This is a genomic window from Sulfitobacter sp. SK011 (assembly GCF_003352065.1).
Taxonomy (GTDB): domain Bacteria; phylum Pseudomonadota; class Alphaproteobacteria; order Rhodobacterales; family Rhodobacteraceae; genus Sulfitobacter.
In genome coordinates this window covers 745,322-969,958 of the sequence record NZ_CP025803.1, presented here as the reverse complement: position 1 = coordinate 969,958, position 224,637 = coordinate 745,322, and the positions used below count along the sequence as shown (strand labels likewise).

The 224,637-nt window shown below is 57.5% G+C and carries 233 protein-coding genes, 1 tRNA gene and 1 riboswitch (2 of these 235 only partly in view); of the genes, 101 read left to right on the top strand and 133 right to left on the bottom strand.

The features are described 5' to 3' along the window. Together C1J02_RS04710 and C1J02_RS04705 are read left to right on the top strand one after the other, a co-directional pair. Positions 1 to 1,373, top strand: the 3' portion of a protein-coding gene (locus tag C1J02_RS04710) for an ATP-binding protein (protein WP_205389859.1). It extends 703 nt beyond the left edge of the window; the window shows 1,373 of its 2,076 coding nt (coding positions 704-2,076); the start codon falls outside the window, past its left edge; its stop codon occupies positions 1,371 to 1,373. Positions 1,374 to 1,392: 19 nt separating this feature from the next. After that, a complete protein-coding gene (locus tag C1J02_RS04705; RefSeq protein WP_114877553.1) occupies positions 1,393 to 2,316 on the top strand; it encodes a replication-relaxation family protein in 924 nt (307 codons plus the stop codon). A gap of 73 nt (positions 2,317 to 2,389) precedes the next feature. On the opposite strand, the gene C1J02_RS04700 is transcribed toward C1J02_RS04705, so the two are convergent. The 7 genes from C1J02_RS04700 to C1J02_RS04670 all read right to left on the bottom strand — a co-directional run bounded on the left by C1J02_RS04700 (position 2,390) and on the right by C1J02_RS04670 (position 5,983). Continuing rightward, complete coding sequence (locus C1J02_RS04700; protein ID WP_114880379.1) at positions 2,390 to 2,575, bottom strand: AlpA family transcriptional regulator; 186 nt, start codon at positions 2,573 to 2,575, stop codon at positions 2,390 to 2,392. A gap of 238 nt (positions 2,576 to 2,813) precedes the next feature. Further along, positions 2,814 to 2,888, bottom strand: a tRNA-Phe gene (locus C1J02_RS04695). Positions 2,889 to 2,993: 105 nt separating this feature from the next. Further along, positions 2,994 to 3,185: a DNA gyrase inhibitor YacG gene (locus C1J02_RS04690; protein WP_114877552.1), complete on the bottom strand. Its 192-nt coding sequence runs from the start codon at positions 3,183 to 3,185 to the stop codon at positions 2,994 to 2,996. Then, positions 3,182 to 4,204 (bottom strand): ribonuclease E/G, encoded by a 1,023-nt coding sequence (locus C1J02_RS04685; protein ID WP_114877551.1) that lies wholly within the window; start codon positions 4,202 to 4,204, stop codon positions 3,182 to 3,184. Before C1J02_RS04685 ends, C1J02_RS04690 begins: the two co-directional genes overlap by 4 nt. After that, positions 4,201 to 4,776 (bottom strand): nucleoside triphosphate pyrophosphatase, encoded by a 576-nt coding sequence (locus tag C1J02_RS04680; RefSeq protein WP_114877550.1) that lies wholly within the window; start codon positions 4,774 to 4,776, stop codon positions 4,201 to 4,203. The genes C1J02_RS04685 and C1J02_RS04680 overlap by 4 nt, the downstream gene beginning before the upstream one ends. Before the next feature lie 8 nt (positions 4,777 to 4,784). Continuing rightward, positions 4,785 to 5,003, bottom strand: a complete 219-nt coding sequence (gene infA, locus C1J02_RS04675) for a translation initiation factor IF-1 (protein ID WP_008228280.1) — start codon at positions 5,001 to 5,003, stop codon at positions 4,785 to 4,787. Between the two features lie 104 nt (positions 5,004 to 5,107). Beyond that, positions 5,108 to 5,983, bottom strand: a complete 876-nt coding sequence (locus C1J02_RS04670) for a carbon-nitrogen hydrolase family protein (RefSeq protein WP_114880378.1) — start codon at positions 5,981 to 5,983, stop codon at positions 5,108 to 5,110. A gap of 177 nt (positions 5,984 to 6,160) precedes the next feature. Between C1J02_RS04670 and C1J02_RS04665 the strand changes: the two genes are divergently transcribed. Together C1J02_RS04665 and C1J02_RS04660 are read left to right on the top strand one after the other, a co-directional pair. Beyond that, entirely contained in the window at positions 6,161 to 7,132 is a 972-nt protein-coding gene (locus tag C1J02_RS04665; RefSeq protein WP_114877549.1) for a LysR family transcriptional regulator, read from the top strand. A gap of 8 nt (positions 7,133 to 7,140) precedes the next feature. Continuing rightward, a complete protein-coding gene (locus tag C1J02_RS04660; protein ID WP_114880377.1) occupies positions 7,141 to 7,833 on the top strand; it encodes an NAD-dependent deacylase in 693 nt (230 codons plus the stop codon). A 31-nt stretch (positions 7,834 to 7,864) separates the two neighbouring features. Here C1J02_RS04660 and C1J02_RS04655 read toward each other — a convergent pair whose 3' ends face one another. The 3 genes from C1J02_RS04655 to rpmB form a co-directional block, all read right to left on the bottom strand. Further along, positions 7,865 to 8,332 (bottom strand): copper chaperone PCu(A)C, encoded by a 468-nt coding sequence (locus tag C1J02_RS04655; RefSeq protein ID WP_114877548.1) that lies wholly within the window; start codon positions 8,330 to 8,332, stop codon positions 7,865 to 7,867. 37 nt (positions 8,333 to 8,369) lie between these two features. Then, complete coding sequence (locus C1J02_RS21115) at positions 8,370 to 8,714, bottom strand: hypothetical protein (protein WP_254693204.1); 345 nt, start codon at positions 8,712 to 8,714, stop codon at positions 8,370 to 8,372. A 109-nt stretch (positions 8,715 to 8,823) separates the two neighbouring features. Further along, positions 8,824 to 9,123 (bottom strand): 50S ribosomal protein L28, encoded by a 300-nt coding sequence (rpmB, locus tag C1J02_RS04645; protein WP_114880376.1) that lies wholly within the window; start codon positions 9,121 to 9,123, stop codon positions 8,824 to 8,826. Between the two features lie 247 nt (positions 9,124 to 9,370). Between rpmB and C1J02_RS04640 the strand changes: the two genes are divergently transcribed. The 3 genes from C1J02_RS04640 (at position 9,371) to C1J02_RS04630 (ending at position 12,287) form a co-directional block, all read left to right on the top strand. Next, positions 9,371 to 10,015: a DUF924 family protein gene (locus tag C1J02_RS04640; RefSeq protein ID WP_114877547.1), complete on the top strand. Its 645-nt coding sequence runs from the start codon at positions 9,371 to 9,373 to the stop codon at positions 10,013 to 10,015. A gap of 61 nt (positions 10,016 to 10,076) precedes the next feature. Then, positions 10,077 to 10,772 (top strand): phosphatidylcholine/phosphatidylserine synthase, encoded by a 696-nt coding sequence (locus C1J02_RS04635; protein ID WP_114877546.1) that lies wholly within the window; start codon positions 10,077 to 10,079, stop codon positions 10,770 to 10,772. 54 nt (positions 10,773 to 10,826) lie between these two features. Then, on the top strand, positions 10,827 to 12,287 hold the full coding sequence (locus C1J02_RS04630) for an MFS transporter (RefSeq protein WP_114877545.1): 1,461 nt from the start codon (positions 10,827 to 10,829) through the stop codon (positions 12,285 to 12,287). Between the two features lie 14 nt (positions 12,288 to 12,301). Here C1J02_RS04630 and C1J02_RS04625 read toward each other — a convergent pair whose 3' ends face one another. The 7 genes from C1J02_RS04625 to C1J02_RS04595 form a co-directional block, all read right to left on the bottom strand. After that, positions 12,302 to 12,757 (bottom strand): methylated-DNA--[protein]-cysteine S-methyltransferase, encoded by a 456-nt coding sequence (locus C1J02_RS04625; RefSeq protein ID WP_114880375.1) that lies wholly within the window; start codon positions 12,755 to 12,757, stop codon positions 12,302 to 12,304. A gap of 101 nt (positions 12,758 to 12,858) precedes the next feature. After that, positions 12,859 to 13,083, bottom strand: a complete 225-nt coding sequence (locus C1J02_RS04620) for an AAA family ATPase (protein WP_162798223.1) — start codon at positions 13,081 to 13,083, stop codon at positions 12,859 to 12,861. Positions 13,084 to 13,195: 112 nt separating this feature from the next. Further along, positions 13,196 to 16,141: an isoleucine--tRNA ligase gene (ileS, locus tag C1J02_RS04615; protein ID WP_114877543.1), complete on the bottom strand. Its 2,946-nt coding sequence runs from the start codon at positions 16,139 to 16,141 to the stop codon at positions 13,196 to 13,198. 254 nt (positions 16,142 to 16,395) lie between these two features. Then, the gene (locus C1J02_RS04610) at positions 16,396 to 18,012 is read right to left on the bottom strand and encodes an FAD-dependent oxidoreductase (RefSeq protein ID WP_114877542.1); all 1,617 of its coding nucleotides are present in this window, start codon (positions 18,010 to 18,012) and stop codon (positions 16,396 to 16,398) included. Then, positions 18,012 to 19,019, bottom strand: coding sequence for a YcjF family protein (locus tag C1J02_RS04605; RefSeq protein ID WP_114877541.1), 1,008 nt, complete (start codon positions 19,017 to 19,019; stop codon positions 18,012 to 18,014). The genes C1J02_RS04610 and C1J02_RS04605 overlap by 1 nt, the downstream gene beginning before the upstream one ends. Next, entirely contained in the window at positions 19,019 to 19,462 is a 444-nt protein-coding gene (locus C1J02_RS04600) for a GNAT family N-acetyltransferase (protein WP_254693203.1), read from the bottom strand. The genes C1J02_RS04605 and C1J02_RS04600 overlap by 1 nt, the downstream gene beginning before the upstream one ends. Then, positions 19,459 to 20,874, bottom strand: coding sequence for a YcjX family protein (locus tag C1J02_RS04595; protein WP_114877540.1), 1,416 nt, complete (start codon positions 20,872 to 20,874; stop codon positions 19,459 to 19,461). The genes C1J02_RS04600 and C1J02_RS04595 overlap by 4 nt, the downstream gene beginning before the upstream one ends. A 90-nt stretch (positions 20,875 to 20,964) precedes the next feature. Here C1J02_RS04595 and truA point away from each other — a divergent pair, with 90 nt between their 5' ends. Next, complete coding sequence (gene truA, locus C1J02_RS04590; protein ID WP_114877539.1) at positions 20,965 to 21,732, top strand: tRNA pseudouridine(38-40) synthase TruA; 768 nt, start codon at positions 20,965 to 20,967, stop codon at positions 21,730 to 21,732. 2 nt (positions 21,733 to 21,734) lie between these two features. On the opposite strand, the gene gndA is transcribed toward truA, so the two are convergent. Next, positions 21,735 to 23,156: an NADP-dependent phosphogluconate dehydrogenase gene (gene gndA, locus C1J02_RS04585; RefSeq protein ID WP_114877538.1), complete on the bottom strand. Its 1,422-nt coding sequence runs from the start codon at positions 23,154 to 23,156 to the stop codon at positions 21,735 to 21,737. A gap of 152 nt (positions 23,157 to 23,308) precedes the next feature. On the opposite strand from gndA, the gene C1J02_RS04580 reads away from it, so the two are divergent. Beyond that, positions 23,309 to 23,767: an NUDIX hydrolase gene (locus C1J02_RS04580; RefSeq protein WP_114877537.1), complete on the top strand. Its 459-nt coding sequence runs from the start codon at positions 23,309 to 23,311 to the stop codon at positions 23,765 to 23,767. A gap of 114 nt (positions 23,768 to 23,881) precedes the next feature. Beyond that, positions 23,882 to 25,363: an inorganic phosphate transporter gene (locus C1J02_RS04575; RefSeq protein ID WP_114877536.1), complete on the top strand. Its 1,482-nt coding sequence runs from the start codon at positions 23,882 to 23,884 to the stop codon at positions 25,361 to 25,363. Between the two features lie 16 nt (positions 25,364 to 25,379). Here the strand turns inward: C1J02_RS04575 and C1J02_RS04570 are convergent, their stop codons facing one another. Both C1J02_RS04570 and C1J02_RS04565 read right to left on the bottom strand, forming a co-directional pair. Beyond that, positions 25,380 to 26,297, bottom strand: coding sequence for a DMT family transporter (locus tag C1J02_RS04570; RefSeq protein ID WP_114877535.1), 918 nt, complete (start codon positions 26,295 to 26,297; stop codon positions 25,380 to 25,382). 14 nt (positions 26,298 to 26,311) lie between these two features. After that, positions 26,312 to 27,262, bottom strand: coding sequence for a fatty acid desaturase (locus C1J02_RS04565; protein WP_114877534.1), 951 nt, complete (start codon positions 27,260 to 27,262; stop codon positions 26,312 to 26,314). A 111-nt stretch (positions 27,263 to 27,373) separates the two neighbouring features. Between C1J02_RS04565 and C1J02_RS04560 the strand changes: the two genes are divergently transcribed. Next, positions 27,374 to 28,234 (top strand): helix-turn-helix domain-containing protein, encoded by an 861-nt coding sequence (locus C1J02_RS04560; protein WP_114877533.1) that lies wholly within the window; start codon positions 27,374 to 27,376, stop codon positions 28,232 to 28,234. A 2-nt stretch (positions 28,235 to 28,236) separates the two neighbouring features. Here the strand turns inward: C1J02_RS04560 and C1J02_RS04555 are convergent, their stop codons facing one another. Genes C1J02_RS04555 through C1J02_RS04540 form a run of 4 tightly spaced genes read right to left on the bottom strand, consistent with a single transcriptional unit; the run spans position 28,237 to position 31,896 of the window. After that, positions 28,237 to 28,983, bottom strand: coding sequence for an SDR family oxidoreductase (locus C1J02_RS04555; RefSeq protein WP_114877532.1), 747 nt, complete (start codon positions 28,981 to 28,983; stop codon positions 28,237 to 28,239). Further along, entirely contained in the window at positions 28,980 to 30,452 is a 1,473-nt protein-coding gene (locus C1J02_RS04550) for a carnitine 3-dehydrogenase (RefSeq protein WP_114877531.1), read from the bottom strand. Before C1J02_RS04550 ends, C1J02_RS04555 begins: the two co-directional genes overlap by 4 nt. After that, positions 30,449 to 30,988, bottom strand: coding sequence for a lipocalin family protein (locus tag C1J02_RS21110; protein WP_254693202.1), 540 nt, complete (start codon positions 30,986 to 30,988; stop codon positions 30,449 to 30,451). The genes C1J02_RS04550 and C1J02_RS21110 overlap by 4 nt, the downstream gene beginning before the upstream one ends. Beyond that, positions 30,985 to 31,896 carry a 3-keto-5-aminohexanoate cleavage protein gene (locus C1J02_RS04540; protein WP_114877530.1) on the bottom strand — a complete coding sequence of 304 codons (912 nt, stop codon included), beginning with the start codon at positions 31,894 to 31,896 and terminating at the stop codon, positions 30,985 to 30,987. The genes C1J02_RS21110 and C1J02_RS04540 overlap by 4 nt, the downstream gene beginning before the upstream one ends. A gap of 95 nt (positions 31,897 to 31,991) precedes the next feature. On the opposite strand from C1J02_RS04540, the gene C1J02_RS04535 reads away from it, so the two are divergent. Then, complete coding sequence (locus tag C1J02_RS04535) at positions 31,992 to 32,936, top strand: GlxA family transcriptional regulator (RefSeq protein WP_114877529.1); 945 nt, start codon at positions 31,992 to 31,994, stop codon at positions 32,934 to 32,936. Between the two features lie 6 nt (positions 32,937 to 32,942). On the opposite strand, the gene C1J02_RS04530 is transcribed toward C1J02_RS04535, so the two are convergent. The 3 genes from C1J02_RS04530 to C1J02_RS04520 form a co-directional block, all read right to left on the bottom strand. Then, positions 32,943 to 33,950 (bottom strand): 2-dehydropantoate 2-reductase, encoded by a 1,008-nt coding sequence (locus C1J02_RS04530; protein WP_254693201.1) that lies wholly within the window; start codon positions 33,948 to 33,950, stop codon positions 32,943 to 32,945. After that, entirely contained in the window at positions 33,940 to 34,845 is a 906-nt protein-coding gene (gene argF / locus C1J02_RS04525) for an ornithine carbamoyltransferase (RefSeq protein WP_114877527.1), read from the bottom strand. Before argF ends, C1J02_RS04530 begins: the two co-directional genes overlap by 11 nt. A gap of 75 nt (positions 34,846 to 34,920) precedes the next feature. Then, the gene (locus tag C1J02_RS04520; RefSeq protein ID WP_114880372.1) at positions 34,921 to 36,096 is read right to left on the bottom strand and encodes an aspartate aminotransferase family protein; all 1,176 of its coding nucleotides are present in this window, start codon (positions 36,094 to 36,096) and stop codon (positions 34,921 to 34,923) included. Positions 36,097 to 36,817: 721 nt separating this feature from the next. Between C1J02_RS04520 and C1J02_RS04515 the strand changes: the two genes are divergently transcribed. Further along, positions 36,818 to 37,387 (top strand): GcrA family cell cycle regulator, encoded by a 570-nt coding sequence (locus C1J02_RS04515; RefSeq protein ID WP_114877526.1) that lies wholly within the window; start codon positions 36,818 to 36,820, stop codon positions 37,385 to 37,387. Between the two features lie 167 nt (positions 37,388 to 37,554). Here C1J02_RS04515 and C1J02_RS04510 read toward each other — a convergent pair whose 3' ends face one another. Next, entirely contained in the window at positions 37,555 to 39,333 is a 1,779-nt protein-coding gene (locus C1J02_RS04510; RefSeq protein ID WP_114877525.1) for an EF-hand domain-containing protein, read from the bottom strand. A gap of 275 nt (positions 39,334 to 39,608) precedes the next feature. Here C1J02_RS04510 and C1J02_RS04505 point away from each other — a divergent pair, with 275 nt between their 5' ends. From C1J02_RS04505 to mdoH, 6 genes are all read left to right on the top strand, one after another. Beyond that, complete coding sequence (locus tag C1J02_RS04505) at positions 39,609 to 41,225, top strand: thiamine pyrophosphate-binding protein (RefSeq protein ID WP_114877524.1); 1,617 nt, start codon at positions 39,609 to 39,611, stop codon at positions 41,223 to 41,225. Beyond that, positions 41,209 to 42,417, top strand: coding sequence for a CaiB/BaiF CoA-transferase family protein (locus C1J02_RS04500; protein ID WP_114877523.1), 1,209 nt, complete (start codon positions 41,209 to 41,211; stop codon positions 42,415 to 42,417). Before C1J02_RS04505 ends, C1J02_RS04500 begins: the two co-directional genes overlap by 17 nt. A 194-nt stretch (positions 42,418 to 42,611) precedes the next feature. Beyond that, positions 42,612 to 43,961, top strand: coding sequence for a tetratricopeptide repeat protein (locus C1J02_RS04495; protein WP_114877522.1), 1,350 nt, complete (start codon positions 42,612 to 42,614; stop codon positions 43,959 to 43,961). A 30-nt stretch (positions 43,962 to 43,991) separates the two neighbouring features. Next, positions 43,992 to 45,257: an OpgC family protein gene (locus tag C1J02_RS04490; RefSeq protein ID WP_114877521.1), complete on the top strand. Its 1,266-nt coding sequence runs from the start codon at positions 43,992 to 43,994 to the stop codon at positions 45,255 to 45,257. Next, complete coding sequence (locus C1J02_RS04485; RefSeq protein ID WP_114880371.1) at positions 45,257 to 46,783, top strand: glucan biosynthesis protein; 1,527 nt, start codon at positions 45,257 to 45,259, stop codon at positions 46,781 to 46,783. Before C1J02_RS04490 ends, C1J02_RS04485 begins: the two co-directional genes overlap by 1 nt. Then, on the top strand, positions 46,780 to 48,666 hold the full coding sequence (gene mdoH / locus C1J02_RS04480; protein WP_114877520.1) for a glucans biosynthesis glucosyltransferase MdoH: 1,887 nt from the start codon (positions 46,780 to 46,782) through the stop codon (positions 48,664 to 48,666). Before C1J02_RS04485 ends, mdoH begins: the two co-directional genes overlap by 4 nt. 13 nt (positions 48,667 to 48,679) lie before the next feature. Here mdoH and C1J02_RS04475 read toward each other — a convergent pair whose 3' ends face one another. From C1J02_RS04475 to C1J02_RS04460, 4 genes are all read right to left on the bottom strand, one after another. Further along, positions 48,680 to 49,123: a rhodanese-like domain-containing protein gene (locus tag C1J02_RS04475; protein ID WP_114877519.1), complete on the bottom strand. Its 444-nt coding sequence runs from the start codon at positions 49,121 to 49,123 to the stop codon at positions 48,680 to 48,682. 50 nt (positions 49,124 to 49,173) lie between these two features. Continuing rightward, complete coding sequence (locus tag C1J02_RS04470) at positions 49,174 to 49,698, bottom strand: YHS domain-containing (seleno)protein (RefSeq protein WP_114877518.1); 525 nt, start codon at positions 49,696 to 49,698, stop codon at positions 49,174 to 49,176. A 127-nt stretch (positions 49,699 to 49,825) separates the two neighbouring features. After that, a complete protein-coding gene (locus C1J02_RS04465; protein WP_114877517.1) occupies positions 49,826 to 50,608 on the bottom strand; it encodes an SseB family protein in 783 nt (260 codons plus the stop codon). Then, the gene (locus tag C1J02_RS04460; RefSeq protein WP_114877516.1) at positions 50,601 to 51,188 is read right to left on the bottom strand and encodes a uracil-DNA glycosylase family protein; all 588 of its coding nucleotides are present in this window, start codon (positions 51,186 to 51,188) and stop codon (positions 50,601 to 50,603) included. Before C1J02_RS04460 ends, C1J02_RS04465 begins: the two co-directional genes overlap by 8 nt. Positions 51,189 to 51,335: 147 nt before the next feature. Between C1J02_RS04460 and C1J02_RS04455 the strand changes: the two genes are divergently transcribed. From C1J02_RS04455 to C1J02_RS04420, 8 genes are all read left to right on the top strand, one after another. Beyond that, a complete protein-coding gene (locus tag C1J02_RS04455; protein ID WP_114877515.1) occupies positions 51,336 to 51,680 on the top strand; it encodes a helix-turn-helix transcriptional regulator in 345 nt (114 codons plus the stop codon). Then, positions 51,673 to 52,713, top strand: coding sequence for a permease (locus tag C1J02_RS04450; RefSeq protein WP_114877514.1), 1,041 nt, complete (start codon positions 51,673 to 51,675; stop codon positions 52,711 to 52,713). Before C1J02_RS04455 ends, C1J02_RS04450 begins: the two co-directional genes overlap by 8 nt. After that, on the top strand, positions 52,713 to 53,615 hold the full coding sequence (locus C1J02_RS04445) for a cation diffusion facilitator family transporter (protein WP_114877513.1): 903 nt from the start codon (positions 52,713 to 52,715) through the stop codon (positions 53,613 to 53,615). The genes C1J02_RS04450 and C1J02_RS04445 overlap by 1 nt, the downstream gene beginning before the upstream one ends. Before the next feature lie 84 nt (positions 53,616 to 53,699). Next, a complete protein-coding gene (locus C1J02_RS04440) occupies positions 53,700 to 54,965 on the top strand; it encodes a Na+/H+ antiporter NhaA (protein ID WP_114877512.1) in 1,266 nt (421 codons plus the stop codon). Positions 54,966 to 55,193: 228 nt separating this feature from the next. Further along, positions 55,194 to 55,853 (top strand): ABC transporter ATP-binding protein, encoded by a 660-nt coding sequence (locus tag C1J02_RS04435; protein WP_114877511.1) that lies wholly within the window; start codon positions 55,194 to 55,196, stop codon positions 55,851 to 55,853. Beyond that, complete coding sequence (locus C1J02_RS04430; RefSeq protein WP_114877510.1) at positions 55,831 to 57,510, top strand: capsule biosynthesis protein; 1,680 nt, start codon at positions 55,831 to 55,833, stop codon at positions 57,508 to 57,510. Before C1J02_RS04435 ends, C1J02_RS04430 begins: the two co-directional genes overlap by 23 nt. Then, positions 57,507 to 58,340 (top strand): 3-deoxy-8-phosphooctulonate synthase, encoded by an 834-nt coding sequence (gene kdsA, locus C1J02_RS04425; RefSeq protein WP_114877509.1) that lies wholly within the window; start codon positions 57,507 to 57,509, stop codon positions 58,338 to 58,340. The genes C1J02_RS04430 and kdsA overlap by 4 nt, the downstream gene beginning before the upstream one ends. A 27-nt stretch (positions 58,341 to 58,367) precedes the next feature. Beyond that, positions 58,368 to 59,864 (top strand): phosphomannomutase/phosphoglucomutase, encoded by a 1,497-nt coding sequence (locus C1J02_RS04420; RefSeq protein WP_114877508.1) that lies wholly within the window; start codon positions 58,368 to 58,370, stop codon positions 59,862 to 59,864. An 86-nt stretch (positions 59,865 to 59,950) separates the two neighbouring features. Here the strand turns inward: C1J02_RS04420 and C1J02_RS04415 are convergent, their stop codons facing one another. The 4 genes from C1J02_RS04415 to rpsA form a co-directional block, all read right to left on the bottom strand. Next, complete coding sequence (locus C1J02_RS04415; RefSeq protein WP_114877507.1) at positions 59,951 to 60,595, bottom strand: phosphoribosylanthranilate isomerase; 645 nt, start codon at positions 60,593 to 60,595, stop codon at positions 59,951 to 59,953. Positions 60,596 to 60,605: 10 nt separating this feature from the next. Then, positions 60,606 to 60,956, bottom strand: a complete 351-nt coding sequence (locus C1J02_RS04410) for a lipopolysaccharide assembly protein LapA domain-containing protein (RefSeq protein ID WP_114877505.1) — start codon at positions 60,954 to 60,956, stop codon at positions 60,606 to 60,608. Next, positions 60,956 to 61,240: an integration host factor subunit beta gene (ihfB, locus tag C1J02_RS04405; RefSeq protein WP_114877503.1), complete on the bottom strand. Its 285-nt coding sequence runs from the start codon at positions 61,238 to 61,240 to the stop codon at positions 60,956 to 60,958. Before ihfB ends, C1J02_RS04410 begins: the two co-directional genes overlap by 1 nt. 338 nt (positions 61,241 to 61,578) lie before the next feature. Further along, entirely contained in the window at positions 61,579 to 63,252 is a 1,674-nt protein-coding gene (gene rpsA / locus C1J02_RS04400) for a 30S ribosomal protein S1 (protein WP_114877501.1), read from the bottom strand. 41 nt (positions 63,253 to 63,293) lie between these two features. Between rpsA and C1J02_RS04395 the strand changes: the two genes are divergently transcribed. Next, positions 63,294 to 63,569 carry a hypothetical protein gene (locus C1J02_RS04395; RefSeq protein WP_114877499.1) on the top strand — a complete coding sequence of 92 codons (276 nt, stop codon included), beginning with the start codon at positions 63,294 to 63,296 and terminating at the stop codon, positions 63,567 to 63,569. A gap of 25 nt (positions 63,570 to 63,594) precedes the next feature. On the opposite strand, the gene C1J02_RS04390 is transcribed toward C1J02_RS04395, so the two are convergent. From C1J02_RS04390 to C1J02_RS04380, 3 genes are read right to left on the bottom strand one after another with little or no spacing between them, the layout of a single operon-like run. Next, positions 63,595 to 63,972, bottom strand: a complete 378-nt coding sequence (locus C1J02_RS04390; protein WP_114877497.1) for a rhodanese-like domain-containing protein — start codon at positions 63,970 to 63,972, stop codon at positions 63,595 to 63,597. A 32-nt stretch (positions 63,973 to 64,004) separates the two neighbouring features. Then, the gene (locus tag C1J02_RS04385; protein ID WP_162798222.1) at positions 64,005 to 64,913 is read right to left on the bottom strand and encodes a DMT family transporter; all 909 of its coding nucleotides are present in this window, start codon (positions 64,911 to 64,913) and stop codon (positions 64,005 to 64,007) included. Continuing rightward, complete coding sequence (locus C1J02_RS04380) at positions 64,906 to 65,358, bottom strand: hypothetical protein (protein WP_205389858.1); 453 nt, start codon at positions 65,356 to 65,358, stop codon at positions 64,906 to 64,908. Before C1J02_RS04380 ends, C1J02_RS04385 begins: the two co-directional genes overlap by 8 nt. Before the next feature lie 117 nt (positions 65,359 to 65,475). Between C1J02_RS04380 and C1J02_RS04375 the strand changes: the two genes are divergently transcribed. Beyond that, a complete protein-coding gene (locus C1J02_RS04375; RefSeq protein ID WP_254693200.1) occupies positions 65,476 to 66,135 on the top strand; it encodes a YafY family protein in 660 nt (219 codons plus the stop codon). A 34-nt stretch (positions 66,136 to 66,169) separates the two neighbouring features. On the opposite strand, the gene C1J02_RS04370 is transcribed toward C1J02_RS04375, so the two are convergent. The 5 genes from C1J02_RS04370 to C1J02_RS04350 all read right to left on the bottom strand — a co-directional run bounded on the left by C1J02_RS04370 (position 66,170) and on the right by C1J02_RS04350 (position 70,299). Continuing rightward, positions 66,170 to 66,697 carry a hypothetical protein gene (locus C1J02_RS04370; protein ID WP_114877491.1) on the bottom strand — a complete coding sequence of 176 codons (528 nt, stop codon included), beginning with the start codon at positions 66,695 to 66,697 and terminating at the stop codon, positions 66,170 to 66,172. A 304-nt stretch (positions 66,698 to 67,001) separates the two neighbouring features. Beyond that, the gene (locus C1J02_RS04365) at positions 67,002 to 67,631 is read right to left on the bottom strand and encodes a d(CMP) kinase (protein ID WP_114877489.1); all 630 of its coding nucleotides are present in this window, start codon (positions 67,629 to 67,631) and stop codon (positions 67,002 to 67,004) included. Further along, on the bottom strand, positions 67,628 to 68,167 hold the full coding sequence (locus tag C1J02_RS04360) for a hypothetical protein (RefSeq protein WP_114877487.1): 540 nt from the start codon (positions 68,165 to 68,167) through the stop codon (positions 67,628 to 67,630). Before C1J02_RS04360 ends, C1J02_RS04365 begins: the two co-directional genes overlap by 4 nt. After that, a complete protein-coding gene (aroA, locus tag C1J02_RS04355) occupies positions 68,164 to 69,516 on the bottom strand; it encodes a 3-phosphoshikimate 1-carboxyvinyltransferase (RefSeq protein ID WP_114877485.1) in 1,353 nt (450 codons plus the stop codon). Before aroA ends, C1J02_RS04360 begins: the two co-directional genes overlap by 4 nt. An 81-nt stretch (positions 69,517 to 69,597) precedes the next feature. Then, a complete protein-coding gene (locus tag C1J02_RS04350) occupies positions 69,598 to 70,299 on the bottom strand; it encodes a tRNA (guanosine(46)-N(7))-methyltransferase TrmB (RefSeq protein ID WP_114877483.1) in 702 nt (233 codons plus the stop codon). 125 nt (positions 70,300 to 70,424) lie between these two features. On the opposite strand from C1J02_RS04350, the gene C1J02_RS04345 reads away from it, so the two are divergent. Then, on the top strand, positions 70,425 to 71,237 hold the full coding sequence (locus C1J02_RS04345; protein WP_114877481.1) for a response regulator: 813 nt from the start codon (positions 70,425 to 70,427) through the stop codon (positions 71,235 to 71,237). Positions 71,238 to 71,334: 97 nt separating this feature from the next. Here the strand turns inward: C1J02_RS04345 and metK are convergent, their stop codons facing one another. The 8 genes from metK to miaB form a co-directional block, all read right to left on the bottom strand. Further along, positions 71,335 to 72,519 (bottom strand): methionine adenosyltransferase, encoded by a 1,185-nt coding sequence (gene metK / locus C1J02_RS04340; protein WP_114877479.1) that lies wholly within the window; start codon positions 72,517 to 72,519, stop codon positions 71,335 to 71,337. A 4-nt stretch (positions 72,520 to 72,523) separates the two neighbouring features. After that, positions 72,524 to 72,573: riboswitch (SAM-SAH riboswitch) on the bottom strand. A 9-nt stretch (positions 72,574 to 72,582) separates the two neighbouring features. After that, the gene (gene lnt / locus C1J02_RS04335; RefSeq protein WP_114877477.1) at positions 72,583 to 74,097 is read right to left on the bottom strand and encodes an apolipoprotein N-acyltransferase; all 1,515 of its coding nucleotides are present in this window, start codon (positions 74,095 to 74,097) and stop codon (positions 72,583 to 72,585) included. Then, entirely contained in the window at positions 74,094 to 74,993 is a 900-nt protein-coding gene (locus C1J02_RS04330) for a hemolysin family protein (protein ID WP_114877475.1), read from the bottom strand. Before C1J02_RS04330 ends, lnt begins: the two co-directional genes overlap by 4 nt. Before the next feature lie 27 nt (positions 74,994 to 75,020). Beyond that, the gene (ybeY, locus tag C1J02_RS04325) at positions 75,021 to 75,536 is read right to left on the bottom strand and encodes an rRNA maturation RNase YbeY (protein WP_114877473.1); all 516 of its coding nucleotides are present in this window, start codon (positions 75,534 to 75,536) and stop codon (positions 75,021 to 75,023) included. A 61-nt stretch (positions 75,537 to 75,597) separates the two neighbouring features. Continuing rightward, positions 75,598 to 76,590 carry a PhoH family protein gene (locus C1J02_RS04320; RefSeq protein WP_114880369.1) on the bottom strand — a complete coding sequence of 331 codons (993 nt, stop codon included), beginning with the start codon at positions 76,588 to 76,590 and terminating at the stop codon, positions 75,598 to 75,600. 142 nt (positions 76,591 to 76,732) lie between these two features. Further along, positions 76,733 to 77,053, bottom strand: coding sequence for a hypothetical protein (locus C1J02_RS04315; protein ID WP_205389857.1), 321 nt, complete (start codon positions 77,051 to 77,053; stop codon positions 76,733 to 76,735). Positions 77,054 to 77,064: 11 nt separating this feature from the next. Further along, positions 77,065 to 77,640, bottom strand: coding sequence for an OmpA family protein (locus C1J02_RS04310; RefSeq protein ID WP_254693199.1), 576 nt, complete (start codon positions 77,638 to 77,640; stop codon positions 77,065 to 77,067). 203 nt (positions 77,641 to 77,843) lie between these two features. Beyond that, positions 77,844 to 79,163, bottom strand: coding sequence for a tRNA (N6-isopentenyl adenosine(37)-C2)-methylthiotransferase MiaB (gene miaB, locus C1J02_RS04305; protein ID WP_114877471.1), 1,320 nt, complete (start codon positions 79,161 to 79,163; stop codon positions 77,844 to 77,846). Between the two features lie 113 nt (positions 79,164 to 79,276). Between miaB and C1J02_RS04300 the strand changes: the two genes are divergently transcribed. Continuing rightward, positions 79,277 to 80,146: a hypothetical protein gene (locus C1J02_RS04300; protein ID WP_114877469.1), complete on the top strand. Its 870-nt coding sequence runs from the start codon at positions 79,277 to 79,279 to the stop codon at positions 80,144 to 80,146. A gap of 126 nt (positions 80,147 to 80,272) precedes the next feature. Here C1J02_RS04300 and C1J02_RS04295 read toward each other — a convergent pair whose 3' ends face one another. Both C1J02_RS04295 and irrA read right to left on the bottom strand, forming a co-directional pair. Further along, the gene (locus C1J02_RS04295) at positions 80,273 to 81,070 is read right to left on the bottom strand and encodes a phytanoyl-CoA dioxygenase family protein (protein ID WP_114877467.1); all 798 of its coding nucleotides are present in this window, start codon (positions 81,068 to 81,070) and stop codon (positions 80,273 to 80,275) included. Between the two features lie 24 nt (positions 81,071 to 81,094). Beyond that, positions 81,095 to 81,514 (bottom strand): iron response transcriptional regulator IrrA, encoded by a 420-nt coding sequence (gene irrA, locus C1J02_RS04290; RefSeq protein WP_114877465.1) that lies wholly within the window; start codon positions 81,512 to 81,514, stop codon positions 81,095 to 81,097. 238 nt (positions 81,515 to 81,752) lie between these two features. Here irrA and fabA point away from each other — a divergent pair, with 238 nt between their 5' ends. Continuing rightward, entirely contained in the window at positions 81,753 to 82,262 is a 510-nt protein-coding gene (gene fabA, locus C1J02_RS04280) for a bifunctional 3-hydroxydecanoyl-ACP dehydratase/trans-2-decenoyl-ACP isomerase (protein ID WP_114877461.1), read from the top strand. Between the two features lie 45 nt (positions 82,263 to 82,307). Here the strand turns inward: fabA and C1J02_RS04275 are convergent, their stop codons facing one another. After that, complete coding sequence (locus tag C1J02_RS04275) at positions 82,308 to 82,931, bottom strand: class I SAM-dependent methyltransferase (protein ID WP_254693198.1); 624 nt, start codon at positions 82,929 to 82,931, stop codon at positions 82,308 to 82,310. A gap of 262 nt (positions 82,932 to 83,193) precedes the next feature. Here C1J02_RS04275 and fabB point away from each other — a divergent pair, with 262 nt between their 5' ends. The 3 genes from fabB to C1J02_RS04260 all read left to right on the top strand — a co-directional run bounded on the left by fabB (position 83,194) and on the right by C1J02_RS04260 (position 86,058). After that, on the top strand, positions 83,194 to 84,423 hold the full coding sequence (gene fabB, locus C1J02_RS04270) for a beta-ketoacyl-ACP synthase I (RefSeq protein WP_114877459.1): 1,230 nt from the start codon (positions 83,194 to 83,196) through the stop codon (positions 84,421 to 84,423). A 4-nt stretch (positions 84,424 to 84,427) separates the two neighbouring features. Further along, entirely contained in the window at positions 84,428 to 85,219 is a 792-nt protein-coding gene (locus C1J02_RS04265) for an enoyl-ACP reductase (RefSeq protein ID WP_114877457.1), read from the top strand. A gap of 125 nt (positions 85,220 to 85,344) precedes the next feature. Continuing rightward, complete coding sequence (locus C1J02_RS04260; RefSeq protein ID WP_114877455.1) at positions 85,345 to 86,058, top strand: DUF3153 domain-containing protein; 714 nt, start codon at positions 85,345 to 85,347, stop codon at positions 86,056 to 86,058. A gap of 102 nt (positions 86,059 to 86,160) precedes the next feature. Here the strand turns inward: C1J02_RS04260 and C1J02_RS04255 are convergent, their stop codons facing one another. Next, complete coding sequence (locus tag C1J02_RS04255) at positions 86,161 to 87,273, bottom strand: class I SAM-dependent RNA methyltransferase (RefSeq protein ID WP_114877453.1); 1,113 nt, start codon at positions 87,271 to 87,273, stop codon at positions 86,161 to 86,163. Between the two features lie 216 nt (positions 87,274 to 87,489). Between C1J02_RS04255 and C1J02_RS04250 the strand changes: the two genes are divergently transcribed. Beyond that, a complete protein-coding gene (locus C1J02_RS04250) occupies positions 87,490 to 87,861 on the top strand; it encodes a hypothetical protein (RefSeq protein ID WP_114877451.1) in 372 nt (123 codons plus the stop codon). 20 nt (positions 87,862 to 87,881) lie between these two features. Here the strand turns inward: C1J02_RS04250 and C1J02_RS04245 are convergent, their stop codons facing one another. Further along, on the bottom strand, positions 87,882 to 88,310 hold the full coding sequence (locus tag C1J02_RS04245; protein WP_114877449.1) for a peptidylprolyl isomerase: 429 nt from the start codon (positions 88,308 to 88,310) through the stop codon (positions 87,882 to 87,884). 189 nt (positions 88,311 to 88,499) lie between these two features. Between C1J02_RS04245 and C1J02_RS04240 the strand changes: the two genes are divergently transcribed. The 12 genes from C1J02_RS04240 to C1J02_RS04185 all read left to right on the top strand — a co-directional run bounded on the left by C1J02_RS04240 (position 88,500) and on the right by C1J02_RS04185 (position 100,076). Then, the gene (locus tag C1J02_RS04240; protein ID WP_114877447.1) at positions 88,500 to 89,186 is read left to right on the top strand and encodes a haloacid dehalogenase type II; all 687 of its coding nucleotides are present in this window, start codon (positions 88,500 to 88,502) and stop codon (positions 89,184 to 89,186) included. Next, positions 89,186 to 90,010, top strand: coding sequence for an alpha/beta fold hydrolase (locus tag C1J02_RS04235; protein WP_114877445.1), 825 nt, complete (start codon positions 89,186 to 89,188; stop codon positions 90,008 to 90,010). Before C1J02_RS04240 ends, C1J02_RS04235 begins: the two co-directional genes overlap by 1 nt. Beyond that, positions 90,007 to 90,978: a threonine/serine dehydratase gene (locus tag C1J02_RS04230; RefSeq protein ID WP_114877443.1), complete on the top strand. Its 972-nt coding sequence runs from the start codon at positions 90,007 to 90,009 to the stop codon at positions 90,976 to 90,978. The genes C1J02_RS04235 and C1J02_RS04230 overlap by 4 nt, the downstream gene beginning before the upstream one ends. Beyond that, positions 90,975 to 92,168 (top strand): endonuclease/exonuclease/phosphatase family protein, encoded by a 1,194-nt coding sequence (locus C1J02_RS04225; protein ID WP_114877441.1) that lies wholly within the window; start codon positions 90,975 to 90,977, stop codon positions 92,166 to 92,168. Before C1J02_RS04230 ends, C1J02_RS04225 begins: the two co-directional genes overlap by 4 nt. A gap of 3 nt (positions 92,169 to 92,171) precedes the next feature. Further along, a complete protein-coding gene (gene pcaD / locus C1J02_RS04220; RefSeq protein WP_114877439.1) occupies positions 92,172 to 92,960 on the top strand; it encodes a 3-oxoadipate enol-lactonase in 789 nt (262 codons plus the stop codon). Next, entirely contained in the window at positions 92,953 to 93,327 is a 375-nt protein-coding gene (gene pcaC, locus C1J02_RS04215; RefSeq protein ID WP_114877437.1) for a 4-carboxymuconolactone decarboxylase, read from the top strand. The genes pcaD and pcaC overlap by 8 nt, the downstream gene beginning before the upstream one ends. Before the next feature lie 3 nt (positions 93,328 to 93,330). Next, positions 93,331 to 94,656 carry a lyase family protein gene (locus C1J02_RS04210; protein WP_114877435.1) on the top strand — a complete coding sequence of 442 codons (1,326 nt, stop codon included), beginning with the start codon at positions 93,331 to 93,333 and terminating at the stop codon, positions 94,654 to 94,656. Between the two features lie 4 nt (positions 94,657 to 94,660). Continuing rightward, a complete protein-coding gene (locus C1J02_RS04205) occupies positions 94,661 to 95,866 on the top strand; it encodes a TCR/Tet family MFS transporter (RefSeq protein WP_114877433.1) in 1,206 nt (401 codons plus the stop codon). A 97-nt stretch (positions 95,867 to 95,963) separates the two neighbouring features. After that, entirely contained in the window at positions 95,964 to 97,052 is a 1,089-nt protein-coding gene (locus C1J02_RS04200; RefSeq protein ID WP_114880365.1) for an alcohol dehydrogenase catalytic domain-containing protein, read from the top strand. A gap of 68 nt (positions 97,053 to 97,120) precedes the next feature. Further along, positions 97,121 to 98,254, top strand: a complete 1,134-nt coding sequence (locus tag C1J02_RS04195; RefSeq protein WP_114877431.1) for a TauD/TfdA family dioxygenase — start codon at positions 97,121 to 97,123, stop codon at positions 98,252 to 98,254. Then, positions 98,251 to 98,847, top strand: a complete 597-nt coding sequence (locus C1J02_RS04190) for an HD domain-containing protein (RefSeq protein ID WP_114877429.1) — start codon at positions 98,251 to 98,253, stop codon at positions 98,845 to 98,847. Before C1J02_RS04195 ends, C1J02_RS04190 begins: the two co-directional genes overlap by 4 nt. Further along, positions 98,844 to 100,076: a mandelate racemase/muconate lactonizing enzyme family protein gene (locus tag C1J02_RS04185; protein ID WP_114877427.1), complete on the top strand. Its 1,233-nt coding sequence runs from the start codon at positions 98,844 to 98,846 to the stop codon at positions 100,074 to 100,076. The genes C1J02_RS04190 and C1J02_RS04185 overlap by 4 nt, the downstream gene beginning before the upstream one ends. An 18-nt stretch (positions 100,077 to 100,094) precedes the next feature. Here C1J02_RS04185 and C1J02_RS04180 read toward each other — a convergent pair whose 3' ends face one another. From C1J02_RS04180 to C1J02_RS04105, 16 genes are all read right to left on the bottom strand, one after another. Next, positions 100,095 to 100,787 carry an RraA family protein gene (locus C1J02_RS04180; protein ID WP_114877425.1) on the bottom strand — a complete coding sequence of 231 codons (693 nt, stop codon included), beginning with the start codon at positions 100,785 to 100,787 and terminating at the stop codon, positions 100,095 to 100,097. Next, a complete protein-coding gene (locus C1J02_RS04175; protein WP_114877423.1) occupies positions 100,787 to 101,914 on the bottom strand; it encodes a cobalamin-independent methionine synthase II family protein in 1,128 nt (375 codons plus the stop codon). The genes C1J02_RS04180 and C1J02_RS04175 overlap by 1 nt, the downstream gene beginning before the upstream one ends. A 19-nt stretch (positions 101,915 to 101,933) precedes the next feature. After that, complete coding sequence (locus C1J02_RS04170) at positions 101,934 to 102,902, bottom strand: hypothetical protein (RefSeq protein WP_114877421.1); 969 nt, start codon at positions 102,900 to 102,902, stop codon at positions 101,934 to 101,936. A 1-nt stretch (position 102,903) separates the two neighbouring features. Further along, positions 102,904 to 103,869 (bottom strand): cupin domain-containing protein, encoded by a 966-nt coding sequence (locus tag C1J02_RS04165; protein ID WP_114877419.1) that lies wholly within the window; start codon positions 103,867 to 103,869, stop codon positions 102,904 to 102,906. Between the two features lie 74 nt (positions 103,870 to 103,943). Next, positions 103,944 to 104,912 carry a nuclear transport factor 2 family protein gene (locus C1J02_RS04160; RefSeq protein ID WP_114877417.1) on the bottom strand — a complete coding sequence of 323 codons (969 nt, stop codon included), beginning with the start codon at positions 104,910 to 104,912 and terminating at the stop codon, positions 103,944 to 103,946. Between the two features lie 4 nt (positions 104,913 to 104,916). Continuing rightward, the gene (locus C1J02_RS04155; protein ID WP_114877415.1) at positions 104,917 to 105,924 is read right to left on the bottom strand and encodes a LacI family DNA-binding transcriptional regulator; all 1,008 of its coding nucleotides are present in this window, start codon (positions 105,922 to 105,924) and stop codon (positions 104,917 to 104,919) included. A gap of 19 nt (positions 105,925 to 105,943) precedes the next feature. Further along, positions 105,944 to 106,705, bottom strand: coding sequence for an SDR family NAD(P)-dependent oxidoreductase (locus C1J02_RS04150; RefSeq protein WP_114877413.1), 762 nt, complete (start codon positions 106,703 to 106,705; stop codon positions 105,944 to 105,946). After that, a complete protein-coding gene (locus tag C1J02_RS04145; RefSeq protein WP_114877412.1) occupies positions 106,702 to 107,697 on the bottom strand; it encodes an ester cyclase in 996 nt (331 codons plus the stop codon). The genes C1J02_RS04150 and C1J02_RS04145 overlap by 4 nt, the downstream gene beginning before the upstream one ends. 149 nt (positions 107,698 to 107,846) lie before the next feature. After that, positions 107,847 to 109,175: a histidinol dehydrogenase gene (hisD, locus tag C1J02_RS04140; RefSeq protein ID WP_114877410.1), complete on the bottom strand. Its 1,329-nt coding sequence runs from the start codon at positions 109,173 to 109,175 to the stop codon at positions 107,847 to 107,849. A 15-nt stretch (positions 109,176 to 109,190) separates the two neighbouring features. After that, on the bottom strand, positions 109,191 to 109,718 hold the full coding sequence (locus C1J02_RS04135) for an ester cyclase (protein ID WP_114877408.1): 528 nt from the start codon (positions 109,716 to 109,718) through the stop codon (positions 109,191 to 109,193). Positions 109,719 to 109,749: 31 nt separating this feature from the next. Next, entirely contained in the window at positions 109,750 to 110,910 is a 1,161-nt protein-coding gene (locus C1J02_RS04130) for a carbohydrate ABC transporter permease (protein ID WP_114877406.1), read from the bottom strand. Positions 110,911 to 110,962: 52 nt separating this feature from the next. Next, complete coding sequence (locus C1J02_RS04125; RefSeq protein WP_114877404.1) at positions 110,963 to 111,988, bottom strand: carbohydrate ABC transporter permease; 1,026 nt, start codon at positions 111,986 to 111,988, stop codon at positions 110,963 to 110,965. A 160-nt stretch (positions 111,989 to 112,148) separates the two neighbouring features. Continuing rightward, entirely contained in the window at positions 112,149 to 113,366 is a 1,218-nt protein-coding gene (locus C1J02_RS04120) for an ABC transporter substrate-binding protein (protein ID WP_254693197.1), read from the bottom strand. A 92-nt stretch (positions 113,367 to 113,458) separates the two neighbouring features. Continuing rightward, a complete protein-coding gene (locus C1J02_RS04115) occupies positions 113,459 to 114,508 on the bottom strand; it encodes an ABC transporter ATP-binding protein (RefSeq protein WP_114880363.1) in 1,050 nt (349 codons plus the stop codon). A gap of 229 nt (positions 114,509 to 114,737) precedes the next feature. Further along, positions 114,738 to 116,921: a thiamine pyrophosphate-dependent enzyme gene (locus C1J02_RS04110; RefSeq protein WP_114877402.1), complete on the bottom strand. Its 2,184-nt coding sequence runs from the start codon at positions 116,919 to 116,921 to the stop codon at positions 114,738 to 114,740. Positions 116,922 to 116,999: 78 nt separating this feature from the next. After that, on the bottom strand, positions 117,000 to 118,223 hold the full coding sequence (locus C1J02_RS04105) for an acyl-CoA dehydrogenase (RefSeq protein ID WP_114877400.1): 1,224 nt from the start codon (positions 118,221 to 118,223) through the stop codon (positions 117,000 to 117,002). 99 nt (positions 118,224 to 118,322) lie between these two features. Here C1J02_RS04105 and C1J02_RS04100 point away from each other — a divergent pair, with 99 nt between their 5' ends. Both C1J02_RS04100 and C1J02_RS04095 read left to right on the top strand, forming a co-directional pair. Further along, complete coding sequence (locus C1J02_RS04100; protein WP_114877398.1) at positions 118,323 to 119,249, top strand: LysR substrate-binding domain-containing protein; 927 nt, start codon at positions 118,323 to 118,325, stop codon at positions 119,247 to 119,249. Between the two features lie 123 nt (positions 119,250 to 119,372). After that, complete coding sequence (locus tag C1J02_RS04095) at positions 119,373 to 119,786, top strand: hypothetical protein (protein WP_114877396.1); 414 nt, start codon at positions 119,373 to 119,375, stop codon at positions 119,784 to 119,786. Positions 119,787 to 119,848: 62 nt separating this feature from the next. Here C1J02_RS04095 and C1J02_RS04090 read toward each other — a convergent pair whose 3' ends face one another. After that, the gene (locus tag C1J02_RS04090; protein WP_114880362.1) at positions 119,849 to 120,514 is read right to left on the bottom strand and encodes an SOS response-associated peptidase; all 666 of its coding nucleotides are present in this window, start codon (positions 120,512 to 120,514) and stop codon (positions 119,849 to 119,851) included. Between the two features lie 208 nt (positions 120,515 to 120,722). On the opposite strand from C1J02_RS04090, the gene C1J02_RS04085 reads away from it, so the two are divergent. Then, on the top strand, positions 120,723 to 122,018 hold the full coding sequence (locus C1J02_RS04085; protein WP_114877394.1) for an MFS transporter: 1,296 nt from the start codon (positions 120,723 to 120,725) through the stop codon (positions 122,016 to 122,018). A 70-nt stretch (positions 122,019 to 122,088) separates the two neighbouring features. Here the strand turns inward: C1J02_RS04085 and C1J02_RS04080 are convergent, their stop codons facing one another. Continuing rightward, positions 122,089 to 123,645 carry a bifunctional UDP-sugar hydrolase/5'-nucleotidase gene (locus tag C1J02_RS04080; protein ID WP_114880361.1) on the bottom strand — a complete coding sequence of 519 codons (1,557 nt, stop codon included), beginning with the start codon at positions 123,643 to 123,645 and terminating at the stop codon, positions 122,089 to 122,091. A gap of 190 nt (positions 123,646 to 123,835) precedes the next feature. On the opposite strand from C1J02_RS04080, the gene C1J02_RS04075 reads away from it, so the two are divergent. The 3 genes from C1J02_RS04075 to arsC are packed head-to-tail and all read left to right on the top strand — an operon-like array spanning position 123,836 to position 125,584. After that, complete coding sequence (locus tag C1J02_RS04075) at positions 123,836 to 124,186, top strand: DUF952 domain-containing protein (protein ID WP_114877392.1); 351 nt, start codon at positions 123,836 to 123,838, stop codon at positions 124,184 to 124,186. A 16-nt stretch (positions 124,187 to 124,202) separates the two neighbouring features. Further along, complete coding sequence (locus tag C1J02_RS04070; RefSeq protein WP_114880360.1) at positions 124,203 to 125,243, top strand: quinone-dependent dihydroorotate dehydrogenase; 1,041 nt, start codon at positions 124,203 to 124,205, stop codon at positions 125,241 to 125,243. After that, positions 125,240 to 125,584 (top strand): arsenate reductase (glutaredoxin), encoded by a 345-nt coding sequence (gene arsC, locus C1J02_RS04065; protein WP_114877390.1) that lies wholly within the window; start codon positions 125,240 to 125,242, stop codon positions 125,582 to 125,584. Before C1J02_RS04070 ends, arsC begins: the two co-directional genes overlap by 4 nt. Before the next feature lie 62 nt (positions 125,585 to 125,646). Here arsC and C1J02_RS04060 read toward each other — a convergent pair whose 3' ends face one another. The 3 genes from C1J02_RS04060 to C1J02_RS04050 are packed head-to-tail and all read right to left on the bottom strand — an operon-like array spanning position 125,647 to position 127,949. Continuing rightward, positions 125,647 to 126,984, bottom strand: a complete 1,338-nt coding sequence (locus tag C1J02_RS04060; RefSeq protein ID WP_254693265.1) for an MATE family efflux transporter — start codon at positions 126,982 to 126,984, stop codon at positions 125,647 to 125,649. Positions 126,985 to 127,011: 27 nt separating this feature from the next. Beyond that, the gene (locus C1J02_RS04055; RefSeq protein ID WP_114877386.1) at positions 127,012 to 127,530 is read right to left on the bottom strand and encodes a PaaI family thioesterase; all 519 of its coding nucleotides are present in this window, start codon (positions 127,528 to 127,530) and stop codon (positions 127,012 to 127,014) included. Further along, a complete protein-coding gene (locus C1J02_RS04050) occupies positions 127,527 to 127,949 on the bottom strand; it encodes a PaaI family thioesterase (protein WP_114877384.1) in 423 nt (140 codons plus the stop codon). Before C1J02_RS04050 ends, C1J02_RS04055 begins: the two co-directional genes overlap by 4 nt. A 118-nt stretch (positions 127,950 to 128,067) precedes the next feature. Here C1J02_RS04050 and C1J02_RS04045 point away from each other — a divergent pair, with 118 nt between their 5' ends. The 10 genes from C1J02_RS04045 to C1J02_RS20775 all read left to right on the top strand — a co-directional run bounded on the left by C1J02_RS04045 (position 128,068) and on the right by C1J02_RS20775 (position 137,527). After that, the gene (locus tag C1J02_RS04045) at positions 128,068 to 128,439 is read left to right on the top strand and encodes a MerR family DNA-binding transcriptional regulator (protein ID WP_114880359.1); all 372 of its coding nucleotides are present in this window, start codon (positions 128,068 to 128,070) and stop codon (positions 128,437 to 128,439) included. A 198-nt stretch (positions 128,440 to 128,637) separates the two neighbouring features. Continuing rightward, on the top strand, positions 128,638 to 129,039 hold the full coding sequence (locus C1J02_RS04040) for a MerR family DNA-binding transcriptional regulator (protein ID WP_114880358.1): 402 nt from the start codon (positions 128,638 to 128,640) through the stop codon (positions 129,037 to 129,039). A gap of 48 nt (positions 129,040 to 129,087) precedes the next feature. Then, positions 129,088 to 130,869: an acyl-CoA dehydrogenase C-terminal domain-containing protein gene (locus C1J02_RS04035; RefSeq protein WP_114877382.1), complete on the top strand. Its 1,782-nt coding sequence runs from the start codon at positions 129,088 to 129,090 to the stop codon at positions 130,867 to 130,869. 46 nt (positions 130,870 to 130,915) lie between these two features. Further along, on the top strand, positions 130,916 to 131,128 hold the full coding sequence (locus tag C1J02_RS04030; RefSeq protein WP_114877380.1) for a hypothetical protein: 213 nt from the start codon (positions 130,916 to 130,918) through the stop codon (positions 131,126 to 131,128). 20 nt (positions 131,129 to 131,148) lie between these two features. After that, positions 131,149 to 132,306, top strand: coding sequence for an acyl-CoA dehydrogenase family protein (locus C1J02_RS04025; protein WP_114877378.1), 1,158 nt, complete (start codon positions 131,149 to 131,151; stop codon positions 132,304 to 132,306). A 127-nt stretch (positions 132,307 to 132,433) separates the two neighbouring features. Next, positions 132,434 to 133,072 (top strand): glutathione S-transferase family protein, encoded by a 639-nt coding sequence (locus C1J02_RS04020; RefSeq protein ID WP_114877376.1) that lies wholly within the window; start codon positions 132,434 to 132,436, stop codon positions 133,070 to 133,072. Between the two features lie 15 nt (positions 133,073 to 133,087). Beyond that, the gene (locus tag C1J02_RS04015) at positions 133,088 to 134,299 is read left to right on the top strand and encodes an acetyl-CoA C-acetyltransferase (RefSeq protein ID WP_114877374.1); all 1,212 of its coding nucleotides are present in this window, start codon (positions 133,088 to 133,090) and stop codon (positions 134,297 to 134,299) included. Further along, positions 134,299 to 134,595 (top strand): acetyl-CoA acetyltransferase, encoded by a 297-nt coding sequence (locus C1J02_RS04010; RefSeq protein ID WP_114877372.1) that lies wholly within the window; start codon positions 134,299 to 134,301, stop codon positions 134,593 to 134,595. The genes C1J02_RS04015 and C1J02_RS04010 overlap by 1 nt, the downstream gene beginning before the upstream one ends. A 24-nt stretch (positions 134,596 to 134,619) precedes the next feature. Beyond that, a complete protein-coding gene (locus C1J02_RS04005) occupies positions 134,620 to 136,821 on the top strand; it encodes a 3-hydroxyacyl-CoA dehydrogenase NAD-binding domain-containing protein (RefSeq protein ID WP_114877370.1) in 2,202 nt (733 codons plus the stop codon). A gap of 349 nt (positions 136,822 to 137,170) precedes the next feature. Further along, entirely contained in the window at positions 137,171 to 137,527 is a 357-nt protein-coding gene (locus tag C1J02_RS20775) for a hypothetical protein (RefSeq protein ID WP_162798221.1), read from the top strand. A 472-nt stretch (positions 137,528 to 137,999) separates the two neighbouring features. On the opposite strand, the gene C1J02_RS04000 is transcribed toward C1J02_RS20775, so the two are convergent. From C1J02_RS04000 to C1J02_RS03990, 3 genes are all read right to left on the bottom strand, one after another. Beyond that, positions 138,000 to 138,692: a Hint domain-containing protein gene (locus C1J02_RS04000; protein WP_114877368.1), complete on the bottom strand. Its 693-nt coding sequence runs from the start codon at positions 138,690 to 138,692 to the stop codon at positions 138,000 to 138,002. Between the two features lie 191 nt (positions 138,693 to 138,883). Beyond that, positions 138,884 to 139,531 carry a sulfotransferase family 2 domain-containing protein gene (locus tag C1J02_RS03995; protein ID WP_114877366.1) on the bottom strand — a complete coding sequence of 216 codons (648 nt, stop codon included), beginning with the start codon at positions 139,529 to 139,531 and terminating at the stop codon, positions 138,884 to 138,886. Positions 139,532 to 139,541: 10 nt separating this feature from the next. Beyond that, complete coding sequence (locus C1J02_RS03990) at positions 139,542 to 140,498, bottom strand: DMT family transporter (protein WP_368073764.1); 957 nt, start codon at positions 140,496 to 140,498, stop codon at positions 139,542 to 139,544. Positions 140,499 to 140,570: 72 nt separating this feature from the next. On the opposite strand from C1J02_RS03990, the gene C1J02_RS03985 reads away from it, so the two are divergent. Then, a complete protein-coding gene (locus C1J02_RS03985; RefSeq protein WP_114877364.1) occupies positions 140,571 to 142,202 on the top strand; it encodes an AMP-binding protein in 1,632 nt (543 codons plus the stop codon). A 93-nt stretch (positions 142,203 to 142,295) separates the two neighbouring features. Beyond that, positions 142,296 to 143,309: a hypothetical protein gene (locus tag C1J02_RS03980; RefSeq protein WP_114877362.1), complete on the top strand. Its 1,014-nt coding sequence runs from the start codon at positions 142,296 to 142,298 to the stop codon at positions 143,307 to 143,309. A gap of 79 nt (positions 143,310 to 143,388) precedes the next feature. Here C1J02_RS03980 and C1J02_RS03975 read toward each other — a convergent pair whose 3' ends face one another. The 5 genes from C1J02_RS03975 to C1J02_RS03955 form a co-directional block, all read right to left on the bottom strand. Further along, entirely contained in the window at positions 143,389 to 144,693 is a 1,305-nt protein-coding gene (locus tag C1J02_RS03975) for an SPOR domain-containing protein (protein ID WP_114877360.1), read from the bottom strand. A 92-nt stretch (positions 144,694 to 144,785) separates the two neighbouring features. Further along, positions 144,786 to 145,442 (bottom strand): uracil phosphoribosyltransferase, encoded by a 657-nt coding sequence (gene upp / locus C1J02_RS03970; protein WP_254693196.1) that lies wholly within the window; start codon positions 145,440 to 145,442, stop codon positions 144,786 to 144,788. Between the two features lie 73 nt (positions 145,443 to 145,515). Next, positions 145,516 to 146,709 carry a phosphopentomutase gene (locus C1J02_RS03965; RefSeq protein WP_114877358.1) on the bottom strand — a complete coding sequence of 398 codons (1,194 nt, stop codon included), beginning with the start codon at positions 146,707 to 146,709 and terminating at the stop codon, positions 145,516 to 145,518. After that, entirely contained in the window at positions 146,709 to 148,013 is a 1,305-nt protein-coding gene (locus tag C1J02_RS03960) for a thymidine phosphorylase (protein WP_205389902.1), read from the bottom strand. Before C1J02_RS03960 ends, C1J02_RS03965 begins: the two co-directional genes overlap by 1 nt. Positions 148,014 to 148,041: 28 nt before the next feature. After that, positions 148,042 to 148,437 carry a cytidine deaminase gene (locus C1J02_RS03955; RefSeq protein ID WP_114877354.1) on the bottom strand — a complete coding sequence of 132 codons (396 nt, stop codon included), beginning with the start codon at positions 148,435 to 148,437 and terminating at the stop codon, positions 148,042 to 148,044. Between the two features lie 217 nt (positions 148,438 to 148,654). On the opposite strand from C1J02_RS03955, the gene C1J02_RS03950 reads away from it, so the two are divergent. Further along, positions 148,655 to 150,928 (top strand): NADP-dependent malic enzyme, encoded by a 2,274-nt coding sequence (locus C1J02_RS03950; RefSeq protein WP_114877352.1) that lies wholly within the window; start codon positions 148,655 to 148,657, stop codon positions 150,926 to 150,928. A gap of 67 nt (positions 150,929 to 150,995) precedes the next feature. Here the strand turns inward: C1J02_RS03950 and C1J02_RS03945 are convergent, their stop codons facing one another. Next, the gene (locus tag C1J02_RS03945) at positions 150,996 to 151,766 is read right to left on the bottom strand and encodes a MipA/OmpV family protein (RefSeq protein ID WP_114877350.1); all 771 of its coding nucleotides are present in this window, start codon (positions 151,764 to 151,766) and stop codon (positions 150,996 to 150,998) included. Positions 151,767 to 151,987: 221 nt separating this feature from the next. Between C1J02_RS03945 and C1J02_RS03940 the strand changes: the two genes are divergently transcribed. Beyond that, positions 151,988 to 153,877 (top strand): propionyl-CoA synthetase, encoded by a 1,890-nt coding sequence (locus C1J02_RS03940; RefSeq protein ID WP_114877348.1) that lies wholly within the window; start codon positions 151,988 to 151,990, stop codon positions 153,875 to 153,877. A gap of 56 nt (positions 153,878 to 153,933) precedes the next feature. Here the strand turns inward: C1J02_RS03940 and C1J02_RS03935 are convergent, their stop codons facing one another. Further along, positions 153,934 to 154,131: a CsbD family protein gene (locus tag C1J02_RS03935; RefSeq protein ID WP_114880355.1), complete on the bottom strand. Its 198-nt coding sequence runs from the start codon at positions 154,129 to 154,131 to the stop codon at positions 153,934 to 153,936. A gap of 147 nt (positions 154,132 to 154,278) precedes the next feature. Continuing rightward, on the bottom strand, positions 154,279 to 155,040 hold the full coding sequence (locus C1J02_RS03930) for an NAD kinase (protein WP_114877346.1): 762 nt from the start codon (positions 155,038 to 155,040) through the stop codon (positions 154,279 to 154,281). A gap of 182 nt (positions 155,041 to 155,222) precedes the next feature. Between C1J02_RS03930 and glyA the strand changes: the two genes are divergently transcribed. Next, complete coding sequence (gene glyA, locus C1J02_RS03925; protein WP_114877344.1) at positions 155,223 to 156,500, top strand: serine hydroxymethyltransferase; 1,278 nt, start codon at positions 155,223 to 155,225, stop codon at positions 156,498 to 156,500. A gap of 74 nt (positions 156,501 to 156,574) precedes the next feature. Then, positions 156,575 to 156,973 carry a cupin domain-containing protein gene (locus tag C1J02_RS03920; protein ID WP_114877342.1) on the top strand — a complete coding sequence of 133 codons (399 nt, stop codon included), beginning with the start codon at positions 156,575 to 156,577 and terminating at the stop codon, positions 156,971 to 156,973. A gap of 62 nt (positions 156,974 to 157,035) precedes the next feature. Here the strand turns inward: C1J02_RS03920 and C1J02_RS03915 are convergent, their stop codons facing one another. From C1J02_RS03915 to C1J02_RS03895, 5 genes are all read right to left on the bottom strand, one after another. Further along, a complete protein-coding gene (locus C1J02_RS03915; protein WP_114877340.1) occupies positions 157,036 to 157,317 on the bottom strand; it encodes a hypothetical protein in 282 nt (93 codons plus the stop codon). A gap of 75 nt (positions 157,318 to 157,392) precedes the next feature. Continuing rightward, positions 157,393 to 158,067 carry a PspA/IM30 family protein gene (locus C1J02_RS03910; protein ID WP_114877338.1) on the bottom strand — a complete coding sequence of 225 codons (675 nt, stop codon included), beginning with the start codon at positions 158,065 to 158,067 and terminating at the stop codon, positions 157,393 to 157,395. A gap of 92 nt (positions 158,068 to 158,159) precedes the next feature. Then, complete coding sequence (locus tag C1J02_RS03905; RefSeq protein WP_114877336.1) at positions 158,160 to 158,756, bottom strand: TetR/AcrR family transcriptional regulator; 597 nt, start codon at positions 158,754 to 158,756, stop codon at positions 158,160 to 158,162. A 60-nt stretch (positions 158,757 to 158,816) separates the two neighbouring features. Then, positions 158,817 to 159,167, bottom strand: a complete 351-nt coding sequence (locus C1J02_RS03900) for a VOC family protein (protein ID WP_114877334.1) — start codon at positions 159,165 to 159,167, stop codon at positions 158,817 to 158,819. Positions 159,168 to 159,179: 12 nt separating this feature from the next. Then, on the bottom strand, positions 159,180 to 159,551 hold the full coding sequence (locus tag C1J02_RS03895) for a hypothetical protein (protein WP_114880354.1): 372 nt from the start codon (positions 159,549 to 159,551) through the stop codon (positions 159,180 to 159,182). A gap of 59 nt (positions 159,552 to 159,610) precedes the next feature. Here C1J02_RS03895 and C1J02_RS03890 point away from each other — a divergent pair, with 59 nt between their 5' ends. The 3 genes from C1J02_RS03890 (at position 159,611) to C1J02_RS03880 (ending at position 164,677) form a co-directional block, all read left to right on the top strand. Further along, positions 159,611 to 160,378 carry an alpha/beta fold hydrolase gene (locus tag C1J02_RS03890; protein WP_114877332.1) on the top strand — a complete coding sequence of 256 codons (768 nt, stop codon included), beginning with the start codon at positions 159,611 to 159,613 and terminating at the stop codon, positions 160,376 to 160,378. Between the two features lie 117 nt (positions 160,379 to 160,495). After that, complete coding sequence (carB, locus tag C1J02_RS03885) at positions 160,496 to 163,828, top strand: carbamoyl-phosphate synthase large subunit (protein ID WP_114877330.1); 3,333 nt, start codon at positions 160,496 to 160,498, stop codon at positions 163,826 to 163,828. A 228-nt stretch (positions 163,829 to 164,056) separates the two neighbouring features. After that, a complete protein-coding gene (locus C1J02_RS03880; protein ID WP_114877328.1) occupies positions 164,057 to 164,677 on the top strand; it encodes a hypothetical protein in 621 nt (206 codons plus the stop codon). Positions 164,678 to 165,014: 337 nt separating this feature from the next. Here the strand turns inward: C1J02_RS03880 and C1J02_RS03875 are convergent, their stop codons facing one another. Next, a complete protein-coding gene (locus C1J02_RS03875; protein ID WP_114877326.1) occupies positions 165,015 to 165,422 on the bottom strand; it encodes a universal stress protein in 408 nt (135 codons plus the stop codon). Positions 165,423 to 165,672: 250 nt separating this feature from the next. Here C1J02_RS03875 and C1J02_RS03870 point away from each other — a divergent pair, with 250 nt between their 5' ends. Together C1J02_RS03870 and C1J02_RS03865 are read left to right on the top strand one after the other, a co-directional pair. Then, entirely contained in the window at positions 165,673 to 165,960 is a 288-nt protein-coding gene (locus tag C1J02_RS03870) for a hypothetical protein (protein ID WP_114877324.1), read from the top strand. Between the two features lie 115 nt (positions 165,961 to 166,075). Next, the gene (locus tag C1J02_RS03865) at positions 166,076 to 167,200 is read left to right on the top strand and encodes a beta-ketoacyl-ACP synthase III (RefSeq protein WP_114877322.1); all 1,125 of its coding nucleotides are present in this window, start codon (positions 166,076 to 166,078) and stop codon (positions 167,198 to 167,200) included. Here C1J02_RS03865 and arsH read toward each other — a convergent pair. Both arsH and C1J02_RS03855 read right to left on the bottom strand, forming a co-directional pair. After that, a complete protein-coding gene (arsH, locus tag C1J02_RS03860; RefSeq protein ID WP_302622760.1) occupies positions 167,197 to 167,913 on the bottom strand; it encodes an arsenical resistance protein ArsH in 717 nt (238 codons plus the stop codon). The two genes, C1J02_RS03865 and arsH, sit on opposite strands and share 4 nt — an antisense overlap. Then, positions 167,906 to 168,364, bottom strand: a complete 459-nt coding sequence (locus tag C1J02_RS03855; protein ID WP_114877318.1) for a hypothetical protein — start codon at positions 168,362 to 168,364, stop codon at positions 167,906 to 167,908. The genes arsH and C1J02_RS03855 overlap by 8 nt, the downstream gene beginning before the upstream one ends. A 285-nt stretch (positions 168,365 to 168,649) precedes the next feature. On the opposite strand from C1J02_RS03855, the gene C1J02_RS03850 reads away from it, so the two are divergent. After that, a complete protein-coding gene (locus tag C1J02_RS03850; protein WP_114877316.1) occupies positions 168,650 to 169,231 on the top strand; it encodes a thymidine kinase in 582 nt (193 codons plus the stop codon). On the opposite strand, the gene C1J02_RS03845 is transcribed toward C1J02_RS03850, so the two are convergent. From C1J02_RS03845 to C1J02_RS03825, 5 genes are all read right to left on the bottom strand, one after another. Then, a complete protein-coding gene (locus C1J02_RS03845) occupies positions 169,228 to 170,178 on the bottom strand; it encodes a D-glycerate dehydrogenase (protein ID WP_114877314.1) in 951 nt (316 codons plus the stop codon). The genes C1J02_RS03850 and C1J02_RS03845 overlap by 4 nt on opposite strands. Next, positions 170,175 to 170,513, bottom strand: a complete 339-nt coding sequence (locus C1J02_RS03840) for a tRNA-binding protein (protein ID WP_114877312.1) — start codon at positions 170,511 to 170,513, stop codon at positions 170,175 to 170,177. The genes C1J02_RS03845 and C1J02_RS03840 overlap by 4 nt, the downstream gene beginning before the upstream one ends. Then, complete coding sequence (gene proC, locus C1J02_RS03835; protein WP_114877310.1) at positions 170,506 to 171,321, bottom strand: pyrroline-5-carboxylate reductase; 816 nt, start codon at positions 171,319 to 171,321, stop codon at positions 170,506 to 170,508. Before proC ends, C1J02_RS03840 begins: the two co-directional genes overlap by 8 nt. A gap of 37 nt (positions 171,322 to 171,358) precedes the next feature. Beyond that, positions 171,359 to 171,859: a YbjN domain-containing protein gene (locus C1J02_RS03830; RefSeq protein ID WP_114877308.1), complete on the bottom strand. Its 501-nt coding sequence runs from the start codon at positions 171,857 to 171,859 to the stop codon at positions 171,359 to 171,361. A gap of 320 nt (positions 171,860 to 172,179) precedes the next feature. Next, the gene (locus tag C1J02_RS03825) at positions 172,180 to 172,425 is read right to left on the bottom strand and encodes an accessory factor UbiK family protein (protein ID WP_114877306.1); all 246 of its coding nucleotides are present in this window, start codon (positions 172,423 to 172,425) and stop codon (positions 172,180 to 172,182) included. Positions 172,426 to 172,521: 96 nt separating this feature from the next. On the opposite strand from C1J02_RS03825, the gene lgt reads away from it, so the two are divergent. The 5 genes from lgt to C1J02_RS03805 all read left to right on the top strand — a co-directional run bounded on the left by lgt (position 172,522) and on the right by C1J02_RS03805 (position 176,744). Then, the gene (gene lgt, locus C1J02_RS03820) at positions 172,522 to 173,406 is read left to right on the top strand and encodes a prolipoprotein diacylglyceryl transferase (protein WP_114880353.1); all 885 of its coding nucleotides are present in this window, start codon (positions 172,522 to 172,524) and stop codon (positions 173,404 to 173,406) included. Continuing rightward, on the top strand, positions 173,403 to 174,464 hold the full coding sequence (locus C1J02_RS03815; protein WP_114877304.1) for a class I SAM-dependent methyltransferase: 1,062 nt from the start codon (positions 173,403 to 173,405) through the stop codon (positions 174,462 to 174,464). The genes lgt and C1J02_RS03815 overlap by 4 nt, the downstream gene beginning before the upstream one ends. Next, positions 174,461 to 175,216, top strand: a complete 756-nt coding sequence (gene pgeF, locus C1J02_RS03810; protein WP_114877302.1) for a peptidoglycan editing factor PgeF — start codon at positions 174,461 to 174,463, stop codon at positions 175,214 to 175,216. The genes C1J02_RS03815 and pgeF overlap by 4 nt, the downstream gene beginning before the upstream one ends. Before the next feature lie 283 nt (positions 175,217 to 175,499). Then, entirely contained in the window at positions 175,500 to 175,643 is a 144-nt protein-coding gene (locus tag C1J02_RS21020) for a hypothetical protein (protein WP_205389856.1), read from the top strand. 324 nt (positions 175,644 to 175,967) lie between these two features. Then, the gene (locus C1J02_RS03805; RefSeq protein ID WP_114877300.1) at positions 175,968 to 176,744 is read left to right on the top strand and encodes a Hint domain-containing protein; all 777 of its coding nucleotides are present in this window, start codon (positions 175,968 to 175,970) and stop codon (positions 176,742 to 176,744) included. A gap of 57 nt (positions 176,745 to 176,801) precedes the next feature. Here C1J02_RS03805 and C1J02_RS03800 read toward each other — a convergent pair whose 3' ends face one another. Continuing rightward, positions 176,802 to 177,302 carry an Lrp/AsnC family transcriptional regulator gene (locus C1J02_RS03800; RefSeq protein ID WP_114877298.1) on the bottom strand — a complete coding sequence of 167 codons (501 nt, stop codon included), beginning with the start codon at positions 177,300 to 177,302 and terminating at the stop codon, positions 176,802 to 176,804. Between the two features lie 226 nt (positions 177,303 to 177,528). Here C1J02_RS03800 and trxB point away from each other — a divergent pair, with 226 nt between their 5' ends. Beyond that, positions 177,529 to 178,533, top strand: a complete 1,005-nt coding sequence (trxB, locus tag C1J02_RS03790; protein WP_114877294.1) for a thioredoxin-disulfide reductase — start codon at positions 177,529 to 177,531, stop codon at positions 178,531 to 178,533. A 147-nt stretch (positions 178,534 to 178,680) separates the two neighbouring features. Next, on the top strand, positions 178,681 to 180,396 hold the full coding sequence (locus C1J02_RS03785) for a bifunctional sulfate adenylyltransferase/adenylylsulfate kinase (RefSeq protein ID WP_114877292.1): 1,716 nt from the start codon (positions 178,681 to 178,683) through the stop codon (positions 180,394 to 180,396). A 54-nt stretch (positions 180,397 to 180,450) separates the two neighbouring features. On the opposite strand, the gene C1J02_RS03780 is transcribed toward C1J02_RS03785, so the two are convergent. From C1J02_RS03780 to C1J02_RS03765, 3 genes are all read right to left on the bottom strand, one after another. Next, the gene (locus tag C1J02_RS03780) at positions 180,451 to 181,311 is read right to left on the bottom strand and encodes a glycosyltransferase family 10 (protein WP_114877290.1); all 861 of its coding nucleotides are present in this window, start codon (positions 181,309 to 181,311) and stop codon (positions 180,451 to 180,453) included. A gap of 208 nt (positions 181,312 to 181,519) precedes the next feature. After that, a complete protein-coding gene (locus C1J02_RS03770) occupies positions 181,520 to 181,741 on the bottom strand; it encodes a DUF1150 family protein (RefSeq protein ID WP_114877286.1) in 222 nt (73 codons plus the stop codon). A 3-nt stretch (positions 181,742 to 181,744) separates the two neighbouring features. Further along, a complete protein-coding gene (locus C1J02_RS03765) occupies positions 181,745 to 182,158 on the bottom strand; it encodes an Hsp20 family protein (protein WP_114877284.1) in 414 nt (137 codons plus the stop codon). Positions 182,159 to 182,321: 163 nt separating this feature from the next. On the opposite strand from C1J02_RS03765, the gene C1J02_RS03760 reads away from it, so the two are divergent. The 3 genes from C1J02_RS03760 to C1J02_RS03750 all read left to right on the top strand — a co-directional run bounded on the left by C1J02_RS03760 (position 182,322) and on the right by C1J02_RS03750 (position 184,167). Continuing rightward, positions 182,322 to 182,546, top strand: coding sequence for a YdcH family protein (locus C1J02_RS03760; protein WP_114877282.1), 225 nt, complete (start codon positions 182,322 to 182,324; stop codon positions 182,544 to 182,546). 72 nt (positions 182,547 to 182,618) lie between these two features. Then, a complete protein-coding gene (purE, locus tag C1J02_RS03755) occupies positions 182,619 to 183,107 on the top strand; it encodes a 5-(carboxyamino)imidazole ribonucleotide mutase (RefSeq protein ID WP_114877280.1) in 489 nt (162 codons plus the stop codon). After that, positions 183,097 to 184,167 (top strand): 5-(carboxyamino)imidazole ribonucleotide synthase, encoded by a 1,071-nt coding sequence (locus tag C1J02_RS03750; protein ID WP_205389855.1) that lies wholly within the window; start codon positions 183,097 to 183,099, stop codon positions 184,165 to 184,167. Before purE ends, C1J02_RS03750 begins: the two co-directional genes overlap by 11 nt. A 38-nt stretch (positions 184,168 to 184,205) precedes the next feature. Here the strand turns inward: C1J02_RS03750 and C1J02_RS03745 are convergent, their stop codons facing one another. After that, positions 184,206 to 185,348, bottom strand: a complete 1,143-nt coding sequence (locus C1J02_RS03745) for an alpha-D-ribose 1-methylphosphonate 5-triphosphate diphosphatase (RefSeq protein ID WP_114877278.1) — start codon at positions 185,346 to 185,348, stop codon at positions 184,206 to 184,208. Then, positions 185,335 to 186,123, bottom strand: a complete 789-nt coding sequence (locus tag C1J02_RS03740) for an alpha/beta fold hydrolase (protein WP_114877276.1) — start codon at positions 186,121 to 186,123, stop codon at positions 185,335 to 185,337. Before C1J02_RS03740 ends, C1J02_RS03745 begins: the two co-directional genes overlap by 14 nt. 70 nt (positions 186,124 to 186,193) lie before the next feature. On the opposite strand from C1J02_RS03740, the gene C1J02_RS03735 reads away from it, so the two are divergent. Then, on the top strand, positions 186,194 to 186,649 hold the full coding sequence (locus C1J02_RS03735) for an NUDIX domain-containing protein (protein WP_114877274.1): 456 nt from the start codon (positions 186,194 to 186,196) through the stop codon (positions 186,647 to 186,649). Here the strand turns inward: C1J02_RS03735 and C1J02_RS03730 are convergent. The 4 genes from C1J02_RS03730 to C1J02_RS03715 form a co-directional block, all read right to left on the bottom strand. Then, complete coding sequence (locus tag C1J02_RS03730) at positions 186,615 to 187,463, bottom strand: DMT family transporter (RefSeq protein ID WP_114877273.1); 849 nt, start codon at positions 187,461 to 187,463, stop codon at positions 186,615 to 186,617. The genes C1J02_RS03735 and C1J02_RS03730 overlap by 35 nt on opposite strands. Positions 187,464 to 187,532: 69 nt before the next feature. Beyond that, positions 187,533 to 188,156, bottom strand: a complete 624-nt coding sequence (locus C1J02_RS03725) for a response regulator (RefSeq protein WP_302622762.1) — start codon at positions 188,154 to 188,156, stop codon at positions 187,533 to 187,535. Positions 188,157 to 188,323: 167 nt separating this feature from the next. Beyond that, on the bottom strand, positions 188,324 to 188,998 hold the full coding sequence (locus tag C1J02_RS03720; RefSeq protein ID WP_162798219.1) for an ATP-binding protein: 675 nt from the start codon (positions 188,996 to 188,998) through the stop codon (positions 188,324 to 188,326). Between the two features lie 187 nt (positions 188,999 to 189,185). Then, positions 189,186 to 190,673, bottom strand: coding sequence for an extracellular solute-binding protein (locus tag C1J02_RS03715; RefSeq protein WP_114877267.1), 1,488 nt, complete (start codon positions 190,671 to 190,673; stop codon positions 189,186 to 189,188). 80 nt (positions 190,674 to 190,753) lie between these two features. Here C1J02_RS03715 and C1J02_RS03710 point away from each other — a divergent pair, with 80 nt between their 5' ends. Together C1J02_RS03710 and C1J02_RS03705 are read left to right on the top strand one after the other, a co-directional pair. Continuing rightward, positions 190,754 to 192,733 (top strand): ATP-binding protein, encoded by a 1,980-nt coding sequence (locus C1J02_RS03710; protein ID WP_114877265.1) that lies wholly within the window; start codon positions 190,754 to 190,756, stop codon positions 192,731 to 192,733. 23 nt (positions 192,734 to 192,756) lie between these two features. Then, complete coding sequence (locus C1J02_RS03705) at positions 192,757 to 193,191, top strand: response regulator (RefSeq protein WP_114877263.1); 435 nt, start codon at positions 192,757 to 192,759, stop codon at positions 193,189 to 193,191. Between the two features lie 195 nt (positions 193,192 to 193,386). Here C1J02_RS03705 and groL read toward each other — a convergent pair whose 3' ends face one another. From groL to C1J02_RS03690, 3 genes are all read right to left on the bottom strand, one after another. Continuing rightward, positions 193,387 to 195,036 (bottom strand): chaperonin GroEL, encoded by a 1,650-nt coding sequence (groL, locus tag C1J02_RS03700; protein ID WP_114877261.1) that lies wholly within the window; start codon positions 195,034 to 195,036, stop codon positions 193,387 to 193,389. Positions 195,037 to 195,108: 72 nt separating this feature from the next. Then, positions 195,109 to 195,396: a co-chaperone GroES gene (locus C1J02_RS03695; RefSeq protein ID WP_114877259.1), complete on the bottom strand. Its 288-nt coding sequence runs from the start codon at positions 195,394 to 195,396 to the stop codon at positions 195,109 to 195,111. A 324-nt stretch (positions 195,397 to 195,720) separates the two neighbouring features. Then, on the bottom strand, positions 195,721 to 196,401 hold the full coding sequence (locus C1J02_RS03690) for a DUF2161 domain-containing phosphodiesterase (protein WP_114877257.1): 681 nt from the start codon (positions 196,399 to 196,401) through the stop codon (positions 195,721 to 195,723). A 54-nt stretch (positions 196,402 to 196,455) separates the two neighbouring features. On the opposite strand from C1J02_RS03690, the gene C1J02_RS03685 reads away from it, so the two are divergent. The 7 genes from C1J02_RS03685 (at position 196,456) to C1J02_RS03655 (ending at position 201,842) form a co-directional block, all read left to right on the top strand. Further along, positions 196,456 to 196,809, top strand: coding sequence for an MmcQ/YjbR family DNA-binding protein (locus C1J02_RS03685; RefSeq protein WP_114877255.1), 354 nt, complete (start codon positions 196,456 to 196,458; stop codon positions 196,807 to 196,809). Positions 196,810 to 196,899: 90 nt separating this feature from the next. Continuing rightward, the gene (locus C1J02_RS03680; RefSeq protein WP_114877254.1) at positions 196,900 to 197,820 is read left to right on the top strand and encodes a manganese-dependent inorganic pyrophosphatase; all 921 of its coding nucleotides are present in this window, start codon (positions 196,900 to 196,902) and stop codon (positions 197,818 to 197,820) included. 102 nt (positions 197,821 to 197,922) lie between these two features. Further along, a complete protein-coding gene (locus tag C1J02_RS03675; protein ID WP_114877252.1) occupies positions 197,923 to 198,795 on the top strand; it encodes a TIGR01459 family HAD-type hydrolase in 873 nt (290 codons plus the stop codon). Between the two features lie 89 nt (positions 198,796 to 198,884). After that, entirely contained in the window at positions 198,885 to 199,328 is a 444-nt protein-coding gene (locus tag C1J02_RS03670; RefSeq protein WP_114877250.1) for a MaoC family dehydratase, read from the top strand. Between the two features lie 80 nt (positions 199,329 to 199,408). Then, positions 199,409 to 200,341 (top strand): bifunctional riboflavin kinase/FAD synthetase, encoded by a 933-nt coding sequence (locus C1J02_RS03665; protein WP_114877248.1) that lies wholly within the window; start codon positions 199,409 to 199,411, stop codon positions 200,339 to 200,341. Continuing rightward, complete coding sequence (locus tag C1J02_RS03660; protein WP_114877246.1) at positions 200,338 to 200,808, top strand: YcgN family cysteine cluster protein; 471 nt, start codon at positions 200,338 to 200,340, stop codon at positions 200,806 to 200,808. The genes C1J02_RS03665 and C1J02_RS03660 overlap by 4 nt, the downstream gene beginning before the upstream one ends. Then, complete coding sequence (locus C1J02_RS03655) at positions 200,808 to 201,842, top strand: low specificity L-threonine aldolase (RefSeq protein ID WP_114877244.1); 1,035 nt, start codon at positions 200,808 to 200,810, stop codon at positions 201,840 to 201,842. Before C1J02_RS03660 ends, C1J02_RS03655 begins: the two co-directional genes overlap by 1 nt. Here the strand turns inward: C1J02_RS03655 and C1J02_RS03650 are convergent. Next, positions 201,839 to 202,612: an alpha/beta fold hydrolase gene (locus C1J02_RS03650; RefSeq protein WP_114880351.1), complete on the bottom strand. Its 774-nt coding sequence runs from the start codon at positions 202,610 to 202,612 to the stop codon at positions 201,839 to 201,841. The two genes, C1J02_RS03655 and C1J02_RS03650, sit on opposite strands and share 4 nt — an antisense overlap. A gap of 26 nt (positions 202,613 to 202,638) precedes the next feature. After that, positions 202,639 to 203,235 carry a 2-hydroxychromene-2-carboxylate isomerase gene (locus C1J02_RS03645; RefSeq protein WP_114877242.1) on the bottom strand — a complete coding sequence of 199 codons (597 nt, stop codon included), beginning with the start codon at positions 203,233 to 203,235 and terminating at the stop codon, positions 202,639 to 202,641. 104 nt (positions 203,236 to 203,339) lie between these two features. On the opposite strand from C1J02_RS03645, the gene C1J02_RS03640 reads away from it, so the two are divergent. Further along, on the top strand, positions 203,340 to 204,359 hold the full coding sequence (locus C1J02_RS03640; protein ID WP_114880350.1) for a ribose-phosphate pyrophosphokinase: 1,020 nt from the start codon (positions 203,340 to 203,342) through the stop codon (positions 204,357 to 204,359). Between the two features lie 20 nt (positions 204,360 to 204,379). Here the strand turns inward: C1J02_RS03640 and C1J02_RS03635 are convergent, their stop codons facing one another. The 8 genes from C1J02_RS03635 to C1J02_RS03600 form a co-directional block, all read right to left on the bottom strand. After that, positions 204,380 to 204,730 carry an H-type lectin domain-containing protein gene (locus C1J02_RS03635; protein ID WP_114877240.1) on the bottom strand — a complete coding sequence of 117 codons (351 nt, stop codon included), beginning with the start codon at positions 204,728 to 204,730 and terminating at the stop codon, positions 204,380 to 204,382. A 116-nt stretch (positions 204,731 to 204,846) separates the two neighbouring features. Next, complete coding sequence (locus C1J02_RS03630; protein ID WP_114877238.1) at positions 204,847 to 205,284, bottom strand: F0F1 ATP synthase subunit epsilon; 438 nt, start codon at positions 205,282 to 205,284, stop codon at positions 204,847 to 204,849. 14 nt (positions 205,285 to 205,298) lie between these two features. After that, entirely contained in the window at positions 205,299 to 206,723 is a 1,425-nt protein-coding gene (atpD, locus tag C1J02_RS03625) for a F0F1 ATP synthase subunit beta (protein WP_114877236.1), read from the bottom strand. 22 nt (positions 206,724 to 206,745) lie between these two features. Further along, a complete protein-coding gene (locus tag C1J02_RS03620) occupies positions 206,746 to 207,621 on the bottom strand; it encodes a F0F1 ATP synthase subunit gamma (protein WP_114877234.1) in 876 nt (291 codons plus the stop codon). A gap of 14 nt (positions 207,622 to 207,635) precedes the next feature. Next, positions 207,636 to 209,174: a F0F1 ATP synthase subunit alpha gene (atpA, locus tag C1J02_RS03615; protein ID WP_114877232.1), complete on the bottom strand. Its 1,539-nt coding sequence runs from the start codon at positions 209,172 to 209,174 to the stop codon at positions 207,636 to 207,638. Beyond that, entirely contained in the window at positions 209,175 to 209,735 is a 561-nt protein-coding gene (locus C1J02_RS03610; RefSeq protein ID WP_114880349.1) for a F0F1 ATP synthase subunit delta, read from the bottom strand. It abuts the gene before it with no gap. Positions 209,736 to 210,109: 374 nt separating this feature from the next. Then, positions 210,110 to 210,427, bottom strand: a complete 318-nt coding sequence (locus C1J02_RS03605) for a DUF3775 domain-containing protein (RefSeq protein ID WP_114880348.1) — start codon at positions 210,425 to 210,427, stop codon at positions 210,110 to 210,112. Between the two features lie 103 nt (positions 210,428 to 210,530). Then, on the bottom strand, positions 210,531 to 211,277 hold the full coding sequence (locus C1J02_RS03600) for a methyltransferase domain-containing protein (RefSeq protein WP_114877230.1): 747 nt from the start codon (positions 211,275 to 211,277) through the stop codon (positions 210,531 to 210,533). A 63-nt stretch (positions 211,278 to 211,340) separates the two neighbouring features. Between C1J02_RS03600 and gloB the strand changes: the two genes are divergently transcribed. The 3 genes from gloB to C1J02_RS03585 all read left to right on the top strand — a co-directional run bounded on the left by gloB (position 211,341) and on the right by C1J02_RS03585 (position 215,571). Next, on the top strand, positions 211,341 to 212,108 hold the full coding sequence (gene gloB / locus C1J02_RS03595; protein WP_114877228.1) for a hydroxyacylglutathione hydrolase: 768 nt from the start codon (positions 211,341 to 211,343) through the stop codon (positions 212,106 to 212,108). Positions 212,109 to 212,284: 176 nt separating this feature from the next. Next, positions 212,285 to 214,606 carry an ATP-dependent Clp protease ATP-binding subunit ClpA gene (gene clpA, locus C1J02_RS03590; protein WP_114877226.1) on the top strand — a complete coding sequence of 774 codons (2,322 nt, stop codon included), beginning with the start codon at positions 212,285 to 212,287 and terminating at the stop codon, positions 214,604 to 214,606. Next, a complete protein-coding gene (locus tag C1J02_RS03585) occupies positions 214,603 to 215,571 on the top strand; it encodes a M23 family metallopeptidase (protein WP_114877224.1) in 969 nt (322 codons plus the stop codon). The genes clpA and C1J02_RS03585 overlap by 4 nt, the downstream gene beginning before the upstream one ends. A gap of 83 nt (positions 215,572 to 215,654) precedes the next feature. Here the strand turns inward: C1J02_RS03585 and C1J02_RS03580 are convergent, their stop codons facing one another. From C1J02_RS03580 to C1J02_RS03570, 3 genes are all read right to left on the bottom strand, one after another. After that, on the bottom strand, positions 215,655 to 217,508 hold the full coding sequence (locus C1J02_RS03580; RefSeq protein ID WP_114877222.1) for a peptidoglycan -binding protein: 1,854 nt from the start codon (positions 217,506 to 217,508) through the stop codon (positions 215,655 to 215,657). Positions 217,509 to 217,510: 2 nt separating this feature from the next. Continuing rightward, entirely contained in the window at positions 217,511 to 218,713 is a 1,203-nt protein-coding gene (locus C1J02_RS03575; protein ID WP_114877220.1) for a biopolymer transporter ExbB, read from the bottom strand. Between the two features lie 74 nt (positions 218,714 to 218,787). Next, positions 218,788 to 219,318, bottom strand: coding sequence for a gamma-glutamylcyclotransferase (locus tag C1J02_RS03570; protein ID WP_114877218.1), 531 nt, complete (start codon positions 219,316 to 219,318; stop codon positions 218,788 to 218,790). Positions 219,319 to 219,386: 68 nt separating this feature from the next. Between C1J02_RS03570 and C1J02_RS03565 the strand changes: the two genes are divergently transcribed. Beyond that, the gene (locus C1J02_RS03565) at positions 219,387 to 220,391 is read left to right on the top strand and encodes a DUF2125 domain-containing protein (RefSeq protein ID WP_114877216.1); all 1,005 of its coding nucleotides are present in this window, start codon (positions 219,387 to 219,389) and stop codon (positions 220,389 to 220,391) included. Here the strand turns inward: C1J02_RS03565 and C1J02_RS03560 are convergent, their stop codons facing one another. From C1J02_RS03560 to rpsD, 5 genes are all read right to left on the bottom strand, one after another. Continuing rightward, a complete protein-coding gene (locus C1J02_RS03560; RefSeq protein ID WP_114877214.1) occupies positions 220,392 to 221,183 on the bottom strand; it encodes an extensin family protein in 792 nt (263 codons plus the stop codon). After that, a complete protein-coding gene (locus C1J02_RS03555; protein WP_114877212.1) occupies positions 221,180 to 222,100 on the bottom strand; it encodes a prephenate/arogenate dehydrogenase family protein in 921 nt (306 codons plus the stop codon). Before C1J02_RS03555 ends, C1J02_RS03560 begins: the two co-directional genes overlap by 4 nt. Then, entirely contained in the window at positions 222,084 to 223,184 is a 1,101-nt protein-coding gene (gene hisC / locus C1J02_RS03550; protein ID WP_114877210.1) for a histidinol-phosphate transaminase, read from the bottom strand. Before hisC ends, C1J02_RS03555 begins: the two co-directional genes overlap by 17 nt. A gap of 87 nt (positions 223,185 to 223,271) precedes the next feature. After that, positions 223,272 to 223,976, bottom strand: coding sequence for a hypothetical protein (locus C1J02_RS03545; RefSeq protein WP_162798218.1), 705 nt, complete (start codon positions 223,974 to 223,976; stop codon positions 223,272 to 223,274). Positions 223,977 to 224,188: 212 nt separating this feature from the next. Next, positions 224,189 to 224,637, bottom strand: the 3' portion of a protein-coding gene (gene rpsD, locus C1J02_RS03540) for a 30S ribosomal protein S4 (RefSeq protein WP_114877206.1). Its footprint extends 172 nt past the window's final position; only the last 449 of its 621 coding nucleotides appear in the window; its start codon lies off the right edge, out of view; it ends in the stop codon at positions 224,189 to 224,191.

Genomic DNA, 224,637 nt, shown 5'->3' with positions numbered 1-224,637 from the left:
TTGTGGAGACCTATCTGGCAGGCACTCATTTGAAAGAATTGTTCCGACTCAGAACCCCATTTGAGATCCCGGAAAACAGCCGGTTTGAACACATGCACATTGTGGCTGGATCGGGTCACGGCAAAACCCAGACCCTGCAATACTTCCTGGCGAACGATCTGGAAGATGTGGTGCGGGGTGACAAATCGGTCGTGGTGATCGACAGCCAGGGCGATCTGATCAATACAATCCTGAAGGCGAAAACCCTGCCACCCGAACGGATTGTTCTGATTGATCCAGAAGACATCGCCTTTCCGGTCAGCCTCAACCTGTTCTCCGTTGGCCAGGGTCGCCTTGAAAACTACAACGCCCTCGAACGTGAGCGGCTGACCAATTCCATCATTGAGCTTTATGACTTTGTTCTGGGATCGCTGCTGTCAGCGGGCATGACCGCCAAGCAATCCGTGGTCTTTCGCTATGTTACGCGCCTGATGTTTCATATTCCTGACGCGACGATCCACACCTTACGCGAGCTGATGGAACCCGGCGGCACGGAAAAGTACCGCGATCACATTGCCAAGCTGGAAGGCACGCCGCGCCGATTCTTTGAAACCGAGTTCGACAGCAAGGAATTCACCAACACCAAAACGCAAGTGCTGCGGCGTCTCTATGGCGTGCTGGAAAATCAGACCTTCGAGCGGATGTTTACCAACCCGCAGTCGAAGTTCGACATGTTCACTGAATTGAACGCAGGCAAGCTGATCCTGATCAACACCTCAAAATCACTATTAAAAGAACAGGGCACCGAGATCTTCGGCCGCTTCTTCATTGCTCTGATCACTCAGGCCGCCCAAGAGCGTGCCACGCTGCCCGCGCGCGATCGCCTGCCTGCCATAATCTACATCGATGAGGCGCATGATTACTTCGACCAGAACATTGGCATCATCCTCAGTCAGGCGCGCAAATACCGCGTCGGGATGATCATGGCGCACCAGTATCTGGGCCAGCTCAGCAACGGGCTGCAAGAAGCATTTGAAGCCAACACGTCAATCAAACTCGCCGGAGGTGTCTCAGCCCGTGATGCGCGCGCCTTGGCGGGGCAAATGTCGTGTGATGCCGATCTGATCCAGCGCCAGCCCAAGGGCACTTTTGCCACCTTTGTGCGGGGATTAACCGACCGCGCCGTGCCCATCAGCGTTCCATTCTTTGTTATGGAAAATCGGGAGCGCGCCACAAAAGACGAGATTGATGCAATTCGGGAACACAGTCGCAACGCCTATGCGGAACCATGGCAGAACAAGGCTGAAGACAGCAGAACATCGGATGAGACGCGGCCGAATCCATCCGAAGAAAACGAACCCGACGATCCCGCGAATCCTTCGCCAGAGCTTTGAGCCAGCCTAGTCTGGAGCAATGAGCCACACAAATTTACTGCAGCACAAGAAACAAACTGATAGCCTGGGGCGCGCAACATTCCATCACATCGCGCCATTGGCTGATGTGCGCCCCACGTCGCGTGAAATCCGCTGGCTCAAGCATATTGAGCGTCACGGACCGCTAAACTCTGCGCATCTACATGCACTCACCGAAGACACGCATCGCTGTAAGGATACGAGCCTGCGGCAATTGCAGAAACTGCGGGCCGGTGGATTTTTGATGCTACCGCGTCAACAGCGGTTCACCGAATACGCCGACTTCAACCCCTACATCTATGACCTGACCAAACAGGCGCACACCCATCTCATTGACCTTGGCAGGGCAGAGCCCGCCGTGCGGCCAACAGGGCACTGGGGCCATGGGGCTGCCGTTTCCAGCGTGACCAGTGCTATTGAGATCGCCGCAGCGCGGGACGACGTGCGGTATATCCCAGCCCATGAAATCCTTGCCATCAAGCAAGCTTCCCTCGCCATTCCGATTGGCAACAGCAAACTAATCCCGGATCAGCTTTTTGCCCTGGATTACGGCGGTAGATATCGCGCCTTCATGTTGGAGGTAGATCGCGGAACAGAACCCAAAACATCAAGTGCGGCGCGCAAAAGCTATGCCTCATCGATTGAGTTGTACCGACATGTGATCGAACAGAACCTTCACCGCACCACCTATGGTCTCAAGGCGACGACATTGATCCTATGGGTGTTCTCGCGACGCAGCAATGAACAGCGGTTTCTGGACGTGGTTGGCCAGTTTGGCGGCCCGGCCAAAAACCTAATCTGCACGCAAGTGATGCCAAATGACAGAGCCGCTCAAACCACGATCAGTTCCTGTTATGGGAACAATTGGGCCAGATGCCAAAGCGCACCAGTGCTGTTGTCCCGATCAGGTCTGAAGACCGGCTGAACCTGTCGGACAAAAAACGGGTGACCGAAGTGTGCACCTCCGGCCACCCATACTCCTACATGAGGAGTGTCGGTCAGGCCTCCTCGCGACCCTCCATCCGTATTTGAAGCCAGTCCAGCACTTCATCCTCGACCCATCCCACTCTGTTCGGGCCCAACTGTACCCGCTTGGGGAATAGGCCTGCCTTTTCCAGACGTGCGACATGTTGCGGTGAATATAGAACCAACTCCTTCAGTTGGGGTTTTGAAAGTATCCTCATCACGATCTCTCCATCTCTGAAGAGCATCGCGATGCCCAAGGTTACGACAATACCCAGGCAGGAGGAGGCTAGCAGCCCACTACCAATTTGGCGAGTAGCCTGTTTTCCATTCAGAATAGGATCTACTAACCGAACTGATGTTTAAAGCAGGTCATGAATTGGAAGCGCGTAAGATAGTGAATTTCAGAGCCTACTGCGAGCCTAAGAAATCTACCCATCCTTTAAGTCTTTGATTTAGTGGTGCCCGGGGGCGGAATCGAACCACCGACACGAGGATTTTCAGTCCACTGCTCTACCCCTGAGCTACCCGGGCACGGGTTCACCACCAAGGTGGTCGGGTGAGCGCGTTCTAGGGTGTCAGGCCAAGGGTGTCCAGTGCCTTTTTGGCCCCGGATCGCTGCGCAATGTCTGCGGGCGTCTAGTGCGGCTTTTGGGTGTCGTCCTGGGCCGCTTCAACCGCATCGAGGGCCGCTTCCACATCCTCAGGCGCGCGTGACGGAACCGCGTAGCTGCCGTTCAGCCATTTGGCCAGATCAACATCTGCACACCGCCCTGAACAGAAGGGGCGAAACTTGGCCACGGTCGCGGCACCACAGATCGGACAATTCATGACAACACCTCTGCCACCACCACGCGGGCCCGTTTGCGCTGCAGTTCAAAATGGCCCAGAGGGGTCCAGCCGACAAGCGTGGTTTCAACATCATCCCCACGAAACGCCTGCCGCAACGCCGTCTCGAATGCGCGGCGGTCCTTTTTGGGCATGGGGGCCAGATCAAGGGTGATCTGCCCGCCCAAACCGCGTACCCGAAGCGCCCGTGGCAGGGCGCGCGCGCAGGCCATGTTGGCTTTGATACCCGCAGCGAGCGATGCGTCATTTCCGGTATTCACGTCCACAGCGACAAGCGCGCGGGTTGGCTCCACAAACATCGACGCAGCACCACCAAGGCCCACCTGAATGCCCCTGGCTGCTTCCAAAGCATCCAGCACACCGTGGGTGTCAAAGCCATCATCGTCGGTGATCACCTCTGCCGGATCGGTCCAGTCGCGCCATGCCAGCAGGTGCGGACCATCGCCCTCGACCAGAACATCCATGTCCGTGGCATCATCCTGCATCACTGTATCGGCAAGCGCCAACATGGCGGTGATGTCTTCGGATATCTCTTCGGCATCGGCCCCCGCACAGGACGACCGCAGGATCAACCCATGCCCCGCCTCACCCGCAACATCATGGGCGATCTCAAGCAGGCGATCCCGTTCACTTTCGGCTTTGATGCTGCGTGAAATGTTCAGGCCCGGTGCGTCGGGGGTCACAATCGCATAGCGACTTTTGAACAGGATTTTCGCGGCAACCGGGATCGCCTTGCCCGGCTCGGCAAAGCCGGACACCTGAACCAGAATGGCCTGCCCCGGTGCCAACCCTTTGATCTGGCGCAGGAACGCCGAACCGTCAGGGGTTTTCAGGAACATACCGCCCTGCCCCTTGACCGGCCGGTCGGCAATCGCGCGATAGATGGTACCGGGGTTGGGGGCGTCACTGTCGACCAGCAGATCGTCGAGCTTGCCGTCGACCATCAGCGCGGCGGCCTCGACCTCGCCCAGATGGCCCAAAATAATCGTGCGGCCCTTCATGGTGTTTCTCCATCCATTGGATATCCAGCGGCACGCAGCAAATTAGCGGTTTCCGCCAGGGGAAGGCCAACAATGCCGGTGAACGAGCCCGAAATCCACGGGATCAGCGCGCCGGCTGGGCCTTGGATGCCGTAGCCACCCGCCTTGCCCTGCCAGTCATTAGTGGCAAGATAATCGGCCAGTTCAGCGTCTGACAAAGACTTCATTCTCACGGTGCTTTGCACATCGCGCTGCCAGATCTGATCGCCGCGTTTGACGGCCACGGCGGTGATCACTTTATGACGTCGGCCTGACATCAGGCGCAGAAACGTCGCCGCCTCATCCGCATCGGCAGGCTTGCCCAGGATGCGGCGACCCACGGCCACGGTCGTATCGGCACAAAGCACAATATCATCTGCGCCAGCACTGACCGCCGCCACCTTCTCACGCGCCATACGGGCGCAATAGGGACGCGGCAATTCGGCTTTCAGAGGGGTCTCATCAATGTCAGGCGCAGAAATGGCGTCGGGCAAAACACCAATCTGCGCCAGCAATTCCTTGCGACGCGGTGATCCTGATCCGAGGATAAACACCGAAACGTTTATTTAAAGCGGTAGTTAATCCGACCCTTGGTCAGATCGTAAGGTGTCATTTCCACCTGAACTTTATCGCCTGCCAGAACGCGGATGCGGTTCTTGCGCATCTTGCCTGCCGTATGCGCGATGATCTCATGGCCGTTTTCCAGCTCGACCCGAAACGTCGCGTTAGGCAGGAGTTCCTTCACGATACCTGGGAATTCGAGCGTGTCTTCCTTGGCCATGTTGTCTCCTTGACTGATGTTTCCCGCTTGGGAAACGGATATAAACCCTGGATTTCAGGGCGCAGGCTTAAATGGGCGCAATTTAATCCTTTTTCAAGGGGGATTCAGCGCAGGCGCACGTTTATCGCGGCAGTGTCACGCCCATGTTGCATTGTCCAACGGCGACGGTTCAGCACCACGCCATCAGCACGCACATGCGCGACCTGGGCCAGATCGACGTCGGCATAGGTCCAGCCCGGTGAATTGATCTCACCCACTGCGACCACGCCGGTTGCAGGAAAACCGGTGTCGGGCGGGCAAAAGATGCCGCCCGCACCATAAGATGTGCCCAACGCCTCTGACCAGCCTGCGGCCCCCACAATCGACGACATTGCAGTGATGCACTGATTTTCCAGCGCCCGCGCCATCGCGCCGATGCGCACTCGCCAATAGCCTGCCAGGGTTTCGGTGACAGACGGCACCGCGATCACATCACATTCGCTCAACGCCCGACCCAGCAACGGAAACTCGCTGTCGTAACAAATCAGAATGCCGATTCTGCCCAAGGCCGTATCAAACACCTGCAAGTTATTGCCGCCGATCACGTCCCAGACTTCGTTTTCAAATCGGGTCATGATCTGCTTGTCCTGCACGCCAATCTGCCCGGTGGGCGTGATCAGGCGCGCGCGGTTCACCGGCCGCGTGTCAGTATCAGCCGGACCCGAGGCGGCAACGATATGGACACCGTGTTCGGCGGCAAGTCTGACATGCACCTTGTCCGCGTCCGGCATCCGATCTGATACTGCATGCAAGGACGCCTCCAGATCGCCCGCCACATCAAGTCCTGCCAATGTCGCCAGTTCCATTGCGCCATATTCGGGAAACACCAAAAGCTCCGCCCCCTGTGCTGCGGCCTCACCCACCCATTTCGCCAATTTGTCCTCATAGGCAGACCAGGAAGTCAGCACATCCAGAGGATAAGCAGCAGTGGCAATTTTCATCTCTGATCTCCGGCAAATGTCGGTGATATTCTGCGCCCGTTTGATCGGACTCGCAAGGCAGAGCTGTGCCATCGGACAATTTCAATAATCGACAGGGACCGGGGCAATAATCACCTAAATCCTTGACGTTCGCACCTCGTGGTTTCACAAAACCTGAAATGACAGGGAGGCGGCGCAATGCTGCGAAAAGGGTTGACGCTGCGCGGGATCGAAGTATTCGAGGCGCTCGCACAGTCGGGTTCGGTGGCTCAGGCTGCTCAGATCACCGGGTTGAGCCAGCCTGCGGTCAGCCAGCAGATGCGCAACCTTGAAACGGCCGTGGGGGTAGCGCTGATTGATCACAGCCGCAGACCCATGCAACCGACCACTGCGGGCCAGATGTTTCTGCGCCGCGCGGCGGTGGCCCTGTCGGAACTCAGGCAGGCACAAAGCGATGTAACCGTGATGGACCTTGCCCATCTGGAAGAGCTGAGCCTCGGCATCATTGATGATTTCGACGACACGGTCACGCCGCGCCTTGCGACCATTCTGGGCGACAGCCTGACCGGGTGTCGGTTTCGCATGATCACGGCGGGCAGCTATGAATTGATCCAGGCCGTGCAGGCCCAGACCTTGCAGATGGCGGTTTCTGCACATGCCGATGGCCCCATTGACGCGGTTGACGCATACCCGCTTGCGCGCGATCCCTTTATCATCGTGGCCCCTGCAGACGGCGATCACACCGCGCAATCGCTGTTGGCGCAGCAGGGCCCGTTGCCGTTTCTGCACTATGCAACCGAACAATTGATTGCCAGTCAGATCAACGACCACCTGACCGCACAACGCATCAACCTGCCAACAAAGTTTGAGATCGGCAGCCATCTTGCCCTAATGGCGATGGTCGCACGCGGCATGGGCTGGGCGATCACCACACCCTTGGGGTATATGCGCGCCGCGCGCTTCCATGACGGGATGCAGGCCTTTGCCCTGCCAAATCCCGATGTCGCGCGCCGCATCTCGCTTTTTGCCGGTGCGGAATGGTCTGGGCCGGTGCCGCGTGATATTGCCCAAACCATGCGGCGCTTGCTGCAAGACCACATGATCGCCCCCGCCATTGCCAAACTGCCATGGCTCACCGACAGCCTGTATTTGATCGAGGACACGCCATGACCAAAAAGATGCACAAGATCGTGATTCTGACCGGCGCAGGCATTTCCGCCGAAAGTGGTCTTGAGACCTTTCGCGCCGAAGACGGCCTTTGGGCGCAGCACCGTGTCGAAGATGTGGCCACGCCCGAAGGGTTTGTGCGCGACCCCAAGCTGGTGGTTGATTTCTATAACGCCCGGCGTGCGCAGGCCGCCACGGTCGAACCCAACGCCGCGCACAGGGCCTTGGCCCGATTGGAGGCTGAGCATCAGGGCGAGGTCATCGTAATCACCCAGAACGTCGATGACCTGCATGAACGGGGCGGTTCCGGGACCGTCATGCATATGCATGGCAGCCTCAAAGGCGCGCTTTGTGCCGTGTGTGACCACCGCTGGCCTGCCGCCATGGTCATGGCACCGGGCGATCCCTGCCCCAGTTGCGCAGCACCTGCAGCGCGGCCCGATATCGTCTGGTTCGGTGAAATGCCCTATGACATGGATGCGCTGTTTGATCATCTGGCCAGCGCCGACATCTTTGCCGCCATCGGCACATCCGGCAACGTCTATCCGGCGGCGGGCTTTGTGGCCGAGGCACGGCGCGCGGGCGCGCATACTCTTGAGTTTAATCTGGAACGGTCGTCGGTGGGCAGCCAGTTTGCCGAACACCGCACCGGGCCTGCATCACAAACCGTGACGACATGGGTGGATGAACTGCTGAAAAAGTGAGGGTGGTGGGCGATGGGCCCACCACCAAAATTCAGTTACCCATCGCGCTATGATCGGGCTTGCGTTCATGATCGACCGGGACTTGCACCTGAACATCGCCTGCCTTTTCAAACGTCAGCGTCACGGTGATTTCGGCCCCCTGCTCAAGTGGCCCAGTCAGCCCCATGAACATCACGTGATCCCCACCACGTTTCAGCACATGCGCCTCTCCCGCTGCAATCGGAATGCCGCCTTCAATCTCGGTCATTTGCATCACGCCGTTTGCGTCCTCGATGTGGGTGTGCAGCTCAACGCGGCCCGCCACCTCCGAGGATGCCGCGATCAGACGGTCATCGCTGTCTGATTGATTCATCAATGTCATGAACGCCGCCCCTGTTTTGGATGTGGGCGTCGATGCGCGCACATAGGGATCTTCAATCATCATCTCACCGGCAAATGCTGATGTGGTTGCAAGAATCGCAGCAGCAATCGCTGCGCCAAAGTATCGTGTGAGTTTCATTGGGTGTGTCCTGTTATTAATCTGGAAATTGTGTTTTTCAGATCACGACAGGCGGGCCGCGCGACGGGGGGGCCGGATTCGGCGTGGCTGGCGCATCGCGCGCGGCCAATGCAATGAGGTGATGAAATTGAACGATCCGCGCCGGTGACATCACATCAGCTGCCGGGCCAACCACGATCACATTCAATGCTGAATCAGGGCAGATGTGCGGTGCACTGGTCGGATGCCCGGATGCGTCCATATAGACCGCAACCGGCCCGGTTCCGGTGCAGAGTACCATTTGCCCGGTGGCCGCGGATGCACCGCGTGCGACAGCCATGCTCTGGCTGGTGAATGCCAGCATCAGGGCCAACGCAAAAGAGATTATGCTGCGCAACGTCATGAACCAAGTCTACCAAAGCGCCCTGCCGGAAACGAGGCGTAATAACGCCGCAGCCCCGGCCGTTGCGGACCGGGGCTGCGTTAATTCTGGCTTGCGAAAGAGGCGGAGCTTAGCTCAGTACTTCGGCAGTTGCGCTTGATTTCGCAATGGCTTTTTTGATCTTCAGCGCATTGGCGGACAGGTTGGTGTCCTTTTCCTTGGCCAAGAACTTGTCCAGACCGCCACGGTGATCAACGCTGCGCAATGCAGCGGCTGAAATGCGCAGTTTGAAACCACGGCCCAGCGCTTCGGACTGCAATGTGGTGTCATTCAGGTTCGGCAGGAAACGGCGACGCGTCTTGTTGTTCGCGTGGCTTACGTTGTTGCCCGACATTGGGCCTTTTCCGGTCAATTCGCAAACGCGCGACATGGGTTCATCCTTTTGTTTTCGTGGTACGCCAGCGATCCGGCACAACACGTGAAGCGGGGGCCGCACTTCGGCAACCCTGAAATTGGTTCGCAGCACTTAGTTGGAATCGGCTGGGTCGTCAACCCAATGCCTTGCGCGTGCATGATGTTTCCCCCGGCCCAAAACTGGTTTCGGAAAGCTTGGGTTGCCACACAGTGCAGTGCTGCCTAATCTTCCCCAATTTAAGCCCCAAAAATTGAGATTTTGTATGTTGAACACTCTTCACGAACCGCAATCCGTCCTGAACCTGTGGTTTCCCCATACCGGGCATCAGAAATCCATGGAAAGCCACGGTGCCTTTTGGGAAGAACGCATGCAGGGTGGAATGGATGCCACCATCATCGCCAACTTCGCCGAAATGACGCTTGCCGCGGCGACGGGCCATCTTGATCATTGGGCGGACACCCCGCGCGGCCGGCTTGCGCTGCTCATCGTGCTTGATCAGTTCCCGCGCTCGCTCTGGCGCGATACGCCTGCTGCTTTCGCCCAAGATATCAAGGCGACAAGACTGGCCTTGGATGGCATCAGAAATGGCGACTTCGATACATTGGCCCCATGGGAACAGGTTTTCTTTCATATCGCCATTTCCCATTGTGAAGGCCCCGACCATCTTGAGCGCATGGATGCCCTGGAACCTGTCATGGAGCGCACGATTCTCGGGTTACCCGCGGTTCTCGCACCACTTGGTGACAGATTTCGCGCCCAGCACCAAAGTGTTCGCAGCATTATCGAACGCTTTGGCCGACATCCGCACCGCAATCCCATTCTGGGCCGCCACTCCACACCAGAGGAAGAAGCGTATATCGCCACAGGTGATTTTCCCCACGTGCGCAAAGACCCCATCAAAGCCTAACAATTTTACCGGGAACCCATTTCCTTTTGCATCCCCGATCCAGATTTGGCAAAGCTGCCCCATGACCATACAAATGCGTGCCCTCTTCGTTCACCTCTTCACCGCCACAGGTGCCGTTTTCGCCATGTTGGCAATGCTTGCCGCCGTCGAGCTTGAATGGGACCTGATGTTCCTCTGGCTGGTGGTGGCCTTTTTCGTCGATGGAATCGATGGGCCAATGGCGCGCAGGTATGATGTGAAAACCAATGCGCCTGAATTTGACGGCGTGCTGCTCGACCTGATCATCGACTATCTCACCTATGTATTCATCCCGGCCTTTGCCCTCTTTAGCTCCGGCCTGATGGACGGGTGGAGCGGTTGGGCCATGATCATCATCGTGACCTTCGCCTCGGCGATGTATTTCGCCGACACGCGCATGAAAACAAAGGACAATTCGTTCTCTGGCTTTCCGGGCTGCTGGAACATGCTGGTGCTGGTGTTGTTTGCATTGAAACCCGAATGGTGGGTCAGCCTGATCATCGTGACGATCCTCGCCATCACCATGTTCATCCCGATCAAATTTGTGCACCCGGTGCGCACCGAACGCTGGCGCAACATCACTTTGCCGATGGCGCTGGGGTGGACATTCTTTGCCGGATGGGCCGCCTGGGTCGACTTCCATCCGGAAAGCTGGGCGCATTGGGGGCTGGTGATCACCTCAATCTATCTGATCTGCGCAGGTGCCGTTCAGCAGATGATCCCGGCAAAAGGCGACTAAGGCACGGCGCAAAGATATCTCTTGACCTCAACCTAGGTTCAGGCCCCATCACAGATGCCTGAGAACGAGGTTGTTATGTCCGAACATGCCGCTGCAGCCAGCGAAAAGCCCGACGAATATGTGCCCTGGCGCGAATTTTTGACCAGTGGCTACACCGCATCGCTTGCACTTGTCAGCCTTGGTGTCTGGCTGCACGCAGCAGACAGTTTGGTTGTCGCAACCATGCTGCCCGCCATGATTGCGGATATCGGCGGCGCGGCCTTTGTCAGCTGGACCGTTTCGATCTACGAGATCGGGTCGATTGTTGCCGGGGCAGCCAGCGCGTTGATCACCATGCGTTACGGCTTGCACGGCCCGATGAGCATTGCGGCATTTCTGTTTGGCGCAGGCTGCGCCGCAAGCGCGATCAGCCCCAACATGGGCCTGCTGTTGATTGGCCGCGCCTTGCAGGGCTTTGGCGGAGGCGGCCTTGTGGCAATGTGTTTTGTTGCCCTCGGCGTGCTTTTTCCGCGTCGCTACGCCGCCCGCGCACTGGCGGTCGTGTCGGCGTTCTGGGGCATGTCTGCGTTTCTGGGACCGCTGATCGGTGGTCTTTTTGTTGAATATGCCAACTGGCGTCTGGGCTTTTGGTTCTTCGCAACGCTTGCCTTCATGCTGTCCGCCTGGATCGCCCTGCGCCAGGAAACTGCCACGCTTGAACAGGGTAAAACCGACACCCGTTTTCCGCTGTCGCGGCTGGCGCTGCTTTGCTTTGCTGTCGTGTTGATCTCATATGGTGGGGTGCGGGTCGAGGCCCTGCGCACCAGCGGGTTGATCGGTGCCGGCGTCCTCTGTCTGATCTGGTTCTTCCGGCGTGACGGGCTTGCCGGGCCGGACCGTTTGTTGCCTCACGCGCCGCTTGATCCGCGCCATGCCACCGGGGCTACCCTGCTGATGCTCATGATGTTGCCGATGGCCACGGTGGCGATCACCGCGTATGGCCCTTTGCTGATGACGGTTGTGCACGGCACGTCGGCCCTGACCGCCGGGTACGTGGTGGCCTGCTCCTCTATCGGGTGGACATTGGCCGCCGTAAGCGTCAGCGGCTCACCGGAACGTTTTGACAGGATCTGGATTGCCATTGGAATGGCTGTGACCACGCTGAGCATTGCGGGCTTTGTCTATGCCTTACCAGCCGGGCCGGTCTGGCTGATCGCAGTTTGTGCATTGGCCGAAGGGGGCGGTTTCGGGCTGGCCTATACCTTTATTCTCAGGCGCATTACGGCTGTTGCCCCAAAAGAAGACATGCAGCGCATCACCGGGGCGATCCCGACAATGCAACGGATCGGATATGCATTGGGCGCGGCCTATATCGGGATCATCGCAAATGCGTCGGGATTCCTCAGCATTCAGACCCCGGACGATGCCGGCAATGTGGCGCGTATCCTCTTTTTGGCCTGCTTGCCCCTGGCATTGGTCGGGTTGGTCGCCATGCTCGGTCTGGTGCGCCGTCACCCCCACGATGCGTCGCTTTAAGCGCATCGCATAATCTAAATCAACAGACCCGCCGCCCCTTCATGACGCAGCAAGGCCACCTTGGTCTCAACCCCACCCGCACCTGAAAAGCCGGTCAACCCCTTGGCCCCCATCACCCGATGGCACGGTATGATGATCGGGATCGGATTGCCGCCACAGGCCTGCCCCACCGCTTGGGCAGGCACACCCAACTTTTTGGCGATATCACCATAGGTCACCGTATGGCCAAAGGGGATTGACGACATCGCACTGCAAACATCCCGCTGGAAATCGCTGCCCGTCACCCGCAACGGAAGATCGAAAACCGCGCGCTTACCAGCGGCATAGGCGGCCAATTGCGCCGCCGCTTCATCCAGTAGATCAGAGGCGTCTTGCTGCGCACTGCGCGCCCAGCCCAACGCCGTGATCGCCCCCGCCTCTTCGGTCAGGGTCAGGTTGCCAAATTGCGTGGGAACAGTGCGGTATTTCATGCCAACATCATGCACCGGTGCCGCGACGCGCTCAATCCGTTTCCTGCGGCTTGCAGGACCCCGGCACTTGCAAGCGGATCGAACCAACAGATTATTGTGCATCAGCTATCGTCATAGGCAAGCCATCCGGCCAGCATACTTGCGGCCAATGTCTCGGCATCCTCTGCTTCGAGCGACAGATCACCACCCGCCCAATTGCCGCCACCCGATGTTGCAAATCCTGCCGGCACCACAATCGCCTCCAACAATGTCGATTTGCCAGAGCCGTTTTCACCCATCAGTATCGTCACGGGTTCGACGAGGGTCAGCTCAAAACCTTCTTTCACCCAAGGTAGGCTAAAGGGATAGCGCCCCCGGCAGGGGCGCATCCGGGTCTTTCAGCCGCAGGGACCGCAAGTAGGGCGCGGGCAGTTTGGTTTTGCGCCGCGCCGCCATGGATCACGAAACCGCTGCGTCACAGCGCCCACATACGCCTGCATGGGCATGCGTGCCCACATCCGGCAAGACCTTCCAGCAACGCTCACATTTGTCGCCAGTCGCCTTGGCAAAGACTACCGCCACCCCATCGGTTTCCGGCATGCGGAAAGCCTCTGCCGGGGCGGCATCGCCGCTCACCGTGATATCAGATGTGATGCTCACATCCTCAAACGACACGCTTTGCAGTGCCGCGCGCTGATCTGCATCCGAAACATAGACCACCGGGGCCGCCTCAAGCGACGCGCCAATGACCTTGTTGGTACGCTCCACCTCCAGCGCCGCGGTCACCACACGCCGTGCGGTCCGTACCTTGGCCCATTTCGCTGCCAGTTCCGCATCAAGCCATGCCTGCGGTGTTTCAGGCATATCGGTCAGGTGAATGGAACTCTCCTCCCCGGGATACCGTTCAAGCCAGACCTCTTCCATGGTGAACACCAACACTGGGGCCAACCACGCCGTCAAACGGTGGAACAGGATATCCAGCACCGACCGCGCGCTGCGCCGCCGCAATGTATCACCATCGCAATAAAGCGCATCCTTGCGGATATCGAAATAAAACGCCGACAGATCAACCGTCGCAAAGGTAAAGACCGCCTGAAACACGCCCTGAAAGTCGAACTTGGCATAGCCGTCTCGCACGACCTTATCCAGCTCTGCCACCCGGTGCAGGATCAACCGCTCAAGCTCTGGCATATCCTTGGGATCGACCCGGTCCGCCTCACTGAAATCGGCCAGCGACCCAAGCATATAGCGCATGGTGTTGCGCAAACGGCGATAGCTGTCAGCGACCCCTTTCAGGATCTCATCGCCGATCCGTTGGTCCGCCGTATAATCCGTCTGCGCCACCCAAAGCCGCAAGATGTCCGCGCCATATTGCTGCACGATTTTTTCCGGCACGATGGTGTTGCCGACGCTTTTGGACATCTTCATGCCCTTGGCATCCAACGTAAACCCGTGTGTCACAACATTGCGGTAGGGTGCATGGCCTGTGGTACCAACGGACTGCAGCAGCGATGAATGAAACCAACCGCGGTGCTGGTCGGTGCCTTCCATATAGACGTCCGCAATGCCGTCCTCGGTGCCGTCGGGGCGGTCACGCAGGGTGAAGGCATGGGTTGACCCACTGTCAAACCACACATCCAAAATATCGGTGACTTGATCGTAGTCATCGGGGTTGACTATGCCATCCAAGAACCGTTCCTTCGCCCCTTCCGCATACCAAACATCCGCGCCATCCGCCTCAAACGCGTCAACGATCCGCTGATTGACCTCCGGGTTACGCAACAAGAACCCCTCGTCGGTTGGCAGCACATTCTTTCGCGTGAAACAGGTCAGCGGCACACCCCACGCGCGTTGGCGCGACAACACCCAATCGGGCCGCGCCTCAATCATCGAATACAGACGGTTGCGCCCGGACTTAGGCACCCAGTTCACATTGTCGATCTCGGTCAACGCCCGTTCACGGATGGTTTTCCCGTGCATGTCCAAGCCATCACCCACGACCTTATCAATCGCCGCAAACCACTGCGGCGTATTGCGATAGATCACCGGTGCTTTGGACCGCCAAGAATGCGGATAGCTGTGCTTGATCTTGCCACGCGCCAACAACCCGCCAACCTCAATCAGCTTGTCGATGATAGCAGTATTGGCGTTGCCTTCCTTGCCATTGGGTTTCAGGATCGCCTTGCCCCCAAAGAACGGCAGATCATCCCGGAACCGCCCGTCGGGGTTCACGTTGTAGGTGATCACCTGTTCCAGCATGCCAAGGTCACGGTAGAGCTCATATTCCTCCAACCCGTGAGACGGCGCGCAATGCACGAACCCTGTGCCTTCGGTGTCGGTGACAAAATCGGCAGCGCGGAAGTCGCGCAGGTCGTCCCATTCGCCGTTGGAACCTTTGGAACCAGCGAGCGGGTGCTTGAGCGACAGCCCAGACAATTCGTCCGCCGTAACATCTCGGACGCGTTTCCACATATCATCCTCAAGGCGCGCGCGGCCCAGAACGTCGGCGGCAAGATTATCGGCCAGCAGAAATTTCTCTCCTACCGAGGCCCAACATTCTTCAGGTGTAGAAGTGACTTCATACAATCCGTAAGAAATGTCCGGTCCATAGACGACGGCTCTGTTCGATGGCATGGTCCAAGGCGTAGTCGTCCAGATCACGACTTTAGCGTCCATCAGATCAACATTATCATGGCGCGCTGGGTCATTTGGATCGTATCCTTGCTGATCAACATTAAACTTAACCCAAACCGTAAAGCTCTCCTTGTCGTGATACTCCACCTCAGCCTCGGCCAGGGCTGTCTGCTCAACTGGCGACCACATCACCGGCTTTGACCCCTGATAGAGCGTCCCGTTCATCAGGAACTTCATAAACTCCTCGGCAATCACCCGCTCGGCGTGGAAATCCATTGTCAGATATGGATCAGCCCAATTGCCGGTGATGCCCAGCCGCTTGAATTCCTCGCGCTGGATGTCCACCCAACCGCGTGCGAATTCGCGACACTCACTGCGAAACTCGTTGATCGGCACGTCGTCCTTATCGCGGCCCTTCTTGCGGTACTGTTCTTCGATCTTCCACTCGATCGGCAACCCGTGACAATCCCAACCGGGGATATAGCGCGCATCGAACCCCATCATCTGATGGCTGCGCACGATCATGTCCTTGATGGTTTTGTTCAGCGCGTGACCAATGTGCAAATGGCCGTTGGCATAGGGCGGCCCGTCATGCAGTGTGAACGGCGTGCGGCCGTGTTTCTCCCGCAACCGATCATAGACCCCAATCCTCTCCCAGCGTGCCAACCACTCCGGCTCGCGTTTGGGCAACCCCGCGCGCATTGGAAAATCTGTCTTGGGCAGGTTCAGCGTTGATTTATAGTCGTGTGTTTCTGGCGTATCGGCGCACATGGCGGGCGTCCTTTGGCAAATCTTTTTACGTGATGGATGATCTGGGTGCGAGCGGCTCAAACACCTCAAGCCCGGCGTCTCAAAATATCAGAGCGCCGGGGTTGTAATTCGAATAATGATCGCAGCAAAACGGGTCATACGGCGCTTATAAGCAGCGGCCCCGGTCCCGACAAGCCCCAAGGCCATCGCTTCACCCTTTCTCAAATACCGTCAACAATCGCCACGTGCACTGTCGTCCCCGGGGGGTGTAACGATCATTCATTCACATGCGCCCACACTGCGGACATGACCACTGATCCTTCGCCCACGGCGCTGGCCACTCTCTTGACCGACCCTGCGCGCACATCACCAACGGCAAACACACCCGGCAAGGATGTCTCATACTGCGTGGCACCGCCGACCTCCGGCCCGGTGCGCACAAATCCCTTGTCATCCAGATCAACCAATCCTGACAACCAGTCGGTATTTGGCGCGGCACCCACCATGATAAAAAGCGCGGCCACCTTCAGCGTCCAGTCCTGACCGCCCAGACGATCATGTAGTTTGACCGCATTCAGGCCGGTTTCGCCGTGCAATTCCGTCACTTCCGTCTGGGTGTGCACGGTGATGTTGGGATGCGCAATCAGACGGCTCAAAAGATAATCCGACATCGACGACGCCAGCGACGGGCCGCGCACCAACACATGCACATGGGTGGTATAGCGCGTCAGATACATCGCGGCCTGACCTGCAGAATTACCGCCACCGATGATTGCAACGTCCGATCCTTTGCACCACCGCGCCTCAACCTCGGTTGCGGAATAATAAACGCCCGCCCCCTCAAACTCTTCCAACCGATCCAGAGGCATGCGCCGATATTGCACCCCTGTTGCCACAATCAGGCTGCGCGCACTGACAGACTGGCCATTTTCCAGCGCCACATGAAACCGCTTCTTCTCGCACTGGGTCAGATCTGTCGCCCGGTGTGGTACGGCAAATCGGGTGCCGAATTTCATCGCCTGCACCTCACCGCGCCCCACCAGATCACCGCCCGAAATGCCGGTTGGAAAGCCCATGTAATTTTCGATGCGGCTGGATGTGCCGGCCTGTCCGCCGATGGCCATATCCTCCAACACAAGCGCGCTCAGACCTTCTGCTCCGGCATAGACCCCGGCAGCCACACCAGATGGCCCGCCTCCAACAATCAGCACGTCAAAAAGATCATCCGTCTGAACCGCCAGACCCAGACCGATCACTGCGGCAACGGCCTCTGGTGTGTGCGGTTCGATTTTCTGGTCTTTCCTAAAAATCACTGCCGGATAGGCCCGGTCGATCTGACAACGCGCGGCCAGATCATTGCCTTCTTCAGACGTGATCGCCACCTCGCGGTAGGGAATTCGGTTGCGGGCGGCAAAACTGGCAATCCGCCGAATGTCAGCGCTTTCCTCACCCCCCAGCAGCGTCAGCGCACTGTCAGCCTGTTCAACCGCCCGTCTGCGCCTTGCCGCCAGAACGGTGACAACAATATCGCTCATCTCCGGCATGTCCGACATCAGCCTCAGCATGTCCCGACGCGGCACACACAGAACCTTGCTGTCCATGACAGCGCGTGCACCAGCCAACGACACACCACCCGACAAAAACTGCAGATCGCCAAAAAACTGGCCCGCGCCAAGTGTTGCATTGCCCATCCGCTCGGACGTGCGCGGGTCAACGGCCTCAACCTCGCCTTCCAGCACGTAGTGCATCTGATCCATCGCAGCGCCCGGTTCTTGCACCATTTCGCCGGTCTTGAAGTCGCTGATGGTCCCGACCTTGCGCATCGCCGCGACGTGGCTTTGGCTCAACGGCGTGCGCACCATGGTGGCCAGATCGTCAGCAAAACTTTCCATCAGCTTTCCTTTCCCTGACCAAACAACCCACCAAGGCTTCGCTTGATGATACTGCGCACTTTGGGGCGCTTTTCGGCTGCGAACGGCAATGGCCTGCAGACTTCAATCGCGGCCACGCCAACACGGGCGGTCAGTGCCCCGTTTACCAGCCCCTCACCAAAGCGGCGGCTTAGCTTGCCCAACAATGACCCACCAAGGATTGGCTCAAGCATGTCATCACCCACCGCCACGGCCCCGGTGGCCACCAGATGGGACAGCACCGCACGGGTCAGCCGCCAAGATCCGAAAAACCCTGACCGCCCACCATAGACTTCGGCCACGCGCCGGATCATCCGCAAATTGCTGGTCAGGGCCGCGGCAACGTCTGCAAGCGCTATCGGCACCAGCGCGGTGACCGTTGCAACCTGCCGGGCGGCGGCTTCAACCTCGCGGCTGGCGGCGCGGTCCAGCGGGGCCAGCAGCTCGACTTCCGCCAGCGCCAGCAATCCTTGTGCATCCAATTGATCGCCGCGCAATTCTGCCAGACGGTCCCGGCCCCAGCGGGTGTCTTCGCGCCCTTTATAAAGGTTTACCAAATGGTCAGTCACATTGCGGGCCGCCGTCAAATCCCCTTGCGCCAATGCTTCACCGGCCTCATGGCGCAATCCGTCAAGCCGCGCCAACCGACCAAATGCCGCTATCTCGCGCAAACATATCAGCGCCAGCACCAGCAGAAATGCGGCGATCAGCACTGTCATCGCCCAGCCAAGCACCGGATAGCGCGCGATCAGGTTGGTCACAAAATTCCACGCTGCGATGGACACAAGCGCCCCAACCAGCGCGCCACCGAGCGCCCAAAAGAGCCGCATCAACAGTGAGGGTTTGCGCGCCGCCAACCGCGCTGCGATCTGCATCGCCTGACCCTGCGGCGCAGGGACCATGAGATCCGGAACCGGAGGGGCCTCTGACACGGCCGGACGCGGTTTGCTGTCTTTTTCAAGATCAAAAAGGACGGGTCCTTTTGCCATCACGCGGCCTCCACTTTCCATTCAAACCGCACATCGGGCAGTTTTTCATCCGTATTGCTGCCATCGGTGCGGGCCACCTCGACAAACCCATGTCGTTCATAAAACGCGCACGCCCGCACATTGGCCTGAAACGTCCAAAGGCTCAGATGCGTCGCCTTGGACCGTGCGTCATTGAGAAGCACCGATCCAACACCTTGTCCCCTGACGCTTCGGGTCACATAAAGCGCATCAATCTCGGTGCCATCGCTGGCAATGAACCCCACCACACACCCGTCGCGTTCGGCCACCGTCACCCAACCCAGGTCAATCAAATGGCCGGCATGCGCGATGTCTTCGGCCCGCGTATGCAGGCTCGGCATCCAGCTGGTTGTCTCCGCAAATTCCGACAATATCGCGCCGACGGTGCCAGCGTCTGTCGTGCGTGCCGCGCGCAGCTGGATCACAACCGATCCCCAATCAAAAATTCCGCCACCCGGTCCAGCCGGATATGCGGCGGTCCGTCACCGGGCTTGAGGTTCAGGGGAGCCGGGGCAAAGCGCATCACCTGATAATCCTGATCCAGCCATTTTTCCGCACCCTTGCTCGCCGGATTAAGTAGATGTGCAGGGTCTTGCGGCAAATCACCGGGATAAAAAGCAGCCTCTTTGCCGGTCTCAAGCAGGGTGCCGCGCACCACCTCCAATGTCTCGCCGTCATGGTTCATCGTGGCCTCGGTCGTTGCACGCAACGATGCAATTGCCATCGCTGCGGTGCCTGCACCTGCGTATTGCGCCCGGTCGCGGGCCTCACGGGTCAATGCCTCCATGATCGCGGTCAGGCGCGGGTGCTGTACATGATGCAAATGATCCGCCTTGGTGGCCGCAAACAGGATTTTCTCAACCCTCTTGCCCCCCAAAAGACTGCTCAGAAATCCATTGCGACCAGGCCGAAACGCCGCAAGAATCTCGGCCATTGCAGTGCGCAGATCCTCGACCGCACGTGGACCCTGATTGATGGCACCCAATGCGTCAACCAGCACCACCTGACGGTCGATGCGCGCAAAATGGTCCCGGAAAAACGGCAAAACGACCTGTCGCTTATACGCCTCAAACCGGCGCGCCATTTCCCGGATCAGCGACCCGCGCGGCCCGGTATCGGCCCCGGGAAGCGGTGCAAAGGTCAGGACCGGCGATCCTGCCAGATCACCGGGCAATAAAAACCGCCCCGGTGTGCAATCGGAGTACCCACTGGCCCGCGCCCTTTGCAGATACGCGGCAAAGGATGCGGCCAATGATTTGGCGTCCGTTTCTTCCAGCTTGGTTTGCGGGTCCGTTTTGGCAACCAACGCACGATACTCGGCCGCCTCTTCACGGGTCTCAATGCGCCCCAGAACCTGCGCTGACCAGTTGGTATAACTGATGTCCATAAGCGCAAGATCAAGCAGCCATTCGCCGGGGTAGTCCACGATATCAAGGTGAATGGTGCGCGGCCCCTGCAGGCCCGCGAGCAACCCATTGGGCCGCACCTTGAGCGATAATCGCAGTTCCGAAATGGCCCGTGTGCTGTCGGGCCAATGTGGCGTTGGACCGGTCAGCGCCCCCAGATGCGCCTCATAATCAAAGCGTGGGATGGTGTCATCGGGCTGTGGCTGTAAAAACGCGGCCTCAATCCGGCCCTCGGATGCGGCCAAAAGCCCCGGCATCCGCCCCCGGTCCAGCAGGTTTGCTACAAGCGAAGTAATAAAGACCGTCTTGCCGGACCGCGCAAGCCCGGTCACGCCCAACCGGATCACCGGCTCGAAAAAGGTCTCTGACACGGTGTCCTGCACCGCCTCAACCTGCCGCCAGATGCCATCGGCAATGCGTGAGATAACCAAAACTGCACCCGCCTCAAAATTGTCCTGGACGCAACATAAGGGGCCGGCACAGGGATTGCCAGAAGGAGGGGACCGCGCTAGACGCTGCAAATGCCCCGCTATGCCCTGAAAATTGAATACAACGGCGCGCCTTTTGTGGGTTGGCAGCGGCAGACATCGCTCGCTTCGGTGCAGGGTGCGGTTGAGGCGGCGCTGGGCAAACTGGAACCGCGCGATCACAAGATCGCCGCCGCCGGGCGCACCGACGCGGGCGTACATGCTTTGGGTCAGGTGGCGCATTGTGACATGACCGCGCAATGGGACCCTTTTCGATTGTCAGAGGCGCTGAATTACCACCTCAAACCGCAGCCCGTTGCGATTGTGGATTGTGCCGCGGTAGGGCATGATTTTCACGCGCGCTTCGCAGCACTTGAACGCCGCTACCTCTTTCGCATCCTATGCCGCCGCGCCCCGGCGACCCATCAGGCGGGTCTGGTCTGGCAGGTCAAAAATGATCTGGATGTGGATGCGATGCAGGCGGGCGCGAACATCTTGTTGGGCAAACATGACTTCACGACGTTTCGGTCGACCATTTGTCAGGCCGACAGCCCCGTCAAGACGCTGGATCATCTTCGTGTGACGCGGGTGGAGACAATTGCCGGAACCGAAGTGCATTTTGACGTTCGCGCGCGGTCGTTCCTGCACAATCAGGTGCGCAGCTTTGTGGGGACGCTGGAACTTGTCGGGGCGGGGTCATGGACCCCTGCGGATGTCCAGGCCGCCCTTGATGCCCGCGACCGTGCGGCCTGTGGCACGGTGTGCCCACCGCATGGATTGTATCTGGCCGGGGTGTCCTATCCCACCGATCCATTTGGGTAAGATCAGGGCAACGCGTTCCAGTCACCGTGAAACTTGCCCTCTTCGTCCAACCGTTCAAACCCATGCGCCCCAAAGAAATCACGCTGTGCCTGAATAAGGTTGGCGGTGCCACGTCCCCGGCGCATTGTGTCGTACCATGCCAATGATGCCGACAGCGCGGGCAGGGCGACACCCAATGAAACGCCCGCCGCAAAAACCCGGCGCAGGGCACCGATGCTGTCTGCCAATCGCATACGCATCGCAGGCGCGAGGATGAGGTGACCGGCAGGCAAATCGCTGCGAAACGCATCCGCAAACTCATCCAACAACGCTGAACGAATGATGCACCCGGCCCGCCAGATCTCGGATATCCGCGCCATGTCGAGCGACCATTCAAATTCCTCGGAGGCCGCCGACAAGATGCGAAACCCCTGCGCATGGGCCAGAATGCGCCCCGCCAGCAGTGCCATTTCCAGATCTTCATCGCCGGGCATATCCACGTCCTGCACCCCTGCCGCCAACAGCGGTTCGGCCATCAAGCGGGTGTCTTTTTCAGACGACCACCCGCGTGCGCCCACCGCAGCCTCAATGGTGCTGGCTGATTGTCCCATCTTCAAGGCTTCGATCAACGTCCAGCGTCCTGTGCCCTTTTGTCCGGCCTGATCGCGGATCACATCAACCATCGGCTTGCCGGTCCTGCTGTCCGTCGATTGCAGCGCCGCCGCGGACACCTCAATCAGATACGAAGATAACGGCCCCTCTTGCCACCGCTCAAAGAGCGCCCCGATCTGCTCGGCCCGCTGCCCGCCTGCATCCCGCAGCAACCCGTAAACCTCTGCGATCATTTGCATATCGGCGTATTCAATGCCGTTGTGCACAGTCTTTACGAAATGCCCGGCACCGTCCGGCCCCAGATGCGCCACGCAAGGATCGTCCTCAAATCTGGCCGCAATCGCCTCAACCATCGGTCGCAGTTGCTGCCACGAATGGTCGGACCCGCCCACCATCAGGGACGGCCCGTGGCGTGCGCCTTCTTCGCCCCCGGACACGCCCATTCCAACAAAGTGCAATCCCAATTCCGCCATTGCAGCGGACCGGCGGCGCGTTGCGTTGAAATCAGCGTTGCCGCCGTCAATGATCGTGTCACCCTCGCTCAACAAGGGGGTGATCGCCTCAATCATCGCATCCATCGGTGCACCTGAGGGGATCATGAACAAGATGCTGCGCGGTTGTGCGATGGCTTTGACAAAGTCCTCAAGCGTCTGGGTGCCGGTCAGTTTTTTTGCCAAGGGCCCCGCTTCGTCGATGAACGCGGCAACCCAATCGCTCTCTCGGTTGCAAACCGCCACATCAAATCCGTGATCTGCCAGATTGAGTGCCAAAGCGGAGCCCATCGTCCCCAACCCATAGACGCCAATATCCGCGCCGCTCGTGGTTTTGTTCATTATGCCTCTTACCCCTTTTCTGACAGATCAAGAGTGATACGGCAGATCGCGCAGCGCAAGACCAGTTCAACAATTTGATTTCAATTGGGAATTAAGTTATACACAGGCGTTAAGAATAATAAACAAAACCTGAGGCACTCTGGATACTCATAATGATGCACGTCTTTAAACGCGCATGGGCAGATATGTTCATGCCGATATTGCGCCGACCCAAACGGGTGCAGGTTGCCGCACTTTGTTACCGTGATACGGACGAAGGAAAACGTGTTTTGCTGATCACAAGTCGGGATACCGGACGCTGGATCGTGCCCAAGGGCTGGCCAATTGACGGGCTCGACGGGCCCGGTGCGGCTTTGCAGGAAGCCTGGGAAGAAGCCGGTGTCAAACAGGCCGATATTGAATCGGTACCGGTCGGCCTTTACGCATACGACAAACGTCTCGGCGAAGGCCTGACCGTGCCGGTTGAGGCGCGGGTATATCTGACCCGCGTGCGCAACCTGAGCGAGGAATATCCAGATTCGAACCTGCGAAAACGCGCATGGTTTGCCCCGCAAGAGGCCGCAAACCTGGTGGACGAGCCTGACCTCAAGGCGATTTTGCGGGCTCTTTAGCCCCCTGTTGAACGTCACCATTTTGTAACAGACCTGCAATGACGCGCTTGCACGGGCACGCGGTCTATGTCACCTCATCCGCGACCAAATTTGTTTCCGGGGGGATAACTGGGCATGGCCAACACACCGCAGGGCAGCCAGTGGAAAACGCTGGACACAGACCTTAACCGCATCAGTCAGGTTGAACTGGCCACCGCCTATGTCGGACGCCCGATGGTCGGCATGGGCATTGCGCTTGCGTTCATGGTGCTGGCCGGTGTTGCTGCGGCCGTTTTCTTTGGCCAAACGCCGGTAAGTTTTGTCGTTGTTGTGGCAGCGATTTTCGGGGCCTACATGGCCGTGAACATCGGTGCCAATGATGTGGCCAACAACATGGGGCCGGCGGTGGGGGCCAACGCGCTGACCATGGGCGGTGCGATCCTGATTGCCGCCCTGTGCGAAAGTGCCGGGGCACTTTTGGCCGGCGGCGACGTTGTCTCGACCATTTCCAAGGGCATCATTGATCCAGCCTCGATCGCGGATACCAAAGTCTTTGTCTGGGCGATGATGGCGGCGCTGATCTCGTCTGCTTTGTGGGTCAATCTGGCGACATGGGTCGGCGCGCCGGTGTCTACCACACATTCTGTTGTGGGCGGGGTCATGGGGGCTGGTATTGCCGCTGCGGGCCTTGGCGCGGTCAACTGGTCGTCCATGAGCCTGATTGCGGCAAGCTGGGTCATTTCGCCGGTGCTGGGCGGTGGTGTCGCCGCTTTGTTTTTGGCATTCATCAAGGCACGCATCATCTATCAACACGACAAGATCGCCGCGGCACGCATTTGGGTCCCCGTGCTGGTGGGCATTATGGCCGGGGTTTTTGCCGTCTATCTGGCGCTTAAAGGCCTTAAGAAGGTGATCGACGTTGACATGCCTACAGCGCTGCTGATTGGCGCTGTTGTCGGGGCCCTGGCCTTTGCGATATCGACACCGATGATCCGGCGCAAATCCGAAGGCATGGAAAACCGCAATAAGTCGGTCAAGTTGCTCTTTGGTCTGCCTTTGGTGTTCTCTGCTGCCCTGCTCAGCTTTGCGCATGGGGCCAATGATGTGGCCAACGCCGTGGGACCATTGGCCGCGATTGTGCATGCAACAGAGTTCGGGGTGTCCGAGGCCAAGGTGGTGATCCCGCTTTGGGTCATGGTCATCGGGGCCTTTGGTATCTCATTCGGGCTGTTTCTTTTTGGTCCCAAACTGATCCGCATGGTCGGCAGCCAGATCACCAAGCTCAATCCAATGCGGGCCTATTGTGTGGCCTTGTCGGCGGCAATCACGGTGATTGTCGCCAGCTGGCTGGGCCTGCCCGTCAGCTCAACCCATATCGCGGTGGGCGGCGTCTTTGGCGTGGGCTTTTACCGCGAATGGCATATGGAACGGCGGTTGCGCCGCCCGGATGTGCAGGCCGGGACCGTCAAGCGCATCGCCCCCGAAGAACGCCGCCGCCGCAAACTGGTGCGCCGCTCGCATTTCATGACCATTGTTGCGGCTTGGGTGATCACGGTGCCCGCCGCCGCAACAATGTCTGCACTGGTGTTTTGGGTGCTCAACGCCATAGCGAATTGAGACTCGGATGTCCGTATCAGATCACCAGCACGAGCATGAGGATGGAGGCCGCCAGCACTGCCATCCCCGCCCATTCACGCCCCGTAATGCGTTCGTGAAAGAACAAGGTTGAGGCCGCGACGCTCAGGATCAACTCCACCTGGCCCAGCGCCTTGACATAGGCTGCGTTCTGCAAGGTGAACGCGATGAACCAGCACAGGCTGCCGCCCATCGAGGTCAGCCCGATCCACACGGCAACACGCCGCGCAGACCAGACCGCGCGCATCTGGCCCGGTTCACGAAGCCGCAGCCAGACCATCATGATCAGCGTTTGCATCACAACCACAGCGGCCAATGTGATGGTGGCACGCAAGATCGGATCATCTTCGATGAGCGTCAGGCTCGCGCCCCGGTAGGTCACTGCCGAGATCGAGAACAAGAACCCGGACGCAATCCCAAGGGCGGCCGCCCGTTTGTTCACCTGCCCCATGTGCCAGCCCTGCGCGTCCTCGCCCCCGGACAGCAACAGCAATCCCACAATGCCAAGGGCGATCGCGGCAAAACCAAGCATCGTCACGCCTTCGCCCAGCACGATCCAGCCCATCAGGACGGTCTGGATCACTTCGGTTTTCTTGAACGTTATACCAACCGCGAAATTGCGTTGTTTGAACAGCAGCACCACACAGACCGTTGCCGTGATCTGTGCGGTCGCTCCAAACAGGCCGTAAACCCAGAAATTCAGATTGAGTGCTGGCATCGGCTTGCCAGAGATCACCAAGTAGACAGCCAGCAGACCAAGGATGAACGGAGCGGAATAGATAAACCGGGAAAAGGTGGCCCCGGCGGCGGACAGCGTTGCTGTCGACAGATGCTTTTGCAACATGAAACGACCGGTCTGAAAGACCGCGGCGGCAATGCTGACGATGATCCAGAGATCAGGAATGAGACTGTTCATCCCTTCCCATACCGCTAATCCGCGCGCGGCTGCCAGAGCGGATGTGCAACAGGGTCTTTGCGTCTGAACAGAAACTGGCGAAACACCTGCGCATAGGACCGATACACATAGCCATCGTTGCGGCGCAGATACCGCGATCTATGGGCGCGGTAGAGCGCCGGCAAACGGTACCATGAAACGGTTGGATGCATGTGATGCACCACGTGGAAATTGTTGTTCAGAAACAAAAGCGCCAACAGACCCCGGTCCTCGACCACCACGCTGCGACCCGATGCGCGCACATGGGCCTGGTGTTCCAGAAAGGTGCGTATCTTGAGGATCGACAAAGCGACATAACAGGCGCTCAGATAGACCCAGATAGGCACTGCCGACAGCGACACCACCCACAAGACCCCGATCACGCCGGGCAGATGGATCAGCCAATCCAGCGCCACCCGCCTGTCCCCCGCGGCAATCATCCCAAGGTCGGCGCGGATGAAATTCACCATTCCAATCAGCGGCCCCAGAACCATGCGCCCCAAAAGAGTGTTGTTCACTGTCAGCAGAACCTGCACCGGGCGCGGCAATTTCGCCCAAACGCCCGGGTCCAGATAATTGGTCTCAGGATCATCATAGGGGTCGGTCAGGTTGGCATCATTGTGATGCGCGAGGTGCAGGCGCTTGAACCTCAGATACGGCACAAACAATCCCGGCTGGATCAGGCCCAGCGCGGTCGAGGCCCGCTCTGAGCGAAAAGGATGCCCGTGCAGAATCTCATGGCTCAGAGATGAATGCAGAGGCAAAGCAAATACCAGCAAACCAAAGCTGAGGCCCGCCCAGCCGTCTGGCAGGCAAAGTGCCGTCGCCCAGACCGCCAAACACCCGGCAAACAAACAAAGCGTTGGCCAGTCCCACCCTGATGTTCCACGTCTGACAGAAGATTTCTGTTTGTCGGCGTTCGGAAAAAGGGTCGGCGGGGTATTCATCAATGGCCTTGCGTGGACGTCAGTAACGCGTTTGTGATATCGCGCTGAACCCCGTGCTAACCATTCCGATAATAGTTAACATTGATCGCCATCTGTGATATTTGTCACCGAATGCCGAATATGATGACCAAAATTGAACGCGCAACCCGATTCCGTCAGCGGTTGGCCGTGGCGATGAAACAGACCAACACCAGCCAAAGCGGTCTGGCGCGCGCCATTCAGGCAGATCGGTCAACCCTGTCACAGGCATTGACCGATGACGGAGCACGCCTGCCCAGCGCCCATTTGATCGGGGCCTGTGCCAGCGCTTTGGGTGTCTCAAGCGACTGGTTGCTGGGCTTGTCGGACCGACCTGAATCCGCAGCTGATCTGTTGTCCAACAGCTTTGAAGTGTCGCAGGCACCCCGCGCGCATGTGGATGAACAGATCTTTGATTGGCACCGCGAGGCGCTTGGCTACAAAATCCGGCATGTGCCCGCCACCCTGCCCGACATGTTGAAAACCGATGCGATGCTCGCATGGGAATACGGGCCGCATATGGGGCGCACCACACAACAGGCCATCAACGCGTCACGGGACCGGCAGGAATGGATGCACAATTCCCGCTCCGAATATGAAATCGCGATGCCGCTTTACGAGGTTGAAAGCTTTGTGCGCGCCACCGGGTATTACACCGGGCTGACGGCCGCGATCCGGCTGGCGCAGACCGATCAGCTGATCACGCTCTCACGCGCATTGTACCCGCGGCTGCGCATCTATCAGTTTGACGCCCGCCGTCTCTACTCCGCACCTATCACCATTTTTGGCCCGCTGCTGGCTGTGCTTTATACGGGCGGCCATTACATGGCTTTTCGCGACAGCCAACGGATTGAGACCTTCACCGGCGATTTTGATTTGCTGGTGCGCGAGGCCCAACGCACCGCCCGTGACTTTCCCGATTTCCTCACCGACATGCGCGCCTTGATCCGTTAGGGTCAGACCTTTGGATCAGGGTTCTCCGTATGCCCATCAACGGCGATCACCTGCCCTGACACCAACCGCGCCGCGTCCGAGCCCAGAAACACCGCCATATTCGCAATATCGCGGGCCTCAACGAATGACCGCATCGACGTGCCGACCGCGTAGCCGTCATAAACTTGATCGCGGGTCATGCCCTTGGCTGCGGCTTCGCGTGCCAAGACGCCTTCCATGCGCGGCCCCTCGACCGCACCCGGACAAATCGCATTGGCGCGAATGCCAAACGGTCCCAGCTCCATCGCCAGCGTCTTCATCAGCCCGATCATGCCCCATTTTGCCGCCGCATATGGCGCGCGGTTCGGATAGCCAAAAAGACCCGCAGTGGACGAGGTGACCACGATAGAACCGCTGCGGGCTTTTTTCATCAAAGGGGCTGCATATTTCGCCGCCAGAAAGGCCCCCTCCAGATTGACGCTGACACAGGCGCGCCAATCGTCCAGCGCCACATCTTCGACCAATGCCGTTGGCCCCGCAATACCCGCATTTGCGCACAGCACATCGAGGCCATCAAGCTGTGCAAACACCGCCCGCATGTCCGCCTCGTCTGCCGCATTTGCCCGCTCCGCATGCCAGTGATCAGGACAGGCCGCCAGCGCGGTGGCGTCCACGTCCGTCACCCACACCTCAAAACCTGCGGCGTCAAACCCTTCGGCCATGGCGCGCCCGATACCGGAGGCCCCCGCCGTAATTAAACACCGCTTCACCGTGGCGCACCGATGGCACGACCAAGCCCAATTGGTTTCGGCAACCGGCCATGGCCCGCCGCAAACCGTCCCAATGCAGCCTCAATCGCCGAACTGGGTGTTGATGGCTTGCGGGTCTCCAGCGACACATGCAGCAGAAAATGCTCACCCGTCGCCAGCATCCGCTCCCCTTCGCGCATCTCGTGCCACAGGTGCATCTTTTTGCCCGCGCCCTCGATCACGCGGGTGGTGATGGTGATGACAGCACCTGCGTGCACTTCGTCCAGATGGCGAATGTGGGTTTCGGCCGTGAAATAGCTGCCACCACTGGAAATATAGGCCGCATCGCAGCCGATGATCTCCATGAACCTGTCCGTTGCATCAGCGAAGGCATGCAGATACCGCGCTTCGGTCATGTGTCCGTTATAATCCGTCCAATCCAGCGGCACGGTGCGGTGGGCGGTCAACACAGGTTCATCCGCACTCAGGTCGTCCGCGACTGCGCCCAACGCCGTGCCATGGCGCATCATTTTCTCCTGAATGTTCAGCAACGCCCCCGCGCCCCAATCCTGCGCTTTCAGCCCCCGCATCATCGTCACCAGATTGTTGTCGCGGATACGTTCCAATTCGCGGATCGAATGATGCCCTGATTGCGCATCCGACTGACCTGCAATCAGGTCCACCAATTCATCGGTAAACTCCGGCACATCCATCAATTTGGTCCACGGCCACTGCAAACAGGGGCCAAACTGCGCCATGAAATGTTTCATGCCTGCCTCGCCCCCCGCCACGCGGTAGGTTTCAAAAAGCCCCATCTGCGCCCAGCGGATGCCAAAACCATAGCGGATCGCGTTGTCGATTTCCTCGGTAGTGGCGATGCCGTCTTTGACCAGCCACAAGGCTTCACGCCAGACCGCCTCAAGGAACCGATCCGCCACATGGGCGTCGATCTCTTTTTTCAGGTGGAGGGCGTACATGCCCAGTGACGCGAATATGTTCTTGGCGCGGTCAATCAGCGGCCCGTCAAACCCCTCGCGCGGGACCAGTTCAACCAGCGGCAACAGGTAAACCGGGTTAAACGGATGCGCGACCATGATCTGATCGGGGCGCGCCATGCCTTCCTGCAACTGGCTGGGTTTAAACCCCGAAGTGGACGAACCAATCACCGCCTCTGGGTCACAGGCCTGCTGGATTGCGCCAAAGGTCTTGTGCTTGATGTCCAGCCGCTCTGGCACGCTTTCCTGAATCCAGCTTGCCCCCTGAACCGCTTCCTGAATGGAACCATGAAAGCTGATCTCGCCCTCGTCGGGCAGCGCCACATCGGTCAGCCCCGGCAACGACCTGCGCGCGTTGCCCATCACTTCGGCAATCTTGCGTTTTGCTTCCGGGTCCGGGTCAAACACCCGGACGTTCCAGCCGTTCAACACAAACCGCGCGGCCCACCCGCCTCCAATCACGCCACCACCAATTATTGCTGCTGTCTTCGTCATTTTAGCACCCGTAGTTGGCTCACATCGTAGCCATTGAAATCCAAAATCTCCCGCGCCGCCTTGATCCGGTCAGCACCGCCTTTAGGGCTGCGGTCCGCGATGAAACCGAACCGTCCGTTGGGCGTGCCGATCACCGCGGTACGGAAGCCTTCGTCCACCCATAACACCCAGTATGCGTGATCATCCCAATCCAGCGTGAACCGCCCCTGCCCAATCATGGTGCCCAAGGTGGCACTTTGTTCAGCACCGGATGCGCCGGATGGCTGGCCGCTCGTTTCGGTCCAGGTAAACGTGTCACCCGCCCCCGGCATCACGGTAAATCCGGTCAGCGCGCGTTCGGTGGGGAAATACTCCCGCACCGTCCAGACACCCGCAAACCGGTTCAGATCAAACCGCGAGGTTGCGCCAATCAGCGCATTGGTGTCGCGGTAACCATCGACATGTTGCACAGGGGCCGTACAGCCGACCAAGATGACCAACACCGCACCGACGATAAATCGGCGAAATACCGACGGTAGGCCGCCGTCCAAAATCACGGCTTCGGAGCCCGTTTTTCCAGCCCCAGTTTTTCACGGACTTCGGCCGGGCCAATCACCCGCGCGCCCATATTTTCGATGATGGTGCCCGCACGTTCGACCAGCTGCCAGTTTTCGGCCAGTTGCCCTTTTGCAAGCCACAGGTTGTCCTCCAACCCCACACGCACGTTGCCCCCGGCAAGCACCGCCGCCGCGACATAGGCCATCTGATTGCGCCCCAGCCCAAAGGCCGAAAACGTCCAGTCATCGGGCACATTGTTGACCATCGCCATGAAGGTATTGAGATCATCCGGTGCGCCCCACGGCACCCCCATGCACAGCTGAACGAGCGCGGGCGCGTCCAGCACACCGTCCTTAACTAGTTGTTTTGCATACCAAAGATGGCCAGTGTCAAATGCCTCAATCTCGGGCTTGACGCCCAGATGCGTCATCATCCGCCCCATTGCCGTCAGCATACCGGGCGTGTTGGTCATCACATAATCGGCCTCAGCGAAATTCATCGTGCCGCAATCAAGTGTGCAGATCTCGGGCAGGCATTCGGCGATATGCTGCACCCGCTCAGAGGCTCCGATCATATCTGTGCCCTCAACGGGCGGCATCGGATGTTCGGTTGGCCCAAAGATGATGTCGCCGCCCATGCCTGCAGTCAGATTCAACACCACATCTGTCTCGGATTCGCGGATACGTTCGGTCACCTCACGGTATAATGCCAGATCCCTGCTAGGCTTGCCGGTTTCGGGGTCACGCACGTGGCAGTGCACAATCGCGGCACCCGCGCGTGCCGCCGCAATGGCGCTGTCCGCAATCTGCGCGGGCGAGCGTGGCACATGCGGACTGCGGTCCTGGGTGCCGCCTGATCCGGTGACGGCGCAGGTAATGAAAACCTCATTGTTCATGGTCAACGGCATGGGCGGTGTCCTTTGTCTGGGGGGCAGTGATTGCGTTTGGCCGCATCTTGGCGCAGGTTCGCGGCCATAACTTTGCATAAAGCGAACCAACTTTGATGAAATCCGCAAAAATCAAGACCAGCCACGTCACCCTTCTGGTGCTGGACGGCTCGAACACCCTGTCTTTCGCCGCCGCCGTCGATCCACTGCGCGCGGCCAACCGACAAGCTGGCGCACCCCTTTATGACTGGCGTTTTGCCACCCCGCGGGATCACCCGGTGATGTTGACCAGCGGGCTGCCCATCCCGGCATCACCCATTCACAAAATCGAACAAACTGACCTTCTGCTCATCGTTGCAGGCTTTGACCTTGAGGCCCAATCTACCCCCGCGCTCAGCGCCAGCATTCGCCGTATCGCAAGTACCGGCGCGACCATAGCTGGCATTGACGGTGGCCCATGGGTGATGGCGCGCGCGGGCATTTTGGATGGCCATCAAGCCACCTGCCATTGGGAAGACATGGAAAATTTCGCCCAAGAATTTCCGCAGGTGGAGCTGGTGAACAGCCGGTTTCAGATCAGCGAGCGCAGACTGACCAGTGCCGGGGCGGCCCCGGCGATCGAGATGATGTTGCATCTGGTGCGCACCCGCCATGGTGGCTCCCTCGCCGCTAAGATTGCCGCCACCTTTATCTATGATCTGGCAACCCCGACTGCACGACCGCAAACCCGCCGCACCGCGCTGCCCCATAATGCGCTGACCGCGCGGGCCCATGCGATGATGGAAGCCGCATTGGACAGCCCCCTGCCGATCCGTACACTCGCGCGCCGATTGGGTGTCAGTCCGCGCGCCTTGCAGGTTCAGTTCAAGGCGCGTCTGGCCACAACACCTCAGGCGCATTACCTGTCGCTGCGCCTTGCCGAAGCAGAACGTCTGGTGACGCAAACGGCCCTGCCCCTGCAAGATGTCGCACTGGCGACAGGGTTTGGATCGCAGGCCAGCTTTGCCCGTGCATTTCGCGCAGCGTTTGGAAAATCGGCAACGTCGGCACGGCGCAGGTAGCAGGCCCTAGATTTCGCGGCGCAGTGCCTTGACAGGCAGGTTCGGCAGGCCCTGTTTGGCGGTTTCTGCCAGCTTCATCACGTCAACCACCATCGCGCTGATCGGTGTCGCAAGGCCGGCTTTGACCCCCATCCGCACCACCTGACCCTGAAACGCGTCGATTTCAGTTCTGCGCTTTGCCATCAGGTCATAGGACATCGACGTGTGCGCCTGTGCATCAATCGTCAGCATCGATGTCGCGACACAGGTAAAAAGCGGCGTCGGCAGCCGCAAGATCGTGGGGATCAGACCCACAGGCACAGGCATTGCCGACGACGGCTCTATGCCGCTGGCCGTTAAAATGCGCAGCGCCTCGGCCCATTGGTCCGCCAGCAATTTGCGCCATCTGCGGTCGCGCAATTGTTTTTGCAAGGTCAGACCACTCAGCGCGTTGAGCGCATTGTTGAGGTTCATCAGAAACTTGCCCCATTGGATCTGGGTGATATCGGCCGTTTCCTCTATCGCCAGTTGCGGCACGCGCAATGCCTGGGCCAATGCGCCGCTTCCGGCCTCGATCATGATATCCCCACTGCTCGCGCGGTGAAAACAACCCTGCCCCATCGGCACAACATTGAAGGGCACCATGCCTGCGCGCACATCAGAATTGGCCAGCACAGCGCGCAGTGTTTCAGCATTTTCAGTCCCGTTCTGGAGGCTGATCACGCGGGCCTGCGCTGGCGCATGGGCCGCTATGGCGCGGGCCATCGTCGCGGTATCACCAGATTTTACGGTCACCAGAATAATATCCGCATCCACAAAACAGGTTGGTTTGTCGGTCAGGGTCAGACTCTCGACATCGACCCGTTGGGCCATGCCGTCGATATCCGTCAGGGTCAGCCCATGCGCGCGGATTTCATGTGCAATCCGCGGTCGCGCCAGCAAGGTGATGTTATGGCGTGCCGCCGCAAGGACGCCGCCCACAAAACAGCCGATGGACCCAGCACCAGCCACCACGATATGCGGGTTACTTACCAAGGCACCAGCGCATGATTGCCTTTTGCGCGTGCAAACGGTTTTCGGCCTCATCAAAGATCACCGAATGGGGACCGTCCATCACGGCACTTGTTGCCTCATCATCGCGGTGCGCGGGCAGGCAATGCATAAACAGCGCATCCGGTTTGGCCCGCGCCATCAGCGCATCATTGACCTGATAACCGCGCAACTGGTTGTGACGCCGTTCACGCGCCGACTGCGGATCGTGCATCGAGACCCATGTGTCGGTCACCACCAGATCGGCACCTTGAACGGCTTTGTCCGGGTCACGCTCAATCGTATAAAGCCCCGCGAGCGAGGCCTCGGGATCAAGCGGGGGCGGACCTGTGAAGGTGAGGTCAAAATCAAATTGTTTGGCCGCATGGGCAAAGCTGGCAAAGACGTTGTTGCCGTCGCCGGACCAGACAACCTTCTTGCCTTTGATCGGGCCGTTATGTTCCTCAAACGTCATGATATCGGCCATGATCTGACAGGGGTGCGTGCGGTTGGTCAGCCCGTTGATGACCGGCACCGTTGCATATTCGGCCATGTCCAGCAGCGTTTGTTCTTCAAACGTGCGGATCATGATCAGATCGACATAACGTGACAGCACCCGCGCGGTGTCGGCGATGGTTTCGCCATGGCCCAGCTGCATGTCGGCCCCTGACAGCACCATGGTTTGCCCACCCATCTGCCGCACGCCCACGTCGAATGAAACGCGGGTACGTGTGGATGGTTTTTCAAAGATCAGCGCGACCATATGATCTTTCAGAGGCTGATCGTCGTCCGGCGCGCCTTTCGGGCGACCTGCGCGGGCGGATTTCATCTCAGCGGCATTGTCGATGATGCCCCGCAGGTCGGTAGGTGATGTTTCGTGAATGTCTAAGAAATGCGTCATTGATGTTCTCTATCTGAAAGCTTTCGAAGGCTGACTGCCCCCGGAAGCCAAAGGAATATGTACGGCCAAAAAGGGTTACGGCGCGCTCAGGCTGGCGGCGGCATCGTCCAGTCGCGCAATGGCTTGGGCGATCTCTTCGTCCGTGATGGTTAATGGCGGCAAAAGGCGGATCACATTGTCCGCAGCCGGAACCGTGATCACTTCATGAGCGTAACCTGCCGTCACGATATCAGTATTGGGTGCCTTGCATTTTAGGCCCAGCATCAGGCCAGCCCCCCGCACGCTTTCAAACACGTCAGGATGCGCGGCAATCAATCCTTCGAGCTTCTGACGCATGAGGCCCGCTTTGCGGTTTACCTCGGCCAGAAAGGCAGGGTCCGCGATGATGTCCATCACCGCACAGCCGACCGCACAGCCCAAAGGGTTGCCGCCATAGGTGGAGCCATGGGTGCCTGCGGTCATGCCGCTGGCGGCGTCTTCGGTGGCCAGCACCGCCCCAAGGGGAAAGCCGCCACCAATGCCTTTTGCGACCATCATGATGTCTGGCGTCACGCCGGCCCATTCATGGGCAAAAAGCTTGCCCGTGCGGCCCACGCCGCATTGCACCTCGTCCAGGATCATCAGAATGCCATGTTCATCACACAGGTCACGCAGGCCTTTCAGGCAGGCGTCCGGCAAGGGGCGAATGCCGCCTTCGCCTTGCACAGGCTCCACCATGATGGCGCATGTCGTTTCCGTGATCGCCGCCGTCAGCGCATCGTGGTCGCCAAACTCAAGGTGCACAAAACCGGGCAAAAGCGGGCCAAAGCCCTTGGTCATCTTCTCAGACCCCGCCGCCGCAATGCCAGCCGCAGACCGGCCATGGAACGACCCGGAAAAGGTGATGATATCGGTCCGGTCCGGCTGACCTTTGTCATAAAAATACTTGCGCGCCATTTTTACGGCCAATTCGCAGGCCTCCGTGCCGGAGTTCGTGAAAAAAACCGTGTCGGCAAAGGTATGTTCAACCAGCCGATCGGCCAGCGCCTGTTGCTGCGGGATCTGGTAGAGGTTCGATGTGTGCCACAGCGCCTGGGCCTGATCCGTCAACGCTTTGACCAAGGCGGGGTGCGCATGCCCAAGGGAATTCACCGCAATCCCGGCCCCCAGATCAAGAAAACGTCGGCCATCCGCCTCAATCATCCAGGATCCTTCGCCTTTTACAAAGCTCAGGGAGGCACGGTTATAGGTCGGCAGAACAGATGGGATCATCGGGATCATCCTGTGATTGGGCTGCATCAAAACGCCAGAAGGCCATGGGGGCAACAAAGCGTCAATGGGGTTTGGGATAAGAGTGCCAAAGCGTGGCACATGGATCAGCCCCAGATGGGGCAGCGCGGGGCAACGTTAACGGTTGCGTCGTCGGTTTGTATGAGGTGCGCAGGTGATCATGGGACCTGCATAGAGGGCAAAGGCCGGTCGCGTAAAGGGATAATTTCAAGACTGCGGCCATCTGTGCTGTTGCGCATAGGGTAAGTGATATTTGTCAGAAAAATGCGCGGGGTTTGATCTTGTCGTGCGTTGCCGTCTTACCGGTTTGGCAGGCACCATGAGGCGCGCAATGGCTGTTACTGGCCGGACTTGGGATGTGCCGGGCTATTTCTGCGACGTGTTTCTTCAATACATCGGCACCCGCCGGGGCCAATTTTGTCGCCCCCTTCAGCTTTGCAAGCCTGAACTTTGCCGCTCTTTACGATATGTTGTTTTTCAATGTGATACCTGACGGTGGGACCGGGACCGGCGCGGTCCCATCCTGGCCGCGGCGGTGTTGCTGATGCGGCGTGAGGCCGGGTCTTGAGCGTACATCCCAAGGCTCCATCACAGCGCTTGACGGATCAACGCTTGCGCCCACCGCCTGAGAGGGTAAAATGGCGTCTGATTAATGACAAAGCGGTCCGCCGAAATGGGCCGCTTTTTAACTGGGGAACCCCATATGTCCTGGACCGATGACCGCGTAGAGACCCTGAAAAAGATGTGGGGCGAAGGCCAGTCCGCAAGCCAGATTGCAAAGGAACTGGGCGGCGTGACCCGCAACGCCGTGATTGGAAAAGTGCATCGTCTGGGTCTGTCGAACCGCGCCACAACCAGCACGGCCGCCAAGGCAGAAACCAAGGCCAAGCCAGCCCCCAAGGCTGAACCCAAGGCCAAGGCCGCGCCCAAACCGGACGGACCGATCATGCAAACGCAATCGGCAACGCCGCCCAAGCAAAGCCTGCCTGCACGCAAACAAATCATTCCAGCGGGTCAGCCGCTGCCCCCACAGCCGTCAGCCAACGAAATCAGTCCCGAAGCGCTTGCCAAGGTCAATGAGGTTGAGAAGAAGGCCAAAAAGATCGGGCTGATGGAGCTAACAGAGCGGACCTGCAAATGGCCCGTGGGTGATCCCGCAACTGAGGATTTCTGGTTCTGCGGCCTGCCTGTGAAACAGGGTAAACCCTATTGCGAGGCGCATGTGGGTGTGGCGTTCCAGCCGATGTCAGCACGTCGTGATCGTCGGCGGTAAGGTGAAACCGAGCCGGATGGCCGTATCGCGAAGGAAGCGTCATTTCGCGCTGGCTTCTCGAATGACTGCTTTATGTATTACCCTAGATCGGGGTCATCCCGCACGATCTGCAGAAATCCTTTGAAAGTACGCCACACCCTGCCTCGACCCGTTACCAGACAGACCGCTTAACGAACAAGGCGGACCTTACCTGACTGTAAATTCACAAGATAAACCCAGCGAGACCCACTATTGCGAAGAGACCCTTGAGGCGGTTCTGCGCGCACCAGTAGTAAGTCGCCATCAATCATAATCGGAACCAAGCGGGGGTTAGGACCATTGCCCGGATCATACGTGTTGATCAGACCGGGATATTCAGTTGAATCTATTTCAAGCTTCGATAGCAACTTCCCAGATGTATCCATTACCAAATAGCCCGAACGACCATGCGGTCCTGGTGTGGCAATCAGCGTTCCGGTCTTGGAGTCAAAAATCAAGCCTCCTGCATCGACATTGTTCATGCTTCTGGCCGACCATTTATTTTTGGCAATGTCGTATCTGTAAAGATACCCCTCGCCTCCAAGCGTAACTCCCCAAATCTGCTGCCCTGCTGGATCATGCGCAGTTCCCATCGGCCAGCTGACCTCGGGCGCTTCAAGTGGCAATTTGTGGAGGACCGTTTTACCGTTTTCATCGACGCCGACAAAACCTTCTTCGCGCAGGGTCCACTTTGAGCCTGGCGCTTGGGTCTTGCTTTCAAATGCGTTTTTCAGCCTGGGAGAAAGTTCCGCCGCTGGCAAGGCCTGAGCCGTCAACTCTGCCTCGACCTCGGTACGTGTCGGTACGCCTGGAGCGTCAGCAATCACGAAACCCTCCTCAGGAGCTTTGTAGGAACCTTGGAAGCTCGTGGCATTTCGAACCCCTGCCGCTCTTGAAGCTGTTTCATGAAATGGCTGAAAACGGTTTCCGCGTGAATTGTAGGCCAGGGGTAAGTCTCGATAGGTCACAGAGACCTTTTCCCCATTCAGGATCACTTCGCCGCGCACACGGTTCCGATCAGCCATAATAACGCTATCCACTTGCGTACCCGTGCTGGTTTCAATGACCCAACGTGTTGGTCGATAGGAGCCCAATACCAGCACTACAGAAACACCAGACCGATCCACTTTGATCGAAACAGGCTCACTTCTGGACAGCCCATCCTCATTGCGGCCTTTACGTGGCTCATAAATCCCGACCATATGTAGTTCGATCGGCAAACCATCCGCATTTGTTGGGTTTAGATCGGTTGCTTCGGTTTCTTCCACGGACAGTGAGAATGTGCCGTTCGTTGCATTCGTGGTGTCCTGGGGTTTGGAGCCCGTTGGCTCCAAAGCCTCGAGCATGCGAAGTCCTTTTAGAAGCTCTTCGACACCGACTACGCCATCTTCATCAAGATCAAACGCCATCAGGTAACCGACGTGATACCGATTCCGTTGCTGACCCGCTTGATCAGTGGCGGCCTTCTTGAGTTCTTCAACGGAAATATCACCATCGTTGTTCAGGTCCGCGGTTCCAAGCAGCGTGACTACTTTAGCGGCTTCATTGCCATACAAACCAGACATCTCTATCTTGCTGATCGCGCCGTCACCATCCAAATCGTAGCCGAGATATTGGGCCAGAAATCTTGCGCGGGCCGTCGCGATTGTCTTCTTCTTTGACGCTTCAATCACTGCTTCAGACAGCGTGCCACGCGGGGCAAGCTCAAAGAACTGTTTCACCGTCAATTGAACAACCTGATCCAACTGGCCTTGCTCAATAAGTGACAGCATCTGCATGACTTGGCGTTCAAGCATTGGGTCACGCGCCGCTGTTTCCAGCAACTTTTGTTGAAGATCAACTGGCGTTGCGGATGCAGTTGTAACAAAAAGCCCGAAGGCCACAGATAAGAATGTTGATGCGATAGGCCGCAGAATTCCAAAGTTCATGATGATGCCTCAAAATATTTTGGTATCAGCGAACACAAAACTATGGCCATTCTTGGGCGCTAGTTGCGTTGGACTAATCAAGTTTTGCGGGACAATTGGCCCCCTTAGATGTCAAAAGCCGACTGCTATGGGAGATACCGCATCGGTAACTATGGGATCACTGCCGACATTCGCACATTGCCCTGCAACAATCCCCACCCAACAGTGAGTTGCACCTTTTTGCGCCCCATGGTTCTAGTACACCGTCCCGCTTGTCGCCCGAAAGGTCTACCCCCATGCCCGATACCATCCGCGCCGCTGATGCTCTTGCCCGCCGTCTTTACGCTGCGGGGTGTCGTACGGCGTTTGGGATGCCGGGGGGCGAGGTGTTGACGGTGATTGATGCGCTGGAAAAGGCGGGCATTCGGTTTATTCTTGCAAAACACGAAAACGCCGCTGGTTTTATTGCTGAAGGCGTGCACCACCGTGATCATGCGCCTGCCATTCTGGTTGGCACCATTGGCCCCGGCACTCTGAACGGGGTCAATACCGTCGCCAATGCCTTGCAAGATCAGGTGCCTTTGATCGTGATTTCCGGCTGCATGGATGCAGATGAGGCGGCGCGCTATACCCATCAGGTTGTGGATCAGCAGGCGGTTTTCCGACCCATCACCAAGGCCAGCTTTTCGCTGACCGCCGGTGCCGCCCACACCATCGCGGACAAAGCTGTTGCCATCGCAACCGAAGGCCGCCCCGGACCAGTGCACATCGACGTGCCCATCTGTGTTGCGGATGCACATATTTCGGCGGATGCCCCGGCACCGCGTGCCCCTGCATCGCCTGCAATACCGACAGGCGCTGATCTTGCAACAGCCCGCAGCTGGCTGGAAAGCGCGCAGCGCCCTGTGATGATCGTCGGTGTGGACGCAATGAACCAGGGGGCCGAGGCCGCGATTCTGGAGTTTGCCGAAGATCACAATGTGCCGGTGATCACCACCTATAAGGCCAAGGGCATGTTCCCCGAAGACCACGGTTTGGCTTTGGGGGGTGCGGGGTTGTCACCTTTGGCAGATACCCATCTGGTGCCCTTCGTGAAAGCGGCTGATCTGATCTTGTGTGTCGGCTATGATCCGATTGAAATGCGTCCCGGCTGGCGCGATGTCTGGACCCCAAAGAGCCACAACATCATCGACATCACGGCGGTGCCGAACCACCATTATATGCACCAATCTTCCCTGAATTTTGTGACGGATTGCACCGCGACGCTAAGGGCGCTGAGTGACGGGCTCGATGTCGTCGAAACCTGGACCGATGGCGAGATTTACAAGCTCAAATCGGCCCTCGCCGACACATTCCGCTCTGATGAAGACTGGGGGCCTGCGGCCATCATTGACACCTGCCGCACCGTGCTGCCGCGCGATGCCATCGCCTCGGCGGACAGCGGCGCGCATCGGATTTTGCTCAGCCAGATGTGGGAGTGTTACGAACCGCGCGCGTTGATGCAATCCTCTGCCCTATGCACCATGGGCTGTGCCGTGCCGATGGCGATTGGCGCGAAACTGGCAAGCCCGGAGCGCACTGTTGTGTCTTTTTCAGGCGACGCCGGTTTCTTGATGGTTGCGGGGGAATTGGCCACCGCCGCGGAACTGAACCTTGCGCCGATCTTTTTGGTATTTGTTGACGCCTCACTTTCCCTCATTGAGAAAAAGCAGCGAGAGCGCCAACTGACTAACCACGGTGTGGATTTTGCCCAGCATAATTTCGCGGCGATGGGTGTCGCATTCGGCGGTGCAGGCGTGACCGTGCGCAGCCGTGGCGCGTTGGAAAGCGCGCTCAAAGATGCGATGACAGCCGATAGATTCACTGTCATTGCGGCTGTAATTGACCGGGGGGCGTATGATGGTCGCATCTAAGGGCGCATTGGACGGGCTTTTTGTTCTCGACCTGAGCCGTATTCTGGCCGGTCCGACCTGCACCCAGCTGCTTGGCGATCTGGGGGCCACGGTCATCAAGATCGAGAACCCGCTGACCGGTGGTGATGACACCCGGGGCTGGGGGCCGAATTACGCGCTGGATGCAGCAGGCAACCGCACGGATCTATCTGCCTATTTCATGGCTGCAAATCGCAACAAGCGCTCTGTCGCTGTGGATATTGCAACACAAGAAGGGCAAGCCACCCTGCGCCATCTGGCCGCCCGCGCGGATGTGGTGATTGAGAATTTCAAACCCGACGGGTTGGTCAAATACGGACTGGATCACAAGACCTTGCTCGCCGCCCACCCGTCTTTGGTCTATTGCTCGATCTCCGGGTACGGCCAGACCGGGCCAAACTGCAGCCAGCCAGGCTATGATCTGATGGCTCAGGGGTTTGGCGGGATCATGTCGATCACCGGTGACCCGGACGGCGTGCCGACAAAGGTCGGTGTCGGCATCGCTGATGTGATGTGCGGCATGTATGCAACCATCGGCATCTTGGCGGCCCTGCGCCACCGTGATGCAACTGGCGAGGGTCAGCACATTGATCTGTCTCTGGTCGACGCGCAAATGGCCTGGCTGGTCAATGAGGGCACCAATTTCCTGACTTCGGGCATTGAACCTGAACGGCGTGGCAATGCGCACCCCAACATCGTGCCCTACGACGCCTTTGAATGTGCCGACGGTCATTTCTTGTTGGCGGTGGGCAATGACGCACAGTTCGCGCGGTTCTCTGACGCCATTGGCCTTGTGGGGTTGTCGGACGATGCCCGTTTCACCACCAATCAATCGCGCATCGAAAACCGCGCGGCCCTGATGGACCTGATCCGGCCGGCAATGCGAAAAATACCCAAGGCGGCTTTGCTGGAGCGCCTTCATGCCGTCAAGGTGCCGTGTGGGCCGATCAATACCGTCGGTGAGGCGCTCACCTCGGATCAGGCAAAGGCGCGCGGGGCGGTTGTGCATATCCCCAAAGGTGATGTTCAGGGCGGCGACCTGCCGTTGTTGGGAAACCCGCTGAAATTTTCGCGCACAAAGATCCGCTATGATCGTGCGCCACCACGGTTTGGGCAAGACACCGACGAGGTTCTTGAAACATGGGGACCCAAAGGCGCGGCAAGACCCAGGTAAACGCCCGCTACACCGCTGATTTTGCGCTATTACCCGCCCATTCTTTGGCGCGGCGCTCATTTATTGACACATTTCTTCACGAATAACTTAAGCGGCTTCACGTTGCCGTGTGACATCCCTGCCTGACGTTCTATGCGGTAAAACTTCGCGTTAGTCTCGTTACTCAAACAGCGTAAAACCGGAAGGCTGAATTGATGACCCTTGATATTTGCGGCGCGCCATTGTCGCTGAAGACACCCGCCGCCCTTGAAGCGTGGAACAAGATGGTTCGGGCCTTTCTTGCACATCAGGCCGCAACACCGCAGCATTTGGGGGCGGTTCTGATGTCTGAGCCTGATTTCGTCATGGGCCATGCGGCGCGCGGGTTATTTTCATTGATGATGGGCCGTTCAGAGCTTTGGCAGGTGGCCGAAGATGCCCGAACAGCAGCCCATGCAGCACGCGCCGGGGGTCCGATCACAGCCCGAGAGCAGGGGTGGTTGACCGCACTTGACCGGTGGCTGGCGGACAGCCCGACAGGCGCTGTCGCCGCCCTCGAAGAGGTGCTGGCCAATTGTCCAAGCGACACATTGTCTGCCAAGGCAAGTCATGCAATCCGCTTTATTCTGGGTGATGCCCCCGGCATGCGCGCGTCAATTGAACGGGTGCTCTCTGCGCATGGGTCTGATCATCCTTTGCGCGGGTACGTGATGGGCTGTCACGCCTTCACACTGGAAGAAACCGGCGATTACACGGCGGCAGAAAAGGCCGGGCGTGCCGGGCTGGTTTATGCACCCGATGATGCATGGGGCCTGCATGCCGTCGCGCACGTGCATGACATGCGCGCCGAACCAGACGCCGGGATCGCCCTGATTGAAACCCACAAAAGCGCATGGGACCAATCCAACAACTTTCGTTATCATGTCTGGTGGCACAAGGCGCTGCTGCATCTGGACCGGGGCGAATTTGATGTCGCACTGGCGCTGTACGATACGCAAATCCGCGTCGAAAAGACTGATGATTATCGCGATATTTCAAATGCCACATCCTTGCTGATGCGGCTGGAGCTTGAAGGGATCAAAGTTGGTAACCGCTGGGAAGAGCTTGCTGAATTCTCGGAAAACCGGGTGGAAGACGGGTGTCTGGTGTTTGCCGATCTGCATTACATGCTTGCCCTTGCAGGGGCCGAAAAAGGCGCTGCAAAACAGGCGATGACCGCAAGGTTTGCCCATGATGCACGCCAGACCGGTGATATGGCATCGCGGGTCGCGGACCCCGGTGTGACGGCGCTTGCGGGGCTGAATGCCTTTGCCGAAGGACGCTATGGCGATGCGTTCGTGAAACTGGCGGATGCGCGCCCAAAAATGCAAACGATCGGCGGCAGCCATGCCCAGCGCGACGTATTTGAACGGATGACCATTGACGCGGGCCTGCGCGCGGGCCATTTCGACGCAACTGAAACGATATTGCTTGAGCGGTTGGCCCTGCGCGCCGGGAACGAAGATCGGTTTACCGCAACCCGATTTGACCGTCTGTCACGTGCGCGCAGCATCCCGGCTCAATAAATTATTTAACCATTGGATCACAGTGCGGCCATGACCCTAGCCGATGCAACCACAATACCGTCCCGCCCTGTCACTGCGCTTGGTGCAATGTCGTCCGTCCGCGTGCGCGACCTGCGCCTCGATTTCTTCCGTGGCATTGCGATGTTCATCATCCTGATGGCACATACGCCGGGCAATTTTTTGACCTCATGGATTCCTGCGCGCTGGGGGTTTTCGGACGCCACTGAGATATTCGTGTTTTGCTCTGGCATGGCCAGCGCCATCGCCTTTGGCAGCGCGTATGACCGTATGGGCTGGCGGCTTGGCTCTGCGCGAGTCGGGTTTCGGGTCTGGCAGGTCTATTGGGCGCATATCGGGCTTTTCGTCGCCGTTGCTGCCCTGCTCGCCGCAATTGATTTCTATGGCGGCTATGACAAGAACTATATCGGGTCGCTGAACCTGTGGAAGTTCTTTGATGACCCTGCGGTGCCGCTGGTGGGCCTTGTGACGCTGACATATGTGCCGAATTATTTTGATATTCTGCCGATGTATATGGTGGTTTTAATCCTGATGCCGGTGATCATGGCCCTGTCGCGTTTGCATCTGGGGCTGGTTGCCGCGTTTGTGATTGTCATTTGGCTGATGGCTCAGGATGCGTTGCTGCAACGGCTGGGGATGGGGCATTTGCATTTAGCCCTTCCCGCAGAACCCTGGTCGGACCGCACATGGTTTTTTAACCCCTTCGGCTGGCAGCTTATCTTTTTCACTGGATTTGCGTTTATGCGGGGCTGGTTGCCCAAGCCGCCGGTGACCAACATATTGATCGCACTTGCCGCTTTTGTGGTGATCGCCAACATCCCACTCTCGAATATTGGTGTCCGCGCCATCGCCCGCGATTGGTTTTTTGTCACCGAATCCGGTAATCCGGTGATTGATGCGCGTCTGGCCATAAAAGGGCTGATCGACAAATCTGATTTTGGCCTGTTCCGCTATCTGCATTTTCTTAGCCTCGCCTATCTGGCGTGGGTAATTGCTGGTGACAAAGGTGCAAATCTATTGGCCCGGGGCACAGGCGCACTTGCCTCCGCATGGGGCGGATTGGTCGCGATCATCCTTAAGGTTGGTCAGCAATCTCTGGCGGTATTTGTGGTGTCGATGTTCACGGCACGGGTGATGGGCTTTGTGATGGACCTGACGGGCCGTGAGGTCCGCACTGTGTTGCTGGTCAACCTTGGTGGTGCTGCGATCCTGGTTGCCACAGCCTATGGTGCGGGATGGTTCAAATCACATCCCTGGCGCAAGAAGGCGGCCACTTGATGCTGCGCCGTGACTTCATAACCTCACTGTTGGCCTTGGCTGCAGTGCCGCGCACCGGACGCGCAGATCAGAAGGGATTGACCCTTGGGGACCAGACCACGCCATTTGACGACACCACTGTCATCAATCTTGCACGGGCGCTGGCAGCAGACGAATATCAGCCACGCCCGCAGGTACCCGAGGGCTGGCGCAACCTGACCTATGACCAATATCGCCAAATCTGGTTTGATGCGCGCAACGCACTTTGGGAAGGCACCCAAGCGCCCCAGCGCGTTGATGTCTTTCCTGCAGGTCTTTATTTCCCTCAGGCCGTTGCATTGAATGTGGTTGCGGGGGGCACTGCCCGGCCCATCGCCTTTGATATGGGGGTCTTTGACACCACCGATCAGTTTCCCGATCTGCAATTGGACAACATGGGCTATTCCGGCCTGCGCCTGCGGGCCGAGCTGGAAAAGCCAGGTATCTTTCAGGAATATGCGGTGTTTCAGGGGGCGAGCTATTTCCGCGGCATCGGAACTGGCGAAACCTATGGGTTGTCGGCACGCGGTCTGGCGCTGAAAACCGGCGATCCGATGGGCGAAGAGTTTCCTGATTTTACCGCATTCTGGCTCGAAACGCCTGAGGCTGACAGCGACACAATTGTGCTGCACGCCCTGCTTGACAGCCCGTCATGTGCCGGCGCTTTCCGGTTTCGGATCACCCACGGTGCGGTGCTGGAAATGAAGGTCAGCGCCCATATTTTCGCCCGCGAAGAGATCAGACATCTTGGCATTGCGCCGCTCACCTCGATGTTCCTGTTTGACGACACCATGCGCCAGCGGTTCTCTGATTTCCGCCCTGCCGTGCATGACAGTGATGGGCTGCTGATCCACAATGGCGCAGGCGAAGTGATCTGGCGCCCGTTATCGAACCCCACCAGCTTGCAAATCAGCGCCTTTGGCGATGCGGACCCGCGTGGGTTCGGCCTGATGCAGCGCAAGCGCGCGTATTCCGACTTTAACGATCTTGAGGCGCTCTATCACAACCGCCCCGCCGTCTGGATCACCCCCGGCGAAGGCTGGGGACGCGGGGCTGTGACACTGGTTGAAATACCGGCTGATCTGGAAATCTATGACAATATCGTGGCTTATTGGCGGCCCGCTGATCCGTTGCCAGCCGGATCTGAACATCAGATGAGCTATACGCTGCATTGGGGTGCTGATCCTGCGGCGGCAACGGCAGATGTGCCTGTCAAAGTGCTTAATACCGCCATGGGCGGGCGGCCTGAGGGTGGCCAGGTCATCGTGATCGACTTTGCCGACAGTGCGGATGTGCCTCAGGATTTGTCAGAGGTCGAGATCGTGTTGCGCGGCAACGCCGGGTCCGTGACCCCGGGGATATTGCAGCGCAACCCGGAAACCAACGGGCCACGCCTTGCCTTTACCTTTAAGCCCGACGGCGCGACCCTGGCCGAATTCCGCGCCCAACTGCGGATGAACGGCGAACCGCTGAGCGAAGTCTGGCTTTATCGGTGGACCGCCGCATGACCCTTTCCGCACCGATCCATCAGAACATGCCGCCCCGGTCACCGCTGGCCATGCAGGCGCAGGATCTGGCTGAGGCCCCTGCCCCCCGTGCGCGCAGCGCAGGACCACGCCGGTCTTTGGGGTGGCGATTCGCGGTGTTTGGTCCCGCCCTGATCGGCACGGCGCTCTTGCTTTATGGTCTTTACGGGTGGTTCGCGGGCAGTGGCATGACCGGACTGGAATGGGCCTTGCTGTCGATGATCGGGGCCACCTTTGTCTGGGTCACGCTGTCTGTCAGCACCGTCGGTGTCGCGGTGGCCGGCATTCTTGCGCGTGAAGACGCAGATGACCGCCCGCCCACAGATGTGACGCCCATCGACGTCGCGCTGCTGGTGCCGATTTATAACGAGGTGCCGTGGGATGTTTTTGGCAATGCAGCCGCCATTCTGGATGATCTGGCGCGGCGCAAAGGGGCACATCGCTATACGCTTTTTGTATTGTCCGACACCGGCGATGACTCAATCGCCGCTCAGGAATGGCAGGCCTTTCAAACCCTGAAACGCGATACACCTGCCACCATCGATGTACATTATCGTCGGCGCGCTGCAAACACCGACAAGAAGGTCGGCAATCTGCTGGACTGGATCACCGGTTGGGGTGCCGCCTACGAAGGGATGGTTGTGCTGGACGCCGACAGCCTGATGTCGGGCCGCGCCATTGAACGACTGGCCTCAGAACTCAGTGCCGACCCCGATACCGGGCTGATCCAGACATTTCCCATGCTGATCGGGGCTGATACGCTTTTCGCACGCCTGCAGCAGTTTTCCAACATTGCCTACGGCTGGCTTCTGGCCGAGGGGCTGGCCCTTTGGGCGCGTCATGAGGGTAACTATTGGGGCCATAATGCAATCATCCGCACCCGGGCCTTTGCCGCCAGCGCTGGCCTGCCGCATCTGACGGGTCGGGGTCGCGATGATCTGATCCTCAGCCATGATTTTGTTGAGGCCGGATTGCTTCGCCGTGCAGGTTGGCGGGTGCGGTTTTTGCCACGTGTCTCTGGCAGCTTTGAGGAAACGCCCGGTACGTTGGTCGATTATGTGCTGCGGGACCGCCGCTGGTGCCGGGGCAACCTGCAACATCTGCGTCTGCTTGGCACCGCCGGGCTGCACCCCGTCTCGCGGTTTCACCTGTTCCATGGCGCAGTCAGTTATCTGCTGTCGCCTGCGTGGTTTGTCCTGCTGGTGGTGTGGTCGCTGCTCGGTAAAGACGCGGACACCAACATTGTCCGCTATTTCAACGAAGCCAATCCGTTTTTCCCTGACTGGCCCCCCGCCATGAGCCATATTGATAGCGCAGTGTTTCTGGTGATCATGTACGCGATGCTGCTGACACCCAAAATCGCAGGTGCGGGCATCATCGCCGCCTACCCAAAAGCGACACGGGTTTTCGGCGGACGGACGGCGTTTCTGACCGCCTTTGCCTTCGAGGTGATCTTGTCGATTGCCTATGCCCCGATCCTGATGATCCAGCAAACCAAGGCCGTGTTGCGCGCCACTTTTTCGCGCAGTGAACTCTGGTCACCGCAGCGTCGCGATGCACGCGGGTATCCATGGGCGATGCTGATCAAGTTTCATTGGGTTGAAACCCTCTTTGGTCTGTTGTTGCTTGCAGGGCTGATCGCCGGATTGATCTCTTTCTGGCTGGTGCCGATTGTGTTCAGCCTCGTTTTGTCTGTGCCTTTATCAGCCCTGTCCGCATTGAACATCGCAGGGCGCGCGCCTGAGGGCCTGCGTCTGGACAGCCCCCATACGTTGCGGGAACCGGGCATCGTGATCCGCGCCCGCGCCGAACGGGCCCTGCTCAAAGGTCAGTTGACTGCAGCCGACAAAGTGCCTGCCGAGTAAGGTGAAAATGGGATTAAGGCCGGGTGACAGGCAACCCGCGCTTGACCCATCCCGGCCCCGCGCCTGAGCCCAACATGCCTTCGGGCACATCAATGATCTTTGTGAAACCGCCGTCGGTCAGTTGTTTGGACAATCTGCGAGAGCGCACACCGCGCGCGCAGATCAAGGCAATGGGTTTGTCTTTCGCCACACCATCCTGTGCCAGCAGCGCCGTTACGAAATCATCGCGGCGCATGTCCAGAGGTACCGCGCCGATGGGCACGCCGGTGCGTGCCCATTCATCCGGACGGCGGATATCAATCAAAGTGATCTGACCCGTCTGGGCCGCTGCCATGGCATCTGGTGCGCTCAGGCTCGCATCATCCACTTGCGCGCCGATGTTGAACCACTCGGCCGCAAATACGCCGCCCAGCCCCAAAAGCGCCACACCGCCCACGACAAAGCCCCGTCGCGTCATGCGCGACGAGGCTGAGGGCCGTTCCGGCTGAGGGAAACCGGGGGACGGGTTCAGTTTACCGGTGCCGCGCTTGAGAACTGCGGAATGGTTGCTGTGGATTTTGGCTCGGGCTCAATCGAAGCCCAGTTGTTCTCAGCCAAGTCCAGGTTGCCGGGAATGTCTTCTTCCCAGAACCCAACGACATTCTTGGTGATGTTGAGATACAGCTTGTCATCCACAATCCGCCACAGGTTCGGATTGCCTGGCACTTTGCCGCCTTTGGAGACACCATAGGCACAATGGCCATCATACTGAGGTGCGTATTTCGCAGGGTCGGCCTCAAACATCGCCTTGTTCTCTTCGCTTGAGAACGCAAATGTCGATCCGTTGTATTCAGCGGTGATCGCCTTGTTGCCGGGCACGCCCTCGGGCTGGGCCTCGCCAACCGGATTTTGCGGCAGGGAGAAATACGCCACAACATCATAGCCGGACACGGCAAAGCCTGTTTCGTCAACGTACTGATCACCGGCAAATGCCTGACCGGCAAAGGTCAGCGCGGTCGCTGCGGCGGCAATGGTAAGGGTGAAGCGGTTCATGTCATGACTCCTGGTTTGATGTGTTCTGACCCAAAGCTAATGAGCCCAATCGGCCTTTGCACCCCACGACCTTGTGACCTCTCGCCGATGTGAGGCGCGGTGACATCCGCCCCCCGATTTGTGCTGATTATTTCAGAATGGGTGGTTTTGCCGGGTCGCTGCCCGGTGGCAGACGCGGTGTATGTTGCAATCCTTCGGTCTGCGGCAAATCAAAGCGCAGACCAACCTTGGCCAATTTCGCGACAGTTGGATCACCGGGGGCAAAAAATCCCACGTCCATCGCGCCCGCCTCAATCCCCGAAAAAGTCAGCGCCTCTGACGCTGCGCGGACCAGCGCATCTTGCGCGCGCGGAATGGCCCCGACAAAAGCCAAAAGATGCCCACGCCCGCCACCCGCGTATTCAACCGCGACCAGCCAGGCCCCTGCGGCCATGCCCGTCGCTGTCGCAAGCTTGGCATCAATCGCGGCAATCAGGCTTTCAGGAAGGTCCTTTGGCGGCAGCACCCGATCAATTCTTGTCTCCACCTCACCGGCCTCATTGGCCAGTGTCTCGCGCAGCCATGCCATCGCGGTGGCCGGCAACAGAATTTCCGAAGGTGCAACGCCAATATTAACGGCCATGCCAAGCGGCTGACCATCCAGCATCCCGGCAATCGCGCGCCCGGACAGCGCCACATATGGGGCCGCATCACCCACATACGCCGCAAGCCGCGCCGAGCGGTCAAACACGATCACATAGCTATCTTCCAGCAGGACCGGATTGATCTGATCGCCATCGGGCTCGGCTTCCAGCAGCACGAACAGTTCCACATCTGCAATCCGCTCGTAAAATCGCAACCGTGCGGCATCATCGTCCGGTGCTGCCATCATCGCGGCATGGGCCTGATCAAGGGGCGTCAATTCAGTCATGCATCACCTTTGCAACGTCCGCGCGCAGTCTGGGCAGAACCTCTGCCTCGAACCACGGGTTCTTCTTTAACCACCCGGTATTGCGCCAGGACGGATGAGGCAAGGCATAGACGCCGTTTTGGTGATCCCGCCATCCCGCTACAGCTGCGGTGACGGTGGTAAATCCCGGCAGATGATATTTCATCGCATGCCCGCCGATTAAAACGGTCAGACGCAGATCTGGCAGCATGCCAAGTGCTGCCGCGCGCCATGTCTTTGCGCAGACGGGCGGCGGTGGCAGGTCGCTGCCCTTGGCATCATAGCCCGGAAAACAGAACGCCATCGGGACAATCGCAACTTTTGATCGGTCATAAAATTGCGCCTCATCCAATCCCAGCCAGTGACGCAGGCGCTTGCCAGAGGCATCCCAGAACGGCGTGTTTGCCTCATGCACTTTCAATCCCGGTGCCTGCGAAGCGATCAAAAGCCGCGCACCGGGCGCAAACCAAACCACCGGATTGGGGTAATGCGCGGTCGCTGTCCTCGCAAAGCGATCTGCACAAAGCGTGCATTCCCTCAGATCATGGCGCATATCTTTCATACAGCAACAGATACACCGACCAACCGGCTTGCCAACCCGCCGACACTTTTTCCGTCAGCAGTGTTCACGTCCAAGGCAAGATGTTTTGATTTCGACAATCCTCGAAATAAAGCTTGTGCAGGCAATCGTTTCTATTATTCTAGAAATATGAAAACAGATTCGCCCCATACCCCGCCGCTTACCCTTGCCGCCGCCAGCTTTGCAGCACTTGGGTCCGAACAACGCCTGTCGGTGCTGCGCACGTTGGTCCGTGCAGGTCCTGAGGGGTTGAGCATTGGCGCATTGGGCGACCGCACGGGCGTCACCGGATCAACTTTGACCCACCATCTGAAACTTCTGGCCGCCACTGGCCTTGTAAAGCAGGAACGTCAAGGCCGCAGCACGATCTGTGCTGCCGTTGCTTATGACGAAATTCAGGCCTTGGCGCATTTCCTGATGACAGAATGCTGCGCCGATGCGCAGACCCCCTGCGAGGGTCACCCACATGGCTGACATAAACGCCACTCCCACCCGTACAGACACAGCCCCAAAACGTTGGATATTTGGCGGCGCATGGGGGGCGACGCTGCTGCTGCTTCTGGCTGTTGCGGTCTTTGATCCAGCACAGTTCTTGCCCACCGTGACCTTTGCCGGGTGGGCCTTGGCAGGGACTGCACCTTTTATCGCCTTTGCCGTGCTTGCGGTTGCGTATCTCAAGGCCAGCGGTGCAGAAACCCTGCTTGCGCGGGCGTTTGAGGGCAATCCGGCCCGAATGGTCGTGATGGCGGCGCTTCTGGGTGGGCTGTCGCCCTTTTGCTCTTGCGAGGTGATCCCCTTTATCGCGGCACTGCTGGCCGTGGGTGCCCCACTGGGTGCAGTGATGGCGTTCTGGCTTGCCTCTCCGCTAATGGACCCGGCGATGTTTGCGATCACGTCCGGCACACTCGGCTGGGACTTTGCACTGGCAAAAACGCTTGCCGCTATCGGTCTTGGCATGTTTGGCGGCTTTGGCGTGTTGCTGGCGGCCAATACTCCGCTTTTTGCCGACCCGCTTCGGGAACGCCCCGCTTTGAGCGGATGCTGCGGTGTGAAAAAACCGTTTTCCGGCCATCCGGTCTGGAGGTTCTGGTCAGACGCACCGCGCCGGGCCGTGTTTGCAGAGACCGGGCTGGAAAATGCGCTGTTCCTGACCAAATGGCTGACACTTGCCTATGTGATCGAGGCCCTGATGCTGCACTACGTTCCCGCTGACCTGATTGCTGGTGTGCTGGGTGGTGCCGGGATCAAGCCGATCCTGTTGGGGGCTTTGGTCGGCGCACCCGCCTATCTGAACGGATATGCCGCAGTGCCGCTGGTTGACGCCCTGCTGGCTCAGGGCATGAGCCAAGGCGCGGCCATGTCCTTTGTGATCGCGGGCGGTGTAAGCTGTATCCCGGCGGCCATCGCGGTTTGGGCCTTGGTCAAACCGCGTGTCTTTGCCGCCTACCTTGGCTTTGCCGTCACAGGTGCTGTCATCGCTGGCGTGATCTGGCAGGCCGCCTCCTAATGGGTCACAAACACCACCATCACGTTGATCCAGAGAGCGGCGATTCACGGGTTGCGTCTGCCGTGGCGATTAATCTTGCGCTGACAGTGGCGCAGGTCATTGGCGGCATTATTTCGGGCTCTTTATCGCTGATTGCCGATGCACTGCATAACTTCAGTGACGCCATTGCCCTGATCATCGCGTTTGCGGCACGCAAGATCGCGCGCCGCCCATCAGATGCGCAGATGACCTTCGGCTATGGCCGGATCGAAGCAGTGGCGGCACTTGTCAACTACACCACGCTGATCGTGATTGGGCTTTATCTGGTGTACGAGGCGATTTTGCGGTTCATTGATCCCTCGCCTGTGACCGGTTGGATCATTGTGATCGTCGCGGGTGCGGCCTTGCTGATTGATCTTGCGACGGCGGCGCTGACCTACACAATGTCAAAGACCAGCGTGAACATGCGCGCCGCGTTTCTGCACAATCTGGCCGATGCGTTGGGGTCGGTTGCGGTCATCATCGCGGGCACACTTGTGCTGCTTTACGGCTGGCTCTGGGTTGATCCCGCTGTCACCGTGCTGATTGCGGGGTATATATTATGGCAATCGTTCAGCGAACTTCCCGGCGTTGTGCGCATCCTGATGTTGGGCAGCCCGGCGGACATGGATGCAGCCGCCGTGATTGAAACCATTGCGCAGGTCCCAGGTGTGGTGTCGGTCCATCATGTGCACCTTTGGATGATGGGTGAACATGACCCTGCGCTTGATGCCCATGTGGTGCTGGAACCGGGCAGCGATGGTCCCCGCATCCGCGGCGAGATCAAGAAACGTCTTGAGACAGAACACCACCTGCACCACACGACACTTGAGATTGAGCACCCCAGTGATCAATGCAACGACAGCCCCATGATCGGACACTGATCCCCCGTCGACAACAGACGCGTTGAACCGCAAAGCACCATAGCGTAGCAATGTGAGAATAACGCAAGAACGGGGGCCCGCTGAATGTACCGTGTCTGGAGCTTTCTGACGAATTACTCGCTATTGCTTATATTCGGTGCTGTAATCGCTGTGGTCTGGGCCAATGTCGATTACGAGAGCTATCACCATTTCGTCGAATTCAAGATTTGGGACCACGCCCCCATTGGGCATCTGCACCCGGGCGACGCCAACCACGAAGCCTATCGCACACTGACGCTGCACTATCTGGTCAATGACCTGTTGATGGCGCTGTTCTTTGCCATCGCCGCCAAGGAAGTCTGGGAAGCCGTGATCCTGAAAAACGGGTCCCTGCGTGGGAAAAAGGCAGCGACGCCGTTGTTTGCAACGCTGGGCGGGATGCTGGGGCCAATCTCTGTCTATCTTGGCCTCGCATATTTGCTGGGGTCAGAGACATATAACGCGGTTTTTAACGGGTGGGCGATCCCCACGGCCACCGATATTGCCTTTAGCTATCTGGTCGGGCGCATCGTGTTTGGCGCGGGCCACCCGGCGGTGCGGTTCCTGCTTTTGCTGGCGATTGCGGATGATGCGGCCGGGCTGATCATTCTGGCGGTGTTCTATCCCACGGGCGCGCTTGCCCCGATGTGGTTGCTGTTGTCTTTCGCAGTCGCAATCGGTGTGTATCTTCTGGCGAACTGGCTGCCCCGCAGAAAGGATCGTGGCAATCAGGATCGGCCGGCATCAACCTGGGTGCGCACCAAATTGCACTTTCTGCCCTATCTGATCGCCGGTTGCATCAGCTGGTATGCCTTCATGCGCTCCGGTTTGCACCCGGCGCTGGGGCTGCTGCCCATCGTGCCGACCATCCCGCATGCAGACCGGGCATTCGGTATCTTTTCTGAGGCAGAACGATACCTCACCGACCTTTTGAACCAGATTGAACATGCGCTCAAACACCCTGTCGAGGTTGTCCTGTTCTTCTTTGGCCTCTTGAACGCCGGGGTTCAGTTCAACGCAATCGGCAGCGCCACATGGCTGGTGCTGGCGGGGCTGCTGATCGGGAAACCGGTGGGTATTTTGCTCTTTGGCTGGCTTGCTGCGCGGCCCATGGGGCTTGGGCTGCCGCAAGGGATGCGGATCATTGATCTGGCTGTTGTCGGCTGTGTGGCCGCCATCGGCTTTACCGTGTCGCTGTTTGTTGCGTCGGTCGCGTTTGATGCAGGTCCGATACAGGACGCTGCCAAGATGGGTGCCTTGTTCAGCTTTGCCGCGGCGGCAATCAGCATCGTCGCAGGCAAACTATGCCGGGTCGACAAGCAAATCAGCTGACGTCCCCCGTGATTGAATAGGTCACCAGAAACCAAAACGGCGGCGCGGATTTTCCGGGTTCAGAACGACAAATGAGTACACGACCAGACAGGCCCGAACCGGGTGTCAGAGCATTGTACATTTGTTTCCAAATAGGACATAATATAGTCAAATTCGGTGGATAAACTGTTAATACACCTCTGATAGAGAGGGCGCGGCGAGACCGCACAGCACCAACCGGAGCAGGGAATGCTGGAATTTGAAAATGTATCCAAGTCCTTCTGGACTGGGACCCAACACAAGATCATCCTTGATCGGGTCTCGTTTCGCGTGGAACTGGGTAATTCTCTTGGTATTCTCGCGCCAAACGGCACCGGTAAGACCACTCTTATCAACATGATGGCGGGCCTTGAAAAACCTGACGAAGGTGAGATCAAGCGCGGCTGCAACATTTCGTTCCCGCTTGGCTTTATGGGCGGCGTGGTCAGCAAGGTTTCTGCGATGGAAAACGCCCGTTACATCGCGCGGCTCTATGGCCTTGATCCCGACTACGTTGAAAGCTTCTGCCGCTGGCTGTGCAACCTGGGTGAATATTTCGACCAGCCGCTTGGCACCTATTCGGCGGGCATGCGGGCACGGTTTTCATTCGCGCTGATGCTGGCGCTTGATTTTGACATGTACCTCATTGACGAAGGCATGCCCGCGACGACAGATGTCGAATTTAACCGCAAAGCGGGCGAAATCCTGCAGGAACGCCTGCGCACCACCACCATCATCATTGTGTCCCATCAGGCACAAACACTTGAGAAATTTGCACGCTCCGCCGCTGTTCTGCTAGATGGGCAACTGCATATGTTTGACACCTTGGAAGAAGCGAAACAGCTCTATGACTACGAAACCCAAGGCTAGAAAGTTCCGCATCAAGCGGAGCACGCCAACGCCACCATCCGGCGCTGCCGCCAGCGGCACGACCGAACCCCATGGCGCGGCACCGCCGCTGCAGGGCGTGCGGCCTGCGCGCCCGACGGTCAGCGCACCAAGCGCGCAGGCTGGCGAGGTCTCATCTTCTGCCGAGGTGGCTGGTGAGCTGGACATGGACGCCATCCGCCGCGAGGGTCTGACGGGTCGCCAATTGCGCATGGCGCGACGCGTTGCCCAAAAGCACGAACTTGCCCCGACCTCTGACTTTGATGCGGTGCGCCTGTTGCGCGCCAAGGGGATTGATCCGTTCGAACGTTCCAACATGCTCGAACTTGTGGTGCCGCAGGCAGGCGGTGAGCCGCGCGATGGCGGTCCGGGTGATGCAATGGCCGCTCTACCCGCCCAGAAGGGTGGTGCTGGTGCGTCAGGCCGCGTGCATCTGCCACAGACCGTTCCTGCAGGGGGCAGCACCTTGCCCTCAAACGAGATAAGCCCCGCCGAGCGTCGGCAGCGCGAAATTGCGGACATCCAACGCGACATCTCACGCCGCCGCCGTCGCAAGATGGGCCTGCTTCTGGTTAGGGTCGCGTTTTTCGTATTTCTGCCGACGATCATCGCAGGCTATTATTTCTATAACAAAGCGACCCCGATGTACGCCACCACCAGTCAATTCCTGATCATTCAAAGTGAGGGATCATCGACCAGCCCATTTGGGGGACTGTTGCCGACACAATTTGCCAACAGCGCCGACAGCATCGCCACCCAGGCCTATCTGCAATCCAAGGATGCAATGCTGCGCCTGGACAATGACGAAGGGTTCAAGAACCACTTTTCAAATTCCAATATTGACCCGATCCAACGTCTGACGTCGGATCCGACCAACGAGGAAGCGTATAAAACCTATAAGAAAAACGTGAAAATCGGCTATGACCCGACCGAAGGCGTGATCCGCATGGAAGTGGTCGCCGCCGATCCGCAAGTCTCGGCCAGTTTTTCCGAAAGCCTGCTGAAATACGCGGAAGAGCGGATCAATAACCTGTCCAAGCAAAAGCGAGAAGACGGGATGAGCGACGCGCTTGCCGGCCTTGATCTTGCCCAGCAAAAACGCCGCGAAGCCCAAGAGGCCTTGATCACATTGCAGGTCGAAAATGGCGTCGACCCAGAGGCCGAGATTGCCGCAATCCGCGCCCAGATCACCAATTATGAGGGGCTGTTGATTGAGAAAGAGCTGACGCTTGCCGCGCTTCTTGACAATTCCCGTCCCAACAAAGCCAAAGTCGACGGTGCCCGAGGCGATGTCCGCCGCCTGAATGATCAATTGGACAGGCTGAACGAAAAGCTGAATTCCGCCACTCAGGGCGAAAACTCATTGGCCAAAAAGGCCGTGAACATGCAACTGGCGCAGGCCGATCTGGTCGCCGCGGATACCAACCTGCAACTGGCGATGACCGGATTGGAAGCCGCCCGCAACGAAGCTGGACGCCAGGTCCGTTACCTGACCGTCGCTGTGCGCCCCGTCGCGCCGCAGGAACCCACCTATCCGCGCAAGTTTGAAAACACGATCTTGGCTTTCCTGATCTTTGCGGGCATCTATCTGATGTTGTCGCTTACCGCGTCGATCCTCAGAGAACAGGTAACATCATGACCCAGGTTACAATCCGCGATGTGATTATCGGCAATGATCGCCCTCTGACCATCATTGCAGGCCCTTGCCAATTGGAAAGTGCGGATCACGCGCAGATGATTGCGGGGGTCATGAAAGACGCCTGTGATGCCGCCGGCGCGCAATATGTTTTCAAGGCCAGCTATGACAAGGCAAACCGCACCTCGCTGTCGGGCAAACGCGGGCTTGGCATCGACGAGGGCCTGAAGATTTTACAATCCATCGGCAAGGCCAATGGCGTGCCGGTTCTGACGGATGTGCACACCGAGGCGCAATGCGCCATCGCTGCGGAGGCTGTGGACATTTTGCAGATCCCTGCGTTTTTGTGCCGCCAAACCGATATGCTGCTTGCGGCGGGCGACACGGGCAAGGTCGTAAACGTCAAGAAAGGTCAATGGCTCGCCCCTTGGGAAATGGGCAATATCGTGACCAAGATTGAAAGCACCGGCAACAAACGGATTCTTTTGACGGAACGCGGCACCGCTTTTGGCTATAACACCCTTGTCGCCGACATGCGCAGCCTTCCGCAGATGGCCCAGACCGGGTACCCCGTGGTGATGGATGCCACCCATTCCGTCGCTCAGCCGGGTGGCAAGGGCGGATCTTCGGGCGGCCAACGCGAATTCGCGCCGGTCATGGCGCGCGCTGCTGCTGCGATCGGCGTTGGGGCCATCTTTATGGAAACGCACGAGGATCCCGACAGCGCGCCTTCTGACGGACCCAACATGATTTATCTCGACCAGATGGCTGCTTTGATCAAAACGCTGATGCAGTTCGATAAAATTGCCAAGGCGCATCCGCTGACCTTTTGAACTCCCAAACATGACGAGGATTTGCACGTGACAAAACCGGCCTCTACCGTGACCCAAAACACGTGGGGATTTCTGCGGGATGCGATGATCACCCCAACCGGGTTTCGAGAATATGATGCGCGGTGGAAATATCCCGATGACATCAACCTGCCGGGGATCACCGCCCTTGGTCTTGGCCTTGGCACACAGATGTACGCCCGCGGGATTGAGCCGGTGATCGCTGTCGGCAATGACTACCGGGATTACTCTTTGTCGATCAAGAACGCCCTCATGCTGGGGCTGATGCAGGCTGGTATTCACGTCAAAGACATCGGTCCCGCCCTGTCGCCTATGGCCTATTTCGCCCAATTTCATCTGGACGCCCCCGCCGTTGCAATGGTCACTGCATCACACAACCCCAACGGTTGGACCGGCGTTAAAATGGGCTTTGAACGCCCGTTGACCCATGGCCCCGATGAAATGTCCGAACTGCGTGACATCGTGCTGAATGGCAAAGGCCAGACGCGCGGTGGCGGCAAATATGAATTTGTGCACGGCGTCCGCGAGGCCTATCTCGACGACCTCGTTGGTGACTTCAGGATGACCCGCAAACTGAAAGTGGTTTGCGCCACCGGCAACGGCACCGCCTCCGCCTTTGCGCCAGAGCTTTTTGAGCGACTGGGCGTCGAGGTGGTGCCAAGCCATAACAAACTCGATTACACGTTTCCGCATTACAACCCCAATCCAGAGGCCATGGAAATGCTCCATGACATGGCCGCTTCGGTCAAAACATCCGGCGCGGATTTTGCCCTTGGCTTTGACGGCGACGGCGACCGCTGCGGTGTGGTTGATGATGAGGGCGAAGAGATTTTCGCAGACAAAGTGGGCGTAATCATGGCCCGCGATCTGGCCAAGCTCTATCCCGGCAGCACCTTTGTCGCGGATGTGAAATCAACAGGCCTGTTTGCCTCTGATCCTGAGCTTAAGAAATACGACATCAAGGCCGACTATTGGAAAACCGGCCACAGCTATATGAAACGACGGGTCAAGGAACTGGGCGCGCTGGCGGGGTTTGAAAAGTCCGGCCACTACTTTCTCGCTGAACCGATCGGACGCGGCTATGACTGCGGCATGCGTGTCGCGGTCGAGATCTGCAAGCTGATGGACCGCAACCCCGATCAAAGCATGTCTGACCTGCGCCGCGCCCTGCCGCAAACCTGGGCGACGCCAACGATGTCCCCCTATGCATCCGACACCGAAAAATACGGTATTCTCGCCCGCATTGTGGACCGGCTCACCGCCAAAGCCGATGCCGGCGACCCCATCGGCGGACGCGCCATCAAGGACATTGTCACCGTCAACGGCGCACGGGTGATTTTGGACAATGGTGGCTGGGGCCTGGTGCGCGCCTCGTCCAACACGCCCAATCTGGTCGTGGTCTGCGAAAGTCCCGCATCAGAGGATGAAATGCGCGCGATCTTTGCCGATCTTGATGCTGTGATCCGCACCGAACCCGGCGTCGGCGATTACGATCAGACGATCTGAAACCACCAGCATTTCATTATTGGGTAAATACACCGGGGGTTTGGGGGCTGGCCCCCAAGCTGTCGGACCGCGCAAGCGGTTCGATCTTATGTCAAAGCCGCCGCACAGAACGCCGCAATCAATGCCGGATCCTTGACCCCCGGCGCAGATTCCACACCTGATGACACATCAATCTGCCGCGCGCCGGTCAGCGCAATCGCCTCTGCCACATTCTGAGATGTAAGCCCCCCGGCCAACATCCACGGCACCGGCCACCGTCGCCCCGCAATCAACCGCCAGTCAAACGTCAGACCATTCCCACCTGGCAATTCGGAATTTCTGGGCGGCTTGGCATCAACCAAAATCTGGTCCGCAACCCGTCCATAGGCGTCGAGCGCTGCCAAATCATCCGCGTCTGCCACGCCCACAGCCTTCATGACCGGTAATCCGTAACGGGCCTTGACCGCCAGCACCCGATCCGGGCTCTCTGAGCCATGAAGTTGCAGCATATCAATTGGCACCTGCGCCAACATTGCATCAAAAAACGCATCATCTGCATTCACCGTCAGCGCGACCTTGCAGACGCCTTCGGGCACAGATGCCGCAAGCACGGCCGCAGTGGTCAGGGTCACATATCGGGGTGATTTCTCAAAGAAAACAAACCCGACATACCGGGCACCTGCCGCTACAGCCGCATCAATGCCGGCGCTGCTGGTCAGACCGCAAATTTTTACGTTTATATTTTCAGGCATGGCGGCCGGTTCAGCTCGCCTCGTCAAGAAGGGCCAGCACCTCGTCTTTACCCTGATGCTTTTCGCCTTTCAGCCGCGCCACTTCACGTTCAAGGCGGCGCATTTCGCGGGCCTGTTTCGCGGCCTCGGCACGCTGGCCGTATTCGCGGATCCATTCCCAGACAAATCCCACCAGCAACCCGACCACAATGCTGCCAAGGATCACAAGAAACAGCGGCAGCTGCACGGAAGGGTTCAACGCAAACCATCCCGACACTTCAGCTGGCAGGATTTGAAGTGCCACCATGTCGCGGTTTGCCAACGCGACCGAAATTAACGCCACCGCAAAGATGGCGATACAAAAGTAGCGAACGTAACGCATTAGCTTTTCCCGTTTAACCGATCCCGCAACAATTTGCCGGTCTTAAAGAAGGGTACATGTTTTTCTTCGACATTCACAGAGGCACCGGTGCGTGGATTGCGACCAATGCGGGCATCGCGCTTTTTCACTGAGAACGCGCCAAAGCCGCGCAGTTCCACCCGATCCCCCTGCGCCATCGCGCCGGTGATCTCGTCAAAGATGGTATTCACGATCCGCTCAACATCGCGCTGGTAGAGATGCGGATTATCATCCGCAATCTTCTGAATCAGTTGTGACCGGATCATGGTGTATCCCCCCCGAGATGTGTCTATTTATTGAGGCTCGACTTTGACTATAGAAAGAAACCATCCAGCCGGGAAGCGCCGTGAACGGCCAAGATGCTGTTTTTTATGCCGAAAGTGCTTATTTTTTTGAACATTTTCGCAATGTAACGCTGCAATCCGCCATTTGCCGCAGATTGTTTGTCGCTGTGCCGCATTCCCCGACCCAGCCGATTCGCGACTGAGGACCCTCCTCCAGACGCGGCGATCAGACCACCATTGCCGGCCCACCAACAGACTAAAGGCCCCGCGCATTTCTGCGCGAGGCCCTTTGTCTTCAGGTCGAAAAAACCGCGTCGGGTTTAGTCGTCGCCCTTAAGTGCGGCACCAAGAATATCACCCAAAGATGCGCCAGAATCAGACGAGCCATACTGCTCGACCGCTTCTTTTTCTTCCGCGATTTCACGGGCTTTGATCGACACGCCCAAACGGTGCGCTTTCGCGTCCACGTTTGTGATGCGCACGTCGACTTTGTCGCCTACGCTGAAACGCTCAGGGCGCTGTTCGGCACGGTCACGTGACAGATCAGAGCGGCGGATAAAGGCTTTCATGCCCTCATATTCCACTTCGATCCCGCCATCTTCGATGGAGGTCACAGAAACCGTCACAACAGAACCGCGTTTCACGCCGCCCACTGCTTCAGCGAACTTGTCACCGCCGACGCCTTTGATCGAGAGGCTGATGCGCTCTTTCTCAACGTCAACTTCGGATACAACGGCCTGAACCATATCGCCTTTGCGGTAGTTCTGGATCGCATCTTCGCCACGCTCGTCCCAGCTGAGGTCGCTGAGGTGCACCATGCCGTCGATGTCGCCGTCGAGACCAACAAACAGACCGAATTCGGTGATGTTCTTGACCTCGCCTTCGACTTCCGTGCCCTCGGGGTGTGTTTCTGCAAAAACTTCCCATGGGTTGCGCATGGTCTGCTTGAGACCCAGAGAAACGCGGCGCTTGGCACCGTCGATTTCCAGAACCATGACTTCGACTTCCTGTGACGTAGACACGATCTTGCCGGGGTGTACGTTTTTCTTGGTCCAGGACATCTCGGAGACGTGCACCAGACCTTCAACGCCCGGTTCCAGCTCAACAAATGCGCCGTAATCGGTGATGTTGGTCACGCGGCCAGTGTGCGTTGATTCCAGCGGGTATTTTGCCGCAACCAGATCCCATGGATCGTCCTGCAACTGCTTCATGCCCAAAGAGATACGGTGTGTCTCTTTGTTGATCTTGATGACCTGCACCTTGATCGTTTCGCCAATCGCCAGAATTTCGGACGGGTGGTTCACGCGGCGCCATGCCATGTCTGTGACGTGCAGCAAACCGTCAACGCCGCCCAGATCAACAAACGCACCGTATTCGGTGATGTTTTTGACCACACCGTCGACTTCCTGACCTTCGGTCAGATTGCCAATGACTTCGGCACGCTGTTCGGCACGTGATTCTTCGAGGATCGCACGACGTGAGACAACGATGTTGCCCCGGCGACGGTCCATTTTCAGAACCTGGAACGGCTGCTTGAGACCCATCAATGGGCCGGCATCGCGTACGGGGCGCACATCAACCTGAGAACCGGGCAGGAACGCAACCGCGCCGCCAAGGTCCACAGTAAAGCCACCTTTGACGCGGCCAAAGATTGCGCCTTCGACGCGCTCTTCTGCAGCATAGGCCTTCTCCAGACGGTCCCACGCTTCTTCGCGGCGCGCCATCTCACGAGAGATAACAGCTTCGCCTTTGGAGTTTTCGACCTGGCGAAGGAACACTTCAACCTCGTCACCAACTGCGATTTTGGGGGACTCGCCGGGATCGGCAAATTCTTTCAGTTCAACGCGGCCTTCCATTTTGTAGCCCACGTCGATGATGGCCTGACCGGCCTCGATGGCAATGACTTTGCCTTTGACAACAGAACCCTCTTCGGGTGTGTCCATCTCAAAGCTCTCATTCAAGAGTGCTTCAAATTCGTCCATAGCTTTTGACATGTAGTTTTCGTTTCCTTTGGTTTTTTATACGGGCCGCGCGGTTGTCTCCGCCGGTCTTTGAGTTTCAGTTGGTCCTTGTGGTGGCACCGCGCAAAGAACGCGTGATGGGCATCGGTACGCAAAAGAAAGAGGGCCGGATGAATCCGACCCTGCCTGAGATATCGCGTCCCGAAGCTTGTTACCGCCCCTTGGACAACGCGCGTATAGGGGAATTGGCCATGGTTCGCAAGGGCAATAGGCGCATTGCACAGGGATCACGCGGGATCACGCCGCATGATCAGAAAAGGGTGATTTCAATCTGCGGTATGATCCTGTGATCCCTGTTGCTCAGGACCTCGGGCTTCACGCCTCGGTTGGACCACCGGCGTCTTTCCAGGCTGGGAAACCGCCGATATTCGTCACATTCGTGTATCCCATGTCCTGCAGCGTTTTGCCCGACAACGCCGCTTGACCACCTGCGCCACAGATCAGATACAGCTCCGCATCTTTTTGCATCACTGGATTGTGGAAATCCTTCATCTCTGGGTCAGCGCGAAATTCGATCATACCGCGCGGAATGCGGTGCGCGCCCTTGATGGTGCCACTTTTGGCGATGTCTGAACTGTCGCGCACGTCGATAAAAGCCCCTGACCCGGATGCGTGTTTGGCAATCGCCTGTTCGACGTCCATTTTCGGAACGCTTGCATGGGCGGCTTCGAGGTATTCTTTGGCGGATTTCATGATTGGTCTCCATTATTTCGATATCGTTAGACTTAGGATAAGCCGGGCCCATTTCCACCCTCATCGGCAAAGACTGTTCCCTCACCCTCAGACTTGCTGTTTTGGCGCAGGATATGCCCAACGACCGCGACCAACACCAGCGCCCCGCCAATGAGGGTCGCCCCGCTAGGGATCTCGGCAAAAAAGAGCCAGATCCAAATGGGTGCCAATGGCGTCTCAACCGCCGCGATCAGCGCCGTTTCAATGGCCGGCAACAACCGCGCACCAAGCGTAAAAAGCGCCAACCCAAGGGCCGAATTGACCAGCCCGAACGCGGCGAGCAGCCCCAGATCCGGCAGGCTGACCACAAGATTGTCGGCAAAAGGCAGTGCTATCATCCCGCTCAGGATCGCGGACAGGCTGGCGGCCGGCAAAGTGGGGATGCCGCGAAATCTGCGCGAAATCACCATCATCACCGCCAGTGACAGCGTCATGGCGAATGCCAACAGGTCACCAAACAAGTTCCCTTCGACGCCCAGCCCGACGATGACCCCGACCCCAAGCAGTGAGACAAAGCTCGCCACAAGGGCAGAGCGCCCGGGGCGTTCGCCGATGGCCAGCCACGCCAACGCTGCCGCCACCAAGGGCACCGTGGCATAGATAAACGACACATGCGCCACCGTGGTGATGCGCAGAGCGTTGATATAACAAAGCATCCCAAGCGCTGAAACGATGGCGAATATCCAGCCCGGCGCACCCATCCTGGCAAAGTCGTGCAGTGCCGCGCGCCCCTGCAATGCAAACGCGATTGCCAGTATCCCCAGCGCCCCAAACACCCCGCGCCAAACCAGCATCGTGCCGGTATCAACCTCAATGAACCGGGTGAACAGGCCTGCGGTCGACCATGCCAATGCCGAGGCCGAAACCAGTGCCAGCCCTAAACGATGGTCCGCATCAGGCATCTGGTGATTTCCAATCGCCGCCCTTGTTCCACCAGCGGTGTGGATTGTCCTGATCATCCAAACCCTTGCAGATGCTGCGCAGCACCTCCTGCACCGTGATCACCGGCTCGTAATAGCTGTGCACCGCATAAATCGCCTCGATCACTTGATCCAACACGCCCTTGTCGCGCGGCAGAAAGAACCGCACCTCATCCACACCGGGCCTGCGACGTGTGTCCGTTTCGGCACCGGTCGGTGTGCCTTCCAAAGGGCGGTAGTATTCATACCCACTGGCACCCCGATAGGCATTGCGGTCGGTTTTGCCCTGCCGCAATGGAACCACCTTGATGATCTCGTCAAAAATCCGGTCTACGTCCTCAACCGGGGCCTGAAAGGCGATCAGCCACAGCGGCTCCATCGTGATGGGTCGTGTGTCAAAACCTGTCTTAAGAATATTATGGGGCATCGGGGGTGTTCCTTCTAAATTGTTAACCCTGAACCTCATCTACGCCCCGACTGCTGACATGTATCTGTCAGCAGTGTTGTGCTATCTCTCTCAAAGAAACCGCCAAAGGATCCCGTGATGCGATCATCGCGCATGTTTGAAATCATCCAACTGCTGCGCAGCGCCAAAGGCCCGGTGCGCGCGCAAGATATCGCGACGCAACTGGAGGTGACCAAACGCACCATTTACCGCGACATCGCCTCGTTGCAGGGGATGCGCGTGCCGATCGAAGGCGAGGCCGGGATCGGCTACATCATGCGCCCGGGCTATAACCTGCCGCCGATCAATTTCGACGTGGAAGAAGCCGAAGCCATTTCTGTCGGGCTCAGCATGATTGCACGCACCGGGGACAAGGCGCTTGAACAGGCGGCTTTGCGCGCTGTGCAAAAGCTGTCCGCGGCAACGACGCTGAGTGAGACGCTGTTTTCCTCAAGCTGGGGCGCGCAACCTGCGGAAATTGATCTAGCGGATGTGCGCAATGCGATCCGGCAAGAGATCAAACTGGCCCTGCATTACCGCGATGCAGAGGGCCGCGTGACCCGGCGCACCATCCGCCCCATTGCGATTGTGTATTATTCTGACGTGGTGGTGGTCGCCGGATGGTGCGAGATGCGACAGGATTTTCGACATTTCCGCGCGGATAGGATGATGTCAAGCGATGTGTTGGCCGCCGACTTCAAAGGCCAATCTGCTGCCTTGCGGCGCGACTGGGCAAAGGTGCATGGGACTGATTTCTAGTGCTTGTCACCCGCCAAGGAATTCTAACAGGAGCCTAAAGTTCCTGCCCTTTCTTGCGCAACTCATCCAGCAGGTCCTGATAGATCCCATTGCTGTCACCCCCACCAAAGATCGCGGCACCCCCGGTATAAGCACTGCCATAGGTTTTCGCGACCGTGATGGTTTGCACCAGCCCGGACAGGAGCTGATCTTTTTCAAGCGGTGAAAGTGGATGGATGAACACCCCCCAAAGACGTCCGTGCGCCACAGCATATCGCGCGTCCAAAGCTGAGTCGAAATTGGCCTGCATCATCCGCATCATGTCGTCCGCCGTCAGCCCTTCGGCACTGGCAATCGGCACCATCGCCCGCATCCGGTCCGCGCTCGTGTCGGCAATCACCACCACCGGGATATCATCAAGCGTGAATTCCAAGGCAGGGCCACGCACCACCAGATCCGGATCCAGTGCCAGCACGATGTTCGCCAGTCGCTCCAGTGTCATCGGCGGCTCGGTCGGTGGCGTCTCTTGGGACAGGGCCAGTCCGGGCAACAGGATCAGGGTAAAACATAAGGCGCGCAACATCAGGCAGGTCTCCTTTTATCGGTCAGCCTGCGCCAAGATGCTGTGAAATGCGATTCACGCTTGGGTGAGCACCGTGCGATGGCGTCATGGCCTCTTAACCCGTGCGCCTTAAACCTCAGCCTTGGTTAACCAAACCCGCGGGGTGACGCTCGCGGACATCATGTGGTCTCAATGCCGCTATGGCACCTGACACCGCGCGCATCTGGGGCAATGCCCCAACAGGACAGAAGACCGCAGCCCAAGAACCGGGCGGTGCCGCCTCTTTTTTGCAGATGCTGCTGGCAAACCAATGCGCCAGCACAGTTTAGATAAGGTTTTCCCGCTTGGCGTCGATCATCGCCACAGCGGCCGCAACTGCATCCGCAATTGCCATTTCAGTGGTATCGATTGTTACTGCATCAACGGCCGCGCGCAGTGGTGCATCGGCCCGGCCCATATCGCGGGCATCACGGGCCTGAACGTCCGCCAGAACCTCATCCAGCGTAATCTGCATTCCCTTGCCGCTTAACTCTGCAAACCGCCTGCGCGCGCGGACCTCTGCGCTGGCTGTGACAAACAACTTCACCTGCGCGTCCGGGCAAATCACCGTGCCGATGTCGCGCCCATCCAGCACCGCACCGCCTGCCCGTGCGGCAAAGCTGCGCTGGAAGTCCAAGAGCGCCGCGCGCACTTCTGGAATGGCTGCCACTTTGCTGGCCTCCTGCGCGACCAAAGACGTGCGCAGCGCATCGTCCTCCAGATCATGTGGCACCAGGTCAAGGGCCGCTTGTGCAGGCTCCATGCCAGCCAGAACCTTGGCCGCCACTGCGCGGTACAAAAGGCCGGTATCAAGATGGGCAAAGCCAAAATGCGCCGCAACCGCCTTGGATATTGTGCCCTTGCCCGATGCGGCAGGCCCGTCGATTGCCACTGTAAAACTGCGCGTCACACTCATTGCCGCCGGACCCAATACCGCACACCGCGCCAGACCAGAAGCAGGGCGAGCACGATGATAGCAACAGATGTGGCCGCCGATTTGCCAACAGTCCAAGTGGACGCCTGAGCGACAAGCACAGGGTCGAGCGGTTCTGCGGCACCCAGCAAACCGGCCACCGCCCCATTTTCCAAATAATCGAATATCATGCCTGCAGCAGCTGCGATCCCGCCAAACCAGCACAGCCCCGTGACCAGACGTCCGCCGATAGCGCGGGCCTGTATCGCAATTGACCACGCCAAAAGACATGCCAGAAGCGCGGGGTATGCAAGATCCAGACGATGCTGCCAGCCAAGGTATAAGACGCGCCCACGGGGTTCGAGATTTGCCAGAAACGCCTCTGCCTCGCCAAGGGTATATCCGCCGGGACGCAGATCAAATGGCATCAGCCCGCCAGCGGAATCGATGATCGCCGGCAGCGTCCACAGAATCATCGCCGCATAAACGCCAAGGGTTGCAGCCAGCAATGCTCGATATGCCAAGCGACGCTTGTTCACATTCCATCGCGCGTCACTTGCGCCCCCAAGGCCTGCATCAGCGGCTCGAATATCGGAAACGACGTGGCAATCGGGCCGCCATCATCAACGCTGACCGGGTTTTGCGCGGCCATGCCCAAGATCAGAAACGACATTGCAATGCGGTGATCAAGTTGGCTGGCGCAGGTCGCACCGCCGGGTACTTCACCATGCCCCCGGCCCGTCACGATCCACCAGTCAGGGCCTTCTTCGACCTCCATCCCGTTGGCGCGCAGGCCGCGTGCCATCGCATCTATCCGGTCACTTTCCTTGACACGTAACTCTTTGACACCGCGCATGATCGTCCGACCTTTTGCAAAGGACGCCACCACCGACAGCACCGGGTATTCGTCAATCATCGATGCGGCCCGTTCGGGAGACACTTCGATCCCGTGCAAATCCGGCGAAAACCGCGCCCGCAGGTCCGCCACAGGTTCACCGCCTTCGGTGCGTTCATTTTCATAAGTCAGGTCTGCACCCATCTCGCGCAGCGTGGCATAAAGGCCCGCCCGCGTCGGGTTCAACCCGATGCCCGGCACCAGCACATCACTGCCCGGCACGATCAGTGCTGCACAGACCGGAAACGCGGCAGAGGACGGATCGCGCGGCACATCAATGTGCTGTGGCTGCAATTCGGGCTGGCCTGTCAGGGTAATCACACGTCCCTCGTCGGTTTGCTCGACCGTGATATCGGCCCCGAACCCTGCCAGCATCCGCTCTGTATGATCGCGGGTCGCTTCGGCCTCGATCACCACTGTTTTGCCGGGCGCATTCAGCCCGGCCAGCAAGACCGCCGATTTCACCTGTGCCGATGGCACCGGCACCACATACCGCACCGGCACCGGATCTGCCGCGCCGACAATGGTCATCGGCAAACGCCCCCCCTGACGCCCGACAGCTTGGGTGCCGAACAATGCCAAAGGGTCCGTCACCCGTGCCATCGGCCGCCCATTCAGGCTGGCATCGCCGGTAAAGGTCGCAGAAATCGGCGAAGTCGCCATCGCCCCCATGATCAGCCGCACGCCGGTGCCGGAATTGCCGCAGTCAATCACGTTCTCAGGTTCGGCAAAACCGCCGACACCCACGCCGTGCACCGACCATTTGCCGCCACCGTGATCCGTGACCTCAGCGCCGAAGGCGCGCATCGCGCGGGCCGTGTCCAACACATCCTGCCCTTCAAGCAGTCCAGTGATGGTCGTCTCGCCAACGCTCAGCGCGCCCAGGATCAGCGACCGATGCGAAATCGACTTGTCCCCTGGCACCTCTGCGGTGCCGGAAAGCGGGCCGCAGGCACGTGATGTCATTGGAATTGGGGCACCGTGGCTCGACATAAGAGGTCCTCTGGTCTGAATTTTAACCTGTCAATAAACCAGCAAGGCACACGCGTCCATCGCAAGCCTCTGTGTCCGGCCTCAGGTCTTTCGAAAGGTCAGGTAATGCGGCACGCGACCCTCGCGCAGCGCTTTTTGCTCATAGCGGGTGGACAGCCAATCTTGCCATGGTTCACGCCAATCAGCGGGGCGTTGTGCCAACCAATCAAACCCGTGCCGCGGCACCTGTTCCAACGTCTGGCGCACATAGTCTTCGATATCCGTGGCAACGCGGAATATGGCACCGGGTTTCAGGACCCGTGCCAGCGGCTCCAGATGCTCTGGCGTGACGAAACGGCGGCGGTGGTGGCGGGTCTTGGGCCATGGATCGGGATACAGCAGAAAGGCGCGGTCAATGGACGCATCGGGCAGCACATCAAACATATCGCGCACATCACCCGGATGGATTGCAAGATTATCGACACCTGCGCGCCGGATTTTACCCAAAAGCATTGCCACGCCGTTGATGTAGGGTTCGCAGCCGATGATCCCGACATTGGGATTTTCCGCCGCCTGATGCACAAGATGTTCACCACCGCCAAAGCCGATTTCCAGCCATGTGGGCTTGCCGTCAAAAAGCGTCTTCAGATCAAGCAGTGTACGGCTTGGGTTTTCTTCCCAACTGACGGGTCCCGGGGACAGCGGGCCAAGGTCCTCGTCGATATATCCCTTTTGGGACTTCTTTAGGGTTTTGCCCTTGAGACGGCCATAAAAATTGCGACGGGGGCGGTTTGGATGTGTCATGCGCCAGCCAATAGCGCGGGTCGCCCGGGCCTGCAACGGGGGGCTTTAACGCGAGCTTAAGATCAGCCGGGTTAGGCTCGCAATCTGTTGATCTTTCCAAAGGGTATCTCGTGCGCAAAAATTCCATGAAACTGCAAACATCGCCGTTCCGATCTGTGCCTGCGCGCGTGGCGACCGGGGTGCCACCGCAACTGCCTGAAACGGCGCAAGTCCTGATCCTTGATGACCAACGGTTTGACCGCCACCGTCTGGCGCGGCTGTGTTCAGGTCTGGACATGGAATGTACCATCACCAACGCCAATAGCCTTTCTGATTTCGCCGATGTGATTGAAAAGGCGGCATTTGATCTGGTGCTGGTTGATTACAGCTTGCCCGATGGCACTGGCCTTGATGCGTTGTCGATGGTGCGGTTGTCTCCGGGCAACTGCAAGGCCGCGCTGATCATGGTGTCTGGGCAAGGGCAGGAACGGGTGGCGCAGGAGGCGATGAAAGCGGGATGCAGTGATTACATCACCAAAGATGAGCTGTCGCCGTCCTCGTTTCGCCGTGCGGTCACCAATGCCATGCAAAAATCCGTGCTGACAACCGCCGTGCATACCCAGGCCTCCCGATCATCTGAAACCGAAGCGGTGCTGGAAAGGTTCGCGACCAAATGCGCTCAGGACATCAAACCGATGGTCAGCCGCATGATGCGCCAATTGCGTGACATGCGCAGAAGTGGTGCTGCGGTTGGCAATGGTGCCAAAGATCATATTGAGGGCGTGGAGGCTTCCTGCATGTTGCTTTGGGAGTTTCTGGGCGATCTTGAGAGCTTTCAAGCCCCGGATGAGGGGGAGGGCCAGGCACCGGATATCCCCGGTGCTGATGACATCGGCGTTCGCAAGCCACCATCCCCGTTTGCGCGCCAGCCAACCCTAAATGCTGCGCGCGGGCTTTGATCCATGACCCACAAAGGCGTCTGCGTCTGACTCGAACGCCATAAGCCACCGGGCACGGTGGCTTATGGCAAATTATTCATAGGATTTATTGGTCAGGTCAGAGTGCTGCTTTTAGCTGCGCGACCAGATCGGTTTTTTCCCAGCTGAACCCGCCATCAGCCTCTGGCGCGCGGCCAAAGTGGCCGTAGGCCGCCGTGCGCTGATAGATTGGCTTGTTCAGTTCCAGATGTTCACGAATGCCGCGTGGCGTCAGGCTCATCACGGCGCGGATCGCCTTTTCGATGTCAGCGTCATGCACATCGTCACCGGTGCCGTGGGTATCACAATAGATTGACAGCGGCTCGCTTACCCCAATCGCATAGCTCAACTGGATGGTGCATTTGTTGGCCAGCCCGGCGGCAACCACATTCTTGGCCAGATAGCGCGCGGCATAGGCGGCTGATCGGTCCACCTTGGTCGGGTCTTTGCCCGAAAACGCGCCGCCACCGTGCGGGGCCGCCCCACCGTAGGTGTCCACAATGATCTTGCGCCCGGTCAGGCCCGCATCACCGTCAGGGCCACCAATCACAAAAATACCCGTTGGGTTCACATGCCATTTGGTCTCCGCATCAATCCAACCATCGGGCAGGACCTCGCGAATGTAGGGTTCAACGATATCGCGGATGCGGGCGCTGGTTTGTTTTTTGTCTGAGTGCTGGTGCGACAACACGATCGACGTCACGCCAACAGGCTTACCGTCGACATAGCGTACGGAAAGTTGGCTCTTTGCGTCGGGCAGCAGCGTCGGTTCTGTCCCGTCTTTTCGGACATCAGCAAGGCGTTTGAGGATCGCATGCGCATAATGGATCGGGGCCGGCATCAACTCAGGCGTTTCGTTGGTGGCGAACCCGAACATGATGCCCTGATCGCCCGCGCCCTCATCCTTGTTGCCCTTCGCGTCGACACCCTGCGCAATATGTGCAGATTGTTGATGCAGCAGATTGGTGATCTTGCAGGTCCCATGATGAAATTTATCCTGCTGATAGCCAATGTCCCGGATACATTCCCGGGCAATGGCTTCGACAGAGCGCAGCATGGCTTTGGTTTTCTTCTTGGTGCCCAGCCCAACCTCACCCCCGATCACAACGCGGTTGGTGGTGGCAAAAGTCTCGCAAGCCACCCGCGCTTCGGGTTCTTCGGACAGAAATGCATCAAGAACAGCATCGGAAATGCGGTCACAGACTTTGTCAGGGTGACCTTCGGAAACGGATTCCGACGTGAAAATATAATTTTGGCGGGACATATCGTGCTCCAATTAAATACCAAGTGCCACGTCAGGAAGCCGTTGTGGCACGCCACAAGCGACTTAGTCTGCGCCACCCTTCGGGTCAATGGCATTCGCCCGCCGCCGCAACAGCGCTGCCCCACAGAGACCGATGAGCAACAGCACAGCAAAGGGCAAATCGCCTGTGCGGCTGTAAAGTGTGGGCGGCAGCGGGGCTGGCAACCGCGCATCTACAAATCCGGCAGCGTTGAGCGGCAGCGATGCTGTGATATGCCCCTTGGGGTCGATCATCGCGGAAATGCCAGTGTTGGCGGCGCGTGCCATCGGCAAACCCTGTTCAATCGCGCGCATCCGGGCCTGTGCGAGATGCTGTTTCGGTCCCGCCCCTTTGCCAAACCACGCGTCATTGGTGATCTGGATGAGAAACGCAGGGCGTTCCGGCGCGGCGTTTACGTCATGGGCAAAAACCGCCTCGTAGCAGATCAACGGCAACGCCTTGCCAAGTGCGCCAAAGTCCAGAACCTGCGCACCGGGGCCGGCGGAATACCCGTTGCCCTCACGCGACGCCAGCCCGTGAATGCCAAATTGCGCCAGCGTATCGCCAAAAGGCATATATTCCCCAAAAGGCACAAGATGGTGTTTGTCGTAGGTCTGTTCGACCACACCGCCCTGCCCCAGCACAACGAGGGAATTGTAAAACCGCGTCGGTCCACGCCGCTGCACACCCAAAACCACCGGTGCGCCCGACGCGGTCGAGATTTCTGCAAGTGCCGTTCCCGCCAGATCAAGCGCCCAGGGGATTGCCGTTTCGGACCAGATCACCAGATCAGGGGCCGGGCCCGCATCCTTGGGTAGGGCCGCAGACAAGGCCAGTTGGCGTTCAAAGAAGGTTGGAATTTGTTCGGGGTCCCATTTGTCGCGCTGTGCGGCGTTGGGCTGGATCAGACGGATGGTTGGCCGATCTTCGGTGGCAGGCGCGGCATCTGTTTGCGGTGTGATCAAAACAAAGGCACATCCAAGCGCCAGTGCGGCCTGCGCGCCGCGCACTGCCCAGGTGCCTTGGTGCGCCAAAGCAACGGCAGCAGCTACCATGAACAGGTTCAAAAGATACGGACCGGTCCAGGACAGCCCTTGTCCGGCAATCCCATCAACCAATGCCTGACTTGGCATTGCCCAAGGAAACCCCGTGAAAATATAGGCGCGGATCAGTTCAGCGGCAGGCCAGCACAGGACCAGCGGCCAGGCGCGGCCGGGTGCCAGTTTGCGCGCGCCCCAGAACGCGACCCCCCAAAAGATCGCAAGCCCCGCCGACAGCAAGACCAGCGCAAAGGGTGCCATCCATCCATGCCGTGCGGCATCGACCATAAAGGGCGAAACAATCCATTGCAGGGCGTGCATGAAATAGCCGGTGCCAAACGCCCATCCCACCAGTGCTGCACCGCGTTCATTCGTTGATTGATTATAGAGCCAAACCGCAGCTGTCATGCCGGCCAGCATCAGCAGCGGCAGATCATAGGGCGCTTGCCCAAAGGCCGATACCGCCCCGATGACACCTGCCAAAAAAGCAACTTGCCACACCGCCAGGCGGCTGATCATCCGTTGGAACCGGTGGTGCGCACCCGTAGCCGTTTGATGCGGCGGGGGTCGGCGTCGATCACTTCGAATTCCGGTCCGTCGGGGTGCAACACCACTTCACCGCGCGCAGGTACCCGGCCCGACAGCATGACAACCAGACCACCCAATGTGTCGATTTCTTCTTCGTCCACGGTATCGTGATCGGTCAGCGAATGACCAATCTCTGCCTCAAAATCCTCAAGCGGCGTTTTGGCGAGTACCAGATAGGTGCCGGGTTTTTCGACGGTCCAGTATTTGCCTTCGTCGACGTCATGTTCGTCTTCGATTTCGCCGATGACCTGTTCGATCAGGTCTTCGATGGTGACAAGACCATCAACGCCGCCATATTCATCTATCACCAGCGCCATGTGACGTCGTTCGGCCTGCATCTTGGTCAGCAGGACACCGATGGTCATGCTTGGCGGCACAAAAACCAGCGGACGCAACATCGCCTTGAGGTCAAATTTCTTGGTCTTGCCGTTGAATCCATGCGTCAGTGCAAGGTCTTTGAGGTGGGCCATGCCAACGGGCGTATCAAGGGTGCCGTCATAGACAGGCAACCGGGTCAGGCCGCTCTCCTTGAAGACCTTTACCAGTTCATCAAGCGTAGATGTGATGGGCACCGCCGTGATGTCGGCCTTTGGGATTGCCACGTCATCGACGCGCATCCGGCGCAGGTTGATCATGCCATGGGTGCTGGGCCGCTCCGATTGAATCGGGGCGACATCGGCTGGCGTCTCGCTGTCTGAGGGGCTGAGCGCCTCGATCACACGGCTGAAAAATCCGCCCGATCGTGCACTGCTGTCATCAAGGTTTTCCAAGTCTTCATCCGGGAGCGCGCGTTGCGCCGCGTCAGATGGTCCGTCGTTATCGCCCATTGGGTCCTGTCTATGTGTTTCACCGGCCTATAATGCCGATATTTCTCTATATGGGTCATCATGACCCAATTTGCCAAGTATTTCGACCTCAAGCTGTTCCATCAACGTGGCATCCGGGTCACGGATGTGGTCATAGCCGAAAAGATGTAAAAGGCCATGAACGATCAGATGGGTCACATGTTCTTGAATTGGTTTGCCAGCCGCCTCGGCCTCGATCTTGCAGGTGTCATAGCTGATGGCGATGTCTCCCAGTTCGATCATCCCGTCAAGGCCGGGTTTTAGGTCACGCGGTTTGTCGCCAGCGCGCTGTGCTGCGCGCTCTTCACTGGGCCAGCTCAGAACGTTGGTGGGCGTGGGTTTGCCCCGAAAATCCGCGTTAAGGTCAGCGATGCGGGTGTCATTACAGGCCAGAATTGAAATTTCGGTTTGTTCAGGGTCAAGACCCTGGTGTGCAAGCGTCGCCTGCACCGCGGTTTTCGCAAGCGTCTCAATGTCCATGGCGTGCCAACGGTCGTCCTCGATCACAATGTCCATATTGTCCATCAGACCCGCGCGAGGGCACAGCCCCTCACCCCTGTGATATTAAACGCCAAAGAGTTGCGCATTATGACACGCCGGTATCCGCCTCATAGGCTTCGATGATCGCAGCAACCAAAGGATGACGCACCACGTCTTTGGAGGTGAAATAATTAAAGCTGATTTTCGGGATCGCACTCAACAATCGTTCGGCATCGGCCAGACCTGATGGCACGCCGCGCGGCAGGTCGATCTGGGTCCGGTCGCCGGTGATCACCATCCGCGAATTGTTACCCAAACGGGTGAGGAACATTTTCATCTGCATCGACGTCGCGTTCTGGGCCTCGTCCAGCACCACAAAGGCATTCGACAAGGTGCGGCCCCGCATAAAGGCCAAAGGCGCGATTTCGATGCGTTTATCCTCAAGCAATTTGGCCAGCTGTTTGCCCGGCAAAAAGTCATTCAGCGCGTCATAGAGCGGCTGCATGTAAGGATCGACTTTGTCTTTCATGTCACCGGGCAGATAACCCAGCTTTTCACCCGCCTCTACTGCGGGGCGCGACAGGATGATCTTGTCGACATGGCCACCGATGAACATGCTCACGCCCACGGCAACCGCCAGATAGGTTTTGCCGGTGCCCGCCGGACCAATGCCAAAGGCAAGTTCATTGTCAAAAAGCGATTGAACATAGGCCTTCTGGGCCGCCGTGCGCGGTTCGACGCGTTTCTTGCGGGTCTGAATTTCCATACCACCGGGGATCGGCATTTCAAGCTGATCACCGGAGCGCACCCCTGTGTCCGCGTCGGAATTGCCCATGCGCAGCAGGCTGTCCACCTCGGCCTGTTCGACCGAACGCCCGCCCTCGAGCCGCGCATAAAGCGTGTTCAGCACGCCGGCAGCCTGTGCCGCAGCATCCGCTTCACCCAGAATGGAAACCTGATTTCCACGTCGGATGATCTGTACCTCAAGCGCCTTTTCGATGGCGGCAAGATGCGCGTCATAGGCACCGCACAAATCAATCAGCAGGCGATTGTCCGGAAATTCAAGTACCTGTTCCGTTGTGGTTTGCGTATCTGTCATCATGTCGTTTGCAGGCAAGGCAGGCTCCTAAAATGGGTCTTTCTGGAAATAGGCACGGTGCGGGGCGTTTACACCGTGCTGCAACAAAAAAGGCCGGAGCGCGCAACGCCCCGGCCCCTTGATCTGGAAGCGTTTAGACAAATCAGTTCGGGTCCACAATGTCGGAACCGCCTTTGAAATCGCCAACGGTGTGATTGGGCGGAGCCACGCCAGAGCAAACCGGCTTACCGCGTTTGTCCAGACGGGCAGACAGATAGCCCTCTACACCATCGTCAATGATCCAGTGATCACAGCCGTTTGGATCAATCCAGATGCCGGCCTGAAGTTGGCTCAGGTGCTTTTTATCAATGCCGCGGTCAAAGGATTTATCCTGCGAGAAGCCGCCGTCGAGAGATTCATAGTCGCCACAGGCTGTCAATCCAAAGGCACAGGCGGTGACGATGAGAATTTTCGTTTTGATCACTTTATGTCCCCTCAACGAATGCAGATGATTTCGACGCGGCGATTTTTGGCCATGCCGGCTGCGGTCTTGTTCGACGCTGCGGGCTGGCGTTCACCGTATCCGCGCACATCTGCAATCCGTGCACCCGTTGATGCCGCGATGGCCGCGACTGCATTGGCACGGTTGTAGGACAGGCGCATGTTGTATTCGTCAGACGCGCTGCTGTCTGTATGGCCTGTTATGATATAGGAATTGGCGCGGGTTTTTTGAAAGAACTGGGCCAAACGTGCCTTGGCCTGGCCGTGAACACGGTAGCTGTTTGTCGCAAAGAACTGGTCAGAATTCATCACGCCACAGATATTCCCACGGCGGCAGACCGGGATGCCCTGGCGGGTTGTGTGGGGGGTCATATACCCTTCTGAACCGTCATCCATCACCCAGTGTTCGCAGCCATCGGGGTCAACCCAGATTGTCGGGACATAGACGCCTTTGTCTCTGCCTTCCTGCGATTTGGTTTGTGCATCGGCAGCGGATGACTGAAGGGCCAGCGCCGCAGCAAGCGCAATGCCCGCCATCGCGCGGATCGCCTTGGAGATTGTGTTTACCACAGCTCTTTTCCTTGTTTTGTTCCCCCACGAAAGAGCTGCACCTGTCCCAGGTAAGGTACCGCCCCGCATTGGGGTCAGGTTAGGTAAGTTTTGGGTGCCTGTGAAGGACAGAAATCAAGATTTAGTGGCTAAATATCCCCCAACAACAAGGGAATCGGCAATTCGGGGGCTTTGACCGGTCGCAATTGCGGGAAATGTTGTTTCTACACGTGGCGTGCGGTCAAAGAATTGGTCTTTGCCGCAACGATTCTCACCTTTGCGACATCGCCGACCTTGGCGGTGGCATCTTCGATATGGACGGCGTGCAGATATTCGGATTTGCCCACCACCTGCCCCGCTTCACGGCCCTGTTTTTCCACCAGCACGGACAATTCTCTTCCAACCATGCTTTGCTGAATTTCGCGCTGATGCTGGGTGATCAGTTTTTGCAGCTGTTGCAGGCGCGCATCCGCGACCTCAGCCGGAACCACGGTGCGTTCAGCGGCAGGGGTGCCGGGACGGGCCGAGTATTTGAAGGAATAGGCATAGCCGTAGCGGACCTGCCGCACCAATTCCATCGTTGCCTCAAAATCTGCATCCGTTTCTTCGGGAAAGCCCACAATGAAATCACCGGACATCAGGATATCAGGGCGCACAGCGCGGATGCGGTCGATCAGTTTGAGGTAACTTTCGGCAGTGTGGCTGCGGTTCATCCGTTTGAGGATGCGATCAGAGCCGGATTGCACGGGCAGATGCAGATAGGGCATCAGTTTTTCCACCTCGCCATGGGCCGCGATCAGATCATCATCCATGTCGTTGGGGTGGCTGGTTGTATAGCGGATCCGCGCCAGCCCGTCGATTTTCGCCAGTTCACGGATCAGGTTGGCCAGCGTCATATCGCCCTTTGGCCCAGCCCCGTGATAGGCATTTACGTTCTGGCCCAAAAGAGTGACCTCGCGCACCCCGCGATCCACCAGCGCGCGGGCCTCCTCCAGCAATTGTGTTGCAGGGCGGCTGACTTCCGCGCCGCGCGTGTAAGGCACCACACAGAATGCGCAGAACTTGTCGCACCCTTCCTGCACCGTCAAAAACGCCGCTGGCGCACGCTTTGCGGCCCCGCGCGATTTGAGGTGTTCAAATTTGTCTTCCTCGGGGAAATCCGTGTCGAGCGCGCTTTGACCAGAACGCACCTTTGCCTCCATCTCGCCCAGCCGGTGATAGGATTGCGGCCCCACGACCAGATCCACGGCAGGCTGGCGGCGCATGATCTCGGCACCCTCAGCTTGGGCGACACAGCCCGCGACGCCAATTTTGAGGTTCGGATTCAAAGCTTTGAGCGGCTTGAGCCGGCCCAGTTCGGAATAGACCTTTTCAGCGGCCTTTTCACGGATATGGCAGGTGTTGAGCAGGATCATATCCGCATCATCGGCGGTCTTCGTCTCAACATAGCCCTGCCCGCCCAGCGCTTCGGCCATGCGCTCGCTGTCATAGACATTCATCTGGCAGCCATAGGTTTTGATGAACAGCTTTTTAGGAGATGTCATGGCGCGTTTCCGGTGAATAAAGGCAGATTTTGCCGTCTAACAGTGTGTGGTGCGGCTTGCAATGCACGTCGATTTAACCGATTCTGATCAACATCACCACCAAGTGAGGTCTTATGCACTACAGCGGTTTGGATACATTGATCAAAGACGGTGCCGCGATGCTGTCCAAAGGTCCGATTGCTGTGGTCTTGGTCGAAGACGACGTCGAGATTGCCACATGCCTGCGCCATCACCTGCACGCAGGGTTCAAAACCGTACTTGCGCTGATGCCGGATGTGCTTGATCTGCCCAGTGATCTGCAAGAAAGCGTGGTGCGGGTTAACTACAACATGTCCGTCGAAGGCGCGATGGAAGCCGCGATAAACCGCTTGATCGATGCGGCGACCGGGCAGTGGCTGTACTACTGCTATAATGCCGAATATCTGTTCTTTCCGTTTTGCGAAACCCGCAGCGTTGTGGAAATGCTGGACTTTCATACCGAAGAGCGTCGCAACGCGATGTTAGGCTATGTGATTGATCTTTATGCAGAAGATTTGAGCCAGTACCCTGATGCGGTATCGCTGGAACAGGCGCATCTCGACCGCTCAGGCTATTATGCTTTGGCACGGGCCGATGGCACAAAGTCAGGAACACCAAAAGAACGCCAGCTCGATTTTTTTGGCGGGCTGCGCTGGCGTTATGAGGAACATGTGCCCGCCAACCGCCGCAAAATTGACCGCATCCCACTGTTTCGCGCCAAAAAGGGTCTGCGCCTGCGCTGGGATCACACGTTCAACGACGAAGAATACAACACCTTTGCCTGCCCATGGCACCACAACATCACCGCTTCAATCTGCTCATTCCGCACTGCCAAGGCGCTGAAAAGCAATCCGGGCAGTACCTTTGATATTGACACGTTCAAATGGCACAACTCAGCCCCGTTCGAATGGCATTCACGGCAGTTGCTGGATCTTGGGCTGATGGAACCGGGGCAGTGGTTCTAGGGCGTTCTTGCTGAAACAAATGCTCGATATGGGTCTCAAGGTGTATGTCGTTATGGTTGAAAGATGGCCATTGGCGCACCCTGCACGAAAGACGCATCGTTCGAAAATCCGTTGTTCAAGCAATCGCTAACCGCGCCGCCAGATCACCGGAAACCAGTCCTCGCGCAGGCGTTGGCCCTGCACCATGTCATGGCCGGGAAAGGGTGGTGATGTGGGTCCGGGCCGCTGGGTATAGCGCGCGTCATCCCCCACCAGCCGCAGCGAAAAGGCCCGCCGCCGTGCGCCATCTGGATTACCGCGCGCGCCGTGCAGAGTACCATAGTTGAAAGCCACCGCATCGCCGGGGTCCATTTCCCATTCGCGGATGTCCATCCCTTCGGCGTCGGGGTCGGGCACGGGCATGTAAGGGTCCGGGTCAAAAAACGCGTCGCCCTTGACCCAGCGTGTCGGCAGTACCGGTTTTTCCCAACGGTGGGACCCTGCCACGCAGCGCAACGATGCGCTGGTGACTGGATCAAGCGGCGACCAAAAGCTGATCGTTTGCTGGCCTTCAACGAAATAGTATGGCCCGTCCTGATGCCACGGCGTGGCCATCGATGTTCCCGGCTCTTTGACCAGCACATGATCGTGAAAAAGCTGCACCTGATCGCTTTGCATCAGATCGGCCGCAACTTCGGCAGCGGCTGAGGTTTTGATCACCTGTTCGAATTCGGGGATGCGTTGCCAATTGCAATAATCGTCAAAAAAGCGCCCTGATTCTCCGGGCTTGTCGTTGTTTGATGCATAAGGCCCCGGTTCAGCGATGTTGCGTTCAACACCTGCGCGCAGGGTTTCCACACAATCCCCAAACAGTCCTTTGATCAGAACCACGCCATCGTTCTGGAAGGTATCAATGTGGTCTTGGGTGATCAGGCGATGTGTCATAATGTTCACACTCGGGCACAGGCATTAGCCCTTGCGGCGCAACCGGATCACCACGTCGACAGACGCAATTTCGGCACCCGCCGGCGCGTCCGGCAGATGCGAGATCACCAGTTGATCGGACGGGGCATCGGTCAGCCTGCCTTCGTCTTCCCAATAAAAATGCGGGTGATCATGGGTATTGGTGTCGAAATAGCTTTTGGAGCCGTCAACCGTGACTTCCTGCAAAATCCCCGCCTCGCAAAAGGCGCGCAGGGTGTTGTAAACCGTGGCAAGTGACACCGCGTCGCCCTGACCCTTGGCCGCATCAAAAAGGCTTTCTGCGGTGACATGGCGGTGTTGACCGTCGCCCACCAAGAGACTGGCAAGCGTTACGCGTTGACGTGTCGGGCGCAGTCCGGCCCGTTCGAGCCAGCGTGTTCCGGTCTGTTGGTGCATCGTGGTCATGGCCGCTCCGTTGCCTGTCTTTGTGCCATATAAGGCGTCAGGGGTTGGTTTTTCAATTGAAAACCGCCAATTGGCCGATGATCCTTTGTCGCAGTTAAACGCAAACTTTGATCAGATTGGCCGATTTTCCCTTGGTCCGGGTGTATCCCCACCCCAATCGCTGCCCTTGCGACAGGGGCGAACCCGATGCTAGACCAATCGCAACAACGACAAATTGACTGAGCAGGAGAGCCGCATCATGGCAGATTACCCGACAAGTTTTGACAAAGAAGGTCTGTTGAAATGTGCCCGAGGCGAGCTTTTTGGCCCCGGGAATGCACAGCTTCCGGCCCCGCCCATGCTGATGATGGACCGCATCACAGAGGTGTCTGGCGACGGCGGCGCACATGGCAAGGGCCACATCACGGCAGAGTTCGACATCACCCCGGACCTGTGGTTTTTCGAATGTCACTTTCCCGGCAACCCGATCATGCCCGGCTGCCTTGGCCTTGATGGTCTGTGGCAATTGACCGGGTTCAACCTTGGCTGGCGCGGCTGGCAGGGGCGCGGATATGCGCTTGGTGTGGGGGAAGTGAAGCTGAAAGGCATGGTGCGCCCGGACCGCAAGATGCTGACCTACAAGATTGATTTTACCAAGGCGATCCAGACCCGCCGCCTGACCATGGGCGTGGCGGATGGCATCGTCGAAGCCGACGGTGAAGTGATTTACGAGGTCAAGGACATGAAGGTCGCGTTGTCAGAAAGCTGAGGTGGTGTGGACGACAGCGGTACCGACACATCTGCTTTCGGAAATTCATCCCTTTCGGATGGCGACAATGCCACAACTTGTCCGTGATGGTGGGCCAGACGGGAAAGAATAAACCTGTTCGACGTCAAAACCGGCCTTGCTGACAAGCGCAAGAATTTCTTCTTTGCGAAAGGTGCGATGCCGCCACTGAAGCCAAATGATTGCATTGCACCAATGCGGCTTTGACACCACGAGATGCAACCGACCGCCCGGACGCAAAAGGTCATGGATTTGCCTTAGCGCGGTCAACGGGTCCGCGCAGTGCTCAATCACATGGGCTGCCAAAACTTCGTCTGCGGGTTCCAGATCGGCCTCGCCCAACAGGGCCTGCACGAGTTTTGGCTCAACCCCGCGGGCGCGCAACGCGGTTTGACCACGTTCGAGCATCGGGCGGCTCGGTTCCAGCAGTGTCAATGCGCGCGGCGGACCATTGATTGCGACCCAAGCTTCCGCAAATGAAGCCGTACCAGCGCCCACGTCAACGACATGGACATTGCGGTCGTTGTGCCGCTGCGGCGACGAGAGGAACCCCAGATAGCCTTCATAATAGCCCAGCGTACGCATCTTATCGCCCCACCGGGGTGCCGCCATATCGTACCGGCGTTTCGCGCGTGCGGTCGTGTTAACCATTCCGACAGGTTGGCACAAACATCTGCAGAGTTCCAGATCGCCGCGTGTTGCTGGTGGCGTTGTGGTCGCAAGAAGAGCGACCTTATGCGTATCCGCCGCCGTTTTTAGTTGCTCCAGCCACCGGCAACATGAGGTCAAATCAGACTTTGCCTGCAACCCCACCCCATCCCCCATTGCACCTCAACCCCCGCCCAGCCTAAACTCATGCCAACACTATCAAAGGAGTGCCGCTTATGCGCCGCGCCAAACCAGAGGTTTGCTCATGAAAAGAGTCGTCGTCACAGGGTTGGGGATCGTCTCATCCATCGGAAACAACGCAGACGAGGTTCTGACCTCGCTCAAGGCGGGCACCAGCGGCATTGTCGCCAGCGAAGAGATGGCCGAGCACGGGTTTCGCAGCCGGGTTGCGGGGACATTGAAAATTGACGTATCCGAACATATCGACAAACGCGCCTTGCGGTTCATGGGGCCGGGATCGGCCTATGCCTATATCGCGATGGGTCAGGCGATTGCAGATGCGGGTCTGGACGAGGACACCGTCAGCAACCCGCGCACCGGATTGGTTGCGGGGTCTGGTGGGCCGTCAACATCAGCGATGTTCACGGCACATAACGTGGTCAAGGATACCGGGGCCACCAAGCGCATCGGCCCCTTTGCGGTGCCAAAATGCATGTCCTCAACCGTGTCAGCAAACCTCAGCACGGCGTACAAGATCAAGGGCATCAACTATTCGATTACCTCGGCCTGTTCCACTTCACTGCATTGCATCGGCAACGCGGCAGAGCAGATCATGATGGGCAAACAGGACGTGATGTTTGCCGGCGGCGGTGAAGAGCTGGACTGGACGTTGTCCTGCCTGTTCGACGCAATGGGCGCGATGAGCAGCAAATATAACGACGCCCCTGAAACGGCCAGCCGTGCCTTTGACGCGGACCGGGACGGGTTTGTGATTTCGGGCGGCGGCGGCATTGTGGTTCTGGAAGATCTTGATCATGCGCTGGCACGGGGTGCGAAAATCTATGCCGAAGTCACGGGCTATGCTGCCACTTCCGACGGGCACGATATGGTTGCCCCCAGTGGTGAGGGCGGTGAACGCGCGATGCGGCTGGCGCTGGCGACGCTGCCCGAGGGCCGCAAAGTGGGCTATATCAACGCGCATGGCACCTCGACACCTGTCGGTGACGTGGGTGAAATTGAGGCGGTGCGCCGCGTCTTTGGCAAGGGCAACACGCCACCTGTCAGCTCCACCAAGTCGATGACCGGTCACGCCCAGGGGGCAGCAGGTGCGCTTGAGGCAATCTTCAGCCTGCTGATGTTGGATAACGATTTCATCACCAAGTCCATCAACGTGCAAAACCTCGACCCCGCACTTGATGCGTCCGAGATTGCGCTGGAACGGGTGGACGATGTGGGGCTCGACAGTGTCATGACCAATTCGTTTGGTTTTGGCGGCACAAACGGGTCGATGATCCTGTCTAAATATAAAGGGTAACGCGATGTCAGAACTCCTTGAAGGAAAGCGTGGCCTGATCATGGGCGTCGCGAACGAACGCTCTATCGCCTGGGGCATTGCAAAAGCGATGGCCGAAGCGGGTGCCGAGCTTGCCTTTACCTATCAGGGCGAAGCGTTTGGCAGCCGCCTGAAACCTCTGGCGGACTCCGTCGGATCCGATTTCATGGTCGACGTGGATGTCACCGACGATGCCTCGCTGGATACGGCGTTTAGCGAGTTGGGCGCGCGCTGGCCGACGATTGATTTTGTCGTCCATGCGATTGCGTTTTCAGACAAGTCCGAACTGACGGGACGTTTTTTGAACACCAGCCGCGCCAATTTCAAACATTCGATGGATATCTCGGCCTATAGCTTTATCGAAGTCGCCCGCCGTGCGCATCCGTTGATGGTAGAAAACGGCGGCACGTTGATGACCCTGACCTATCAGGGGTCGAACCGGGTTGTGCCGAATTACAACGTGATGGGCGTGGCCAAGGCGGCGTTGGAATCTGCGACACGGTATTTGGCGAATGATTTGGGACCTGAAGGCATCCGCGTGAACGCCATTTCTCCCGGCCCGATGAAAACACTTGCCGGTGCGGCGATTGGCGGTGCGCGCAAGACCTATAAACACACCGATCTCAATGCGCCATTGCGGTCGAACGCAACGCTTGAGGCGGTGGGGGGGACGGCCGTCTATCTGGCCTCGGATGCCGGGGCCTGCACCACAGGCGAAATCATTCGAGTTGATGGTGGGTTCCATGTTCTGGGGATGCCGCAGCAGGAATATCTCTGAGTACCGGCATGTTCATGGGTTACTTCTGATGCGGAGCGGCTTAGGTCCGGATTGAGCCCACATTAAAATTTTCTTCGCAGTGCGGCGAATGTCGGCTATCGTTATGTTTTAAGGTACCTTCGAGAATGAAGCAGGTTTTCTATATCTTTATAGCACTGCTTTTTTCTTCGCCAGCCGTTGCCGAAGTGTGCGACAAGGAACGCCTGAGATGGGAACCAAGTAGCGGCAAAATCAATCAGTTCGAGGAAACGCTCTTTTTCTTCACCTCACCAATTGGGATTGGCCTAGTTTTACTGATTCTGGCAATCCTTTACTTCAAGCAACGATGGCTTTCGGTACTGTGTGCCGCGCTAATTTTGCTGATCGCCATTCTCAGCTTGATAAATTGGTTCTGGTTAGGGAATGACATCACCCACGCAGCCTATCGAGAAGGTTGCCGTGCCTCGCCGTTACTCACAATCGGAGTGCTGGTTCTATTGTCTATAGGGCTCTTTCAGCACGGCAGACCACGTGTCACGCAACGCCTTAACACGATAAACCTTGGTGACGATTTGGATGACGTCGAGATGTTGATGGCAATTGAAGAAATTTTTGGCATCGAAATCCAAGATAGCGAAGCCGAAGAACTTACAACAATGGGCGATCTCTATGAGCTGGTGAGTGAAAAGCTAAAACCCGATATGGATTTTGATCCTGTGTGGTCGTTGGTCTGTCAAATTGCACGTGAATACTCTGGATCACGAGACCCAATAGATAAGAGAACTACATTCTTTCCTAAGTTTGCAGACGAGCGCGCTGAAAAATCCAAAGCTTCCAGCGTGCCAGAAGACCAAGTTTAGAATATCCTCAAAGGCATGAACTGCCGACCTTGAAATGAAGAAGGCCTCGGTACCCCATTTGCGAACGGCCGCTCCGTCCGCATACTAGCCATCATCGCGTCCTCACCGCAACGGCGGCGTCTGCCAGAGCCAGATCTTCATGCCGCCATGTGCCACAGGGGGACCCAATGGTTTCCATGGCAATCCGGTGGCTTTGGCCAGGGGCGGCTCGGATGTGATCAAGCCCACACGCCAGCCTTTGAAACGCTCCAGCAAAGTCCGTCCCAAGGTCCCATAAAGCGGATAGAGCAGTTTCTTGTTGCCGATCCTGCCGCCGTAGGGAGGGTTCACAATGACCAGTCCGGGCGGTCCATCAGGTGGTGTCACCTCGCCTGCGCCGTGGCAGGCAAAGGTGATCGCATCCCCAACCCCTGCCCGCGCGGCATTGGCAGTGCTCATGCGGATGGCCCCCGCATCGCGGTCAGATCCAAAGAAACGCGGCGTCAGGTCGACAGGGCCGGTGCGGCGCATCGCGTCAAACGCGGCCTGATCAAAGCTTGCCAACTGCTCAAACGCATAGCTGCGCGAGCGGCCCGGTTGCAGACCTGCGGCGATCTCGGCCGCTTCGATCAGGAACGTGCCAGACCCGCACATCGGATCGACCACGGGCTCAAGCCCGTCATACCCGCATTGCCGCAGAAACATCGCCGCCAGATTTTCGCGCATCGGCGCTTTGCCGACCGCTTCCTTGTGGCCGCGCTTGTGCAGCGCCTCGCCGCTGGTGTCGATGCTGATGGTCACCTGATTGTCATGGATGCGGACCTTGAGAACCATGGCGGCATCCGGCGACACGGCGATGCCGTGGCTTTCGGTCAGCGCCGTGACAATGCGCTGGGTCGCGGCCCCGGCGTGATAGATTTTCGACGCTTTGCTTGTCACCTGAACCTTGACCGGCACATCGGTGCGCAGCACGTCGCCCCATGCAAATTTTCGGCTGCGTTTATCCAGTTGCGCAAGATGGAACGCCATAAAGCTGCCCAGACGGACCAGAACACGCGCCGCACCGCGCAGTTCCAGATTGGCGCGCCAGACCTCGGGCCAGCCGCCCTGCACCGTCACGCCACCGGGAACAGCGACCGCATCTGCGAACCCTTTTTCCTGCGCTTCCTCACACAGAACGGCCTCAAGCCCGGGGGCACAGACGAGGAAAATTTCAAATGTCTGGCTATTGTCCATCGCCTGTCCATAGCGACAACATGCACCGTCCGCGAGGGGGCATCGGTGTTTTGGAAAGCTTCGGTGCGGGAAATCACAGATATTCCCATACTGGACCACGCTATTTGCAGGAATTCGTCAGTTTGCCATGCCACTGCCCAGCAATTGCCCGGTTTGCCCGCAAGATGAACAACATGAGCAGTGCCAAGACAAAACCCAGCTCTTTGGACCGATGACATGAGTTTCAAAGAAACATACCGCAGTGAGGTCCTACAATCGCGGCGCGACAGGTCGCGGCGGGCGTTTTTCTGGGGACGGATTCTGGGACTGGCGCTGATGCTGACCATTGGCGCAATTTTGCGGTCAGAACCTGAATTGCGCCGCGCCTTGGCGGGCGCGGGTATGGATGCGATCATGGCGGTGGCAGGGGCCAGACAGGCCCCGCAGCAGGTTGCACAAGCGACCCAAAGCCCCACCAGCCTGCCGAAAAGCCGGATCAAGGTAAACCGTTTTGGCGACCCTGACGACGCGTCGCCCGCATCACCCGATGCACAGAGTGTCGCGGATGATCTGGGCCGCAGTCTGGCCGCTCAACGACCGGTCGAATAGCCGGGGGGGCCCCCGCTACCTTAGCCGATCTTGACCAACTCAATATCGAATTGCAGGTCCTTGCCTGCCAATGGGTGGTTGGCATCCAGTGTCACAGTCGCTTCGTCCACTTCAACCACCGTCACGGGCATGGCCTGACCATCGGGGGTCTGCATCTGCAACTGGGTCCCGACTTCCAGCGGGATGTCTGCCGGAATGCCTTCGCGCGGGACGGCCTGACGCATTTCCGGGTTCAGGGGGCCATAGGCCTCGGTGCAGGCGATCTTGACCACTTTCTGTTCGCCCACTGCCATCCCCGGCAGTGCCACGTCCAGGCCCGGAATGATCTGACCGGAACCGACCACGAATTCGAGCGGGTCGCGCCCTTCTGAGCTGTCGAATGTGGTGCCATCCAGCAAGGTGCCGGTATAGTGAATTGCAACGGTATCGCCTGATTTGACCTCGGCCATGAAGAACTCCAATGATGTTGGGGGTAAGGAATGCAGAGGCCACGTATCTGCGCGGGTGCTCCAATTTCCGGGCCAACCTGTCAAAACCCAAGCCAAGAGTAAACCCCCGCACATTGGCCCTTCATTTCCTCCCTTTTCGACCCTCGCTTGCCGTGCCACTCTGCATGCCAACCAAACAAGGAGAACACCATGCCGATCACAACATGTGTCTTTGACGCCTATGGCACCTTGTTTGATGTGGCCGCCGCCGCACGCCAGGCGGCCTCCGAGCCAGACTTTGCCGCGATCAGGGACGACTGGCCGCAGGTCGCGGAACACTGGCGGCTCAAGCAGTTGCAGTATTCATGGCTGCGCGCGGTCACTAAGGCGCATACCGATTTCTGGACCGTCACGCAGGATGGCTTGGATTGGGCATTGGAAAAGACCGGGCATGATGGGGATGCAGCCCTGCGCGCGCGGCTGCTCGCGCTTTACTGGGAATTGCAGGCCTATGCTGAGGTGCCGCAGATGCTGAGCACCCTCAAGGCCGCAGGGTTGAACACCGCAATCTTGTCAAACGGATCGCCGGACATGTTGGACGGTGCCGTGCGCTCTGCCGGGATCGAGGATGTGCTTGATGTGTCCTTGTCGGTGCAAAGCGTCGGTATCTTTAAACCAGATGCGTCCGTTTACGATCTGGTCGGCGCACATTTCGGATGCGCCAAGGATGAGGTTTTGTTCGTGTCCTCAAACGGCTGGGATGCCGCCGCTGCCACGGGGTACGGGTTTCGGACCGCATGGGTGAACCGAAGCAATGAGCCGATGGACCGCTTGCCGTGGAAACCCGCAATAGTGCTGCGTGATCTGACCGGCATCCCTGCACTGGCGGGTGTGTAATGGTGACGTTTCAGACCTCCGACGGGCTGTCGTTGTACTATACCGATGAGGGCACTGGCCTGCCGATCCTGTGCCTGTCCGGGCTGACCCGCACCACGGCAGACTTTGACTATGTCACGCCGCATTTGGCGGGCAACCGGTTGATCAAGATGGATTACCGCGGGCGCGGCAAATCTGATTTCGACCCCAATTGGCAGAACTACATCCTGCCCATTGAATGTCGCGATGTGATGGAGCTTTTGACGCATCTGAGCCTCGACAAAGTTGCGATCCTTGGTACATCACGCGGTGGTCTGAACGCGATGGGATTGGCCATGGGCGCAGCCGACCGCTTGCTGGGTGTGGCGCTTAATGACATCGGGCCGTTTATTGATCCGATGGGGCTCGATTTCATCATGGGCTATCTGGGTCGCAATCCTGCGGCCAAGACCCACGCGGAAGCCGCTGCTGCCATGCCGCATGTGTTCACCGAATTCCAGAATGTGCCGGCAAGCCGCTGGATGGAAGAAGCGGTCAAGCATTATGCGCAGACAGATGCAGGCCTTGAGATCACCTATGATCCGCATCTGCGCGACGCGGTTGAGGCCGCAGGCGCGCAGGCGGCACCGGATTTGTGGCCGTTTTTCGATGCGATGGCCGGCATGCCGATTGCGTGTATCCGTGGGGCGAACTCAAATTTGCTGAGTGAAGACACGCTTAAGGAAATGCAGCGCCGTCGCCCTGATATGATCACCGCCGTGGTGCCGGGGCGCGGCCATATTCCGTTTCTGGATGAGCCGGAGGCCGTGGCAGCACTGCACAAATGGGTAGGACAGATGACATGAACATCGACATGATCCGCGCCGCGAATACGCGCCTTGAGGGGCATGTGCGACGCACGCCCTTACTCAACTCCACGCTTTTGGATGATGTCGCCGGGCGGCGGGTCTGGGTGAAAGCCGAATGTCTGCAACATACCGGCAGTTTCAAATTCCGCGGTGCCTGGGCGGCTTTGTCGGCGCTGGATCCGGACACGCGGGCCAAGGGCGTGATTGCCTATTCCAGCGGCAATCACGCACAGGGCGTGGCACTGGCGGCCAAGCTGCACGGGGTGCCATCAGTTATCGTCATGCCAGCCGACAGCCCGCGCCTCAAGATCGACAATACGCGCGCGTATGGTGGCGAAGTGGTGCTTTATGACCGCGCAACAGAGAGCCGTGAAGACATCGGCTCGCGCCTCAGCACTGAACGGAATTTGACGCTGATCCGGCCCTATGACGAACCCGAAGTGATTGCAGGCCAGGGCAGCGTCGGACTTGAGATTGCTGAGCAGGCTGCGGCGCTTGGGATCACGAACGCCCAAGTGATCGTGTGTTGCGGTGGTGGCGGGCTGACCTCTGGCATCGCCTTGGCGCTTGAGGCTGACGCGCCGGGGCTGCGGGTGCGCCCGGCCGAGCCGGAAGGCTTTGATGATGTGGCCCGTTCTTTACGGTCGGGTGGAATTGAGCGAAACAACCGGATGACCGGGTCGATCTGTGACGCGATCATTTCCCCGCAACCGGGGGATATCACCTTTCCCATTCTCAAACGCCTTGTCGGTCCGGGTCTGGTGATCAGCGATGATGAGGCGTTGCAGGCGATGGCGCATGCGTTCAACCGCCTCAAAGTGGTCGCAGAACCGGGCGGTGCCGCGGCATTGGCCGCTGCACTGTTTCGCCGCGACGAGATTGAGGGCGACGATGTGATCGTGACAATTTCGGGCGGCAACGTTGATGCCGACATGTTTGCCCGCGCGTTGGAGACATTGGCATGAGCCAATTCACCATCGCCAGTTTCAATGTGAAAAACCTGATCGGACCCGATCAGGAATATTACAAATTTCAATCCTACACGCCTGAGGAATATGCGTGGAAGTCGGATTGGCTGGCCGATCAACTGGTGACCCTGAACGCCGATATTGTCGGGTTTCAGGAGATATTTGACGAAGCTTCATTGCGCGACACGATTGCGAGTGCCGATGAGATTGGCACCGCAAATAATGCGGCCGCAATACCGGGGCAAAACAAACGCTACCGCCATCGTGCGATATTTGATCGGCTGGCGTACCGGGATTATGGCGATGCCGCCCTCGCCTTTGCCCCCAACCTGCATGACGGCGCACCGGGCCAGCGTCGGCCCGGGCTGGCAATTCTGTCGCGGCTTGGCTTTGACGAAGAGCCGCAAATCATTCAGGCCTTGGATACGCCCCTGCACATTCCGTTTCAGACCTTTGGCGGGGATGAGGGGGGCAGCTATACCATCCAGAAGCTCAGCCGCCCGATCCTGAAATGTCGCGTGCCTGTTGGCGATCAGGTGGTCACTGTGTTCAACTGTCACCTGAAATCGAAACTGGGCGAATACATCCGCAGCGACGGTGCCGCCTTCCCTGTTGAGGCTGACCTGACAGATTACGATCCCGTCGGTCGCGCCTTGGGGGCGGCGCGTGCCGCGATGCGCCGGATGGCAGAAGCCTGGGTGCTGCGCGGGGCGATCATTGGCGAGTTGCGACAGAGCCGACCGGTGATGGTGCTGGGTGATTTCAACGACAATGAGAATGCGGTGAGTTCCGAAATCATCGCCGGCGAAGCGCCGTTCAGGAACTACGCATGGATGCTGCGCCATGACGCGAAACACCGTGCAGATCGCTATTCGGACGCAGAGAACGCCCAGATCACCGAGGATATCGAAGCCGTGCGCCTGCATTCGGCAGAGAAGCTGTTTGTGCGCAAGTCGCTGCGCGATATGGTATACACATCGGCCTTTGGTGGTGTTTATGAGAGCATCGACCAGATTCTGATGTCGCGGCATTTCTTGCCCGAGTGGCAAGGCCACATTGGCGAAATGGAATATTTCAGCGTGCTCAATGACCATCTGACCGATGGGTCGCACCCTGAGGCACCTTACAACAAGCTCGCCTCTGATCATGGACAGATCATGGCGACCATTCGGCTGAAAGGGGAATAGGATATGCAGCTTTTTGATACCGGCGACGTGCGCCTGCATTACCGCGTTGATGGGCCAGACGATGGCGCGCCAGTAGTCTTTGCCAATTCGCTGGGCACAGACATGCGGCTTTGGGATCCGATCCTGCCGATGTTGCCTGATGGCCTGCGGATTATCCGCTTTGACAAACGCGGGCATGGGTTATCGACGTGCCCAACCGGTCCTTATTCGATGGGGTCGCTGATCACGGACACGGAAAAACTGTTGGATTTTCTTGGCGTTCAGGGATGTGTGTTTGTCGGGCTGTCCATCGGCGGGATGATTGCACAGGGGCTGGCGGTCAAACGTCTGGACCTGATCCGGGCGGTGGTGCTGTCGAACACGGCCGCAAAGATTGGCAATCCGGACCTTTGGGCCGAACGGATTGCGGATGTCGAAAAAGGCGGCATCGAATGCCTTGCCGATGCGGTGATGGAACGCTGGTTTTCGCCGCAGTTTCGCAAAAGTCCAGAGCTTGAGCTGTGGCGTAACATGTTGGTGCGTCAGCCCGATGATGGATATGCGGGTTGTTCTGCGGCAATTTCCGGCACTGATTTCCTCACGACCACAAGCAGTCTGCGTCTGCCCTGTCTGGGGATTGCAGGATCAGACGATGGGTCGACGCCCCCCGATCTGGTTCGCGAAACAACCGACCTCATTCCGGGGTCCAGGTTTCATCTGATCCGCAAAGCGGGGCATTTGCCTTGCGTCGAGCAACCGCAAGAATTTGCGCGCGTGCTGAGTGAATTCCTGAAAGGCGTTGGCCATGTCTGAACGTTACGACAGGGGCATGAAGGTCCGCCGCGAAGTATTGGGGGACGCACATGTGAACCGCGCTGAGCAGGCCAAGTCAGAGATCGACGCGCCCTTTCAGGCCCTGATAACCGAAGGCGCGTGGGGCACTGTCTGGGCCTCGGATGCGATCACCCGGCGCGAGCGGTCGATGATCACGCTGGCCCTTTTGGCTGCCATGGGGAATTTTGATGAGATCCCCATGCACGTCCGCGCCTGCGCAAACACCGGGGCCACAATGCGCGATGTCATGGAAGCGTTTCAGCATGTCGCGGTCTATTGTGGGGTGCCAAAGGCCAACCATGCCATAAAGCTGGCCAAACAAACCTTTGCCGAGATGGAGCGCTGACATATGGCCGCATCGGTTTTTGACAGCCCCCTTTACGCCCAACTTTTTGACACCGGTGAAGCAGGCCGCTTGTTTTCAGACAGCGCCGCAATCCGCGCGATGTTGCTGGTTGAGGGGGCACTGGCAAAGGTGCAGGGCAGCTTGGGCGTGATCCCGGAATTAAGCGCTGCCGCGATCCACCGCGCCAGTATGGAAATACAGGTGGATCCCGGTGCGATTGCGCAGGCCACGGGGCAAAATGGGGTCAGCGTGCCGGGTCTGGTGAGCGCATTTCGCGCCGAGATGAACGCGCCCGAGCACGCACAATATGTGCATTGGGGGGCGACAAGCCAGGACATCATCGACACCGCACTGATGCTGCGCCTGCGACAGGCATTGGTGTTGGCCGAGGATGATCTGCGCCAAGTGATCACTGATCTGGGCAAAGCCGCCAAAGACAACGCACATTTGCCGATGCCTGCACGGACCTATGGGCAACACGCTACGCCAACCACATGGGGCGCTGTTCTGGCCTCGTGGGGCGCGCCGTTAATCGATGCGCTGGATGCGCTTGAGCCCTTGCGGCGCGCCTCGCTCTGGGTGTCCTTGTCGGGTGCGGCCGGGACAGCGTCCGCTTTGGGGCCGCAGGCCGCAGAGACCCGCAGCGCCTTGGCGAAGGCCCTGAACCTGCACGATCCGGGGCGGTCGTGGCACACAGATCGCGCGCCGATCCTGCGGGTTGCCGATTGGCAGGGGCAAGTGATGGCAGCCTTGGCACATATGGCGCAGACGCTGATCGCCTTGACAGGCAGTGACACGGGCGAGGTTTCACTGGGGACGGCTGGTGCGTCGTCCACAATGCCACAAAAGCAAAATCCGGTGGCCCCGTCGGCGATGGTCGCGCTGCATCACCATTTCACTGGGGCGCGCGCCAGTTTACAATCAGCGGCGGTGCACCAGCATCAACGCGACGGGGTTGCGTGGTTTGCGGAATGGATGGCGGTACCGCAGCTGTCGCTCTGCCTCGCCGCCGCGCTGTCCCATGCCAAAGCTCTGGCCGCGCACGCCACGCCGCGCCCGGTGCAGATGCAAAGCAATCTTGAAGCGAACATGGGACTGATCCACGCAGAAGCGCTCAGCTTTGCGCTGGCGGAATTCATGCCGCGCCCGGAAGCCCAGAAAGTGACCAAGGCGCTGTGCCTTGAGGCGCTGGACAAGCAAACCCCGCTGGAGACGCTGGCGCGCGCCGATTATCCTGACCTTGCCGAGGATGTCTTTGCGCCCAGCGCCGGGATTGGCCATGCCGCCCAGGATGCCCTGACCTTTGCGGCCCGTGCGGCGGCCCTCTGATTTTATGCGTCCAGCCGTCATTTTCATTATTATCACGATCATGATTGATGCCATGGGGATTGGCCTGATCATCCCGGTGATGCCCGATCTGATCCGCGAAGTGAACGGTGGTGATCTGTCCCATGCGGCGCTTTGGGGTGGGATCATGGCCACCACATTTGCGGTGATGCAGTTTCTGTTTGGCCCGGTCATGGGCGGTCTTTCAGACCGGTATGGCCGCAGGCCTGTGTTGTTGCTGGCACTGGTGGTGATGGCAGCCGATTATGTGCTGATGTCAATCGCGGGCAGCATCTGGTTGTTGATGGTCGGTCGGGTCATCGGCGGGATCACCGCCGCAACCCATGCCACCGCATCGGCCTATATCGCTGACATCTCGAAACCCGAAGACCGCGCCGCAAACTTTGGCCTGATCGGGGCAGGCTTTGGCGTGGGTTTTGTCGTTGGACCGCTGATGGGCGGTGTGCTGGCAGAATACGGCACCCGCGCGCCCTTTTGGGCGGCTACGGTCCTTGCGATGGGCAATGCAACCTTGGGGTGGTTTGTCCTGAAAGAAACCGTCAAGAAAGAAAACCGCCGACGCTTTGAATGGCGGCGTGCAAATCCGCTTGGGGCGATCCGGACCCTGGGGCATTTGCCCGGCATTCGGCATCTGTTGGTGGTCTATTTCATCTATCATGTCGCCTTTGCAGTCTATCCATCGGTCTGGGCCTATTTCGGGCAGGAACGCTATGGTTGGAGCCCGGCTGTCATCGGCTATTCACTGGGGCTTTTTGGGGTGATGATGGCGCTGGTGCAGGCCGGGTTGATCCGTGTGGTGCTGCGCCAGTTTGGCGAGAGAGGCACGGTACTTGCCGGGCATCTCTTTAGCATCCTTGCGTTTGGGGTCATCGCCGTTGTCACCTCGGGGACCGTGGCATTGATCCTGACACCACTGGCGGCGCTGGCGGGGGTCATTCCGCCCGCGTTGCAAGGCATCATGTCCCGGCAGGTCGCCGCCAATGCACAAGGCGAATTGCAAGGCGCGTTGAGCTCATCAACGGCACTGGCAATGATCATCTCGCCAATGGCAATGACGTCGGCATTTGCGTATTTCACCGGTTCCGGCGCGCCGATCTATTTGCCCGGTGCGCCGTTTCTGTTGGCCATGTCTTTGGCAATCGTCAGCCTGTTCATTTTTCTGAGCCGCCCGGCAGCACAGAATATGGCGTAATCAGACGTCTGCCGCGTCGCGTTGGTGCTTGCAGCGGAATTGCTTTGCGGCCAACCTGCCTGCAACCGGATCAAACGTCGCGAAGAGAGACCTGAAATTGCAAATCATCAAAGCCGCTGTTGCCCATGAATTTGGATCCCCGTTGGTCATCGAAAATATACAGTTGCGCGCGCCAGAGGGCACCGAGGTTGAGGTGACATTGGACGCAGTGGCCATCTGTCATTCGGACATCACCTATGCCTCGGGCGCATGGGGCGGATCGTTGCCCGCGGTTTACGGCCACGAGGCCGCAGGCCGGGTCAGTGCGGTTGGTGACCGGGTCAAAGGTCTGGGCGTTGGTGACAGCGTTGTGGTGACCCTGATCCGCGCCTGTGGCACCTGCCCCAATTGCGCCAGTGGCAGGCCGACGGTCTGTGAAACGCCCTATGACGGCGATCACGGTCCTTTGAAAACCGCCGATGGTGGCAAGCTGCATCAGGCGATGGCTTCGGGGGCCTTTGCCGAAAAGGTGGTGGTGGAGCAGGGTCAGGTGGTGAAGATCAGCCATGATATCCCCAAGGATGCCGCCAGTCTGATTGCCTGTGGGGTCATCACTGGCGTTGGTGCGGTGGTAAATGCCGCCCAATTGCGCGCGGGTCAGGACGTTGTCGTCATTGGTGCAGGTGGTGTGGGTCTGAACGCGATCCAGGGCGCGCGCATCGCCGGCGCGCGGCGCATCGTTGCGGTAGACATGAGCGAAGAAAAGCTGGCCATTGCGCGCGAATTCGGCGCAACGGATGGCGTGTTGGCGACGGCGGAAAAACCATGGCGCGACGCGATGGACGCGATGGGCCGTGGTGCCGACGCGGTGATTGTCACCGTTGGTGCGATCCCGGCCTATGATTCCGCGCCAAAATATCTGGCAGGCGGCGGCAAGGTGATCATGGTGGGCATGACCCATTCTGGCGCAATGTCGAGCTATGAACCGGTGATGCTGGCCGCAATGGCGCAGGGGATGACGGGATCGAAAATGGGTGATGTGGTGATCCAGCGGGATATCCCCTGGATCGTTGATTTGTATGAACAGGGTCGGTTGAAACTTGATGAGCTGATTTCAGGCCGCTGGTCGCTGGATGAGATCAATGACGCGATTGCGGACACCAAGACCGGTGCCGCGCGCCGTAATGTGATCATGTTTGACACCTGACAAAGCGGGGGATCATTCATATGAATTCCCCTGTTACAACGTTCTGGCCATGAAAGGGGCGGTAGATCATGCATTTTGAGAGTGCCGTGCTTGAAGATGAAGGCAACGTTCTGCGCTTGAAAGGTGCGGAGTGTGACCTTCGATTTCATGGCATCTGGTTGCGCGATAATGCGCAGGATGCGGCCACCCGCGACCCCGGCAACGGACAGCGATTGATCACGCTGGCCGATCTGCCTGAAGATTGCGCACTGGCTGACGCGCGTATTGACAGCTACAAGGTGCATGTGACTCTTGCCGCCGATGGCAAGCAGGTCGAGTTTGATGCGGCTTGGCTGGTCCGCCACGGGTATGACATCCCTCACGACCGCATGATTGGTCGCCTGCCAGAGCATGCTGAGGTTTGGGACAGTGGGCTAAGCGGGTCGCTGCCCACGGGCGCGTTGATAGATTTGCAAAGCAATCGCGCTGCCTTGCGCGATTGGCTTTTTGCGTTGCGGCGGTATGGCTTTGCCAAGGTGACAGGGCTGCGCGCGGAACCCGGTGCCTTGTTCGATGTTGTTGATCTTTTTGGCTATGTCCGCGAAACCAATTACGGACGGCACTTTGAGGTGCGTACCGAAGTGAACCCGGTGAACCTTGCCTATACCGGGCTTGGCTTGCAGGCTCATACCGACAACCCCTACCGCGACCCGCAGCCCACGGTGCAGGTGTTGGCCTGTCTCGAAAATTCGGCGCAGGGCGGCGAAAACATGGTGGTCGATGGCTTTGCCGCTGCTCAACGTTTGTGCGACGAAGACGCGACAGGCTTTGCCCTGCTGACCCAATATTGTGCGCGCTTCAGCTATACGGGCAGTGCGGGTGTGGCGCTGCATTCCAGACGGCCAATGATTGAGCTGTCACCAGATGGACAATTGCAGGCGCTGCGGTTCAATGCCCGGTCTGCGGCTCCCTTGGTTGATGTGCCGTTTGACAAGATGGCGGGGTATTATGCCGCCTATCGACGCCTCAGCACGATCATTGATGATCCGGGCATGGAAGTTCGGTTCAAGCTGTCCCCCGGTGAAGCCTTTGTTGTCGACAACACCCGCGTGCTGCATGCCCGAAAGGGATATTCCGGCGCTGGCACCCGCTGGTTGCAGGGATGTTATGCCGACCGCGATGGCATCCTGTCCACCCTTGCCGCATTGGAGGTTGAGGCATGAGCGCACCTGACATGGCCACGCTGGACGCCAGCAACATTGTTGAATTCATTGGTGATATCTTCACGCGACGCGGGGCCGAAAGCTATCTCGGCGAACAGGTGACAATGTCGCAGCACATGTTGCAGGCGGCACATCTGGCCGAAACTGCGGGCGCATCAGAGACAGTGATCACCGCCGCGCTGCTGCATGATATCGGACATTACACCAACGAATTTCCCGACAACGCGCTTGCGCAGGGCACCGACAATTTGCACGAAGAAGCCGGCGCGCGGGTGTTGGCCCCGTTTTTCCCCAGCGCTGTGACCGATTGCATTTTGCATCATGTCGCGGCCAAGCGGTATCTCTGCGCCACGGATCCAGGATATTTTGGGCGGCTCAGCCCCGCGTCTGTGCACACTTTGAACCTGCAAGGCGGGCCGATGGATGCGGATGAAGTTGCCAACTTTGCCTGCGAACCCAATCTGGAGGCCATCGTGCAAGTGCGAATTTGGGATGATCAGGGCAAAGACCCCGCCGTCACCACGCCAGATTTCAACCATTACGCACCGATGATTTCCCGTGTCGTTGCGGCCCACCAGAAAGACCAGTCATGAAGCTTAAGGATCTCGATGTCATCATCACCAGTCCCCCGGCTCCGGGCTGGGGCGGGCGGTATTGGATATTGGTCAAGCTGACCACCGACACCGGGATTGTGGGTTGGGGCGAATGTTATGCGTCTTCAGTCGGGCCGGAGGCGATGCGCCATGTGATTGAGGATGTGTTCGCGCGACACATGCAGGATGAAAACCCCGAGAACATCGAATTGATGTTTCGCCGGGTCTATTCATCGGGGTTCACCCAGCGGCCTGACCTTAGCGCCATGGGTGCGTTTTCGGGGTTGGAAATCGCCTGTTGGGACATTCTTGGCAAAGATCGCGACCGGCCTGTCTATGCGCTGTTGGGCGGCAAGATGAATGACCGCGTGCGGGCTTATACGTACCTTTACCCCCTGCCCCACCACGACATCGGTGCATTCTGGACATCGCCGGAAATGGCGGCAGAATCGGCTGCGGACTGTGTGGCGCGTGGGTACACAGCCGTGAAGTTTGACCCCGCTGGCCCCTACACTTTGCGCGGCGGGCACATGCCCGCAATGTCGGACATCACGCAATCGGTCGCCTTTTGCAAAGCCATCCGCGCGGCGGTGGGCGACAAGGCGGACCTGCTGTTTGGTACGCATGGGCAGTTCAGCACCGCGGGCGCGATCCGGTTGGGTCAGGCATTGGAGCCGTATTCACCTTTGTGGTTCGAAGAACCTGTCCCGCCGGACGCTGTCGAGGAAATGGCAAAGGTCGCGCGCGCCGTGCGCATTCCGATTGCCACAGGAGAACGCCTGACCACCAAGGCCGAATTCGCGCCAGTCCTGCGGTCCGGGGCTGCCACGATCTTGCAGCCTGCACTGGGCCGCGCCGGGGGCATTTGGGAGATGAAAAAGGTCGCAGCCATGGCCGAGGTCTATAACGCACAGATGGCACCGCATCTTTATGCCGGACCTGTTGAATGGGCGGCCAACATTCATCTGGCGGTTTCAATCCCGAACATCTTGATGGCGGAAACCATCGAAACGCCGTTTCACGACGCGCTGATCAAAGGGGCCATCCGGGTTGAAGATGGCTACATCTCTGCACCTACGGCCCCCGGTTTAGGCATTGAGGTCGACGAAGAACTGGCGCGGGCAAATCCGCTGACCGGCGATCATTTGCATCTGGAAATGCAGGAAGCCCCGTGTGACTATGTGAACGGCAACAGCTTCGAAGGCGGCGCGCCTGCAGCACGGGAGTAGCCGACCTGGCGTTTGCGCTCAGGTCCTTGATGCCTCGAATGCGGCCCAAGCAGCCTCGAATCCGGCAAAATCTATCTGTTTGTCTTTGACAGCATCCAGTACGACTTTTTCCGATTTGAAAAGCTGCGCGATGGCGGCCTCAAGACGCGGCATTACATCATCCGGGATCACCACGGCACCATGGCGGTCGGCGTGCACCAAGGCACCGGGAGCGACCTTCATGCCCTGAATGTCGACGGGGTGGTCAAAATCCACCACATGCACAAAGCCGTGGCTTGGCCCGATGGAGCCTGCAACCACGGTAAAGCCGTCTGGCAGATCGCCCAAGTCGCGCATCACCCCATCGGTCAGCGCGCCGTTCAGACCAAAAGCCTTGTGCACATTTGTGTTGATCTCACCCCAATAGGCCCCAATGGCGTTTGGCACATCCATGTCCTGCACCACGGCGACGCCGGGGCGCGGACCCTCGGCCATATATTTATAATAGGCCATGCGGCGCGCCTTGATCACTTCTGGTGCCTCGGACGGCGGGTTGACCGCCTGAATGCGGGCGGTGCGGGCATAGCCGACCATTGCCTGCCCCGGTGCCGAACACTGCATCGTGCCACGGGTGAAATCGTCAAACCCGCGTTTGCCTTGCGCGACCTCAATGGCGTTGCAGACTGTGGGCGTATCCACCCGTTTCAGCAGATCATAAAGTGCATCATCCATCAGTTTGACCCCGCGATTGCCGCCCCTTCGGCCAAGGCCCCCAGCTTTGCAAAGGCTATTTCAGGGTCCACCGCCCCAAAACCCGCAAAGGTGCCAAAGCCGCAATCGCTGCCTGCAATGACACGGTCATGGCCCACGATATCGGTAAAGCGTTCAATCCGCTGTGCGACAAGCTGTGGATGTTCAACAAAATTCGTCGTTGTGTCCACGACGCCCGGCACCAGGATCTTGTCATCCGGAATGTCAGCTTTGCGGTCGCGGAACACCGTCCATTCGTGGGCATGACGCGGGTTTGATGTCTCGAACAGGACATACCGTGACTTGGTCAACATCAGCGTATCAAAGACCTTTTCCATACCGATGTCACACACGTGCGGCCCCTCATAATTGCCCCAGCAAATGTGAATGCGGACCTTGTCTTGTGGCACATTCTGCAAGGCGTGGTTCAGGGCCTCAACATGAGACCCGGCGATCTTGAGGAATTCCGCATCGGTGAGATCATTGAACAGCATGTGCCGTGACAGCGCGAGGTCGGGGCAATCCAGTTGCAGGTCCAGACCCGCCGCAACGATGGTTTCGTATTCATCCTTCATCGCATCAGCAAGCGCAGCAAGATAGGCATCGCGGGTCTTGTAGTGGTCGTTTTGCAGAAACAAAGAGATCACGCCGGGGGAGGCTGCATTCATAAACCCACGGGCAGCGCCATGTGTGGCCATGGCAGCCTTAAGGTTGGAAATGTCTTTTTGCAGTTCGCCCTGCCCTTTGGATGTCACGTCACCGGTGCACATCGGGCGCGCATATTTTGGTGTGCCGCCATCCTCGGCCAGGCGTTTGAGAAAACTGGGAAACTGCTTTAGATCCGCAGGCGCATTGCGCGGGCTGTCGCCGGAGAAGCCAGTGTAGCGGTCTTTGACATAGGTGGCATAACTGATTTTCGAGGTCTCGCCGTCGCTCACAATGTCCACGCCCGCGGCGACCTGCTTGGCAACCGTGTCGGACACTGCGGCTGTCATGCAGGCGTCAAAGGCGGCCTGATCGTAGGGTGTGTTGTTTTCGCGGGCAAAGATAAAATCGACCACCTCCTGAGTGCGGGGTAATGATCCGACGTGGGTGGTTTTGATGGTCATCTGATTTCCTTTGTTGATCTCATGGAACCTGCTCGAATTCAGAGCCTGTCCAAATCCATGGTGTATCGCAAGCGCCCTGCCCGCAGACACTGAATGTTCCGCCGATGTCCAAGGCCAAGGCACCGCTGCGGTGGGCTACAATGCCAACGCCTGTGCCCAGCATGGCCCAAGGGTTGGCGTACCCCCGTGACGACAAAAACACGTGGATTGAACAATTCGCAGCACCGCAAAAGCCACTCAGCGTCTCACCGGGGCAGAGCACATCGCGCCAATTCATGACGACATCCGGCACGCCGTCACGATCAAGATCGCCTGCTTGCAGGGCGTCCGGTGCAATCGCCGCCTGGCCATTGCATTGCTGGTTGGCATAGGCCTGCACCTGCGTTGGAAGTTCAAACATACCGGGCTGCGGCTGTGGCACCGGGGGATTGGCTGCTGCTGTGATCGATCCAAATCCCGATGGTGCGGGATTGCCAGTTGCAAGCCAGGTTGCCGCACAATGTTGGCGCGCCTGTTCCAGCGCGGGGCCCAAACCCGTGACGGGGATGTCCCATGCCGCTTGGGAGCCAACCTGCAAAACCAATCGGGTGACTGTCTGAAGCGCGCGGATTGACGCGTCCGTCATGGACAGGTTGACCTGCCATTCACCGTCCAGTTCGTTCCACTCCATTGCGGGAAGGCGGTATCCGGTCTGATCGACAAACATGACGATATCGGACCGCTGCGGACGGTCGCTGGGCACCAGGTTTTGGTCAAAGGTGATCTGAAACTGATAGGGCGGCGCGACCGTCGATTCAAACCACATCGTCTCCATCAGTGGCTTGTTCTGGACGGACCGCGCGGCACAGTTAAACCCCATGCCCAGACCGGGGTAGATAACAAATCCACCAGCATAGCCGCCATCATCGCTTACATCAGCATTCCAGTTCTGCGCCGCCAGCGGAGCCGCGCAAAGCGCCCACAAAAGCGCAAAGAGACCTGCGCCCATCCTAGCCATTCCACGTCAGCCCCGCAGGATCACCAGTCGCCACCACATGATAAAGCGCCGCTTCGCCTGTCATCGATGGCACAGCGGCATGCGCAAGATTTTCGGGCACCGACATGGTGTCACCCGGGGCAAGTGTCGCCACCCCACCATCCCATTCCACGCGCCAATGGCCAAACACCGGCATCAGGACCGATGGCTTGTCATGGCTGTGTTTGCTGTCCGTGGCACTTTGCCGGGTGATCAAATCAACCTCGAACCCCGGCTTGTCGCGAATGATGCCATTTTCGCCAATCACCTTGACGGGGCCATCGCGACCTATCGCTGCCATATCCAGATAACGGCGCACATAGCCGCCAACGACCTGCATGCCTGTGGGTTCTGGATAGAATTTCAACGCTTCCTGGGTCAAAACGGGCATCGGGCCAACGCCATCCGGCAGGGCCGCGCCCTTTTTCGTGTCATAAAGTTTGCCGTTCTCGCCCAGAACCAGCCCGTGATCCTTTGCGTCCTCAATCACCTGCGGTGCCCAGATCACACCGCCGCCCGCATCGTCGCCGCCAAGGATCGCCATAATCATTCCGTAATCCGTGCCAACGTTCTGAAAGCCCCGGAAAATCCCCGTGGGAATGTTAAAGATATCGCCCTCGTTCAGGATCACCTCGCCCGCGTCGCCCCATCGGCCCCAGAAAAAACGCCAGCGGCCGGACAAAACAAAAAATACCTCTGCCGTGCGGTGGCTGTGCAGTGAGTTGCGGCAATGCGGGGGCTGGCCTGCGGCCCCGATGTTGAACCCATGGGGCAGGTTTATGTGCACGTGCTGATCGGGGCTTTCTGAGACGCCGCCGCCGATGATTGTGAAGTTTTCCTTTTGGTCACTGCCAGGTGTATGGGCGTCAATAAAGGCCGTCTTGCACGGTTGCAGATCGCCGTAGCGCACGATGCGTTTTTCCATTTCAGCAGGGGTCATTTTTTTATTCCTTAGATGCTGGGGTCGGTCTGCGGTGGCAGGTTTGAGATCGCTTATGTGTATGGGAAAGTCCCTCATCCGGTCTGTAAGAGTATCTGTTTCCAGACCATCGCTTCATCATAAATCGCATATTCACGGCGGATGCCCCATGGGCCGAACTCCACATGGCAGATACCAAGGACATAGACATCTGCCCCGGTGGGCGTGCCAAAAGCACCCCAGCCATCGTGCTTGCCGGTCAGCGACCACCGCACTGCAGCACGGGGCGGCATCAGCGGGTCATCGCGTCCAATCACATGGTCAATCTTAAACTCTGCATCGGGAAAGGACGCGCGCAGCCCCATCCAGAAGGCATCAACCGACCCATGGCTGTGGCACGTTGCGCCGCCGGGGTATTCGGTTTGCACAGCGCGGTCGTATTCATGCGGGATCAGCGCCATATCGGCCCCCATGAGGCGGGTCAGGATATCGGCGTATTTTGCGCCCCATTCATTGTCATTGCCGCGCCCCTTGTAAGGCCCCGGTTGATCAATGGCGGGGGTCAGCGGTTTGATACAGGTCTCTGGCCCGCCTTCGCGTTCAATGAGATCAGCGGCGTATTGTTTCGGGTCCCAGCCCATCTGGCGCACAATCGCGCCCTGGTCGCGGATCAGCCATTCATCGTTGATCTGATTGTTGATCGCATGGCAGTCGGCCATGATCCGGTACACCAGCGGCTTGCCCGTCGCCTTGCCATACATCCCGTCATTCAGATGCGTCGCCGTCGACAGCAAGCGGTGCGAGGACAGCATCCCCTGTTCCGGCGTCCCGGACCAGATCACATCTTCGCCCAGCAATGTACGATCAGGGAATTCGGCCAATGTTGCCATGGTCGCACCAATAACTTTTTGATTGCCAATCACCACGGACCCCGGTGAGCGGACAACAATATCGTCGCTGTAGTATTGGTGCAGCGTGGCGATGCCGCGGTCTTCCCAAATCTCTTTTGTGATGCCGATGATGTAATCGGGGAAATCTTTGAACTTGGGGTCGAAACCTTGCATGGGGTTATCCTTTTGGTTTGCGCGCAGAGCCGCGCATGATCAGCGGTCCGTCGATGGTGATGCGGCGCGCAGGCGTGTCTGTGTCATCTATACGGGTCATCAGAATATCGACCGTTTCTGCCACCATGCGGTTCGCGGGCTGGCGCACTGTGGTCAGATCATAGCTTGGCCAGGCGGCAAGGCTGACGTCATCATAGCCCACCACAGACACATCGCCCGGAATGGACAGGCCCAGTTCAAACCGCAGCACATCCATCACCGCAAAGGCCATATGATCATTGGCCACAAAAACCGCATCGGGGTGGTCGTCGCGGTCAAACATCTCGCGCGCTGCTGATTTGGCCTGTTCAAAGTTGAAATTGCCGACCTCGCGCGCCACCAGTTTGAGGCCCGCATCCATCAACCCGGCCTTGAACCCCGCCTCACGGTCAATCTGGGTTGAGGCCCCTTCCCATCCGGCAATATGCCCGATGCGTTGATGCCCGCCCGCTGCCAGAAACGCCGCCAGCTTGCGGCCCCCGGCCATGTTGTCAGAGGTCACGCTGGACAAACGGTCATCGTATTGGTCGCGGTTAAAGAGCACGATGGGAATGCCCGCCTCTTCACACCGCCGGGTGAGGTCATTGGACATGCCAACCGATGCGGCGATGATCCCGTCGACCTGATAATCGAGCAGCTCGTCAATCACCTTTTGGGTTGCCTCGCTGTCGTTTGAGGCCATGAAGACCAGCACGTGATACCCCCGTTCCTGAAGCGACTTTGACAGCCTTTCGATCGCTTCGGGATAAAACTGGTTTTCAAGATACGCGACGACCAACCCAATGATCCGGCTGCGCCCGGTAATCAGGCTGCGCGCCAAGACATTTGGGCGATACCCAAGTTCGCGCGCGGCGGTGCGCACCTTGGTCGCCGTCGTCTTGCTTACCGATGCACCGGGGGTAAAGACCCGGCTGACCGCCGAGCGGCTGACGCCCGCTTTCTGGGCCACATCGAGGGCTGTTATTTTGCTCATGATCGCGCACCCATAGCCATCAGTCCGCCGTCCAGCCGCCGTCGATCATCATCGACGTGCCGGTGACCATCGCAGAGGCATCAGAGGCCAGAAACAGGGCGGCCCCCATGATATCGGCAACCTCGCCCACACGCGGCAGTTTGATCTTGTCCATGATCCATGCAAGCCGTTCAGGGTTGTTGAACGTCGCTTCGGTCAGCGGGGTGCGGATGAAGGTGGGGCATATCGTGTTGATCCGGATACCGGCCTTGCCCCATTCCACGGCCATCGCTTTGACCATGCCCTGCACCGCATGTTTCGACGCGCAATAGACCGCGCGGTCAATGCCGCCGACATGGCCCATCTGGCTGCTGATATGAATAATCGATCCGGGCTTTTGTACCGCCATCAACGCGCGCGCTGCCGCCGCTGACAGGAAATACGCCCCCCTCACGTTCAGATCCATTACCGCGTCAAAATCATCCGGTTGGGTGTCGATTGCCGCTGAATGCCGCGCCAGTCCGGCCGAGTTCAACACGATATCAAATGGCCGATCAAAGGCCGCATCAATTGCGCCAAGGTCAGATTGATCGAGGCCAAGTGCTTCGACCGACCAGCCTTGGGCCGCCATCGCATCTACTGACGCTTGCAAGACATCCAGGCGGCGTGCGGCGCAGACCACATGCGCGCCCGCTTCGGCCAATGCCACCGCACACCCCAGACCAATGCCAGAGGATGCACCAGTGACAAGCGCGCGCTTGCCGGTAAGGTCAAAAGACGGTGTTTTGGGCAACTGGGTCAAGACGCCACTCCGGTTTCAGGGTCAAATCCGGGGCGTGCTTTGTTGAACTCGCGCATGCGCGCCAACACATCCACCCCGATCTGATCATACATGTGCAGCATGTCAACCAACACCCAGTTTTCGCGGATCAACCCGTTTTCAAGCCGCCAGAAATCAAGGCTGCGCATTTCGATCTTTTTGCCTGTTGGTGCAATACCAAGCCATCCGCCATGGCTGATTGACTGATACATGTCCGGCCATCCGGTGACGGCGGCGAACTGGCGGTCACCAAAAAAGTGGTAGGTGATCTCATCCACATATTGGCCCCGGTCGGGCATGCCCGCCAAGAACGGCTTTTGGTGCCAGTTGCGAAACCCTGCAATGCCCCGGCCTGTGCCGATGCCTGCCGGCCCGTACCAATTCATCCGAGGATGCCAAAAGCGCGGCATTTCCATCACCTCAGGGCCACCTTGGCTTGGGTGTCGTTTCAGATGTTCCAACATGTCGATGATGTGCTGGCAGGTCGCGCGCCCCTGATCCGCATCATAGGGACCGGGGACGATCCCATCATTGCTGGCGGGTCCGGGAATGTGCCACTCGCGGCCCAACGATGGCACCATCGGCCATGCTCCTGCCTGCATCATCACTTCCGGTATGTCCCAGAGCGCCTGCATCTCGACGATCTTGCCGTCGACCACCCGGTAAAATTCATGAAACCGCATGTGCACCAGATGCCCAGTCGCAGGGATATCCAACCAAGGCGCGCTGAACGTGCCGCAATAGAACCCGCCGCACCCAATCCAGTCGTTGCCGTCGGGCGTTGGCCCCGCCATCACTATGGTATCGCGCCGCTCCAGATCCGGCAGGGCATGGAAAAGAGGCCCATAAGCCTTGTCAAAATAGGCATCGACCCCAACCGTACTTTCGAACGGGTAAGCTAGCCGAAACACCACATCTTCGGCACAGATGTCATGAAAGGCCGCGCGCACGGTCCGCTCTTCGAAATCATACATCGCTGCCCTGAGGGGGGCGATGAGTGTTTTATGGTTGGAATGCCTGTCCATATCTTTTCTTTGTTGCCTATCTAATTCAGAGAATTTGAGAGGGTCGCCATTGGCCTCCGCTATGCATGGCGGTATCCCTTAAAACACGCGCATCTGCCCTATTCCGCCGCCTCACCCACCGGGGCCGCTTCACCATAGGGGACGTTCACACCCCCATACCGCCGGACCCGGACATTGCATTGCTCGGCATGGCCGACAAACCCTTCCAGCATACAAAGGCGTGATCCATAGGCCCCGATTTCAGCCGCGGCCGCATCGGTGGTGATCTTTTGATAGCTGTGCGTTTTGAGGTATTTGCCGACCCAAAGCCCCCCGGTATAGCGCCCTGCCTTTTTTGTGGGAAGCGTGTGATTGGTGCCGATCACCTTGTCGCCATTCGCCACATTGGTGCGCGCACCGAGAAACAGCGCGCCATAACAGGTCATGTTTTCCAAGAACCAATCGTCGCGGTCGGTCATCACCTGGACGTGCTCTGATGCGATATCATCGGCGACGGCCAGCATCTCTTCGTAGGTGTCGCAGAGGATGACCTCACCGTAATCTGCCCAGCTTACCCGCGCCGTGCCGGCAGTGGGCAGGATATCCAAAAGCCGGTCAACTTCGCGCAGTGTTTCTTGGGCCAGTTTGCGCGAGTTGGTCAGCAAGACGCAGGGGCTGTTGTAGCCATGTTCAGCCTGCCCCAGAAGGTCCGTCGCACAGATTTCAGCATCGACCGTCTCATCGGCGATCACCATGGTTTCAGTTGGCCCCGCAAACAGATCAATGCCCACGCGCCCGAACAATTGCCGCTTGGCCTCTGCGACAAAGGCGTTGCCGGGTCCGACCAGAAGGTGCACAGGATCAATCGTTTCGGTACCGATGGCCATCGCCCCAACAGCCTGAATGCCGCCCATCACATAGATCTCATGTGCACCGCCGAGATGCATCGCGGCGATCACCGCCGGGTTCGGTTCCCCGTTGAAAGGCGGGGTGCAGGCGATGATGCGCGGTACACCGGCGACCGATGCCGTTGCCACCGACATATGGGCCGACGCGACCATAGGGAACTTGCCACCGGGGACGTAACAGCCCACCGATTGCACCGGGATGTTCTTGTGGCCCAGGATCACGCCGGGTTGCATTTCAATTTCGATATCCAGCATTGAATCGCGCTGCGCCTGCGCAAAGCGGCGCACGTTATCCTGGGCAAACTTGAGGTCCGCCATTTCGCGCGGGGTGACGCGGGCCATCAATGCTTCAATTTCACCTTGCGACAGTTTGAAGTTTTTCGGGGAGTAATTGTCAAACTTCTCGCTCAGCGCGCGCACAGATTTGTCACCACGCGCCTCGATGTCTTTCAGCGTCGCCTCAACCACGGCCCGTGTCTTGGCGTCATCTTCACTGCGCTCCGCGTCGGATTTGCCGCGCTTTAGATATTCAATCGTCATTTTCTACCTCGTAAATCATGCCGGTCGCGGCGCGGTTTTGTCGCCGCGATCAAAGGCTTCCCAGCCTTCGCCGTTGAACACGTCAACACCAAGCTGTGCCAACACATGCGGAAAATCGACCATCACCCAATTGTCGGAAATGCGGCCATCCTCGACTTTCCAAAAATCCATGTACCTGATTTCCACCCGCTTGCCTGTGGGGTCGATACCCATGAATTTGCCAGAATGGGTGGCTTCCTGGCGGCCAAAGGCAGCCGCCCATTCGCCCATGAAGAGGCGCGCCTCGTCCACGCAAACCTTGTCCGAAAAAGCGGCCTGAAACGGGCGTTGCCAATTGTCCTGAAATTCGGCCAGCCCGGTCTTGGTGCCGCAGCCCTGATTGCCCATCCAGCGAAAGCTGTCATGAAAGAACGCACCAATCCCGTCGATGGTGTGATCGTTGAGACCATCCACCATGTTTTCGATCACTGCACGGGTTTCGTCCGTTTTGGACATGTCCGTGTCGCGGCTCAGCACGGCCTGCTCAGGGCGTGCGCCTTTCATGGCAGGCACCAGAATGTTGAAAAGAAATCGCTCATCCCTTCACCGCCCCGGCGGTCAGCCCCGACACGATCTGGCGCTGGAACACCATCACCAATAAAAACAGCGGTGCGGTGATGGACACGGCGGCGGCCACGGCCTCTACCTGATCGGTGGTTGTGGTTTCGCGGTTAAAATATCCCGCAATCGCCGGCACCATCGTCTGGTTTTGCGCGTCCAGCAACAGTGAGGTCACGAGGAAATCGTTATACCCCAAAAGGAAGCTGAAAAGGCCAGTTGTGATGACGCCGGGCCACATCACCGGCATGATCACCCGGCGAAACGCCTGAAAGTGAGAACAGCCATCAACGCGCGCCGCCTCATCCAACTCAGACGGGATGTTTTGAAAGAACGACCGCAGCATCCAGATTGTGAACGGCTGGTTGATCGACACAAGTACCGCGATCACGGCCCAAGGCTGACCATAAAGCGTGGGCGAAATGTCACCAAAGATCGGGCGCAGGATTTCGGCGGAATTGATGAACCATGGCAGATAGCCCGCGACCAGTACCGAATGTGGCAGGGCGCGGAAAATCAACGCAAGGATCAGCAACCAAAAAGCTAAGTCAGACCCGGACCGCGCCAAGCCATACCCTGCCAAGGTACCAACGGTCAGCGAGATGGTGACAACGCCTGCTGTCACCAACATCGAATTGAGGAAGTTGCGGTAGAATTCGTTCTCCGCCCAGACCGAAACGTAATGTTGCGAGGTCATACCAAGGACCGGTTCGCCCAAAGGGCCAAGCAGGCCGTTGATCGGCCCCATGATCAGCGGCAGCAATCCAAAGAAGATCAGCACGAACACAAGCGCATAGGCCGCCGCACCGACGAGCCAGCCAAGCACCAAAAACGGACCGGTCGCGTATTGCGTCACCAGCCCCGGCAGTTTGGTAAAGGCCCAGCGGATCGCGAAATAGAGCACAACCAGCCCCACCACGATATCCAGAATTGACAAACCATCGCCGTTGGCGCGGGTGGCGGGGCCCATGATCACGTCCCACGGGCTGTCTGCGAAGGCATCAACCGGGGACTTGAAGCTCATGATCGCGATCCACGCAATCGGGAAGGCAGCGATCACACACCAGAAGGTCAGGAATGCGCCTGAGGCAAAGCGCAGGCCAAAAGATTGCCGCATGGCCTTGGAGGTTGAACTCATGTCGTGGCGCTCCTTTGGTTGAAAGACGGCGTCGTGTTTTGTTCGACAATCATCAGTGCGCGCCCCCTTTGTGGTCACGCCAAGTGCGGCGCAGCGGCCAGATCAGCAGCAGGACAATTCCAATCATGGTCAACATCGCAGAGGCAGAGGCGCGGCTGATGGCGCGGTTGCCCGCATCGTCCGGTACCAGAAAATCATAGGTCAGCCATTGCAGCGAGATCACATGTGCCTGTGAGCGAAAGCCGACGATTTCCTCGAACACGCGATAGCAGTCCATCAGATGAATGATGGCGATAAAGACAATCAGCGGCATCAGGTGCGGGATGATCACATGCCGCAGACGTTGCAAACGGCTGGCCCCGTCGATCACCGCAGATTCCAGCGTGTCCATATTGACCGACTGCAGGCCCGCATAAAAAATCACAAAGGCAAAAGGGGCCACATGCCAGACGCGATAGAAATACATCAACAGTTCAATGGTCCAGGCTTGGGCAAACATTGAAATGTTGGTGCCTGTCCAACGCTCCATCATTGAGGTCAGAATGCCGTCACCCACGAACAGCCAATAGATCGACAGCGACCCGATGACCGGCGTGATAATGAAGGGCAACAGGGAAACAAAGATAACCGGGCCTTTGACCGACCGCGCCGCATTGTTGACCGTCAGCGCGATCAGCAACCCAACGCCAATCACCAATGGCAGCGTCAGCAGGGTAAACATCAGGGTGAACCGCAGTGCCTTCCAAAAGTCGATTTGCAGGATGTCACCCAGATTGCCGGACCCAATTGCCGCCCAGAATTTGTCCATCTGCAAAACGGACCGATAGCTTTCAAAGCCCACCCATTCGGTGATCTTGATCGGCTTGCCATCCTCACCAAGCTTGGGGACGTTTTTGACTTCAGTCACGCAGGTCTGGGTCAGAAATCCGGGTGTGCAGGTTTCCACCTCGATCGGTTCACGCATGTCATAGGTGTTTTTGAAACTCTCCATGAACACGCTCATCAACGGCAGCGCGATGAACAGGATCATCATGAAAACGGACGGGCCGACAAAGGCTGCAAAGGTTTTGAACTTCATGACATATCCCCTTGGTGGTTGCCGGCGCTTCGGCAGCAGATCGCGTGATCTTTGCGGTCTTGGCAGGGGGCACATTCAGGGTGCCCCCAACGAAACCCGCCCTGTCGGGTGGTTTGGCAAGGTGGGCTGGCCGGGGTTTCTCCGGCCAGCCGCGCGTGATTTATTTCAGAACGCCCGCTTCTTTTGCAGAAGTTGTGTAGGCTTCTTCGATGGCGGTCAGGGTTGCAGCGGCGTCACGATCACCTGTCAGAAAGGCGGGGATTTCGTTGCCAAGTGCAGTGTGCAACAGACCCATCTGCGTTGTTGAGGGATAGGCGGGCGGGGCCGGGTTGGCCGTGGCTGTATCAATAGCACCTTTGGCCAGCGGGCCCGGCACATAGCCCGGGATCAACCAGATCGCCGCCTCGTTGTTGGCGGTGACCATTTCTTCGTCCATGCCTTCCATCGCGACACGGAAAGCGGCGTCCGCGTCTTCATCGCTGATGTTGGTGGCAATCACGATACCGTCCCACCACAATGTCGTCGCAGGGGCACCGCCGTCCATGGCAATGGGTGCTGCGGCCATTTTCACTTTGCCGGCGACCTTGCTTTCGGCGGCATCATCCATCGCGCCACCACGGCTGGCCCAAAGGTTCGCCATGGCAATTTTGCCTTGCTGGAATTGCTGCTGCACGGTTGTGCTGTCGCTGTTCAAGACTTCTGGATCCGTGAACGGCAATGCCGCTTTCATCGTTTCCAGCGCTTTGATACCTGCCTCGGAATTAACGGCTGTGGTGTTGTCGTCATTGAACAATTGACCGCCAAAGCCGGGGTACATGTTCACGAATTCCTGTGCGAGGTTCCAGCCGGATTTCATCGTCGCCCCCAGCGGGTACTCGACCACGCCAGCCTCTTTGATCTTTTCGGCTGCGGCGTAAACTTCGTCCCATGTGGTTGGCACGGCAATGCCAAGATCAGACAGAATATCCTCGCGGTACATCAGGTGCTGGGTGTTCACCATCATCGCCACGGCCATGATTTTGCCGTCGATCTTGATCAACTGGTTCGGCGCAAGGTTCTGACCATATTTGGCAACCAGATCATCAAGCGGACGGATTGTTCCCGCATTCAAAAGCGGCGTGATCGTCCCGTTGGAGACTCCGCCGATCTGATAAAGCGCCGGGTTGGCCTCAAATGCGGCAGGTTGTTTTGTGCGGAATTCCTGATCAAGCTCAGCCTGAACATTACCACATTCGGCCATCGCATCGGTGACAGCTTTCCACGCCTCAAAGCCCGCCGAAAGCGATTTGACCTCGGTGGTATTTTCAAAAGCGCAGGCGGACCAGACGGTTGTGCCCATCAAGGACACGACGCCGGCAAGTGCTAATTTCTTCAACATTATGTGCAAACTCCCTGTTGCATGGTGTTGGGTGCATCTTGCAAGGCTGCACCCTTGGTTTGGCCCCCAAGATCAGGGGCAATTAATCGCATTCAGACGCGTTCACCTGTGGCACGATCAAATATGTGGCAGATGTCGGCGGGGACAGAGAATGAAATCTCGCTCCCGATATCTGCGCGGAAATCCTTGCCCGCCTTGACGGAGACCAGCTGTCCACCTGCACGCACGGCCAGCATGACCGCGTCTCCCAAAAGTTCGATGGTATAAATTGGTGCGGTGATCTGGCCTTTGTTGCCTGTCGGGGTCACTTCGGCATCCTCGGCGCGGAAACCCAACGTGACCTCGCAGTCAGCAGCCTTCAGGCCTTTGATTTCAACATTCTTGCCCTTAAAGGTGCCGCCGCTGATCGTGCCGTCCATCAGGTTCATCGCAGGTGAGCCGATAAAGGACGCAACGAAGGTATTCGCCGGATTGTCGTAAATCTCGGTCGGGGTGCCGACTTGCTGGACCTTGCCCTGTTTCATCACCACCACGCGATCGGCAAGGGTCATCGCCTCGATCTGATCGTGGGTCACATAAACGGTGGTGACCTTGAGTTCATGGCTGAGGTTCTTGATCTGTGCGCGGGTTGAAACCCGAAGTTTTGCGTCGAGGTTCGACAGTGGTTCGTCCATCAGGAACACATTTGGTTCCCGCACAATGGCGCGTGCCAGTGCGACACGCTGGCGCTGACCGCCTGACAGTTCGGCGGGTTTGCGGTGCAGGAATTCGTCCAGTTCCACCATCGCAGAAGCGCGGCGCACGCGTTCATCATGATCCGCCTCGGGCACCTTGCGGACCTTGAGCGGGAACCGGATATTCTCATACACGTTCATGTGCGGATAAAGACCGTAGGATTGGAACACCATCGCCACATCGCGGTCTTTTGGGTCCAGATCATTGACGACCTTGCCGTCGATCAGGATATCGCCTTCGGTGATGTCCTCAAGGCCCGCAATCATCCGCATCGTCGTTGTCTTGCCACAGCCTGACGGGCCAAGCAGAACCAGAAATTCCTCGTCCGCGATGGTCAGATCGAAATTCTCGACCCCCACAAAGCTGCCCCAACGCTTGTTGATGTTGCGCAGTTGAATTTCAGCCATGTGATCCCCCTGATCCCCGCCAAAGCGCGGCGTATCCTTACGGTGGGTCAAGTTCGGAAATTTTACAACAGATTTTTGCACACGTGTGCAAAAAATAGAAAAAGCTGAGCATAGGGAGCGGTAAGTGGTTGAATTGAGGCAAAAATCCATTGGAGCTTTGTCGCGAATTTCGAGTCATATAAGCAATGATTTGGGGTTGTGAGGCGCGCAAGCGCGAATCAGACGCCCGTCATTCTCTGCTCAAAAGAGCCTGCGCAGCGGCCACAATGCCAGCCCGTGACGGCAGCGTTGCCCCATATGCCGGACCGGTTGCGATAAAGCTGTCTTCGGCGGTCAACCGGGCCATCCGGGTGATCCCCTCTTCGGCAAAAAGCGCCATAAGTGCCTCTGCCTGCCCCCCGGTTCGACGGCATTCATCAACGATCAAAACAGGGCGCGCGCCGATCGCAGCGCGCAACGCATCAACCGGCAGAGGGGCCAGCCACCGCAGATCGATCACCCGTGCATCCACTCCGGCCGCTGCCAGATCATATTGTGCCTGACGGCTGAGGTAGTGGCCATTGCCGTAGGTGACGATAACAAGGTCGTCCCCATCGCCGTGCACCCCAACATCGCCCAATGCGATGCGACGGTCCGGTGCCGGATAGGTCCGCATCCATCCGCCATCGCCCGGTTCCAGCAGGTCGCGCATTGGATAAAGCGCAATGGGTTCAACGAAGACCACAACACGCTGTTCCTCGCGGGCAAGGCGGTGCGCCTCGCGCAGCATCAATGCGGCATCCTCTCCGGTTGAGGGGCAGGCGATGATCAGCCCCGGAATATCGCGCAGAACGGCGAGGGAATTGTCGTTATGAAAGTGTCCGCCAAAGCCTTTTTGATATCCCAGACCAGCAATGCGCAGCACCATCGGGTTGGTCCATTGACCATTTGAGAAAAACGGCAGCGTTGCCGCCTCGCCGCGCAGCTGATCCTCGGCGTTGTGCAGATAGGCCAGAAACTGAATTTCCGGCATCGGGATAAAGCCGTTGTGGGCCATGCCGATGGCGAGGCCCAGAATGCTTTGTTCATCCAGAAGCGTGTCAATGACGCGCGCCGGGCCAAAGCGGGCGTGCAGCTTTTGTGTTACCCCGTAAACGCCCCCCTTACGGCCCACATCTTCGCCCATCAAAAGTGTCTCGGGGTAGGACAGCATCAGGTCATGCAGCGCCCAGTTGATCAGACGTGACATCGGTTGGGCTGTGTCCATCTGCGCCATGTCACCGCCAAAGGCCACCTGACGTGCCTCGGTCGTGGGGCCATTGCTTGGTGCGTTGCGGCGGGGCGGCGGGATCAGGCTGGCCATTACGTCGCCCGCGGTTTTCAGGCGCGGGATTTCGGCCATTTCATTGGCCGCCTCTGCAACATCTGCAAGTGTTTGTTCATAGATCGCCAATGCCTCTGGCGCGGTCGTCGCACCTGATGCCACCAAAGCGCCCACAGAATAAAGCAATGGATCATGTGCCTCATCCGCTTCCACTTCGGCGCGGGGCAGATAAGATGTGACCACGTCAGGCCCTGCGTGGCCATACAGGCGCACGGTGCGCAGATGCAAAAACGCGGGTTTACGATGGGTGCGGACCCAAGCGGCGGCCTCTTTTGCGGCTGCAAGGGCAGAAAAAAGATCAAGACCGTTGCCTTCGAAATACTTCAGGCCGGGGCGCTGTGACATCGAGCCTTTGATCCAGCCGGCCGGCGTCTTGGTTGAGATGCCGATGCCATTGTCCTCGCAAACAAAAAGCAGCGGCAGCGGCACGCCCTGCACAGCGGTCCAGCAGGCGGCGTTGATCGCCCCTTGTGCGGTGGAATGGTTGGCCGACGCATCGCCAAAGCTGCACATCGCTATGGCATCGCGGGGCAGGATCGCATGTTCGGGCCGGTTGCGGCGCGCCAGGGTGATACTGTGCGCCGCGCCCACCGCCTTGGGCAGATGACTGGCGATGGTGGAGGTTTGCGGCGGGATCATCAAAGTCCTTGACCCCAAGACCTTGTGCCGTCCGCCGCTGATGGGATCCTCGGATGCGCATGCAAATGACAGCAACATATCCCGCATCATGCTCTGGTGGCCAAGCTGATCGGCCCGCGCGATCTGAAAGGCCGCATCCCGGTAATGCAGGAACGCGATATCATCAGGGCGCAAGGCATGGGCGACGGCCGCCATCCCCTCATGCCCGCTTGATCCGATTGTATAGAACCCCTGCCCTTCTTTCTGCATCAGGCGGCTTTGCAGATCGAGGGCTCGGGACAGCACCTGTGCGCGGTAAAGGCCCAGCGCATCCTCGGCAGTCAATGCCTGCGCATTCCCCTCAGAAGCCGGAAAATCCTGAGCGCGCACCCGCACCAGGAAATTTTCGTGCACAATAGATACGCGATCCATATCTGCCCTTGTTTGTTTTTGGCTTCAATTATTCAGATTGGCGGGGATGAAGGGAAAAATAGCCCCCTCATGCCATCTTCAGAAAAACGCCTGAAGCCCGGTTTGAGCGCGCCCTAGGATCAGTGCATGCACATCATGCGTGCCCTCATAGGTATTCACCGTCTCAAGGTTCATCATATGTCGGATCACCTGAAATTCACCGGAAATGCCGTTGCCGCCATGCATGTCACGGGCCATGCGCGCAATGTCCAATGCCTTGCCACAATTGTTGCGTTTCACGATTGAGATCATTTCGGGTGCCGCATTGGCCGCGTCCATCAACCGCCCGACCTGCAATGAAGCCTGCAGCCCCAGCGAAATCTCGGTCATCATGTCCGCCAGTTTCTTTTGAAACAACTGCGTCTGGGCCAGCGGCTTGTTGAATTGCTTGCGGTCCAGCCCGTATTGCCGCGACGCGTGCCAACAGAATTCAGCAGCCCCCATCGCGCCCCATGAAATGCCATAGCGGGCGCGGTTCAGACAGCCAAACGGTCCTTTCAAACCCTGGACATGCGGCAGCAAAGCGTCCTCGCCCACCTCAACATCTTTCATCACGATCTCGCCGGTGATTGAGGCGCGCAAAGACAATTTGTTGCCGATCTTGGGTGCGCTCAGCCCTGTCATGCCTTTTTCCAGAACGAAGCCCCGGATTTTGCCGCCGTGCTCTTCAGACTTGGCCCAGACCACAAACACATCTGCAATCGGCGCGTTTGAAATCCACATCTTGGACCCGGTCAGCTTGTACCCGTTTGCCGTTTTGACAGCGCGGGTTTTCATGCCCGCAGGGTCAGACCCCGCATCCGGTTCGGTCAGGCCAAAGCATCCGATCCATTCACCGCTGCACAATTTGGGCAGGTATTTCTTGCGCTGCGCTTCGGATCCATAGGCGTAGATCGGATACATCACGAGGCTGGCTTGTACCGACATCATCGAACGATAGCCACTGTCCACCCGCTCAACCTCGCGTGCAACCAGACCGTAAGACACGTAATTGCCGCCCAGCCCGCCGTATTCTTCGGGGATGGTGATGCCCATCAGGCCCATCTCACCCATCTCCTTGAAGATGCCGGCGTCGGTTTTTTCATTGGCAAAGGCGTCAATGACACGTGGTTGCAGCTTTTCCTGCGCATAGGCGCGGGCGCTGTCCTGAATCATACGCTCATCTTCGCTGAGCTGATCCGACAGGCGGAACGGGTCCGACCAGTCGAATGTGCCTAAATCGGGGGCATCTTTGGCGCGCAAAACGGGGGCTTCAGCGTTCATGGGGTATCTCCTGACATACTGCGGATTTGGCCGCAGTATTGCAAATCTGGCATCAGAACTCTATCGCTGCTTTATCCTGTATTCATGAGAAAAACTCATATGATCGCGCCACGCCGATTCTTGCCGTCCATCTCTGCCCTGCTCGCGTTTGAAGCGGTGGCGCGCCTTGGCTCTGCGACCAAAGCAGCGCAGGAATTGTCGCTAACGCAAAGCGCGATCAGCCGCCAACTCAAGACTTTGGAGGATCAATTGGGCGTTGATCTTTTGGCGCGACAAGGGCGCCAGCTGACGCTGACACAGGCGGGGCATTCATATGTTGTGGAAGTCCGGGACATTCTGAACCGACTGGCGCATGCCTCTGTTTCGGCGCGCACGAACCCCACGGGCGGGTTGCTGAACCTCGCAATTCTGCCGGCCTTCGGCATGCATTGGCTGGCCCCGCGGCTGGCGGATTTTGCGCGCGCCCATCCAGAAGTCACCGTGAACCTCAGCACGCGATTGCAGCCTTTTGCCATTCAGGACAGCCAATTCGATGCCGCCATTCATTTCGGTCACGAAGACTGGCCGGGCGTGCATTATTTGCCGCTGATGCCGGAAACTGTTGTGCCTGTGTGCGCGCCAGACCTGTTGGATGCGCCGGTGTCGCAGGCGGCGGATATGTTGGGTCTGACATTGTTGCACCTTGAGACCCGGCCGCGTGGATGGGTGCGGTGGTTTGCTGCCCTTGGCGTGGATGGCGCGCCAACGGGCGGCATGATGTTCGATCAATTTGCCACGATGGCGCAGGCCGCCATTCACGGGCTGGGCGTCGCCTTGTTGCCGACATTTTTTGCAGAGCCATATCTGCGCGATGGTCAACTGGTGCTTGCTTCGGCGCAAACCACTCAAAGCATTGGAAATTATTATCTGGTCTGGCCCCAAGGCCGCGCCGAAAGGGCGGCCTTGTCATCCTTTCGGATGTGGTTGGCAAATCAGGCGTCCGCCAGTCTGGCCGATCAAGATGATAAGACAGCATCCGAGGCGTGATTTGCCAGCGCCAATCCTGAAAACCCTTACCGAAAATTGGCTGCTTTGCCTAAATTTCGCCTCAATTAACCAGTATTGAGAATTGTCTGTTACCGGGTGGGGCCGTTACAAGGAGCATTTGTCATGCTTAAGAAATTTAGCAAAGGTCTCTGCGCCGTTGCTGTTGCCACATCATTCATGGCCACAACCGCGCAGGCTGACACAGTCCACACAGTTCTGATCATGGATGGCGGGTTTTTTCCTGCCGTGACCTATGTGAAGCCGGGTGATTCCATCCACTTCTTGAATAACAGCGAAGAACTCATCACGCTCGCCAGCGCCGATGAAAGCTGGGTCAGCGAGGCCTTGGCAACCGATGATGACTATACGCTGCCCATCACCGCCAATACGCCGCTGAGCTTTGTCGCCACCTTCGAAGAAGCCGCGGTTTCCGAAGATGAAGGCGAGGTCGATTCGGAATACATCGCACTGGACACCGTGGTGATGGAAGGCGCTGTGTCCTTTGACACCGCACCGCTTGACGAAGACGCTGGCTAACGCCATCTGGCGAACTGATTTAAGCGCCCCGCTTGCTGAGTGCAGGTGGGGCTTTTCCTGCTTTAAAATGGTTCGATCAACTCCGGTCCGGATGCGCGGTTGGAATTGACCGCCCGGCCAACCCGGTGCCATTCCAGAACGTTGTCCTTTGATGCCCGCATCAGTGGTGCAGCCCCTTTGCCTGCCTCGCCCAACCACAGCGGCCAGTCCTCAGGTTCCAGAATGACCGGCATCCGGTGGTGGATGGCAGACATTGGCGCATTTGCCGCCGTAGTGACAATGGCACAGGTTGAGATTTGGTCACCATCGGCCTGACCCCAGTCCTGCCAGACGGCAGCAAAGGCCAAGGGTGATCCGTCCTGGCGGGTGATATACCACGGGTCGCGCGCGCCGCTTTCGTCTTTGGTCCATTCATAAAATCCGCTTGCCACGATCAGCCCGCGCCGGGCACGCACGGCGGCGCGAAAGGCCGGTTTCTCCGCGATGGTTTCGGCGCGCGCGTTGATCAAAAGCGGTCCGTCGTTTGGTTTTTTGTACCACGTGGGGATAAGCCCCCATCGCATCGCTGAAAGACGCCTGTGCCGCCCGTCATCGGAGGTCACCACAAACACATCCGTTGTCGGACATACATTGTAGTCTGGCACCTTGGGCAAATCGTTTGCGGGCGCTGCAGCAAACAGTTGAGACATTGCGTCATGGGGCAATGTCACTGCCATACGTCCACACATGTTTTGTCCTTTCTCACCGATGCCGCGCTGGGGTCTTCGCTTTTTGATGCGCGATCCTATGGTCTGACTTTGCGCCAGAAATCTCAAATTCATGACCCTGGTTGAGGGCACCTGAGTTGATCAGACCCACAGGGATTGGTTTCACTTTTATTCCATTTCTGGCAGACAGGAACAACGCTCAAGGGCCCATACATTGTCAGGACGCGATATGATCAGACAGTTCCTTCCCGTCACTGCGCTTTTGCTTGGGTCCGCTTTTTTGCTGTTTGCCGGGGGAATCAACAGTCTGATCCTGCCCATCCGGGGCACAAATGAGGGCTTCAGTGATGTCTCATTGGGGCTTTTGGGGACCGGTTGGGCCTTGGGCTATGTGTCTGGGTGCATCATGACATCGCCGCTTGTGGCGCGGGTCGGACACATCCGATCTTTTGGCGCAATGGCCGCAATTGCAGCTATTTCAATCCTTGTCAGCGCCATTGTGATCGATCCATGGGCATGGATCGCACTGCGTGGTGTTTGCGGGTTTTGCTTTGCTGGGGCCGCGATGATCGTCGAAAGCTGGCTAAGCGAGCAAGCCGCACCAGAGGCGCGCGGGCGCATTTTTGGCGTCTATACAATGGTCAACCTTGGGGCGAGCACCGCCGGTCAGATGATGTTGACGCTGGGCGATCCGAACGGTTTTGTGTTCTTTGCCTTGGGGGCAATTTTCTATTGCATGGCCTTGGTTCCGACCGCGATCAGTTCAACGAAAACACCGGCACCGCTTGTCTCGGTCAAGCTTAACATCCGAAGCCTGTGGCGCAATTCACCGGTCGCGGTTTTTGCGGTCTTCTGGGTCGGTGTCTCGAATGCCGCCTTTGGCACTTTGGCGGCGGTTTATGCATCAAAGGTTGGGCTGACGTTGGCATCAGTGGCGCTTTTTACATCTGTTCCGATCCTTGCGGGGGCGTTCATTCAGATCCCGGTTGGCGTGTGGTCTGACAAAACCGACCGGCGCAGGGTCCTGATCGCGGTCGCGGCGATTGCCCTGATCGCAGATTTGGCATTCATCCTGCTGGCCCCGGAAGGGCGGATTATTAACCTTATCCTCGCGGCCCTTCTGGGCGGTTCGATCTATGCGATGTATCCGGTGATCGTCGCCCATGCCAATGATCACGCCGAACCCGGTACGGCCATCCAGATTTCCGGCGGCCTGTTGCTCACTTATGGTATGGGATCCATCATCGGGCCTCTGGTGGCAGGATTTGCCATGTCAGGCATTGGTATTCGCGCCTTGTTTTTGGTCACCTCTTGTTCTCATTTCATGGTCATCGGCTATACGATCTGGCGGATACGCAAACGCGACAGTGTGGCTGACGCAGAAAAATCGAACTTCCAACCCGCCACTGCCGGGCGCACATCCACTTTGCAAACAATGGAAAGCAGCAACGTGGTGCGACGCCCGCAAGATCAGTTTCGATCGATCCGCGAAGCGACCAGGTCAAAAACCAAACCAGGCAAGTAGAATTGCTATTGAGATGAAAAAAGGCGCGCCCGGATAGGACGCGCCTTTGTCTTGAGACCTGTGTGCTGATTTACTTCATCACAATCCGGCCGTCCGTATAGGGTGTATAGGCACCGTTTTTGGCCAGAAACTCTGCTGTGACATCAGCCAGATCGGGGCCAAAATCATAGGCGTCTTGGGCGGTCTTGAACATATCGTACCCGTCGCCGCCGTTGCGGACATAGTTGTTTGAAACCATGCCGTACATCTTGGCCTCATCAATCGGCACACCGCCGACCATGACATCGCTGATGCGGCTGCCGACCTCGGCCTTTGGATCAAACGCATAGCTCAGACCGGCCACCTGGGGGAACCGACCTGCGACTTCCTCATGTTGGCTCACGCCGTTTTCCAGTGCGGCAATGACAGTGGCACCGCTTACAGAAAAGGTCGACAGCGTGTTCTGGAACGGCAGCACCGTCAGCACCTCGCCCATTGTCACCTCGCCCGCATCAATGGACGCGCGCAAACCACCAGAGTTGGCGATTGCAATCTCGACACCCTGATCCTTGACCCGGTCCAGCATCGCATCCGCCACAAGGTTGCCCATCGCGCATTCCTTGGTGCGGCAGTTGTCGCGCTCACCGTCGATCGCTTCGGTGGTTTCTGCCACAACTTTGCTACGGATTTCTTCCAGCGGTGCGGCCGCTTCGGCGATACGCGCAACGGTTCCCTCATCCTCGGTCACGGCTGCGTCCATGATCAAAGGCTCGCCCGTGGCTGCGGTCACATTGCCCGCGTCATCAAAGGTCACGTTCAATTCACCCAGGAATTTGCCATAGGCATAGGCCTGCACAATCGCTGTGGCACCCACCATTGTTGGATAGGGTCCATCGGCACGCTCGTTGGTGTTTGACAGCAGCGAATTGGAATGGCCGCCCACAATCACGTCAACACCTGTGGTTTCTGCGGCAACCCTTTGGTCCGTCAGATAGCCAGAGTGGCTGAGCACGATGATCTTGTTCACGCCCTCGGCGGTCAGCTTGTCAACCTCGCCTTGCACGGCGGCAACGGGATCGGAGAACGTGACATTATCACCGGGTGACGCCAGTTCATCTGTGTCCTCAGGTGTCAGGCCAATCAGGCCGATTTTTTCACCACCGCGTTCGATCACTGTGGATTTCGCCAGCTTGTCCGCCAAAAGCGGTTCTGCCGACACATCCGCGTTCGACATCAGCACCGGAAAGTTAACCGCATCCATGAATCCGCGCAAAACTTCGGGGCCGTCATCAAATTCGTGGTTGCCCACGGTCATCGCGTCATAGCCCATCTGGTTCATCATCTCAGCAGCGAGGGCACCTTTGTAATAGGTGTAAAAGAGCGTGCCTTGAAACTGATCGCCGCCATCCACCAGAATGGCGTTATTGGTGCGCGCGCGCGCTTCTGTGATCGCGGTTTGCAAACGACCGGAACCGCCAAAACATTCACCTGCGGTGTTGTCCTCGGCTGAACATGGTCCGTCATATTTGCTGATTGGTTCAAAGCGGGCATGGAAGTCGTTGGTGTGCAGAATGGTCAGGCTGTAGTCGGCAGCGGCCATACCACTGGTCAAGGCCAGCGCCGCCGTGGCTGTTAGGAATCGTTTCATCGGTTTTCCCCCGTTGGAATGTGATGTTGGCATGGTGGCGATTGCTGTGCCTCGAGTCAAAGCAGTTGTTGGCCGCATGTCGCCTCTCGCTACGTCAAGCTCGGGGGTGCCCGGACCTTGCCAGAGTATCAGGCGAATTTCAGCTTGCCCGCTCTTGACGGCCACCAGGGTCCGGTCCATCACTTGGGACATGTTGATTTTCAAAATATTTCGGTCTGATGAATGGGCTGCATTGCGCAAAAATGGTGAAACACCCGGTGCGCCGATTGATATCGCTGATGGCTATGTGCATTTTTCAACAGCCCAACAGGTTGAGGAAACAGCAGCCAAGCATTTCGCTGATGCTCCGGGGTTGTTTTTGATCGCCGTGGATGCGGATTTAGCCGGCAGTGCGCTCAAGTGGGAAAAGTCACGCGGTGACGCGCTTTTCCCGCATCTCTATCGAAAGTTGGCCCTGGCTGATGTCGTCTGGGCGCAGCCTTTGCCGATTGAGAAAGGCGTGCACCAGTTTCCGGTGGGTCTGGCAGAGGCCAGCGCGTAGTGGCGCAGGCCTGATGATGACCCTGCTGGAGCGGATGGGCCTAAGCGCCCTGCACCGCATTGATCCCGAAGCCGCACATGGATTGGCGATCCGCGCCTTGCAGATGGGATTGACCCCTTGCCCCGGACCCATATCAACGCCGCGTCTGGCGACGACACTTGCCGGGCTTACCCTGCCCAATCCGGTGGGGCTGGCGGCGGGGTTTGACAAGAACGCCAGTGCGATTGCGCCGCTGTCGCGCGCAGGTTTCGGGTTTATTGAGGTCGGGGCCGCCACGCCTTTGCCCCAGCCGGGCAACCCAAAGCCACGCCTGTTTCGACTGACCCAAGACCGCGCGGCGATCAACCGGTTTGGGTTCAACAACGAGGGCGCGGATGCGATTGTGGCGCGCCTGGCGCGGCGCGGTTCGGGTATTCCCGTGGGCCTGAATTTGGGTGCAAACAAGACCAGCACCGACCGCGCTGCCGATTTTGCACGCGTGATGGAAGCGGCGAAAAACCATGTGGATTTTGCGACGGTCAACGTCTCTTCTCCCAACACAGAAAAGCTGCGCGATTTGCAGGGCAAGGCGGCGTTGGCCGGGCTTTTGGACGGGGTGATGGCGGTGCGCGGTGAAACACCTGTGTTTCTAAAAATTGCGCCCGATCTGACGCCGGATGAAATCGAAGATATTGCCGAGGTGGCCGAAATCACGGGCGTTGCCGCGATCATTGCCACCAATACCACGCTTGATCGTCAGGGCCTGCAAAGCGGGCATCGCGATCAGGCGGGCGGCCTGTCTGGTGCGCCGCTATTTGACAAATCGACACGGGTATTGGCGTGGCTGTCGACGTTGACCGATATCCCCTTGATCGGCGTTGGTGGCATCAGTTCGGCCAAGGATGCCTATGCCAAAATCTGTGCCGGTGCATCCGCGGTCCAACTTTATACAGCTTTGGTTTATGGTGGCATGTCCTTGGTTGCCGACATCGCCAACGGGCTTGACCGGCATTTGGCCCAAGACGGATTTGAAACTGTGGCCGATGCAGTGGGCAGCAAACGCGAGGATTGGCTATGATCACACTTTGGCACAACCCGCGGTGTTCAAAATCGCGCCAGACACTGGCGTTGATCGAGGCGGCAGGCCACCCGGTCACGATCCGCAAATACCTCGACGATGCGCCCAGCATTTCCGAGCTGGACGCAGCACTGGCCGCATTGGGCAACCCGCCCGCCATCGAGATGATGCGCAAGGGCGAAGCTGTTTTTAAAGAGCTGGGTTTGCGCGCAGACACAGACGATGCCGATCTGATTGCCGCAATGGCCGCCCACCCGATTCTGATCGAGCGCCCCATTGCAGTCAAAGGCGCGCGCGCGGTGATCGGGCGACCACCTGAGGCTGTGAAAGACCTGCTGTAACAGCCCTGCAAGCGACCCAAGGCGCGGCACGGTCGTCATTGTGACTTCTCACCAGAAAACCTCTAACCCGCCGCTCTTTCCAACGCCGGATAGCGCAGACCCAACGTGATTCCGCGCACCACAAAAGAAATCAGCAGCGACAGCCAAAGCCCATGATTGCCCAGCGGTGGCACAAGAAGCAGCGCGGCCACCACGTAGACGGCAAAGGATATCGCCATCATGTTGCGCATGTCGCGTGACCGCGTGGCCCCAATGAATATCCCATCCAGCATCCATGCCGCACATCCCGCAAGCGGGGCGGCGATCATATAGGGCAGATAGGACCGGGCCGCGTCCTGCACCTCGGGGGCTTTGGCCATCAGGTCAATGATCGGCCCTCCAGCGGCTGCAAAGGCGAATGTCATTAACACGCAGATGATCAGCCCCCACCCAGACGTCAGCAGCGCGCCCCGCCGCAGCTCGTTGCGTTGTCTTGCCCCCAGTGCCCGGCCCACAAGTGCTTCTGCGGCAAAGGCAAAGCCATCCAGAGCATAGGCGGTGATCATCAAAAACTGCAGCAACACCTGGTTGGCCGCCAGTGTCACATCACCCAGACCGGATCCCATGAACAGGAACGACACGAACATGGCCTCAAGCAGAAGCGACCTGATCAGGATGTCTGTGTTGACGCGCATCATATGGACCCAACGTGGACGGTCGAACACCTGTACCCAGTTACGCCAATCCGGCAGGGCAAAAGCCGCCCGGCAAAACCACAGGCCCAGCAGCGCGCCGCTCCATTCTGCGAGAAAGGTGGCAGTGGCCACGCCCTGCACACCCCAGTCGAGGCCAAGAACAAACCACAGGTCCAGCACGATGTTCAGACCGTTCATCCAGACCTGAATGACCAAAACAGCACGGGTGCGTTCCTGAGCGATCAACCAGCCGGTGATGGCATAAAGCGAGATTGCCGCAGGCGCCGACCAGACCCGGATCGCCATGTATTGGCGTGCCAGCCCTTCCACTTCGGCCGATCCCGGCGCGAGAGAGAATGAAGCCCAAAAGAGCGGGATTTGCAGGGCCACAATCAGCGCCCCGGCCCCCGCGCCAATCAACAGACCGCGGGTCAGCAAGGCGGCAACCTCGGCCGTATCATCATTGCCCGCAGCTTGCGCCGTCAGGCCAACGGTGCCCATGCGTAAAAACCCGAAAACCCAGTAGAGCGCAGTCAGGATTATCGCACCCAGACCCACGGCCCCAATCGGTGCAGCAAGCCCCAATTGACCGACAACGCCAGTGTCCACCGCGCCAAGGATCGGAACGGTGGCATTTGAAATCACGATCGGGATCGCGATGTTAAGGACCCGGCGGTGGGTCACCACATCGCGTGGGTCACTCACGCCTTTTTTCACCGCGTGCATCTCGTCTGCGCCGATGGGCTCCGCCATTTACTCGCGCTGGGGCATGACAAAATGCCCCGTGGCCTGCGCAAAAAGTTTGGCACGTTTGTCTTGCCAACCCTCCACATGGACGCTGGCATAGCGCCGGCCAGACCGGTTGATCCGCGCGCGCGCATAGGCATCACGGGGCAGGCCTGAGCGCAGATAATCAACCGTGAAATCAATCGTCTTGGGCAGTCTGGGCAGATGGTCTTGATCAAGCTGGGTCACATCCAGCGCGCCGCTTTCCATATCTTCCCAGATCAATCCCCAGCTCAAGGTAATGATTGCAGTGACCTCAAGAAACGCCGCAGTGGCACCCCCGTGCAACGCCGGCAGAATTGGATTGCCGATCAACGTTTCCGAGAAAGGCAGGACAGCCGTCAGCTCATCACCGCGCCGCTCAAACTGGATGCCGAGAAACTGAACATAGGGCACACCTTCGACCATGGCGCGCAGCACCCCGTCGCGGCGTTGTTTGATCACCTGGACAGGCTCGGGCGGGCGTCTTTTGGGCTGCGTGGTCATCGTTTCCCCTCCACCGTAAAGGTGCCGGTGGCGGTGGCCACGGGATTGTCCGTATCTTCGTCGGTCGCCGTGGCCCGCACGAATGCGACCGAACGGGTCACATGATAGCAGGTCGCGCGGGTGGTGATCGTCTGGCCCGGCTTGGCCGCACGCAGGTATTCGATGCGCAGATCCATCGTCGCCGTGCCTGCAGGATGGCTTGGGTGGCTCATCACGGCGGCCCCACAGGAGGTGTCCATCAACGCCGATACCGCGCCGCCGTGCACCACACCGGTCTTTGGATCGCCGATCAGTTTTTCGGCATAGGGCATTGAGATGACAGCGGTGCCATCATCCAGATCCACCACCTCCATCCCCAGTGCCACGGAATGAGGCAGCGCCTGGATGAACTGGCGGGCCATTTTGATCTTGTCAGACATATTGTATGCGCCTCTGTCCGCCGATTTTGCCCTTTATCAGGCCGGTGCGCACAAAGGGCAAGGCCAACTGTTGCGCTTGGCACGCCTTGGTTCTAGCCTGTCCAAAGGGAGAGTGACCATGGCAGCGCAACGCCTGACGTTCAAAGAAATGTGTGCCAAGTTCGACGTGACACCACGCACGTTGCGCTATTACGAATATATCGAGCTTTTGAAACCCGACCGCGAAGGACGGGCGCGGTTTTATGGCCCACGCGACAGCGCGCGCATGAAACTGATTTTGCGTGGCCGCAAATTTGGCTTTTCCCTAGAGGACATCCGCCAGTGGTTGCTGATCTATGAAAAAGAAGGCACCGACGTGCAGATGAAAGCATGGATTGAACTGGCTGACGGACAGTTGGAAGAGCTGGCCGAGCAACGCAAACAGTTGGATCAAGCAATGCTCGAATTGCAGCGCCTGCGTGATGACACGGCGAAGGCGCTCAAGAGCTGATCCTGATTCAAAAAGCGTACGTAAAGTTGCTCAAATTTGCAGGATGCCACAGCTTTTTCCCCTTTACCTACTTGCCAGTTACGTCACCTGTCAAAGTGACGTAGCGTCTTAGTTACGTAAACCTGGGCGACTGTTGTAAGGACAGAAAAACAACCCATTTCCGATACAGAACGCAACATTCTGATGAGAGTGATGATGATAAATAACGACACGATGACGATCCGCCAGATGTGTGATGCCTTTGAAGTCACGCCGCGGACCCTGCGCTTTTACGAAGCAAAGGAACTGCTGTTTCCAGTGCGTGAAGGGCAAAAACGCCTGTTTACCAAACGTGACCGGGCGCGCCTGAAACTGATCCTGCGCGGCAAGAGATTTGGCTTCAGCCTTGAGGAAATTCGGCAGCTGCTGGATTTGTACCACATGGACGACCAGCAGCAGACCCAGATTTCGCGCACCTATGAAATTGCCCGCTCCCGCCTTACCGATATGGAAGCGCAGCGCGACGAATTGAATGAAGCGATCAGTGATCTGCAAGACCAGCTGAAATGGGGTGAAAAAATGATCGCCTCAATGAATCAGCAGCGTAATGCAGCGGAATAATCGCCTTTAGTCCAAAACCAACACAACGCAATTCTACGGAGACCCTTGATGCCCAGCTACAGCGCCCCCACCAAAGACCTTCAATTTGTATTGCACGATGTGCTGAACGTGACCGCGTCGACGACGCCTGGCTATGATGAACTTGAGGCCGATTTCACGTCTGCCATCCTCGAAGAAGCCGGGAAACTGACGTCTGACGTATTGGCCCCGCTGAACGTGGTGGGTGACAAAGAAGGGTGCAGATTGGAAAACGGGGTTGTCTATACGCCGACAGGATTCAAAGAAGCGTTTGCGCAGGTCAAGGAAGGCGGCTGGCCGGGGCTCGACATGCCGGAACAATACGGCGGGCAGAACATGCCATACGTGATGGGCACTGCAGTGGGCGAAATGTTTTCCGCCGCGAACCAGGCGTTCACAATGTATCAGGGCCTGACACACGGGGCGGCATCGGCCATTTTGGTGCATGGCACCGATGCGCAAAAAGATACTTATCTGCCAAATATGGTGTCGTGCGAATGGACCGGCACAATGAATTTGACCGAACCGCACTGTGGCACCGATCTGGGTCTCATGCGCTCCAAGGCGATCCCTCAGGGCGATGGCAGCTATAAAATCACCGGGCAAAAGATTTTCATCTCATCGGGTGAACATGACATGGCCGATAACATCATCCATCTGGTGCTGGCCAAGATCGAAGGCGGCCCCGAGGGTATCAAAGGCGTGTCGCTGTTCATCGTGCCAAAATTCATCGTGAACGAAGATGGATCGCTGGGCGAACGCAATGGGGCCACGGTCGGGTCGATCGAAGAAAAGATGGGCATCCACGGCAACTCCACCTGCGTGATGAATTATGACGACGCCACCGGGTATCTGCTGGGCGAAGAGCATAAGGGCATGCGGGCAATGTTCACCATGATGAACGAAGCGCGGGTTGGCGTTGGCATGCAGGGCCTCGCCCAGGCCGAGGTCGCGTATCAAAACGCGGTGATCTATGCCAACGACCGTTTGCAGGGCCGTGCCGTGACAGGTGCCGAGTTTCCCGACAAACCTGCCGACCCACTGATCGTGCACCCCGACATTCGCCGTTCGCTAATGGACCAAAAGTCTTTCGTTGAAGGGGGCCGCGCATTTCTTTTGTGGGGCGCGATGATGATCGACGCAGCACACCGTGCCGGTGACAAGGATGCGGACGGCCTTGTGTCGCTGCTGACCCCGGTGATCAAAGGGTTCCTGACCGATCAGGGCTATGACATGACCGTCAAAGCACAGCAGATTTATGGCGGCCACGGTTATATCGAGGAATGGGGCATGTCCCAATTCACCCGCGATGCCCGGATCGCGATGATCTACGAAGGGGCCAACGGCGTTCAGGCCCTTGATCTGGTGGGGCGCAAGCTCAGCCAGGATGGTGGCAAGCATGTGATGGCGTTCTTTGATCTGGTGAAATCCTTTATCAAAGACAATGCCGGCCAAAACGCTGAATTCGATGCGGACTTCCTTGATCCGCTCAAAGCGGCCAGCAAAGATTTGCAGGCGGCGGGCATGTACTTCATGCAGAACGGCATGAAGAACCCCAATCACGCGCTGGCCGGGTCAAATGACTTTATGCATATGTTTGGCCATGTCTGCCTTGGCCTGATGTGGGCAAAAATGGGTCTGGCCGCACAAAAGGCGCTTGATGAGGGTGCCAGCGACACGGGCTTTTATCAGACGAAGCTGGCCACCGGACGCTATTACATGGCGCGCCAGTTGCCTGCCACGGCCTTGCATCTGACGCGGATTGAATCGGGTGCAGATACGGTCATGGCGCTGGAGGCTGCAAACTTTTAAAGTAGCGGTGGGGCATACCCCCACCCTACCCTAACCCGGAGACATCATGCCCAAACGCTTTCGCCTGACCCGCCGTTTTCCAGTCGCGATGACCGAAGACGGATATCGCCGCCTGAAGAAATTCAGCGCAGAAGCGGGTCTGGACGAAGGTGAGGCGCTGTCGTTCCTGTTTGAGAACTTTAATTCGGTGATACACGAAGAAAATCTGACGGCCCGGTTGCGGCTGTTCAACTCAGAGCTTGAAAGCCGCAAGCGCTGATCCACCAGGGAGGGGGCAAAATGAACGACCAAGGCACAAGACCATCCTCTTGGATGACCGACGAACACCGCATGATCGCGGATATGACGGCGCAGTTTATCAACGCCGAATGGGCCCCGAAATTCGAGAAATGGCGCAAACAGGGCCAGATGGACCGTGACACATGGGCACAGGCCGGTGAATTGGGCCTGCTCTGCCCGTCGGTCCCCGAAGAATATGGTGGTCCGGGTGGCGATTTCGGCCATGAGGCCGCAATCCTGATCGAAGGCTCACGTGCCAATCTGGCAAGCTGGGGTCATGGCATTCATTCCGGCATCGTGGCGCATTATGTGCTTGCCTACGGCACTGAGGAACAGAAAAAACGCTGGCTGCCCAAGATGGTGACTGGCGAATTAATAGGCGCGCTGGCGATGACAGAACCGTCGACCGGGTCTGATCTGCAGCGGATTAAGACCAAGGCCATTCGCGATGGCAATGCGTATCGCCTGTCCGGGCAAAAGACCTTTATCACCAACGGTCAGCACGCAAATCTGATCATCGTTGCTGCCAAAACCGACCCCTCCGAGGGGTCCAAAGGCGTGTCGATGGTGGTGGTTGAAACCGATGGCGCGGACGGATTTCAGCGCGGACGTAACCTTGACAAGGTTGGACTGCACGCCGCGGACACGTCCGAGCTGTTCTTTGACAACGTCGAAATTCCCCCCGAGAACATCCTTGGTCAGGACGAGGGTCAGGGTTTTTATCAGATGATGCAGCAGCTTCCGCAGGAACGCCTGATCATCGGCTGTGGTGCGGTCGGTGCCATGGAGGGAGCTGTGGAACGCACCATTGCCTATTGCAAGGAACGCGAGGCTTTTGGTGGGCCGCTGACGCAGTTCCAGAATACCCGGTTCAAGCTGGCGGAATGCAAAACCAAAACCATGGTGGCGCGGGCGTTTCTGGATGAATGTATCGCTGACCACCTGCGCGGCGCGCTCACCGTCGAGAAAGCCGCGATGCAGAAATACTGGCTGACCGATACCCAGGGCGACGTTTTGGATGAATGCCTGCAACTGCATGGCGGTTACGGTTTCATGCAGGAATACGCCATTGGCGAAATGTGGGCCGATGCCCGCGTGCAACGGATCTACGGCGGCACCAATGAGATCATGAAAGAACTCATTGGACGCGCGTTGTGACAAAGCACGTGTGCAGCCCGCAGCAAGCGCGGTGCACGGTATTTGTAAAAGGGTGAAAACCAAGGGACTCTTACCCCTTCACCCTTTCTTAAATACCGCTGCACGACAGAGACAAAAGGAACTGACGATGACAATCAAACTCCACTGCTTCGGCGAATCCGGGAATGCCTACAAGGCGGCTTTGGCGCTGGAGCTTTCCGGGCTGGACTGGGAACCGGTCAAAGTTGACTTCTTTGGGGGGGAAACCCGGCAGCCGGAATACCGCGCCAACTTCAATGAGATGGGCGAAGCGCCGGTGATGATTGATGGCGATCTGAAATTGACCCAATCGGGTGCCATTCAGGATTATGTGTCCGAAAAATCCGGGAAGTTTGGCGGCAAAGACAGTACCGAACGGCGCGAAATCCTGCGCTGGGTTTTGTGGGACAATCACAAGCTGAGCTCAACCGCCGGTCTCACCCGGTTTTTAATGAACTTTCTGCCTGAAGACAAACGCCCGGCGGAAGTGATTGCGTTCAACCAAGGCCGCCTCAAAGCCGCCTATGCCGTTTTGAACGATCACCTGAAGGGCCGCAACTGGATCGTCGGCGACGCCATCACCAATGCCGACCTCAGCTGCTGTGGCTATCTTTATTACCCTGAACCGTTCGGCTTTGACCGCATGGACTGGCCCCACATCGACGCCTGGCTCACCCGCCTGTCTGAAACACCGGGTTGGAAAGCCCCTTACGATTTGATGCCCGGCAGCCCTGCTGACCGCGCCTAATACGGAGAACGAACCATGACTGAAGCCTATATCTATGACGCGATCCGCACCCCGCGCGGCAAAGGCCGCAAGGATGGATCCTTGCACGAAGTGACGTCGTTGCGTTTGTCTGCCGTGACACTGAACGCGCTGAAAGACCGCAACAACCTTGAAGGTCATGCCGTTGAGGATGTGATCTGGGGCAATGTCACGCAGGTGATGGAACAGGGCGGTTGCCTGGCGCGCTCAGCGGTGCTGGCATCAGACCTTGATGAGCGCATCCCCGGGCTTGCGATCAACCGCTTTTGTGCAAGCGGCATGGAAGCTGTGAACCTTGCTGCGAACCAAATCAGGGGTGGCGCTGGCATGGCCTATATCGCGGGCGGCGTTGAAATGATGGGCCGGGTGGCGATGGGCAGCGACGGTGCAGCGATTGCCGTTGACCCGACATTGGCGATGGAAAAGTATTTCGTACCGCAGGGTATTTCGGCTGACATCATCGCGACCGAATACGGGTTCACCCGTGATGATGCCGATCAACTGGCCGTGGCCTCGCAGCAGCGCGCCAAGGCCGCGTGGGACGACGGGCGATTTGCCAAATCCGTGATCACCGTGCGCGACCAAAATGGCCTCGCGATACTGGATCACGACGAATACATGCGCCCCCAAACCGACATGCAATCGCTCGGCAGCCTAAACCCGGCGTTTCAGGCGATGGGTGAAGTCATGCCCGGTTTTGATAAGATCGCGCTGATGAAGTATCCGCATCTTGAGCGGATCAATCACATTCACCATGCGGGCAATTCATCTGGTATCGTCGATGGTGCCGCCGCCGTGCTGATCGGCAACAAGGAGTTTGGCGAAAAATACGGGCTCAAACCCCGCGCCCGTATCCGTGCCACCGCGAAGATCGGCACTGACCCCACCATCATGTTGACCGGCCCTGTGCCAGTGACCGAAAAGATCCTCGCTGACAATGGGATGAAGATCGGCGACATCGACCTTTTTGAGGTCAACGAAGCCTTTGCCGCCGTTGTCATGCGGTTCATGCAGGCGTTCGATGTGGATCATGACAAAGTCAATGTGAATGGCGGCTCTATCGCCATGGGCCACCCCTTGGGTGCCACCGGTGCCATGATCATCGGCACACTGCTGGATGAGCTTGAGCGCAGCGATAAAGAGGTCGGCATGGCCACGCTGTGTATCGCATCCGGCATGGGTGCTGCCACCATTATTGAGCGTGTGTGATGACCGGCGCAAAACATCCTTTTCACGCGGTGGCCGCCTTGGCCGCTAAGCGCGATATGGACCTTGAAATCAAGGTGGAAAATGACGGCGACTATGTGCGTCTGTATCAGGACGCGCCGCCGTTGTTCTTCAAATACCGCCCCGATCCCAGCGACAGCTTTGACCGGAATTATTTCCAGCAGTCCAAGCGCATTTTGCTGAGCGAAGAAGATTGTGCGCATGGCCCTGACGTCACGCTGGCCCTGATTGAACAACTGCTTGAGAAATTTGCCGACTACACGCCGCGGCGCACTTGAACACCCCAAAACGGGAGAGAAGATATGACCGATTTTACAATGAAGACAGACGCAGATGGCGTCGCCGTGATCACCTGGGATGTCCCAGAGAAATCTATGAACGTGATGTCGTTCGAAGGGATTGAGCAACTCAACAATCTGGTCGATGCCGCTTTGGCGGATGAGGCCGTGAAGGGTGTGATCATCACCTCTGGCAAGGACGGATCCTTTGCCGGTGGCATGGATCTGAACCTGCTGGCCAAGATGAAAGAAGACGCAGGCGATGATCCGGCGCGCGGGTTGTTTGAGGGCACGATGAAAATGCACCACATGCTGCGCAAGATTGAACGCGCGGGCATGGACCCAAAGACCAACAAAGGTGGCAAGCCGATTGTTTCCGTGTTGCCGGGTACTGCCGTTGGCATTGGTCTGGAACTGCCGTTGGCCACGCATCGCATCTTTGCTGCCAACAATCCAAAGGCCCGCATTGGCCTGCCGGAAATCATGGTTGGGATTTTTCCGGGTGCCGGTGGTACCACACGTTTCGTGCGCAAAATGGGCGCGATGGCGGCTTCGCCGTTCTTGCTGGAGGGCAAGCTGGTGTCGCCGGACGCCGCTGTGAAGGCAGGCATCATTGACGAAGTTGCGGATGATCCGATGGCGGCAGCACATGCTTGGGTGTTGAATGCCAAGGACGCCGATCTGCTCAAACCATGGGACGCAAAGGGTTACAAAATGCCCGGCGGCGCGCCTTATCATCCTGCGGGTTTCATGACCTTTGTGGGGGCAAGTGCGATGGTGAACGGCAAAACCCAAGGTGTCTATCCGGCGGCCAAGGCATTGCTTTCTGCGGTGTACGAAGGGGCATTGGTGCCCTTTGACACAGCCCTCAAAATTGAAGCGCGCTGGTTCACCAATGTGCTGATGAACCCCTCATCAGGTGCAATGATCCGCTCACTCTTCCTGAACAAGGAAGCCTTGGAAAAAGGCGCTGTGCGTCCCGCGGACGTGCCTGATCAGCGTGTGAAAAAGCTGGGTGTGTTGGGTGCGGGCATGATGGGCGCGGGGATCACCTTGGTGTCGGTTCAGGCGGGTATTGAGGTCGTGCTGATTGATCAAACACAAGAGGCCGCGGACAAAGGCAAGGCCTATGCTGCGGGCTATTTCGACAAGGGCATCGCACGCAAGAAATCCACCGAGGAAAAGAAGCAGGCCGCATTAGACCTGATCACCGCAACCACCGATCTGGACGCACTCAAGGGTTGCGATCTGATCATCGAAGCGGTTTTTGAGGACATGAAAGTCAAAGCCGAAATGACCAAGAAGGTTGAAGCGGTGATCCCTTCGGAGTGTATCTTTGCGTCCAACACGTCGACTTTGCCGATCACCGATCTGGCCAAAGCATCGTCACGCGATGACCAGTTCATCGGCATTCACTTTTTCTCACCGGTAGAAAAGATGCTGTTGGTTGAGATCATCAAGGGCAAGCAAACCGGCGACCGGGCCGTGGCAAAGGCGCTCGATTTTGTGCGCCAGATCCGCAAAACGCCGATTGTGGTCAACGATGCGCGGTTCTTTTACGCCAACCGCTGCATCATCCCCTACATCAACGAAGGGGTGCGGATGGTTCAGGAAGGTGTTGAACCTGCGCTCATCGAAAACGCCGCGAAACTTGTTGGTATGCCGCTGGGGCCACTGCAGTTGATGGATGAGACATCGATTGATCTGGGGGCCAAGATTGCCCGCGCGACGAAGGCCGCGATGGGCGCGGAATACCCCAACGATGACATCGACCCACTGGTGTTCTGGATGGAGGCCGAAGGGCGTCTGGGCCGCAAAGCCAACGCCGGTTTTTATACCTATGATGACAAGGGCAAACGCGAAGGTCTTTGGAAAGGTCTGAGAGAGAAGTACCCGCTGTCCGATGATCAACCTGACCTTATCGAGGTCCAGCACCGGTTGTTGTTCAGCCAAACTTTGGAGGCCGTGCGCGCATTGGAAGAAGGCGTGCTGATGGACATCCGTGAGGGTGATGTCGGCGCGATCTTGGGCTGGGGTTTTGCCCCGTGGTCTGGTGGCCCGCTCAGCTGGCTCGACATGATCGGCGCACCTTATGCGGCGGAACGCTGCGATCAACTGACCGAGAAGTATGGCGAACGGTTCGCCTGCCCCGATCTGCTGCGCGAAATGGCAGCTAAGGGTCAGAGCTTTTATGGACGGTTTGACCCGGACGCAAAGGCCGCGTGAACGTGTTGACATAACGGATAAAAAGGGGCGCTGAGGCGTCCCTTTTTGCTTTGAACCTTCGAGCGGAACTCTGCAATGCGGGACGTTGCAGCCATTAAAAAAGCAACATGTTTATATCTAACCGATTTCTCATAGGGTAACTTTATATCTCATCGCGGCACCCAATGGCCCGCGAAACCCCGATCTGGAGACGTTAAAATTCTCGATTTGAAAAGCCCTACGATAAAGTTTTTTTCGACATCGATGGCACGTTTGTCGACTCACGCACCGTTGGCACGAGCTTGGAAAAAGTGGGCAAAGCGCAGCAATCGCGCATTTGCAGGACTATTCGGCGGGCGGGTTCTGACGGATGCAGGACGATACATCATTTCGCAACTGTCCGGCCTGCGCGTCAAAAAATGCGACGATTGAAAGCGCTTATTCATCCAGCCCTTGGCAGGTGGCTGCCTGTGACCCCTGTGGTTTTGTCTACCTGCGCAAACGGCCCGGGTATGAGGCACTCAAAGAAGATTTTGGCTGGGAAAAACCTATGAAGCTAAAAAGGAGTCCTCGTCCGGGTCGACCGCTCTTAGCCCTCTGGTGCGGCGGATTCGAAATTCTCTGGGCATGTATCGCGATAAAACCCAATCCTATCGCCGGTGGTTCAACGACGGCGATGTGCGCGACATCGGCTGTGGCGACGGTGGACGGATCAAGCCACCAATGACCCCTTTGGTATCGAACTTTCCACCAGCTTACATAAAACATCGGACAAGATGATGCGCGCGCGTGGCGGCTATTGCCTGTTTGGTGCCGGGGCCGAATTGGTGCGATTTTCGCTATCCTGACCATGTAAACTACTTCACTTTACAAAGCCTTCGGGATGTCGCCGCGCGCGCGGGTTTCACCACCACACTGGTCAATCGGATTACCATGACAGTGGACGACAACATTTCGGTACTTCTGCGAAAACGCTGATGTTTCATCCAACGGGCATACCGCGCTGATGCTTGATGCTGCTCACTAAGTCATTGGCTAAGGATCAATTATTGCATTGATCGGTTGAAAACCGGCACCTCCGGGCTCAAACCTGCTGCTCACTCAAAAGAAAAAGAGGGCCGCCCATGTGACCCCCCTTTTCCCGAAGTGAATGTCCTAATCTTTGGCCCCCCTCCAAAGGATCAAAGTGTCGTCTCAGATCAGCAGTGCGCAACCATCTGGCTGTCAACGGGACTGCCTTTGGCCAGCATCTGATCCTCGATCGTCAGACATTCCGCCAAGAACGCCGCGTCGCGGATATTCAGGACGTCGTAAGTCGAAGGCTGTGCCTCGATGAATTTGTCGAGGGCCAGGCTGTTTGCGGGACAGTGGATTAATGCGCCGCCTTCGGCATAGATCACTTCTTCGTCGGCGAAATAGACGGCAATCAATTCGACCTGATGCGGCGGGGCGGCGCGATAAATGCCGCGTACACCTTCCAGCACATGCGCGGGAACTATCGCAAACGGATCACCATACATGTCCGCGGCCGCATCGCTTTCCACCAGCACACCCTGATCCGCCAGAAGCGTCAGTTCAGTGCGGTTTCCCAAAGCGTCTGTAGGGATGATCACCGGCCACATTGCAGGGGAGGTTTCGGGGGCATCCAGCCAAACGGTTGAACGGCGAATTTCCGTAATCTCGCGCATGCCGTGGTCAAAGGTCAGCACCATGTCGCCGACTGTCAGCGCTTCAATCACACGCCAACCAAGGTTTGAGGCAACATGGGTGCCCGCCATCAGACCGTGCGTCAAAGCGGCAAGTCCCCCGTCATAGGCACCACTCGTCTCAATTGAGCGGCGGTGAATCCCCGGCGGTTTACTGTTCCATCCAAACATATCATCCATCCCCATGGTGATGCGCCTTGGCAGGGCGCTGTTGCAGTGAATGCAACCATTAAGGGTGATTCACATGTCCAAGGCTAGTCAAAAATAAGGCGGAATTGGGGCATTGGTGCCCCATTTGGCCACAGTAAGAGTGGATTTCACAGAATTGGTTCACGAAATTGCCCCAATCGCCGAGAATGTATTAACGGAATGATAATTCAGGAAAAGGAATACCCGAATAGCGCGATATCCTCTGCACAACACTCGGCTATGATGTTTTGGGTTTCTGCGGTGTAATATCCCCGGAAATCTGGTTGCCGGTCCGACCGGTTCGCCTTGGGTAAGGTCAGATCAAACCCCAGATGTTGGACCAAAGGGGCCGCATCCTCGGCAAAATATTCAAGCCTGATGTACGCGTTGCACCGCTTAGTGCCCTGCGCATCCTGCATATAGCGTGTTGAGGGCCAATTGCGCAGCGTGGCTTTGGTGCTGGTATTGTTCAAGAACCCGTCGAATGGCAGGGCCTTGGCCAGACCAACAGCCGGATGGTCAAACGTCTGCTCTTGCAGCCAATGGTAATAGCTGACCACCCGGTCCCAGGGATTGCGGACCATGGTAAAGCAGAACAGGTCGGCCAGTTCATCGGGTGCGACCAGACCGTCAATATCGGCCAGTGTCGAATGTTTCCACAACCGCCCGCGTGATGGCAGATCTTTCACGCGGCGTCGCCGATTGCGCGCCTTGGGCGTGTCGCCCAAGATGATGTCGTTCTTCATCGCACGGTCCTCAAGCGCCAGCGTCATTGAGGTGCCCCCGGTCTTTGGGATGTGGACAAATATATACGCGCGGCCCCGACTGATGATCACGGTATCGTCCTTATTCCAGCACTGATGCGCCGCGCATATCAACAGGTGCGCCTGACCGTAGCGCAATGATGATGCCCGCCAGCGCGATGAATGCCATACCAACAAGGCCAAGCAGTGGCACCGATTGATCCCATAACACCCATGCCCAAAAGCTGGCAAAGACTAGCAGCGAATATTCGAATACCGCCACATGGGTGGCCTCGCCCAATTGGTAGCCCCGAAAAATCAAACCGATGCCCAACAGCGATCCAACCGCCTGTACCGCAATCCAGAACAGCATTTGCGCATCCATCGGGCCCCAGGACCGCAAAACAAATCCCGCATGACCCGGCGGTCCGTCAACCGGCATCATCAGCACACCAATTGTGCCAAAGACCCCCAACATGCCAAAGAAACCTGCCGTCAGGGTCAGGGTCCCCTCACCCTCACACCATGCGCGGGTTGCAACGGCACCAATGGCATACAGCAACCCCGCAACAATTGGCAGGAACGCGACAAGGTTCAGCGCATCCGGATCAGGCCGGATCACCATCAGCGCACCGACAAACCCCAATCCCACCGCCGCCCAGCGAAACGGGCCAACTGTTTTGCCCTGAAACAGGATTGATATGAGCACAACAAAAAGCGGTGCGGTAAAGAGCCCCGCCACCACCACGCCAATCGGCAGCACCGATAAACAGCCAAAATAGATCAACATTGCACCCGCCTGAAACAGGCTGCGCCCCAGCACCGCACCAAGCCGCTTGGGCCGCAGTGCACCAAAGCCAAGTGCCACGATGAGACCCAGCACACCAAACGCCATGATGCTGCGCAGCATATGGAACTGCCACAGCGAGCCACGTTCGGAAATATAGGGCACAAAGTTGTCGGTCAGACCCAATGTAGCCATCCCGCCCAATACAGACAGTGCCGCCAGCCCCGGTTTTACATCACCCGTCGTCACATCTTGCCCTTTGTTCGTTTTCACCTCTTCCAAAGTCACGCCTGCGCCGTAATACTCAACCCCTAAAGCGACATGAAGTGCTGGGGAGGGACCGACATGGGCTGGATGCAGGACGAGACCGGGTTGGACAAATGTGCCGCAAACTTTGTGGCATTGACTCCGCTTTCCCATCTGGCACGGGCGCGCCATGTCTTTGCCGACCGAACCGCCGTGATCTATGGCGACCACCGCGTCAGTTATGCGCAGTACTACGATCGCTGCACCCGGCTTGCATCTGCGTTGGCGGGCATGGGCATTGGCCCCGGCGATGTGGTGGCTACGCTGATCCCCAACACCCCAGCCCAGGCCGAAGCGCACTTTGGTGTGCCCGCCTGTGGTGGGGTGTTGAATACGATCAACACGCGGCTGGATGTGAACACTGTCGCCTATATCTTTGACCATGGCTGCGCGAAGGCCCTGTTGGTGGATACCCAGTTTATCGATCTGGCCGAAGCTGCCTGTGCTGCCATGAAAGGCACCGCGCCGCAGATCATCGAGGTGCCTGATCCCGTCGCAGGATTTCCCGCAACGGGGCGTTATCCGGCATATGAGGATGTGCTGGCCGGGGCGGACGCTGCATTTCCGTGGCAGATGCCGCAGGACGAATGGGAAAGCCTTGCGCTCAATTACACATCCGGGACCACCGGCCGACCCAAGGGGGTCGTGTACCATCATCGCGGTGCATATCTGATGACCATGGGCACGGTGATCAGCTGGCGCATGGTGCTGCACCCGGTGTATATGCAGATCGTGCCGCTGTTTCACTGCAACGGCTGGAACCACACATGGATGATGCCGCTGATTGGCGGCACGCTTGTCTGTTGTCGCGATGTCACTGCCACCGCGATCTATGACGCGATTGCGGATGAAAAAGTGACCCATTTTGGCGGTGCGCCAATTGTGCTGAACATGCTTGTCAATGCGCCCGAAGACCAACGCCGCAGTTTTGATCACGTGGTCGAGGTCTTTACCGCAGGCGCCCCCCCTGCCCCCGCGACGCTGGGCAAGATCGAGAAACTGGGGTTCAACGTCACCCAGGTTTACGGGCTGACCGAAACCTATGGCCATGTCACCGAATGTCTGTGGCGCGGCCAGGACTGGGACACGCTTGATGCCCCTGCCCGCGCCGCGATCAAAGCACGCCAGGGGGTCGCGATGCCAATGATGGACCACATCACCGTGACCGACAGCACCCTGGAACAGGTGCCGATGGATGGCAGTGTCCAGGGCGAGATCATGATCCGCGGCAATGCGGTGATGAAAGGCTACCTCAAGAACCCCGAGGCCACGCGCGAGGCCTTTGCAGGTGGCTATTTCCATTCCGGCGATCTGGCGGTCCAGCACGCCGATGGCTACATCCAGATCGCGGATCGTGCCAAGGACATCATCATCTCGGGCGGCGAAAACATATCCTCGGTCGAAGTTGAAGGCGTTCTGATGGGCCACCCGGACGTGAACCTTGCCGCCGTTGTGGCCAAACCGGATGACAAATGGGGCGAAGTGCCTTGCGCCTTTGTTGAGCTCAAACCCGGAGCGAAGGGCGATGAGGCCGCTTTGATCGCATTCACCCGCGAAACGCTGGCCGGGTTCAAAACACCCAAGCGGATCATTTTTCAGGAGCTTCCAAAAACCTCGACAGGGAAGATCCAGAAGTTTGAGCTGCGCAAACATGCCGCTGAGGTTGATTAGAATGCCGCCGCTCTGGGGTCAGAACGCCACCATTGCCCCGGACGCAAGCTATGCTAAAGTGCCTTAAAAACAACAAGGCACCGCAGCAGCCCCATGACCGCCCTCAATAAATATGCCCGCATCGAGGCGACTGGCCTTTGGCGTGCAACGCCCGATGTGCAGCGGCGCGAGGTGATTGTGTCGATTGGTGATGCCACGTTGATCATCAGCGATCTCAAGGATCAGGCCTTGGCACATTGGTCGCTCGCAGCAGTGGAGCGCGCCAATGCAGGCATTTGCCCTGCGATCTATCATCCCGATGGTGACCCCGGCGAAACGCTTGAACTGCCCGAAGACGAAGCGCAGATGATCGAGGCCATCGAAACGCTGCGGCGTGCGATTGACCGAACCCGGCCGAAACCCGGCAGGTTGCGGTGGCTTGGCATGTTGATATCCTTTGCCGTCGTCGTTGGTTTTGCCGTTTTCTGGTTGCCCGGTGCCATGCGGGATCACACCCTTAGGGTTGTGCCGGGCGTCAAACGGGTCAGCATTGGCGAGGCTTTGCTCAAGCGTGTCGAACGGGTGTCTGGCCCAGCTTGCAGCGACGCCAACGGTCAAGCTGCCCTTGCGCGGCTTGGCGCGCGGCTGAAGGCGGGAAGACTGACCGTCCTGCCGGATATGCCCCGCACCAGCCTGCACTTGCCCGGTGGCATGATCGTGTTGGGCCGCAGCGTTATTGAAGATTACGAAGAGCCTGATGTCGCAGCCGGCTATGTGCTGACCGAAATGGCCAATCGTGCCGTCGAAGATCCATTGCACGATCTGTTGCGGTCTGTCGGCATCCGCGAGAATTTCCGTTTGCTGACCACCGGTGATGTGAGCGACGCCGCCTTGGACAGATACGCGGAACACCTCATGGCGCGGCCACCAACCGTGCCCGAAACGCTGGCACATCTGGCCCAGTTCAAAGTCGCTGCCTTGCGCAGCACCCCTTATGCCTATGCCGTTGATATTACAGGTGAAAATGTTCTGAGCCTGATCGAAGGGGATCCGATGAACGGACAGCTGACAGAGCCGCTGATGTCTGATGCGGATTGGCTGCGCCTGCAAAACATCTGTGGCGGATAGCGGTCTTTCGGCCTCTGCGCAAAAAGGCCAGTTGGGTTAAGTCCGACTGGCCCTGTGCAATATCTAAAAGGACAGGCAGCTATTTCCGGGCAAATGCGTCCGTGTAACCAGCGCCGCGCAACAGTTTGATCGCGGTTTGCAGTTTACGTTCATCGTTGAACGGTCCGGCCTGAACGGTCAGAAAAGTCTTGCCGTTCCTGCGATGTTTGCCAATCCGTGACGGGAACCCCATCCGAGCGATGTTTTGCGCCGACCGCTGGGCGTTTTCTGACTGACCGAAGGTGCCGATCTGAACATAATGGTTACGGGCCAAAGTGCCCGGTGTTGCTGGATTTGTCGCCTTAGAGCTGGGCGCAGATCGGCTGGAATAGACCGGTTTGCGCACGCCGGGATTGCGCACGACCCGTTTAGCGATCTGCCCATCACGTTGAACAATCGTGACCTCACCCAACTCGCGGCTCTGCGTTGTCACGTCGAGGTAGGGATAGATCAACGGCACGGACGCCGTCACATCGCGCCCGGATCTTCTATCAATCAGGCGGCGTGGCACGGTCTGTGTCCAGATCAGCAGCATCTGAGAACGCCCCTGAAGGTTTTGTTCCGCCCGATAGGGGTTCAACCGGTCGTCTTCCCAGACTTTTTTATAACCCTTCGGCAAAGAGACGTTGCGGGTATTGATCCGGTTGTACGCCACATGTCTTGGCACGATGCGCGTGGTTGTAGTGATTTGGGACGCTGACGCCGGGGTGCCGGCATATTGTCCGGATGCCCCCGCCACCTGAGCATCTCCGATCACGCCGTTTGCGCCCACAATCGGGGCCGTTTGCGGGCCACAGCGCACCGCGAGGTTTTTGCTGCGCCGCAGATACTGCTGTGACAAAGGTGACGCATCGGGGCATGCGGTCTGAACCTGTAACTGACCTTTCGTTGCAGGGGCCTCGGCAACAACGACGGGCTGCTGGGTTGTGCGCCGCAACTTTTTTGGCGCGGTTTGCCGAACAACCCGCGCAGGTACCTTGCGCGGCTTTGCCGCAACACGCGGTGCTTGCTGGGCCGCAGAGGGCGCTGCAGGGATGTCTAAAGTGATCTGAACAGGCTCTTCAGCCGCAGGCACGGGGGCCGGTGCCGGGGCCACCTGTCCGACAATTGATGGTTTGAAACCGCAGACCGTTTTGCGGGCGCGGGTGACGCGGGGGATCCATGACACATTGCCGTCAATGCCCGCCCGGATGAACACACATCCCTTGCTGTCCACATATTGTTTGCCCTTATAGGACGGTGGCGGAAACTCTGCTGGTTGCTGTTCTGTGATCTGGGCGTGCAATGTACTGACACCAAGCGACCCGGCAACAAGAGCGATTGCCAAAATTCGTGTAATTTTCATCACGTGCCCCCACACAATATGTCACTTACGATGCCCCACAGCGCCGCCCAAGTCTAGGCTCAGAACCCGGCATTATGCGCCATTTGGTGGTATTATTTCGTTCCGAACATACGATCGCCCGCATCGCCAAGGCCGGGCACGATATAACCCACCTCATTAAGCGCATCGTCAACGGCCGCCGTGACAATGGGCACGTCCGGATGGGCCTCTTTCATGCGCGCAATGCCTTCAGGTGCCGCCAACAGACACAGAAAGCGAATGTTTGTGGCCCCGGCGGATTTCAGCAAATCAATCGCAGCAACAGACGAATTCCCCGTGGCCAGCATCGGATCCACCGCAATGACCAGACGGTCATCCAGACCTTCAGGCACCTTGAAATAATACTGAACCGGTTGCAGGGTTTTCTCGTCGCGGTAAAGACCCACAAAACCCACCCGAGCAGAAGGGATCAGCTCAAGCACACCATCCAAAAGACCGTTGCCTGCACGCAGAATCGAAATCAACGCCAGTTTCTTGCCGTCCAATGTCGGTGCGTCCATCTCGCGCATCGGTGTCTCGATGCGTTTGGTCGTCATCGGCAAGCCGCGCGTGACCTCATAGGCCAGAAGCTGGCTGATCTCGCGCAGCAATTGCCGAAACACGGCCGTGGGGGTGTCTCGGTCGCGCATGATCGTGAGCTTGTGTTGTACCAGCGGGTGATCCACCACAGTCAAATGCCCATCGTTCTTAACCATGTCGTTCTCAGCCATGTCGTTCCCCTTTTTTCATTGCCCCGGTTCTGAATGAACATGGGTCGAGTTTCAAGCAGACCTCATGCAATGTTTACTCTGGCACTGCCACCTCAAGATGGCGCGCAACCAGGGCGGCGACATCCTTGAATGCGATCTGGCCGAGCGTGCCTTGCCCGCAACCGGCAACCAGCACAGGGACCCGTTCGCGGGTATGATCGGTGCCGACCCATGTCGGATCGTTGCCGTGATCCGCCGTTAGCACCAGCATGTCACCCGGGTGCAGCATCGCGATAACCTTGCCGATCTCGACGTCAAACCATTCCAGCGCGCGGGCGTACCCCGACACGTCGCGCCGATGGCCATAGATGCTGTCGAATTCCACAAAATTCGCAAATGTCAGACTGCCTTCGGCAGCGTCGCGCACCAGATCGAACAGATGGCCCATCAGCACCGCATCGGAGCCTTTGCGAACCTCGTCAATGCCCTGCATTGAGAAAATATCACCGATCTTGCCAATCGCGTAGACATGCCCGCCTGCGTCCTGCACCCAATCGGTCAGCACCGGTTTGGGCAGAGGCATGGCGTAATCGTGGCGGTGGCCCGTGCGTTGAAACCCGGTTTCTGCATCCCCGACAAAGGGGCGCGCAATGACGCGGCCCACTCTCATCTCATGCAGGTGCGGTGCGATTGCTTTGCAAAGCGCCAGCAGGCGATCAAGGCCAAAGTGGTCTTCATGCGCGGCAATCTGAAACACGGAATCTGCTGAGGTATAACATATCGGCCAACCGGATCTGATGTGCTCGGCACCCAGCCGTTCGATGATGGCGGTGCCGGGCGCGTGGCAATTGCCCAGAATGCCATCTGTTCCAGCCGCCTTTGACACAAGGTCCACCAGTTCGCGCGGGAATGAATTTTCCGTATCGTTGAAATAATGCCAGTCCCACGGCACCGGCAGGCCCGCCAATTCCCAATGCCCCGACGGCGTGTCCTTGCCGCGCGACACTTCGGTCGCTGCCCCCCATGTTCCGTCCACAGGCCCGTCAAGACCGTCAACACGCATCCCACTGGCAAGTTCGAGCGCGCTGCTCAGCCCAAGGGCGGCCAAATGCGGCACCTGTAATGGCCCGCTGCGGCCCTCATTGGCCAGACCTGCGGCACAGGCTTGCGCGATATGGCCAAATGTATTGGCACCGCTGTCCGGGACATCGCCGTTAAAGAATGTATCCGCGTCCGGTGCACCGCCAATCCCGACGGAATCCATCACCACAAGAAATGCCCGCGCCATCAGCCTACCCTTTCGATGATCAGATCCGGCACCTTGGGTTTTGCAGACCCCAGGCTGATCGCTGATCTTACTGTTTGTGCCGCGCGGTCCGCCTCGTCAGACCGCGTTGCATGCACCACGGCCAATGTCTGACCCCGGCGGATCTTGCGGCCCAGTCGCACCACATCTGACAGGCCCACAGCAGGGTCGACCCGGTCGCTTTCAACAACGCGCCCGCCACCAAGGGCGACAACTGCCAGACCCAGGGCTTCGCCATCAATTTCGCTGACATATCCGTCTTTCGCCGCCGTCACTTCGCGAATGACGGTCGCCTCGGGTAGGAACCGCTGCCAGTTCTCGACAAATGCCACAGGTCCCCCCATTGCGGCCAGCATGGTGCCAAATCGTTCCGCCGCGGCACCACCCCGGATTGCCTTTGTGATCGCCTCGGCCCCCGCTTGCGCGTCGTTGGCCAAACCACCGTTCGCCAACAGGACACCCCCAAGGGTGGCCGCGACATCCACAATCGGGCCACGTCCGGCACCGGTCAAAACCCGCATGACTTCTGCCACTTCCAGAGCGTTGCCAAGGCTTGGCACCAGCGGCTGGCTCATATCGCTGATCACCGCGGTGGTCCGGCATTCTGCTGCGTTCGCAGCCTGGGTCAGCGCCCCGGCCAGCGCTTGCGCCTGGCCGAGGTCTTTCATGAAGGCACCACTGCCCACTTTGACATCCAGCACCAGTCCATCCAGCCCCGCCGCCAATTTCTTGGACAGGATCGAGGCGGTGATCAAATCCAGTGAATCCACGGTCGAGGACACATCCCGCACCGCATAAAGCCGCTTGTCTGCCGGGGCTATGTCGGCATTGGCGCTGACGATGGCACAGCCGACCCGCCCCACAACATCGCGAAACCGCGCCTCGTCCAGATCAGTGGAGAGGCCCGGGATCGCCTCAAGTTTGTCCAACGTGCCGCCGGTATGTCCAAGGCCGCGCCCCGAGATCATTGGAACATAGGCCCCGCAAGCGGCCAATGCCGGGGCAAGGACCAGTGACACGCAGTCCCCCACGCCGCCGGTTGAGTGTTTGTCCAACACCGGACCGTCCAGATCCCAGGTCAGCACGCGACCTGAATCGCGCATCGCAAGCGTCAACGCCACGCGCCCGTCGTCTGTCAATCCGTTCAAACACACGCCCATTGCAAAGGCACCGGCCTGTGCATCGCTGATCCCGCCATCGGCAAGCGCGCGCGCCACCCAGGCCAGTTCGCCTTGGGTGGGGGGCTGACGGTGTCTTAACTTCGCTAAGATCGACCGTGCATTTATCGCGGCGCTGTTCCCGGCAGCCATCCCGTCACCCCTTCATATGGGCGGCCCCAAAGGCCCCCGGCAACAGGTCCGCCAGCGTGGTCTGCTGTTCTATTCCACCCGTTGTCGCCATGGTTACGGCCACGTCGCCCGCCCCGAATTCCGCCAGCTTCTGGCGGCATCCACCACAGGGCGTCACCGGCATGTCACTGCCTGCCACCACATAGGCTTCGCTCAACTTGGTCTCTCCGGCGGCAACCATTGCTGCGATTGCGCCGGCTTCTGCACAGGTGCCTTCAGGATAAGCCACGTTTTCAACGTTGCAGCCGACATAGATCGTGCCCGAACCTGCGCGGATCGCAGCCCCTACTTTGAAATTCGAATATGGTGCATGGGCATTTTCCCGCACCGCTACCGCTGCTTTGCGCAAACTGGATGACATGTTGTCCCCTGCTCTTGTCTGAAAGTCCCTCATCTATAAAAAACTCTGCAGCAAGTTGCGAGCGGCAAAACACATGAACCATTCCCCCTTGTTTCACCCTTTCTTAAATACCGTTCCAACGCCGCAGCCTGCGCTCTTTGGTGATTTGAAATGGCATGTTGGCCCGCCATTCCAAATAGTTTAACACTAAACCATTCGCTTGGAGGAGCTTCACTTTATGTCTGACACACCCAACCTGCGCCAGGCAGCCCTAGATTATCACGAGTTTCCGAAACCCGGTAAACTTGAGATCAGAGCAACCAAACCGCTCGCCAACGGCCGCGATCTGGCCCGTGCCTATTCACCCGGTGTCGCCGAGGCCTGTCTTGAGATCAAGGATGATCCGACCACTGCCGCCCGCTATACATCGCGCGGCAATCTGGTGGCGGTGGTTACAAATGGCACAGCTGTTCTGGGACTGGGCAACATTGGGGCGCTGGCATCCAAACCGGTGATGGAAGGCAAGGCTGTTCTGTTCAAGAAATTTGCCAATATTGATTGTTTCGACATTGAAGTGGATCAGGCCGACCCGGAAAAGCTGGCCGATATCGTCTGCGCGCTTGAACCGTCTTTTGGCGCTATCAACCTTGAGGACATCAAGGCCCCCGATTGTTTTACCGTGGAAAAGATTTGCCGCGAACGCATGAACATCCCGGTGTTTCATGACGATCAGCACGGCACCGCGATTGTCGTCGGTGCCGCGGTCAAAAATGCGCTTTATGTCGCGAAGAAGAAATTTGAAGATATCAAAATCGTGTCCACAGGTGGCGGGGCGGCTGGCATTGCCTGTCTGAACATGTTGCTGAAACTCGGGGTCAAGCGCGAGAATGTCTGGCTCTGCGACATCCACGGGCTGGTCTATGAGGGCCGTGAGGTCGACATGAACCCGATCAAATCAAAGTATGCGCAAAAGTCTGATCTGCGTACCTTGAGCGATGTGATCCCCGATGCTGATCTTTTCCTTGGCCTGTCCGGGCCCGGTGTTCTGACCCCTGAAATGGTCCAGAAAATGGCCCAGCGTCCGATCATTTTCGCGCTGGCCAACCCCACACCAGAGATCCTGCCGGATCTCGCCCGCGCGGTGGCACCTGATGCGATCATCGCCACGGGACGCAGCGATTTTCCCAATCAAGTCAACAACGTGCTATGTTTTCCCTTTATCTTCCGGGGGGCGCTGGACGTCGGTGCCACAACCATCAATGATGAAATGAAGCTGGCCTGCATCGACGGTATTGCCGCACTTGCCCGCGCCACCACCTCTGCCGAGGCAGCAGCGGCCTATCAGGGCGAACAAATGACCTTTGGGTCGGATTATCTGATCCCCAAACCATTCGATCCGCGCCTCATTGGCATTGTGTCGTCGGCGGTGGCCAAGGCCGCGATGGAGACCGGCGTGGCCACGCGGCCCATTGACGATATGGTCGCCTATAAACGCAAACTCGACGGTTCGGTGTTCAAATCGGCCCTGCTGATGCGCCCGGTCTTTGAGGCGGCGCGCACCTCGCCCCGCCGTCTGGTCTTTGCCGAAGGCGAAGACGAGCGGGTGTTGCGGGCGGCCCAGGCGATCATTGAGGAAACCGTTGAAACACCGATCCTGATCGGCCGTCCCGACGTCATCGAGAGGCGCATCGAAAAGGCGGGGCTGACCCTGAAGCTGGGCGAGAATATTGATCTGGTGAACCCCGAAAACGACCCGCGCTATCGTGATTATTGGGAAACCTATCATTCCCTGATGGCGCGGCGTGGTGTGTCGCCCGACATTGCCCGCGCGGTGATGCGCACCAATACAACCGCCATTGGGGCGGTGATGGTGCACCGTGGTGAGGCCGACAGCATGATCTGTGGCACCTTTGGCGAAACACGCTGGCATCTGAATTACGTGCAACAGGTGCTGGGCCGTGAGGGGCTGCGTCCGCACGGGGCGCTGTCGATGATGATCCTTGAGGACGGACCATTGTTTATCGCCGACACCCAGGTTCACCTGCACCCGAACCCCGAACAGATCGCCGAGATCGCCGTCGGAGCCGCGCGCCACGTGCGCCGTTTCGGTATAGAGCCCAGAATCGCGTTCTGTTCACAAAGCCAGTTTGGCAACCAGGGCGAAGGGACCGGCGGCAGATTGCGGGCGGCCATCCGGCTTCTGGATGCCGCAAATCACGACTTTTGCTATGAAGGCGAGATGAACATCGACACCGCGCTCGACCCTGAATTGCGTGAACGCATGTTGCCGGGCAATCGCATGGAAGGGGCGGCGAATGTATTGATCTTTGCCCATGCCGATGCGGCATCCGGTGTGCGCAACATTCTAAAAATGAAGGGGGGCGGTCTGGAGGTGGGACCGATCCTGATGGGCATGGGCAACCGCGCCCATGTGGTATCGCCATCCATCACCGCGCGCGGGCTGCTCAATATGGGGGCCATCGCAGGGACACCCGTCGAACACTATGGCTGAATGCAAAAACGCCGCCCTGTCGAGGGGCGGCGTCAATTCAATTCCTTCGCAGGACGTCAGTCGGGGATCAGAACCGCAGGGTGAATGCCCGGCTCAACCCGATGCCCACGGTCCACTGATCCTCTGATCCGGCCTGAGTAATGGTGCTGTCTTTTGCATCGTTCATCAGCTTTTCATAGCTGGCCAAACCCTCAAGCGACCAGCGATCATTCAGATTGTAGGTCGCCCGGACAGAAACACCGGCACCCAAGACACCGCCACCAGCATTAAACTGGCCAAAGGTGGACGCCCCCGCTTCAGCCGCAGACACGCCAAAATAGGTCGATGCATATTCACTGTCGCCCAGATTGATCCGCGGTCCGCCGGAAATGGTCAAACGGTCGCTGGGGCGAAAGATCAAATCGCTGCCGATGGTGCCGGTCACACCGTGATGGCCCCCAAAGCCCTGACGAATATTACCAAACACGTTCCAGTTGGTTTGCTGATAGGTCACGCCAAGACCAAGCTCGTAGGCTGTGCTGATTTCTTTCAGACCCGCCAATTGCGGATTGTCAGAAATGCGACGTGATCCAACGACACGAAACGATCCGCCAAACCGAAATCCATTTTTAGGGATCGCACCGATCCCGGCACCCATTGCCCGACCACCATAGGTCAGCGAACCGAACGTAAAGCCGGCAAGCGGTGTTGCGCTGTAATCGCTGGCACCGGGATAATCAGGTTTTGCTGCAATGCCGCCCAGCAGGGAAAAGTTAAACGACCTGTCCTGTGCCGCAGCGGGCAGGGCCGCGCCCAATGCAGCGGAAAGGCTTAACGCTAGTATCGCACTGCTTCGCATTGGCTCAAAACTCCTATTGAGTCATTTATGTCGTCCTGAAGCGTCCATATCACGTTGGCGGCGATCTTACAGGGGGAAAACCGCGATGAAGGGCGTCAATTTCTGCACAATCACGTGTAAACTCTTGTAAATTTAATTTCCAAGATCGCCTGTTTGCGCTCACAGAGCTTGCTCCGGTGCACTGTCCTGCCTAACACCAATTCAAGTGTGGAGGAAAAGCAATGAACTATCGCGAAACCTATCAAAGCTGGCAGAATGACCCAGAGGCTTATTGGCTGGAACAGGCCCGCGCCATCGACTGGGTAGAGCCGCCGACCCAAGCTCTTTTTGATCGGGGTGATGACCTCTTTGAGTGGTATGCGGACGCAAAGGTGAACGGGTGCTATAACGCCGTGGATCGCCACGTCGAAAATGGCCGCGCAGATCAGGTTGCAATCATCTATGACAGCCCGATTACCGGGGCAAAATCCAACATAACCTATGCCGAGTTGCAGACCCGCGTGGCATCCTTGGCTGGCGCACTTGTTGCCCAAGGTGTGACCAAAGGCGACCGGGTGATCATCTATATGCCGATGGTGCCAGAGGCCCTTGAGGCGATGCTTGCCTGCGCGCGCATTGGCGCGGTCCATTCGGTTGTCTTTGGTGGATTTGCGGCCAACGAACTGGCTGTGCGGATCAACGATTGCACCCCAAAGGCCATTATCGCCGCATCCTGCGGGTTGGAGCCGGGCCGTGTTGTGCAGTACAAACCACTGCTTGATGGCGCGATTGAGATGGCCACGCACAAGGTCGATACCTGCATCATCCTGCAACGCGATGTGCATCGTTGTGATCTGGTCGAGGGGCGCGATGTCGACTGGCATGATGCACAAATTGGCGTCGATCCCGCCCCTTGTGTCCCGGTTGAGGGAAACCACCCAGCCTATATCCTCTACACCTCCGGAACGACCGGTGCGCCCAAAGGCGTGGTGCGCGCCACGGCGGGCCATCTGGTTGCGCTGAACTGGACGATGAAGAACATCTATAACGTGGACCCCGGCGATGTCTTCTGGGCCGCATCGGATGTCGGTTGGGTCGTCGGCCACAGCTATATCTGCTACGGCCCGCTGATCCACGGCAACACCACAGTGGTGTTCGAAGGCAAGCCGGTCGGCACCCCCGATGCGGGGACCTTCTGGCGGGTCATCGAAGAACATAACGTGCGCAGCTTTTTCACGGCCCCAACGGCCATTCGCGCTGTCAAACGCGAGGATCCCAAAGGCGAATTTATCAAGAAATACGACCTGAGTGGGCTGCGCGCACTCTATCTCGCAGGGGAACGCGCGGACCCTGATACCATCGAATGGGCCCAGAACAAGCTTGGCAAACCAGTTTATGACCATTGGTGGCAAACCGAAACCGGCTATACGATCGCAGGAAATCCAGCCGGACTTGAGGCGTTGCCGGTCAAGATCGGATCGCCGACCGTGCCGATGCCGGGCTACGAAGTTCACATTCTGGACGAGGCCGGACATCCGCAAAAACCGGGTGAACTTGGTGCCATAGCCATCAAACTGCCACTGCCCCCCGGCACATTACCAACGCTCTGGAATGCCACTGATCGCTTTCGCAAGTCCTATCTGACCACTTTTCCGGGCTATTATGAGACCGGCGATGCGGGGATGATGGACAAGGACGGCTATCTCTACATCATGGCGCGCACGGACGATGTGATCAACGTTGCCGGTCACAGGCTGTCTACGGGCGCGATGGAAGAAGTGTTGGCCGGGCACCCCGATGTGGCGGAATGTGCCGTGGTTGGCGTCAGTGACCAGCTAAAGGGCCAATCGCCCATTGGTTTTGTCTGCCTGTCCAAAGGGGTGAACCGGCCTCATGGGGATATCACAGCAGAGTGTGTGAAACGCATCCGAGATCAAATCGGGCCGGTGGCCGCGTTTAAGCAGGCTTTGGTAGTGGACCGCCTGCCGAAAACCCGGTCTGGAAAGATCCTGCGCGCGACGATGGTAAAGATCGCCGATGGCGCGGAATTCAAACTGCCTGCGACAATTGATGATCCCGCGATCCTTGATGAGATCAGGCTGGCGCTGCAAACCATCGGGTATGCCAAATAAGAAGACAGGCGGCCCCGAGGGAAGGACCGCCTGCTATTCGTTACGATGACTGATGATCAGTGTTTCGCGACAAATGCGTCAACTTGCTTTTCAGCTTCTTCCTTGGCGATGCCGTATTTGGCCTGAATCTTGCCGATCAATTGATCGCGGTCGCCTTCGGCTTCCTTGATCTCGTCGTCGGTCAGATCGCCCCATTCCTCTTTGATCTTACCGGTCATCTGCTTCCAGTTGCCTTTGATTGTGTCCCAGTTCATCACGGGTACTCCTTGTTCAACGGTTTCCATTCTGGCGGTAAGTAGGTGATACGCCCCGCCGCTCATCGATAGAACACACCCATAGGCTGCCCGGTTCCGTCAAAACTGACCGCGATCATGTCATAGGACACATTCCGCCGAAATTTTTCAGGTGAATTGTTCGCTGATCAGCCGTTCCTCAAGCCCGTGGCCGGGATCGAATAGAATACGGTGTTCCACACTTTGCTCAGACCGGATATCGACGCGCACAACATCTCGGTGCGATTTGCCGTCGGCATCGGCCATCACCGGGCGCTTTTCGGGCTCCAGCACGTCAAACCGCACATGCGCCTTTTTCGGCAACAAGGCCCCCCGCCAGCGCCGTGGCCGAAACGCGGCCATCGCGGTCAGGGCCAGCACATCCGCCCCGATGGGCAGGATCGGTCCGTGTGCGGAATAGTTGTAGGCAGTGGACCCCGCCGGGGTTGCCACCAGCGCCCCATCACAGACCAGTTCCTGCATGCGCAGCCGTCCATCGACGGAAATCTGCAATTTTGCCGCCTGTGGCCCCGCGCGCAGCAAAGCCACTTCGTTAATCGCCAATGCCTTGGACACCGAGCCATCGACATGCGTTGCCTCCATCACCAGCGGATTGATCACCGCCTCTTCGGCAGCTGCCAACCGGTCTTGCAGATCACTCTCGCCGTAGACATTCATCAAGAAACCGATGGTGCCCCGGTTCATGCCATAGACAGGTGCGCCCAAATGTTGCGTGTCATGCAACGTGTGCAGCATGAAACCATCCCCGCCCAGCGCCACGATCACTTCGGCAGCATCCAGCGGCACATCGCCATAGCGCCCAATCAACGCGGCACGGGCGGTTTGGGCAACCGGTGCGGTGCTGGCGGCAAAGGCGATCTTGAGGCTCATCGTTGCAGGCTCATGGGGCAAAGTTTCCGATTGGGCGCATTTATGCCCGAAACAATCACATTATTCCTCATGCTACCAGTATTGCCGCACATTATCTGTGAGTGGTCGGTAATCAGCCTTCCCGATAGCCTGCGTTTCCGATACGAAACGCCAGACTCACGTAGCCCAGAGGGAACCCAATCATGTCCGGCTTTTTCACTGAATCGCTTGCCACTTCCGACCCCGAGATTTTTGCCTCCATCACAGATGAGCTGGGCCGCCAGCGCGATGAGATTGAGCTGATCGCATCAGAAAACATCGTTTCCGCCGCCGTGCTTGAGGCGCAGGGGTCGATCATGACCAACAAATACGCCGAAGGCTATCCGGGCCGGCGCTATTATGGCGGGTGCCAATATGTCGACGTGGCCGAGAACCTCGCGATTGAACGGGCCTGCAAGCTTTTTGACTGCGGATTTGCCAACGTGCAGCCAAACTCAGGCTCCCAAGCAAACCAGGGTGTGTTTCAGGCGCTGTTGCAACCGGGCGATACCATCCTTGGCATGTCCTTGGACGCTGGCGGCCACCTGACCCACGGTGCCGCCCCCAACCAGTCTGGCAAATGGTTCAATGCCATTCAGTACGGCGTACGCAAGCAAGACAACCTGCTTGATTATGATCAGGTTGAGACGCTGGCAAAGGAACATAACCCAAAGATGATCATCGCGGGCGGCTCTGCCATCCCGCGCCAGATCGATTTCAAGCGCATGCGTGAAATCGCTGACATGGTTGGTGCTTACCTGCACGTGGACATGGCGCATTTCGCGGGTCTGGTGGCCGCAGGTGAACACCCCTCGCCGTTCCCATATGCGCATGTCGCGACAACCACCACGCATAAAACTCTGCGCGGGCCACGCGGCGGCATGATCGTGACCAATGACGAGGCGCTGGCCAAGAAATTCAACTCTGCCATTTTCCCCGGTATTCAGGGCGGCCCCCTGATGCATGTGATCGCAGGCAAGGCCGTCGCCTTTGGTGAGGCGCTGCGTCCTGAGTTCAAAACCTACATCAAGGCTGTGATCAAGAACGCTCAGGCGCTCAGCGATCAGTTGATCAAAGGTGGTCTTGATACCGTGACCCACGGCACCGATACCCATGTTGTGCTGGTTGACCTGCGCCCCAAAGGTGTCACCGGCAACATCGTGGACAAGGCACTGGGCCGTGCCCATATCACCTGCAACAAGAACGGCGTGCCCTTTGACCCGGAAAAACCAACCGTCACCTCTGGCATCCGCCTTGGGTCACCTGCGGGTACCACCCGTGGCTTTGGCGAAGCTGAGTTCCGCCAGATTGCGGATTGGATCGTCGAAGTGGTTGATGGATTGGCCGCAAATGGCCCAGACGGCAACGCAGAGGTCGAAGACAAGGTAAAGGGCGAAGTTGCAGCCCTGTGCAAACGTTTCCCGCTCTACCCAAACCTTTGATAGAATTGTGGGTTACACCCACCCTACACACCCCGTAGGGTGGGTGTAACCCACGCTCTTGAAAAGGCACCGCTATGAAAATCCACCCCGCAGGGTCCCGGCCCTCTGATACCGGGTCACCTGATTATTTTACCGGTTCGGTCCGCATGGACCCGTTGATCAGCGCGCCTGATCCAGCGCGGTTGCGCGGTGTTTCTGTGACATTTGAGCCGGGAGCGCGCACCGCGTGGCACACGCATCCGCTGGGTCAGACATTGATTGTGACCGCTGGCATCGGGCGGGCGCAAAAACAGGGTGAACCAGTCGAGATCATTCGCCCCGGCGATGTCGTGTGGTTTGCACCGGGCGAAAAACACTGGCACGGGGCAGCGCCCGATTGCGCCATGACCCATATTGCCCTGCAAGAAGCATTGGACGGCAAGGTGGTCGACTGGCTTGAGCAGGTGTCAGACGCGCAATACCACGAAAAATAGCGGACGCCCCGTCGGGACGCCCGCGACCATCATTCAGTTGGGGTGTTTACACACCCGTCACCCTACCGCTTTTCGTCACTCACAAATTCTTCGAGAATTTTCTCGTTCTTTGCCTCTTCGATCTTGCGAATTCGGTCTTCGGTCGAGCGGCTGTCAAACCGGTACTTCACCACGTTGATCAGGCTCAGCGTCAACAACATGATCCCCATGCCCCAATAGCCTTTGGTCGCAAGTGGCACATCGGTGCTGAGCCAGAGCGACACCGCCAGCAGGCCATACGCGACCGCAACCCCCACAAAATTCAAAAGCAAAATCAAGGCATTGTCATTACGTTCGTAGTTCATTTCATCTCTCCAGTTAGATTAGATTTGCGCCGTTTTTATCGGCACGTATTCAAGTCAGGGGTGCAATTACCCCGATCATTTCTCTTTCAGCCGATCCAGCACATCCGCGCCCGTGCTGCGCCCCTTGGGGCCAAAACCGGCGTCCGACATCCGCTCACCGATGCCACGGTGATCCAGCTCCCGATCGATCTGGTTCAGGATTTCGCCTTGCTCAAACGGGTCATCCTGCCCCAACACCCGCGCAATCAGCGTGTCCGCTTCGTCCATCGCAGAGGCCCCGCCCAAATGCCTGCTGAGGCGTTTTTGGATGCTCTGTTCACGGCGCACGGCGCGGGCTGAAACGGCCCCTTGCTTGAGGTCGATAATCCGGCGGTTGGCGGTTTCAACAGACTGTCGCAGTTGCAATATCCGTGCTTCCAGCCGCGCCACTGTCTCGCGGCGGCGGGTCAGTTCATTTTCCATATCGGCAATGGCCTGTGCCGCCTGCGCTGCCATATCCTGGCGCCCTGCTGCAATCGCGGCCTTGGCGCGGACCGTCAATTCGGTGATGCGTCCAGTGATGGCCTCCACCTGCCGTACTTCGCTGCGTTCGCGCTGTATCAGGCTTGCCAATCCCAGTTTGGCGGCCCTCAGGTTGGCGTCGGCCTCACGAATTTTCTGGTCGATCAGTTCAATCGAATAATGGTCTCTCAGTTGCTCTTCTGCCCGTGCAGAGGCCCCTGAAAAAAGTGTTCTCATTGTTGCAAGCATCTCGCTCTCCCATTAAATGAACATTGTTCACAAATTGAGATATAGCGATTAATGAACGGTGTTCAAGTTTCTTATTGGACGATATCCGGAAACTAACTGTTTCCAATTTCCCGCAGGATTTGGCTCAGCATTGTTTCTATCTGATCCTGTGGTACCGCAGATATCCGACGCTCCAGCCCCAAAAGCACGATACCATGCACCGCAGAAAACAAGGCACGCACCATCAGGTCCAGTTCATCGCGTTTCATATCTGGAAAAAGCTGCGCAAGCGGGGCCGCAATCAGACCAAAGACCGCGCGCAGTTCCAGCAGATACCATTCAGGTACGGTGCCATCGACTGACATTTCCAGATCAAAAAGCGCGCGCCAGAGGAATGTATGATCTGCCGCGAAATGCAGATAAGCATGGGACATGATCACAAGCTGGGTGTTTGGGGATTGATCCGCCGCCTCTGTGACCCGCGCCGACACAAATGCCCCCAGACGCCGAAAGGTGCGGGCGTTGACCGCCATAACCAATGCGTCGAGATCATCAAAGATGTTGTAGATCGCGCCCAGCGCACATCCCGCCGCCTGCGCAAGGGGCCGCGCCTTGAGCGTGGACAGCCCCCCCAACCTGATCTGCGCCTCTGCGGCATCAATCAATGCCTCGCGCAACAGCGCCTTGCGTGCCTCAACCTTGCCTGCCATCACCGCCCCTGTACACTGAACCGTGTTCAGGTTTTAGCGATCAACCGCGCGGCTGACAACTCACATGTGTGACAGGATGTTAATGGCGCGGCCCATCGGGTCGGTCACGAAAAACCGCCGCACGCCCCATTCCTCGTCGGTCAGTGGATAGCTGATGTCGTATCCCATCTCTTGTGCGCGGGCATAGACCACATCCACATCATCGACCTGCACAGACAGGTCCGGCACCACGGCACCTGCCCCTCCCTGCGAGGCAATACTCAATTGAACCGGGCCCAGATCGTCGCTGCCAAGCGTCACGATCCACCCTTGATCCATCAACACGTTGAGCCCCAGCAGATCCCCATAAAACGCGGCCATCCCCTGTACATCCGCGCTCGCAAGGTTGGCCACAATTCTGACAACACTCATGGCATCCACCCCTCAGACATATCCGCGCCACCACAACCACATGACAAAGGCGACAATGATCAGCAACAGGTTAAATGCAATGACACCTGCCATGCCAAGGATACGGCCCCTGCGTGCGTCGGCCACATCAATCGCGCGCAGATGAGCCGCCATCCTGTCATAGGCATCCCGGACCGCCGCACCGTCCAACTGGCGCGCCAGTTTTGGATGGCCCGCGCGTTTTTCTGCCTCTGCCAGAACGGCACCCTGCGCCCGCACCCCATGCGGCAATCGCCGTCCGGCGCGCCGCAACGCCTGTGACAAATCACGGCTTTTGACGCCCAGCTTGGCCTCTAGCTGCTGCCGGATGGCAAGCGATTTGGCTGCAATGTCCTTGTGTTCCATCTTACCCCGCATCCTAATCGCACTGGCACATCCGCTGCAATGCCACTACGTCTAGGGCCATGTTAAGCTATAGCGAATTCGGCGACCACACGCCCACCGATGCCACCCCGGCCCTGATCATCGTTCACGGGCTTTACGGGTCCGGACGCAACTGGGGTGTGATTGCCAAGCGTCTGTCAGACAGCCGCCCGGTGATCACCGTGGACATGCGCAACCATGGGCAAAGCCCACGCGCGCCCACCCACAGCTACCCTGATCTGGCGGACGATCTGGCCCAGGTGATCAACCACCTGAATGTGCCTGTCGATGTCTGTGGCCATTCGATGGGGGGCAAGGCGGCGATGGTGCTTGCTTTGCAAAACCCGACCTTGCTGCGCCGCCTGATCGTGGCAGACATCGCGCCGGTGGCTTATGGCCATACGCAGCAGATGTTCATTGACGCCATGCGTGCCGTCGATCTGACCACCTTAAGCCGCCGCTCGGACGCCGAAAGCCAACTAGCCGAGGCAGGTGTAGAGCGCGCATTGCAGAGCTTCTTCACCCAATCGCTTGATGTGCCGAACAAGCGCTGGCGGCTCAATCTCGATGTGCTTGAGGCAGAGATGCCCAAAATCATCGGCTGGCCAGACGTGGCCGGGCAGTTTGACGGTCCGACGCTCTTTTTGTCGGGTGGTGCCTCCGGCTATGTCGGCCCCCAACACCGCGACCACATCAAATCTCTGTTCCCGGCCGCGCGCTTTGCAAAATTGCCCGGCGCGGGCCATTGGCTTCACGCCGAAAAGCCGCGCAAGTTCGAGGCGGCAGTACGCGTCTTCCTCGACGCCTGAAACTGCGCTTTTTGGCGCGAAAAATATCTGGGGTTTGGGGCAACCACCCAATCCACACTTGCACCCTACGCCGCCTTGCCTATAAGGCAGGACAATTTGCACGCACAGGGGGCCGCCATGCCAAAAAGAACCGACATCCAGTCGATCATGATCATTGGCGCGGGTCCTATTGTCATCGGACAGGCCTGCGAATTTGACTACTCCGGCGCGCAGGCCTGTAAGGCGCTCAAAGAGGAAGGCTACCGGGTCATTCTCGTCAACTCAAACCCGGCCACGATCATGACCGATCCCGGCCTTGCCGATGCGACTTATATCGAACCGATCACCCCTGAAATCGTCGCGAAAATCATCGAAAAGGAACGCCCTGACGCCCTGTTGCCAACTATGGGCGGTCAGACCGGCCTCAATACCTCGCTAGCGCTTGAGGAAATGGGTGTGCTGGCCAAGTACGGCGTCGAAATGATTGGGGCGAAACGCGAAGCCATTGAAATGGCAGAGGATCGCAAATTGTTCCGCGAGGCGATGGACCGGCTGGGCATTGAAAACCCCAAGGCCACAATCGTCACCGCTCCCAAGAACGCGGCTGGCAAAAAGGACCTTGGTGCCGGGGTTGCCCTGGCCGTTGATGCGCTGGAATATGTCGGCCTGCCCGCGATCATCCGCCCTGCCTTTACCATGGGCGGCACCGGCGGCGGCGTGGCATATAACCGCGAAGATTACGAATTCTTCTGCCGCTCCGGCATGGACGCCTCACCGATGGGCCAGATCCTGATCGATGAATCGCTGCTGGGCTGGAAAGAGTTCGAGATGGAGGTGGTGCGCGACACCGCTGACAATGCCATCATCGTCTGTTCCATCGAAAATGTGGACCCGATGGGCGTGCACACAGGTGATTCCATCACCGTGGCCCCGGCCCTGACGCTGACAGACAAAGAATACCAGATCATGCGCAATCACTCGATTGCCGTGCTGCGCGAGATTGGCGTGGAGACCGGCGGATCGAACGTGCAGTGGGCTGTGAACCCCGCTGATGGCCGCATGGTTGTGATCGAAATGAACCCGCGTGTTTCGCGGTCTTCCGCGCTGGCCTCCAAGGCAACGGGGTTCCCGATTGCCAAGATTGCCGCGAAGCTTGCTGTGGGCTTCACGCTGGACGAATTGGATAATGACATCACCGGCGTCACACCCGCCAGTTTTGAACCGACGATCGACTATGTCGTCACCAAAATCCCGAAATTCGCGTTCGAGAAATTCCCCGGTTCCGAACCGAACCTGACCACCGCGATGAAATCCGTGGGCGAGGCGATGTCGATTGGCCGCACCATCCACGAGAGCATGCAAAAAGCGCTGGCGTCGATGGAATCCGGCCTGACCGGGTTTGACGACATCGACATTCCCGGTGCGCCTGAAAAGGCCGCACTTGTCAAGGCGATCAGCAAGCAGACACCGGACCGATTGCTGACCATCGCACAGGCCATGCGTCACGGCATGTCCGACGATGATATTCACGGCGTGACCATGTTCGATCCCTGGTTTCTTGCGCGCATCCGCGAGATTATTGAGGCCGAGGCCGATGTCCGCCAGAACGGTCTGCCCGTGACAGAACAGGGGCTGCGCCAGCTCAAGATGATGGGCTTTACCGATGCCCGTCTGGCCACTCTGACGGGACGTGACGAAGACAACGTGCGCCGCGCGCGCCTGAACCTTGGCGTTGTCGCCTGTTTCAAACGCATCGACACCTGTGCCGCGGAATTTGAGGCGCAGACGCCTTATATGTATTCCACCTATGAGGCCCCGATGATGGGCGACGTGGAATGCGAGGCACGCCCCTCTGATCGCAAAAAAGTCGTGATCCTTGGTGGTGGCCCCAACCGGATCGGGCAAGGGATCGAGTTCGATTACTGCTGCTGCCACGCCTGCTATGCGCTGACCGACGCGGGCTATGAAACGATCATGGTCAACTGCAACCCCGAAACCGTATCCACCGACTATGACACCTCGGACCGCTTGTATTTCGAGCCTCTGACCTTTGAACACGTGATGGAGATCATGCGCGTCGAGCAGGAAAACGGCACGCTGCACGGCGTAATCGTGCAATTTGGCGGTCAAACACCGCTGAAGCTAGCCAATGCCCTGCAAGAGGCGGGCATCCCCATTCTTGGCACCACGCCCGACGCCATTGATTTGGCCGAAGACCGCGAACGCTTTGCCGATCTGGTGCAAAACCTCGGCCTGAAACAACCCCACAACGGCATCGCGCACAGCGACGCAGAGGCGTTGGAGATTGCAGCCGACATCGGCTTCCCGCTGGTGATCCGCCCGTCCTACGTACTGGGGGGCCGCGCGATGGAGATTGTGCGAGATCAGGCCTCACTGGAACGCTACATCACCTCAGCCGTGGTGGTGTCGGGGGACAGCCCTGTCTTACTCGACAGCTACCTCTCTGGCGCGGTGGAACTGGATGTGGATGCGCTTTGTGACGGTACGGATGTGCATGTCGCGGGCATTATGCAGCACATCGAAGAGGCGGGCGTGCATTCGGGCGACAGTGCCTGTTCGCTGCCCCCCTATTCACTGGCACCCGAGATTATCGCCGAGGTCGAAAAACAGACCCGTGCGCTGGCGCTGGCGCTGAATGTCGTTGGCCTGATGAACATCCAATTCGCGGTCAAAGACGGCGAAATCTATCTGATTGAAGTCAACCCGCGCGCCTCGCGCACCGTGCCGTTTGTCGCCAAAGCCACGGATTCTGCCATTGCGTCCATCGCCGCGCGCATCATGGCAGGCGAGCCGCTCAGCAACTTCCCGTTGCGCGCGCCCTACCCCGCGCAGGCCGCCTATTCTGACGTGCTGCCTCTGGGCGATCCGATGACGCTCGCCAATCCCAATATGCCGTGGTTTTCGGTCAAAGAAGCGGTGCTGCCCTTTGCCCGCTTCCCCGGTGTGGACACCCTGCTTGGCCCTGAAATGCGCTCTACCGGTGAGGTCATGGGCTGGGACCGTGATTTCCCCCGCGCCTTCCTCAAAGCACAGATCGGTGCGGGCAACCCGCTGCCGCGCGAGGGCTGTGCATTCATCTCGATCAAGGACATGGACAAGACCGACGACATGCTGCGGGCGGCCGAGATTCTGCTCCAACAGAATTTCACCCTCGTCGCCACCCGCGGAACCGCCGAATGGCTGAACGCCCATGGCCACACCTGCGGCGTTGTGAACAAAGTCTACGAAGGCCGTCCCGACGTGACCGACATGATGAAGGACGAGGCGATCCATCTGGTGATGAACACCACCGAAGGCAGCCAGGCCGTGGAAGACAGCAAGTCCATCCGCAGCATCGCCTTGTATGATAAGATCCCGTATTTCACGACCGCCGCCGGTAGCTACGCAGCAGCACTGGCAATCAAGGCGCAGGCCGAGGACGAAATTGGGGTGAAAGCGTTGCAGGGGTAAATGGGTCCTTTCCCGTCTGCTGGACGATTCTGCCCGATCATGGGCCAAGCCTCACTCTTTCGACCTGTCCCGAACTGATGTCTCCTCTGTGGTGGTGTCGGCTTTGATCCCACAGCCACAGATGCTGCGCCGTGAACGAATGGCGGCTTTTCGAAATGGATGAAGTCAAGCTATCGTCAGGAGCGGGGTCGAAGTGACTTCGATTTAGACTATACAAGGGATTGTCATATGAACTCAAAAATTTGGATTTGCGAAGCGCCACACAGTACTGAGTATCAGCTTCCCTTCATGTCCTTTCTCCGGACTGACCGCGCCAAGTTCATGCAGCATTTGCAGGCCATTCAGCCGTTACAACAGGCCAACGATCTTGGGTTACCCTTCGATGCTGAGCTCATTCCTGACAAGCTTTACTGGGGGCGGAAGGGTCGCTTTGAAAAAGAACTGCCACCGCTTTTCCACAACGCATTTACGTACCTGAGAGCGGATGTTGCAGGCATTTTTCGAAAATATGCGATGGGCCAAGGCAGGCTACGCGAAATTGAACTGTTTCAAAACGATACCACTACTCCTGTGAACCAGAAGGTTTTTGCGCTTGTGGTGGGAAACGCGCAGGAAACGCTAGACTATGTAGCCTCTGACTTGGAGGTTCACCGAAATCAGGCAGGACGGTTTATCCTTCCCTTATCAACACAGGGAAAGACGTTCATGGTTCGGTCGGGTTTTGAGGCTGCCGCAGATATCTGGGTTGATCCCTATGTTTCGGAAGGCTTTTTCCTTAGCGACAGATTGGTTCAAGCCTTGTTAGATATCGCCAATCCGAACGCTTACGGGCTAGTGCCTGTTTCATAACGGCGGCGTGCTTTTGGAATGTACTGAAGAGGTCCGATAGAAAAATTCTCATTGCACGCGAGAAACGAATTTTCACAGTTTAGTTTGCGAACACCAAGCATTGATGCGGACATTCCAATCTGCAAAGTCGATGGCAGCAATGTCCGCACAGCAGCCATTCGCGCGGCTGTTGCCAAATGCGTCATCCGGGGCGCACACAAGCCATTCGAGGTCCGCCGCATCCATCATTTAGTGCGAAAACCGCACTCTTGCCGCCAAGAGTCTGCGTTGCTCTCCGGTTCCTCAGTGATGCTGACCCTTGAAAGCCTACCCCCCTCAAACACCTGCATTCCAGCTTCTACCTTATCACATGGACCGAGCATTTGGCATGGCGCACCACTCTGGCGGCGGTTGACCCGATAAAGAAGTCTTCCAGACCCGGTTTGTGCGATGCAACAATGATGCAGTCTGTGCCATGGGCGTCGGCATAATCGACGATGGCCCGTCCGGCATGACCATGTAGCATTTTGGTCTCAGCGCCCGGCAAGGCTTTGGCCGATTTGACCAGCAAATCTGCCACTTCGTCGCGTGTGCTGGCCAGTACTTCATCTGGGATCTGGGCTGTCGCATAGGCTGGAATGGTCTCCATCACATGCACAACAGTGAATTTTGCACCTTCACCTGCCAGCGCCTGCGCCAATAGGTAGGATGTTTTGGTATCGTGATCTTCATCAAGAACCACCGGAACAAGAATATTCTTATACATGCACTGTCTCCAAATAGATCGGCTGCGTTGTTATTGATCGATATTGCACGCGGCACCGCATCTTTCCTTTGACATATGTCAAACAGATCTCGCTTCACTGACCACGTCAATGACCTGTCCAAAAAGCCCCGCTCCCATTAGGTGCTCCCGGTCCTGCGGTGCCCCATCCGGCAAACTCCTGCTCATCATGTGGCCCGCGCCCGGAACGATATGCTATGATTTGGCTATTATTTAAAAAAGGAACCATTCCATGCGCCTTCTCATTCCCGCTGCCCTGCTTGCCCTCACTGCCTGCGCCCCGGAGCCTGCGCCCGTCACCAGCTCTCTGCCGTTCTTTGGTGATGGCTATCGTTTCAAGGGCGACGCCTGCCGCCGGCTTGGGGAATCCTCGGAGACTGCCGAATATCTTGACCACACCGCCGATCTGGTCGGCTGTCCCGAAGACCTTGAAAATCTCGGGGTGTTCGTAACCGACTCGGGCGCTCAGGAAGTTGCGCGGCAGGACGGGTATATCCTTTATTCAGTGCCGCGCGGGTAGGCGACACACGCACAGACGCCATACCGACGTGATACAGACGTGCCCAATTGGCCGCTTCCCTTGACCTTCGCCCCCGCTTGCCCCCAAATCAGCGCACGCCGAAGGAGGTCATAAAATGCACACACCCGCGATCACAGGCACGGGCGTTTTCACGCCGGATCAGGTCATCACAAATGCCGAGTTGGTCACGGCCTTCAACGGCTATGTCGATCTGTTCAATGCGGAACACGCAAGCGCAATCGCATCGGGTGACGTGGCGGCCAAGGAGTATTCGTCCGAGGACTTTATCGTCAAAGCGTCGGGGATAAATCAACGCTATGTCATTGATAAAAAAGGAATTCTTGACCCCCACGTGATGCACCCATTGTTGCGTCAGCGCTCCGATGATGAACCCAGTCTGATGGCGGAAATGGCGCTGGATGCGGCACATAAGGCATTGGCACAGGCGGGCAAAACAGCGGCGGACGTGGATGCGGTGATCTGCGCCTGTTCCAATTTGGAACGCGCCTATCCCGCGATTGCCATCGAAATTCAGGACCAGTTGCAAAGTCAGGGGTTTGCCTTTGACATGAACGTCGCCTGTTCGTCTGCCACCTTCGGCATTCAGGCCGCTGCTGACATGGTGCGATCCGGGTCGATCCGCTCTGCATTGGTGGTCAATCCTGAAATTTGTTCAGCCCATCTGGAATGGCGGGACCGAGATTGTCATTTCATCTTTGGTGATGTGGCCACCGCAACGCTGATTGAGCGCGCACAGGACGCCAAGGGCGCGTATTTTGAGATTAAATCAACCCGTTGCGCGACCACTTTTTCGAACAACATTCGCAACAACAATGGCTATTTACGCCGATCACGCCCCGACGGGATGCGCGACCGCCGCGACATGCAATTCATGCAAAATGGCCGTAAGGTATTTAAAGAAGTGCTGCCCCTCGTCGCCGATCACATCGCGGGCCATCTGGACGGAAGCGGCGTGCAAGCCGATGATTTGAAAAGGCTTTGGTTGCATCAGGCGAATAAATCCATGAACGACTTTATCGGGCGCAAAGTCTTGGGCCGCACGCCAGAACCAGAAGAACAGCCCAACATCCTGCAGGACTACGCCAACACATCCTCTGCCGGGTCGATCATCGCGTTTTCAAAATATTCCGACGATCTCAAGGACGGTGATCTGGGGCTGATTTGTTCGTTTGGCGCGGGATATTCTGTGGGGTCTGTATTGCTGCAACGCCACGCTTAAGGCGTTTTTGCCGACACCCGATTATGAACCTCTTCGGCCGTCTCAACCCGCTCTGAATAGCGATCGACCAAATAGTCTGCACGTCCCCGCACCAGCCACGTGAATTTCACCAGCTCTTCCATAACATCGACGATCCGGTTGTAATACGGTCCCTTCGGCAAACGTCCTTCGCTGTCAAATTCCAGCCACGCTTTGGGCAGGCTGGATTGATTGGGGATTGTCACCATCCGCATCCAACGTCCCAGAATGCGCATTTGATTGACCGCGTTGAATGATTGCGACCCGCCGCTGACCTGCATGACGGCCAATGTCTTGCCCTGGGTCGGCCTGATCCCCCCTTTGAGGGACAGTGGCAACCAATCAATCTGGGCTTTCATGATCGCCGTCATCGCGCCGTGACGCTCCGGGCTTGACCATACCATGCCCTCTGACCACACCGCCAGTTCGCGCAATTCGGCGACCTTCGGGTGCTCTGGTTCCGCGCCGTCTGGCAACGGCAGGCCGGTGGGATCAAACACCTTGGTCTCACATCCCAAAAGCCGCAGAATGCGCGCCGCCTCAAGCGCCGCTTTGCGAGAATAACTTACCTCTCTCAAAGATCCGTAAAGGAGTAGAATGCGGGGTTTGTGGCCTGGGTCATCGTGCGCTTTGAGTGCGGTTACATCTATTTCATGCAGCGACGCAGGGTCGAGAGCCGGGAATGTATCAGCCACTCTCTTCTTCCAGATTAAGCTTCATATCGATCAAGATCTGCTGCAAACCGGTTGTTTCTTTCAACAACCGCTTGGCTTCGTTGACGGTGATGCGACCGTCTTCCATGGATTGCTGGTATTCGGCCATCAGCATCGCGAAGCGCTGGCTCAGGGCAATCACGTCCGAATTCACACCACCTTTGCGGTCAGCATTCGGGCGGCGGTCATCATACTTAAGACCGATCCCCTTTAACTCGGCGAGGGCTGCTGTGACGTGAGGATAGCTGGATGCCTCTTCAAGCAGGGCAACCGCATCAATTGGCATAAAGCGGTCAGAGTGTTCGTCGTTGTCAGAGTAGTATCGGCCAAGGGTCGCCTTTGACTTGCCAGTCAAAGCACAGGCCGTCTCGATCCCAACATCTTTGACCAAAGCCTCGGTGTGCTTTTTCAGATAACTGCCGATTCCAGCCATAATATAATCCCAATCGCTACTGCACCTTCCCCTATAGGTTACTTGGGGGAAAGGCTCTTAGGTTTTCCCATTAATCGCTGAGATTGGAAATGTCATTCATTAATCACTCCTGCCGCTTTTGGCAGGAGGTATCAGTGACCGCTTTCCCCTAGTGCGGTATTGGGTGGGGTTCGTGCTTTTCTGTGGAGCCGGGGGGCCACAGGCCGGTGTTCGGCAGCAGATTGCACGAACCCTCCAGTACTTGAGGTCTTGATCGCGCTGCAATTGTGGCGATAGACCAAGACCATGGCAAAACTGTATTTTCATTACTCAACCATGAACGCTGGCAAGTCGACGGTGCTGCTGCAGGCGGCCCATAACTATGTCGAACGCGGCATGGTGCCGTATTTGTTGACAGCACAGTTTGACAAACGCGCAGGAGAAGGGCGCATCGCGTCCCGAATAGGGATCGGGCAAGAGGCCGATACATTCGCCGCAGGTGAAGACCTGTTCGCCAAGATCAAGAACCGCCTCGCAGCAGGTCCCTGCGCGTGTGTCTTTATTGACGAGGCGCAATTTTTGGAACCTGAGCAGGTCTGGCAGCTGGCCCGCGCCGTGGACGATCTGGGCGTGCCGGTGATGTGTTTTGGCCTCCGCGTCGATTTTCGCGGCATGTTGTTTCCCGGATCAGCCACCTTGCTGGCCCTGTGTGACGAGATGCGGGAGGTTCGCACAATATGCCACTGCGGCAAGAAGGCGACGATGGTTGTGCGGTTCGATGCAAACGGAACGGCGCTACGCGACGGGGCGCAGGTTCAGATCGGCGGAAATGAAACCTACCTGTCTTTGTGCCGCAGACATTGGCGCGAGGCCGTGGGCGATACCTAGACCGTGTTCGGCGGTGTTTGCCCGGCAAAGAACGCTTTGAGATTGTCGACAGCCATCAACCCCATATCGACGCGGACCTCAAGTGCTGCGGTCCCCAGATGCGGCAACAACACGACGTTATCCAAAGCGCGCAATGCGCTTGGTACAGCTGGTTCAAATTCATAGACATCGAGCCCTGCACCGCCGATCTGTTTGGCTTGCAAGGCGACGATCAATGCGGCCTCCTCAACCACATCGCCGCGTGAGATGTTGATCAGATGCGCATGCGGTTGCATCGCTGACAGGATGTCCGCGTTGATCAGGTGCCGTGTTTCGGGGCTGCCTGGAACGGCGGCGACCATGATGTCGACAGCACCTGCAAGGCGCGCCAAATCCGGTGTGGTTACTGCCGGAAACTCAACAGTTTTATCGCTGCGGTTAAAATACATGACCTTCATGCCAAAGCCATAATGACAGCGCCGGGCAATCGCCTGGCCGATACGGCCCATGCCAACAATACCCACGGTCTTGCCAGTCAAATGCAGGCCCAACATCTGTGTGGGGTGCCATCCTTCCCATTGACCCGAGCGGACCAGACGGTCACCTTCGGCAGCGCGCCTTGCGCTCATGAGCATCAGGGTCATTGCGATGTCTGCGGTGGCGTCCGTGACGGCACCGGGGGTGTTGGTCACAACAAGACCGGCGGATCGTGCGGCAGTGGCGTTAATGTGGTTATAGCCGACGCCAAAGTTGGCCAGGATCCGGCAGCGAGGCTCAGGTACATCTGCGAATACATGCGCCGAGAAAGCGTCCCCAAGGGTCGGCAGCACACCATCGAATTCACGCAGTGCTGCGCGCAATTCATCATCGCTAAGCGGCCCCGTCTCTGGCCGCACAGTAAGGTCGAACCCATCAAGTTTTGTTGTGACCTCTGGCGGCAAGGGCCTCGTTACCAATATCTTTGTCAATGCATCCGCCCTCCATCTGGCACGATTTGATCTGGTGCCAGCAGAACAATTTCGCCGTCCTGATCTGGTACACCAAGCACCAGAACCTCGGACATAAAGGGGCCGATCTGGCGTGGCGGGAAGTTCACCACGGCAATCACCTGCCTCCCTATCAGGGTCTCAGGTTCATAATGTGCCGTGATCTGGGCGGAGGTTTTGCGCACACCAAGGGGCGCGCCAAAATCGATCCAAAGCTTGATCGCTGGCTTGCGTGCTTCGGGAAAAGGCTCTGCCTTGGTGACGGTCCCCACACGAATATCGACTTTCAGAAAATCATCAAAATTCAGTTCAGCCACCGGCAAGCTCCCTTGAGCGGTCGGTTGCGGCTTTTACGGCCCGCTTCAAAAGGGCTGGAAATCCATCAACTTCGTCCATCAGTACCTCTAATGCCGCCTGGGTCGTTCCATTGGGGCTGGTTACATTGATGCGCAACTGTGACGGCGTTTCGTCCGATTGCAGAGCCAGCGCCCCGGCACCTGCGACGGTTGCCTTGGCCAATTGCATCGACAGGTCAGCCGGAAGCCCCTGCGCCACACCAGCCGCAGCCATGGTTTCGATCATATGAAACACATAGGCCGGACCCGACCCGCTGACCCCGGTGACCGCATCAATCTGCGCTTCCGCATCAAGCCGAACGACATCACCAACCGCACTGAGCAACGCCTCAGCCTCGTCCAACGCTTTTGGACCTGCCGCTGCATTGGCGACGATTGCTGTGATGCCTTGGGAAATCGCCGCCGGCGTGTTGGGCATGGCGCGCACAATCGGGGTCTGTGCTCCCAAAGTCTGCTCAAAATAGCTGATTGTGATGCCTGCGGCGACACTGACAAACAATGTGGTGTCATTGCCCATCATTTTCAGCGTGGGCAGCGCGTCGGCCATCATCTGTGGCTTGACCGCCACCAGAACGATCGCGGGTTTGACAGGCAATGTGGTGTTCAGGTGCACACCCTGCCCCTGCAACCAGTCTGATGGATGGGGGTCGATCACCCAGACAGATGATGCGGGCAGGCCCCGTGCCAGCCAACCGGCCAACATCGCTGACCCCATCTTGCCGCAGCCCAGCAGAACCAGTCCCTCGGCCGCAATTCGGCTGTTTTTCATCGCATATCCCCTGAAACAACTTTCTCAGGGCAAAGTGTTACGCGTGGCCGTAGGCCTCTGCAATGGCGACCTGAAGGGCCTGTTTGGGCGTTTGATCGCCCCAGACCAAAAGCTGTATTGCGGGATAATACCGCTCCGCACTCATCACTGCCGCACCGATCATGGTATCGATTTGCTCAGGCGAGGCATCCTGCCCGCCGGCCAGCACCAGACCGTAGCGATAGACCATCAGCTTTTGTTCGGCCCAATAGGTGAACGCGCCTGCCCAGCATTGATCATTCACTGAATTGAGCAATTCGTAAAGTTTGGGCAGCTTTTCTGTCGGCGGCTCCATCTCGAAGGTGCAGATCAGACGCAGGGTCTCGTCAAAAGCCGACCACGCGAGGGTGATCGAATACGTCCGCCATTGGCCTTCAACAGCCATGGCAATCTGTTCATCAGAAATGCGGTCGAAATCCCATTCATGATGCGCGGCCAAATGCTCAACAATATCAATGGGATGGATGTCGTCTTCAAGGTACTGCTCGGTCAGGGCCATTTCGCCACCTCTTTTTTATTCCCAGCCTCGGCCGCGTTGCGCCACCAGACTTGGGTGCCTGTACTATAGGGCGTGGGGCAAACCACCCCCCTATACCAGATATGGTGCGGGTTAGCTGCGATTGTGGCAACCCCCTTTCTTGGGGATAACCACATTTGGTAGGGGATAACTGCAATATGTTGTGGACGAAATGAGACCAGACGCCAAGTTTAGCACCCGAGACCCGCTTTTTTGTCTCAATGGGATCACATTGGACGAACAACAGACGTATCAGCGGCGGTTACATGCCGCCGTTCATAAATCCAAAACGTCGAAAAAGCTCAGCCGTTTTTGGCGTCCAACGCATCCAGCCGCGCCTTCAGCGCCTCGTTTTCTTCGCGCGCTTTTTGAGCCATCGCGCGCACCGCGTCAAATTCTTCGCGGGAGACAAAATCGCGGTCCGACAGCCAACGGTCCATCATCCCCTTGAATGCGGTTTCGGCCTCGTCCTTGGCACCTTGCGCGACACCCATCGCGTTGGTCATCATTTTCGAAACGTCATCTAAGAACTTGTTACGGGTTTGCATGTCTGGTCTCCGGTGTCTGCTGTTGATCACTATATGGTGTCTCTTTCGCGTTCCCGCAAGGTTGACTTCCCTGCAATGTCAGGGTCAATCAACCACATGATAGCGTTGCTCCCTTTTCCCGACATTTCGCCCGAGATTTTTGAAATCTCTGTATTTGGCATGACATTTGCGCTGCGTTGGTACGCGCTGGCCTATATCGTTGGCATCATATTGGGGTGGCGATTGGTGGTGCGCGCAGTGCGCACTCCCCGGCTTTGGAAAAACGACCAACCTGTGATGAGCGCACAACAGGTCGAGGACCTGCTGTTCTGGGTGATCCTGGGTGTCATCCTTGGTGGGCGTTTGGGGTATGTGTTGTTTTATCAACCCGGCTTTTACCTGTCGAACCCATTGCAAATCCTCAAGCTTTGGCAAGGCGGCATGTCGTTTCATGGCGGAGCCATAGGCGTGATTGTGGCGGGCTTGTACTATACGTACCGTCACAAGATCCCAAAGGTTTCGACAGGCGATATGGTCTGTCTTGGTCTTGCACCGGGCCTGTTTTTGGGGCGTGTCGCCAATTTCATCAATGCAGAGCTTTGGGGGCGCGCCACAAATGTGCCGTGGGGTGTCGCATTTCCAACAGAGGCGGCCCAGTTTTGTCCGGCGGTTGAAGGCATCTGCGCACGCCACCCCTCGCAACTTTATGAAGCTTTGCTTGAAGGGCTGGTGCTTGGTGGGCTGCTGGTCTGGATGGCGTGGCGGCGTGGGGCGCTTAAGCGAGAAGGGCTGATCGGCGGTACTTTCCTGGCCGGCTATGGCATTGCGCGGTTCCTCGTTGAATTTGTACGCCAGCCCGACGCGCAGTTTATCAGTGACGGCAATCCGCTTGGCCTTGCCTGGCACATGAGCGGTTACGGGCTGACCATGGGACAAATCCTGTGTTTGCCGATGATGGCTGTCGGTGCCTTCCTGATTGTGCGTGCACGCCGCGCGGAATGACGCTGCGCGATCATATCATCACGCGCATCATGGCCGAGGGGCCGATGCGGCTGGATCACTTTATGGCCACCTGCCTGCTGCACCCGACCAAGGGGTATTACACGACCCGGCAACCGTTTGGCCAAACAGGTGATTTCATTACGGCCCCTGAGATCAACCAGATGTTTGGTGAACTCATTGGGCTTTGTCTGGCGCAGACATGGCTGACGAACGGCGCACCAGACAGGTTCACACTTGCAGAACTGGGGCCGGGGCGCGGCACGTTGATGGCTGATGCATTGCGGGCTTGTCGGGCTGTGCCGGGGTTTCTGGACGCTGCACATATCGTGCTGGTTGAGGCCTCCCCCATCTTGCAGGAACAGCAGCGCAAGGCCTTGAGCAGCTATGACGTCGGCTGGATCAATGGCACCGCCCAATTACCGGATGCCCCACTTTATCTCATCGCGAACGAATTCTTTGACGCGCTGCCCATCCGACAATTTGTGCGCGCGGGCGCACAGTGGCGCGAACGGCAGGTCGGTGTAAAGGGCGGCGCATTGCACATGGGGCTTGGCCCCGCCTTGCCCCAACCCTTTCTTGCCCACCGACTGGAAGATACTCGTGACGGGGATGTGGTTGAAACCTGCGCGGCAGCGACGACCGTGATCTCCGATATTGCCACCCGCGTCGACACCTACGGAGGGGCGGCTTTGATTGTGGATTACGGCGATTGGCGGTCTCTGGGGGATACGTTTCAGGCGCTCAAAACTCATGAAACCGTCGATCCTTTGGTGGATCCGGGCAATGCCGATTTGACCGCGCATGTTGATTTCGAGGCTCTGGCACAAGCAGCGGTACCCGCCCGCTTTTCCAAGCTGACCCCGCAGGGTGTGTTTCTGGAACGCCTCGGCATCACGGACCGCGCCCAGAAACTTGCCGCAGCATTGGATGGAACCGCGCTTGATGCGCATGTGACTGCACATCGGCGGTTGACGCATCCCTCAGAAATGGGAAACCTGTTCAAAGTGCTGGGGCTTTACCAAAATGGCAAAATGCCCCCACCGGGATTGGAGCCATGACGCTTGAAATTCTCACTTCTGATGCGCTGACACCTCTGAGACACGGGTTCTTTACCCGCCGTGGCGGCGCGTCATCGGGTGTGTATGCCGGGTTGAACTGCGGCACAGGCAGCACGGATCAGCGTGAAGTCGTTGAGATCAACCGCGCGCGTGTCGCTGACGCTATGGGGGTTGCCCCGGACCACCTGTTGGGTGTTCATCAGGTGCATTCAGCAAAGGTTGTAACCGCCACTGAACCATTGACCGAAAAACCACGCGCCGACGCTTTGGTCACCCGGACGCCGGGCTTGGCCCTGTCCGTGCTGACGGCAGATTGCCAGCCCGTGCTTTTTGCAGATGCCGAGGCCGGTGTGATTGGCGCGGCTCATGCCGGGTGGCGCGGTACGCTTGATGGCATATTGACCGCGACAGTGGACGCGATGGTGGCGCTTGGTGCGATCCGTGCAAACATCAGTGCAGTCATAGGCCCCTCAATCAGCCAACGTGCCTATGAAGTTGGCCCAGAATTTATCGATGCCTTTTTGGCCGAAGACCCCGCTTATGCCCGATATTTTGCCGGGGGCGATGGTGATCGGATGCAATTTGACCTTCCCGGCTTTGGTCTGAACCGATTGCGCGCCGCGGGCGTGGGACATGCGGAGTGGACCCGGCACTGTACCTATAGCGATCCTGAACGGTTTTATTCCTACAGGCGCACGACCCATGCCAAAGAAGCAGATTATGGTCGTTTGATTGCCGCCATCACCCTTTGATTTGGGCAAGATTGGGGCAATCTCTGCCGCTCTTCTGCCCAAGACCACCGTACTAAACTTGGAAACAATCAGATTTTATTGCTGCCATTGAACACCAATTACGTTCAAAGCTGTTAAAAATAAGGGACTTTGAAAATAAGGCAGAACCATCACAAATGGCCTCGAAATTTATTTCGGGTTTCTAGAATTTTCTTTGAACTGCCAAAAACTGGCCCGATTGCCGGGTCATATTCATCCTCAAGCAAGGGCAACCGCCCACAAAAACAAATCGAGGAACAGAATCATGAAAACCAACACACGCTTCATCAAAGGTGTCGTCGCAGCAGCCGCAAAGAATGATACAGTTATGCCTTGGGCCCGCGGTGCACGCCGTGCCGCTTTCATCGCAAAGCGCAACGGCTCAGAGCAGTCTCGCAAGTCTGCATAAGCCACGAGAAGTTAATTCCTGTTCATCCCCTCGGGATGAACTCTGCGTCAGGATCTGCTTTCGTTGGTTCGTGAAAGGTTTGCAAAGGATTGGGATTTAACCTTGCGCGAAATGTGGGAAGAATCCCATGGATTGAGGAAACAGAGCCGTACACATCGGTCAAATTGACAGATCATGAAGTGCTAAAGATCTGTGATTTTTGACAATAGTCTTAGGAGATGGCGATTGAGCCATCTTTTGTAACAAGAAATGACACCTTAGGTTGTTTCCGTTCTTGCTGGTGGGGGCCAACACGGATGTGACTTTCCGAAAAAAGGTCTTTGTATGACACTTACTGCTGCCCCTACCCCTCGCTATTCAAATTCCTCCGCTTCTGCTGGAAGGCCGGGCGTTGCCGCACCGCGCAGCTACTTCGCGGAAGAGAGCGATAAAGAGCAATTTCAGTCCCGCAGTTTCGAAGTGGCCGCATTGCGCAGCGATGGATCGCTTTATGTTGGCCAGGAAATCGCCCCGGCACTGCCTTTGTTCGACGCTGCATTTTCAGCCTTTGCCCGCGGCACGCTGATCCAGACAATTGATGGCGACGTAGCAATCGAAGACCTGCAACCGGGCGACATGATCAACACGACATCTGGCAAGCCTTCGATGTTGATCTGGCTCGGCTCAACCAGTTTTTCCCCCATTGATGCCCGACGGCGCGTTCCACTGACAAGTATTATGCCCGACAGCTTTGGGCAGTCACGCCCCAATTCAGTTCTGACAGTTGGCCCCAGTGCACGCGTGCTGCATACGCCTCATCGTCTGCGATCTGGGGCGGGATCCGCGCGCATGCTGACCCCCGTTCGCGAGCTTTTGGATGGGGTGAATGTCATCGAGGTGGTTCCACCGACGCCGGTGCGCCTGTTTCACATGTGTCTGGAACGCCATGCGGCTGTCCATGCAGGTGGTATTGAGATGGAGACATTCCACCCGGGTGTCAATGGAATGCGCACCCTGCCGCATCATCTGCAGCGTCTGTTTTTAGCGATGTTTCCACGCATTGGTCATGTGTGCGATTTCGGGCCATTGGCGCATCCACGCGCGCCTGTTTCCGAGGTTTAGTCGGTCGCTGCTTCAACAGGACAGCGCCAAGACGCCGCTAACTTCTAAAACTTTCCTCTAGGGCGACGCGGCAAGGCGTTGTTCCAAAACGTCAAAGGGCACGCCAGGTTCATCCTTCGCACCGCGGATCACAAGGCTGGTTTTGACGCTGGCCACATTTGGCGTGGTCAACAATTGGCCCGTCAAAAAGCTTTGAAAACCACTCAGATCAGGGGCCACACATTTAAGAATGAAATCGACCTCACCGTTGAGCATGTGACATTCACGAACCAGCGGCCAGTCGCGGCACTTCTGTTCAAACGCGCTCAGGTCAACTTCGGCCTGGCTGGTCAGTCCGACCATGGCAAAAACCTGCACTTCAAAACCCAGCTCGCGCGCGTCAACCTCGGCGAAGTAGCCTTTGATATAGCCCTGTTCCTCAAGTGTGCGGACGCGGCGCAGGCAGGGCGGTGCCGAAATGCCGACCCGTTTTGCCAGTTCGACATTCGTCATCCGGCCATCTGCCTGTAGTTCGGCAAGAATCTTGCGGTCTATTGGATCAAGCCGTGTGCCAGCCATGATGAATCTTCTCCTGCAAATTACGATTGTTATACCAGCGCCGCCGCCATGCGCAATAATGTTTCGCAGTTGCGCAAGATTGTTTCTGGAGTCGAGAGGACAGGCGGAAAATGCGGCGATCCTTATTGCCAATGTCAGTTCTTACCACCACTCAATCGAGGGGTTTAAGCGCGGCCTCTGCGCGTCTATATCACAGGGGCTGTAAATCATGTTCGGGGGATGCCAGATGGCCGAAACACGTAAAACCAAGGTTCTGATCATCGGTTCCGGGCCTGCGGGATATACCGCAGGGGTCTATGCCAGCCGCGCCATGCTGGAACCCATTCTGGTGCAAGGGATAGAGCCGGGCGGCCAGTTGACCACCACCACCGAAGTTGAAAACTGGCCGGGTGACACCGAAGTGCAAGGACCTGATTTGATGGTCCGCATGGAGGCCCACGCCAAGGCGATGGGCACCGAGATCATAGGTGACATCATCACCGATCTTGACCTGTCGAGCCGTCCGTTTCATGCCAAAGGCGATAGCGGCACCACATATGTTGCGGATGCCGTGATCCTTGCTACTGGCGCACGCGCCAAGTGGCTGGGACTTGAGACCGAAGAGAGATTTAAAGGTTTTGGTGTATCTGCCTGCGCCACCTGCGATGGTTTCTTTTATCGTGGCCAAGAGATTGTTGTGATCGGCGGCGGCAATACGGCCGTTGAAGAGGCGCTTTTTCTGACCAATTTCGCGTCCAAGGTCACGCTGGTCCATCGCCGCGATGAATTGCGCGCCGAGAAAATATTGATCAACCGTCTGATGAAGAACCCCAAGATTGAACCGCTGTGGTTTCATGAACTGGTTGAGGTTTACGGCACCGACAACCCGCTTGGGGTTGAAGGTGTGAAAGTCAAACACACCAAAACGGGAGAGATTACCGATATCGCGGCCAAGGGTGTATTTGTCGCAATTGGCCATGCGCCCGCGAATGAATTGGTCAAGGACACGCTGGAAACGCACATGGGCGGCTATGTTGTGACCAAGCCAGATAGCACGGAAACATCTATTCCTGGCGTGTTTGCCGCAGGTGATCTGACCGATCATAAATATCGTCAGGCTGTCACCAGTGCCGGAATGGGATGCATGGCCGCACTGGAAGCAGAGCGCTTTCTGGCGGAGGCTGGCGATGATGAGGGAAAAGTCACATCATTGCCTTTAGGCTATGGGGCAGAAGTCAAAGAAGGCGTCTGATTCCGGAAACCCTGCAGAGCGCTGCAAAAAACGTGCAACTGCACTGCAATCCTCTAAATCGCCGCCCGGTCGCTTGATTCTCGCCGCAAATCAGGGCTAGGACGCGCACAACGCGGGGTGCAGGCCCCTTTACCAAATGTGAGATTAATGATGCAAACGCCGAACCTTGCCCCCATCCCAGAACTATATGTTTCTTATGAGTCTGCGCAAAAGCTCAAGAACGAAGCCGGGGATCTAATCAGTCATGATCTGACGCCACGCCAGATTTGCGATTTGGAACTGCTGATGAACGGTGGTTTTAACCCGTTGAAAGGGTTCCTGAGCGAAGAAGATTACAATGGTGTTGTTGAAAACATGCGTCTCGCCGATGGCGCTTTGTGGCCGATGCCGATCAATCTGGACGTATCAGAGGATTTTGCCGCTTCGCTGGAGTTGGGCCAAGACATCGCGTTGCGTGATCAGGAGGGCGTGATCCTTGCCACCATGACCGTGACCGATCGTTGGGAACCCAACAAGGCGCGCGAGGCAGAGAAGGTTTTCGGGGCGGACGACGATGCGCATCCGTCGGTCAATTACCTGCACAACACCGCCGGCAAAATCTATCTCGGCGGTCCTGTGACGGGCATTCAGCAGCCGGTGCATTACGATTTCCGCGCCCGCCGTGATACGCCCAACGAATTGCGTGCCTATTTCCGCAAACTGGGCTGGCGCAAGGTCGTGGCATTTCAAACCCGCAACCCGTTGCACCGCGCCCACCAGGAACTGACCTTTCGTGCCGCACGCGAGGCCCAGGCAAACCTGCTGATCCACCCTGTGGTTGGCCTGACCAAGCCGGGCGACGTTGATCACTTTACCCGGGTGCGCTGTTACGAAGCGGTGTTGGGTCAATATCCTGCGTCCACCACGGCGATGTCACTGTTGAACCTTGCGATGCGCATGGCTGGCCCCCGCGAAGCGGTATGGCACGGTCTGATCCGCAAGAACCACGGCTGCACGCATTTTATCGTGGGTCGCGACCATGCCGGACCCGGCAAAAACTCCAAGGGCGAAGATTTCTATGGCCCCTATGATGCGCAGGACCTGTTCCGCGAGCATCAGGAGGAAATGGGCATCGAAATGGTCGATTTCAAGCACATGGTCTATGTGCAGGAACGCGCCCAGTACGAGCCCAATGACGAGATCGAGGATCGCGACAATGTTACGATCCTGAACATTTCCGGGACAGAATTGCGCCGCCGCCTGCGCGAGGGGCTGGAAATTCCCGAATGGTTTTCGTTTCCCGAAGTGGTCAAGGAATTGCGCCGCACTTCGCCGCCGCGGTCCCATCAGGGATTTACTGTGTTCTTCACCGGCTTCTCCGGCTCCGGCAAATCGACCATCGCCAACGCTTTGATGGTCAAGTTGATGGAAATGGGCGGACGTCCTGTCACGCTGCTCGATGGCGACATCGTTCGGAAAAACCTCAGCTCCGAACTGGGGTTCAGCAAGGAACACCGCGACCTGAACATTCGGCGCATCGGCTATGTGGCGAGTGAGATCACCAAGAATGGCGGCATCGCGATCTGTGCGCCAATCGCGCCTTATGCGACCACCCGCCGCGCAGTGCGCGAAGACATCGAGAACTTTGGTGCATTTGTCGAAGTGCACGTAGCCACCAGCATTGAGGAATGCGAACGCCGCGACCGCAAGGGTCTTTACAAGCTGGCGCGCGCAGGAAAGATCAAGGAATTCACAGGGATTTCAGACCCCTATGACGTTCCGCAGAACCCGGAACTGTCTTTGGAAACCGAATCCGTCGATGTAGACAACTGCGCCCATCAGGTGCTGTTGAAACTGGAAAACATGGGGTTGATCAGCGCCTGATCATCAATTTTTCGAGACGACAAAGCGCAGCCCCTCGGGGCTGCGCTTTGTATTTCACAGGCTGTCGCGGATGGCCCGCGCGGCGCGGCCCTCCAGATCGGCCCAATGGACGGCCTGCGGTTTGGCGGCGCGCAGGCCGGGGGCAAAGGTCGCGTACCCTGCCGCATTGGCACTCTGGATCGCGGCGGCCATCTGATCCGACGTATCGCACAGGATCATACCACTGGTGTCAAAGAAATCGCCGATGTTCGGGCAACCCCAATAGATCGGGACGGTTTCGCACAGAACCGCATCGACAATTTTCTCCGTAAAGTAATTCCGTTCGCGGATGTTTTCGATAACTACCGAAAAACGGTAGGGGCCCAGCCCGTCAGATTTATCGGCAAAGGGCGCATAGCCGCGCCCAAGAATGTCGACGTCAAGCCCCTTAGCCTGCACCAGATCGACCATCTCATGCCGCAACAAATGCCCTGTCGTATCCCGCTTGGCCGAGGCGATCAGTGACATGTTGCGCGCCTTGTCGATATTCAGCCTTGCATGGTCCGGGACCCATGTGGTGCCAAAGGGATGCATGATGCCATTCGGGATCGCCGCCAGCAGCGCATCATTATGGGTCAGCACGCGGTAAAAGCGCCGGTAGGTCCAGCGCAACAGGCGCAAATGCCGCGCGTGGATTCCGGCAGGTTCCACCACCATTATCGACACCTGCGCCGCCGTGTCCCAGCGCAGTTGGAAATGCATGGCAGTTTTGGGGTAGACGATCAGATGATCCGTCGCGGCCAGATCACGGACGGTGCCCTGCGCCAGCCGGTCAGGCCGCCCCAGCGGCCAATGCAAATCATCCAGCGGCATCTGCGCCAGCGCAGCTCCCAGCAGCCCACCATAGGGCAACAACGCGATGGCCGGATCAGCCATCGTGCAAACCCGCCTCGGGCTGGCAGACATCGCCCGACATGATCACCCTGCCCTGCACGCCGAAACCGATCCCGGTGATAGCGTCGCCTGGCCGCAGTCGAAATCAAAACGCATCGCGAAACCTTCAAAACATCAAAAAAGGCCGCAGTTCCCTGCGGCCTTCTACAAATCCCTGATATGCGCCGCGGGGTAAAGCCCCCGCAGGCCGTCAGTGTACCATTACAGGCGAATAATCATGTTCGCGGGCGAGGGTAAAAGCCAGCTTACGGTCGCCAACCAATGCCAATTGCTGGCCTTGCGCATCATGAACGGCGTAAAGAAGCTCCAGACCTTCGGCCTGATCACGCACTTCGCGCGGCAGGTCGGTCACAGCAATTGTTTTGACGTAAACTGTTCTGTCGCCGCCCGTTTGGGTGTTGGTGTTTTCCATCGTTTACCCTTTCTTAATCTTTATAGTCTGTACAACTGTCTCTGGCTTGGCGCGGGTTAAGTCCACGTGCAGCAACCCATTTTCTATCAGTGCCTCGCCGACCTCGACGCCATCAGCCAAAACAAATGACCTCTGGAATTGCCTCGCGGCGATGCCTCGGTGCAAAAATACGCGGTCCGCGCTGTCATCTGTTTGACGACCACGGATGACCAATTGACGGTCCTCAACAGTGATCGACAAATCGCTATCGGCAAATCCGGCCACCGCGAGCGTGATGCGATAGCTAAAATCGGAGGTTTGTTCGATGTTGAATGGCGGATAGCCTTCGTTGCCCCCTTTGGCAGTACGTTCCAGCACCCGTTCAAGTTGCTCAAAACCCAACATATGTGGATAAGAGGCCAGCGTTAGTTTCGTCATACGACACGTCCTTATCATCTCAAGCGACAGTCAGAATTATGGCCCCGCAATCGGCGACCCTTGAATAGAATATGGGGAGGCGAATGGTTCTGCGCAAGGGCTATGCGCATTGATGCCTAACGCGTATGTTGCAGGATCACGTGCCAACGGAATCACCTGTCATATGAATGCCCCAAACGATCTTTCCATGAAAAACGACGATGTATTGCGCGTCGAGCTTGAGGTGTTCCGCCGCGAACACCGCGATCTGGATGAGGCCATTCGGGCATTGGTTGACCGTGGCACCAGTGATCAGTTGACCCTGCAACGTCTGAAAAAACGCAAATTGCGGCTGAAAGATATGATTGCCCAGATTGAAGACCGGTTGACCCCGGACATCATCGCCTAAAACCGCACATTGCCACCCAAGCGCGCATGGGTATAGTGCGCGCTCATTCCACGACCAAGAGGCCGTAATTGCATGACCACTCCTCCCGTTGGCATTATCATGGGTTCCCAATCTGACTGGCCGACCATGCGCGAGGCAGCGACCTTGCTGGATGAACTGGGCGTTCCTTACGAAACCCGCATCGTGTCGGCGCATCGCACACCGGACCGGCTGTGGGGTTATGGCAAAACGGCAGTAGATCGGGGTCTTCAGGTGATCATCGCCGGTGCCGGAGGTGCCGCGCATTTACCGGGCATGATGGCGTCCAAAACGCGGGTGCCCGTGATTGGTGTACCCATCCAGACCAAAGCGTTGTCGGGTGTGGATTCGCTTTACTCGATTGTTCAGATGCCCAAAGGCTATCCTGTCGCGACGATGGCAATTGGTGCAGCGGGGGCCGCCAACGCAGCATTGATGGCCGCTGGTATTCTGGCGCTGCATGACGCGGAGCTGGCGGCAAGGCTCGACGTCTGGCGCAAAAACCTGAGCGCCTCAATCCCCGAGGTGCCGCGTGAAGAGTGATCTTTTGCCTGCTGGCAGTACCATCGGAATTCTTGGCGGCGGACAACTTGGGCGCATGCTGTCGGTTGCCGCATCGCGCCTTGGTTTCAAGACCCACATTTTTGAACCCGGATCAAACCCGCCTGCTGCCGACGTGGCGCATGCGTTGACAACAGCACCCTATGACGACCATGCCGCCCTTACGGCATTTGCAAAATCTTGTGATATCGTCACATTTGAATTTGAAAACATCCCCACGGCAGCGCTTGATGTGATCGAAGCCCATGCCACCATATGCCCCGGACGTGAGGCATTGCGCATCTCACAGGACCGCCTGACAGAGAAGATGTTCTTGCAGGATCTTGGGCTGCGGGTGGCACCGTTTGCGGACGTTCCCAATGCGGCTGCACTGGACGCTGCACTGCGGTCCATCGGCATCCCTTCGATCCTGAAAACCCGGCGGCTGGGCTATGACGGGAAAGGGCAGGCGCGTTTGCGCAGCACAGATGATGCGGCACCCGCATTGGTTCAGATGAACGGCGCACCAGCGATCCTTGAAGGATTTGTGGACTTCACGCATGAAGTGTCGGTGATTGCCGCACGCAGTTCAACGGGCGATGTCGCCTGCTTTGACCCTGGTGAAAACGTACATCGGGACGGCATTTTGCACACCACAACAGTCCCTGCGCGACTGAGTACAGCGCAGCGCACAGATGCGGTTCTGATGGCAGCCAAGATATTGAATGCGCTTGATTATGTCGGCGTTTTGGGTGTCGAAATTTTCGTCACTCGGCAAGAGCTGATCGTAAACGAGATCGCCCCGCGCGTGCACAATTCTGGTCATTGGACGCAAAATGGCTGCACCGTCGATCAGTTCGAACAGCACATTCGCGCGATCACCGGTTGGCCTTTGGGGGACGGCACGCGCTTTGCAGATGTGGTTATGGAAAACCTGATTGGGGATGATATGGACCGGGTTCCGGCCCTTGCCCGGGAAAGCGATACAGCGGTCCACCTATATGGCAAGTCAGAAACCAAACCGGGCCGCAAAATGGGCCATGTGAACCGGATCAAGCGCTGAATTTCGTTACTCGGGCCCCACAGGACCAGACAAGTACGCTAACGAATAAACCGATCGGCGATGGCCCCCGATATGTAAGACGGCCGCCCTTGCACGAAACTGGCCGCCACCCGCCGGGTTTTCGCATCCAGCACCACAAAGTCTGCCCGAAGCCCGCTGCGTAATTCGCCGCGATCCGTCAGCCCCAAAACCTTTGCAGGCCCGGCCGAAATAAGCCGCCAAGCGGCCGCAAGGTCCATGACCCCGGCATCGGCCAACATCAACGCAGCGCGGCGCGGCGAGGGGTAGTGATAATCGGACGCCAGCGCATCGCACATTCCCATTGAAATCAGATCAAGCGCGGACAGATTGCCGTTGTGTGACCCGCCCCGCACCACATTCGGTGCCCCCATGACAACAAAATCACCCGCATCATGCGCGGCCTCTGCCGAGGCATGGGTTTCTGGAAATTCAGCGACCTTGACCCCGCGCGAACGCCACAGCGCGCGTGTCTCGGCAAGCTGGTCATCGTGGCTCCCCATGCGCACATCAGCCGCTGATAAGGCGGCGCAAAGACCATCAAGTGCTGCGGGTACATCACCGCTGACCGCATGAAGGTCCTGCATCAACGACAGGTGGTCTTGCGGGTTGCGCCCTGCTTTCAATGCCTGACCCACCATGCGTTTAGGTGTTTTGCCCGCCTCAAGGCGCTCGTGTGGCAGGTGATCGTTGAATACCACATAAGACACATCCCACGCCGTTAACCGCTCGGGCAATGTCGCGTAAAGATCAAGCAGATGGGTCTCAAACCTGAGCTGGGCGCGCATGTCGGTCAACAGGCTTGGGGCCGTGTCACGCAGCGCACAGAATACCTGGTCGGCAAATTCAAGCCCGCGCAGCCCGCCTTCCCAACTGACGAATTGGGCCAAAACTGCCGTGGTAATACCGTTCGCGGCCAATTCTGCCTCCGTGGCGATCAGGCCTTCGTTCATCTGCTTCATTGCGCCCCGGCGCGGTGCCAGATGCCGCTCAAATGCGTCGCCATGAAGATCGACGATGCCCGGCAGTACCATGAAACCCTGCAGGTCCACGGCATGTCCAACAGGGTCGGCAACAATCAGGCCGTCCGCAAAAGACAAGGTGTCGCGGCGCAGGCCGTCGGGCGTCAGCACCTCGGCACCTATGAGATCAAGGCTTCTCATCGGAACCATCTATCCCCGGCAGACAATCGCCGTTGGGACACCCCAGGGAGTCGAAAACACCGTCGATAAACGTCATGTTGCGAACGAAATGCCCGGTGTTCAGAAAGGCCATCGTTTGCGCGATGACCCGCGGGTTGTTCATCATGAAGGTATGTGTGACCGGCAACACCAGATGATCTGTCATGCCCTTCAATTTGGTGGATTCCACCGAAACTTTGCCATCATCGGCACCCGGCAACACGCTCGAAAAATATGGGTTGAGCGATTGCGACCCTGCTATCACGCCCAATGAAAAATTTGCGGGGGGCAATTTGCGCGGTAACGAGTCTGGTCCCGTTCCCATCTGCGCGCCTGCCGGGCCGTTGATCCAGTCGAATGCGCCGATGTCACCTAACTCATCAACAACTTCGCTACCGTGATTGGGCGGTGCCAACATCACAACACGCCCAACGCGCGACGCGCCCACCTCCGCCACCCACTGGCGGACCAGAATGCCCCCCATCGAATGGGTCACGAAATCAACCTTGTCTGTTCCGCACTCTGCGACCGCATCCGGCAAAGTCTGTTTCACCAGTGATTCTATCGGTGCCTCGGTGGATGGATAACCGGGGCGCACCACGCGAAACTTTTCGGTTTCCAACGCGGCTTCCATCAGAGCAAAAGACGTTTCTGTCCGTGCCAACCCATGCAGCAAGACAACGCAGCGTTCTTGTGACTGCGCGGCAAGCGGCAAGCACAAAAATGACGCGGCAATGAGGATGATGCGGATATACATAGCACATCAGATAGACTGAATTGGCGGGCTGTGAAATGCTGGTCCGCAATTACCTAGCGAAAGTCTGACCATGCGCCTCAAATCTCCGCGTGTTGCCGTGCGTGCCATTTTGAAACATGAGGGGCGGTTGTTGTTGGTCAATGCCTATCCTGATGGGCAAAGTGCATTGATGTGCGCGCCGGGCGGGGGTGTGGAAACCGGCGCGTCATTGCCCGACAACTTGCGCCGCGAAGTCTTTGAGGAAACCGGACTGCACATCACAGTGGGCGCGCCCTGTTTGGTGAATGAATTCCATGACCCGGCCAGCGGCTTTCATCAGGTCGACATCTACTTTCACTGCGTGGTGGATGGATCAGCGCAAGTTGATCCTGATTGGAAAGACAAAGAAGCCATCGTGTCCGAGTGGCGCTGGGTGACGGCGGCGGAACTTAAGGATATGCACCACAAACCTGATAGCCTGCGTGCCGTTGCATTTGGTGACGCGGGTGCGGTTATGTATGATCCCTTGGAAGAGATCGTGCGCTGACCGCCCAACCAATGCCACCAACCACAAGAGACGCCGACAGGATCACCAACAGGCCGATCCCCTCACCCAGAAACACGGCACCGGCGAGAATGGCAATAATCGGAACGCTGAGTTGAACAATAGCAGCCGTCGCGCCATCCAGTTTTGGCAATACAGAGTACCACAAAGCATAACCCAAACCGGATGTGAGCCCCCCGCAGACAACACCCAGCGCTATGCCAATTGCACTGAACGTAAGGCCCGTTCCAGCGAGAAAGATCAGCATCAGCGGCAAGCAAAGTAAGAAATTCGCAGATGTTGCGGCCAGCGGATCAGACGAAGTACGGCCAATGATCGTATAGATCGCCCAACCCAAGCCGGCAAAAACCATCAGTGTTGCGCCAACCGGATCTGTCGTCCCACCGGGCCCTGGCCATAATGCGATCAACAGCCCGACAAACGCGATGGCGGCCCCGGTGATTTGACGTCGGGTGGGCGTGGCACCCCAAAAGGCACCGTGCACGAGCATTGTGATCTGAACCACGCCAAACAAGATCAGCGCGCCCAATCCGGCGTCAAGCGTCAGATATGCCAAAGAAAAAGCAATCATATATACCGTGAGGCTTGCAGCGCCGGGAAGACGATTGCGTCGCAGCAATGGGAGGCCCCCACCACGGACGCTAATTATCATCCCAAGCACAACGGCACCTGAGAGAACCCTGACAATGGCAAATCCGGATGGGTCAATATGGGATCCATCAATCGCCGTCCGTGTCAGGATGGAATTAGCGGCAAAGGCTACCATCGTGAAAAAGGTCAGAATAGCGAGTTGCATGGTTACGGCTTAGCTGTTCTAAAATCACCCGCCAAGAGGCAATTCAGCTTTCATGCAGCCCGATTTAGGTCAATGAAATACGAATTCATCCTCATCTGCGAAGCCAGCCAACAAAGCGTCGATCTCACTGACATCCAACCCTGGCATTGGTCTGGGTTGATTACCAGGCGTCTGCGCCAATTGTTGGCGGATCATGGACACCACATTTCCTTGAATCTCAGTATCATTCAGCGCCGCAATCAAACCCTGCCTTATGATGTCGCGTTGATGTTCAGTTTGCATTTGCATCTGTATTCTCTGCCGCGCAACGGTCATCGCGTTGAGCATTGCCTCGCGCAAGATATCAGTATTCATGCTTTCTTTGGTCAGAAAATCATGACACCCCCCGCGCATGGCCTGCACAGCCGTATCGACCGCCGCGTCACCGGTGATCATGATCTTGCCCGCATCCCGGTTCAATGGATCATCCAGGATGTGAGACAAGGCTTTCATGCCATCGCCAACCGGCAGGCGATAATCAATCATGATCAAATCATAGCTGGCCCGCCGTACGGCAGTATCGAGTTCCTCAATGCTGCCCACCTCGTCCAGATGGACGCCCAATTCCGTCTTGCTGCTCATCCGTCTGATCCGTTCACGGTCGAAATTGCTATCGTCCAATAGCAATGCGCGGATAGGTTTATGCGGAGGCATCGCAATCGGCCCTATTTCGTTTGACGGCATTTCTTGAAACATTTTCCCACTCATCCAAATCAAAAATCTATGCTTGAGCGTGCATCACGTAACATGAGAAATTATTAACGAAAGCCGCCCAGATTGCTTGATTTCCCAACCATTTTCTTAAAAGTCGCCGTTCAGGATCAAGCAACGGAAATGTTGCCCGGCAATTTGATTTCGATGCAAACGCCGCATCCGTACGACGACGGAAGCACCGCCACTGTGCCCCTATAGAGCGTTGCAATCTTGCTCACATTCGCCAGCCCCATTCCGCTGCCTTCGACCTCGTCGCGGGGGCGTAGGGTCGTCATTGGACCCAATATCCGGTCATGAAATTCCTCAGGGATGCCCGGACCGTCATCACAAACCGAAATGATCATCTCAGGACCTGCGCGCCGCGATGCGACAACAATCCGACCCGTCGACTTTTCATGGTGTTTGATCGCATTTGTAATCAGTGCGTTGAACAAAGTTAGAATATCACGATCACCAATGAGGATATGTTCACATTCCAGCGCACGTATGAGCGTAAACCCCGACGGAAGTTTGATTTCTTCCATGACCTCGTCAAGGGCCGTTTCCAAATCAACAGAACAAACAGATTGCATCCGGCCAATGCGCGAGAATGTCAGCAAGTCAACAAGCATACGGTCCAGCCGACCGGTGTGGCGGTTCATCAGTTCGATGGATGACGCCACCTGACCATCGACTTTGAATCCAGCCTCTTCAAGGTCTTCGGCAATCCATTGTGGTAACTCAAGCAATGCCCTCACAGAGCTGCGCACATCGTGGCTGATCAGATAGATAAAATCCTCCATATCCTGGGATGGACCTACTTGTGACCGCGTATCTTGTTGTATTGCAGTTTGGGCTGATGGGGAATTCGCTTGCATCCGATTGCCTTCGCTCTTGGGTATACTCTGGTTAGTGGGCCAATCTTGAATTTCCCTTAATGCAGAAAAAACGATCGCTAGCGTTGATGATCAATTCTGAAAATTTTTCATGCTAAACCAAGTCATGCAGAACAGCGCGCACTGCCGCCGGATATTGCGCACGCAGCCGCTGCCATTGAGAGATTTGACCTGCGCGGCCTGTGTGACTGGTGATCAATTCCCAGCTTTGTGCCACCCGGCTAAGGGCGATCTGCGGCGTGACCTCTCCTTGTAACGCCTCATCCAATCCTGCGGCCAAGGCGCTGAAGTACTCGGATTGGCGCTTTAGATAAAAATCTGGAATCGCCCCTTCCAGCGCTGCGCGGTGCACTTTCAGGAACGGTTTTGAATAGGCTTCAATAATCCCGGCGTCGGCATAGTGCTCGGGTCGGAAGGGATCAAAAAACCCATCCACTTGCCGGACAGCGCGTGTTGACATGGTCGGGCTGGACGCAAAAAGGCAGAACAGATACGCCAACTCCGGGTCCGCAGACGCAGTGCTGACAACATAGTTCCAACCCCAATTGAAGTAGGGCATCGGCACTATTTTTTCACCAAATTGACCACCAGGCGTCGGGCCAAACGACAGCTGGCCACGCACGTTCGACTTTGGGCCATTGAGGTATTTTTGTGTGCCTCCCCAGCCGATGTTTGCATAGATATCGCCGCGTCCGTATCTTTCCCAGTTCTCGAAAATACCCCGGGAATCCGAGCCGGGAACCAGGTGTTTGGTCGCCGTGATCATCTCTTCGAGCGCCGAGACCCCTGCATCACCTGATATCTGCGGGGTCATTTCCGGCGACAGGGGCCAGACCCCTTTACCATGGAGCCTCAGCCACCACTCCCAAACCAAATACTGGGGCGTCCGAAACAACGCCCCGCCAAATTTTCCCCGATCTGGGTCGTGAAAGAACGCCATTTGTCGGTCAAGTTCGGTCCAGGTCAGGGGCAAGGACAAGTCTATGCCAAATTGATCCTGATAGGCCTTTTGGAAATCCGCATTGTTCAACATTCCATTGTTATAGAACATTAAATAGGCGTCACCGTCGGTCTGGAAACCAAACGTGGACCCTTCTGAATGATCTCCGATATCAAACAGAATGTCTTGCCGAAAATCGCCTGGCTCATAACTTTGCAGGAATGCATCGAGTGGCTGAACCGCTTGCGCCAAAATCAGGTCTGACAGTCCGAAAGTGGCTGGTAAAGCAACGTCATACCTGCGGCCATCTACCATAGTGTCCAGCATTAACTCCGCATTGATACCATTGGTATCGACTTCAAACAGCTCGATTTTCACCGCTGTAGCCGCTTCAAACGCAGCGACCAGCGGTGTTAGATTTGCGCGAGAGCCATTTGGGATAAGCACGGCCAGTGATCTCGAGAAATTTGGATATTTCGCCCGTACCGTTCGAACCACCTTTTGGTCAAGAGATTCACCAATTGGCCCGCTGTTCGCGGCGTTCGGGGACACGCCACATGCAAGCGTCGCAACGCAGCCTATTGCCCCAGCAACAGCAGAACGGCGGGTTAAGATGGGGACACACGAAACATTTGGCGGCATAAAACACATCCTTTGGGTTGCTGCGTATCTAAAGTCGATTTTTTAAGATGACCTTAATCGACGCGCCTTAAGCAAATCCCATGAGAAAGCTGCATTCACAAAAGACAGGTCTGTTTGACCAGACCCATAGAATCGCAATCCGGTTGCGGATTGTGTTTATCTCGATTGGGTTGGTAACAGCCGTTGCTGGCATCACCGCCATGCTTCAAGCCAAGACAATTCTCAATGCGCACAATGAGTTAAGCACATCTGCCCTGCCGATGCTGACTGTTGCGCAAAGTACAGAAAGAAGTCTGAGCGCAATGTTCTTGGTGCTAGAGAACATCACTTCATACCAATCTGCTTCCGATCTGATCAATGCGAAGTCTGAGATTAGAAGAAAGACCGAAATCGTTCGTCAGAACCTCAATGCGTTGAACAATTTCGACATTTCCGGACAGGTGGCAACCGATCTGGCAGGGCAGCTGGACGTTGCAGAAGCATCGTCGTTGCATGTTCTTGAGCAAAAGTCTGAGCTCTTTGCACTCCAGGACCAAATTCAGGAAACTCTTGGGCGGGTCTTGGTTCTCCAGGTCAAGAGCCACCGTATCCTTGATGATTTCGCTTTCGACTTCACAAACCAGATGGATGATCTGATCCGCACGGCACAATCTGTGAATGAATTTGACGTCAGGGCGCGCTATGATCGGATAGACCCACTTTTTGTCGCTTCGTTGAATGTAAACGCGATCAGTTTTGGTCTTGATGACGTTATTTCGATGATCAGAAGCCAAGTTGAGGCAAATGGATCGGCGAAGTCCGACAGAGTTCCACTACAGATAAATGCAAAGCTGAGTGATATCATCAATCGGCTGTCATATTTACCGCCAAGTGCTGCGCGGCGTGATCTTGCAAGCCAGATATCAATGTTGCGTGACATCGTCTCCAGAGATGCAGGCATATTTGCCCGACTTCAGTCGCAACAGAAGTTCCAGGAGGAATTCGAGGCAAATCGTGCGACACATCTGCGCTTGATCCCTGAAATTTCGAACATGTCCGACGATCTGGTCGCGCGAACGCTACTGAAGCTCGACAGCACATCAAAGCAATTGAATTTGGCTGTTTACCAACTTGCCTGGGTTGTCGCTGGCGCGTTTCTGGGTGTTCTGATTACAGTCGCGTTGACCAACGAGATTGTCATAAATCGGCAATTCAACCAAAGAATTCAGATGTTGAACAATTCAGTGTCAGCCATTGCCAAAGGTGAGCTTGATCACTCTATTTCAGTATCTGGACCAGATGAATTGGGCGACATGGCCCGCGCGCTTGTGATTTTCAGAAACAACGCCGAAGACCTTCAGCGGTCGAACATTGAGCTGGAAAAATTTGCCTATATTGCGGCCCACGACCTGCGATCCCCCCTGCACGCTATTCATGATCTTGCCATTTGGGCCATTGAGGATGAGGACAGCGTTCTCAGTGAACAAAGCCATGAATACCTGGCCCTGTTGCAACAAAGGGTCGAGCGGTTGAAAAAACTGCTCTACGATCTGCTGTCCTATGCACGTGTCGGTCAAAACGAACCTGATGCCGAAGCTGTCAACTTAACCGAACTTGTAAAAGAGCAGGCGCTTTTTGCTGATCCGGACAACCGCTATCACATTCAGTATCAGGGTTTCGATGGCGATATTTTGATCCAGTTGACACCGCTGCAGCAAATCATTGGCAACCTCTTGAACAACGCGGTCAAGCATCATGACCGCCCTGAAGGCAAAATAACTGTGTCGGCTGAAATCAAGAATGACGCGCTCGTCCTGATTGTCGCGGACGACGGGCCGGGGATCGAGGCGTGCTATCAAGGGCGGGTATTCGAGCTGTTTCAAACACTGCGATCTCGCGACGACGTCGAAGGCAGTGGTCTGGGGCTCGCCATCGTCAAAAAGCTGGTCTCCCGCAGGAAAGGGCAGATTGAGATGACCTCGGATCCAACTGTCCGGCGCGGGACTTCGTTCAACATTACGCTGCCATTGTTTCAGACCCAAAGAATGACCGTTAACCAAACCAGCGCTGCGGCCGCCTGAGCGGCTAACAAAAGGAAAGACCGATGCATAAACGTACCCGAGAGGCGAAATTTCTGATCGTTGATGACGACAAGGTAAGCGTTATGGCCATGCAACGCGCCATGCGAAAACTGAAGATCGTCAACGACACTGAGATTTGTGTTGATGGTCAGGACGCGCTTGATTTTCTCCAAAATAGCTCAATGCAATCGGCCGGGCTGCCGCCCTATATTGTCATGCTCGACCTCAATATGCCGCGCATGGGCGGGTTGGAATTTCTGGATGCCATCCGCGCTGATCCTGCGCTTTCAAAAGTGGTGGTATTTGTCTTCACCACATCTGACACCCCGGACGATGTACGCTCCGCCTATAGTCGAAACATCGCTGGATATATTGTAAAAGAAAATCCATCCGAAACTTTCGCAATCGCGCTGGATATGCTGGAAACGTATGGGAGGATCGTCGAGTTGCCGGTTTAGACGCATCAATTTGCGGAAACACTAGGGTCTGACGACTGCACTTTGGCTGGAACTCATCCGATCAAATGCAAAGAGGCGCGCCGTTTGTTGGCGCGCCTCTCTTATCTAAGCACGTTGGCCGATATTCCTATCTCATAACTTCCCGACGGAAAGAATGATAGGCAACAGGAGGTTCTGCGATGCAGAACCCGCCATTTACATCATGCCGCCCATGCCGCCCATGTCAGGCATGCCGCCGCCCATGCCAGCGCCGCCGCCATCTTTCGATGGACGATCTGCAACCATGGCTTCGGTGGTGATCAGCAATCCAGCGATAGATGCCGCGTCTTGCAATGCTGTGCGCACAACCTTTGCCGGGTCAATGACGCCAAACTTGAACATGTCGCCATATTCTTCGGTCTGGGCGTTAAAGCCATACTTCAGGTCGTTGCTTTCACGGATCTTGCCTGCAACAACGGAACCGTCAACGCCGGCGTTTTCAGCGATCTGACGCAGTGGCGCTTCAAGAGCCTTACGTACAATCGAAATACCAACGTTCTGGTCGTTGTTTTCGCCTTTCAGACCCTCGAGGTGCTTACCGGCCTGAACCAAAGCAACACCACCGCCAACAACGATGCCTTCCTGAACCGCAGCGCGGGTTGCGTTCAGTGCGTCATCGACGCGATCCTTACGCTCTTTCACTTCGGTTTCTGTCATGCCACCGACGCGGATAACAGCAACACCGCCTGCCAGTTTGGCAACACGTTCCTGCAGTTTTTCACGGTCGTAATCAGATGTGGTTTCTTCGATCTGGGTCCGGATCTGCGCCACACGTGCCTGGATTTCGGCTTTCTCACCGGCACCATCAACGATTGTGGTTTCGTCCTTGCTGATTGACACCTTCTTGGCAGAACCAAGCATGTCCATCGTCACAGATTCAAGCTTCATGCCGAGGTCCTCGGAAATCACCTGACCACCTGTGAGGATCGCAAGATCTTGCAGCATCGCTTTGCGGCGATCACCGAAACCGGGGGCCTTGACGGCTGCAATCTTCAAACCACCACGCAGCTTGTTCACCACCAGTGTTGCCAGCGCTTCACCTTCAACATCTTCAGCGATGATCAGCAAAGGCTTTTGCGACTGAATAACCTGCTCAAGCAAGGGCACCATTGGCTGCAAAGAAGAAAGCTTTTTCTCGTGCAGCAGGATAACCGCGTCTTCGAGATCAACGGTCATCTTGTCAGCATTTGTGACAAAGTATGGTGACAGGTAGCCGCGGTCGAACTGCATGCCTTCAACCACGTCTGTCTCTGTTTCCAGACCTTTGTTCTCTTCAACGGTGATAACACCCTCGTTGCCGACTTTCTGCATCGCGTCTGCGATCTGGCGGCCGATTTCGCTTTCGCCGTTGGCAGAGATTGTACCGACCTGCGCAATTTCATCGCTGTCTGATACGTCACGCGCGGCGGCTTTGATGGATTCAACTACTTTGAGCGTTGCCAAATCGATACCGCGCTTGAGGTCCATTGGGTTCATGCCCGCAGCAACAGATTTCAGGCCTTCCTGAACAATGGCCTGCGCCAGAACTGTTGCAGTTGTTGTACCGTCACCGGCTTCGTCATTGGTCCGGGAAGCAACTTCCTTGACCATCTGCGCGCCCATGTTTTCGAACTTGTCTTCCAGTTCGATTTCTTTCGCCACAGACACACCGTCTTTGGTAATGCGCGGTGCGCCGAAAGATTTGTCCAGAACCACGTTACGGCCTTTGGGGCCGAGCGTGACTTTTACCGCATTTGCAAGGATGTTCACACCCTTAAGCATTTTATTGCGGGCATCGGTGTCAAATTTGACGTCCTTAGCAGCCATATTTTCTCTCCATAAAACTTGTAATTGATGTCAGCGTTCGTGGGCAGGTTAGAAACCCGCCATCCCCTATGTTCAGGAGATGATCCCCATGATGTCGCTTTCTTTCATCATCAGCAGCTCTTCACCTTCGAGCGTGACTTCCGTGCCGGACCATTTGCCGAACAGAATTTTATCACCAGCTTTAACAGCCATCTCGATCAGCTCGCCGCTGTCTTTGCGTGCGCCTTCGCCTGTGGCGACAACTTCGCCCTCAGAGGGCTTTTCCTTGGCGGACTCAGGAATGATCAACCCACCAGAGGTTTTTTCTTCGCTCTCCGTGCGGCGTACCAGCACGCGGTCATGAAGCGGTTTTAATGCCATCTTTGCAGCTCCTTAAGGCTCAAAGTTTCCTTCCAAGCCTGCCATGCCCGTGTGGAATGGTCAGGCGTTATCACTCAGCATGTGCGAGTGCTAACGGCGCATAGGTAGGGATCAGAAACGGGGCTGTCAACTGATCCTTTGCGAAAAATCGAAGGCATTTCTTGGAAAGGTTTGAGTTCGATTTGATGCACGGCATGTGGTTGTCAGCAATAGCGACTTTGCCGCTTACAAATAACGTGTAGATTCAGGGCGTCACCCTCTTTGGACGGTCGCCTGCCCACAGAAATCATTCCCGGTCCCGGCCGACAATCGCTGCTTGTCTCGTCACCTCGCGCCAAGAATGCGTGGTGAGGTCGCGACCGCCTCTGCCCCAATTTGGGTCAGCCCGTAAACCCCTTTTTCGACCTTTTCAAACCAGCCATAGTGATTATCGCGCATGATTCTTGTGGCCGGCTGCACGCCCGCAGCCTTTGCAACATCGGCCCCCTTACTCGCGCCTATTTCGAACAAATAGAGCGCGCATTTCAATGCATCCTGTCGGTACGCCGTCACCAGCCCTGCCCGGGTCTGGCCGCCATCGTTGGGGTCACCTTGGCGTCGGGCAAATTCGCGCAACAATTGCGCCTGACGTTTGGTCGATTTGCGCGGCGCATAAGGTCCGGGGTCGCAATGTACCTCAACCAACCCATCGGACAGCCGCACAGTGATCAGCCCCAAACCCAACCGCCGGGCCAGTGATGTATTGTCTTTGACAGCCTTCGCGAACCGCTTGCCCGATTGGCGCGCGACAGCAAGATACACGTCGTCCGACACTTTAAGGCGCGCGATGCACTGATGAAAAAGGGCCAGTGAAAATCCCAGCTTCAATTCAACAACCAAAGGCGGTTCTGCGCCCCTGACGGCCACCACGTCTGCCGCCCCGACTTCGGATTTGACGACATACCCCTGATCCTCCAGAAACGACTTGATCGGGGGATAGAGATCGGTTTCGCGTGCGCTGCTCATGGGTGGAAAGCTATCAGTATTCCCAAGCCGATGAGAACCCCCTAACCTGCCGCTATGACCCGTGATGAATTCAATCTGTTTTGTGCCAGCCTGCCCCATACCACCCATGTGGTGCAGTGGGGCAATTCAGATGTGTGGAAAATTGGCGGCAAGTTGTTTGCCGTTGGTGGTTGGGCCGAAGGGCGTGATGCGTTCACCTTTAAAGTGACCGAATTGGCATTTGAGGTCCTGTCGGACAGCCCCGGCTTGCGCCCTGCCCCTTATTTGGCGTCACGTGGCATGAAATGGATACAACAGTATGACAAACCGGGCCTGTCAGAGAGCAGCCTGCGCGACCACATCCGCGCCTCATATGACATGATCGTTGATGCGCTTCCTAAGAAAAAGCGCGCCGAGCTTGGGCTCTGATGCCGCATTGCAGCAACGATTGGGTGACAAGCGATCCCAACCTGCTATAACGCCCGAAAATCCGCTCTTTCAATTTCAGGACGCACCCCTATGACCACCCTCGTATTTGGCCACAAATCTCCCGACACCGACAGCACCGGCAGCCCGATCATCTGGGCCTGGTATTTGAATGAAATAAAAGGGGTGCCCGCGAAACCAATGTTGCTAGGCGAACCCAATACCGAAGCGTTGTTCATGCTGGATCACTGGAATCTGACCAAACCCGAAATGCTCACGGATTTGGAAGCAGATACTAAGGTGGTGATCGTAGACACCAACAACCCTGCTGAATTGCCCGACAATATCGGTGAGGCGGACATTACAGGCATCATCGACCACCACCGACTGGTGGCAGGTCTTGAAACGCGCGGCCCGATTGAGATCAACATCCAACCGCTCGCCTGTACAGCAACGATCATGTACAAGATGATTGGCAAAGATTGGGCGCAGGCCCCCCGCGAAATCAAAGGTGCCGCGCTGTCATGCATTTTGTCTGACACGCTCGAATTCCGCAGCCCCACCACCACCCAAGAGGACCGCGCCGTGGCGCATGCCCTTGCGGATGATCTGGGTGTTGATATCGCATCTTATGCGGCAGATTTGTTTGCTGCTAAATCGGATGTTTCTGCGTTCTCTGAGACGGCGCTGTTGCGGATGGACAGCAAGGAATTCGATCTGGACGGTACCAATCTGCGGGTTTCGGTTTTAGAAACCACATCCCCTGCACCCCTTTTGGCACGCAAGGATGCGTTGATGGCCGCGATGCCCGGCGTTGCAGAGGAAGACAGCGCAGCGCAGGTTTTGCTGTTCATTGTTGATATCCTGAACGAAGAAGCGACGCTTTTGGTGCCAAACGATGTGGTCAAGCGTATCGCTGAAGTCAGCTTTGGCGCGGAAGTTTCGGGCGATACCGTGGTGTTGCCCGGCATCATGAGCCGCAAAAAGCAGATCATCCCGAATCTGAAGATGTGATCAGGATGGCGCGCGCCGTGATTGGGCCGCGCCATCCCCCCCTGTTCCATCCGCCCGCGACTTCACGTATGGCTGCCCAGTAACAATCGCGGAGCACTGACCATGACACGTATCGTCGCAACCCTCGCTGATATTTCCGCGCAGTATGATGCTCTTTTTGTGGACCTTTGGGGTTGCGTGCACGATGGGGTAAAAGCGTTGCCAGACGCGGTTGCAGCTTTGCAAGTCTATCGCAAGACGGGTGGCAAAGTTGTCTTGGTCACCAATTCGCCACGGCCCCGCGCCGGAGTGATCAAACAGCTGGCTCATTTCGGCGTGCCGGATGATGCGTGGGATACCATAGCGACATCGGGCGATTCAGCCCGGTCCGCAATGTATCGGGGCGCAGTGGGCAACAAGGTCTGGTTCATTGGTGAGGACCGCGATCAGAAGTTTTTTGAACCGCTCGGCTTGCTGGAAAACCCGGTCTCAATCGAACAGGTCCCGTTGGATCAGGCCGAGGGGATTGTCTGTACCGGCCCCACTGATCCGATGGCCGATCCCGCGACCATGCGTCCGCAGTTCCTGCTGGCAAAGCAAAAGGGGTTGAAACTGCTTTGTGCGAACCCGGATATTGTCGTGGACCGGGGCGAGGTGCGCGAATGGTGCGCGGGTGCTCTGGCGGCACTTTATACTGAAATGGGCGGTGAGAGCCTTTATTTCGGGAAACCGCATCCACCGATCTACGATCTGGCCCGCCGGCGGTTGGCAGCGCTTGGACGCGATGTGCCTGATGACCGCATTTTGGCCATCGGGGATGGAGTGCTTACCGATATCAAAGGGGCGTTGGGCGAAGACATTGATTCCCTTTTCATCTCTGGCGGTCTGGCTGCATCAGAAACCAAAACTGGCTTTCAACCAGACAAAGATGCATTAAGTCATTATTTAGAAAAAGAAAAATCAACGCCGACATACGCAATTGGCTTCCTTCGGTAGAAAATTTATACTTGATTTTCTGCGACTGCAAAGTAATAAAGTTACCGATACATCAATTGAGACGTTACTTTATTGCTTGAAGGTGAGACATGTTGGATAATCTACCGCGCGGCACAATCTGCATCGAAGACATCGAAATTGGCATGACCCGCTATCTGAGCAAAGTTGTGTCCGACGAAGATATCGAAATGTTTGCGCAGGTTTCTACTGATCGCAATCCGGTGCATCTTGATGATGATTATGCGCGAGATACGATTTTTGAAGGCCGGATCGCGCATGGTATGTTGACCGCCGGGTTGGTGTCGGCGGTAATCGGTGAACAACTGCCCGGGCACGGAACGGTATATCTGGGCCAATCGTTAAAGTTCCTGGCCCCCGTGCGCCCCGGCGACCTTGTCTATGCCGAGGTGAAAGTCACCGACATCGAATTTTCCAAGCGCCGGGTTAAAATGGATTGCCATTGCGCCGTGGACGGGAAGAAAGTGTTGGTTGGCGAAGCGACAGTGTTGGCTCCATCGCGTAAATTCGACTGAATTCCAAGTAAAATTATGCAAGCCCGCGAGAAGTGGCGCTGCATCTTGCCACTGGCCTGCGTCAAGGCTAGGCAAGTCATATGCGGATCGTCAGAGACTATCACTTCATAGAACAGCAAGATCGCGGCGCAACAGCCGCGATTGGTAATTTTGATGGTGTGCATTTTGGCCATCGTTCGGTGATTGAACTGGCGTCAAAGGCGGCACCCGATGCGCCATTAGGTGTAGTCACGTTTGAGCCGCACCCCCGCGAATACTTTGCGCCCAACAGCCCGCCCTTTCGCCTTATGGGCCGCGATGCCCGTGCGTCACGGTTGGAAAAACTTGGTGTTGAGCGGCTCTACGAGTTGAGCTTTAACGCGGCCCTTGCGGCGCTTAGCCCCCGTGAGTTTGCAGGCGATGTTCTGCGTGACGGCCTTGGTCTGGCGCATGTCGTTGTGGGTGCCGATTTCTGTTTTGGAAAGGGTCGCGCAGGAACGGCGCAAGACCTTGTGCATTTTGGGGCCGAGTTTGGCTTTGGCGTGACCATCGCCCCGCTGATGGCGCAGGACGCACAAACCGTTTCTTCCACAGCGATCAGGCAGGCGCTGACGGCTGGCAAGCCCCGCGATGCAGCGGCAATGCTGGGCCATTGGCACCGCATTGAAGGGCCGGTGATCAGTGGTGAGCAACGCGGTCGTGAGCTGGGTTATCCCACAGCAAACATGTCTATTGACGGGCTGCATCCGCCTGCGTTTGGGGTCTATGCCGTGTTGGTTGATGTGCTTGAGGGACCTTTCAAGGGCAGCTATCAAGGGGCAGCAAGCCTTGGCGTGCGCCCGATGTTTGGCGAAAACAAAGCCAATCTTGAAACATACCTCTTTGATTTCAAGGGCGACCTATATGGCACACCACTGTCTGTCGCCTTGGTCGAGTACCTGCGTGGCGAGGAAAACTTTGACAGCCTTGATGCACTGATCACCCAAATGGATGCCGATTGCGCGCGCGCACGCAGTATTCTGGCCGCCCTATGAGCGATCCAATTGCACGCGCCGGGTTGGAAAAACGGTTCTGGGAAAAGAAGCCCCTGAACAAGATGTCGCAAGTGGAATGGGAAGCGCTTTGTGATGGCTGCGGCAAATGCTGCCTCAACAAACTTGAGGACGAAGACACCGAAGAGGTCGCGCTGACCCGTGTGGCCTGTCGGTTGTTGGACGATGCGACATGTCGCTGCGTGCACTATGAAAACCGCCATCAGTTTGTGCCCGATTGCATTGTGCTGAAACCCGACAACCTTGACACCCATGCCTATTGGATGCCGCAGACCTGCGCCTATCGTTTGTTGTGGCAGGGTAAGCCGCTTTATGATTGGCACCCTTTGATCAGCGGCACGGCGCAATCGGTGCATGATGCGGGTATCAGCGTGCAGGGTAACACTGTTTCCGAATTCGACACCCCATTTGAAGAATGGGAAGATTACATTATTGAGGAGCCGACCTGATGTTTTTCGCCTCTGACAATGCTGGCCCTGTCCATCCACAGATCATGGAACGGATCGTCACGGCAAACGCGGGTTATGCGATGCCATATGGCAAAGACCCGATCATGGACGACGTCACAACGGGGATCAGAACCGCGTTTGAAGCCCCAGAGGCGGCAGTCTATCTTGTGGCGACGGGGACCGCAGCAAATGCACTGGCGCTGGCGACATATTGCCAGCCATGGCAGACGATCTTCTGTTCCGAAGTTGCGCATATCCAAGAGGACGAATGCAATGCACCGGAATTCTATACAGGTGCGGCAAAGCTGACAGTGATCCCCACAGCTGACAAAATGACGCCCGAAGGGTTGGCAGCCGCGATTGAACCGCGCGCGCCGACAGACGTGCATTCCGCACAACGTGGTCCTGTCTCGATCACCCAAGTCACGGAACGAGGATCCCTCTATTCGCTGGAAGAGCTGCGTGCGTTGACGGCAGTCGCCAAGAGCTATGACTTGCCAGTGCATTTGGACGGCGCACGGTTTGCAAATGCCATGATGGCGCTTGGGTGTACCGCGGCAGAGATGACGTGGAAATCAAACGTGGATGTGGTGAGCTTTGGCGGTACCAAAAACGGCTGTATGGGAGTTGAAGCGGTCGTGTTTTTCGACCCCAAGAAGGCTTGGGAGTTTGAGTTGCGCCGCAAACGCGGGGCACATTTGTTTTCCAAACATCGGTTTCTGTCGGCACAGATGGCAGGCTATTTGCAAGATGATCTTTGGAAACAGACCGCCCGGCAGGCAAACGACAATGCAGCCTATCTTGTCGCAGGGCTGCGCAAGGCCGGGGCAGAATTTTTGCATGAACCACAGGCCAACATGGTATTTGCACTTTTCCCGCGTTCAGTGCATCGCAAGCTGACTGCGGCGGGGGCCAAATACTATGTCTGGAAGGGGTCACTGGACGGTGCTGATGATGAAATGGTCGGCGCTCGGCTGGTCTGTGACTGGTCGATCAGCCGCGCAGATATCGACACATTCCTAAGCCATTTTTAACTACGCTCTAGCAGATCACCAATCGCTGAGGCCACCTCATTAGGATGCGTGATTGGTGCCATATGCCCGGCACCTTCGATCACAATCTGCGACGCATTTGGCAGCCGCCGTTCCAAACCATCGTTGATAGCGGATATGGCAGGTAGTGCCTGCGACCCACGCATCAGAAGGGTTGGCATCCTCACCGCATCCAGGACACCGGGTCGCAACAATCCGGCGTTGTCCTCATAGATAAAACCAACCGTATCCGGCACCACATGGATCGCACGTATCATCGCGGCGCGCGACCGTTCCGGGATGTCATCCCACGGCGTTCCGCCACTCCACATTCGGTTAAAGACCCGCGCGGCAAGGGGGCGATTGGACGCCGCAATTGCTTCGACAAACGGGGCGGCGCGTTCATCGTGATCTCGCATTGTGTCCGGTGCATCACGCGATGCCACCGCTAAGAAAACAGGCTCAATCAGCGTCAGGCTGCGTATCTGATCAGGCAGGGTCGCTGCAAGTCTGAGTGCAATCATCGCGCCGAATGAATGACCGATTATATCTATTGGTTCATCGCCGAATGTCGACAGCGCCGCGTTAAAAACCGTAGCGGAGAAATCGCTGCTCTCATCCCAATCGGCGCTTTGGCCATGGCTGGGCATATCGGGGGCCAAGATTGTCACCTCCGGCGAGAGGTTTTTCGCCACACCCGTCCATGCGCCACCAAATGCCAAGGTACAATGCAGGGCCAACACGCGGCGTTGCCCCTGCCCCAGCGTCGTCATATGCGGAACAAAGCCCGCCTGCGGTCTCACAACTTGCCGGACAAATGCAGATCAAGATCCTCGATCTTATCCTGGCCCCAGAACCTTTGATCGCCGACGATATAGAACGGCGCACCAAAAACACCTGCCTCAACCGCATCTTCCAGGTTTCTTGCATAGGTTTCGGCACCGACCAGCAAGCCGGAATCAGCCAATGCAGGATCAAACCCTGCTTCCGTCAGACAGGCGCGTACAACGTCGTCCTCGGCGATGTCTTTTTCATCAGCCCAGACGTTGCGTGTAATCACATGCGCCAGCTTGCCCAGATCGCCGCCGCCCGCATTTTGCGCGGCGATAAAGGCATAGGCTGCAGGAGCACCATTTGTGGGCCAGTGCGCCGGTTTCAGGTTGAAATCCATGCCAAGCTTTTTCGCCTCGCGGGTCAAAGCCTGCGCGTGGTATTCCATGCGGCTGATGTGCCGGTCCTTGGGGGGTGTGCCACCCGTGCGGGCAAACGCTGCGACAATATCAAAAGGTTTGTAGTTGATCGTTGCCCCATGCTTTGCCGCAACCTCTTCCAGTCGTTGCCCGGCCAGGTAGCAATAAGGCGACAGGGTTGCGAAATAATAGTCGATTTGGGCCATTTGGCTCTCCGATTTGTGAGGGTGCAGCTTTGCCCGACGCTAGCGCCATGTTAAGCGGTGTCAACGTCACGATTCTGTCATATCCCGCTGCTCCCGGAGACCTTATGCCACGTACAGCTGAACCGAAACTGATCTCTGGCAATGCCAACATGCCATTGGCAACTGCAATCGCCCGGCGAATGTCGATGCACCGGGGGGTCCACGTCGGTTTGGTTGACACAAGGGTCGAACGGTTTAACGACGGTGAGATTTTTGTCGAGGTCTTTGAGAACGTGCGCGGCGAAGACATGTTCATCATTCAATCAACCTCGAACCCGGCCAATGACAACCTGATGGAGCTGTTGATCATGGCTGACGCCCTGCGCCGGTCATCGGCGGCACGTGTAACGGCGGTATTGCCCTACTTCGGGTACGCCCGACAGGATCGCCGCACCAAGGCGCGCACACCGATCACTGCCAAACTGGTGGCGAACATGCTGGTGGGCACCGGGATCGAACGGGTTCTGACGATGGATCTGCACGCGGCACAGATCCAGGGGTTTTTCGACATTCCGGTGGACAACCTTTATGCCTCGCCGGTCTTTGCCCTGGACATCAAAGACGCGTTCAAAGACCAGATGAGCGACCTGATGATCGTGTCCCCAGATGTGGGTGGTGTGGCACGGGCCCGTGAGCTGGCAAAACGCGTGAACGCGCCGCTGGCGATCGTGGACAAACGCCGCGAAAAAGCGGGCGAAGTTGCTGAGATGACGGTGATTGGTAACGTGACTGGCAAGACCTGCATCATCGTAGACGACATTTGTGATACCGCTGGAACCCTATGCAAAGCCGCCGAAGTTCTGATGGAAGCGGGGGCAAAGGAGGTCCACTCTTACATTACCCATGGCGTTATGTCTGGCCCGGCGGTTGAGCGCGTAACGAATTCAGTGATGAAATCGCTTGTTATCACAGACAGTATCGCACCAACCGATGCGATCAAGAAAGCGGCCAATATTCGCATTGTACCAACCGCGCCAATGTTTGCTCAGGCGATCCTGAACATCTGGAACGGCACGTCCGTGTCATCTTTGTTCGAGGCAGAAACACTGGGCCCGATTTATGATGGAACTTACGCAGCTGAGTGATCTGCGATGCGGGTATGTCGCTAAATCACGTCCCAATCATCTTCGTCTGGCAATTCACCGATGGCTGTCCAGGCAATACGCACCCGTGCCACACGGGTGTCGCCCCACGTGCGAAAGACCATGTCAAAACCAGTATTGGTGATTGCTTCAGCACTGATATCCGCGCGCATCACCGTGACCGCATCCACATCCCACAATGAAAGCGACATCTGAACGCTGGGTTCAGACTTGTACTGTTCGCCAAACGATATGTGTCGTCGGCGTTCACGTTGACCGCGTCCGGTCCACATTTCGCCACCATCTTCGTAATCCGAAAACAGGACGACGTCACCACTGTCAACGCCGATGGTATGATTGCGGAGTTTTTTCATGGATCACATAGAACCTAATAGTTAATCAACATAAGCGACAATGCTCTATACCGTTGGTGCCTCAAACAGGAAAGGCCCCGCTGATGCAGGGCCTTTTGAAATAACCTATAGCCAGATCAAAGGTTCGGTTGTTTCGCGGACAACCCGATCTCGTCACCCATTGCCACCATGTCGGACAGCAATTTGGCCGCGTCATCAACCGGACCCGGTTCATTCTGAAAGTTTTCCTTTGCCTTGGTGTAATGGGCGTGAACATCTTTCATCATGTCATCAAACTGGTCTTGGGTCATATCGCCCTTGGTCACAGCGCGCTCGGCCAGAACCGACACACCACGGCTGCTGATTTCGGCGAAGCCGCCTGTCACAACATACTCCGAAGCACCTGACGGTCCCTCTACCTTGAGAACACCTGGCCGCAGTGTGGTTATTGTCGGCGCGTGATCGGCCATAGCCGTCATGTCGCCATCCGCACCGGGGATCTGCACTGCCGTGACCTCCATTGAGGCCAGCCGCCGTTCCGGCGACACCAGATCGAATTGCATCGTGTCTGCCATTGATTCAGGCTCCCTTAAGCGGCGTCAGCTGCCATTTTTTCAGCTTTCGCTTTCACTTCTTCAATGCCACCCACCATGTAGAAGGCACCTTCAGGCAGGTGATCGTATTCACCAGCCACAACCGCCTTGAAGGACGAGATGGTTTCTTCCAAAGGCACCTGAACACCATCAGACCCTGTGAACACTTTGGCGACGTCAAACGGCTGCGACAAGAACCGCTCGATCTTGCGGGCACGGGCCACGGCAAGTTTGTCTTCTTCGCTGAGTTCGTCCATGCCCAAAATCGCGATGATATCCTGCAAGGATTTATAGCGCTGAAGAACCTGCTGCACGTCTGTCGCAACTTTATAGTGCTCATCACCGATGATCAGCGGGTCAAGTAGACGTGATGTTGAACCAAGTGGGTCCACAGCCGGATAGATGCCTTTTTCAGAAATCGCACGATCCAGAACGGTTGTCGCATCAAGGTGCGCAAACGATGTCGCAGGGGCCGGGTCGGTCAAGTCATCCGCAGGGACATACACGGCCTGAACGGACGTAATCGAACCGTTCTTGGTCGAAGAAATGCGTTCCTGCATCGCGCCCATGTCGGTGGCCAGTGTTGGCTGGTAGCCCACAGCGGAAGGGATACGACCCAGAAGGGCCGAAACCTCAGAGCCCGCTTGCGTAAAGCGGAAGATGTTGTCCACGAAGAACAAAACGTCGGAACCTGTGTCATCGCGGAACTGTTCAGCCAGCGACAGACCTGTGAGGGCCACACGCATACGCGCACCTGGAGGCTCGTTCATTTGGCCGTAAACCAGCGCAATTTTTGACTCTGAAAGGTTATCAGGGACGATAACACCGGATTCGATCATTTCGTGGTAAAGGTCATTGCCTTCACGCGTCCGTTCGCCAACACCCGCGAACACGGACACACCTGAGTGCACCTTCGCGATGTTGTTGATCAATTCCATGATCAAAACGGTCTTACCAACCCCGGCACCGCCGAACAGACCAATTTTACCACCCTTGGTGTAGGGGGCCAGAAGGTCGATGACCTTGATGCCTGTGGTCAGGATTTCGGTGGCTGTTGATTGTGCTTCAAAGGCAGGCGCGTCGCCGTGGATTGAACGGGTTTCTTTCGCGTCAACCGGGCCTTTTTCGTCAACGGGGTCGCCGGTCACATTCAGGATACGACCCAATGTGCCGCTGCCGACGGGCACCTGAATAGGTGCGCCGGTGTCGGTAACTTTGGCACCCCGCACGAGACCTTCTGTGGCGTCCATCGCAATGGTGCGCACAGTGTTTTCACCAAGGTGCTGGGCCACTTCGAGAACCAGCGTCTTGCCTTGGTTGTCTGTGTTCAATGCGTTCAGGATTTCCGGCAGGTTATCCTCGAATTGCACGTCAACGACCGCGCCGATGACTTGGGTGATTTTGCCGACTGCTTTTGCCATGTCGTGTCTCTCCGGTTTTGTCTTACAGCGCTTCCGCGCCGGAAATGATTTCGATCAGCTCGTTGGTGATAACGGCCTGACGTGAACGGTTGTACTGGATGGTCAGATCGTCGATCATCTCACCCGCGTTCCGTGTGGCGTTGTCCATTGCGGACATCCGCGCGCCCTGTTCAGACGCTGCGTTTTCCAACAAAGCGCTAAAGATTGCCGTGGCGACACCACGTGGCAACAGATCAGCAAGAATTGCTTCTTCGCTAGGCTCATAATCGAACAGGGTCGATGCTTCGTCTGCCTCGCCTCCGTCGAATTTCGCAGGAATGATCTGCTTGGCCGTTGGAATTTGGCTGACGACGTTCACGAATTCCGCATAGAAAATCGTCGCGACATCAAATTCCTCAGCATCGAACCGCGCCAGAATATCTTTGGCGATACCCTGTGCGTCGACATAGCCAAGGCGTTTCACCTCAGATAGATCAACGTGCCCGATCAGATATGCGCCAAAGTCCCGGCGCATCTGGTCGCGGCCTTTTTTGCCCACGGTCAGAATTTTCAGCTCTTTGCCTTCGGCCAACAGTTCACGCGCGCGGGCCTTGGCCAGCTTGACAATGTTGGTGTTGAAACCGCCGCACAAGCCACGCTCGGACGTCATCACAACCAAAAGCTGGACTTTGTCGCTGCCAGTGCCTGACAGAAGTTTGGGCGCTGTATCAGAGCCGCCAACAGAAGCGGCAAGCCCCGACATCACAGCATTGAACCGTTCTGTGTAAGGGCGCGACGCCTCGGCAGCCTCTTGCGCGCGGCGAAGTTTCGCCGCGGCAACCATTTGCATGGCCTTGGTGATCTTGCGGGTCGATTTGACCGACGTGATCCTGTTTTTAAGGTCCTTGAGATTTGGCATTGCCTTATCTCTCCTTAAGCGAAGTCAGCTGCAAAACCGTCAATCGCGGCCTTGATTTTATCTTCCAACTCGTCTTTGACCTTGCGGTCATTGTTGGTGATATCTTTCAGCAGATCGTCATGCTTGCCACGCAGATGCGCCAGCAGGCCCGCTTCCCAGCGGCCGACCTGTTTCACGTCAACCTTGTCCAGATACCCCTTTGTGCCGGCATAGATCACGCAGACGATCTCGGCATTGGTCAGGGGCTTGTATTGTGGCTGCTTCATCAGTTCGGTAAGACGCGCACCACGGGCCAGCAACTGCTGGGTCGCGGCATCAAGGTCGGAGCCAAATTGTGCAAACGCCGCCATCTCACGATACTGCGCCAGTGACAGTTTCACCGGGCCAGCGACAGAAGACATCGCTTTTGTTTGCGCGGATGAACCAACCCGCGAAACCGACAGACCTGTGTTCACAGCAGGGCGGATACCCTGATAAAAGAGTTCGGTTTCCAGGAATATCTGACCGTCGGTGATCGAAATCACGTTCGTCGGAATAAACGCAGACACGTCGCCGCCCTGGGTTTCAATGATCGGCAGCGCGGTCAAAGACCCGTTGCCTGCGTCGTCGCCCAATTTCGCCGAACGCTCGAGCAAACGGGAGTGGAGATAGAAAACGTCACCCGGATAGGCTTCACGGCCCGGTGGGCGGCGCAGCAACAGCGACATCTGACGATAGGACACCGCCTGTTTGGACAAGTCATCATAGATGATCAGCGCATGACGGCCATTGTCGCGGAAATGCTCCGCCATGGCTGTTGCCGAATAGGGTGCAAGGAACTGCATCGGCGCAGGCTCGGACGCGGTTGCGGCGACGATGATTGAATAGTCAATCGCGCCGGATTCTTCGAGCTTTTTGACCAGCTGCGCCACGGTTGAGCGTTTCTGACCAATCGCGACATACACACAGTACATCTTTTTGCTTTCATCATCCCCGGCGGCGGCATTTACCTGCGCCTGGTTCAGCATTGCATCAAGAGCCACAGCCGTTTTGCCGGTTTGACGGTCACCAATGATCAATTCGCGTTGGCCACGGCCAATCGGGATCATCGCGTCAACGGATTTGAGGCCCGTCGCCATCGGCTCATGCACAGATTTACGCGGTATAATGCCGGGCGCTTTGACGTCCGCAATACCGCGTTTGGTTGATTTGATCGGGCCTTTGCCGTCAATCGGATTGCCCAGACCGTCCACAACACGACCCAACAGTTCGTCACCGATTGGCACGTCCACGATGGAATTTGTGCGCTTAACGGTGTCGCCTTCTTTGATGTCGCGGTCGTTACCGAAAATAACCACACCGACGTTGTCGGCCTCAAGGTTCAGGGCCATACCCTGAATACCACCGGGAAATTCGACCATTTCACCAGCCTGAACATTGTCCAGACCGTAAACGCGGGCAATACCATCCCCGACGCTCAATACGCGGCCCACTTCGGCCACTTCTGCTTCTTGACCGAAATTCTTAATTTGGTCCTTCAGGATTTTGGAAATCTCTGCTGCTTGGATACCCATTTATCCGACCTCTTTCATTACGTTCTGGAGGGAATTGAGCTTTGAGCGGATCGACGTATCGATCATCTTGGAGCCCACTTTGACGACAAGACCGCCGATGAGGGATTCATCAACGGTCGTTTGGAGTGTTACGGTTTTGCCGGTGGTCGCTTTCAGCGATTTGGCAAGTTTGTCTGATTGTGTCTTGGTCAATGCCTTGGCCGATGTGACCTCTGCCGTGACTTCGCCTTTGTCTTCGGCAATGACATCACGCAGGGTTTTGACCAATTGTGGCAGAACGAACAGACGACGCTTTTGCGCCATCAAGGCCAGCGTATTGGTCATGGTCGGCGACAGCTTCATCTTTTTGGCAAGTGCCGCGATGGCACCGGCCTGTTCGTCACGTGTATAGATCGGGGAATGGATCAGAGCGCGGAAATCGTCACTGTCGGTCAATGCGCCTTGCAAAGCATCAAGATCGGTTTCGATGGCTTTGACCTTTTTGGCCTCTTTCGCCAGATCATAAACGGCTGTCGCATAGCGCTGCGCGATGCCGGTGGAAATCGATGCTGGTTCGGACACGTCCATCCTCTCGTACAAAAAGACCGGGTATACGAACAAAGTCGCGTCACCGGAGTGTTGGCGCGGCTTGAAAAGGTTCAAGACGTCTAAATCAGGGGCGATGTAGCAGACCGTTCCCCACCCCGCAACACACTATAGTGAGGTTTCAAAAGGTGCCAGTGGGTTATTTGTTAAGGTTTGCAAAGGGTGCGACTGTTTGACCGCACTATTTAAAGCGCATGGGCGGCATTTTCCAGGAAAGGCCCGAATCTAGATGGCCATCCCTTATCTCGATGGTCATCCGCCAATTCGGCCAGTTCATAATATTTCTGAACACATTGGCCACTGCCGTCGGCATGCCATCCGGTCCGGATACGACTTGGCCTTCCAGCAGTTTAAAGCAGGTCCTCTTCTGCATCAGACGCAGAGAGCCCCAAGGCCTCAAGCCCGCTTTCCAGATGATCAGCAAAATGCGGTGTTCCCAGCAGATAATCCGCCGTGGGCGTGTTCGCCTCCTGCCTTGCAGTTTCAATGGCTTCGTTCAGCTCTTCCGCCTCAAAACTGCCACGCCCAATCCACATAATGGCGACCAGACTGTGCAATTCGTCTTCGTTCAGAGTTTCCAGAAACCCACGCAGTTCGTTTTCTGCACGATCCACCTCATGTCCATACAGAATAATCTGCGCGACTTTTCGAATTGCAATGTTTAGCATTTTCACCACCTGCGTATTTTAGCTGCGTTAGCACACCATCTCAGATCGTCAGGCGCGCTTCATTGCGCCAAATCAATAAACAACAAAGGACCTGTGATTCTGGTCAAATTGGTTTGGCCTTGGGCTCCGCGATGCCTTCCAGCACATCGATGGCGCGGCGGGCCGTGCTCCGCTCAACGCGGCCCTTGGGTGGATATACCAGCTTGGTGGCCTCAACCATAAACGCACCACCTGCCATCATTGTCGGCATGTGGCGGCCCACCCGTTCCATCAGCCCCGCTGATTGCATCCAGACCCGTTTGCCCGATGGCATCTGATAGAGCGCGCCGATCTGCCGTTCTGGCAGGAATTGGTGTTTGCGCAATTGCGTTTCTAACTGGCCCGGCGAATAGGGTCGGCCATAACCAAACGGCGTGATGTCGCGACGCGCCCAGAACCCTGCCCTGTTGGGTACGATGAAAAGCGCCCTTCCACCCGGCCCCAGAACCCGCCAACATTCCTCAAGCAACTCACTTGGATGTTCAGACGTTTCAAGCCCGTGCAGCAGAACCAGCTTATCCACATGCCCGGTTTCAATCGGCCACATCGTTTCCGCCGTCAGCACAGAGGTGTTTGGCATGCCCGCAGGCCACGGCATCACGCCCTGAGGCCCAGGCATCAATGTCACCACCCGCCGTGCGTCTTTCAGATAGGGCCGCAGCAACGGGGCGGCAAAGCCAAATCCAACGACGGTCTGCCCTTTGGCCTCGGGCCATAATTCCAACATACGGTCGCGCAATGATTTTTGCGCCGCCCGGCCCAGCGCGCTGCGATAATAGAAATTGCGCAGATCTTGCACATCAAGATGCATTGCGGCCCGTCCCAGTGAATGTCACTCTGGTCGCACCTTACCAAAGCAGACAGGAGAAATACCATGCCCTTTGATCTGATCACCATTCCATGCCTGTCTGACAATTACGCCTTTCTGTTGCGCGATCATCAAAGTGACAAGGTTGCCCTGATCGATGCGCCAGAGGCAGCACCCATATTGGCCGAACTGAAAAAAAGGGATTGGCAATTGAGCCAGATTTGGCTGACCCATCACCATCCCGACCATGTTCAGGGTGTTGCTGATGTGCTCAAGGAACATGATGCAAATGTGATCGGGGCCAAAGCCGATGAACACCGTTTGCCGCCGCTCGACCGTAAAGTGGCGGAGGACGACAGCATTACATTGGGCGCTCTGGAAGCACGGGTTATTGATGTGTCCGGCCATACCATTGGCCATATTGCGTTTTATGTGCCAACAGCAAAAGCCGCCTTTACCGCCGACAGCCTGATGGCCCTGGGTTGTGGCCGATTGTTTGAGGGCACGCCCGCGCAGATGTGGGAAAGCCTGCAAAAACTGATGACCCTTCCTGAGGACACGATGATATGTTCGGGCCACGAATATACATCCGCCAATGCAAAATTTGCGCTGACGGTTGATCCGAAGAACACCGACCTTATATCAAGGGCCAAGGACATTGAGGCCGCCCGGAAAAAAGGTGTGCCAACGGTTCCATCGAAACTTGCAACCGAACTCAAAACCAATCCCTTTTTGCGGCCTGCCGATCCGGCCATTCGCGCGACATTGGGGATGCCAGACGCCACTGACACAGATGTGTTCACCGAAATCCGTGCGCGCAAAGATAAGTTCTGAACGCCAAATCATGGTCAAAAAGACTCGCTCACGGCAAATGTGACCGATTTATCAAAGAAAAGCCTTGAAGACAGGCTATGATCAACCAAACTCTAATACTATGAGGCCATGGTCGGACCGAGGCTGCTGATATGTCTTAGCACCCCAACCGACCCCGATCGACAAGGAGCACGCCCGTGCCTTCATTTTCGACTACACTTGAGCAGGCGATCCACGCAGCCCTTGCGCTGGCCAATGCCCGCCGCCACGAATTCGCCACGCTGGAACATCTGTTGCTGGCGCTGATTGACGAGCCTGATGCAGTTCAGGTGATGAAGGCCTGTTCGGTCGATATCTCTGAGCTGCGCGATACGCTTGTCGAGTTTGTCGATGAGGATTTGAGCAATCTGGTCACGGATGTTGATGGCTCTGAGGCAGTCCCAACAGCCGCATTTCAGCGTGTGATCCAACGCGCCGCAATCCATGTGCAATCCTCTGGCCGGACCGAAGTAACCGGTGCCAATGTGCTGGTTGCCATCTTTGCCGAACGTGAATCAAACGCCGCCTACTTTCTGCAGGAACAGGATATGACGCGGTATGATGCGGTGAACTACATCGCGCACGGTGTCGCAAAAGATCCTGCCTATGGCGAGGCGCGCCCGATTGCCGGTGCCCCTGAGCACGAAGAAGAGGCCCAAGGTGTGACCGAAGGCGAAAAGAAAGAATCGGCCCTTCAAAAATACTGTGTCGATCTGAACGCGAAATCACGTGAGGGCGACATTGACCCGCTGATTGGCCGCGAGGCCGAAGTTGAACGCTGTATTCAGGTGCTGTGTCGCCGTCGCAAGAACAACCCGCTGCTGGTGGGCGACCCCGGCGTGGGCAAGACGGCCATAGCAGAAGGTCTGGCGCGCAAGATTGTTGCGGGCGAAACACCTGAAGTCCTGGCAAAAACAACCATCTACTCGCTCGATATGGGCGCTTTGCTGGCTGGCACACGCTACCGCGGCGATTTCGAAGAACGCCTGAAAGCGGTGGTAACCGAATTGGAAAACCACGACGATGCGGTCCTTTTCATTGACGAAATCCACACTGTTATCGGTGCTGGTGCCACGTCTGGTGGCGCAATGGATGCCTCCAACTTGCTGAAACCCGCGCTTGCGGGCGGTAAATTGCGCACAATGGGGTCCACCACGTACAAGGAATTCCGCCAGCACTTTGAGAAAGACCGCGCACTTGCCCGGCGTTTCCAAAAGGTTGATGTGAATGAACCATCGGTGGATGACGCAGTGAAAATTCTCAAAGGTCTAAAGCCCTATTTTGAGGACCATCACAGCGTGAAATACACATCCGATGCAATCAAATCATCTGTGGAGCTCGCGCATCGGTACATCAACGACCGCAAATTGCCGGATTCAGCGATTGACGTGATCGACGAGGCGGGTGCCGCCCAGCATCTGGTTGCAGCCTCCAAGCGCCGCAAAACCATTGGCACCAAAGAGGTTGAGGCGGTCGTCGCCAAGATCGCGCGCATCCCGCCCAAGAATGTCTCAAAGGACGATGTCGTCGTTCTGAAAGATCTCGAAAAATCGCTCAAACGCGTGGTCTTTGGTCAGGACAAGGCAATCGAGGCATTGGCCTCTGCCATCAAACTGGCCCGTGCCGGTTTGCGTGAGCCTGAAAAACCCATCGGCAATTACCTGTTCGCAGGGCCAACTGGCGTGGGCAAAACCGAAGTTGCGAAACAGCTGGCCGATACGCTGGGTGTTGAATTGCTGCGTTTTGATATGTCGGAGTACATGGAGAAACATGCGGTTTCGCGTCTTATTGGTGCCCCTCCCGGCTATGTCGGCTTTGACCAGGGTGGTATGCTGACCGACGGCGTCGATCAACATCCGCACTGCGTCCTGCTGCTTGACGAGATGGAAAAAGCACACCCGGACGTCTACAATATCCTGTTGCAGGTGATGGACCACGGCAAACTGACCGATCACAACGGTCGTACCGTCGATTTCCGCAATGTGGTCCTGATCATGACATCAAACGCTGGTGCCACTGAACAGGCAAAAGAAGCCATCGGTTTTGGCCGTGATCGCCGCACTGGCGAGGATACCGCAGCGATTGAGCGGACCTTCACGCCTGAATTCCGCAACCGCCTGGATGCGGTGATCAGCTTTGCACCATTGCCAAAGGATGTGATCTTGCAGGTGGTCGAGAAATTTGTGCTGCAACTTGAAGCACAGTTGATGGACCGCAATGTGACCATTGAGCTTTCCAAGAAAGCTGCCGAATGGCTGGCCGACAAAGGCTATGACGACAAAATGGGGGCGCGCCCACTGGGCCGCGTCATTCAGGAGCACATCAAAAAACCGCTGGCCGAAGAATTGCTTTTCGGCAAATTGGCCAAAGGCGGCGTCGTCAAAGTTGGTGCCAAAAAAGGTGAGCTTGATATCACCATTCTTGGCCTCGAAAAGCCGCGCCTGTCCGGCAATAAACCGCCCCTGCTGACGGCGGAATGATCAAACGGGCCGTATTGGCCCTGACACTTCCCTTCGCTGGTCCGACACTGGCGGAGGGAATCTCATTACAGTCCCCCATCGACTGCGATCTGACCAGCACCTGTTACATCCAACAATATATGGACCGGCACCCGACTGCGGGCGTCCGTGATTATCATTGCGCCGGGCTAAGTTATGATGGGCATCTGGGAACTGATTTCGCGCTTCCTTCAACCGCCGACATTCAAAAAGACATTGCGGTGCGCGCCGCAGCAGATGGCGTGGTCGAGGGCGTGCGTGATGGCATGACTGACATCGAATACACCCCCCAAACAGCGGCCGCGGTCGAAAACCGCGAATGTGGTAATGGGGTCCAGATCAACCATGGTCAGGGATGGGTCACGCAATATTGTCATCTGAAACAAGGATCACTGGCCGTTCGAACGGGCCAAAAGGTTTCGGCAGGGGACACCCTTGGCCATGTCGGGATGTCGGGCAGAGCCGCCTTTCCCCATGTTCATCTGTCGGTCCGAAAAGATGGCAAGGCCCTCGATCCATTTGATCCAGATGGCACTCTGACCTGTGCATCACCGGCAGACAGCACACTCTGGGCTGATCCGCCGCCCTACCGTCCCGGTGGCCTGATCTCGGTCGGTTTTTCCGACCATGTCCCGGATTTTGCCCAAGTCAAATCCGGCGATGCCAAAAAGACGCGTATCTCGACGCAGGCCCGGACCCTCGTCATCTATGGCTTTGGTTTCGGGATCAGGGCGGGGGATGTGATGCGCCTTTCGATTACAGGGCCAAAAGGGCAAGTGATCGCAAAAGACATCGTATTCGACCACCCACAGGCGCGGTCGTTTCGCGCGATTGGCAAGAAACGCACTTGGCACCCGTGGCCGCAGGGTGACTATCATGGCAATGTCAGTCTGCTCAGGAACAATGCTGTTGTGAGCCAATCAGAAACAAAAATCACGCTGCGCTGACCCGCGCGCGCCCAATGACCCTTCACCCTTTCTCAAATACCGAAATACACCAGTAACTTCGCGCGTGACCTCGCCAAGATGACCTATTTCTCGGTAAATTTAAGCTCAATCCGCCGGTTCAAGGCGCGTGCTTCATCGCTGTCGCCAATGGCCACGGGCTGATATTGCCCAAATCCGTTCGCTGACAAACGGTCCGGCGAAATGCCAAGGAAGTTGATCATATATTTCACGACCGACAGGGCCCGCGCCTGCGAAAGCTCCCAATTGTCGAGGTATTCGCCAGTCCCCAGCAGCGGCACGTTGTCTGTGTGCCCATCTACGCGGATCACCCAATTGATTTCGCTCGGGATATCGTCGGCAACGGATTGCAAGATCCTTGCAACCTTGGCAATTTCGCCTCTGCCATCGTCCGACAAAACTGCGCCGCCGGGTGGAAACAACACCTCGGAAGAGAAAACAAACCGATCCCCCTCAATCCGCACTCCTTCCTGAGAGCCCAAAACGTCACGTAACCTGCCGAAGAACTCTGAGCGATACTGTTCCAGATCTTTGGTTTCCGCTTCCAGTCGCTTGCGTTCCGCCGCCTCCAATTCCGCGCGGCGGCTTTGTTCGGCAGCTACGCGTGCTAAGGCCGTGTTCAGGTCAGATCCCAGTGATTGCAGTTCAATATTCTTGGCCGCATCCCGCGCCTGTGCGTCATCCAACAAAGCCTGGAGACTTCCCAATTGCGAACGAAGTGCCGCGACTTGCTGGTTCAGCAGTTCAGTTTGACGCTGGGCTTCCGCGCTCACGGCCTGTTCTGTTGAAAGCTCTTGCTGCGCCGCAGCCAGCAGGGCCGCCCGCTTTTCGGCTTGTGTCGAGGTATCATTGGCCAGTGTTTCAGCAGCCAGCTTTGCCGCCAGCGCCTCAGTCAATTGCGCACGCAGAGCGTCGCGGTCCGCGGCGAGGGTGTTTTGAGCGGCATCTCGTTCGGCCCGCAATGCGATGATTTCCTGCTGCAGGCGGGCCAATTCTGCTTCGGCCTCAGCACCGGTTTTCGCTGCACTCTCTGCCGCATCAAGGCGCACCAGCGCTGCGGCGAGCTGGTCATCCAGGTCCCCCTCCGCTGCGCGGGCGGCGGCCAGCAAGGTCAAAGTATCTTCTGCCTTTTGCCGCTGCGCCTCAAGCGCCAGCGTCATTGCAGTCAGTTCGGTATCTGCATCTGCAAGTTTCGCGCGCAGGGCTTCGGCTGCCGCTGCTTCGGCCAAACGTTCAGCCTCCGCCGCGCTCAGCTCGGCCGCCGCTGCATCAACCTGTCCTGTCAGATCAGCGACCTGCGCGTCGGCTTGGGCATTTCGCGCCCGCAGATCCGCAACCAGAGCTTCCAACGCCTCGCGGCGGGCGGCGGCCAATCGTGCGGCTTCGGCCTGCGCGTCCACTTCTGAACGGGCCGCCGCAAGTGCCAAATCAAGCGCCTCCTGCGCACTCAGCAAATCTGCCTGCTGTTTCTCAAGTGCGCTCACCTGCCCCAGCGCCATCTCGCGTTCCGATAGAAGGCCTGCAACTTGCGCTTCAAAGCTGGTAATCCGCGTTTCGGCGGCATTCAACGCCGCCGTTTGCTGATCGCGCTGGTTTGTCAGTGCCGCGATCAGGGCCGCTTGTTCTGACACTTCGCCACGCGCGTCGTTAAGGGACGCATTCAGTGCACCCAACCGTGCCTCAAGCTGTGCATTGGTGCTTTCTTCCAGTCCCAACGCTTGCGCCAGCGCCGCGACCTCACCTGCCAATGCGTCAAGTTCTGTTTCCTGACCGGTGATCCGTTCTGTCAGAACAAACTGCACCACCATGAATATGGTCAGCACGAACATGAGCACCAGCAAAAGTCCGGTCATCGCATCCACAAATCCCGGCCAAATGGAGGATTGAAACCGCGAACCTGTCCGCCGGGACAATGCCATGGTTAGCGCCCCTCGCCGCCGGGCTTGTTCAGGGGTCGTATCCGGCGCGGCTCTGTGGAACGCCCTTCAGATACGGCCTTGGCCAACGACATGATATCCTTGCGAAATTCCGCCATAATTTCCTGCCGTCCGGCTGAAATTTCTTCAAGAATGCGCAGCATCTGCACGTCGATGGACCGCAACCGCATTCGGCTTTCAGCGTCAATGCCATCACCGGAACCCTGGGCCTCCACTGCCGTGATCATGCGTTCCTGACCAGCGGCAATCCGTTCCAGCGCCAGATTGGAAGGGTTGGTCCCTTCCATCCGGGTGGTCATCCGGTCCACCGCATCTGCAAGTTTGCCGAGTTTTTCGTCGACCATCGCACGACTTGTGCCCGATTCCCTGAACATCTGTTGCAGCGTTTCCATTTGTTCGGTCATATGATCAATAACGCCGCCCATGACATGCTGCTCGCCGGTGCCTTCTTCACCAGTGCTGAAGCCAATGCGGGTGATTGAGCTGAGCCAATCCTCAAGTTCCTGATAAAACCGGTTTTGCCCATGCCCTGCAAAGAGTTCGAGCAGGCCAACGACCAGCGACCCTGCAAGACCCAAAAGCGAGGATCCGAATGCAACGCCCATACCGCCCAACTGCGCCTCAAGGCCCGTCATGAGACGGCTAAAAACATCAACGCCGCCTTCGCCTTCTGCGGGGGCGAGGCTGCGGATGGTGTCCACCACCGCTGGCACAGTGGTGGCAAGGCCATAGAACGTCCCTAAAAGGCCAAGGAAAATCAACATGTTGACAATGTAGCGCGTTATCTCGCGCGCTTCGTCTATGCGGCTCGCTACGGAATCAAGAATGGACCGTGTGGATGTCGCACTGACCTGCATCCGCGCCCCTCGGGTGCGCAACAATGAGGCCAAGGGGGCCAGCAACTGTGGGGCAATTGTCTCCGGGTCCGGTGTGTCTGAGGCAAAGTTTTCGATCCAGCGCACAGATCCTATCAATTGGAACACCTGATAAAAACAAGCGAATACGCCGATTATGAAGACAAAGATGATGAACCCGTTAAGGTACGGGTTCGCCGCAAAAATCGGCAGCACCGAAGGCAATGCCAGAAAACCGCCAAAAGCGGTCATTGCCAGCACGATGAGCATCAGAGAAATCTGGCGCACGGGCTGTGAAAACTGTGGTCGTTGTTGTCGGTCTGGCTGCGCCATGCGGCCTTGCTCCTGACCCTTTTTGCCTGCTTTGCGCGCAGCTTACACTGAAAACATAGGCATATGCCAAGAATTTATGTGGTGAGGGTTTTCACTCTGTCGTGCAGCCATTCCAATGCCGGGTCGTGCAATCCAACCTCTGCCAGATGTGTAGCGGTATTATAGAGATATTCGGTATTTGGCCCACGCCCACCGACGGCATTCGCGATGATCTGGGCCTGCTCTTCCAGCGGCAGACCACCGCAATATTGGACGTGGCCCTCGTCGATGACATACACGACCGCCGTCACGTCCCGGCCATCGGTCAGGTGAATCCTGAGGTTCTTTTCAACATAGGCAGATGAGATCAGCTCGCGTTCGCGCAAGTATTCCAGAGTATCAGCCTCAGCGCCGTCCGCCACCCGAAGCGCCATTCCTTCGCAGGCGCTTTCGACATGTTCGTCCAAGGCCAACACCAGTCCGGGGTGATCTTCGGTACCACGGTGATGGATTGATCGCATGCAAAACGACCGCGCATAGCCCGGTAGCGTGGCGATCACGCTTTCCGCGACGGTGAAACCGGGGTTCCACAATAAGCTGCCGTATCCAAATACCCACATTGCCATCACGCTGGTCCTTCTTTGATGGCTTGGGTAAACCGCATCTGAAGCCTGAGTTAAAGGGATTATCAACGATGCGCAGATTGGCTTGGCTGATCTTTGTCCTGCTGGTGATGTGGTCCGCATGGTGGGCCGCTGCATCCTCGGGGGTACAGCACCTGCTGACCACGTGGCTGGACAACCGGCGCGACTTGGGTTGGCAGGTTGAGGTTGCCGAAATTTCGAAACACGGTTTCCCGCTGTTTCTGCACGCCCGGCTCAAGGATGTGTCGGCTGCTGATCCCGCCACAGGTCTGAGGGTCGATGCACCGCAATTGGATCTGACGGGGGCCGCCTTTTGGCCCGGCTATATGTCCGTGAAACTGCCAGACGCCCCGATACACATTATGACACCTGTTGGTCACTTCACATTGCAAACGACGGATGCCCAAGCTGATTTGCGTCTGCGCCCCAGCGCAAGCCTGCAACTGCAAAGCTTGAGTGCGGTCAGCGAGGCGTGGCGCATCGGCTCTTCCGACGGCAGCATCCTGTCAGCGGACGCTCTGGATATCGCGGCGACCCAAGACAATGCATCCCCCGAAACCTACCAAATTGATGTAAACGCCGCCAATCTGACCCCCGGCACTTTGCCCCGCGCGCTTTTGTCGCTGCCAGCAGAGTGGCCTGCGTCATTTGACGTCTTTACCGCTGACCTGAGCGTCAATTTTGACATGCCGTGGGACCGCAGCGCATTGACTGACAGGCGTCCGCAACCCCGCGCGGTGACGCTGAATAAAATGGAGGCCTCATGGGGGGAGCTCAGCTTGCTGGGCTCTGGTGATCTGAGCATCGATCCCTCAGGCATCCCGACCGGGACAATTTCCGTTACCGTCACAAGCTGGCGCGAGATCATCACTCTGGTCGACGCCAGTGATGCCTTGCCGAACGAACAGCGTTTACAGATGGAGATCCTGCTCGGTGCGCTGTCTAATCTGGGCGGCAGTCAGGATGATCTGACCCTGACCCTATCCATGCGCGACGGGGACATGTTGCTGGGGGCCATCAGGCTGGGCCCCGCGCCACGCCTGATCTTTCAGTGATTATTTGCAATAGCGACCACTGCGATAGCGCGCCGTGTCGAAATGGAAATGATCACGGTGAAACCGATCTGCATTCGGGCCAAGAACGGTGCCAAATGGCCCACAGGCCCCCGCATGCATTTGTCGCATCACTTTGCTGGACGATTTCGCGTTCCACCCTTTAAGCACGCTGACCTCGGACCCGTCCGCCAGACGAAAAGCAGAAATATCAATCGCCCGTCCGCGCCCATGTTCTGAAATCTTGGCACCCTTTTGACTGTTCCGCGTCCGGCAAGCGTAATGCGCCGCTACCCGCAGGCTCTTGAGGCCGCCCCCTTTGCGTCCCAGTGCGGGTTTGGCCGACTTTTCCAACCAGCTTTTCAACGCATTCGCGGTCACACAATCCATCACCGCTGATTGGCTCAACGTAACGCCAGATACCGATCGCACGCGCACAGCGTTCTCAACGCCGCAGCCGTTCAACCTGCCTTTGACCCTGCCAATGGCCTCACCCTGAATGGCAACATTACCACAAACCGCACCTTTCGCCCTCATCTGGCGTTGCGCGCGGGCCTGTTTCTCAACTTTGCTGGACCTAAACAACGGGCGCAGTGATAACATCAGACCGCCGCGCGGTCTTCGCGCGTCTTGGGTTTGCGCATCCCCAATCGGCGGTGTGATGGCTCCCGAAGGTGCAACCTCAACCGGCAGAACCACGTTGCCGCCACGTTGGACGGGACGCTTTGATGTTGTGGGTGACGCCCATGCGGCCTGGGCCAACACCAAGGAAAGTATCAGCGCAGGACGGATCATTTCTTGCCAACTTCCCGACCAAAGTTTGGGGCATCAGTGTCTTGCCCGGCCTCGATAATACCGCGCCTGATGGCGCGGGTGCGGGTGAAATAATCATGCAGATGGTCGCCGTCACCCTGACGGATGGCCCGCTGCAACGCAAAAAGCTCCTCTGTGAAACGGCCCAGAATTTCGAGCGTCGCCTCTTTGTTGCTCAGGAAAACATCGCGCCACATTGTTGGATCACTGGCCGCAATCCGGGTAAAATCGCGAAATCCTGCGGCAGAATACTTAATCACTTCGCTGTCTGTCACCCGGCGCAGATCGTCCGCGACGCCAACCATTGTATAGGCAATGAGGTGCGGTGCATGGCTGGTCACGGCCAGGACCAGATCGTGATGTTCCGCGTCCATTTCCTCGACGTTGGCCCCCATCCCTTCCCAAAGTGCGCGTAACTTTTCTGTGGCAGCCGGATCGGTGCCTTCGGATGGCACCAACAGGCACCAGCGGTTATCAAACAACTCTGCAAAGCCGGACTTTGGCCCGGAATGCTCTGTCCCTGCCAGCGGATGACCGGGGATAAAATGCACGTTTTGTGGCAATTGTGGACCGACCTGTGCGATCACATCCGCTTTGACTGACCCCACGTCCGTGACAGTGGCCCCGGGTTTCAGCGCCGCGGCCATATCTGCCGCTATCGCCCCCATGACCCCGACCGGCACGCAAAGCACCACAAGGTCCGCCCCCTCAACCGCCTCCAACAGCGTATCGCAGACCCGATCACATAGCCCAATTTCGCGGGCAGTATCGCGGGTTTCCGCGCTGCGGGCAAACCCCACAACTTCGCCTGCCAACCCGCCGCGTTTCATCGCCCAGAACATCGACGAGGCAATCAGGCCAAGGCCAATTAGAGCAACGCGGTCATACACCTGAGCCATCTGCGCCCCCGTTCTTGAATTGACGGACAGCATGAACAATGCGGCGGCAACTGCTTTCGTCGCCGACCGTGATCCGCAAGCAATTGGGCAGGTTGTACCCCCCCACACGTCGCACAATCAGCCCTTGAGATTGCAGATGCGCATCGCAGGCTTCCGCCTCAACCTGTGAGGCAAAGCGCGCCAGAATAAAATTTGCGCATGAGACATCGGACGGCACGCCGATTTCCGCAAGTGCATCCGCCATCCATGTGCGCCAACGCGCGTTATCAGTCCGGCAAAAGGTGGCGTAGGCCGTGTCACGAATTGCGGCCTCTGCCGCATTAAGCCCTGATTGTGAAATATTAAACGGGCCGCGCACGCGGTTGAGCACGTCAATGACATGCGCCGGTCCATACCCCCAACCAATGCGCAATCCGCCCAAGCCATAAAGTTTGGAGAATGTGCGCGTCATAACCACGTTTTCGCGTGTATCCACAAGTGCAGCACCCCCATCATAGCCATCGACATATTCGGCATAGGCACCATCGAGAACCAAAAGGGACTGAGACGGCAGGCCGTCCGCCAGCCGCGTAATTTCGCCCAACCCTATCATCGTGCCTGTTGGATTGTTGGGGTTGGCAATAAAGACCAATCTTGTGGCGTCGGTGCAGGCTCCGAGAATTGCATCCACATCTGTCACGCGTTCCCGCTCAGCCACCTCAATCGGTGTGGCCCCGGCCGCGAGTGCCGAAATCCGATACATTGCAAAGCCGTGTTCGGTGTGAATCACTTCTGTCCCCGGACCAGCGTAAGCCTGACAGAGAAAGGTAATTATCTCGTCCGAACCGGCACCACAGATAATCCTGTCTGCATCCAATCCAAGAATCTCGGCGATTGCCTTACGCAGCGGGGCGTGGTCAGAGGATGGATAGCGGTGCAATTCAAATGCCGCACGGCGGTATGCCTCAAGCGCTGCCTCGCTTGGCCCGTGTGGGTTTTCGTTCGAAGACAACTTTACCACGTTATCTAGGCCTGCCACATGTGCAGCACCCCCTTGATAAAGGTCGATATCCATGATGCCCGGTTGTGGCGTGATCGCAGTCATGTTGGCAGTTTCCCTATAGATGGGGCCGTTCTAACGCCGCCCCCCAGCCATGACCAGTGGGTTTGTCCTTTGCGCAATCCAGTGGCGTCACTGCGCTGTTGTGAGGCGACGCACAAATGGGTTGAGCCGCAATGATCTGTCAACCTTGTTCCATCCGCGCAGTGCCGCCATATCGAACGCTGCCAATGCCTTTTCGACACGTTCCTCAGCACTGGTGAAATCCTTGAAGTTAAGGCTGCGCCCTGCCCGGAAGTACGAAAACCAGACCCAAGGTCGCAGGCACAGACCGCGCACCAAGGGCCAGTCAAATGCAGCCATTGCCGCTTCGACACTTGGACCAACTGCATTGTCTTGTTCCCAGCGAAAGAAGGCTTCGTAAAGCACGCGTTTTTCGGCATTAGTTGCTGGGTGCCCAGACATCTGCCTGGCCAACAGGCGTCGTATTTCAATGACGATCTCGCTAGGCAGATCATCCACGAGGGCGCTGTCATCCATACCGTCTTTGGCAAAGTGTAAAATGGTATAGGCTTTGATCATCACCCGCCGGTTTATGTCTTTCAGCGCGCCGGTATAGGCGTCAAAATGCGCCATGCGGGTGGGATAGTTTCCGGGCGCACGCCGATCCAACAGGGCCAAAATAATCGCGCCGATCCTCGCTATTTTCAGATACCACTGGGCCCAGACCGCCCCGTGGGCGGCGATCAACGCAAAGCAAAAGATGCCACCCGATGCCCGGTAGATATGATGGTATTGCACGGCACGCTTGCACAGCCCATCCGGCGGTCCAGCCAAAAGGGTTGCTTGTGTGTGGATTTGGTCATGGCGCTCTTGCGCGGTTCGATACTGTGCGTTCATAGGATTAGTGGTAGGTTTTTGACCGATATGGACACGATCTGACTATGCGGCAAAAACGGCCACATTTGGCAGCACAGGTGGCAATTGCGCGGCCACAACGAAAAAGGCCGCCCCATGGGACGGCCTTTTGATGCTTGGACTGCCAAGGCTTAGTTCTTGGCGTAAAATTCCACGACGAGGTTTGGTTCCATCATCACCGGATATGGCACATCACCCAATGCAGGGGTGCGCACGAATGTTGCGGTCATCTTGGAGTGATCGGCCTCGATATAGTCAGGCACGTCACGTTCAGCCAATTGTGTGGCTTCAAGCAAAGCGACCATCTGCTTGGAACGGTCACGCACTTCGATCACGTCACCTTCTTTTACGCGGTACGACGGGATGTTCACTTTCTTGCCGTTCACACGAACATGGCCGTGGTTCACGAACTGACGTGCGGCAAATACGGTCGCCACGAATTTGGCACGGTACACAACCGCGTCCAAACGACGTTCCAGCAGACCAATCAGGTTTTCACCTGTATCGCCTTTGACACGCTCAGCTTCACCATAGATGCGGCGGAATTGCTTTTCGGTCAGGTCGCCATAATAGCCCTTGA

Excerpts from the sequence above, each read along its gene's own strand:
- C1J02_RS04685 (WP_114877551.1), bottom strand. The coding sequence starts at position 4,204 with ATGAAGGGCCGCACGATTATTTTGGGCCATCTGGGCGAGGTCGAGGCC.
- C1J02_RS04210 (WP_114877435.1), top strand. The coding sequence starts at position 93,331 with ATGGCCGCATCGGTTTTTGACAGCCCCCTTTACGCCCAACTTTTTGAC.
- C1J02_RS03580 (WP_114877222.1), bottom strand. The coding sequence starts at position 217,508 with ATGGCATTGTCCCGGCGGACAGGTTCGCGGTTTCAATCCTCCATTTGG.
- C1J02_RS03715 (WP_114877267.1), bottom strand. The coding sequence starts at position 190,673 with ATGCCGCCAAATGTTTCGTGTGTCCCCATCTTAACCCGCCGTTCTGCT.
- C1J02_RS03805 (WP_114877300.1), top strand. The coding sequence starts at position 175,968 with ATGACACTTACTGCTGCCCCTACCCCTCGCTATTCAAATTCCTCCGCT.
- C1J02_RS03965 (WP_114877358.1), bottom strand. The coding sequence starts at position 146,709 with ATGGCGCGGGCATTTCTTGTGGTGATGGATTCCGTCGGGATTGGCGGT.
- C1J02_RS04025 (WP_114877378.1), top strand. The coding sequence starts at position 131,149 with ATGAACGACCAAGGCACAAGACCATCCTCTTGGATGACCGACGAACAC.
- C1J02_RS04510 (WP_114877525.1), bottom strand. The coding sequence starts at position 39,333 with ATGAACTTTGGAATTCTGCGGCCTATCGCATCAACATTCTTATCTGTG.
- hisC (WP_114877210.1), bottom strand. The coding sequence starts at position 223,184 with ATGACTGCGATCACGCCACAACCGGGCATCATGGATATCGACCTTTAT.
- C1J02_RS04655 (WP_114877548.1), bottom strand. The coding sequence starts at position 8,332 with ATGAAACTCACACGATACTTTGGCGCAGCGATTGCTGCTGCGATTCTT.
- fabA (WP_114877461.1), top strand. The coding sequence starts at position 81,753 with ATGGCAGATTACCCGACAAGTTTTGACAAAGAAGGTCTGTTGAAATGT.
- C1J02_RS04580 (WP_114877537.1), top strand. The coding sequence starts at position 23,309 with ATGATGCACGTCTTTAAACGCGCATGGGCAGATATGTTCATGCCGATA.
- C1J02_RS03690 (WP_114877257.1), bottom strand. The coding sequence starts at position 196,401 with ATGAGCAGCGCACGCGAAACCGATCTCTATCCCCCGATCAAGTCGTTT.
- C1J02_RS03920 (WP_114877342.1), top strand. The coding sequence starts at position 156,575 with ATGAAAATCCACCCCGCAGGGTCCCGGCCCTCTGATACCGGGTCACCT.
- argF (WP_114877527.1), bottom strand. The coding sequence starts at position 34,845 with ATGACGCATTTCTTAGACATTCACGAAACATCACCTACCGACCTGCGG.
- hisD (WP_114877410.1), bottom strand. The coding sequence starts at position 109,175 with ATGACGATTGAATATCTAAAGCGCGGCAAATCCGACGCGGAGCGCAGT.
- carB (WP_114877330.1), top strand. The coding sequence starts at position 160,496 with ATGCCAAAAAGAACCGACATCCAGTCGATCATGATCATTGGCGCGGGT.
- C1J02_RS04060 (WP_254693265.1), bottom strand. The coding sequence starts at position 126,984 with ATGCACGCGGTGAAAAAAGGCGTGAGTGACCCACGCGATGTGGTGACC.
- ihfB (WP_114877503.1), bottom strand. The coding sequence starts at position 61,240 with ATGATCCGGTCACAACTGATTCAGAAGATTGCGGATGATAATCCGCAT.
- C1J02_RS04485 (WP_114880371.1), top strand. The coding sequence starts at position 45,257 with ATGCTGCGCCGTGACTTCATAACCTCACTGTTGGCCTTGGCTGCAGTG.
- C1J02_RS04570 (WP_114877535.1), bottom strand. The coding sequence starts at position 26,297 with ATGAACAGTCTCATTCCTGATCTCTGGATCATCGTCAGCATTGCCGCC.
- C1J02_RS03955 (WP_114877354.1), bottom strand. The coding sequence starts at position 148,437 with ATGTCATCCAGTTTGCGCAAAGCAGCGGTAGCGGTGCGGGAAAATGCC.
- gndA (WP_114877538.1), bottom strand. The coding sequence starts at position 23,156 with ATGAACAAAACCACGAGCGGCGCGGATATTGGCGTCTATGGGTTGGGG.
- atpA (WP_114877232.1), bottom strand. The coding sequence starts at position 209,174 with ATGGGTATCCAAGCAGCAGAGATTTCCAAAATCCTGAAGGACCAAATT.
- C1J02_RS04125 (WP_114877404.1), bottom strand. The coding sequence starts at position 111,988 with ATGAAGTTCAAAACCTTTGCAGCCTTTGTCGGCCCGTCCGTTTTCATG.
- C1J02_RS03675 (WP_114877252.1), top strand. The coding sequence starts at position 197,923 with ATGACACGTATCGTCGCAACCCTCGCTGATATTTCCGCGCAGTATGAT.
- C1J02_RS03850 (WP_114877316.1), top strand. The coding sequence starts at position 168,650 with ATGGCAAAACTGTATTTTCATTACTCAACCATGAACGCTGGCAAGTCG.
- C1J02_RS03680 (WP_114877254.1), top strand. The coding sequence starts at position 196,900 with ATGACCACCCTCGTATTTGGCCACAAATCTCCCGACACCGACAGCACC.
- C1J02_RS03725 (WP_302622762.1), bottom strand. The coding sequence starts at position 188,156 with ATGCCTCCGCATAAACCTATCCGCGCATTGCTATTGGACGATAGCAAT.
- groL (WP_114877261.1), bottom strand. The coding sequence starts at position 195,036 with ATGGCTGCTAAGGACGTCAAATTTGACACCGATGCCCGCAATAAAATG.
- C1J02_RS04320 (WP_114880369.1), bottom strand. The coding sequence starts at position 76,590 with ATGACAGATACGCAAACCACAACGGAACAGGTACTTGAATTTCCGGAC.
- C1J02_RS04520 (WP_114880372.1), bottom strand. The coding sequence starts at position 36,096 with ATGATCCCATCTGTTCTGCCGACCTATAACCGTGCCTCCCTGAGCTTT.
- C1J02_RS03985 (WP_114877364.1), top strand. The coding sequence starts at position 140,571 with ATGGGCTGGATGCAGGACGAGACCGGGTTGGACAAATGTGCCGCAAAC.
- C1J02_RS03770 (WP_114877286.1), bottom strand. The coding sequence starts at position 181,741 with ATGGAAAACACCAACACCCAAACGGGCGGCGACAGAACAGTTTACGTC.
- C1J02_RS03705 (WP_114877263.1), top strand. The coding sequence starts at position 192,757 with ATGCATAAACGTACCCGAGAGGCGAAATTTCTGATCGTTGATGACGAC.
- C1J02_RS04505 (WP_114877524.1), top strand. The coding sequence starts at position 39,609 with ATGCCCGATACCATCCGCGCCGCTGATGCTCTTGCCCGCCGTCTTTAC.
- C1J02_RS03910 (WP_114877338.1), bottom strand. The coding sequence starts at position 158,067 with ATGCTTGCAACAATGAGAACACTTTTTTCAGGGGCCTCTGCACGGGCA.
- C1J02_RS04690 (WP_114877552.1), bottom strand. The coding sequence starts at position 3,185 with ATGAATTGTCCGATCTGTGGTGCCGCGACCGTGGCCAAGTTTCGCCCC.
- C1J02_RS04390 (WP_114877497.1), bottom strand. The coding sequence starts at position 63,972 with ATGAAATCCGCCAAAGAATACCTCGAAGCCGCCCATGCAAGCGTTCCG.
- C1J02_RS03710 (WP_114877265.1), top strand. The coding sequence starts at position 190,754 with ATGAGAAAGCTGCATTCACAAAAGACAGGTCTGTTTGACCAGACCCAT.
- C1J02_RS04605 (WP_114877541.1), bottom strand. The coding sequence starts at position 19,019 with ATGGCAAAAGGACCCGTCCTTTTTGATCTTGAAAAAGACAGCAAACCG.
- C1J02_RS03555 (WP_114877212.1), bottom strand. The coding sequence starts at position 222,100 with ATGGCTCAGGTGTATGACCGCGTTGCTCTAATTGGCCTTGGCCTGATT.
- C1J02_RS04610 (WP_114877542.1), bottom strand. The coding sequence starts at position 18,012 with ATGGAAAGTTTTGCTGACGATCTGGCCACCATGGTGCGCACGCCGTTG.
- C1J02_RS04120 (WP_254693197.1), bottom strand. The coding sequence starts at position 113,366 with ATGTTGAAGAAATTAGCACTTGCCGGCGTCGTGTCCTTGATGGGCACA.
- C1J02_RS03630 (WP_114877238.1), bottom strand. The coding sequence starts at position 205,284 with ATGGCAGACACGATGCAATTCGATCTGGTGTCGCCGGAACGGCGGCTG.
- C1J02_RS04035 (WP_114877382.1), top strand. The coding sequence starts at position 129,088 with ATGCCCAGCTACAGCGCCCCCACCAAAGACCTTCAATTTGTATTGCAC.
- C1J02_RS04245 (WP_114877449.1), bottom strand. The coding sequence starts at position 88,310 with ATGGCCGAGGTCAAATCAGGCGATACCGTTGCAATTCACTATACCGGC.
- gloB (WP_114877228.1), top strand. The coding sequence starts at position 211,341 with ATGCCCTTTGATCTGATCACCATTCCATGCCTGTCTGACAATTACGCC.
- C1J02_RS04085 (WP_114877394.1), top strand. The coding sequence starts at position 120,723 with ATGATCAGACAGTTCCTTCCCGTCACTGCGCTTTTGCTTGGGTCCGCT.
- C1J02_RS03660 (WP_114877246.1), top strand. The coding sequence starts at position 200,338 with ATGAGCGATCCAATTGCACGCGCCGGGTTGGAAAAACGGTTCTGGGAA.
- C1J02_RS03695 (WP_114877259.1), bottom strand. The coding sequence starts at position 195,396 with ATGGCATTAAAACCGCTTCATGACCGCGTGCTGGTACGCCGCACGGAG.
- C1J02_RS04670 (WP_114880378.1), bottom strand. The coding sequence starts at position 5,983 with ATGAAAATTGCCACTGCTGCTTATCCTCTGGATGTGCTGACTTCCTGG.
- C1J02_RS04010 (WP_114877372.1), top strand. The coding sequence starts at position 134,299 with ATGACCGGCGCAAAACATCCTTTTCACGCGGTGGCCGCCTTGGCCGCT.
- C1J02_RS04185 (WP_114877427.1), top strand. The coding sequence starts at position 98,844 with ATGAAGCTTAAGGATCTCGATGTCATCATCACCAGTCCCCCGGCTCCG.
- C1J02_RS04495 (WP_114877522.1), top strand. The coding sequence starts at position 42,612 with ATGACCCTTGATATTTGCGGCGCGCCATTGTCGCTGAAGACACCCGCC.
- C1J02_RS03800 (WP_114877298.1), bottom strand. The coding sequence starts at position 177,302 with ATGGCTGGCACACGGCTTGATCCAATAGACCGCAAGATTCTTGCCGAA.
- C1J02_RS03655 (WP_114877244.1), top strand. The coding sequence starts at position 200,808 with ATGTTTTTCGCCTCTGACAATGCTGGCCCTGTCCATCCACAGATCATG.
- C1J02_RS03640 (WP_114880350.1), top strand. The coding sequence starts at position 203,340 with ATGCCACGTACAGCTGAACCGAAACTGATCTCTGGCAATGCCAACATG.
- C1J02_RS04550 (WP_114877531.1), bottom strand. The coding sequence starts at position 30,452 with ATGACGAAGACAGCAGCAATAATTGGTGGTGGCGTGATTGGAGGCGGG.
- C1J02_RS04365 (WP_114877489.1), bottom strand. The coding sequence starts at position 67,631 with ATGAGTGTGACGCGCAGTTTTACAGTGGCAATCGACGGGCCTGCCGCA.
- C1J02_RS03720 (WP_162798219.1), bottom strand. The coding sequence starts at position 188,998 with ATGGAGGATTTTATCTATCTGATCAGCCACGATGTGCGCAGCTCTGTG.
- C1J02_RS04375 (WP_254693200.1), top strand. The coding sequence starts at position 65,476 with ATGCGATCATCGCGCATGTTTGAAATCATCCAACTGCTGCGCAGCGCC.
- C1J02_RS04450 (WP_114877514.1), top strand. The coding sequence starts at position 51,673 with ATGGCTGACATAAACGCCACTCCCACCCGTACAGACACAGCCCCAAAA.
- C1J02_RS04095 (WP_114877396.1), top strand. The coding sequence starts at position 119,373 with ATGCTTAAGAAATTTAGCAAAGGTCTCTGCGCCGTTGCTGTTGCCACA.
- C1J02_RS04370 (WP_114877491.1), bottom strand. The coding sequence starts at position 66,697 with ATGTTGCGCGCCTTATGTTTTACCCTGATCCTGTTGCCCGGACTGGCC.
- C1J02_RS03650 (WP_114880351.1), bottom strand. The coding sequence starts at position 202,612 with ATGACGACGCTGGGGCAGGGGCAACGCCGCGTGTTGGCCCTGCATTGT.
- C1J02_RS04160 (WP_114877417.1), bottom strand. The coding sequence starts at position 104,912 with ATGCAAGGTTTCGACCCCAAGTTCAAAGATTTCCCCGATTACATCATC.
- C1J02_RS04235 (WP_114877445.1), top strand. The coding sequence starts at position 89,186 with ATGGTGACGTTTCAGACCTCCGACGGGCTGTCGTTGTACTATACCGAT.
- C1J02_RS03565 (WP_114877216.1), top strand. The coding sequence starts at position 219,387 with ATGCGCAGATTGGCTTGGCTGATCTTTGTCCTGCTGGTGATGTGGTCC.
- lgt (WP_114880353.1), top strand. The coding sequence starts at position 172,522 with ATGATAGCGTTGCTCCCTTTTCCCGACATTTCGCCCGAGATTTTTGAA.
- C1J02_RS04345 (WP_114877481.1), top strand. The coding sequence starts at position 70,425 with ATGAAACTGCAAACATCGCCGTTCCGATCTGTGCCTGCGCGCGTGGCG.
- proC (WP_114877310.1), bottom strand. The coding sequence starts at position 171,321 with ATGAAAAACAGCCGAATTGCGGCCGAGGGACTGGTTCTGCTGGGCTGC.
- C1J02_RS03880 (WP_114877328.1), top strand. The coding sequence starts at position 164,057 with ATGAACTCAAAAATTTGGATTTGCGAAGCGCCACACAGTACTGAGTAT.
- C1J02_RS04380 (WP_205389858.1), bottom strand. The coding sequence starts at position 65,358 with ATGCCCCATAATATTCTTAAGACAGGTTTTGACACACGACCCATCACG.
- C1J02_RS04460 (WP_114877516.1), bottom strand. The coding sequence starts at position 51,188 with ATGAAAGATATGCGCCATGATCTGAGGGAATGCACGCTTTGTGCAGAT.
- C1J02_RS04165 (WP_114877419.1), bottom strand. The coding sequence starts at position 103,869 with ATGACCCCTGCTGAAATGGAAAAACGCATCGTGCGCTACGGCGATCTG.
- C1J02_RS04030 (WP_114877380.1), top strand. The coding sequence starts at position 130,916 with ATGCCCAAACGCTTTCGCCTGACCCGCCGTTTTCCAGTCGCGATGACC.
- C1J02_RS03605 (WP_114880348.1), bottom strand. The coding sequence starts at position 210,427 with ATGCTAAACATTGCAATTCGAAAAGTCGCGCAGATTATTCTGTATGGA.
- C1J02_RS04205 (WP_114877433.1), top strand. The coding sequence starts at position 94,661 with ATGCGTCCAGCCGTCATTTTCATTATTATCACGATCATGATTGATGCC.
- C1J02_RS04470 (WP_114877518.1), bottom strand. The coding sequence starts at position 49,698 with ATGAACCGCTTCACCCTTACCATTGCCGCCGCAGCGACCGCGCTGACC.
- rpsA (WP_114877501.1), bottom strand. The coding sequence starts at position 63,252 with ATGTCAAAAGCTATGGACGAATTTGAAGCACTCTTGAATGAGAGCTTT.
- rpmB (WP_114880376.1), bottom strand. The coding sequence starts at position 9,123 with ATGTCGCGCGTTTGCGAATTGACCGGAAAAGGCCCAATGTCGGGCAAC.
- C1J02_RS03560 (WP_114877214.1), bottom strand. The coding sequence starts at position 221,183 with ATGATCCGTCCTGCGCTGATACTTTCCTTGGTGTTGGCCCAGGCCGCA.
- C1J02_RS03980 (WP_114877362.1), top strand. The coding sequence starts at position 142,296 with ATGACCGCCCTCAATAAATATGCCCGCATCGAGGCGACTGGCCTTTGG.
- C1J02_RS03780 (WP_114877290.1), bottom strand. The coding sequence starts at position 181,311 with ATGGCTGATCCGGCCATCGCGTTGTTGCCCTATGGTGGGCTGCTGGGA.
- C1J02_RS03815 (WP_114877304.1), top strand. The coding sequence starts at position 173,403 with ATGACGCTGCGCGATCATATCATCACGCGCATCATGGCCGAGGGGCCG.
- C1J02_RS04250 (WP_114877451.1), top strand. The coding sequence starts at position 87,490 with ATGAGTTTCAAAGAAACATACCGCAGTGAGGTCCTACAATCGCGGCGC.
- C1J02_RS21020 (WP_205389856.1), top strand. The coding sequence starts at position 175,500 with ATGAAAACCAACACACGCTTCATCAAAGGTGTCGTCGCAGCAGCCGCA.
- C1J02_RS04300 (WP_114877469.1), top strand. The coding sequence starts at position 79,277 with ATGCACTACAGCGGTTTGGATACATTGATCAAAGACGGTGCCGCGATG.
- C1J02_RS03870 (WP_114877324.1), top strand. The coding sequence starts at position 165,673 with ATGCGCCTTCTCATTCCCGCTGCCCTGCTTGCCCTCACTGCCTGCGCC.
- C1J02_RS03575 (WP_114877220.1), bottom strand. The coding sequence starts at position 218,713 with ATGGCGCAGCCAGACCGACAACAACGACCACAGTTTTCACAGCCCGTG.
- infA (WP_008228280.1), bottom strand. The coding sequence starts at position 5,003 with ATGGCCAAGGAAGACACGCTCGAATTCCCAGGTATCGTGAAGGAACTC.
- C1J02_RS04490 (WP_114877521.1), top strand. The coding sequence starts at position 43,992 with ATGACCCTAGCCGATGCAACCACAATACCGTCCCGCCCTGTCACTGCG.
- C1J02_RS04445 (WP_114877513.1), top strand. The coding sequence starts at position 52,713 with ATGGGTCACAAACACCACCATCACGTTGATCCAGAGAGCGGCGATTCA.
- ybeY (WP_114877473.1), bottom strand. The coding sequence starts at position 75,536 with ATGGACAATATGGACATTGTGATCGAGGACGACCGTTGGCACGCCATG.
- C1J02_RS04175 (WP_114877423.1), bottom strand. The coding sequence starts at position 101,914 with ATGACCATCAAAACCACCCACGTCGGATCATTACCCCGCACTCAGGAG.
- C1J02_RS04350 (WP_114877483.1), bottom strand. The coding sequence starts at position 70,299 with ATGACACATCCAAACCGCCCCCGTCGCAATTTTTATGGCCGTCTCAAG.
- C1J02_RS04455 (WP_114877515.1), top strand. The coding sequence starts at position 51,336 with ATGAAAACAGATTCGCCCCATACCCCGCCGCTTACCCTTGCCGCCGCC.
- C1J02_RS04260 (WP_114877455.1), top strand. The coding sequence starts at position 85,345 with ATGAAGCAGGTTTTCTATATCTTTATAGCACTGCTTTTTTCTTCGCCA.
- C1J02_RS03975 (WP_114877360.1), bottom strand. The coding sequence starts at position 144,693 with ATGAAAATTACACGAATTTTGGCAATCGCTCTTGTTGCCGGGTCGCTT.
- C1J02_RS04045 (WP_114880359.1), top strand. The coding sequence starts at position 128,068 with ATGGCAGCGCAACGCCTGACGTTCAAAGAAATGTGTGCCAAGTTCGAC.
- C1J02_RS04440 (WP_114877512.1), top strand. The coding sequence starts at position 53,700 with ATGTACCGTGTCTGGAGCTTTCTGACGAATTACTCGCTATTGCTTATA.
- C1J02_RS04145 (WP_114877412.1), bottom strand. The coding sequence starts at position 107,697 with ATGTATGATTTCGAAGAGCGGACCGTGCGCGCGGCCTTTCATGACATC.
- C1J02_RS04385 (WP_162798222.1), bottom strand. The coding sequence starts at position 64,913 with ATGCCTGATGCGGACCATCGTTTAGGGCTGGCACTGGTTTCGGCCTCG.
- C1J02_RS04230 (WP_114877443.1), top strand. The coding sequence starts at position 90,007 with ATGAACATCGACATGATCCGCGCCGCGAATACGCGCCTTGAGGGGCAT.
- C1J02_RS04275 (WP_254693198.1), bottom strand. The coding sequence starts at position 82,931 with ATGGTTAACACGACCGCACGCGCGAAACGCCGGTACGATATGGCGGCA.
- C1J02_RS04660 (WP_114880377.1), top strand. The coding sequence starts at position 7,141 with ATGCACAAGATCGTGATTCTGACCGGCGCAGGCATTTCCGCCGAAAGT.
- C1J02_RS03940 (WP_114877348.1), top strand. The coding sequence starts at position 151,988 with ATGAACTATCGCGAAACCTATCAAAGCTGGCAGAATGACCCAGAGGCT.
- C1J02_RS03620 (WP_114877234.1), bottom strand. The coding sequence starts at position 207,621 with ATGCCAAATCTCAAGGACCTTAAAAACAGGATCACGTCGGTCAAATCG.
- C1J02_RS03935 (WP_114880355.1), bottom strand. The coding sequence starts at position 154,131 with ATGAACTGGGACACAATCAAAGGCAACTGGAAGCAGATGACCGGTAAG.
- C1J02_RS03585 (WP_114877224.1), top strand. The coding sequence starts at position 214,603 with ATGATCAAACGGGCCGTATTGGCCCTGACACTTCCCTTCGCTGGTCCG.
- C1J02_RS03930 (WP_114877346.1), bottom strand. The coding sequence starts at position 155,040 with ATGAGCCTCAAGATCGCCTTTGCCGCCAGCACCGCACCGGTTGCCCAA.
- C1J02_RS04430 (WP_114877510.1), top strand. The coding sequence starts at position 55,831 with ATGACTACGAAACCCAAGGCTAGAAAGTTCCGCATCAAGCGGAGCACG.
- C1J02_RS04540 (WP_114877530.1), bottom strand. The coding sequence starts at position 31,896 with ATGCCGTTGACCATGAACAATGAGGTTTTCATTACCTGCGCCGTCACC.
- C1J02_RS03915 (WP_114877340.1), bottom strand. The coding sequence starts at position 157,317 with ATGAACTACGAACGTAATGACAATGCCTTGATTTTGCTTTTGAATTTT.
- C1J02_RS03945 (WP_114877350.1), bottom strand. The coding sequence starts at position 151,766 with ATGCGAAGCAGTGCGATACTAGCGTTAAGCCTTTCCGCTGCATTGGGC.
- metK (WP_114877479.1), bottom strand. The coding sequence starts at position 72,519 with ATGTCCCGCCAAAATTATATTTTCACGTCGGAATCCGTTTCCGAAGGT.
- C1J02_RS03830 (WP_114877308.1), bottom strand. The coding sequence starts at position 171,859 with ATGGCCCTGACCGAGCAGTACCTTGAAGACGACATCCATCCCATTGAT.
- purE (WP_114877280.1), top strand. The coding sequence starts at position 182,619 with ATGACCACTCCTCCCGTTGGCATTATCATGGGTTCCCAATCTGACTGG.
- pcaC (WP_114877437.1), top strand. The coding sequence starts at position 92,953 with ATGTCTGAACGTTACGACAGGGGCATGAAGGTCCGCCGCGAAGTATTG.
- arsC (WP_114877390.1), top strand. The coding sequence starts at position 125,240 with ATGATCACACTTTGGCACAACCCGCGGTGTTCAAAATCGCGCCAGACA.
- C1J02_RS03950 (WP_114877352.1), top strand. The coding sequence starts at position 148,655 with ATGTCTGACACACCCAACCTGCGCCAGGCAGCCCTAGATTATCACGAG.
- C1J02_RS03745 (WP_114877278.1), bottom strand. The coding sequence starts at position 185,348 with ATGAGAAGCCTTGATCTCATAGGTGCCGAGGTGCTGACGCCCGACGGC.
- C1J02_RS04630 (WP_114877545.1), top strand. The coding sequence starts at position 10,827 with ATGCCTGAGAACGAGGTTGTTATGTCCGAACATGCCGCTGCAGCCAGC.
- C1J02_RS04195 (WP_114877431.1), top strand. The coding sequence starts at position 97,121 with ATGCATTTTGAGAGTGCCGTGCTTGAAGATGAAGGCAACGTTCTGCGC.
- C1J02_RS03785 (WP_114877292.1), top strand. The coding sequence starts at position 178,681 with ATGATGCAAACGCCGAACCTTGCCCCCATCCCAGAACTATATGTTTCT.
- C1J02_RS04170 (WP_114877421.1), bottom strand. The coding sequence starts at position 102,902 with ATGGGCGCAGGTCTCTTTGCGCTTTTGTGGGCGCTTTGCGCGGCTCCG.
- pgeF (WP_114877302.1), top strand. The coding sequence starts at position 174,461 with ATGACGCTTGAAATTCTCACTTCTGATGCGCTGACACCTCTGAGACAC.
- C1J02_RS03875 (WP_114877326.1), bottom strand. The coding sequence starts at position 165,422 with ATGTATAAGAATATTCTTGTTCCGGTGGTTCTTGATGAAGATCACGAT.
- C1J02_RS03890 (WP_114877332.1), top strand. The coding sequence starts at position 159,611 with ATGTTAAGCTATAGCGAATTCGGCGACCACACGCCCACCGATGCCACC.
- irrA (WP_114877465.1), bottom strand. The coding sequence starts at position 81,514 with ATGACCACGATGCACCAACAGACCGGAACACGCTGGCTCGAACGGGCC.
- glyA (WP_114877344.1), top strand. The coding sequence starts at position 155,223 with ATGTCCGGCTTTTTCACTGAATCGCTTGCCACTTCCGACCCCGAGATT.
- C1J02_RS03905 (WP_114877336.1), bottom strand. The coding sequence starts at position 158,756 with ATGGCAGGCAAGGTTGAGGCACGCAAGGCGCTGTTGCGCGAGGCATTG.
- C1J02_RS04265 (WP_114877457.1), top strand. The coding sequence starts at position 84,428 with ATGTCAGAACTCCTTGAAGGAAAGCGTGGCCTGATCATGGGCGTCGCG.
- C1J02_RS04700 (WP_114880379.1), bottom strand. The coding sequence starts at position 2,575 with ATGAGGATACTTTCAAAACCCCAACTGAAGGAGTTGGTTCTATATTCA.
- C1J02_RS04500 (WP_114877523.1), top strand. The coding sequence starts at position 41,209 with ATGATGGTCGCATCTAAGGGCGCATTGGACGGGCTTTTTGTTCTCGAC.
- truA (WP_114877539.1), top strand. The coding sequence starts at position 20,965 with ATGCCCCGCTATGCCCTGAAAATTGAATACAACGGCGCGCCTTTTGTG.
- C1J02_RS20775 (WP_162798221.1), top strand. The coding sequence starts at position 137,171 with ATGCAGGACGATACATCATTTCGCAACTGTCCGGCCTGCGCGTCAAAA.
- C1J02_RS04225 (WP_114877441.1), top strand. The coding sequence starts at position 90,975 with ATGAGCCAATTCACCATCGCCAGTTTCAATGTGAAAAACCTGATCGGA.
- aroA (WP_114877485.1), bottom strand. The coding sequence starts at position 69,516 with ATGTCGAGCCACGGTGCCCCAATTCCAATGACATCACGTGCCTGCGGC.
- C1J02_RS03735 (WP_114877274.1), top strand. The coding sequence starts at position 186,194 with ATGCGCCTCAAATCTCCGCGTGTTGCCGTGCGTGCCATTTTGAAACAT.
- atpD (WP_114877236.1), bottom strand. The coding sequence starts at position 206,723 with ATGGCAAAAGCAGTCGGCAAAATCACCCAAGTCATCGGCGCGGTCGTT.
- C1J02_RS04070 (WP_114880360.1), top strand. The coding sequence starts at position 124,203 with ATGACCCTGCTGGAGCGGATGGGCCTAAGCGCCCTGCACCGCATTGAT.
- C1J02_RS04155 (WP_114877415.1), bottom strand. The coding sequence starts at position 105,924 with ATGAGCAAAATAACAGCCCTCGATGTGGCCCAGAAAGCGGGCGTCAGC.
- C1J02_RS03600 (WP_114877230.1), bottom strand. The coding sequence starts at position 211,277 with ATGCATCTTGATGTGCAAGATCTGCGCAATTTCTATTATCGCAGCGCG.
- C1J02_RS04560 (WP_114877533.1), top strand. The coding sequence starts at position 27,374 with ATGCCGAATATGATGACCAAAATTGAACGCGCAACCCGATTCCGTCAG.
- C1J02_RS04115 (WP_114880363.1), bottom strand. The coding sequence starts at position 114,508 with ATGGCTGAAATTCAACTGCGCAACATCAACAAGCGTTGGGGCAGCTTT.
- C1J02_RS04465 (WP_114877517.1), bottom strand. The coding sequence starts at position 50,608 with ATGACTGAATTGACGCCCCTTGATCAGGCCCATGCCGCGATGATGGCA.
- C1J02_RS04255 (WP_114877453.1), bottom strand. The coding sequence starts at position 87,273 with ATGGACAATAGCCAGACATTTGAAATTTTCCTCGTCTGTGCCCCCGGG.
- C1J02_RS04640 (WP_114877547.1), top strand. The coding sequence starts at position 9,371 with ATGTTGAACACTCTTCACGAACCGCAATCCGTCCTGAACCTGTGGTTT.
- C1J02_RS21115 (WP_254693204.1), bottom strand. The coding sequence starts at position 8,714 with ATGACGTTGCGCAGCATAATCTCTTTTGCGTTGGCCCTGATGCTGGCA.
- C1J02_RS04330 (WP_114877475.1), bottom strand. The coding sequence starts at position 74,993 with ATGGGCGATAACGACGGACCATCTGACGCGGCGCAACGCGCGCTCCCG.
- C1J02_RS04635 (WP_114877546.1), top strand. The coding sequence starts at position 10,077 with ATGACCATACAAATGCGTGCCCTCTTCGTTCACCTCTTCACCGCCACA.
- C1J02_RS03760 (WP_114877282.1), top strand. The coding sequence starts at position 182,322 with ATGAATGCCCCAAACGATCTTTCCATGAAAAACGACGATGTATTGCGC.
- C1J02_RS04110 (WP_114877402.1), bottom strand. The coding sequence starts at position 116,921 with ATGGATCGCGTATCTATTGTGCACGAAAATTTCCTGGTGCGGGTGCGC.
- upp (WP_254693196.1), bottom strand. The coding sequence starts at position 145,442 with ATGGCTGAGAACGACATGGTTAAGAACGATGGGCATTTGACTGTGGTG.
- ileS (WP_114877543.1), bottom strand. The coding sequence starts at position 16,141 with ATGTGCGCCGATACGCCAGAAACACACGACTATAAATCAACGCTGAAC.
- C1J02_RS04665 (WP_114877549.1), top strand. The coding sequence starts at position 6,161 with ATGCTGCGAAAAGGGTTGACGCTGCGCGGGATCGAAGTATTCGAGGCG.
- C1J02_RS04575 (WP_114877536.1), top strand. The coding sequence starts at position 23,882 with ATGGCCAACACACCGCAGGGCAGCCAGTGGAAAACGCTGGACACAGAC.
- C1J02_RS04020 (WP_114877376.1), top strand. The coding sequence starts at position 132,434 with ATGACAATCAAACTCCACTGCTTCGGCGAATCCGGGAATGCCTACAAG.
- C1J02_RS04535 (WP_114877529.1), top strand. The coding sequence starts at position 31,992 with ATGAAATCCGCAAAAATCAAGACCAGCCACGTCACCCTTCTGGTGCTG.
- C1J02_RS03685 (WP_114877255.1), top strand. The coding sequence starts at position 196,456 with ATGACCCGTGATGAATTCAATCTGTTTTGTGCCAGCCTGCCCCATACC.
- C1J02_RS03900 (WP_114877334.1), bottom strand. The coding sequence starts at position 159,167 with ATGAGTGTTGTCAGAATTGTGGCCAACCTTGCGAGCGCGGATGTACAG.
- fabB (WP_114877459.1), top strand. The coding sequence starts at position 83,194 with ATGAAAAGAGTCGTCGTCACAGGGTTGGGGATCGTCTCATCCATCGGA.
- C1J02_RS03635 (WP_114877240.1), bottom strand. The coding sequence starts at position 204,730 with ATGAAAAAACTCCGCAATCATACCATCGGCGTTGACAGTGGTGACGTC.
- C1J02_RS04565 (WP_114877534.1), bottom strand. The coding sequence starts at position 27,262 with ATGAATACCCCGCCGACCCTTTTTCCGAACGCCGACAAACAGAAATCT.
- C1J02_RS04190 (WP_114877429.1), top strand. The coding sequence starts at position 98,251 with ATGAGCGCACCTGACATGGCCACGCTGGACGCCAGCAACATTGTTGAA.
- C1J02_RS03670 (WP_114877250.1), top strand. The coding sequence starts at position 198,885 with ATGTTGGATAATCTACCGCGCGGCACAATCTGCATCGAAGACATCGAA.
- C1J02_RS04050 (WP_114877384.1), bottom strand. The coding sequence starts at position 127,949 with ATGTCTGACAAGATCAAAATGGCCCGCCAGTTCATCCAGGCGCTGCCT.
- C1J02_RS04415 (WP_114877507.1), bottom strand. The coding sequence starts at position 60,595 with ATGCCTGAAAATATAAACGTAAAAATTTGCGGTCTGACCAGCAGCGCC.
- C1J02_RS03895 (WP_114880354.1), bottom strand. The coding sequence starts at position 159,551 with ATGGAACACAAGGACATTGCAGCCAAATCGCTTGCCATCCGGCAGCAG.
- C1J02_RS03765 (WP_114877284.1), bottom strand. The coding sequence starts at position 182,158 with ATGACGAAACTAACGCTGGCCTCTTATCCACATATGTTGGGTTTTGAG.
- C1J02_RS04295 (WP_114877467.1), bottom strand. The coding sequence starts at position 81,070 with ATGACACATCGCCTGATCACCCAAGACCACATTGATACCTTCCAGAAC.
- C1J02_RS04100 (WP_114877398.1), top strand. The coding sequence starts at position 118,323 with ATGATCGCGCCACGCCGATTCTTGCCGTCCATCTCTGCCCTGCTCGCG.
- C1J02_RS04435 (WP_114877511.1), top strand. The coding sequence starts at position 55,194 with ATGCTGGAATTTGAAAATGTATCCAAGTCCTTCTGGACTGGGACCCAA.
- C1J02_RS04705 (WP_114877553.1), top strand. The coding sequence starts at position 1,393 with ATGAGCCACACAAATTTACTGCAGCACAAGAAACAAACTGATAGCCTG.
- C1J02_RS03865 (WP_114877322.1), top strand. The coding sequence starts at position 166,076 with ATGCACACACCCGCGATCACAGGCACGGGCGTTTTCACGCCGGATCAG.
- C1J02_RS04055 (WP_114877386.1), bottom strand. The coding sequence starts at position 127,530 with ATGACCACGCAGCCCAAAAGACGCCCGCCCGAGCCTGTCCAGGTGATC.
- C1J02_RS04130 (WP_114877406.1), bottom strand. The coding sequence starts at position 110,910 with ATGAGTTCAACCTCCAAGGCCATGCGGCAATCTTTTGGCCTGCGCTTT.
- C1J02_RS04090 (WP_114880362.1), bottom strand. The coding sequence starts at position 120,514 with ATGTGTGGACGTATGGCAGTGACATTGCCCCATGACGCAATGTCTCAA.
- lnt (WP_114877477.1), bottom strand. The coding sequence starts at position 74,097 with ATGATCAGCCGCCTGGCGGTGTGGCAAGTTGCTTTTTTGGCAGGTGTC.
- C1J02_RS03570 (WP_114877218.1), bottom strand. The coding sequence starts at position 219,318 with ATGGCAATGTGGGTATTTGGATACGGCAGCTTATTGTGGAACCCCGGT.
- C1J02_RS04135 (WP_114877408.1), bottom strand. The coding sequence starts at position 109,718 with ATGAAAGGCGCACGCCCTGAGCAGGCCGTGCTGAGCCGCGACACGGAC.
- C1J02_RS04015 (WP_114877374.1), top strand. The coding sequence starts at position 133,088 with ATGACTGAAGCCTATATCTATGACGCGATCCGCACCCCGCGCGGCAAA.
- C1J02_RS04075 (WP_114877392.1), top strand. The coding sequence starts at position 123,836 with ATGTTGATTTTCAAAATATTTCGGTCTGATGAATGGGCTGCATTGCGC.
- kdsA (WP_114877509.1), top strand. The coding sequence starts at position 57,507 with ATGACCCAGGTTACAATCCGCGATGTGATTATCGGCAATGATCGCCCT.
- C1J02_RS04000 (WP_114877368.1), bottom strand. The coding sequence starts at position 138,692 with ATGGGGATGGATGATATGTTTGGATGGAACAGTAAACCGCCGGGGATT.
- miaB (WP_114877471.1), bottom strand. The coding sequence starts at position 79,163 with ATGACATCTCCTAAAAAGCTGTTCATCAAAACCTATGGCTGCCAGATG.
- C1J02_RS04105 (WP_114877400.1), bottom strand. The coding sequence starts at position 118,223 with ATGAACGCTGAAGCCCCCGTTTTGCGCGCCAAAGATGCCCCCGATTTA.
- C1J02_RS04080 (WP_114880361.1), bottom strand. The coding sequence starts at position 123,645 with ATGAAACGATTCCTAACAGCCACGGCGGCGCTGGCCTTGACCAGTGGT.
- pcaD (WP_114877439.1), top strand. The coding sequence starts at position 92,172 with ATGCAGCTTTTTGATACCGGCGACGTGCGCCTGCATTACCGCGTTGAT.
- C1J02_RS04180 (WP_114877425.1), bottom strand. The coding sequence starts at position 100,787 with ATGGATGATGCACTTTATGATCTGCTGAAACGGGTGGATACGCCCACA.
- C1J02_RS04240 (WP_114877447.1), top strand. The coding sequence starts at position 88,500 with ATGCCGATCACAACATGTGTCTTTGACGCCTATGGCACCTTGTTTGAT.
- C1J02_RS03855 (WP_114877318.1), bottom strand. The coding sequence starts at position 168,364 with ATGGCTGGAATCGGCAGTTATCTGAAAAAGCACACCGAGGCTTTGGTC.
- C1J02_RS04515 (WP_114877526.1), top strand. The coding sequence starts at position 36,818 with ATGTCCTGGACCGATGACCGCGTAGAGACCCTGAAAAAGATGTGGGGC.
- C1J02_RS03825 (WP_114877306.1), bottom strand. The coding sequence starts at position 172,425 with ATGCAAACCCGTAACAAGTTCTTAGATGACGTTTCGAAAATGATGACC.
- trxB (WP_114877294.1), top strand. The coding sequence starts at position 177,529 with ATGGCCGAAACACGTAAAACCAAGGTTCTGATCATCGGTTCCGGGCCT.
- mdoH (WP_114877520.1), top strand. The coding sequence starts at position 46,780 with ATGACCCTTTCCGCACCGATCCATCAGAACATGCCGCCCCGGTCACCG.
- C1J02_RS03645 (WP_114877242.1), bottom strand. The coding sequence starts at position 203,235 with ATGGCCCAAATCGACTATTATTTCGCAACCCTGTCGCCTTATTGCTAC.
- C1J02_RS04475 (WP_114877519.1), bottom strand. The coding sequence starts at position 49,123 with ATGACGCGACGGGGCTTTGTCGTGGGCGGTGTGGCGCTTTTGGGGCTG.
- C1J02_RS03730 (WP_114877273.1), bottom strand. The coding sequence starts at position 187,463 with ATGCAACTCGCTATTCTGACCTTTTTCACGATGGTAGCCTTTGCCGCT.
- C1J02_RS03665 (WP_114877248.1), top strand. The coding sequence starts at position 199,409 with ATGCGGATCGTCAGAGACTATCACTTCATAGAACAGCAAGATCGCGGC.
- C1J02_RS03740 (WP_114877276.1), bottom strand. The coding sequence starts at position 186,123 with ATGTATATCCGCATCATCCTCATTGCCGCGTCATTTTTGTGCTTGCCG.
- C1J02_RS04410 (WP_114877505.1), bottom strand. The coding sequence starts at position 60,956 with ATGCGTTACGTTCGCTACTTTTGTATCGCCATCTTTGCGGTGGCGTTA.
- C1J02_RS04625 (WP_114880375.1), bottom strand. The coding sequence starts at position 12,757 with ATGAAATACCGCACTGTTCCCACGCAATTTGGCAACCTGACCCTGACC.
- C1J02_RS04005 (WP_114877370.1), top strand. The coding sequence starts at position 134,620 with ATGACCGATTTTACAATGAAGACAGACGCAGATGGCGTCGCCGTGATC.